Below are 230,686 nucleotides of genomic sequence, written 5' to 3'. Positions count from 1 at the left end.
AGAACGTCTTCTGCATGCTTGCGCCGCCGATCTCCTCGATCCGCAGCGACCCGTGCTCCTTCTGCACCCCCTCGACGGCCTTCAGCACCGGCTCGACCCGGTCGCCCGCGGTGTCCGCCTCGCCGCGCATGTCGAACTGCACGAGCGCGCTGCGACCGTCCTTCGAGATCGTCCTCGTGTCGTACGGCGAGGTCACGTCGGTGACCTCGCCGGTGCCCTCGACCGCCTTCATCACCGCGGCGACGGCGGCCCTGAAGTCCGCGTCGGTCGCCTTGCCGCCGGCGTCCTTGGCCTGGATCAGCACCGTCTCACTGGCCGGCTCGTCGATCCCGGCGTCCTCGATGATCTTCGCGGCGGTGTGGGTCTCACCCTTCAGCTGGTCGCTCTCCTTGACGTCGACCCGGCCCGCGGCCGAGCCGATTCCCATCGCCAGGACGACGAACAGCACCCAGATCCCGACGGCAGCCCATCGGTGCCGTGCGCTCCAGCCGCCGGCCCGGGCGGCCAGGCCACGCACCCTTGTGTCTCCGTTCCCCATGACGGGCTTGCCCCCTCGGAACCGGTGACAGCCCCCTGCCGTCACCTCTCGTTTCGAAGGTATGAGCTGGATAAACCCGTCTCGTCGTGCTCTCCGGTGAAGTCCGGAGGCGGCCGGGTCCTCCGGAGGGACCGCGTGCCCTCCGTACTGGGGAGGATCGTGACCCTTACATCTAACGGGCCTTCTGCGGGGCGGTGATCGGGGTCGGCGGTCCGGGCCGTCCTACGCTGTGCCCATGACGACCACGTACGCGGCGCTGCTGCGCGGAATCAACGTCGGAGGCAGCAGGAAGGTCCCCATGGCCGACCTGCGCACGCTGATGGAGGGGCTCGGGCACAGCGGTGTGCGCAGCTACCTCCAGAGCGGCCAGGCCGTCTTCACCGCCGACCACGGCGACGAGGAGTCCCTGGCCGCGGAGCTCACGGGCGCGATCGAGAAGCGGTTCGGCTTCGCGGTCGACGTGATCGTCCGCGACCACGCCTACCTGAAGGGCATCGCCGACAACTGTCCCTTTCCGGCGGCCGAGTTGGAAGGCAAGCAGCTCCACGTCACCTACTTCTCCGGCCCCGTCGACGCGGACCGCTTCGCGGAGATCGACCAAGCGGCCTACCTGCCCGAGGAGTTCCGTCTCGGCGACCGCGCCCTGTACCTCTACGTCCCGGACGGCCTCGGCCGCTCCAAACTCGCCGAACACCTGTCCAAGCCCCGGCTGAACAAGGGCGTGATCGCCACCAGCCGGAACTGGAACACGGTCGTCAAGCTGGTGGAGATGACCGGTGCGTGATCGTGCCGAGGCCGTCGATGTCGTCATGGCGAGGGAGCTGAGCTTGCTCGACCCCGAGGTGCGGGCCTCGCCGGAGCTGGTGGGCGCGCTGCTGCACCCCGAGTTCCACGAGTTCGGCGCGTCCGGTCGGCACTGGGACCGGGCGTCGATCATCGCGGCCCTTGCCGGCATCACGGACCAGGGGTCCGGACCGATCGTGGCGACCGGCATGAAGGGGGTGCAACTGGCGCCCGAACTGGTCCACCTGACCTTCGACACGGAGCACAACGGCAGCCGCGCGCACCGCAGTTCACTCTGGCGCCACACGCCGAGCGGCTGGCTGCTGTACTTCCACCAGGCGACGCCGTACGCGGGGTGACGCCGTTCGCCCGTGATCCACGGCGGCGGCTCGGTTCGCGGAGTACCCACCGGGCCGTCACCGGCCGAAGGCCCTGTGCGAGGCTCCTTCCATGCGCTACATCATCATCGGGGCAGGGGCGGTCGGTGGGGCCGTCGGTGGGCGGCTCGCCGGGGCCGGGTGCGAGGTCGTGCTGGTCGCTCGCGGGGCGCAGTACGCGGCGCTCCGGGACGGGGGACTGCGACTGCGGGTGCCGGACGGGGAGTTCACCCACCGGCTGCCCGTCGTGGACGGGCCGGCCGGACTCGGCACCCTGCGCGCCGACGACGTGCTCGTCCTCGCCGTGAAGACCCAGGACACCGAGGCCGCCCTCGCCGCGTGGGGCCCGGCCCCGGTCGAAGGCGGCGGCACGGCGGCCGGACGGCTGCCGCTGCTGTGCGCGCAGAACGGCGTGGAGGGCCAGCGGATGGCCCTGCGCCGGTTCCGGCACGTGTACGGCGTCTGCGTGTGGCTGCCGGCCACCTTCGTGGAGCCCGGGGTCGTCTCCGCCGCGGGCAGCCCGCTCACCGGCATCCTGCACCTGGGCCGGTATCCGCGGGGCACGGACGAGACCGTGCGCCTGATCGCCGACGACCTGGAGAAGGCGAGGTTCGAGGCGCCGGTCGTGCCGGACCTGGCCCGCTGGCAGTACGCCAAGCTGCTGGCCAACCTCGCCAACGCGGTGGAGGCGGTCACCGGTCCCGTCGAGGGCGGGGCGGCCCTGGAGTTCGTGGAGCGGGTCCGGGCGGAGGGCGCGGCCGTGCTCGACGCCGCCGGGATCGCGTACGCGAGCGCCGAGGAACAGCGCGCGCTACGCGGCGACAAGGTCACCCTGCTGCCCCTGGCGGACGCCCCGCGCGGTGGCGGCTCCTCCTGGCAGTCCCTCGTCCGCGGCACCGGCACCGTCGAGGCCGACTACCTCAACGGCGAGATCACCCTCCTCGGCCGCCTCCACGGCGTACCGACCCCTCTGAACGAACTCCTCCAGCGCCTCGCCAACACCTTCGCGCGGGAACGCAGGGAGGCCGGATCCATGCCACTGGCCGAGCTGCTGAGGCTTGCTGACGAGGCCGTTGCCGCCGCAGCCGAGTGAACGCGCCTCACGCACTCACGGACAGCCGCAGACCCCGCGCCGACGCCGCGTCGTACCGTCGCAGCACCACCCGCGCCACCTCCGGCGCCGCCCCCAGCACCTCGGCCAGGACGTCCGCGTCCGCCGCGCCCCGCGCGATGCGGTCGGGCAGGAAGCCGGGGGCCAGGACATAGGGCGCCACGGCCACCCGCGCACACCCCAGCGCCCGGAGTTCCCGCACCGCGTCCTCGGTGCGGGGCAGGGCCGCGGAGGCGAACGCAGGTCGCACGGCGCACCAACCGGTGTGCCGCCACTCCCGCGCGATGTCAGCGATCACTGCGATCGCCTCCGGGTCGGTGGACCCCGCCGAGGCCAGCACGACCCCGGTCGAGGACTTGTCGGCGGGCGTCAACCCCGCCTCGTACAGCCGCCGTTCGAGCGCCGACAGGAGCAGCGGGGACGGGCCCAGCACCTCGGCCTGCCGGATGCGCAGCTGCGGCGGCGCGTCCCGCAGCACCGCGGGGATGTCCGCCTTGGCGTGGAACGCCCGCGTCAACAGCAGGGGCAGTGCCACCACGTCACGGACGCCCTCCGCCGCCAGCGACTCCAACACCCCCTGCACGGAAGGGATGTTGAAGTCCAGGAAGCCGGTCTCCACCCGCACGCCCGGGCGCAGCGCGCGCACCCGTCGTACGAGAGCGTGCACCGTCGCGGCGTGCCGCGGGTCGCGGCTGCCGTGGGCGATTACCACAAGGACGGGGCGGACCGGCTTCGTACGACGCATGGGCTCAGCCCTTCACCAGCAGACCGCGGCTGCGCAGCACCCACCGCTCCAGCGGGCTGAAGATCAGCAGGTCGATCGCGATGCCGACGAACAGGATGAGCAGGATGGCGAGGAAGACCGTGGCCATGCTGCTGTTGGTGCGGCCCACCTCGAGGAGCTGGCCCAGACCCATGCCCATGTCCGGCGACTGGGCGATGATCTCGGCGGCCATCAGCGAACGCCACGAGAACGCCCAGCCCTGCTTCAGACCGGCCACGTAGCCGGGCAGCGCCGCCGGCATCACGATGTGCCAGGTGCCGCGCAGGCCGGTCGCGCCCAGGGTGCGGCCCGCGCGCAGGAACAGCGGGGGCACCTGGTCGACGCCCGACACCAGACCGTTGGCGATCGAGGGGACGGCGCCGAGCAGGATCACCGTGAACATCACCGAGTTGTCCAGGCCCAGCCAGATCACGGCGGGCGCGACCCAGGCGACCGACGGCAGCGACTGGAGACCGGAGAGGATCGGGCCGAACGCGGCGCGGACGAACTTCACCCGAGCCACCACCAGTCCGAGCGGCGTCCCGATGGCGAGCGCCAGCAGGAAGCCGAGCAGACCGCGGGAGACACTGCCCCAGACGTAGTCGAGAAGGGTCCCCTTGAGCCACTGGTCCTCGACCTCGCCCCAGACATCGGCCGGGGACGGCAGCTTCGACGGGTTGTCGACGACCGGGTAGAGCAGGGTCCAGGCCACCAGCACCACGGCGACGGCGATGATGGGCGGCAGGATCTTGTTCTTGAAGGTCTGGCTGAAGGGCGGCCGGCCGGTGGCCGTGGTCTCCAGTGCGTCGAGGCCCGCCTCCACGCTCCCGGCGTCCAGCGCCGGCGTCGTCTCAGTGCTGGCCATGACGGCGGATCTCCCCACGCAGTTCTTCGGTGATCTCACGGGCCAGTTCGGCCACGGGCGCGTCCTCGATGCGACGCGGCTGCGGGATGTCGACCGTCCACTCGCGCGCGATCCGCCCGGGACGGGACGACAGCAGGATCACCCGCTGCGCGAGCCGTACCGCCTCGCGCACGTTGTGCGTGACGAAGAGGACGGACACCCCGGTCTCGGTCCAGATCCGCGTCAGTTCGTCGTGCAGCACGTCCCGGGTGATGGCGTCGAGCGCCGAGAACGGCTCGTCCATCAACAGCAGGTTGCTCTCCTGGGCGAGGGCCCGGGCGAGAGCCGCGCGCTGGCGCATACCGCCCGACAGTTCATGGACGCGCTTGCCGTACGCGCCCTTGAGGCGGACGAGTTCGAGCAGCTGCTCGGTCCTGTCGCGCCGTTCGTTCTTCGGAACTCCCCTGAGCTTGAGGGCGAGTTCGATGTTCTTGCCCGCGGTCAGCCACGGGAAGAGGGCGTGCTCCTGGAACATCAGGGCCGGGCGGCCGTCCGTCGCGATGGCGCCGACGGTCGGCTTGTCCAGTCCGGCCACCAGGTTCAGCAGCGTGGACTTGCCGCAGCCCGAGGCCCCCAGGAGGGTGACGAACTCGCCGGGCGCGACATCGATGCTGATGTCGTCCAGGACGAGCTGCTGCCCGCCCGGTCCTGCGAAGGACTTCGAGACGTGCTCAAGGCGAGCGGCGTACTCCACCGACTCTTCGGCCTTGGCGAGGGTCGTTGCCATGGTCGTCACCTCCTGGGAACTCGTCGGGCGGGTGTCAGCTGGTGCCGAGACCGGCGGCGTCGACCGGGCTGTCGCCCGCTGCCTTGAGGATCTTGTTGAGGATCGTGAGGTCGTAGATGCCCTTCAGGTCCGGCTTCTCCAGCAGGCCCGCCTTCACCGCGTGCTCAGCCTCGGTGTTGAGGCTGGCGGCCAGCGGGTCGTCGGTGAACTGGATGGACTTCCACGCCGGGTCCAGGACGTTCGCCTTGAGCGCCTTGCCGGAGTCGGCCTCCAGCTGCCTGTTGGCCGCGGCCTTCGCCTGGTCGGGGTTGGCGTTGATCCACTTGTTGGCCTCGACCGAGGCCTTCAGGACCGCCTCGACCGCCTTCGGGTGCTCCTTGAGGAAGGCCTGCCGCACGATGATGTTCGTGATCACGAACTTCTTGTCCGGCCACAGCGACGCCTCGTCGAGCAGCACCTTGCCACCCTCCGCGACCAGCTTGGACGCGGTCGGCTCCGGCACCCAGGCGCCGTCGATGGCGCCGGACGCGTAGGCGTCAGGGGTGATCTTGTTGTCGGTGCGGACCACCGACACATCGCCCTTGCCGGTGTTCGCGTCGACCTTCCAGCCCCGGTCGGCGATCCAGTTGAGGAACGCCACGTCCTGGGTGTTGCCCAGCTGCGGGGTCGCGATCTTCTTGCCCTTGACGTCCTCGAGGGACTTGATCTTCTTAGGGTTGACGACCAGCTTCACGCCGCCCGACGCCGAACCGCCGATGATGCGCAGGTTGGTGCCGTTCGCCTTGGTGTAACCGTTGATCGCCGGGGACGGACCGATCCAGCCGATGTCGATGGAGCCGGAGTTGAGTGCCTCGATCTCCGAAGGACCGGCGTTGAAGATCTGGTACGCGGCCTTGGTGGCGCCCAGTTCCTTCTGGAACAGGCCCTGCTGACGGGCGACGAGCGCGGTGCCGTGCGTCAGGTTGCCGAAGTAGCCGATCTTGACGGAGTCGAGGCCGTCGATCTTCGACGATCCGGCGGCGACCTTCTCCTTGGCGTTGTCGGTCGTGGCCTCGGAGCCGTAACCGCAGGCGGCGAGGGTGAGAAGCGGGAGCGCGGCGATGACCGCCAGGGAGCGGCGACGAACTGATGGAGCAGGCACGGGAGGTGTTCCTCTCGGAGGCCCGGCGGTCACGGTCTCTCAGGTCGTGGCCGGGAGGTCGGCAGGTCTGCGTCTACGGCTGTGGGGGGACGGGGCGCGCAAGCGGTGCGCGTACGTCAACGCACACATCGCGCCACTCCGCCCTGCCCGCTGCCGAGCGCGCCGCTGCCTACGCGGCCGCCCTCCTTCGCGAACGTGGACCAGTAGTCGGTGGAGTTCATGTCAGAAGTCCCACCCGTCGTCCTCGGACTCGTCCTTGACGGGCTCCGGGGACGCGAACGACTCGCCGACCATGCCCGCGGTGAGCGTGGTGCCGTCGTTCGGGTCGATGAGGATGAACGAACCGGTGCGCCGCGAGTCCGAGTAGGAGTCGACCGGCAGCGGCTCGGCGGTACGGATCTTCACGCGGCCGATGTCGTTGGCGACGAGCTGTCCCGGGTGCGGGTGCAGGGACAGGTCGTCGAGCGTGAGCCGGGACGGGATGTCCTTGACGATCGCCTTGACCGTGCGGGTGCCGTGCTTGAGCAGGACCCGGTGCCCGACGGTCAGCGGTGCGTCGGCCACGTGGCAGACGGTCGCCTCGATGTCCTGGGTGGTCGGCGGGGCGTCCTTGCTGGGCACCAGCAGGTCGCCGCGCGAGATGTCGATGTCGTCCTCCAGGAGGATCGTCACCGACTGGGTGGTCCAGGCGACGTCGACCGGCTCACCGAGCAGGTCGATGCCGGCGATCTTCGTGGAGCGGCCCGAGGGCAGCACCGTGATCTGCTCGCCGACCCGGAAGGAACCGGCGGCGATCTGACCGGCGTACCCCCGGTAGTCCGGGTGTTCCGCGGTCTGCGGCCGGATCACGTACTGCACGGGCAGGCGCGCGTGGCAGTGGGAGAGGTCGTGGGTGACCGGGACCGTCTCCAGGTGCTCCAGGACGGTCGGGCCGCCGTACCAGTCCATGTTCGCGGACGGCTCCACCACGTTGTCCCCGGCGAGCGCCGAGATCGGGATCGCGGTGACCTCCGGGACGCCCAGCTCGGTCGCGTACGCCGTGAACTCCTCGGCGATCGCGGCGAAGACGGGCTCGGCGTAGTCGACGAGGTCCATCTTGTTGACGGCGAGGACCACGTGCGGGACCCGGAGCAGTGCGGCGAGGGCCGCGTGCCGGCGGGTCTGCTCGACGACGCCGTTGCGCGCGTCGATGAGGATGACTGTGAGCTCGGCCGTGGAGGCACCCGTCACCATGTTGCGGGTGTACTGCACGTGGCCGGGGGTGTCGGCGAGGATGAACCGCCTGCGCGGGGTGGCGAAGTAGCGGTAGGCCACGTCGATGGTGATGCCCTGCTCGCGCTCGGCCCGCAGACCGTCGGTGAGCAGCGCGAGGTCGGGCGCGTCCTGCCCCCGGCTCAGCGAGGCGCGCTCCACGGCCTCCAACTGGTCGGTGAGGACCGACTTGGAGTCGTGCAGCAGCCGTCCGACCAGGGTGGACTTGCCGTCGTCGACGGAGCCCGCGGTCGCGAACCGCAGCAGGGTCGTCTCCGAGAGCACCTCGGAAGTGGTCGTGCTCATCTCTAGAAGTACCCCTCGCGCTTACGGTCTTCCATCGCGGCCTCGGACATCTTGTCGTCGGCGCGGGTGGCACCCCGCTCGGTGAGCCGGGAGGCGGCGATCTCGGTGATGACCTGCTCGAGCGTCACCGCGTCGGAGTCGACGGCACCCGTGCAGGACATGTCCCCGACGGTCCGGTAGCGCACCAGTCGCTTCTCCACCGTCTCGCCGTCCTTGGGCCCGCCCCACTCACCGGCCGTCAGCCACATGCCGCTGCGCGAGAACACCTCGCGCTCGTGGGCGAAGTAGATCTCCGGCAGCTCGATGCCCTCGCGGGCGATGTACTGCCAGACGTCCAGCTCGGTCCAGTTGGACAGCGGGAAGACACGGACGTGCTCACCGGGTGCGTGGCGGCCGTTGTACAGGTTCCACAGCTCGGGGCGCTGGCGGCGCGGGTCCCACTGCGAGAACTCGTCCCGCAGCGAGAACACCCGCTCCTTGGCGCGGGCCTTCTCCTCGTCGCGGCGGCCACCGCCGAACACCGCGTCGAACTTCTCCGCCTGGATCTTCTCGGTCAGGGGGAGGGTCTGGAGCGGGTTGCGGGTCCCGTCCGGACGCTCCTTCAGCACACCGCGATCGATGTAGTCCTGTACGGAGGCCACATGGAGGCGCAGCCCATGGGCGGCGACCACACGGTCCCGGTACTCCAGGACCTCGGGGAAGTTGTGCCCGGTGTCCACGTGCAGCAGCGAGAAGGGGACCGCGGCGGGCGCGAACGCCTTCAGCGCCAGGTGCAGCATGACGATGGAGTCCTTGCCGCCGGAGAACAGGATCACCGGCCGCTCGAACTCACCCGCCACCTCACGGAAGATGTGCACGGCCTCGGACTCGAGGGCATCCAGGTGGGACAGGGCGTACGGAGCCTCCGTGCCCTCATCCACTGTGGCAACGGTCGTCGTCATGCCAGTCCCCTCTCGGTGAGCAGCGCGTGGACCGCCGCCGCGGACTCCTGGACGGTCTGGTGCTGCGACTCGATCCGCAGGTCGGGCGACTCGGGCTGCTCGTAGGGGTCGTCGACCCCGGTCAGCCCGGACAGCTCGCCCGCGGCCTGCTTGGCGTACAGGCCCTTCACATCGCGTACGGAGCACACCTCGACCGGAGTCGCCACGTGCACCTCGATGTACGCGGTGCCGCTCTCCTGGTGGCGCTTGCGCACCGCCTCACGGCTGTCGGCGTACGGCGCGATGACCGGGACCAGCGCCTTGACGCCGTTGCGGGCGAGCAGTTCGGCGAGGAAGCCGATGCGCTGCACGTTGGTGTGCCGGTCCTCGCGGCTGAAGCCGAGGCCCGCGGAGATGAACTCGCGGATCTCGTCGCCGTCGAGCACCTCGACGAGGTGGCCCTCCTCGCGCAGCCGGCCTGCCAGCTCGTACGCGATGGTGGTCTTGCCGGCACTCGGCAGACCCGTGAGCCAGACGGTGGCTCCGGTCGTCACGTGCAACTCCTCGATAGATGTCGTCATCCGTGCAGCCCGCACTCGGTCTTGGAACGCCCGGCCCAGCGGCCGGCGCGCGCGTCCTCGCCCTCCAGGACTCGGCGGGTGCAGGGGGCGCAGCCGACGGACGCGTAACCGTCCATCAGCAGCGGGTTGGTGAGCACGCCGTGCTCCTGGACGTACGCGTCCACGTCGTCCTGGGTCCAGCGGGCGATCGGCGAGATCTTGACCTTCTGCCGCTTTTCGTCCCAGCCGACCACCGGGGTGTTCGCCCGGGTCGGGGACTCGTCGCGGCGCAGTCCGGTCGCCCAGGCCACGTAGTCCTTCAGGCCCCGCTCCAGCGGCTCGACCTTGCGCAGCTTGCAGCACAGGTCGGGGTCGCGGTCGTGCAGCTTGGGGCCGTACTCGGCGTCCTGCTCGGCGACCGTCTGACGCGGGGTCAGCGTGATGACGTTGACGTCCATCACGGCCTCGACCGCGTCCCGGGTGCCGATGGTCTCCTCGAAGTGGTAGCCGGTGTCGAGGAAGACGACGTCCACGCCCTTCCTCGCGCGGGACGCGAGGTGGGCGACCACCGCGTCCTCCATCGACGAGGTCACGCAGAAACGCTCGCCGAAGGTGTCGACGGCCCACTGGAGGATCTCCAGCGCGGAGGCGTCCTCCAGGTCGCGGCCCGCCTGCTCGGCGAGGGCCTTGAGGTCGTCGGTCGTGCGCTCTTCCTGAGTCGCGGTCATATCTGGTCTCCCCCTGCTTCGGGCTGCTGAAGGCCCCGGGCGAGCAGCCCGAGGAACTTCAACTGGAATGCGCGGTTGCAGGCCGCGCATTCCCAGGCGCCGTGGCCCTGTTCGGAGGGACGGAGGTCCTCGTCGCCGCAGTAGGGGCAGTAGAAGGGGGCGGCCCGCTCGCTCACGACAGGGCCTCCTCGCTGGCACGCGAGGCCCAGGCGGCGAACCGCTCGCCGTCCTCACGCTCGGCCTGGAACCGCTTCAGGACCCGCTCGACGTAGTCGGGCAGCTCCTCGGACGTGACCTTCAGGCCACGCACCTTGCGGCCGAACCCGGCCTCCAGACCGAGCGCGCCGCCCAGGTGCACCTGGTAGCCCTCCACCTGCTCGCCCTTGTCGTTGAGGACCAGCTGGCCCTTGAGACCGATGTCCGCCACCTGGATACGGGCGCAGGCGTTCGGGCAGCCGTTGAGGTTGATCGTGAGCGGCTCGTCGAACTCCGGGATCCGGCGCTCGAGTTCGTCGATCAGCGCGGCGCCGCGCGCCTTGGTCTCGACGATGGCGAGCTTGCAGTACTCGATGCCGGTGCAGGCCATGGTGCCGCGCCGGAACGGGGAGGGCTTGGCCGTGAGGTCCAGCGCTTCCAGGGCCTCGACGAGCGGCTGGACCTGCGCCTCCTCGACATCGAGGATGATCATCTTCTGCTCGACGGTGGTCCGCACCCGGCCCGAGCCGTGGGCCTCCGCGGCTGCGGCGATCTTCGTCAGGGTGGCACCGTCGACGCGGCCGACGCGCGGGGCGAAGCCGACGTAGAAGCGGCCGTCCTTCTGCCGGTGCACGCCGACGTGGTCGCGCCAGCGGCCCGAGGGCTCGGCGGGCGCGGGACCGTCGACCAGCTTGCGCTCCAGGTAGTCGTCCTCCAGGACCTGGCGGAACTTCTCCGGGCCCCAGTCGGCGACGAGGAACTTCAGCCGGGCACGCGTGCGCAGCCGCCGGTAACCCCAGTCACGGAAGATGCCGACCACACCGGCCCACACCTCGGGCACCTCGTCCAACGGCACCCAGGCGCCGAGCCGGACGCCGAGCTTCGGGTTGGTGGACAGGCCGCCGCCGACCCACAGGTCGAAGCCGGGGCCGTGCTCGGGGTGCTCGACGCCGACGAAGGCGATGTCGTTGATCTCGTGGACCACGTCCAGGAGCGGGGAGCCGGAGATCGCCGTCTTGAACTTGCGGGGCAGGTTGGAGAACTCCTTGCTGCCGATGTACCGCTCGTGGATCTCGTCGATGGCCGACGTGCCGTCGATGATCTCGTCCTCGGCGATGCCGGCGACGGGTGAGCCGATGATCACGCGCGGGGTGTCGCCGCAGGCCTCGGTCGTGGACAGACCGACCGCCTCCAGGCGGTTCCAGATCTCCGGGACGTCCTCGATGCGGATCCAGTGCAGCTGGATGTTCTGCCGGTCGGTGATGTCCGCGCTGCCGCGGGCGAACTCCTCCGAGATCTCGCCGATGACGCGCAGCTGCCGGGTGGTGAGGCGTCCGCCGTCGATCCGCACCCGCAGCATGAAGTACTTGTCGTCCAGCTCCTCCGGCTCCAGGATCGCGGTCTTGCCGCCGTCGATCCCGGGCTTGCGCTGGGTGTAGAGGCCCCACCAGCGCATCCGGCCGCGCAGGTCGTTGGGGTCGATCGAGTCGAAGCCGCGCTTCGAGTAGATCGTCTCAATGCGTGTCCGCACATTGAGACCGTCGTCGTCCTTCTTGAACTGCTCGTTGCCGTTGAGCGGGGTGTGGTGCCCCGCGGCCCACTGACCCTCACCGCGGTGACGGCTCACCTTGCGGCGGGGCGCTGCGGCAGCAGGGTTCTGCGGGGTGGCGGCCATGGTTGTTACGTCCTTCGGGACAGGCGGAAAGCGGCTCTTACCTGCGCGTACGGGCGCATGGGTATACCTGCGCGTCGTTGCGCGGAGAGGAGAACGAGAGGGGGTACCGGGTGACGCTGCGGCTCGTCAGCGCACCGGACAGATGGCGCTGGACATGCGGCCGAGGTCGACGTGCCGCCGACTCACCAAGGCAATTCCAGTTCCAGACATGACGGAAGCGTGTCACGGCGATCTGGACACAGTCCAGCTTTATCCGCCATGTGGACACCCTTGTCTCGCCAGGCGAGACAAGGGTGTCCTTGGTCACAAAGATCGCGAGACCTCTTGTTCCCGCAGGTCAGGCCGGGTAAGCCCCCGGCCAGGGCCCTGGCGTGGGTACCTCCGCCTCCTCCTCGACCTTGGTGTCGAAGAGCTTGAAGCCACGGCGCTGGTAGTTGTCCATCGCGTGCTCGCCGTCCTTGCTGCACGTATGCAGCCACACCCGCTTGGTGTCCGTCAGCCCCGGCCAGCGGTCCGCGAGGTCCCAGGCGCGGGCGGCGCCGTACGAGAGGAGGTGCCCGCCGATCCGCCGGCCGCGGAAGGCCGGGACCAGGCCGAAGTAGACGATCTCCACCACCCCGTCGTCCTGGGGCTCCAGCTCCACGTAACCGGCGGGGGTGCCGCGGTCGTAGGCGACCCAGGTCTCCACACCCGGCCGCTCCAGGTGCTCCCGCCACCGCGCGTACGTCCAGGAGAGCCGGTCGGTCCAGCGGATGTCGCCGCCCACGGAGGCGTACAGGTAGCGGCTGAACTCGGGGGAGGGGACTTCCGCGCGATGGATGCGGACGTCGCCCTCCGGGGGCTCGGCCGGGAGGAGGTCGGTCGGGGCGGTCTGTTCCAGGGACCAGGTGGTCACGGCGATGTTCGGCATGGAGGCCAGGGAACCATCTGCGCCGGAGATCTGTCGATCGAGGCCAGGGCCCGGCTAGCCCAGGGACGCGTCGATCGCGGTCAGCGGCAGCGCGAACAGCACTCGGCGCGACTGCGACCACACCTCACCGGTCTGCTCCCAGTACGACAGCGACTCCGACTCCCCGCTCCAGCAGTTGCGGGACTCGTCCGTGCCGCAGCGGGCGGCCTTGGCGGGGCCGGAGGTGGTCTGGCGCCACAGGGTGCCGTGATCACCCTCGGTGCCGGCCGCCCGGCTCAGGTACCACCGGGAGTCGTACGACAGGACCGGCCCTGACCCGGAGGCCTTGGTGACGTAGGCGTCGTGCACGCGCGCGTAGTCCCCGGCGTCGGTGGCCAGCAGCCCGGCGCGGCCGGCGGCACCGCTGAAGTCGTACCGCCACAGTCGCGTGCCCCGGTCGTCGCCCGAGGACACCCACTCGCTCGCGACCAGGGAGTCCGGGGCGGTGCTGCGGTCCAGCGAGAGGTAGTCGGGTCGTGCGCCGCCCGTGTCGCCTCCGGTCAGGCGGTAGGAGCCGACCGCGGGCAGCACCCACTGGGCGCCGTGCGCCGACCAGCCGCCGCGCACCTTGCCGACCGCGTCGCTGCGGACGCCGGCCCGCTGGATCCGGTTGATGTCGTACACGTACAGCGCGTCGCCGCCGTCGCCGCTCGCGGTCACCAGCAGCTTGTTCTGGTACCAGACCATGCCGGAGACCTGGGAGACCAGCCCACGGTAGTCGCGTCCGCCGTCGACCGGGACGGCCAGCAGGACCCAGGAGTAGGTGGGACGGCTCATGTCGTCGGCGTCCACGAAGGCGACCCGGGCCAGGCCCCCGCCCTGCGCCGCGGTGCCGGTGCGGCTCCACGCGGAGAGGATCACCCGGTGGGTGCCCCAGGCACCGTCGTCGTCGGCGTCCCCGGAGGTGGTGACCGCGCCGGCCCGCCAGGACCGGGTGTCGGCGGCGTCCCAGCAGTACGCGGCGGTGGCGCTCGGCGCCACCGGCAGTGCCTCGCGCTCGCCGGCCGTGCAGTCGATCGCGTCGCGCAGGCTCCGGTCGGCGGAGTCGAGGACCGCGGAGACACCGACGGGGCGTCCCATCGCGGCGGAGAGCCGGTCGAGTGACCGCTCGGGGACCAGGGATTCCCTCAGTCGCAGCGAGGTGGTCTCGGAGGGGGAGCCGAGGGACTTCAACTCCCCGGGATTGGCGGCCACGGTGGCCTGGGAGGCACTGATCATGGTGGCGGCGGCGGTCAGCGCGAGAGCGGTGCCGGCCAGGAAGGCGCGCAGGGCTCGACCACGCCTCCGCCTGCGGTGTCTGCCACGATGCTTCATACGTCCTCCCGAGGCGGGCCAACTGCGCCTGATGATCCGTACGTTGACCGAGGAGCAGGTGGGGTGGCCCGTAGAGCGATGCTACGGCAGTACGGCGCGGTTGGAGGCGAAGACCGTGCAATTATGCGGGAGATACGCCCGGATCGAGGGTTTTCACTCGGTCTCGGTGACGGCGCGGGCCCCGAGCACGGCCGGGGCCGTCGAGTGCGGCAGCAGGTCGGCGGGACTCTCCGGAAGCAGCACCTCCACCTCCGCTTCCTCGCAGAAACGATACGGCCGATGCTCCAGGAAGGCCCCGAGGTACCGCCGTACTCGGGACATCTCCGCCCGTACCGTCACCGTACGGACCGGATCGCCGAACATGTCCTCGGCCAGGCCCGCCGCGGTGCGGCCCGAGCGGTGCAGGGCGAGCAGATAGAGCAACTCGGCATGCCGGGGGCTCAGTTCGTGACTCCAGGCGACCGCGCCGCCCCCCGCCGTCACGGTCACCGTCCAGCGGCGGGGGTGCGCGAGATCGAGGACGATCCGGGTGACGCCGGGCGGCTCCGGCTGGTCGGCGGCCCGGATCAACCAGCCGCCCGCCAGCGGCTCCAGCGTGCACAGACCGAGCGCGGGCAGCCAACGGCGTCCCGGCGACGGCGATTTGGGCAGCGCGATCCGGTTCGGGTACGGCATTCCGGTCACCGCCGCCGTCCAGCCGTCCCGGTCCACCACCAGGGCCCTGCCGGTGAGCCGGGCGAGCACCGGCGACGCCACGGCCCGCAGGTGCTCCAGCGAGGTCAGATGCAGCTCGCGCAGCCGCGCCTCGGCGAGCTTGGCCACCGAGTCGACCCAGGCGAGCGTGGCCGGATGCATGGTGTCCAGCGGCCCGCTCACGTCGACCACCCCGATCAGGCGGCCGTCCCGCGGATCCTTGATGGGGGCGCCGGTGCAGGTCCAGGAGGTCTGCGAGCGCACGAAGTGCTCGGAGGCGAACACCTGCACGGGGTGGCCCACCACCACCGGGGTGCCGATGCCGTTCGTGCCGACGACGCTCTCCCGCCAGTCGGCGCCGAGTTCGAAGCCGGTGCCGTCGGCCTTGCGCAGCACCGGCGAACTGCCCTCCCGCCACAGCACCCGGCCGTCCTCGTCGGCGACGACCATGATGTGGTGGGCGACGTCCGCGACCGCCAGCAGTCCGTCCCTGAGAACGGGCAGGACGTGCCGGAGCCGGGTGTCCTCCCGGCGCCGCTGGACCTCCTCAGGAGACAGCAGCCCTGACCGGAAATCGTGGTCGGGGTCAACGCCACCGCGCAGCATGCGACTCCAGGACTCCTCGATCACCGGACGCGGGGCGAGCGGGGCGGGCCGGCCGGACAGGGTGGCGGAGCGGACCTCGCTCAGCACCCTGGCCGCGCGAGCCGAGTCCACGGCGGCCAGGCGGGTCACATGGGTCGGCGAGATCGGCACGGGTCCGCCCTCCGTCCGTCGTGGCTGTGCGTCGTGACCGGCTGTCTTGACTGTCCGTCCAATAGTGCCGCTCGCGTCCGGGGAACGAGGACGGTCCGGCCACAGTCACCAGGAAGTTGCAACCCCCTGCAACCCTGGTGGTGCGCCCCGGCCTGGTTGAAACTTGAGCGGACGTCGTCTCGCAGCGGCGTTTTTCGGCCTGTGGGCCATCACGGGGGTGGTGCCGTGTCGGCGCAGCACCACCCCCGTCTCCGACGGTTGGGCCGGGCGCCTACGGTTGTGCCTCGTTGGGTGCGTTTGCGGCTGCGGGCCGGTGGGGGCTTGTCGCGCCCACGCGGCGGAGCCGCACATCGACACAGCCCCGCGCCCCTGTCGGGCTCAGGCCTGCGGCCCGGCCCGGTCCACCACCTTCGCCAGATCGAGCGCGGCGGGCAGGGTGCCGAAGGCCGTGCCCCCGTCCCCGCCCAGGCGGGACGCGCAAAAGGCGTCGGCGACCTCCGGTGGGGCGTGGCGGACCAGCAGGGAGCCCTGGAGGACCAGGGCCAGGCGTTCGGTGAGGTGTCTGGCCCGGCCCTCGATGCCCTCCAGGTCGGCCAGTTCCGTGAAGAGGCTCTTGACGGCGGCGTCCAGGCGGTGGTCGGCGCCCCGGGTGCGGCCGATCTCCAGGAGGTAGGCGTTCAGGGCCTGCGGTTCCCGCCCGAGGGCCCGTACGACGTCCAGGGCCTGGACGTTGCCGGCACCCTCCCAGACCGAGTTCAGCGGTGACTCACGGACCAGGCGGGGGAGGCCCGACTCCTCGACGTAGCCGTTGCCGCCCAGGCACTCCGCGGCCTCCGTGACGAGGGGTGTGCAGCGCTTGGTGATCCAGTACTTCGCCACCGGTACCGCGATCCTGAGGAAGGCGCGCTCCTGCTCGTCGCCCTTGTCGTAGGCGGCCGCCAGCCGCAGCGCGAGGGTGGTCGCCGCCTCGGACTCCAGGGCCAGGTCGGCCAGGACGTTGCGCATCAGGGGCTTGTCGACGAGTTTGCCGCCGAAGGCCTCGCGGTGCGTGCAGTGGTGGATCGCCTGGGCCACGGCCTGGCGCATCAGGCCCGCCGAGCCGAGGGCGCAGTCCAGCCGGGTCGCCGCGACCATCTCGATGATGGTGCGGACGCCGCGGCCCTCGTCCCCGACGCGGCGGGCCCAGGTCCCCTCGAACTCGACCTCGGCGGAGGCGTTGGAGCGGTTGCCGAGCTTGTCCTTCAGGCGCTGGAGGAGGAACGGGTTGCGGGTGCCGTCCTCCAGGACCCGGGGGACCAGGAGGCAGGTGAGTCCGCCGGGGGCCTGGGCGAGGACCAGGAAACCGTCCGACATGGGGGCCGAGCAGAACCACTTGTGGCCGGTGAGCTCGTAGGTCTCGCCGTCGGGGAGGGGGCGGGCGGTCGTCGTGGCCGCCCGGACGTCGCTGCCGCCCTGCTTCTCCGTCATGCCCATCCCGAACAGCGCCCCCGCCTTGAGGTGGGCGGGCCGCAGCTCGCGGTCGTAGACCATGGAGGTGAGCCTGGGCTCCCACTCGGCGGCGAGATCGGGGTCGGTGCGCAGGGCGGGTACCGCCGCGTGGGTCATCGACAGGGGGCAGCAGTTGCCCGCGTCGACCTGTGTCCACAGCAGGAAGGCGGCCGCGCGTCGTACGTGTCCGCCGGGGCGGGCCCAGGCGGCGGTCAGGCCCGCGGAGACGCCCTTGCCGAGGACGCGGTGCCAGGCGGGATGGAACTCGACCTCGTCGACACGGTGGCCGTGGCGGTCGTGGGTGCGCAGCCGGGGCGGGTTCTCGTTGGCCTGGGCACCCCATTCCTGCACCTGCGCGGAGCCGCAGGCCCGGCCGAGCGCCGACAGCTCGCCGTCGACCTCGTCGAGCAGGTCCGGGTCGAGATGCCGTGCCACGGCCTCCTTCAGCGCGAGGTCGGCGCCGTAGACGTCGTAGCCGATCAGAGGCGGGGGCTGGTTGGTCACGGTGTGCGTGGTGCCTGCCATGCCTGCGAAAGTACCCCGGGGTGCGGGGTGGGTCACATGACGGACACGGGGGTGGGCGGTGTCGTCTCGGGGGCGGCGGCCGGTTCGGGGCTAGGTCAGGGCCCTGCGGTGTGTGCCCCGCCCCGGGACCGGGGGATGAGTGCACGCTCTCCTGGCGGATACCTTTAGGTCGTGCAGGCAGCAAGCGAATCCCCTCAACAACCCTCCGGGCGGCTCCACCGGGCCCGAGCCCTCTACCGGAACGTATCCAAGCGCAGGACCGCCTGGCTGCTGCTCAAGGACACCGTCAACTCGTGCGTCGAGTACCGCATCCTGGGGCTCGCCGCCGAGGCCGCGTTCTTCTCGCTGCTGTCGGTACCGCCGCTGCTGCTCAGCCTCATCGGCCTGCTCGGCTACGTCGACGACTGGACCGGCACCGACAGCATCAGCAGCCTGGAGGCCAACCTCCTGGCCGCGGCGCGCACGGTCCTGTCCGACAAGGGGGTACGGCAGATCGCGCAGCCGATCCTCGACGACGTGATGAAGGGCGGCCGTCCCGACGTCATCTCCGTCGGCTTCCTCTTCGCCCTGTGGTCCGGGTCGCGTGCGGTCAACGTCTTCATCGACACCATCACCGTCATGTACGGCCTCGACGGCGTCCGGGGCATCGTCAAGACCCGCCTGGTCGCGTTCGCGCTGTTCATCGCGGCGCTGCTGATCGGCTCGGTGGCGCTGCCGCTGATGGTGGCCGGGCCGGACGCGGTGGTGCGGATCGTGCCCTGGTCGGCGACGGTCGTGCAGGTCCTGTACTGGCCCGTGGTGATCATCCTGTCCGTCGCCTTCCTGACGACGCTGTACCACGTGTCCGTCCCGGTGCGCTCACCGTGGATCGAGGACGTCCCCGGCGCCCTGGTGGCCCTGGCGATGTGGGTCCTGGGCAGCTTCCTGCTCCGGATCTACCTCCAGAGCACCATCGAGGGCGCGACGATCTACGGCTCGCTGGCGGCCGCGGTCGCCGTGCTCCTGTGGATCGGCGTCTCGGCCTTCGCGGTCCTGGTGGGCGCGGCCGTCAACGCGGCGATCGACCGCGTCTGGCCGGCCGCGGCGACGGCGGCGGCGCGCGCCGCGAACGAGCGGGTGCGGGAGGCCCAGGTCGCCGAGTACGTGGCCCGCGCGGCGGCGGCCGTCCGGGACACCGAGGTCGACCCGGACGACCCCGACATGCCCTCGGAGTTCCCCGAGCGGTGGTCCCGCTTCCTGCCACCGGAGGACGTGACGTCCCGCCTGCGCACCCACGCGAAGTCGACCCATCCCCCGCACAAGCCGGAGGGGCCCTGACGGGGGCGCGGTGCCAGGTCGGGGCCGACGGGGGCTGAGGCCATCCGCACGGACCGACAGCGCCGTCCCCGAGTGGGGTGACTTTCGTGCCCCGCAAGGGTCCGCGGGCAGGCCGTCGTCCGTACCCGACACGGGGGGCTCCGACTGCACCCCGACGACCTCGCCCTCGCCCGCGGGCCCGGCGCGGCGAGATCGGCAAGAGGGGTGCGCAGGAGCCCCCGGGCGGTCGGCGTCCGGGCGTCCTAGCCTGGGTGGGTGTACACGGAACGGGTGTCCAGGCTTGCCGGTGCCGTCCTCTGGGTCGGGGACGGTGTCGGGCGCGTTCTGCCCGACGGGTGCATGGACCTGCTCTGGAACGACGGGCGGCTGCTGGTCGCGGGCCCCGACACTCGGGCGTACGTCACCGCAGGCGCCCCCGGCACCTGGGCCGGCCTGCGTTTCCAGCCCGGTTCCGCACCCGCCTTCCTCGGCGTCCCCGCGCACGAACTACGGGACCTCCGGGTCGAGTTGGCCGACCTGTGGCCCGCCTCGGAGGTACGGCGGCTGGGGAGCCGTGTCGCCGGGGCGGCCGACCCGGCCACCGCGCTCGAGGACATCGCGCTGGAGCGCGCCACCCCGGCCGACCCCGTCCTGCGCACCCTTGTGGCCTCCCTCGGCGCGGGTCGGCCGGTGGGCGTGACCGCCGATGAACTCGGGCTCGGGGCACGGCAGTTGCACCGCCGATCCCTCGTCGCCTTCGGGTACGGGCCGAAGACGCTGGCCCGGATCCTACGGCTCCAGCGGGCGCTCGCGCTGGCCCGGGCCGGCGTGCCCTACGCGGCGACGGCGGCCCGGTGCGGCTTCGCCGACCAGGCCCATCTCGCCCGGGACGTCAGGGAGTTGACCGGCGTGCCACTGACGCGGCTACTCGCCGCCGGGTAGCGGGGCGTACAGGTCGACGCCGTTGCCGTCGGGGTCGTGCAGGGACGCGTACCGCTGCCCCCACACCGCGTCCCACGGCTTGAGCTCCCCGTGGGCCCCCTCGCCCACCAGCCGCTCGTACACGGCGTCGACCTCGGCGGGGCTGTCGCAGCGCAGGGCGAGGGCGGTGCGGCTGCCTCCTTCCGGGGCCCGCCAGCCGGGGTGGAAGGAGCGGACCGTCTCCTCGGTGTCGAGCATCAGCCGCATCCCGCCCGGGAGTTCGGCCTCGGCGTGCGGCTGGGTCTCGGCGCCTTCGGGGAAGGGGAGACCGAGCCGCCGGTAGAAGGCGACGGACGCGGCCATGTCGGAGGCCACCAGGCCGATGGCGTCGAATCGTGGAGTCATACCGGCACGGTAGACGGGGCTGCCGGGCCAGGTCTTGAAGGAATCGGACACGTCATCCGAAGCTCACCGGGCCGCGCGGGGTGTCCACCGTGAAGGAGAGACCCACCGGGCCCTCGGACAGGCGCAGGTCGGTGCCGACGGCGGCGAGAAGAGGGCGGATCTCGTCCGGGGCCGGGTGGGTCGCCGCGACGGAGAGCAGGGGAGTGCCGGGCAGGCCCGAGGCCGTGGGGTGCGGGGAGGCGCCCCAGTCGATGAGGAACGGGACCAGGCCGGAGGGGTGCTGGGTGACGCCGTCCGTGAGGCGCCACTCCAGGAGGGTGCCGTCGGGGCGGCGGCGGCTCATCGGGCGGATCTCCCCGGGGTCGTAGCCGCGCGACCGGGCGGCGGCAACCGCCGCGTCCAGGTCGGGCGGGCTGATCGCCCAGGTGACGGCGCGGGCGGCGGGCAGCGTGTCCACGGTGAAGGGGCGCGGGCCCGTGGGCTCCGGCTGCTCCGGGTCCGGCCCGATGATCTCCAGATAGGCGGTGCCGCCCAGCCCCACCAGGTGGTTGCGGGTGCCGCGTCCGACATGCACGCCGCCGGGGGCGGGCACGACGCCGGTGCGCCGGGTGAAGTCGGCGACCGTCGCCGCCAGGTCGGGGGTCGCGAGGACCAGATGGTCGAGGCCTGCCGGAATCGCGTTCACCGCGCCGAGGCTACGCACCCGTGACCGCCCGAGGGAACACCCACGGCGGCCTGCGCTCGGGCCGGAGCGCCCGGGCAGGGTGCCGAACCCGTCCCATCCCGACCCGGCGGGTCCCCGTACGTCCCGCGCTCCCGGACCGAGCCGCCGTACACCGGGCGGACCGTCCCCCGCCGGACCGGGGACGCGAGCGGCTCTCGCCGTGCGCACCTCAGCCCTGTGACGCTGTGCCGTGCCGAGCGAAGCGAACCGCCCCAGGGGGAACCACGGGGGGAACCACGGCGGTTCGGAAAGGGAGACATCCATGAGCATGCGCAAGCGGGCCGCCGCGACGGTGACGGCCGTGTTGCTGGGCGCCGGGACCATCGGCCTCGCCGTGGCGCCGGCGGCGGAGGCGGCCCCGTACTACGGGATCGACGGCAACGGAGTCGTCAGCGACGACTTCCAGGACGAGGAGAACCTGGGCGTCGACGACCACGCCACCGGCAACGCCACCGCGCTGTGGCAGTCCGTCCTGTACGCGGACGGCGCCAAGTGGCAGGACGACGACGGGGACTGGCACAACTTCGCCAAGAGCCGGATCGACGGTTCCTTCGGCCCGGAGACCGAGTCGGCCACCCAGTGGTGGCAGGAGCGCTTCGGTCTCACCGACAACGACGGGGTGGTGACCGACCAGAGCTGGGAGTTCGCCCAGCAGTGGCTGCACGGCCCCTTCTCGGGCGGCACCGTCCGCTACGACGGCGACAAGCGGGACGTCGACTTCAAGCGGGTCGGCGGCAAGTACCGGGTGAAGCTGAAGGGCAGGGGAAGCTGGCGCAACGCCTACTACGACCAGGTCGGCTGACCCTTGTCGGCGGGGGAGCGGGAGCGGCCGTGCCGTCACTCGCTCCCCGACGGCCACGCCCACAGCACCCCCGCCACCAGCAGCACGATCACCGCGAACGCCACCAGTGCCGCCGCCCGCCACCGCCGGTGCTCCGGACCGGGCACGGCCGCCGCCACGGCCTGCGGGGCGGCCGCCTCGGGCACCCCGTCCGCCGGGATCCGCGGCGGCACCGAAGGGCCCACCGGGCCGTACGGCCAGACCGGGTCGGCCAGTTCCCACAGCGCGAGCAGCCGTGCCTGGTCCGCGCCCGCCACCCGGCACAGCGCCCGCACCGCACCGCGTGGCGGCTGCTTGGCCCCGCTGAGGTACCGCTGCCAGGACGACTTGCTGTACGCGGTGCGCCGGGCGAGCTCCGCGAGGCTCAGATCCGTGCGGTCCTTGAGCTGCCGCAGCTGCTCGACGAGATGCCGGGCCTCCCTCGGCAGTGCGTCGGGCAGCGGCCGCCAGCGCGTCATGGTCGTCCCCCAAGTGCTCGCCGCCGCCCGGGCCGGGGCGACGGCCCCTCCCCGCCGCACCGTTCGACGCCCGTCCGACCCGGCCAGTTCCCCTCGCCCACGGATGACCGAAGCTGAACGATTCCGACGCACACAGGCCCACGACCAGGGACGCACGCGGACGAACCCGCGGCATAGCCGGGGCGGCTCGGACGTCGGCCAGGGCCGCCCCGCCGACGGCCCCCGCCTCCTCGCGCGCGGCCTGTCCGCGGTCGCACGGCCCGTCCCGCGCGCCGGATGCGCACGGCGCGGCCGGGGAGGGCTGCGGGTCGCCGCGGGCCAGGCGGCCCCGGTCGCGGCGGACGCCGTCTTCGTCCGCTCAGACGGCAGCCGGCGAGCGCACGACAGGCCACCGACGGGGGCTCGGGGTGCCCGGCTTCGACGCTACCCGGGGGGGGGTCTGGTGGCCGGCCCCGACGCCATCGGGGGGTCTGTGGTGCCCGCCTCGCCGCCGCCGAAGGACCCAGGGTGCCCGGCCCCGCCGCCACCGACAGACCCCAGGGTGCCCGAACTCGCTCAGCCGTGCGGCGCCCCCGTGCTCGCCCGTTCCACCAGCCGCGTCGACAGTTCCGTGCGGGTGCTCTCCGGGCGGTCGCCCTCCATCATGCGGACCAGCAGCCGCAGGGCCGTCGCCGCCATTTCCGACAGGGGCTGGCGGACCGTGGTGAGGGCCGGGGTGGCCCAGCGGGCCTCGGGGAGGTCGTCGAACCCCACGACGCTCATGTCGTCCGGCACCTTCAGGCCGCGTTCGGCCAGGGCCGCGTACACGCCGAGCGCCATGCTGTCGGAGCAGACGAAGACCGCGGTGGGCGGTTCGGGCAGGTCCAGGAGTTCCAGCGTGCGGCGGTACGCGGTGCTCTCGTCGAAGCCCGCGAGACGGACGTACTCGGGCCGCTGCGCGACCCCCGCCGCCGCGAGCGCCGAACGGTAGCCGGCCACCCGCGCGCTGCTGCACATCTTGCGCTGGTGACCGGCGACGACCGCGATGCGCTCATGGCCCAGCGCGAGCAGGTGCTCGGTCGCGGTCACTCCGCCCTGCCAGTTCGCCGCGCCCACCGAGACCACGCCCGCCGGCGGCTCCAGGACCGGGTCGATCAGGACGTAGGGGATCCGGTGCTGGTCCAGCCACCCGTACTGCGCCGGCGACAGCTCGGCCAGGTTGAACAGCACGCCCGAGGACCCGCGCCCAGTGAGCTTGTCCAGCCAGCCGCGCTCGGGGCGGCCGGCCCGGTTCCGGGTCAGCCCGGCGGAGACGACCACCTCCAGTCCGGCGTCGTGGGCGGCCGCCTCCACACCGTGCAGCACCGCCCCCGACCAGGAGGTCTCCAGCGAGTGCACGACCAGGTCGACGAGGCCGGACGACTTCGCCGCGTCGAACCTCGGTCTGCGGACGTAGCCCAACCGGTCCAGCGCCTCGGTGACCCGGCGGCGGGTCTCGGGGGCCACGTCCTCGCGGCCGTTGACCACCTTGGAGGCGGTCGGCACCGACACACCCGCCTCCCGGGCCACCACCGCCAGCGTCGGACCGGCCGCCACGCTCGCACTCCCCGTGCGGACCATCGGGAACCACCCTCTCCGGCCCGCCCGAGGGCCATGGAAGTCTCGACCAGCGCGGAAAGGCAAGCGCGAGGCAGCAAGCGCTTCCTACCCTAGGTTCGCCCGGTTGAGTCGGGAAGAGGCCGGGCCCCGCCGACCGCATCCCGACTACGCCGAGCAGCCGCCTTGACGCGCTCTGCACCGGAATACCGGGCCGAAATGTGGTGCTCTGTTGTTCACGGTGCACAAGCGCGCTGAGGAGGCTGGTGGTCACATGGCAGCAGTCCGGACAGATCCCGTGGTCAGCACGCCGTACGGAGCCGTACGCGGCCGCCACGAGGACGGGGTCGCGGTCTTCCGGGGCATCCCCTACGCGTCCCCGCCCTTCGGCCCGAACCGCTTCCGGCCCCCTGTCCCGCCCGAGCCCTGGGACGGTGTCCGCGACACCGCCGACTTCGGGCCGACCGCCCCGAAACCGCCGTACTCCGACGCCTTCGCGCAGTACCTCTCCGACCCGGTCGTCCCCGGCGAGGACTGCCTCAACCTCAACGTCTGGACGCCCGAACCAGGCCCCGGCGCCCGCCTCCCGGTCCTGGTGTGGCTGCACGGCGGTGCCCTGACCAGGGGGTCCTCCGCGGTGCCGGTGTACGACGGACACGCCTTCGCGCGGGACGGCGTGGTGTTCGTCTCGGTCAACTACCGGCTCGGCGTGGAGGGCTACGGCCTCTTCCCGGACGCCCCCGCCAACCCCGGCCTGCGCGACCAGCTCGCCGCCCTGCGCTGGGTCCACGAGACGATCGAGGCCTTTGGCGGCGACCCCGGCCGCGTCACCCTGGCCGGGCAGTCGGCCGGCGCCATCAGCATCGGCGCCCTGCTCGCCGCCCCGCAGGCCCAGGGGCTGTTCCGGCGCGCGGTCCTGCAGAGCGGGCCGCCCGAGGCGAGCGACCGCGACAAGGTACGGCGGATGGTGCGCCGCATGGCGACCCGGCTGAAGGTCCCCGCCACCGCCGCCGCCTTCGCCGAGGTCGACCGCGACCTGCTGCTGCGCACCCAGGCCGAGGTGGGCCGCCTCAGCAGCCCGGTCCTCGGCGGCCCGGCCTTCGGCATCGTGATCGACGGTGACCTCGTGCCCCGCGACCCCCTGGAGGCGCTCGTCGAGGGCTCGGTGGCCAGCGAGGTCGAGCTGATGCTGGGCTGGACCAGCGACGAGTACCGCCTCTGGCTCGTCCCCGGCGGCCTCCTGGAGCGGGTCGACCGGCTCGGCCCGGTCGCCCTCGCCGGTGCGATGGCCCGCTGCCACTGCGGCTCCGAGGTGGTCCGCGGCTACCGCGCCCTGCACCCCGACGCCGGCACCGCCGACATCGTCGGCCAGATGGTCACCGACCACCTCCTGCGCATCCCCCTGCACCGCCTGGCCGAGGCCCGCCCCGGCTCGTCGTACGTCTACGAGTTCGCCTGGCCCTCCCATCTCCCCGACCTCGGCGCCTGCCACGCCCTCGAACTGGGCTTCGTCTTCGACACGGGGGACGTCCCGGAGTCGGCCAAGCTCGCCGGCGAGGGCGCCCCGGCCGAGCTCGCCGCCGCCATGCACGGTGCCTGGGTGCGCTTCGCCACGGACGGCGATCCCGGCTGGCGCCCCTGGGACGCCACGCACCCGGTCCAGGTCTTCGGCAAGGGCGACCCGTACGTCGAGTCCGGCCCTCGGGACCGCGATTTCGCGGTGTGGACGGCGGACACGACCACGAAGGAGACCGCCCCGGTCTCGGAACCGGCGGAGGGCTGGCCGGCCAGGACGGCGGAACTCCGCTCCGTGGTACGGCGGTTGCGGCGGACGGGGCTCGCCCGGCGGCAGCACTGAGGGGGCCGGGCGGGGTCGGCCGACGCCGGTGAGTCGGGTCACTGCGGCCCCTTGCCCGGGCGCCGGCACGCGTGGGAAGCGGCTGCCCTCAGGGGGTGGCGCGGGGCGGCCGTAGGGTCGAGGACCGGGCGTGCTGGGAGATGGCGTCCGCGGCGGCGGAGACCAGGGGGGCCACCTTCGCGGGCTGGAAGGTGTCCGCGGGAGCCACCACGGCCACCGCCGCGACCACGGCCCGGCCCGCTCCGCGCACCGGGAAGGACAGGGAGGCGCAGTCCGGATCCAGGGTGCGGTGGGTCACCGCGTAGCCGTCCCGCCGGACCTTCGCCAGGGCCTGCCGCAGCGCGGCGCCATGAGCCGGGGTCGTGGGCGTGTACGCCCGCAACGGCGATTCGCAGACATGGTTCTGGACGGCGTCGTCGGCGTGCGCGAGCAGCACGAGTCCCGCGGCGCACGCGTGCAGCGGCATGCGGTCCCCGGACTCGGGCAGGCACACCGGGGCGCCGGCCCCGCCCCAGGCGATGGCGAGGCAGACGCCCTCGAGGCCGTCCCGGATCACCAGCAGCGCGCCGGCCGAGGCACGGGCCCGCAGGTCCATCAGATGGGGCAGGGCCGCCTCGGCGAGCGGTGAGCAGCGTGGGGCGAGGGTTCCGGTCTCCCAGAGCCGTAACCCGATGCTGTAACTGCCCTCCTCGCCTCTCTCCAGGGCGCCCCAGCTGTGCAGTCGGTTGACGATGCGGTGCGCGGTCGCCAGCGGGAGACCCGAGCGCCTGCTGATGTCGCTCAGTGTGAGCGTGCGGTTCTGGCGGTCGAAGGCACTGAGCACACTCAGGGCGCGATCGACGAGCGAGCGCTCCGGGGCGCCGACGTGGGGGGTGGTCATCCCGTCTCGTTCCTTTCCTCTGCACGCAATGCGAGCGGTGTCCGAGTCGCGCATGCTGCACCGGTGTGATCCGGAACGGGCGGCCAGGACTATCATTGAATTCTTAAGTGACTTGAGAAAGGTCGATTCCGGAACCTCTATGGTCGATTTCGCACGCCTGCCGATTCCCGTCGTGCCCTACACCCCCGTCTGCCGATCGGGTTCCGGTATCTCGGTGATGTCGCTCGAGGACCTGCTCGAGAAGGTTCCGCAGACACTTCTGTCCTCCCCGCACCGACTCGGCTTCCACGAGATCCTGCTGGTCACCGAGGGCACCGGTATCTTCTCGGTCGACTCTTCGTGCATCGAGTGCCGTCCCGGCAGCCTGCTGTGGCTGCGCCCGAACCAGATCGTCAGGTACGCGCCGCAACCCGGGATGAAGGGCGAAGTCATCCTGTTCACCGAGGCGTTCCCGCTGCCGATGCAGGCGACCGTGGGCGCGCTCGACGACGTGCTGCGCCCCTCGTTCTGGCAGCTGGAGGAGCCGGAAATGGGTCAACTCGGGCGCGTCCTGGACTTGTTGCGCGAGGAATTCCGTTGCACCGAGCGCGCGATGGGCGAGCATATTCTGCAACACCTGCTGTCGGTGGTGCTGTTGACCGTCACCAGGGTCTGCCGCAGTCGGCAGGAGTGCCGGCTCGCCCAGGACGAGATCGACCACAGCGAGCTGGAGCTCTTCCAGCGGTTCCGGCAGGACCTGGACCGCTCGTTCCACCGCACCCGCCGGGTGGAGTACTACGCGACCGCCCTCAACTGCACCAGCCACGCCCTGTCCAGGGCCTGCCGGACCGTCATCGGCACCTCCGCCAAGGGGGTGATCGACGCCCGGGTGGCGCTGGAGGCGCGCCGCCTGCTCGCGCACACCCGGCTCCCCATCGGCGCGGTGGCCCGGCAGTTGGGATTCACCGAGGTCAGCAACTTCACCAAGTTCTTCATACGCCTGGTGCAGATGACCCCGGGTGCCTTTCGGCGCGTTCACGGAGTGAATTTCGACGGATGAGGGAAACGGCGCTTCCTGACGAGACGTCGATACCGGCCGGTAACTGACCGGCCGGTATCGAGAGGTCATTCCACCGGGAGCGTTCCGGTGCCTTTCCATTGAATGGAAGGCCGGTTGATCCGCATTCCCGGCACTGTGGAGACTGTGATCGCGTACAGCGGGCGGCCAAACCCACAGCTGCGCACGTCAGACGGTGCGGAAAGCGAGCACCACGTTGTGACCGCCGAACCCGAAGGAGTTGTTCAGGGCCGCGATGCGCCCCCCGGGGAGCGGTCGCGGTTCACCGCGGACGATGTCGGCGTCCACCTCGGGGTCGAGGTCGTCGATGTTGATCGTCGGGGGCGCGAGCCGGTGGTGCAGCGCCAGGACCGTCGCCACGCTCTCCACACCGCCGGCCGCGCCCAGCAGATGGCCGGTCATGGACTTCGTCGCGGACACCGCGATGTGGTCCATGGCCTCGCCGAACACCTTCCGCAGCGCCCTCACCTCGGACACGTCGCCCTTGGGCGTGGAGGTCGCGTGCGTGTTGACGTGGACCACCTGGTCCGGGACCAGGTCGGAGGAGTCCAGCAGACCGGAGAGCGCGGCGACGATGCCCCGCCCCGACGGCTCCGGCTGGGTGATGTGGTGACTGTCCGCCGACAGCCCCTGCCCGACGGCCTCCGCGTAGACGCGCGCCCCGCGCCGCTCCGCGTGCTCCGCGGACTCCAGGACGACGACCCCGGCGCCCTCGCCCATGACGAAGCCGTCACGGCCGCGGTCGTAGGGACGCGAGGCCGCGGCCGGGTCGTCGTTGCGCTTGGACATCGCCATCATGTTGCCGAAGCCGGCGATGGTGAGCGGGTGGATGGCCGCCTCGGTCCCGCCCGCGACCACGATGTCGGCCCGGCCGGAACGGATCATGTCGATGCCGTAGCCGACCGACTCCGAGCCGGAGGCGCAGGCGCTCACGGGGGAGTGCACGCCCGCCCGGGCGTTCAGGGCCAGTCCGACGTTGGCGCCCTGCGTGTTGGGCAGCATCATCGGGATGGTGTGCGGCGACACCTTGCGCACCCCCTGCTGCCGCAGCACGTCGTGCTGGTACAGCAGGGAGATCACCCCGCCGATGCTGGAGGCGACGACCACCCCGAGCCGGTCGGGATCGGCGGTGCCGTCCGTGCCCGCCGGTCCCGTGAAGCCGGCGTCGGCCCAGGCCTCACGGGCCGCCACCAGCGCGAACTGTGCCGAGCGGTCGAGTTTGCGGGCTTCGGGTCTGGGGAGCAGCTCGGCGGGTTCCACCGCGACCTCCGCGGCGATGCGCACCGGGGTCTCGGCGGCCCAGGCATGCGTCACCAGCCGCACCCCGGAGCGGCCGGCCAGCAGCCCCTGCCAGGTGGACGCGCTGTCACCGCCGAGTGGCGTGGTCGCTCCGACACCGGTCACGACCACCTTGCGATCTGTCGAGAACATGCGAACGCCTCCTGGTCGGTCAGCGGTTGGCGATGATGTAGCCGATGGCGTCGCCCACGGTCTTCATGCCGGCGGCGGCCTGGTCCGGGATGGTCACCCCGAAGCGCTCCTCAGCGGCCACCACGACCTCGACCATGGACAGGGAGTCGACGTCCAGGTCGTCCGCGAAGGACTGCTCGGGGCGGACCTCGTCGAGCGGCGCTCCGACGATCTCGTTGACGATGTCCGCCAGACCGCTGCGGACCTCTTCCTGCACGGTGTTCATGTCCTGCTCCTCTGCTTGTCGGTCGACGAGTGGTGCTGTCCTTCGGTCCTGGTCCGCAGCGCGAGGCTCCGGGAGATGCGCCCGGCGGCCGTCAGCAGCGGCCGGGTGAGGTCGTGGATGTGGGCGGTGCGGTCGCGGTCGTGGGGGGTGCGGTCGCGGTCGGTGACCAGACCGACGGCACCCACGGCGGTCCCGTCGGCGTCATACAGGGGGGCCGCGGCCTCGACGACCCCGTCGAGCAGCTCGCCGTCGCACACGGCGAACCCCTGGCGCCGGCCCTGCTCGACGAGTCCGCGCAGCACGGCCGGGTCGGTGACCGTCCTCGGGGTGTGCGGGCCCAGCCCGAGGGTGTGGATCTCCTCCCACGTGGTGTCGTCGGCCGCGGCCAGCAGGACCCGTCCGCAGGCCGTCGCGTGCAGGGGGAAGCGGTGCCCCCGGGACCAGGACCTGTGCAGCGGCCGGGCCGTGCCCGAGACGCTCTCCAGGCAGATGCCCTCGTCCCCGTCCCGCACCGAGAGCAGGACGGCGCTGCGGGTCATCGCGCGCAGCTCGAACATGTGCGGGACCGCCGCGCTGCGTAAGTCGGAATGCCGCGGTGCCAGCAGGGCGATTTCCCACAGGCGCAGACCGATGGTGTACCGGTTGTGTTCGGCACGCTCCAATGCGCCCCAGGAAAGAAGTTTCGCGACGATGCGATAAGCGGTGGCCACCGGAATCCCGGAGCGGCGGCTGATCTCACTCACCGTCAGACGCACATTTCCGGTGTCGAAGGCTCCCAGGACGCTCAGCGTGCGCTCGACGACCGAACGATCCGCGGCGGGTGATGGTATGGACATTCGGCAGAACCCTTTCGTCGTGCGACTCGCGGTGGTGCATTCGCATGGCGTTCCCGGGGATGCCGGTCATTGGCCTGTCGGCCGCGGTCCCCGCCCGCCCGGCGGGGACCGCGGAATTCACGCCGAGATGTGTTCCGCGCTCTCCCTGCGCGGATGACGGGGCCGTGCGGCCGGGTCGGTCGCCGGATAGCCCACCCGGAAGAACACCAGCGGGCGTTCGCCGTCCTTGGCCCCGCACAGCCGGGCCAGGTCGTCGACGGTGCCGGGGCAGTCGATGACATGGCTCTGCGGATGGACGTGGATCCCGTCCCGGAAGAGGTCCAGCCAGAGCCGGGTCACCAGCCGGCCCGCCTCCACCTCGTCCGCCGGGTCGTTCCCCTTGCCGAGGACGACCAGGACCACGCCGTCGCCCCTGGTCGCGCCCGACGACAGGGTGGTGAGCAGCCGCACCAGGCCCAGCGGGCGCAGGGCGCGGTAGACCGGGGGTGCGAAGAACATCCGCATGGCCAGCGCCTCGGCCCTGCTCAGCACGAGCATCACGTCGTTCAGCCCGTCCCGGCGGTACTCCGGGTGACGGGGGGTGAGCCGGGCCCAGACCAGCAGCTCGGCGGCGATCCCGGCGTCCCCGAAGAACCAGTGGTACGCCCTCACCAGCAGGGGCCGGGCGGCCTGCGTGGGCACCACGGCCACCCGGAAACCGGCCTCTTCGGCGGTCCGCCGCGCTCGGTGGAGGGCCTCCGCGGGTACCTGCTCCCGCTTCCAGGCGCCCCGCCACACCCGCCGGCCCTCGACCTCGGCCACCGAGCGGGGACTCGCCGTCGGCCAGGCGTCGGGGCGGAGCAGGCCGACCCGGGTGGCGTCCACGTCGAAGTCGGGTTCGTAGCGCACCGGGATCCCCGCCTCGGCGGCGCAGATCAGCAGGCTCTCGACGTAGGTGCCTAGGGAGAGTCGCAGGTCCCGGTGCGCGGGGTCGCTCGGGCCCAGCGCGTACTGCGGGCGCCAGCCCACCTCGACGTGGTCGGAGCGGAACCGCAGTTCCCACGGCTGGGTGTTGTGGGCGTTGGCCGCCCGGGCGGCGACGCCGGCGATCTCGCGCAGCCGGTCCATGCTGCGGACGGGGGTGCTCTCGGTGTCGGTCACGGACGTGATCCCGTCGTCTGGGGGGCTGTCCCGGATCGGTCGGAGGAGGGTGCGGCGCCGGCCGGGGCCGCCTCGGGCTCGGCGGACTCGCTGATGCCGAAGCGGCGGTGGAGGGCCTTGAGCGGCGCGGGGGCCCACCAGTTGTAGGGACCGACGGCCCGCATGAACGCCGGTACCAGCACACCGCGCACCAGGACCGCGTCCACCACGATGGCGAGGCCCGTGGCCAGGCCGTACATCTTGATCAGGGAGACCCCGGAGCTGAGCATCGCGAAGAAGGACACCGCGAGGATGGCCGCGGCCGCGGTGATCACGGGCCCGCTCGCACCGAGCCCCTCGCGCACCGAGCTCTCCAGACGGCCGGTGCGGTCGTGGCGCTCCTTGATGCGGGCGACGAGGAAGACCTCGTAGTCCATGGACAGGCCGAAGGCGATGCAGAACACCAGCACCGGCATCGACACGGCCAGCGGTGACGGCGTGAAGCCGAGCGGGCCGGAGAGATGGCCGTCCTGGAAGATCCAGACGGCGACGCCGAGGATGCCGACGAGGCTGAGCGCGTTGAACAGCAGGGCCTTGACGGGCATCAGGACGCTGCCGGTCAGCAGGAACAGGAAGAGCAGGCTCAGCACGCTGATCAGGACGATCGCCAGGGGCAGCTTGGCCGCGATCGAGTGGGTGATGTCCACCAGCTGGGCCGCCTGCCCGCCGACCAGGACCTCGCTCCCGCCGGGCGGCGTGACCGCGCGGACCGCCCGGGCGAGGTCGCCGCCCTTCTCGGAGTACGGCACGACGTCCGTCTGGACCTGGAGCCGGACCGCGTCCCCGCTGCGGTAACCGGCGGCAGCCGCCGGGTCGAGTGCCGCGACCCTGGACCCGTCCTGGAACACCCCGGCGGAACCGACGACCCGGGTGACGCCGGCGACCTTCGACAGGTCGGCCGCGTACTGTCCGAGCCCGCTCCCGGTGGCCTTCCAGTCCTCGGAGACCACGTTCAGGGCGCGGTCGTCGCCCGCTCCGAAGTCCGCGCGGACCGCCTCGTTGACCACTCGGCTCTCGGCCCCCTTGGGGAGGACCCGCTCGTCCGGCACGCCGAACTGGGCACCCGCGAAGGGCACCGCCATGAGCAGCAGCAGGGCGATCACCGGAGTGGCGAGAAGGGCGGGGCGCCGGAAGGCGAGGCCCGCGACACGGCCCCAGAAGGTCTCCGCGGGCGGTGCCGGCAGCTTGCGCCGACGCCCCCCGAGCGCGTCGATCCGGTGGCCGAGCAGCCGCAGCGCGGCCGGCAGCAGGTAGAGGGAGCCGAGCACGGCACCCAGTACCACCGCGATGCCCGCGACCGCGAAGGAGCGCAGGAAGTACTGGTCGAAGACGAGCAGCGTGGCCAGTGCCGCGCCGACCACGCCGCCGCTCACCGCGACCGTGCGGCCTGCGGTGGCACGGGTGATCCGCAGCGCCTCGGCGTCGGTACGGCCCGCCGCCCGTTCCTCCCGGTAGCGCGTGACGATCAACAGGCTGTAGTCCACCGAGAGCCCGAGCCCGAGTGCCGTGATCAGGTTGACCGCGAAGACCGAGACGTCCGTGAACTGCGCGGTGACGTTGACGGCGGCCAGGGCCCCGACGATGGTGAGCACCGACAGGAGCATCGGCAGCAGGGCGGCGACCAGACCGCGGAAGACCAGGACGAGCAGCAGCAGGGTGATCGGGATCGCGATGGTCTCGGCCGCGACGATGTCCTTCTCGACCTGCTTGTTCATGTCGTCGTTGACGGCGGTGATGCCGCCGAACGAGACCGAGACGCCGCCGTCGGTGTCCGACAGCTCCTCGTGCAGGTCGTCGGCGGTGCGCATGCTCTCGTTCTCGTCGCCGTCGATCCGCACGAGGATCAGCCCCGAGTCGCCGGACCGCAGGCTCGGGTCGGGCGTCTCGAACCAGGAGGCGACGATCCGGGCGCCGGACGTGCCGGACACCGCCTTGCGCACGGCGTCCGCCTCGGCCCGGGCCGGTGCGCCGTCGAGGCCGTTCTCGGTGTCCTTGACCAGGACGATCAGGTTGGGCTGGCTGTCGGGGAACGAGCGCTCCAGCGCCTTGGCGGCGGCCACCGAGTCGGAGCCGGGGTCGTCGAACCCGCCCGACTTCAGATGGGTCAGTACTCCGGCGCTCGCGGCACCGGCGACCAGCAGGAACAGTAATCCGGCGAGCAGGGTGAACCAGGGACCGCGGCGGTTCGTCCTGGCGCTCCCGGAGGGCACCGAAGTGGCCATCACACGGGATTCCTTTCTACGGCTGTACCCGCGGGCCGACCGGGCCGGAACGGGTGCGACGGGGGACTGGATGCCCCTGAACGGCCGGTGCGGGCGAGACCCGTCCGGCCGGGAAGCACCGCTGTGCTTCCGGGCTCATAGGCACTGACGTGGGGAAACGCGGCCAGGGCTGACGTGCTGCCGCGTGGCGGAGATTGGCGCTCTCGGATGAGAGCAATGCTCTGCCCGGAGAGCAGTGTTACAGCGATCGTCGCTTCAATGCAAGAGCACTGATCTCATGAAGAGAGCACTGCTCTCTTACTTGGGCGGTGCTCTCGTAGGTGGCAGACTGCTCACATGGGAGTCATCCAAGGAGCCAAGGACAGGGCGCGCGCCGAGGTCGCGGGCGCCATCAAGGACCAGGCACGCAGGCAGCTCGCCGCCGAGGGTGCCGCGCGGCTCTCCCTGCGTGCGGTGGCCCGGGAGCTCGGCATGGTCTCGTCGGCGCTCTACCGCTACTTCCCGAGCCGGGACGACCTGCTCACCGCCCTCATCGTCGACGCGTACAACGCGCTCGGGGCCACCGCCGAGGAGGCCGTCGAACGCGTCGGCACCGCCGACTGGATGCGCGCCTGGAGCGCCGTGTGCCGGGCCGTGCGCCGCTGGGCGCTGGACCATCCGCACGAGTACGCGCTGATCTACGGCTCGCCCGTGCCCGGCTACGCCGCCCCGCAGGACACCGTGGCCCCCGCCTCCCGGGTGGCGCTCGTCCTGCTCGCGGTGGCGCAGTCCGCGCACGAGGCGGGTGCCCTCGCCGAGCCGGACGTGCCGGGCGCGGACTGCCGCTCGGTGCTCGCCGACGACGTCCGCCTCCTGCTGCGCGAGCCCGGCCGCACGCTGCCGGAAAGGGCCGCGCCACGGCTCGCGGCGGTCTGGGCGCAGCTCTTCGGGCTGATCAGCTTCGAGGTCTTCGGGCAGTACAACGCGGTCATCGAGGACCGCGAGGCGCTGTTCGAGGCGACGGTTCTGGTCCTCGCCCACCAGGTCGGTCTGCGCCCCGCGGGGCCGGAGGTCTGAGGGGGCCGGCGGGTCGCCCGAGGGGGCAGAGCGGGTCGCCTGTGGGGGGCGGCGGGTCGCTTTGAGGGGGGCAGGCGGGGGCCTAGGGGGGCGGCGGGTCACCTGAGGGGGTCGGTGGGGTGCCTGTGCGAGTCGGTGGGTCGCCTGAGCCTGAGGGGGCGGCGGTCGCCGGCGGAAGTCTGCGGGTCGCCTGAGCGAGTCGGCGGGTCGCCCGAGGAGGCGGGCAGGTGGCCTGAGGGGGCGGATGGGTTGCCTGTGGAAGTCAGCGGGTCGCCCGAGAGGGCCGGTGGGGTGCCTGTGGGGGTTGGCGGGCGGCCTTCGGGAGCAGGCAGGTCGGCCGTGGGGGCCGGCTGGGTGTCCCCGGAAGCCTGCGCGCTGCCCGTTCGTCATTCTTTCTCACCAGCCGGAAAGCTTCCGGTCGCCGGATTTTCGCCGCGTCCCGGTTTTCCCCGGTCGCTCACCGGCATTCTTTCCACTGGTTGAGAAGGCTGCTTGCGCACGCTCCGGAGTCACCGTCAATCTCTCCGTGTCGGCGTCGGCGGGCGGGTCCCATCCATTCCATTTCCCGCCTTCATTCCCCCGGTGTCCGACCAATTCGCAATCGATGTGGGATCGAGGGGGCGTTCGTGGCTGGTATGGCTATCGTCGGCATGTCGTGCCGATTCCCCGGAGCCGTCAATATCGACGAGTTCTGGAAAATTCTCATGAATGCCGAGCCACAGTTCTCGGCGGTTCCCGCCAACCGGTGGGACCACTCCGTGTACCACCGGCCGGGCGACTTCCGTGAGCCGCACGGCGTCTACACCGACCAGGTCGCCTTTCTCCCCGAGGCCGACCGGTTCGCCCCCGCGCACTACGGCATCCCGCCGCGCCGGGCCCGGGCCATGGACCCGCAGGCCAAGCTGTTCGTCGACCTGGCGCGGGAGGCGATCCAGGACGCCGGCTGGGAGCGGGACGGCTTCGACCGGGCCGGCACGGGTGTGTTCGCCGGAGTGACCTCCCTGGACCACCGGGACATCAGCGTCTCCAGGATCAGTGCGAACCTCCTGGCGGACGGCTCGTTCCACGACGGCGAGACCGACCCCGAACTGCTGGGCCGGCTGCACCGGGCCACGGACTCCGCCCTGATGCCGTTCAACTCCTTCACCATCCCCGGGTGCCTGGCCAACATGGTGCCCTGCACCGTCAGCGAGGTCCTCGACCTCGGCGGCCCCTCCGTCTCGCTCGACGCCGCCTGCTCCTCCGCGCTCGTCGCCCTGGACGCGGCGATCCGCAGCCTGCGCTCGGGTGCCTGCTCCATCGCGCTCGTCGGAGGTGTCTACCTCAGCCTCTCGCCGACCCCGCTGGTCGGATTCGCCCGTGCGGGCGCGCTGTCCCGGCAGGGCGTGTGCCGGCCCTTCGACGAGCGCGCCGACGGATTCGTGCTCGGCGAGGGCGGCGCGACCCTGGTGCTGCGCCCGGTCGAGGACGCGCTCGCGGCCGGCGACCGCATCTACGCCGTCATCAGCGGGGTCGGCTCCGCCAACGACGGCCGGGGCGGCGGACCCATGACACCGCAGGCCCAGGGGCAGCTCGCCGCCCTGCGCGCCGCCTACCGGGACGCCGGGGCCGACCCCGGGGAAGTCGGCCTGCTGGAGGCGCACGGCACCGGCACCCCGGTCGGCGACCGCACCGAGATCGAGGCGATCGGACTGCTGCGCGCGGAGTCCGGCGCCACCACGCCGTGCTACGTCTCCTCCTCCAAAGCCCTGATCGGCCACACCCTGTCGGCGGCCGGGGCGGCCGGTCTGGTCAAGGCGGCGCTCGCCGTCCACCACGGCGTCGTACCGCCGCAGCCTGCCGGCACGCAGGTCGCCGACGTCCTGGACCTGGACTCCTCGGGGCTGCGGCTGACGACCAGCGCGCAGACCTGGCCGCACGACGAGGTCCGCCGCGCGGGAGTCAGCTCGTTCGGCTTCGGCGGCACCAATGTGCACGCCGTCCTCGAAGGCGCCCCGCGCGTCGCACCCGCCCCGGCGGCGGGCGGGAGCCTGTCCGATGACGGGAGCCTGCCGGAGGATCCCTGGCTGATCCTGCTCTCCGCCGGATCGGTGCCGGACCTCGCCCGGCACGCCGAGGAGGTCGGCAACGCCGTCGCCGCGGACCCGCAGGCCACCCCCGCCGACGTGTCCCGCACCCTCGGCCGCCGGCAGCTGCTCACCGCGCGTCTCGCCTTCACCGCGGCCGGCCGCGAGGAACTGCTCGACGGCCTGCGGCTCGCGGCCGAGCGGCTGGCACAGGGAGCGCTCGGCGAGATCGCCCCCGGCATCCATGCCGCGGCCCGGCCGCTGCCCGCCGAGGAACGCCGGATCGCCTTCGCGTTCCCGGGCCAGGGCTCCCAGCGCCCCGGCATGCTCGCGGACCTCGTCCGGAGGTTCCCGGTGCCGGCCGCCCGCGCCGCCGAGCTGATCGAGGTGACCGCCGAGGAGTCGCAGACCGTGCCGTCCGCCCTGCCCGGGCTGATCACGGAGCCGCACGCCCCGGGCGACGCCCGGGCGCAGGCGCTGCTGACGGTGACCGACATGTGCCAGCCGGCGCTCGGCATCACCGGTGCCGGCACCGTCGAACTGCTGGCCGCCTGCGGGATCGAGCCCGACATCACGGTCGGTCACAGCGTCGGGGAGTTCCCCGCCGCGGTGGCGGCCGGCGCTCTCACCGCCGACGAAGCTGTCAGGTTCATGACTAAGCGAGGTGCCGTGCTGGCCTCCGCCGTCCCCTCCGGGAGCGGGGCCATGCTCGCCGTCCAGGCACCCGTCGCCGAGGCCGAACGACTGGCCGAAGCCGTCGAGGGGGTCTGGCCCGCCTGCTACAACCACGACGGCCAGCTGGTGTTCAGCGGCAGCACCGAGACGGTGGAGGAACTGCGCGAGCACTGCGCGGCGCAGGGCGTCACCACGGTCCTCCTGAGGGTGTCGCACGCCTTCCACTCGCCGCTGGTCGCGGCGGCCGACGAGGAGATGTCCGAGACCATCGCCGCCCTGCCCCTGACCGTCCCCACCCGCACCTTCGTCTCCGCCGTCAGCGGCCGGGTCTGCCAGGACCCGCAGGAGACCAAGGACCTGTGGGCCCGCCACAACACCGCCCCCGTCCGCTTCACCGACGCCGTCCGCTCGGTCGCCGCCTCCGGGGCCCACTTCCTGGTCCAGGTCTACGGCGGCGACACGCTCCTGCGCATGGCCCGGAACAACGAGGCCGGCGCGAGCCTCGAGATGCTCCCCCTCAGCACCGGCCGCCCCGACGCCTGCCGTGCCCTCCTCACCACGCTCGGCCGGCTCGCCGTGGCCGGGGCGCCGCTGGACCCGACGCCGCTCCTCCCCGCCGCGGGCCGGCTGCTCTCCCTGCCGCCCTCCCCGCTGGCGACCTCGGTCTACAGCGTCCGCACCGGCGGGAGCCTGCGGGAGCGGAGCGTGGTGATCCCGAGCCCGGCGGCGGCTGCGGCGAGTGCGACCGCCCGGTCCGCCACCGTCGCCTTCACTCCGGGAGCCGAACCCGCCCCCGCCGTCGCTGCCGGGGGCCCGGAAGCCGTGGCCGGACACGGCTCCGGTACCCGCTCCGCCGCGGCCGTGCCCCTCGCCGACGGTGCCTCCGAACCGTCGCTGCGCGCGGTCATCCCCTCACCCCTCCCCACGTCCCCGATCGGAGAGCCCAGGATGAGCGGTCTCATCGAGTTCCTGCACGCCCAGGTCGCCCTGCTCCAGTCGTTCGACCCGGCCGGCCGCGGCCTCCCGGGCCCGGCCCTGCCGACGATCGCCCTGCCCGTCACGGAACCCGCCGTGACCCGCCCCGTGGCAGCACCGGTACCGCCGGCCCTTCCGGCCGCACCCTCCACGGTCACCGCCTCCACGGTCACGGCCGACGAGGTCACGGCCGTCGTCTACGCCGGCATAGCCAAGGTCAGCGCGTATCCCGAGGACTTCCTGCGCCCGGAACAGGTTTTCGCCACGGACCTCGGCTTCGACTCGATCATGCTGGCCGAGCTGGCCACCCGCCTGCGCGCCCAGTGGCCGGACCTGGCGATGCCGGCCGCCGACATGATGGACATCGCCTCGATCGGCGACCTCGTCACGGCCGTGCACACCCGTCTCGACGACCGGCCCGGAACCCGGCCGACCGCCGCGCCCACACCGTCCGAGGCCCCGGCCCGGCAGGCGGACGCCCCCTCTCCGGACCGAGCCGTCGTGCCGACCCAGGCCGCCCCCGCCGAGCCGTCCCACAGCCCCGCCGACCGCCGCGAGGCCGCCGACGTCAGGACCTTCCCGGAGGTCCTCGCCTCGCTGGAGCGCAAGCGGGGCCTGGAGGCGTCCGGCGCCGTGAATCCGTACTTCCTGCCGCACGAGGGCACCATCCGGGACACCACCCGCGTCGGCGACCGTGAGCTGATCTCGTTCTCCAGCTACAACTACCTGGGCCTGTCCGGACATCCCGAGGTCGCCGCCGCCATCCGGGAAGCGGTCGAACGGTACGGCTCCTCGGTGTCCGCGGCCCGCATCCTGTCCGGCAACCGCCCGCTGCACGTGGAACTCGACCGGGGACTGGCCGACCTGGTCGGCGCCCAGGACGCGGTGAGCCTCGTCAGCGGCCACGCCACCAACGTCACCGTCATCGGGCACCTGATGGGCCCTCAGGACCTGATCCTCCACGACGCCCTCGCCCACGACAGCATCATCCAGGGCTGCCGCCAGTCGGGCGCCGCCCGGCAGCCCTTCCCGCACAACGACCTCGTCGCCCTCGACCGGATCCTCGACCACGTCCGGGACAACTACCGCCGCGTCCTCATCGTCGTCGAGGGCGTCTACAGCATGGACGGCGACACCGCCGACCTGCCCGCGCTGATAGCCGTCAAGCAGCGGCACGACGCCCTGCTCATGGTGGACGAGGCGCACAGCATCGGCGTCATGGGCAAGACCGGCGGCGGCATGGCCCAGTTCTCCGGCGTGAACCCGGACGACGTGGACGTGTGGATGGGCACCCTGTCCAAGTCACTGGCCAGCTGCGGCGGTTACGTGGCCGGACGGCACGAGCTGATCGAGCACTTCCGGTACACCCTGCCGGGCTTCGTGTTCAGCGCGGGCCTGCCCCCGGCGTCCACCGCGGCCGCGCTCACCGCGCTGCGGCTGATCCGTGAGGAGCCCGAGCGGGTCACCCGGCTGCACGACAACTCGGCGCTGTTCCTGCGGCTCGCCGCCGAGGCCGGCGTCGACGTGGGCACCAGCGAGGGCACCCCGGTGGTCCCCGCGATCACGGGCGACTCGCAGAAGGCGCTGCACCTCGCCGACCGGCTCTACGCCCGGGGGATCAGCGCCAACCCCATCCTGCACCCGGCGGTCGAGGAACGCCTGGCGCGGCTGCGGTTCTTCATCACCTCCGAGCACACGGAGGAACAGATCACCACCGCGGTGAACATCCTCGGCGAGGAACTGGCCCGGCTGTCCTGACTCCTTCCCGACACCTGAACAGCACCGGGGCGGCCGGCGAACCCCCCCGTACCGCCGCCCGCCCCGGTGCACACCCCCGTTCCTTCTCCAGACCAGGGAAGCAGCCATGACCGAACCGATCCGTGTGGGCGTCATCGGCGCCGGCCCCGAACGAGGCTGGGCCAGGATGTCGCACCTGCCGGCGCTGACCGCGTCACCGGACTACGAGCTCACGGCGGTCGCCACGACCCGCTCCGGCAGCGCCCGCCGCGCCGCCGAACAGTACGGAGCCCGCCACCACTTCACCGACCCGGCCAGGCTGAGCGGCCACCCCGACGTCGACCTGGTCGTCGTCGCCGTCAAGACGCCCGACCACGCCGCACTCGTGGAGGCGGCCCTGGAGGCGGGCAAGCACGTCTACTGCGAGTGGCCGCTGGCCCGCACGACCAAGGAGGCCGAGGTGCTGGCCTCGGCGGCCGAGCAGGCCGGCGTCCACCACGCCGTCGGACTCCAGGCCCGCCACGCACCCGCCGTCCGGCACGCCCGGCACCTGCTCACCTCGGGAGCCATCGGCCGGATCACCGGAGTCGACGTCTACGCCGCGCGGGCGAAAGGGGCCGGCGGCACGGTCACCTCCGACGCCGTGTACACCCTCGACCGGCGCAACGGTGCCGGAACCCTGGAGGTCGCGGGCGGCCACACGCTCGACCTGCTGGAGCACCTGTGCGGCAGCATGGGCCGCCTCTCCGCCCTCCTGTCCGTCCAGCAGCCCCGGCTGACCGTGTCCGACACCGCCGAGTCGGTGGGCGTCACCGGCGCCGACCACGTCCTGATCGGCGGGCTCCTGGTCACCGGCGTCCCCGTCTCCGTACACGTCCACGACGGCAAGACCGGTCACCCGCGCACCCGGCTGGAGTTCACCGGCACCCGCGGCAGCCTCGCCCTGGTCTCCGAAGGGCCCGCCGCCGGACATGGCATCCAGGTGAGCGACATCCACCTGTACGAGGCCCCGGCCGGGGACACCTGGCGGGAGGTGCCGGTGCCGCCGGCGCACCGCACCGCGGTCGACGTCCCCGACACGGCCGTACGCAACGTCCTGGAGCTGTACAGCGCGCTGGCCCGGGACATCCGGACCGGCTCCCGTACCGTGCCCGACTTCGAGACCGGACTCCGTCTGCACCTGCTCCTCGACACGGTGCGGTCGGCGCACCGGACCGGGGCGTGCCAGGCCCGGGAGGTGTGAGATGACCGCCGACCTCATGGGGCGCCGATCCCTGCCCGCCGCAGCGCCCACCTTTCTCACCACCCTCGCCGGAGGGGGCCCGGTCTTCGGGCAGCCCGCCCCGCCCCGCCCGGACGGCGAGGACCGGCCGGCCGCGCTGCTGACCTTCCTCGACACCGAGGTCGACCCGGACGCCGTCGACCGGGAGGCGGAACTCCCGCACTCCCTGGTCGCCCGGCTGAAGGACCTCGGCGCGTTCCGGCTGGCGGCACCGGAGGACCTCGGCGGCCTCGGTCTGTCGCCCTACGAGGTGTTCCGCGTCGTCGAGGCGGCCGCCTCCCGGTCCACGGCCGTCGGTGTGATGCTCGGGGTCCACAACGGCATCGGCGTCGGCACCTCGCTGCTCCCCGCACTGCCGCACGGGCCGCTGCGCGACCTGATCCGGCGGCGCACCGCCGAGGGCATGATCTCCGGCTTCGCCGACACCGAACCCACCGGCGGCGGCAACCGGTGGCCGAGGACGACCGCGACCCCCACACCGGACGGCTCCGCGTACGTCCTGAACGGTGAGAAGCTCTTCGTCAGCAACCTGCCGGTGGCCGACCTGCTGGGCGTCACCGTCACCGTGCGGGAACCGGACGGGAGGCGCGTCGGCCTGGCCGTCGTGGACACCCGCAGCGCCGGCTTCGAGGTGCGGGCCGCACTGGAGTACCTCGGAGCCCGCGGCCTGCCCAACGGATCGCTGCGCCTCAACAGCGTGGTCGTCCCCCGCGACCACCTGCTCACGGTCCCGGACGGCGACCCCCGGCACACCCCGCGCCTGGCCTCGGCCGTGCTGTCCGCACGCTTGCTCATCCAGGCCGCCCCGGCACTCGCCGTCGCCCGCAACTGCCTGCGCTGGTCGAGGGAGTTCGTGGCGCGCCGCCGTATCGACGGCATCGGGCTCGGCGAGTACGACCTCGTCCAGCGCACGCTCGCGGCCTGCGTGGCGGACGTGCACGCCATGGACACGGTGGTCCGCTGGAGTCTGGCCGCCCCGGACCCCCACGACCGGTGGTTCGAGCGCATGGCGGCCCGCAACTTCTGCACCGACGCCTGTGCGCGGATCGTGGACCGCACGGTGTCGCTGCTCGGTGCCGAAGGCCTGGAGACCGCACGCTCGAAACGGCGACGCGGCGCACCGCCGGCCCCTCTGGAGCGGGCCTACCGGGACGCCCGGATGCTGCGGACGGTGGGCGGGGTCGACGACATGCTCGACGTGGAACTGGCCCGCACGCTCCTCGCCCATGTCACGGACGGCCCCGGCTACCCGGGCGACCCCGAGGCGCTCGCGCGCACCGGAACGTTCTTCCCGCGGACCGCGGGCCACGCCCGGGCCCTGAACGAGGAGCTCTCCCGGTTCTCCGCGCACTGCGGTGCGGCGGAGCCGGTCACGACGGGAACGCGCGGGCAGCACCGGCTGCTGCTGCTCGGCCGGATCTCCCGCGAGCTGTTCGGCATGGCCGCGGTCCTCGCGCGCGCGGAGGAGGACGGGCACCACCGGCTCGCCCACCTGCACTGCACGGCCGCACGCCTGCGGCTGCGGGAGGCGTGGGCACGTCTCGACGCGCCGGACGAGGCCGATCACGCGAGCATCGCCCGCGCACTGCTGTTCCGGGACCGGCACATGGACGAACTGCTCGGACTGTGAACCCCGTGCTTCACCCCGCCGTCCGGGCCGGGACCCGTCCGAGCCGAGTCCCGATCGAGCTGTACGCGCCACACCGAGCCGTCCGAGCCAAGCCGAGCCGTCCGACTGGAGGCCGTCATGCCCGACGCCACGCCGCCCACCCCCTTGGTCCCCGCCGACGATCCGACCTGGAGCATCGCGGTCGCCCCGCTGCTCTCCACCTACGAGATGTTCCTGCGGGTGATGGCCGTCCCCCGGCCGAGCGGGCCGACCGTCAAGGCCCCCGACACGAGCCGGCCATGACACTCTCCCGGCCGGTCCGCCCGTCCCTCGCCGACTGTCTCGGCCCCGCCGAACACCGTTTCTTCGGCGACGGGTTCCGGCGGGTCCGCCAGCGGCTCCACGACATCCGGGTGGTCCGCGGGCCCCATGCCGCCGAGGCGCGGGCCCGGGCGTCCGTGCGCTACCCGCCCGACTGGTCCGCGAAGGGCACGAACGGCGCCCTCGTCCCGCACCTCAGCAGCATCGACACGCTGCTGCTGGGGGCCCAGCTCGCCGAGATCCTGCTGGTGCACGCGTACGACCTCGACTCCGGGGCCCGCTCCCGAATGTGGCTGCGGGAGGTCCGGCTGCGGGCGGGCGGCCGGCCCCAGGAGGACCTGGACCACCTCGCCGTGCACGGCGTCGCCCGGCCCGCCGAGTCGGTGCACGTCGTGGACGGCCTGCGCGCCACCGTGGTCCACACGCGCATCGGCTCGATGGACGTCCGGTCCGAGGTCCAGCACGAGACGGGGAACGGATACCACGCCGACAGCGGTGAGGCGCGGCACGCGAGCGCCGCGGACGCCCTGGGGGAGCCCTGCCGGTGCTACTTCGTCGACCAGTTCCGCCATCGGGGCCTGGACTTCCTGGACATGCGGGTGGACAGGGCGGCCCGGGAGATCGCTGCGACCGTGCGCATCACACCCGCACCGGGGGAGGGCCACCCGTACTCCACCGGACTGGAGGCGGCGTACGGCCCCAGCGCCTCCATGATCGACGCGATCACCGTCACGGGCCAGCTCACCCAGGTCCTGCTCTACGCGCTCGACGGACTCGACCGCCACGACAGCGACACCCTCTGGCTGCGCCGCGCCACCCTGTCCACCCGGCTCCCGCTGCGCGCCCTGGACCGTCCGTTCCCCGTCCGGGCCCGGATCGAGGACACCCACCGGCTGGCGGTGGCCGACGACACCTGGCGGGCGTGCGATCTCAGCTACTCCTTCCACGGCATCACCGGGCGTTTCGCCGTGGCACACCGACTCCCGGACCGAGGACCCCGATGACGAACAAGACGGCGAAGAAACTGGCGGTCTCCGGCACGTACAGCACCGGCAAGACCACGACGACCATCGCGCTCTCGTACCTCACCGGCATACCCCGCACCCATGCCAGGACCATGCGCGAGATCCTCGCCGAGGCACTGCCGGGCAAGCGCCTGGAGGAGTGTTCGGCGTCCGAGCTGATCCAGCTCGGCATCCGCCGGTTCACCGAGCGGGCCGTACGCGAGTCCCATCTCCCGGACGGCTTCGTCTCCGACGGCTCGTCACTGCACGAATGGGTCTACGGCACGGTCCGCGTCCACGCCGGGATCCACCCCACCGACGGCTACGACCCCACGAACGCGCCCCCCGACTTCTACGCCGAGGTCATCGAAGCCCTGGGCGTGGTGCTCAGGGAACACGCCCGCACCGCCTACCACGCCTTCGTGCACCTGCCGGTGGAGTTCGACCTGGTGGCCGACGGGCACCGGCCGGTCTCGGAGCGGTTCCGGCGGCTGTCCGACGAACTGCTGCGGCGCACGCTCGACGAGCTGGACATCCCGTACCACGTCGTCGGCGGCACCCTCGAACAGCGCCTCGCCACCATCGTCGACATCTTCGGCCTGCCCGCGCGGACCACCCTGCGCCGGGCCGTCGAACTGGCCCACGCCGAGACGGCGGCACCAGTGCCGGCACGCCCCGCCGGATGAGAAATCCGGACCCGTTCCGGCCCAGACCGTCCCCGACCCCGTACCGATGGAGCGTCCGCATGCCCGGTCCGATCACCACCCCCGTCCCCGTCGCCGTCCCCGCCGCACGTCCCGCGGTACCCGCCGTGGCTCCGCTGTTCCGGCCCTTCTCGCTGGGCGGACTGCACCTGCCCAACCGGACCGTGATGGCGCCGATGACCCGGAACTTCTGCCCGGGCGGTGTGCCCGGCCCCGAGGTCGCCGAGTACTACGCCCGTCGCGCCCGCGGCGGTGTCGGCCTCATCGTCACCGAGGGCACGGTCGTGGGGCACCCGGCCGCCGCGCCCACGACCGACGTGCCCCGCTTCCACGGCGAGGACGCACTGGCGGGGTGGGCCCGCGTGGTCGAGGAGGTGCACGCGGCCGGCGGCCGGATCATCCCCCAGCTGTGGCACGCCGGCCTCGAACGCAAGGGCGACGCCGTGCCGCACCCGCAGGTGCCCGCCGTGGGACCGGCCACGCTCTCCGAGGCGGACATCGCGGAGGTGGTCGCCGCCTTCGGCCGGGCCGCGGCGGACGCCCGGCGTCTCGGTTTCGACGGACTCGAACTGCACGGCGGTCACGGCTACCTCATCGACCAGTTCCTGCGGCCCGAGTCCAACCCCCGCACCGACGGCTACGGCGGCGACCTCGGCGGCCGCACCCGCTTCGCCGCCGAGGTGGTGGCCGCCTGCCGGGCCGCGGCCGGCTACGACTTCCCGCTCTTCCTGCGCGTCTCCCAGTGGACGGTGAGCGACTTCGGTGCCCGGCTCGCGACCACGCCCGACGAGCTGTACCTGCTGCTCGCCCCGCTGATCGAGGCGGGGGTCGACGTCATCGACTGCTCCACCCGGCGTTTCTGGCTGCCGGAGTTCCCCGGATCCGACCTCGGCCTCGCGGGCTGGGTGAAGAAGCTGACCGGCCTGCCCACGGTCGCCGTCGGATCGGTCGGGCTCGACGACAGCGAGTTCCTGAGCGCCCTCGTCGAGGGCCGGGGCGCGGCGAACGCTTCCCTGGACCGGCTGGTGGAGTCCCTGGAACGGGACGAGTTCGACCTGGTCGCCGTGGGGCGCCTGCTGCTGTCCGACCCCTCATGGGTGGCCAAGGTGCGCGAAGGACGCCACTCCGAACTGCGCCCGTTCTCCGCGGACGCACTGCTGAGCCTGGCCTGAGCGCGACGGGAGGTGCGTCCGAGGGAACCGCCTCCCGCCACCGCGCCCCCGGGGGGCGTCAGTCCGCGAGCCCCCCCGGGTCACACCGCCGCGAGTGCCCCCGCGATGCTCGCGATCGCCCCCGGCCCGACCCGGCAGCAGCCTCCGATCAGGCGGGCCCCCGAGTCCCGCCAGCCCCGCACCTGCTCCGGCGCGAAGCTCGCACTGCCCTCCCATTCGCGGGTGTCCGCGTTCCAGGACTCCCCGCTGTTGGGGTAGACGACGACCGGCTTGCCGGTGACCCGTGCCGCGGTCTCCACCGCCACCGCCACGTCCTGAGGGACGCAGCAGTTGACGCCGACCGCGACGACCTCGTCCACGTCGGCGGCGAGCGCGAACGCCTCCTCCAGCGGCTGACCCGCCCGGGTGCGGTCACCCGCGACCGAGCAGGAGAGCCAGGCCGGGACCCCGAGCCCACGGACCGCCCGCAGCAGCGCCCGCGCCTCGTCGGCGTCCGGGACGGTCTCCAGCGCCAGCACGTCGGGCGCGGCCGCCGCCAGCACCTCCAGGCGGGGCCGGTGGAAGGCCTCCAGCTCGGCCACGCTCAGCCCGTACCGGCCCCGGTACTCCGAGCCGTCCGCGAGCATCGCGCCGTAGGGCCCGACCGATGCCGCCACGTACAGCGGCCGCCGGACCCCCTTCGCCGCCGCCTGCCGCGCCGCCTCGCGTGCCAGCCCGACGCTCAGGGCGAGCAGCTCCGCCGCCCGCTCACGCTCGATCCCGCGCTTGGCGAACCCCTCGAAGGTGGCCTGGTAGCTGGACGTGATCGCCACGTCCGCGCCCGCCTCGTAGTACGCGAGATGCGCCTCGGTGATCGCCTCGGGCCGCTCCGCGAGGAGCCGCGCCGACCACAGCTCGTCGCTCAGGTCGTGTCCGGCGGACTCCAGCTGGTTGGACATACCGCCGTCGAGCACGACCGGACCGGCCGCGAGAGCCTCGGCGAAAGGGCGGACGGGGGCGTCGGGGACGTGCGGGATGTCGCTGGTCATCCCTCGACGTTAACGGAACGGACGGCGGACCTCCGCGCCCGTCCGACACCCGAACACCGGGACGGGCGGTGTTGCGCGCACCGGAACCCGGCCTGCCCCCCGGCTCACCGAACCGCCGGCTCACCGACCCGCCGCATGCCGTCCGCCGTCACCTCGCCGTCCCCGCGTCCGCAGGACCGGAGTGACCGCCAGACCCCCCAGGAGGCCGAGCGCCAGGACGTACGGCCACCAGCCCAGACCCTCGGCCGTGTCCGTCGTGCGGGGTGCCGCGGCCTGGGCGGTCGGTGTGCCGGCGGAACGGACACGTGCGGCCGCGCTCGCCGTGTCCGCCGTGAGGACGACGTCGTTGCCGTCGCCGCCCCGGTAGGTGATCCGGTAGGTCGTGTCGGCGAGCTTGAGCCGGGTGCCCTCCTTGAGGCCCTTGAAGGCGCCCGTGGTCCGCGCACCGCCCTGGTGGTCCAGGACGGTGACGGTCCGCGCCGGTCGGGTGCCGGCCGCCGCCAGGTCGAGGTCACCGGCCAGCCGTACCGCACCCGAGACCTTCAAAGGCTTTGCTCCCAGGACCAGTTCGCCCTTCGCGCTCTGTGTGTAGTCCCCGGCGATGCTCAACCCCCCGGCCACCACACCGTCGTTGACGACCGCACCCGCCACCGTGCCCTTGCCGGACAGCGAGGACACCACGCGCAGGCCCGCCGTCCCCGCGTCCAGCCGGGCCGCCGTCGAGGTGAGCCGGATGCCCTTGCTGTGGGCCAGGGTTGCCCCGCCCCGCAGGGCCAGCGTGCCGCGCTCGACCGTCGTCTCTCCCGTGTACGTGATCGCACCGCCGGTCAGAGTCGTCGTCGCCCGGCCGGCCTGTGTGAGGGAGCCGCTGCCGCTGATCCGGGGCAGGGTCAGGGACCTGCTCGTGTTGTCGACGACGAGCGAGCCGTCGTTCACGACCCGGTACTGGCCGCCCCCGGTGTACAGCCCGCCGTCGCCGCCGGGTCGGCCGCTGCCCAGACGGAGTACGGCACCCTTCTCCACGGTCGTGGAGCCGTCGTAGAACTGGACCGCGGCGAAGGTGACGTCGTTGCCCTTCGTCCCCTTGATGACGATGTCACCGGCGCCGGGCGCGGACAGGGTGTCGTGGAAGCGGCCGCCGCCTATGGGGGCACCCAGGGTCACCGGGCCGTTGTAGTCGAAGGTCAGCAGGGAACGGGAGCGCGCCGCGAGGAGGTTGATGTAGACCGTCTTCGCCGTGCCCGGCATGAAGATCCTGTTCGTCGTCCCGTCGCCCCACTGGACGTTCGCGCCCTTGATGTTGGTGCCGCGCTTGTTGACGTTCTTGGGGGCGGGCGTCCAGTTCAGTGCCGGGTCGCTGAGGGACGGGTTCGTGTCGCCGCCCCGGTTCGCCCAGCTGTACTGGCCGGTGAGGATCACCTTGCTGCCCGGCCGGGACTGGACGTTGATGTCGCTGCCGTACTCGCGCTGGTAGAAGTCCATCCGCTGGGTGACGGTCTCGCCCAGCGGGGTGTCCACCGTCCAGGTGCCCTGGTTGAGCACCTTGCGGACGTTCGGCAGGGAGGTCGCGTACTCGGGCCGGCCGGCGTTGGTCTGGGTGCCGTTGTCGATGACGCCGGCGAAGGGGCCGGACGTCAGGTCCCAGGTGCCCCAGAGGAAGCGGGGCTGGGTGATCAGGCCGGAGCCGCTGACCGTGCCCAGGTTGTAGGCGCTCCGGAGGGACAGCCGCAGGGTGCCGTCGACCCGGATGTTGTCCTGGTTGAGCCGGAACGCCGGGGTGCCGTAGGGGAAGTGGCCGATCAGGCCGGTCGTGCCGCCGTTGCCGTACTGAAGGGTCGCCCCGCGCTCGACCGTGACGGCGGGCGGGTCGGCGGCGGTCGTGGTGACGCGGGGGTGGTTGCCGCCCAGGATGCGCACCCGCTGCCGGGAGGCGGGCAGCGTGAAGTCGCTGTCCTTGGTGAGGACCAGGGTTCCGGTGCCGCGCACGGTGAGGGTGCCCTCGCCGCGGAACACCCCGTCGTACGTCGTCGTCCCGGCCGGGACGGTGACCAGGGTGTCGCCGGTCAGCGTGACGTCCCGGTCCGCGAGCACGTCGGCGGTGACGTCCCGGGGGCCGGCGGCCCAGGCCGGGGGAGCCGACGCGAGGAGGGCGACGAGGGCGCCCACGGCTGCTGCTGTCTTGTGGGTTTGGCTGTGCACAGATGTGGAGACGCGCGGCGGCCGGACGGATAACAGAAACCTGGCGCACAAAACTCGGCGCACAGAAAGCGCCTTCTCTCATCGCGTCCAACCCGTTGACCGCCACCTTCCCCAGCCGTACCTTTCGGCTGTTCGCAATCACAACAGATGTTCTCAATATCGAACATCGCTCTCAGGACACCCCCTCCCCGAGAGGCAGTGCGCATGAGCCGCGCCCACGATGTCCCCGACCGACGACTGCTGCTGAAGGGCGCCCTGGCCGCGGGCGCCCTGGCGGCGACCCCCACCGTCGCCTCCGCCGCCCCGCAGCAGAAGAAGAAGGCCGCGCCCTTCGTGAATCCCCTCGTCCGCAACCGCGCGGACCCGTTCATCCACCGTCACTCCGACGGCTTCTACTACTTCACGGCCACCGCCCCCGAGTACGACCGCATCGTCCTGCGCCGCTCCCGGACCCTGAACGGCCTCGCGGCCGCCGCCGAGTCCGTCGTCTGGACCAAGCACCCGACCGGTGTCATGGGCGCCCACATCTGGGCGCCGGAGCTCCACCGCATCGGCGGCAAGTGGTACATCTACTTCGCCTCCGCGCCCGCGGAGAGCATCTGGGACATCCGCGTCTGGGTGCTGGAGAACGCCAACGGCGACCCCTTCACGGGCACTTGGCAGGAGAAGGGCCAGATCAGGACCGCCTGGGAGACGTTCTCCCTGGACGCCACGACCTTCACCCACCGCGGCACCCGCTACCTCGCCTGGGCCCAGCACGAGCCCGGCATGGACAACAACACCGGGCTCTTCCTGTCGAGGATGGCGAACCCCTGGACGCTGACGGGTCCTCAGATACGGCTCTCCACACCGGAGTACGACTGGGAGTGCGTCGGCTACAAGGTCAACGAGGGTCCCTCGGTCATCGCCCGCAACGGCCGCCTCTTCATGTCCTACTCGGCCAGCGCCACGGACTGGCACTACTGCATGGGCCTGCTCACCGCCGACGCGAACGCCGACCTCATGAACCCGGCGAGCTGGTCCAAGTCACCGACCCCCGTGTTCACCAGCAACGACACCACCAAGCAGTACGGCCCCGGCCACAACTGCTTCACCGTCGCCGAGGACGGCCGCAGCGACGTGCTCGTCTACCACGCCCGCCCGTACAAGGAGATCGTCGGCGACCCGCTGAACGACCCCAACCGCCACACCCGCGTCCAGAAGCTCGGCTGGCACGCGGACGGCACACCGGACTTCGGCATACCGGTGGCGGACACCGCCACGGACACGGAGGTCGCGTCATGAGACGTGCTCACGCGGTACTGCTCGCCCTCTGTCTGGCCCTGGCCGGCGCCCTGGCGACCGCGGGACCGGCCCAGGCCGCCCCGCTCACCATCCCCAACGGCGTCCAGTTCACGGACACTTCGGGCAACGCCCTGCACGCGCACGGCGGTGGGGTCATCAAGGTCGGTTCCTACTACTACTGGTTCGGCGAGGACCGCAACGCCGACAACACCTTCCGGTACGTGGACGCCTACCGCTCCACCGACCTGAAGAACTGGGAGTTCAGGAACCACGTCCTCACCCAGTCGTCCGCGGCCGAGCTGGGCACCGCCTACATCGAGCGGCCCAAGGTCGTGTACAACGCGACCACCGGCAAGTTCGTCATGTGGATGCACAAGGAGAACGGCACCGACTACAGCGAGGCCCGCGCGGCCGTCGCCGTCTCCGACACCGTCGACGGGACCTACACCTACCAGGGCAGCTTCCGGCCGCTCGGCCAGTACATGTCCCGCGACATCACCACGTTCGTCGACACGGACGGCACCGCCTACATGGTCTCGGCGGCCAACGAGAACTACGACCTCCAGATCTACAAGCTCACCGCCGACTACACCGGCATCGCCTCCCTGGTCGCCAACCCCTGGCCGGGCGGCCACCGCGAGGCCCCGGCCCTGTTCAAGCGGGGCAACGTCTACTTCATGCTGACCTCGGGCGCGACCGGCTGGAGCGCCAACCAGCAGCAGTACGCCACCGCCACCTCCCTGGCCGGCCCCTGGACCGCGATGGCCAACATCGGCGACTCCACGACCTACAACTCGCAGACCGCGTACGTCCTTCCGGTGCAGGGCACGTCGGGCACCTCGTACCTCTACATGGGCGACCGCTGGGGCAACTCCTTCGGCGGCACCGTCAACGACTCCCGCTACGTGTGGCTGCCGCTCACCTTCCCGACCTCCACCACGATGTCGATGTCCTGGTACCCCGAGGTCACGGTCGACACGGCCGCGGGGACGGTCGGCGGCACCGCCGCCACGTACAACACGCTCGTCGCCCGGCACAGCGGCAAGTGCGCGGACGTGGCCGACCAGTCGCTGTGGCAGGGCGTCGCGATCAGCCAGTACACCTGCAACGGCGGCGGCAACCAGAAGTGGTGGTTCAAGAACCTCGGCACCGGCTACTACCAGCTGGTCGGCCGCGGCAGCTCGCTGTGCCTCCAGGAGAACGCGGCCGACGTGACCCAGGAGAACTGCTCGTCGAGTGCCACGACCCAGCAGTGGTCCGTGGTCACCTCGGGCTCCTACGTGAACATCAAGGCCCGCACCACCGGCGAGTGCCTGGACGTGAACGGCGCGTCCACCGCCAACTCCGCCACGATCATCACGTACACGTGCAACGGAGGGACCAACCAGCAGTGGACGCGCGGTACCTGACGGTTCCTCAAAGACTCAGTTCAGCAGGTCGATCGCGTCGATCGACGTGCCCGCGCTGAGATAGGCGGTCGTCCCCGAACCGCTCACGACGTTGATCTTCAGCGTGTTGTACTGGCCGGTGTCGGTGCGCCAGGCACTGGCCGGCACGCTGTAGGTGAACGTGTGGTTGTTGCCCCGGTAGGACCCGTTGGTCAGTGACCGGGTGCTCGGCTGGGTGGGCGGGGAGGGGATCGCCGACGTCCAGGTGTCGTTGACGACGACCTGCGGCCGCCCGTTGGCGTAGGCCGTCGTCACCCCGATCCGCAGGGTGTGCGCGGCGGCGGCCTGCGCGGCGGTCAGCCTGAAGTACACCAGCAGACCGCTGTTGACGTCCTTCCAGAGGTAGCAGGGGAAGGCCGAGGTCTCGGTGCCGCTGCCGATGACGACGTTGCCGGTCCAGGCGGCGGCGCGGGCGTCGGAGGGGTGGGCGTACGTCATCAGGTCGGCGTTCTTGAAGCCGCTCGGTGTGCCCGTCCAGTCGTTGATCCGCCAGATCGCGCTCGCGTTGCTCGGGTCGTTCGAGGAGGGGATCGCGATCGAGTTCAGGGTGGTCGTACCGCCGGCGGTCACCGTCACGGAGGTGGTGTGGACGGCGAGTTCGCTCTTGAAGACGGTCAGCGTGTACGTCCCCGGGAGGACACCCGCGATGGAGAAGTAGCCGTCCGAGGAGCGCGCCGAACCCCAGTACTGGGCCGCCGAGTTGGCGAGCCCGACGGTGTACGGGTACGCGGTGTTCCGGCCCGTGATGCCGACGCCCGCGACCCGGCCCCGGCCACCCGAGGCGACGTAACCGGAGATGCCGAGCGAGTCGGCCCAGGAGGTGGTGAGCGTGCCGGGGAAGAGGGACGAGGAGGGCGCGCCGCCGTCCGTGAGGGCGATGACGTACGGGCCCTGGAGGCCGAAGCGCTCGTCCTCGGTCTGGTTCTGGCCGTAGTGCAGGATCTCGTACAGGCCACCGCCGTCCGCGCTCTGGTGGCGCAGCAGGGAGCGGTAGAAGGGGCCGCCGGACGCCTTCTCGTGGTTGGACCGCACGATCCACAGACCGACGCCGTTCGCGCTCCATCCGACGTAGTCGTAGTCCATGACCCGCAGCTTCGAGTAGTGCTTGGAGCGGGTCTGGCCGTCGGACTTGGCGAACACGTCCGAGGCCTCGATGGTGGTGGGCGCGTAAGTGTAGGAATCGGGCTGGTCGTTGAGGAACAGACCGGCCTTCACGCGCAGGATGAAACGGGTCGAGGCGACCGAGGTGTCGGCCCGGTTGGTCCACAGGTAGACGTTGTTCTCGCCGCTGCGGGCCGCGTAGTAGTGCCGCAGGGTGCCGTACGCGACCGAGATCAGGATCGTCGACCCGGACTGCTTGACGGTGACCGTCGACGTGCCGAGTCCCGACTCGATGTGCGAGTTCTTGCCGCCGTAGCCCTGGTACTCGGTGCCCTTGTAGACCAGCGAGGTCAGGTCGCCGTTGGTCTTGCTGACCTTGAAGACGAGACTCGCGCCGGTGTCGACGACGTAGTTCGAGCCGTCGTCGCGGTAGCCGAAACTCGCCGCGGACGCGGCCCGGGCGAGCGGCCCGGTGAGGGCGGCGGTGCCGGCGGCGGCCGCGGTGCCGAGGACGAAGGTACGGCGTCCGACCGGTCTGTTCGCGGTGGGTTCGGACATGGGGGTGCCTCCTTCGAGACGTGCGGGGGAGGTGCGGGTGTCTCGCAGGGTGACAGTTGAATCGATTTCGCGAAAGGGCTTTCACCTGTCGGGGGTTGGCAATCTCGTGAAATCGGGCCAAGGGCTAGAAAGCGCTTCCGAGAGCGGGTACGGTCCAGCCGCCAGGCCATGTCGCCCATCCGGGAGCCTTCAATGAGACGTTTCAATCTCGCCGTGCTGGCAGCGCTCACGCTGAGCGCGGGCCTGACCGCCGTACCGGCCCAGGCGCATCCGGGCCGTGCCCTCGGGATCGACAACTGCGCGGGGAACGCCTGCCACTTCGACGTTCCGCCGGGCACGTACGACGTGAAGCTCCTCCTCGGCGGCGACGCGGAGTCGAGCACCAGTGTCAGCGGCGAGACCCGGCGTTTCCTGCTGCCCGAGACCGCCGTCGCCGCCGGCGAGCGGACCGCCCGCAGCTTCACCGTGAACGTCCGCACCCCGGAGGGCGAGCCGACCGGCCCCGACGGCACCCCCGGCCTCGACCTGACACTCGGCGGCACCGCCCCCGCGCTCGCCGACATCCGCGTCACCCCCGCCCGGCACGCCCGCCGGATCTTCCTCGTCGGCGACTCCACGGTCTGCGACCAGCCCGGCGACCCGTACTCGGGCTGGGGCCAGCAGCTGCCCCAGTACCTGCGCAAGGGCGTCTCCGTGGCCAACTACGCCGACTCCGGCGAGAGCACGGTGACGTATCTCGCCGACCCGCGCCTGTGGGCCACGGTCCAGCCGCTGATCCGCCCCGGAGACCTGGTTCTCGTCCAGCTCGCCCACAACGACAAGACGACGGACGGGGCGACGTACCGGGCGAACCTGGAGACACTGGTCGCGGGTGTGAGGGAGAAAGGCGGGAACCCTGTCCTCGTGACGCCCGTCGTGCGACGCTGGTTCAACTCGGACGGCACGCTGAACAACGGGACGGCCCTGCTGGTCAACGGCCTCGGGGTGGACCATCCCGCGGTGATCCGCTCGGTGGCCGCGGCCGAGGGCGTCCCGCTGATCGACCTGACGGCGAGGACGAAGACGCTGGTGGAGTCCTTGGGCGTGGAGGGTTCCAAGGCGATCTACCTGTACAACGAGAAGAGGGACAACACCCACACCTCCGTGCACGGCGCCACCGTGTACGCGGGCCTGGTCCGCGACGAACTGCTCGCGCAGGGGCTGGTGCCCGAGGGGGCTGTGCGGGTGGGATAGACGCCTGGGGCGTCCCGACCGGAACCGGGGCGCCCCAGGTCTTTGCCCGCGAAAGGTCTTTGCCCGCGAGCGACCGACTCGCCGCGTGGCTCGGCCGTTCGAGCCGCTCTCCGGCCGCGCGGCCCCGCCCGCATGGCCGTCGGGCCACCGGGTCGTCAGGCCGCCGGGCCGTCGGGTCGTCGGGCCGTCGGGCAAGGAGAGCCCACCGGGCCGTCGAGCATGAAGAGCCCGCCGGGCCGCCGAGAACAAAGCGCCCCCACCGGGCCGTCGAGAAGGAAGAATCGATGCACCTGCCTCCCGAGGACCGCACCCTCAGCCCGTACACCGGCTACACGCGCGCCCACTGGGAGGCCGCCGCCGACGCCCTGCTCGCGGCCGTGGAGCCGTACGCCACCGAGGACCGCGCCCTCTACCACTTCCCCGGCGACCGCCAGAGCTGGACGGGCCGCCTCTCCGACGGACTGGAGGGCTACGCCCGTACGTTCCTGCTGGCGGCCCTCCGCCCGGACGGCACCACCCTCCAGCGGTACGCGGAAGGTCTCGCGGCCGGGGTCTCGGGCGTCTGGCCCCGCGTCGAGGACCGCACCCAGCCGCTGGTGGAGGCGGCGTCGATCGCGTTCGCGCTGCGGCTGACCCGGGAGTCCCTCTGGGACCGCCTCGACGACGGCGTACGGCAGCGGGCCGCGGCCTGGCTGGCCGACGCACTGACCGCCGAGGCCTGGCCCTGCAACTGGGAGCTGTTCCCCGTCACCGTCGCCGGTTTCCTCGAGTCGGTCGGATACGAGCCCGAGGCGTGCCGCAAGGCCGTCGACCGGGGCCTGACGCGGATCGAGCAGTGGTACGTCGGCGACGGCTGGTACACCGACGGCGACGGCCGCAAGTTCGACTACTACAACGGCTGGGCCATGCACCTCTACCCGGTGCTGCACGCCTGGCTCGCGCGGGACGACCGGCTGCTCGACCTCTACGGCGGCCGTCTGTCCCGCCATCTCCAGGACTACGCCCGCCTGTTCGGCGCGGACGGTGCTCCGATGCACCAGGGCCGCTCCCTGACGTACCGCTTCGCGACCACGGCCCCACTGTGGCTGGGCGCCCTGACGGACCACACACCGCTGCCCCCGGGCCAGACACGGCGGCTGGCCTCCGGCGCGCTCAAGTACTTCCTGGACCGGGGCGCGGTGGACTCCCACGGCCTCCTCACCCTCGGCTGGCACGGCCCCGACCCGGCGGTCCTCCAGGGCTATTCGGGCCCGGCGTCGCCGTACTGGGCCAGCAAGGGCTTCCTCGGTCTGCTCCTCCCGGCCGACCACGAGGTGTGGACCGCGGTGGAGGAACCGGCCCCGTCGGAGCGCGCCGATGCGCTCACACCGATCGCCGCCCCCAACTGGCTTCTCCAGTCCACCGTTTCGGACGGCGTGGTCCGCCTCCACAACCACGGCAGCGAGGACGTCCGTTACGACCCGTACTACACCCGCCTCGCCTACTCCACGGTGACGGAGCCCGCACCGTCGTACGACAACAGCCTGATCCTGGACGGCGATCCGAGCCGTACGGAGATCGAGCCGCTCGGGGTCGGCGAGGACTGGGCGGCCTCGCGGCACACGGCGGCCCGGGGCGCGCGCGTCACCGGCGTCGTCCTCGCCCGTGGATCCGCTGAGGTACGCGCCTTCCTCGTGACCGGCGCGGCCCCCGGCACCCCGGTTCGCGTCACGGGCTGGGCCCCTCGGGACGGTGTCCGCGCCGAACTCCTCCCCGCCGTGGCCCTGGACGGCGACCTGACCGGCGTGACGGGCGACGGCGACACCCTGTTCGCCGCACTGGCCCGCCTCACCGGCGACGCCGACGAGGTCCCGCTGGACGAGACGGTGACCGTACGGGACGTGGGGGAAGGGGAGTTGAGCGTGGCGTGGAGCGAGGGCCCGGAGCTGCGGGTCCGGCTGGACAGCTCCAGGGTCCACGTCGTCCCCGTCGGCTGAGTCGCTCGGGCCGTGTGCGGGCCCTGGGTGGGCGATGATGAGGATCATGGGTGGGAGCGACGAACCGACCGAACTGCTGGGCCGGGCCGGACTGGAGGTCGTGGGGGAGCGCAGGGTCGAGGAAGTGCTGCCCCCGCCCGTGGCGTGGCGCCATGTCGCCGGGTGGCAGACCGAACCGACCGTGGCCGTGGCGGACGACCGCCCGGACCTGGTCGCCGAACTCAACGCCCAGTGGCACCGGCTGGCGTCCGAGGCGGGGATCCTCGGCGGCGACGGGGTGTTCCTCATCGCCGTCTCCGGTACCGGGAGCGGTAGTTGGACACGCGTCCGGCTCGGCGGCGACTGGGACCTGGCCGGGGTGCTGGGCCCGCGGCCGGGGCAGCCGGAGTTCCTCACCCTGTCCCTGGACGGGGACGCCCTGGTGGGCGCCACGACCGAGGAGTACGCGGTCTGGCTCGTCGCCGTCGACCGACTCGGGGAGCGGCGCGAGGCGGCGGCCCGCGCGGCCGCCGAGGAGACGCCGGAGGACCGGGCCGTCGCCTGGGAACGGCTGTTCCAGGGCCCGAAACCCACGGAGAAGGTGCTCAACGCCTGGGCGAACGGACTCTCGCTCAACCCGGCGACCCCCGAGGAGTTGTGGCCCCGGCTGGCGGGCCGGTCCGGGTACGGGATGTACCGTGCGCTGCCGACGGACGTCGTGGACGCGCTCCTGGCCCACCCGGACTGGAACCGTCGTGCGAGGACGGCCGAGCACCAGCCGAACATCACGCCCGAGCAGTGGGCCCGGACGATCCTCGCGGAGCGGGACGAGCGGCACCGCCGGCTGCTGACCATGGTGGCCGCCGACCGCTGGGCCGAAGTCCCCGAGGACGCCTGCCGGAGGCTCGCCACCGACCCGTCGGCGCAGGTCCGCTCCGAGGCGGCCCGCCTCAAGGGCCTGCCGGCCTCCGTGGCGGTCGCGTTGGCCGCCGACCCCGACGGCGGAGTGCGAGCCGTGGCCTGCCGGGCGGCCTGGCCCCACCTCGACGCCCCGGCACGAGAGGCGCTGCTGGCCGATTCCCACGACACGGTACGGGCGCGGGCGTTGCTGCTGCACCACCGGGAACACCCCATGGAGCGGGCGGTGTTCGAGACCTTGGAGGCGCGAAGAGAGGCGCTGGAGGGCTGCATCCTGGACCCCGGACTCGCCGCGCACCTGGTCCGGCACGGGGACCCGGCGGAGCGCCGAGCCCTCGCCGGAAACCCCCGCCTGGCTCCGGAGCTGGTCGTCCTGCTCGGCCAGGACCCCGACGCCGGCGTGCGCTTCACGGTGTCCGTGCGAGCCGACCTCACGGAGGAGCAACGCGCCGGAGTCCGCTACGACTTCGACCCCGGCTCCCGGTATCGCACGCTCGACTGGGTCGTGGCGCTCCACGACGACCCGGACGCCATGCGCCGTCTGGCGGCCTCCTCCCACCCCCTCGTCCGCAGAAGCGTCGCACGAGCCCGGCACCTCCCGCCGGAGGCCGTCCAACGCCTCGCCCGGGACGAGGACCGAGTCGTCCAGCTCTTCCTCGCCGAGTCCTGCGACGACGCGCCCGCCGAGATGCTGCTGCGGGTGTGGCGGTGGTGGGACGGCGGTCTCACGGTCCCCGACCGTCCGCGCGGTCACCCGAACTTCCCCCGCGAGGATCTCCTCCGGTACGCCGACGACCCCAGCCCACGCATGCGGCGCCTGGCCCTGGACGACCCGCGGTCCACCGCCGGCCTGGTGGAGAGGTTCAGCCGCGATCCGAGCGAGGAAGTGCGCCACCGGGCTGCCGTCGACCCGCGGCTGTCCGCGGTGGCCGCGGCACGGCTGCTGGAGGATCCGCACGAACACATCCGGGACGCGGCCGCTCGTCACCCCCGGCTGCCCGCCCGGCTCCTGACGCAACTCCTGAGGAGCGGAGGAGTGGAAACGGCGGCGCGGAACCCGGCGCTCCCCGTCGAGGTCATGCGGCGCATGGTCGACGCCTTCAGCCCCGTGTGCCCGCCCCGAGAAGCGTCCGCGTGAGCCGTTCCGCGAACTCCGTCGGGTGCTGGAGGATGCCGAGGTGGCCGCCGGGGAACTCGACGAGGTCGGCCCGCCGGTCCTTCGCGAGGAACTCGGCGGTGCGGTGCAGGAGTTGCCCGCGGGAGTCGGTGCCCGCGCCGACGGTGAGGGGGACAGGAGAGGGCCCGGTCTCGGGAACGTAGGCCGTGAAGGGCCGAAGGACATGTGCGAGGGAGAGCGCCATGGGGTTCGTCAACTCCTCCTCCCGGGGCAGCGGTTGCCCGTCGGGCAGCTCCCCTTCCACCTCCCGCTCCTCCAGTACGGCGGTCATCAGGGCGCCTGCCGCGGCGAGCCCCTTGTCCCGGTACACGTCGCAGATCTCCCCGAACCGGGCCTGCTGCCGCGCCCCGTCCGGCAACACCCCGACGCACGGCGGCTCGTGGACGACGACGTGCCGCAGCCGCTCCGGGTGCCGGGCGAGGAGGTCGAGCGCGACGACGGCACCGGCACTGGTGCCGAGGACATACGCCGACTCACCCTCCGGCAGCGTCGCGTCCAGCACCCGCCGCGCACGGTCGCTCCAGTCCTGGACCCGCTGGTCGGCGACGGGTTCACCGAGCCGCCCGTGGGCGAGGCCCAGAGGGTCGAGGACGACGACCGTGAAGTGCGGCGAGAGCACGCCGGTCATCGCGTCGAGCCCCATGGGGTGGCCCGCGCCACCCGGGATGATCAGCAGCGTCGGGCCGTCGCCGGTGGTGTCGTAGTACAGGTCAGTCATCGGTGGTCTCCTCCTGGGGCCAGTTCTCGAGTGCGATGTGCAGGGCGTCGACGGCCTTGTCCCAGGACGTCCGTACGTCACGGGGCGCGCCGAAGCCGCCGGTGGACTCCAGGGCGCAGTAGCCGTGGAAGGTGGCGCGCAACAGGCGTACGGCGTCGGTGAGATCGGGTTCGGAGAGGCCGTAGGCACGGAGCATGCCGTAGGTGATCTCGGCGGTGCGGCGCAGGGCGGGGGTGCCGGCGACCAGTGCCTGGTCGATACGGATCTGGGTGGCCGCGTACCGCCCCGGCCGTTCGAGCGCGTACGCGCGATAGGCCCCGGCGAAGGCGGCCAGCGCGTCCTTCCCGGCCCGCCCCGCCACCGCGACCGCGATCCGGTCGATCATCTCGCCTGCGGCCAGCAGGGCGACCCGGACGCGCAGGTCCTGAAGGTTCCTGACATGCGAGTACAGGCTCGCGTCCTTCACCCCGAACCGCTTGGCCAGCCCGGCCAGGGTGACGTTCTCGAACCCGACCTCGTCGGCGAGATCGGCAGCGGCCTCGGTGAGACGGTCGGGGGTCAGACCTGCGCGGGGGCTCATGGGAGCAGGTTACCTAGGGGGTCTAGGTTTCTGGCTAGTCATTTTATGGACGACGGATCCGGCGCCGGAACAGGTCGCCGGCGTCGAGGGTGCGTTTCGCCGAGCGGCCCGAATATGCGGTGCGAGCCGTCGCTCCCGCTCGTAGGGTGACCGGCGGACAACCGGGGGAGGGCCGTGACGTACGAGGCGCAGCGGGGCGGAGGGGCGGACCGGCGTACGTTGCCGCCGGCGCGGCCTCTGTGGCGGCAGCGTGACTTCGCCGTCTTCTGGGCCGCCCAGACCCTGTCCGTCCTCGGTGACTCCTTCGCTCTGATCGCGCTGCCTCTGCTGGTGCTGGAGGCGACCGGATCCGTCGCCCGCATGGGGCTGTTGACGGCGGTGGGCGGGGCGGCCGCCGTCGTGGCGGCCGTGTTCGCGGGCGTGGTGGTCGACCGGGTCGACCGGCGTCGGCTGCTCGTCGGGTGCGACCTCGTGCGGATGGTGCTGTACGGGGTGATCCCGGTGGTGTGGCTCCTCGGGCCGCAGGTGTGGCTGCTGTACGCGGTGCTGCCGGTGTGCGAGGCGGTCGGGATGCTGTTCGCCGTCGGGTACGTCACCGTCGTCCGGAGCCTTGTCGGTGTCGGTCAACTCACCGAGGCGAACGGCCGGTTGAACGCGACGGCCGCCGCGGCCGGAGTGCTGGGTCCGGTGTGCGCGGGTGCCGTGGCGGCCTGGACCGGGCCCGCCACGGCCGTGGGCGTCGACGCGGCGAGCTTCGGGGCGTCGGCGCTCTGCACGGTCTTCGTGCGGTTCCGTGCCCGCCCGGCCGGACCGGCCGAACACACCGGGCTGTGGCAGGACCTGCGCACCGGAGCGGCCTTCCTGCGTAAGCAGCCCGTGCTGCGCTCGCTCACCGTGCTGCTGTTCGTGTTCAGCTTTCTCACCCTCGGCCTCAACGACCTGCTGATCTACCGCCTCAAGCACGACCTCGGCCGCGACGACGGCACCGTCGGCACCGTCATGGCCCTCGGCGCGCTCGGCACCATCACAGGGGCGCTGCTGGTGGCCCGGCTGCGCCGCTGGTTCGGCTTCGGAGCGGTCTGGACCGGCTCCGTCGCCCTGTGCGGGCTCGCCGTCGCCGGTATCGCCTGGACCGGGCAGATCCCGCTCGTCGCTGCCCTGACCGCCCTCTTCCTCGCCGGCGGCGGCATGGCGGGCACCTGCTCCATGTCCCTGCGCCAGGAGATCACCCCCGAACCCCTCCTGGGCCGCGTCACCTCGGCTTTCTGGACCCTCCACTACGCCGCGGCCCCGCTCGGCGCGGCCCTCCTCACCTGGGCAGCGGAACACCACGGCACCACCCCGGCCGCCCTGACAGCGGGCGCCTGCTGCGTACTCATAGCGACAGCCGCCCTGTTCACCCCGATCCGCGGGGCCTGAAGAGGAACGGCGCACAACTTGTCATCTGGTCAAAGCCGCAACGGGGCCCGAGCCCCCGTGTTCCCTACTTCACCCGCTTCGCGAGACGGGTTCGCTTGGCCCGTTCGATCCTGTCGCTCCCGGCCTGCTCCCGTTCCGCTGCGAACTTGTCCCAGTCCTCCGGGCGCACCACCAGGAGAGTGTCGCTGGCGGGCACGACGACCACGCCTCCGAACGGCAGATCCCCCGCGAACCACACGCCGTCTTCAGCACCCTTTGGCCAGCGGTGGCGCTCCAGAGCGTCCGCGGCCCGCAGGAGTGGCGACCTTCCTCGCTCCTCAGCCTTGACCCGCACTGTGAAGACCGTGCCGTACTTCGTCCGGCTCTCACTCTTCTTCGACATGCCTGAGCGGAATTCGAGGGGGTATTCCCTCAGCACCCGCCTGCACCTGCCGAGTGACAGAAGAGCGAAGGGGAATCTGTAGGTCATCAGGACGAATCCCATGACTCCCGCCACACTCAGCACCGCGAGCACCGGCGAGTCCCAGGTACCCGTCTTCGCCAGGACCACCGGTGCCGCGCACAGCGCCCCGAAGACGACGAGACGAAGAAGAACGCCTCGGATCAGGAGGAAGTAGTTGCGCTTCAGCAGGCGGCCCACCTCCACGACTCCGGGTGGGCTCGTGGCCCCGAGAGTGTCTGACATCTTCATTCCTTCCAGCTCAACCACGGCCACGGATCATCCGAAGGGGCTCCTCGCTGCGGCGACAGAACCACCCTCTCCTGCCTGCGTCTGGGTAGGCGACGGATCGGTGAACGTCAGAGTGGATGCAACCCCGAACAGCACATTGCGGTAGTCGTCAGCGTAGTCAACCTCGGATGTGACCAGCTGCATCACGACGATCTCCGAGGAAGACACGGCCGGCACGGCCACCGTCCCCTGCCAGACGGTGCCTTCCGGCAAGTCGTCGCTTTCCTCCCTGGAGCGGCCCGGAGCTGTCGTGGTGCGCTGCTCTTCGAAGAAGAAGCCTGTACCGCATGGCAGTTCAAGCGGTTGCGTGTGACTTCCTGGCGTCTCGCCTGAATCTTTCACCAGGGTGGCGACGACGAGTCTCGGATCGAGACCGGAAGCCGAAATGCTTGACACCGTGAGGACGGAGGACAGAAATCCGCCGCTGCCGTCCGGGTGCAACCCCATAGCGCAGCCCTGCGCGTTCTGTTGACTCAGAAGGCTGAGCACCCCGGAATAGAACCGGAAGACCTGGTCGGCGGCCCCGCGCAGTTCGGCAGGAAGGCCGAGGACCTGCTGTGCCAGCAGCTCGATTCGCTCCGATGAGGGGCTCAGGTCCAGTTGCAGATAGCCGCGTGGCATCCCGTACCAGAAGGCGGGTGTCGGCTCTGCTTTCACCAGTGTCATGCGAACCCTGCCAGTCCGGCGATCCCATGCAAAGTCGCGGCAGCCTTTGTGGTCTCCGCCGCGTTGTGTCCGGTGCCGTCGTCGGGCAGCCAGCCGAAGGTCTCCGCGGAAGAGGCCAGGTTCGCGGTCACGTTGACTGAGTTCATGCCGAAGTCGGCGATCCGCTTCACCCTGGCCGCGCCGCCTGCCGCGGCGTCAGCCACGGTCGCAGCAAGGTCTTCCGTGTGGCTTCGTGAGAAGGCAGGGACGATGTCCTTGGCGAATTCAGTCACCTTTGCGCCGGTGGTGACAGTCTCACCGAAACCTTCGGCCATCCGGGCGGCTTCGGCCACCTCTTTACCCGCCTTGCCCAGCGCGCCCACTCCCGGGACCATGCCGAGAGTATCGCCGGCAAGCGACCCATACGCCGAAAAGGTGTCCATGTTCCATCCGAACTTGTCACCCCATAGGGCGGATCTGAATTCGGGGTCGGCGAGGTTGTGAGTCATCGAGACCGCGCTCGCGACCAACGCGATGCCCGCGAACACAGGAGACCAGGGCCCAGGGATGAGTGCCAGAAGGCCCGCGATGGCGCCAATGGTGCCCGCGTGGTCGTAGAGGAACTGCCCGACCGCCTTGATCGCGTCCCAGATCCCACTGACGGCTTTGCTCAGCCAGCCCGGTTCCCGAGGAGCCAGCTTGTCGGTGGCTTCGTCGAGTGACTTGGCGACCAAGTCCGCTCTGTCCGTATGCGTGTGTTCCAGCACCTCCGCCTTGCGGATGACATCGTTGTATGCCTCGTTCGCACTGTTCAGTGCGCTCGTTGCCGCATCGAGGCTGCTCTCGGCGGCTCGAAGCCGCTGCTCCGCCGCGTCCGCCTCCGCCTGACTGGAGAACTGCTGGTTCGCGAGTCTGAGATCAGGGTGGTCCTTTGCCTGGCCGTAGCGCTCCTTCGCCTTTTCGGCGGCGGTCTTTCTTTCACTGGCCTCGTCGTCGTACTTGCGCGCCAATTCCCGGTGGGAGGACAGATCTTCATCCCACGTCTTGAGCTGCGCTGCCGCTTTTTCAAGGGAGCGCGCGGCGTTCTTCACGTAGACCGCGAGGTCTCCGTCGAGCGCTTCACGGAAGCTCTTTGCCGCATCCCCCTGCCAGTAGCTGCTTTCCCCGCTCAGTCTCTGCAACTGGATGTGGCAGTTACGCAGCGAGGTGGCCGCGCTTGCCACCTTCTGCTGCAGTGCATGGACTTCACCAGGGACTCCGGGAACGGGATTCCATCCGAGGCCGACGTACGGATTTGTTGCCACTTACGCGGCTCCCCTGGTCTCGGCACCCGTGGAGGCTTTCGCGATGTCCTTGAAAGCCTTGTCCAGGGCTTCCTCCACTGCTTCGTATGCCTTCTTATTGGTCTTGACGCCCTCGCTGACGGCGTCAATCATCTTCTTGGTCTGCTCGGCCCCGTACTTCCAGCGTTCCTGGAATCCGTCACAGGATTCGTCCAGGCGCTGGGTTCCGATCTGGTCGGCACGGACATGAGCCAATGCGGTGCGTGCCTCGTTGAGATCCTGGACGCACCCCTCAAGCGTCCCGATGAACGTCTCCAACTGCTGCAGATCTGTTGTGAACTGCTCCCCCATGAAATCTTTCCCTCTTGCCGAGCCAGCGTTTTCACCGGCCCATCTCAAGTCGACTCGGTCTGGCCAGGATCCGGAACCCGGCCTGGATCTTCGTCACCCTACCGAGTTCTGAGCGGGGTTTGACACCCGAAGGGAAGGCTCAAGGGGGCTGCCGTCCGGGTGTTGACGTAAAGGCGCTCGATTCCCTCACCCAGCCTTCACGAAGGAGTGTGGCTCCCAGGTGCGCAGAACGACTGGGCGGCAGCGGATTTGCGAGCCTTGCAACTTGTAAGAACTTGCAATCCAACCCTGTGGATGAGTGTCGCCGAGTGTGATCAGTATGAAGATTGTGGCGTTCGTGAGTCCGACCGTCTTGGACGGGCCCATGAGGCGGAACGCGAGAACGTGTCCCTGCCGAGCGCTGCCCTTCGGCAGGGACGGGCACTCGGCTTCGATCCCTCCCTTTCCGCTCCCGCCCGTCGCGCAGACGAACCCGCCCGGCTGAGTACGTGACTCGTCACGGCAGGCGCTCACAGCCGTGTTACCGGGACACCGTTGCTGGCGGTGAGGAATTCACCCCCCGATCCCCGCATAATGCCGAAGACTCCACCGCCACAGCACCCGTGAGCCCAGATACGCCGCCACCCCCACCAGTGGTGACAGGGCCGCCAGCCAGTACGGGACGCCCGTGTCGTGGCCGTGGCCGGTCAGGACCGCTGCGGGGAAGTAGGCGACGAAGGCGAGGGGGAGGCCGTAGGTCAGCAGGCCGCCGACCGCCTTCGGGAGGACGTTCAGGGGGTAGCTGCCGAAGGTGCCGAGGAGTTCCTCCAGCCAGCGGCTCCAGTAGTCGGCCGCCGGGTAGCGCAGGCCCGCCGAGGCGACCGCGGTGAAGAGGGCCGCCTCCAGGAACATGCCGCCGATGACTGCCGCGACGAGGTAGGAGATCCGGCCCGGTGTCCAGTCGAGCTGGCTGCGGCTCAGCGCGCCCACCATCAGGCCGACCGCGACCGTCAGGTCGCCGATCGCGTTCGTCGGGAAGAACTCCAGCTGGAGCTGGCGGTGCACCGGCATCGGGCGGGTCAGGTAGATGTCGATCCTGCCCTCCTGGATCTGCCGGCCGGAGCCGTGCACCCGGCCGAGGAGGAGGACGAACAGACCGTGCGCGAGCATCCGCGTCGCCGGGATCAGCAGTACCTCGGAGCTGTCCCAGCCGCCCATCCCGGTGAACCGGGTCAGCAGCACCGTGGCGAACACGATCACCGACACCTGCCAGATCGCCCCGATCGCGATCATCAGCAGGAACTCGGTCCGGTACTCCAGCTGCGCACGGAAGTTGAGACGCGTGACGCGCCACGCGATTCGGACGGCGTTCATCGGCCTCAGCCTCCCTGGGAGATGACACGGCGGGCGGCACGCCGCCACAGGAAACGGGTGAACAGGGTGAGCGCCACCACCCAGAACGCCTGGATCGACAGTTGCGGGGCAGCGTCCGACAGCGGGATGCGGCCGATGTAGATCGACAGCGGAACGCTCAACGTCGCCTGGAACGGCAGGAATCCGCTCAGCGTGATGAACCAGTCCGGGAAGAACCACAGCGGCGCGTACACCCCGGACAGCAGGTTCTGCGCGAAGATCAGGATCAGCATTGCCGCGTTGTTGCGGACCGTCCAGAAGCACAACTGGTCCAGCAGCAGCATGACGTTGTACAGCACCAGCTGGCCGAGGAGCAGGCTCAGCGCGAACACCCCTGCCACGGCAGCGGACTTGGGCGGGTCCACCACCCCCGCCGCGAGGCACACCAGATAGCCGCCGAGCGCCCAGGCGAAGCCGTACACCTGCTCGCCGAGCGCCCGCAGGGCGTGGTACCGCTGCGGGGGCAGCGGGCGCAGGTACCAGTACACGATCGTGCCGAAGTGCATGTGCTGGAGCACGGTGTCCCGGCCCGCGTACTGGTCCAACTCCCGCAGCCGGGAAGCCAGTACGGCCAGGACGGCGTACGTCACCGCCTGCCCCTCGGAAAGACCCGCGGTGGTGCCGGTGCGGGCGTACAGGCCGTGCCACAGGGACGCCACCAGGATCACCTGGACGGCGAGGCGGACCAGGACGGCCGTCATCCGGGGCGGCGCGTGCAGCTCGCCGAGCGGGGTGACGCGCGCGGCGCGCCAGGCGTGCAGAACGGCCATGTCAGACCGCCTCGGCGTGCACGTACGCGGCCCGCATCACGTCTTCGAGGTCCGCCTCGTCGATGGCGACGCCCGTCACCTCGTACCGCTCGATGACCGCCTTCAGCGCCTGGTGCACCGTCGGGGCGTCCGGTCCGTCGGGCCCGAAGACCACCTGCGGTCCGTCCTTCCGCAGGATGGCGATCCCGGGCAGCGGCTCGACCTCCGCGTGCGCGTCCGCGAGCGTCGCCCTGACCTGCCAGGTCGAGCCGAACTTGCGGCGGATCTCGTCGAGGCTGCCGTCCAGGACCAGCCGGCCGTGGTTGATCAGGACGACCCGCTCGGCGAGCCGCTCCACCTCGGTCATGTCGTGGGTGGTCAGCAAAACCGTACGGCCCCGCTCCTCGACCTGGTGGCGCAGGAACTCCCGCACCTGCTCCTTGACCACCACGTCCATGCCGATGGTCGGCTCGTCGAGGAAGACCACCGGCGGGTCGTGCAGCAGCGCGGCCGCCAGGTCGCAGCGCACCCGCTGGCCGAGGGAGAGATGGCGGACCCGGGTGTCCCAGAACGTGGACAGTTCCAGGATGGCGTCGAACTCCGCGAGCCGGGCCGCGTGTTCGGCCTTCGGCACCTCGTAGATGTCCCGGAGGATCGAGAACGACTCCCGCACCGGCAGGTCCCACCACAGCTGGGTGCGCTGGCCGAACACCGCGCCGATGTTACGGGCGTTGCGTTCGCGTTCCTGGTACGGCACCACGCCCGCCACCCGGGCCTCGCCCGAGGTGGGTGTGAGGATGCCGGTGAGCATCTTGATGGTGGTCGACTTGCCCGCGCCGTTCGGGCCGAGCAGGGCGAGGAGTTCCCCGGGCGCGACGTCGAAGGTGATGTCCGAGACCGCGTGCTTGGCGACCCGCTCGGGGTTGACCAGGGAGCGCAGGGTGCCGGCGAGGCCGGGGCGGCGGACGGTGGTGTGGAAGGTCCGGGACAGACCGCGGACCTCGATGCTTCCGGGCACGCTGTGAACTCCCTTGCTGGGAACAAGAGTTGCGGCCGGCCGGCTTGGAGGGCCGACCGGCCGCGGGTACACCATGACCGTCCCAGAATGTCGATCAATCGGGCAATGGATTAATCGATCCGCGAATTGGACTAATCGATCACCCGAGACCATCGGAGATCACTGGAGATCACCCGGAGACCTCCGAGAACACGAACGAGAACTCCGCCGGCTCGGCGTGCAGCTGGTACTGCGGCAGCACACCCGGACCGCAGGACGCAGTGCCGATGCCGTGGTGCCGGTGGTCGAGGTTGACCCACACCGTCTCGCCGGCCACGAGGTCGGGCAGGTGCGTCGCCGCGTCCAGCTGCTCGGTCGTCCAGCGCCGGGCCGCGAAGGAGAACTCCGGGTCGCCCTCGATCCTGAGGCCCCCCACCTCCACCCAGCGCACGTCGGCGCGGGCGCCGTTCTCCTGCGGGCGCAGGTACGGCGTCTGGAGTGCGTCCACGGTCGCGCTCCAGCGGCCGACCTCGGAGGCCGCCCGGGTGTCCGGGTACGCCTCGCCGGGACCACCGCCGAACCAGCGCACCTCGTCGGCTGCGGACAGTCCGAGCCGGACGCCGAGCCGGGGCAGCGGTACCGTCCACTCACCCTCGGGCGTCACGGACACGGTCAGCTTCAGCCGCGAGCCGTCCGAGGTCCACCGGTACTCGGCGGCCAGACCCACCTCACGGGCGGCGGGCGCCACCCGGGTACGGACGACCAGGGCCCGGGACTCCAGCTCCACCCCGACCAGACGGTGCCGCATCCGGTGCAGGCCCAGGGTCCGCCACAGCGTGCTGTAGCGCAGCCCGGTCTTCCACTCGGTCCCGTCGTCGTTGTCGGTCGTCGCCCGCCACACGTCCAGTCGCGGGTTCTCGACGGCGACCCCGCCGATCGTCCGCAGCGCGCCGGTACGGCCGTCGAAGCCGGCCGGGCCGAGCGTGATCAGCTTCTCCTCGCGCACGGGTGAGGCGGAGGGCACGAGGGACGGCCGTACGCCCGCGACCGCCGGGAACTGGCCCCAGGCGACCACATGGTCCTTCGGCGCCCACGCGGTGTCGGCGGCGAGCAGGGCCCGAACCGTCCACTGGGTCTCCGAGCCGTCCACGTGGGCGGGCGGTTCGGGGAGTTTCAGGTCCGCGGACTCGCCGGGTGCCAGCGCCGGCACCGACAGCGTGCCCGCCTCGACGGTCTCGCCGTCCACCTGGTACGACCACTCGAAGGCGAGGGCGGACAGGTCGGCGAAGTCGTACTTGTTGGTGACCCGTACGGTGCCGTCGGAGCCCTCGAAGGAGACCGGCTCGATGACCTTCTTGTACTCAAGGAGGCCGGGGGAGGGCGTGCGGTCCGGGAAGATCAGGCCGTCGCAGACGAAGTTGCCGTCGTGCAGCTCCTCGCCGAAGTCACCGCCGTAGGCGTAGCCCAGCTCCGGGTGCTTGACGCCGTGGTCGATCCACTCCCAGATGAAGCCGCCCTGGAGCCGTTCGTACTTCTCGAAGAGCTTCTGGTAGTCGGCGATGCCGCCGGGGCCGTTGCCCATGGCGTGGCCGTACTCGCACTGGATGAACGGCAGCTTCCGGCGCCCCAGGGTGCCGCCGTCCAGCTCCTTGCCGATCTGCTCGACCTCGGCGTGGTCGGCGTACATGCGGGAGTAGACGTCGGTGTCCCGGCAGTTCCAGTCGCCCTCGTAGTGCACCAGGCGCGAGGAGTCGCGGCCGTGGATCCACTCGGCCATCGCGGTCAGACCGCGGCCGGTGCCGGCCTCGTTGCCCAGCGACCAGAAGACGATCGAGGGGTGGTTCTTGTCCCGCTCGACCATGCGGGCCGCGCGGTCCAGGAGGGCCGGGGTCCAGCGGTCGTCGTCGACGGGGTTGTCCCGCCACTCCTGCTCGGTGAAGCCGTGGGTCTCCAGGTCGCACTCGTCGACGACCCACAGGCCCAACTCGTCGCACAGGTCCAGGAAGGCCGGGTGCGGCGGGTAGTGCGAGGTGCGCACGGCGTTGATGTTGTGCCGCTTCATCAGCAGCACGTCCTCGCGCATGGTCGCGAGGTCCAGGGTGCGGCCCTTCTCCGGGTGCCACTCGTGCCGGTTGACGCCCTTGAACAGGACCGCAGTGCCGTTGACCTTGATCAGGCCGTCCTCGAGCGCGACCGTACGGAAGCCGATCCTGAGCGGGATCCGCTCGCCCTCGGTGACCAGCTCGCCGTCGTAGAGCCGGGGGCTCTCGGCGCTCCACGGCGCCACCAGGGCCGTGACGGACTCGCCGGTCGCGACATCGATGTCCAGGGCGGGCACCAGGACCCGTCCGTCGACGTCGGAGTCCACCCGCAGGGTGCCCTCTCCCGTGAGGTGGTCGTAGGAGGCGTGCACGAAGAAGTCGAGCGCGCTGCCCGCCGGGCGGTGCAGCAGGGTCACCTCGCGGAAGATGCCCGGCAGCCACCACTGGTCCTGGTCCTCCAGGTACGACCCGGCCGACCACTGGTGCACCCGGACCGCGAGGACGTTGCCCTTGGGCTTCAGCAGATGACCCACGGCGAACTCGTGCGCGAGCCGGGAGCCCTTGAACTCGCCGAGGTCCGTGCCGTTGAGCCAGACCCGGGCGCAGGACTCGACGCCGTCGAACCGGACGACCGCGCCCCCCTCCGAGGGCCAGTCCTCCGGCAGGTCGAACACGCGCAGGTGGTCGCCGGTCGGGTTCTCCGTCGGCACGTGCGGCGGGTCCACCGGGAACGGGTAGAGGTGGTTGGTGTAGATCGGCAGCCCGAAGGCGCCCTCGCCCTGGAGGACCCAGTGCCCGGGGACCGTGACCTCGGCCCAGCCGGCGGCGTCGTATCCCTCCTCGGCGAAGGATTCGTCCTCGGCGTCGGCGGTGGCCGACAGACGGAAGCGCCAGGCGCCGTCGAGGGACAGTGCCTTCGCGTCGGAGGACGCGTACCAGGCGCGGGGCGGGAGGGCCCCGCTGCCGGGCGACACGTCCTCGACGTAGTCGACGGCCGGGGAGGTGCGGAAAGACATCGGTCTCCAGGTCTTGAGAGAGGGGCCTCAGCCCTTGATGCCGGTCTGCGCGATCCCCTGCACCAGCCAGCGCTGGAGGAAGAGGAACACGAAGATCAGAGGCAGGATGGAAATGGCGGCGGCCATGAAGATCAGGTGGAAGTTGACGGTCTGGTTGGTCATGAAGGAGGAGAGCGCGATCTGGACGGTCCAGGAGCTCGGGTCCTGTCCCATGACCAGGGGCCACAGGAAGGAGTTCCAGGCGCCGATGAACGTGATCGTGGCGATGGCCGCGAAGAAGTTCAGCGAGTTGGGTACGACGATCCGCCAGTACGCGCCCCAGTATCCGAGCCCGTCCACCCGTGCCGCCTCCTCCAGCTCCTTCGGGAATCCCAGGAAGTACTGCCGGAACAGGAAGCACGTGAAACCGCTGAACAGACCCGGGATGATCAGGCCACGATACGTGTCCACCCAGCCCAGGGAGGAGACCAGGACGAAGCTCGGGACGAAGGTCACGGCCGTCGGGACCATCAGGGTGGCGAGGACGGCGTAGAAGACCTTGTTGGCGTGCTTGTAGGGGATGCGGGCCAGGCCGTAGCCGGCCAGCGAGCAGACCAGGAGGGTGCCCAGGGTGCTGGAGACGGCGACGACCAGCGAGTTCACCATGGAGCGGCCGAACTCGACCGTGGGGTCGTTGAACAGTTCGGAGATGTTGCCCCACTGGAAGGAAGGCAGCAGCTTCCAGTTCTCGCCGGTGATCTCCGGGTCCGTGGACAGGGCGTTGCGGAAGATCAGGTAGAAGGGGATCAGGAACAGCAAGGCAGCGACACTGACGGCGATGTAGAGGCCCGTGTTGCCGAAGACGCCCCGGCCCTTGCCGCGCTGCTTGCCGACCGGAGGAGTGGTGGTGGTCACTTGGATTCCTCCCCCCTTCCGAAGCCCATGAACTTGCCCTGGAGCAGGGTGACGAGGCAGATGAGCAGCGACAGGACGACCGCTCCGGCGCTGCCCGCGCCGTAGTCCTGGCTGGTGCCGAGGGCGGTCTTGTAGAGCTCCATGAGCGGGGTCTGGGCCCAGGTCGCGTTCTGCCCGATGATGTTGAAGAACTCGTCGAAGGCCTGGTAGGCCGCGACGAGCAGCAGCAGGATCACGGCGGTCGAGGTGGCGCGCAGCTGCGGCAGCGTGATGTGCCGGAAGGTCTGCCAGCCGGGCTTGGCACCGTCGATGGAGGCGGCCTCGTAGAGCTCGGTCGGGATGTTCTGGAGCGCCGCCAGGAACAGGATCATGTAGAACCCGGACTGGATCCACAGCCGCAAGCTCACGATGACCACCCAGTACCAGGGCGGACTGGGGTTGGCGAGATAGGCGATGTTGTCCACGCCGAACCAGCCGAGAACGGTGTTCATCAGGCCGAAGCGGACACCGCTGAAGATGGACATCTTCCAGATCAGTGCGGCTGCGACATACGAGACGGCGGTCGGCAGGAAGAACACCGAGCGGAAGAAGGCGCGCATGAAGCGCAGCCGGTTGACCAGCAGCGCGAGCCCCAGGGAGAGCGCCCACGTGGTCGGCACGATGAATGCGGCGAACACCGTGAAGGTCAGCAGCGAGTCGGGGAAGTTGCTGTTGGTCAGGATCTGCTTGTAGTTGTCGAAGCCGATGAACTTGCTCGGCGTGACGGTGTACCGCGCGTCGAAGAAGCTGAGCCAGATGCTCCAGAAGATCGGCACGAAGACGAAGATCACCAGGCCGATGAGGAACGGCCCGGTGAAGAGCCAGAAGTTGACGGTCGCGTTGCCCCGCAGGCCCCGCCGCGGCCGGGCCGGGGAGGCCGCGGCCGGGGCGGGCTGGGCGACCCCGCGCGTGGTGGTGGTCGACATGACGTGGTCTTCCCGGCGGCCTAACCGAACAGCTTCTTGAGCTCGACGTTGACCTTCTTGTCGCAGTTGTCGAGCGCCGCCTCCGGGTTGCCGTTCTTACGGACGGAGGACGCGATCACCTCGGCGAACGCGGTCTGCATCGTCTGGTCGTAGGCGATGTTGTCGAAGTGGCCGTAGTCGGTGAAGAGCTTCACGCCCTCGGCGGGCAGGCCGGTCTTGAGCTTGGTCGCCGAGTTGGCGATCGAGGTGCGCGGCGGGATGTGGAAGCCGTACGAGGTGGCCCAGTCCTCCTGGTACTGCTTCTGGTCGATCCACAGCCACTTGACGTACTCCTTGGCCGCCTCGACGTTCTTGCCCTTGGCGTTGACGAAGATCGACCAGCCGCCGTTGTAGACGGACTGCTTGCCGGCGGAGCCGATCTTCGGGAACGGGAAGATGCCGAGGTCGTCGCCGAGCGCCTGCTGCATGGCCGGCATGGACCACATGCCGCCCCACTGCATGGCGCACAGGCCCTGGTTGAGCGAGGAGGGGTCCCAGAAGTCGGTCGGGGCGTCCAGGAGCACGTTGCCGCTGGTGAACAGCTGGCGCAGCTTCTTGAGGCCCTCGACCACGCCGTCCGTGTGGTAGGCGATCTCGTTCTTCTCGTTGATGGTGTCGGCGCCGGCGGACCAGATGATGACGTTCTGGATCGCGGTGAAGTCGTTGCCGAGGAAGGCGCCCTTGACCTTGTTGGTGGTGAGCTTGGCGGCCGCCTCGATCAGCTCGTCGAGCGTCGTCGGGACCTCGACCTTGGCCTTCTCGAACATCGACTTGCGGTAGTAGAAGAACTGCGGGTCGTCGATCATCCGTATCCCGTAGATCTTCCCGTCGACCGTGTGGGACTTGATGTCGTTCGGGTTGAAGTCGTCCTTGACCGGGTCGATCAGGTCGGTCAGGTCCGCCACCTGGCCGCTCTTGACGAGCTGGAGCTGCGGGTGGAACTCGAAGACGTCGGGTGCCTTCTTGGTGAGCAGGGCGGCGAAGAGCGCGGACTCGAAGTTGTTGCCGGTGATCCAGTTGGTGCTGACGTCGGCCTTCTTGTACGCCGCCGCGTACCGCTTGATGGCCTGCTCGGTGCCCGCCTCGCCGTACGCGTGGAAGTACTGGGTCAGGGCGGTGCCCGAACCGGAGCCGCCTCCACGGCCGTTGTTCCCGCCGCACGCGGCCAGTCCGCCCGCCGCGGCCAGACCCATCGCGGCCTTCATCACGTTACGACGGTTCCAGTTGGTGCTGCTCATTGCCGACATGCTGACGTCCTTGTCTCGAATACGGCTTGCGGCGCTGCGCCTTGGCTCTGCGGCTCAGTGCCAGGTGGCTCAAATGCTGTAGCGGTGCGGGGACGTTAACCTTCGGCTAAGGCTTCGGCAAGGGGTTGGACGAAGCCTGTACGAAGCGTTGTGAAGCGTTCGGGATACCGGACGCCCCGGGGTCACGGGCCGCCGCACCAGCGGCCCGCGACCCTTTGCGGGTGGAACGCGTTACTGTCCGGACCAGGCCTGGTTGGTCCCGCCGTTGCAGGTCCACAGGCCGACCTTGCTGCCGTCGGCGGTGGCTTGTCCGCCCACGTCCAGGCACTGTCCCGACGTCTCGTTGACGATCTGGCCGTTGGAGTTCAGCAGCCACTGCTGGCTGCCGTCACGGGTCGCCCCGGGGCTCGTGGTGAGCCCGGAACTCCCCGCCGTGAGATAGCCGTTCGCGCTCTTCAGGCGGCCCTTCGCGTCGTACGACCACACCTGCCCGGCCTCGCCGGTGCAGCTGCTGATCGCCGCCCCGGAGGTGTCCGCGGTCAGGCACTTCCCGGACTGCCGGCCCTGGAGCGCACCCGTCACCGCCGAGGTGCCGCGGCCCTTCTGGTCGAGGACGTACGTGGTGATGGACCGGGCCAGCAGGGTCGCCGACGCCGTACCGCCCTTGACCGCGGGCCTGGCGACGTTCGCCCAGCTCTCGGTCGCCGACGTCCGCACGGCCTTGCTCGCGCGCACCGGCGCCCTGCTGTTGAAGTGCAGGCTCAGCGCGGTGTCGGTGGTGTTGTGGTTGTTGACCACCACCACCCATTTGCCGTGGTCGTCGTAGGTGGACACCTCGACGCCGGCCGGCACCCCGGTCACGTTGTGGGCGACCGAGCCCGGCCGGACGAACTTGCTGTACTGGCCGAGCGCGTAGTAGCGCTTGGTGAAGTACAGGGTCTGGTTGCCGTTGGTGGCGTACTTCGGGTCGTAGTAGATCAGGCCGTCGTTCCAGCCCTCGCTGTTGCGGGCGAGCGGATCGGTGCCGACCATCTCCGACAGGGCCACCCACCACTGGAACGCCGAGTCGTGCGCGGTCGCGAAGTCCTTGTAGATGATCCGGGACAGGTTCAGGCCGCCGTCGATCGTGGGGTCGTACTCCTGCGCCCAGCCCGTGCCGCCGTTGCCGAAGCAGCAGATCTCCGTCGACCAGGACTGCTTCCCGACCGACCTGGATGTCTCGTAGACCTTGGCGCGCTGGTCGTCGCCCGGGTTGTTGTACGTATGGTGGGCGAGCTTGTCGACGTACTGGGCGGTGCCCGGCTGCGAGATCCACTGCGGGACCTCGGTGTTGAAGCTCACCGTGGAGCTGGACTCGTCCGCGATGATGCCGGTCCGTTGGTACCGGGCCTGCTGCTCGGCGCCCAACGCCCGCACGATGTCGTCACGTTGGTCGACCGGCACCAGCATGCCTTCCTGACCGCAGTCGGCGAAGCTGTTGGTCGGCTCGTTGAAGGGGCTGATGTAGTCGAACTTCACGCCCTGCTTCGCGAAGTGGGCGGTGACGTCGGCGACGTACTTCGCGTAGTCCTGGGTGTTCTCCGCCTTCAGGTAGCCGCCGCAGCTCAGACCGTTGGTCTTCCACTGCGCGGGCGCGCTGTTGACGAAGGCGATCAGGTCCTTCACGCCGTACTCGGCGGCCGCGTACAGGAAGGTGCGGCCCGCCTTGTCCTTGCTCCAGTCGTAGGACCCGTCGGCGTTCAGGAAGTCCTCGGGGGCGCGGGGCGCGTAGGTCACGCCGGTGCCGCCACCGCCGATGTTGTAGCGGTAACTGCTCAGCGCCAGGCCGTCCTTGGAGAACAGCAGCTTGGCGACCCGGGCCTGGACCTTGGGGTCGAAGTTCTTCAGGTCGTTGACCCACCAGGCGCCCGAGGCGCCGATGTTGTCGATGGTCTGGGCCGCGTGGGGGGACACTTCGGCCGCCGAGGGGGTGGCGGCCGACGCGGGCGGGGCGGATATCAGGGGACCGGCGACGGCCAGTGCGGCCGCGGCCGTCAGCAGGGCCGGTCTCCTGCGGTGGGGGTATGTCACGTGCATCCCTTCCGTCGTCGTGAAGGCGGTGCGGAGGCGGTGCGAAGGCGGTGCTGTGTACGGCTCCTAGCGGGGGCTGTGGGTACTGCTCCGCGCTGAGGTGGTGCGCTTTGCCGCCGACCTCTGCCCGACCGACTGGAGCGCCCCTTCGAGCGCGAACGTCGCCGCACCCAGACACGCCGGGTCAGTGGGGATCGGGGAGAGGACGATCTCGGTGGCGGCCATCGGCCGGGGCAGCGCGTGCCGGGCGACGGCCTCGCGCACCTCCGTGACCAGGGGCTCGCCGAGGGCGGCCGCGACCCAGCTGCTGAGCACGACCACCTCGGGGTTGAACAGGTTGACCAGGTGCGCGACGGAGGCGCCCAGATAGCGGGCGGTGTGCCGGACGACCTCGACGGCCACCGGGTCCCCGGTGCGCATCCCGCGGGCCAGCGCGTCGATCGTGGCCGTCTGGTCGCCCGGGTGCAGCAGCTCGCTGTCGGGGCTCAGCTCCCGCAGGTTCAGCATGATCCCGGGGGCGCCCACGTACGTCTCCACGCAGCCGTGGTTGCCGCACCGGCACAGGCGTCCGTCCAGCACGATCGTGTTGTGGCCCCACTCGCCGGCGCTGTTGGAGACACCGCGGTGCAGCCCGCCGCCCAGCACGAGACCGGCGCCGACGCCGGTGCCGAGGGTGACCACCACGGCGTTCTGGCTCCCGCGCGCGGCCCCGAACCACAGCTCGGCCACGGCGACGGCCCGCAGCGGGTTGTCCAGGTAGAGCGGGTAGGCGATGTACTCGGAGAGCAGGTCGACCAGCGGCACGTCGTGCCAGTCCCAGTTCGGCGCGTACTCCGAGATGCCGGTCGCGCGGTCCACCTGCCCCGGCACGCTCACGCCGACGCCGAGCACCCGGGCCCCCTCGATGCCGGCCTGGGTGACCACCGAGCCGACGGCCGCGGCGACATGGGCGACGACCTGCTCGGGGAGGCTCTCGCCGGGGCGTACGTCCTCCTCGGCGCGGGCCAGGACGTTCAGCCCGAGGTCGAACAGCTCGACATGGACGTACGTCTCCGCGATGTCCACGCCGATCAACGCGCCCCCCGACGCGTTGACGGCCACGAGCCCCCGGGGCCGGCCGCCGGCCGACTCCTCGAAGCCGACCTCCGTGATCATGTGGAGGTCGAGCAGCTCGCCCACGAGCGTGGCGACGGTGGCCAGGCTCAGCCCGGTGGCCGCCGCCAGCTCCTGCCGTGAGGTGGGCGACTCGGCGATGATCTGGCGCAGCACCTCGTAGCGGTTCGCGGTGCGGATGTCACGTGATGTGCGCTTCACCAGGCCTGCCCCATCCCCTCAGCTCAGGCCGGGACGACAGTGGCACCGGCGCGGCGCAAGGCTATGGGCTGCGAGGACTTTGTACAAGGGGTTAGGAAAGGGGCTTTATAAAGTCGGGCGCGACGCCGGTGACCTGTCCGTGGCCCTGTCAGTCGGCGAGTACGGCCCGCACGAAGGCGTTGGCGAATTTTGCCCCGGGGTCCAGCTCGCGCGCCAGCTTCCGGAAGTCGCCGAGCCGCGGGTAGCGCCCGCGCAGCACCTCCGCCGGCGTGGTGAAGACCTTCCCCCAGTGCGGCCGCGCGTCGAAGGGGTCCAGCGCCTCCTCCAGTTGCCGGACCACCGGCAGCACGGCCGCGGTGTCCGCGATCCAGGTGAAGTGCAGCGCCACGGTGTCCCGCCCGTAGGAGGGGCTCAGCCACTGCTCGTCGGCGGCCACGGTCCGCACCTCGCAGATCTGGAGCACCCCGGCGACCGTGTCCCGGATGCCGTCGATCGCGTGCAGCGCGTCGAGGGCGTACTCGCGCGGCAGCAGGTACTCCGACTGGAGCTCCTCCCCGCTGCTCGGGGTGAACTCGGCCCGGAAGTGCGGGAGTCGGTCGTGCCAGGGCCCCGGCACCCCGGACTGCTCGGTGCAGTTGACCGCGGGCATCCCCGGCACCGGGTGCATCTTCTCGCCGGCGGGCGCGGCCCACGGGAAGTCCGCGAAGGGCTGGTCCGTGCTCCGCTTGACCCACACCTGCCGGAAGCCCGGCTCACGCCAGTCGGTGAACAGGCTCACGCTGTACGCCGCCGACATGACCGCCCCGAAAGCCGCCGAGTCCAGTCCGGCGAGGGGGAGTTCGGTGAACACGTACTGCTCGACCTCGAAGGACGGGACGAGGTCCAGGGTGAGCGCGGTGACGACACCGAGCGCGCCCAGGGAGGTGACCGCCCCGCCGAAACGCGGGTCGTCCCGGCCGACGGTCAGCGGGGAGCCGTCCGCCGTGACGAGCTCCACCTCCCGCACGGCCGAGGACAGCGGGCCGTTGCCGACGCCCGAGCCATGGGTGCCGGTCGCCACCGAGCCGGCCACCGAGATGTGCGGCAGCGACGCCATGTTGGGCAGCGCGAGGCCGTGGGCGTGCACCGTGCGGGCGAGTTCGGCGTAGCGGACGCCGCCCGAGACCCGCACGGTACGGGCCGCGGTGTCCACGTCGAGCACCGGCGGCAGGTCGGCGATCGACAGCAGGATGCCCTCGTCGCCCGGGTCGGCGATCTCGTTGAAGGAGTGCCCGCTGCCCAGGACCCGCACCCGGGCGCTCGCGGCGACCAGGGCGCGGACCGCGGCCGCCGAGTGGGGCCGGTGCAGCTCCTTGGCGGAGTAGGTGATGTTGCCCGCCCAGTTGGTGATCGTCTCCGGCATGTCCGTCGTTCCTCCAGGGGAGTGTGTATACGTTGACCCTCTCATTTGCCGAGGCCTACCGTAGAGAGCGTTTTCTACGTGATTTCGGCAGGTATGGAGGCCCCCGCCTTGTCCGAGCGACCCCGGACGCCGTCGTCCGAACGCCCCCGCGCGCTGTTCGCCATGACCGCCGAGAACGTGCCGCTCGTCTTCCCGCCCGAGGTGCTGGCGCGGCTGCGGGAGTCCGTGGACATCGATCCCGGGCTGGTGGCCGAGGACCTCACCGACCCGGCGCTCGCCGAGGTCCTGTCCCGCACCGAGATCCTGGTCACCGGCTGGGGCTGCCCCCGCCTGGACGCGTCCGTCCTCGACGCGGCCCCGAAGCTCCGGGCCGTCCTGCACGCGGCCGGCTCGGTCAAGGGCTTCGCCACGCCCGAGCTCTGGCGGCGCGGCGTCACCGTCTCCTCGGCCGCCGAGGCCAACGCCCTGCCCGTCGCCGAGTACACCCTCGCGATGATCCTGCTCGCCGGGAAGGAGGTCCTCGTGCGGCGGGAGCAGTTGCGGGCCGGGCGGCCGTCCTCCGGCTGGGGGATCGTGCCGGGCATCGGCAACCACGGGCGGCGCGTCGGCCTGATCGGGGCGTCCCGGATCGGGCGCAAGGTGATCGAGCTGCTGCTCCCCTTCGACCTGCGGCCGGCCCTGTACGACCCCTACGTCGACGAGGCGGGCGCCGCCGCCCTGGGCGTGCCGCTGCTGTCGCTGGACGAGCTCCTGAGGGACTCCGCGATCGTCAGCGTGCACGCGCCCGAGACCCCGGAGACCCGCCATCTGCTGGGCCGCCGGGAGCTGGCCCTGATGCCCGACGGGGCCGTCCTGCTCAACACCGCGCGCGGATCGCTGGTGGACCACGACGCCCTCCTCGCGGAACTGCGCACCGGCCGGCTCTCCGCGATCCTCGACGTCACCGACCCCGAGCCGCTCCCGGCCGACTCACCACTGCTGGATCTCCCCAACGTCTTCGTCACCCCCCACCTCGCGGGTTCGCAGGGCAACGAACTGGCGCGGCTGGGCGAGGCCGTCGTGGCGGAGGCGGCGCGCCTCGCGGCGGGGGAGCCGGTGGCCCATCCGGTGACCGAGGCGGAGCTGGAACGGACGGCCTGAGGGACCGTGCAGGTGCCGTGTGTCACAGAAGACGCCCAGGTGGCCGGATATGGATGAATCTCCATAAAGCGTGCTTCACGCGGACCCCCCGTTCCGCCCTCACCTCGTCGAAGGCATAACGTGAGGAGTCGTACGTCCGATCCGGGAGGAGAACACGGGATGGGCAGCCGTACCGCGCTGGTCGAGGATCTGATGGAGCGGTTCCCGCAGGTTCCGCGGGAAGCCGTCTTCAAAGAGGACCTGTTGCGGGGTGGCGTGGCCTTCGACCCGTCCGCCCTCAGCGACAACGAGTCCGGCGAGGTGAAGCCGAAGTCGTACTTCATCTTCTCCTTCGACCACGGCACCCTGCCGGAACTGGGCGAGGCCGCGCTGCGACGGCCGCCGGAGGAGATCATCCTCACGGGCGGGCCCTACGACCTCAGGCGGACCGTGGTGTCGGTGCGGGTCAACCCCGCCTCGCCGTACCGCGTGGCCGCCGACGAGGAGGGGCTGCTCGGGCTCTACCTCGACGGGAAGCGGATCGCCGACGTGGGTGTGCCGCCGATGCCGGAGTACTACCGGCACAAGCTCTCCAGCGGGAAGTCCGTCATGGAGGTCGCCCCGACGATCCAGTGGGGCTACCTGATCTACCTGACCGTCTTCCGGGTCTGCCAGTACTTCGGCGCCAAGGAGGAGTGCCAGTACTGCGACATCAACCACAACTGGCGCCAGCACAAGGCGGCGGGGCGGCCCTACACCGGGGTCAAGGACGTCGACGAGGTCCTGGAAGCGCTGGAGATCATCGACCGCTACGACACCGCGAAGGCGTCGACCGCCTACACCCTGACCGGCGGTGCCATCACCTCCAAGCTCCAGGGCCGTGACGAGGCCGACTTCTACGGCATGTACGCCAAGGCCATCGAGGAGCACTTCCCGAACCGCTGGATCGGCAAGGTCGTCGCCCAGGCCCTGCCGAAGGACGACGTGCAGCGGTTCAAGGACTACGGCGTGCAGATCTACCACCCCAACTACGAGGTGTGGGACGAGTACCTCTTCAAGATGTACTGCCCGGGCAAGGAGCGGTACGTCGGCCGGGACGAGTGGCACAAGCGGATCCTGGACTCGGCGGACGTCTTCGGGGCGCGCAACGTGATCCCCAACTTCGTGGCGGGCGTGGAGATGGCCGAGCCCTTCGGCTTCAAGACGGTCGACGAGGCCATCGCCTCCACCACCGAGGGCCTGCGGTTCTTCATGTCGAACGGCATCACGCCCCGCTTCACCACGTGGTGCCCGGAGCCGACGACCCCGCTCGGCAAGGCCAACCCGCACGGTGCGCCGCTGGAGTACCACATCCGGCTCCTCCAGGCCTACCGCCAGACCATGGACGACTTCGGCCTCTCCTCCCCGCCCGGCTACGGCCCTCCCGGACCCGGCCGCGCGGTGTTCTCGGTGAGCTCCTTCATGGACAGCCTGCCCGCGCAGGAGCCGCTGGAGGTGTGAGACGCGGCCTCACGCGAGGCCGCGTTCCCTGAGCGTGAAGACCCGGCTGCCCGGCAGCCGGGTCTTCTGTGTGACGTTCGGGCCCCGTGAGACGCAGAAGGTAGGAGAGACGGTTGATTCCGCAGGGGATTGATACTTTTCCGCCTCGGGTCCGTATCCATGGCTGAAACTGTTTAGTCACCAGATTTGAATAGCCTGCTTGTCAGTTGTGTGGGAGACGTGAAAGGCTCCTGTCCTGCCGCGAGGTTCCCCCCAACTCCTTTGCCAGTATGGCGAGTTGACCTCGCTTTCGATGCAGGAGACCCATGCCCGACCTGCCGACCCCCCAGGACGCCGCTGAGGCCGCGCTGTTCTCCGAGTGCTGGGATGCCGTGCTGTCGTATGCCGATCTGTGCACGGCCGGCTCCACCGCCGCCACCGATCTTGCCACGGAGGCGTTCTCCCTCGGGATGCGCGAGGCCCGCGAAGCGGAGGCCGCCGTCCGCGGTGCGGGCCGCCGCCCGGCCCGGCTGCCCCGAATACCCCTGCTGCTCACCGCCGTTCGCACCACCGCGGCGGAGTGGGAGGTGCAGGGCCTCGGCCACCGCCTCGACCCCGACCTGCGGCTCTGGCTCCACTCCGACAAGGCCGCACGCTACACCGGCCCGCCGCTCCAGCGCCCGATCGCCCTGCGCGGACTGCGCGACCTCCAGGCGGCGGACGCCGAACTGCTGTGGCTGGCCGAGGTGGAGGCACTTCCGCTGCCCGTCGTGGCCCGGCGGCTCGGCCTCGACCCGGCCACCGTCGGCGAGGAACTCGCCCAGGTGCGCGTCCTGTTCCGGGACCGCAGCAACCGCAACCACCTCGACTCGCCGATGGACGGTCCGTGCCGCAGCTACGCCCGGCTGCTGGACGCCGTCACCCGGTCCGCCTCGGGCGAGACCCCCGACGACCTCTCGCGGCACCTCGCGCGCTGCCAGCAGTGCGCGGAGGCCGCCGCCTGTCTGCGGCTGCACGGCGGCGGACTGCCCGCGGCACTGGCCGGCGGGGTCATCGGCTGGGGCGGCCTGGCCTATCTGGAACGCCGTCGCCGGGCCGCCGAGGTGCGCCTGGCCGCCGGCCGTCCGGCAGCGCTGGAGAGCGGTCCCCCGAACCCCGGCGCGCACAAGGCGAAGGTCGTCCGCAACGGACTGCTGGTCGCGGCCGTCCTGGTCTCCCTGCTCGCCCTCGCCGTCTCGATGATGCCGGGCCAGGACATGGATCACGACACCGCCAAGCCCGGCACCCCCGCCGACGGACAGCCGGTGGCCAACCCCACCTTCCCCGTCCCCTCCGCCACCTCTCGGGCGCAGGGCTCCGCGGAGCCCACGAAGACCCCGACCACCGGTCCGTCCCCGTCGTCGAGCGCGAAGAAGTCCGATCCGGAACCGCAGGGCACCAACTCGGGCGGCGTCCCCGAGCCCGAGCCCAGCGAGAGCGCGGCGCCGTCCTGCGAGGTCGAGTACTCCCTCGTGAACCAGTGGCCCGACGGCTTCCAGGCCGCCGTCACGGTCACCACCACCGAGGCCCTCAGCGACTGGCGGCTCACCTGGTCCTTCAAGGACGGCCAGAAGGTGACGCAGATGTGGGACGCGAACTACAGCCAGAGCGGGGCGAAGGTCACCGCGACCGCCAACGACTACAACAGGTCGGTCCCCGAGAACGGTTCGCTGGCCATCGGGTTCATCGCCTCCTGGCAGGGCAAGAACGCACCGGCGTACGACTTCTCCCTGAACGGGCATGCGTGCGTCAAGTCGTGAGGCGGATCGTCAGTTGCGGGTCGGCGGGGGATTAGGGGCGCGGGGAACTGCGCGGCCAACCACGACGGACCCGCACCCGCCCCACCACCGAACCCGGCACCCCCCTACCGCGCCGCCCACAACCCCCGCACATGCCCGATGTGCCGCGTCATCACCGACCGCACCCCGTCCTCGTCGCGGGCGACCAACGCGTCGAGCAGCTCCAGGTGCTCCTCCGCCGACGCCAGCAGACGCCCCGACTTCACCAGCGGAGTCAGCCCGTAGAGCCGGGACCGCTTGCGGAGATCCCCGACCACCTCGACCAGATGCGCGTTTCCGGCGAGCGCGAGCAGGCCGAGGTGGAACCGGGTGTCCGCCTCCACGTACGCGATCAGGTCACCGGAGACCGCCGCCTGCACGATCTCCCGGGCAGCCGGCCGCAACGCCTCCAGGGAGACGGGGTCGGCGGTCGTGGCCAGCTCCACCACCGTGGGGATCTCGACGAGGGAGCGGATGTGGGTGTACTCGTCGAGCTGCTTCTCGGACACCTCCGTGACCCGGAACCCCTTGTTGGGGACGGTGTCGACCAGGCCCTCCTTCACGAGGTCGAGCATGGCCTCGCGGACCGGCGTCGCCGAGACCCCGAAGCGGGTGGCCAGCGCGGGCGCCGAGTACACCTGGCCCGGCAGCAGTTCGCCCGCGATCAGCGCCGCCCGCAGCGCGTCCGCGACCCGCTCCCGGTAGCTGCTCTTCTTGCCGCCCAGGACGGGCAGGGCCGGGGCGCCGGTGTGCTGGGCTGCCATGAGGTCGTCTCCTATGGGATGGTGCAATGTCACGTGATACGGCCCATTGTCGCGGGCTCAGAGCACGAACCCGGCCGGGAACGGATCCGTGGGGTCGAGCAGGTACTGGGCGGTGCCGGTGATCCAGGCCCGGCCGGTGAAACTGGGCAGCACGGCCGGGCGTCCCGCGACTTCCGTGGTGCCGAGGAGCCGGCCGGTGAACCGTGTCCCGATGAAGGACTCGTTCACGAACTCGGTGTGCAGCGGGAGTTCACCGCGTGCGTGCAGCTGGGCCATGCGCGCACTGGTGCCGGTGCCGCAGGGGGAGCGGTCGAACCAGCCGGGGTGGATGGCCATGGCGTGCCGCGAGTGACGGGCGGTGGCGCCGGGGGCGATCAGATGGACGTGGTGGCAGCCGCGGATGGAGGGGTCCTCCGGGTGCACCGGTTCCTCCTCCGCGTTGATCGCCTCCATGAGGGACAGCCCGGCCTTCAGGATGTCGTCCTTGCGGGCGCGGTCGAAGGGCAGCCCGAACTGCTCCAGCGGCAGGATGGCGTAGAAGTTGCCGCCGTACGCCAGGTCGTACGTCACCGTCCGCCCGTCGGCCAGGCCGGCCTTGCGGTCCAGGCCTACGGAGAACGACGGGACGTTCCGCAGGGTGACCGTGCTCGCCCTGCCGTCCTCCACCGCGACCTCGGCGACGACCAGGCCCGCCGGGGTGTCGAGGCGGATCGTGGTGACCGGCTCGACGACCTCGACCATGCCGGTCTCCACCAGCACGGTCGCGACCCCGATCGTGCCGTGCCCGCACATCGGCAGATAGCCGGAGACCTCGATGTAGACCACCCCCCAGTCGCAGTCGGGGCGGGTCGGCGGCTGGAGGATCGCGCCGCTCATCGCGGCGTGCCCGCGCGGCTCGTTCATCAGCAACTGCTTGATGTCGTCACGGTGTTCACGGAAGTACAGCCGCCGCTCGTTCATGGTCGCGCCGGGGATGGTCCCGATCCCGCCGGTGATCACCCTGGTGGGCATGCCCTCGGTGTGCGAGTCGACGGCGTGCAGGACGAGTCTGCTGCGCATGGTCCCGCCTCCCTCAGGCCAGTCCGGCCGCGAGGGCCTTCTCGGTCGCGGCCCGGACGGCGGCCTCCTGCTCGGGCAGCAGCGCCACCCGGGGCGGACGGCAGGTGCCGCCGTGCCGCCCGGCGATGTCCATGGACAGCTTGATCGCCTGCACGAACTCGACCCGGGAGTCCCACCGCAGCAGCGGATGCAGCCGGCGGTACAACGGCAGGGCGGTGTCGAGGTCGCCCCGGGTCGCGGCCCGGTACAGCTCGACCGAGGACTTCGGCAGGGCGTTGGGGTAACCGGCCACCCAGCCCTTGGCACCCGCGACGGCCAGCTCCAGCAGGACGTCGTCCGCGCCGACCAACAAGTCCAGTTCCGGGGCGAGTTCGGCGATCCGGTAGGCCCGGCGGACGTCTCCCGAGAACTCCTTCACGCCCTGGATGAATCCCTCGCCGTGGAGCGTGGCGAGCAGCTCCGGCACCAGGTCGACCTTGGTGTCGATGGGGTTGTTGTACGCGACGACCGGCAGCCCTGCCTTGGCGACCTCGGCGTAGTGGGCGATGACGGCCCGCTCGTCGGCACGGTAGGCGTTGGGCGGCAGCAGCATCACCGACGCGCAGCCCGCCTCGCGCGCCTGCTCGGCCCAGTGACGGGACTCCGCCGAGCCGTACGCGGCCACTCCCGGCATCACCCGCTCGCCGCCGACGGCGGCCACGGCCGTCTCGACGACCTTCGCGCGCTCCTCGGGGGTGAGCACCTGGTACTCACCCAGCGACCCGTTCGGTACGACCCCGTCGCAGCCGTTCTCGACCAGCCAGGCGCAGTGCTCCGCGTACTTGTCGTGGTTCACGGACAGGTCGTCGTCCAGCGGGAGTGCGGTGGCGACGAGGACTCCGCGCCAGGGACGAAGGTCGGTGGTCATACGGTCTCCCTCTCAATGGGGTGTGACATGTCATCGGCTCCCGTTCTCCCCGGCCCGCGCCAGCACCCCCAGCGGTACCGGCCGCGCGAACGGTCTGCGTACGGCCGTCTCCGCGCACCCGGCGACGCCGGCGACCCCGGGCCCGCACATCCGGCCCTGGCACCAGCCCATCCCGGCCCGCGTCAGCAGCTTCACGGTCCGCAGATCACCGGCCCCCAGCTCGCGGACCGCCTCCCGCACCGCACTGGCCTGCACCTCCTCGCACCGGCACACCACCGTCTCGTCGGTGACCTGCTCGGCCCAGTGCGCGGGCGGCGCGTACACGGAGTCGACGGCCGCGAAGAAGGCACGCAGCCGCTCCCGGGTTCGCGCGGCGGCCGCCCACCCGCTCGGATCCGGCTCCCGGCCGGCGAGTCGCGCGGCGACCGAGCGCCCGGCGATGTGTCCCTCGGCGAGCGCGAGGGCGGAGCCGCCGATCCCCGTGGTCTCGCCCGCCGCCCACACGCCCGGCACATCGGTGCGCTGCTCGTCGTCGGCGTACACGTCCGTGCCGTCGACCCTGCAGCCGAGCGCGTCGGCGAGGTCGGTGTGCGGCAGCATGCCGTGGCCCACGGCGAGGGTGTCGCAGTCGAGGCGCCGCCGGGTGTCCGGGCGCACCCGTCCGTCGCGGTCGAGCGCCGCGACGGTGACCGCCTCCAGCCGCTCGGTGCCGTGCGCCTCCACGACGGTGTGGTGGAGGAGGCTGCGGACCCGGTGCCGGGCCAACTGCCCCGCGTAGAGGGCCCCTTCGGCCACTTTGCCCGGCTGGGCCGCCAGTGCCCGGGACCGCCGTACGAACGCTCCGGGAGCGGCCGAGTCCACCAGCGCGGCGACCGTCGCGCCCGCCCTGGCGAGCCCGGCGGCGACGGGCAGCAGCAGCGGTCCGGTCCCGGCGACGACCACGGTACGGCCGGGCAGCACGAGCCCGCCCTTGAGCATGGCCTGCGCCCCGCCCGCCGTGACGACACCGGGCAGCGTCCAGCCGGGGAAGGGCAGCACCTTCTCGTAGCCGCCGGTGGCGAGGAGGACGGCGTCGGCGCGCACCTCGGCCGGCTCCTCCTGCCCGGCACCGAGCAGGGCGTGCACGGTGAAGGCGGCGGCACCACGGCGTTCGACGAACCAGACGTGATGATCCGTCAAGTGTCGTACCCGGCCCGCTCGCACGTGACCGTTCAGCCCGTCCCGCAGGCGTTCCCATGTGCGCCAGTGGTGGTGCAGGGCCTGGGGGTGCCGGGCGCCCAGACCGGGCGCGGGCTGCCGGTAGAACTGCCCGCCCGCCTCCGGGGCCGCGTCCACGAGGGCGACGCGGATGCCGCGCGCGGCCGCGGCGAGGGCGGCCGCGAGTCCCGCCGGGCCCGCGCCGATCACCGCCAGGGTGGGTTCACTCATCGTGGCCCGTCCCTTCCTGGGTGCGGATCCGGTCGCCAGGGCGCAGGGCCAGCAGGCAAGCCCGTTGGTTCGGACGGTCGTTGACGGTCACCAGGCAGTCGAAGCAGACTCCGATGCCGCAGAACAGCCCACGCGGCCGCCCCTCGCCCCGGGTGCCGCGCCAGGAGACGACGCCCGCCGTCCACAGCGCGGCGGCGACCGTCTGACCGGGCAGGGCCTCGATCTCCCGCCCGTCGAGCGTGACGGTGAAGGCGGGTCCGGGCTCGGCGCGCGCCAGTTCCAGCGGGTTCACACGGCCTCCTCGGCGTCGGGGAACCGGTCGGGACGGAAGGGCGCGAGAGCGAGCTCGGGAGTCCCGCCGGCCAGCACCTGGGCGATCAACCGCCCTGTCCCCGTGGACAGTCCGATCCCCGCGCCCTCGTGCCCACAGGCGTGGAACAGCCCCGGCACCCGTGGGTCGGGGCCGATCGCCGGCAGGTGATCGGGCATGTACGGCCGGAAGCCCAGGTAGGTCCGCATCGCCCGCACCCGCTCCAGGAACGGGAACAGCCGGGTCGCGCCGGCCGCCAGCGCACGCAGGGCCGGCAGTGACAACGACCGGTCGAAGCCGACCCGTTCACGGCTCGCGCCGACGAGGACGGGGCCGGCCGCCGTCCCCTCGACGACCGGCGAGGTCTGGAGGGCCGCCGAGTCGCTGGCCACGTCCGCCACGTAGTCGGCGGCATACACCTTGTGGCGGACCAGCCGGGGGAGCGGCTCGGTGACGAGGACGAAGCCGCGCCGGGGGAGCACGGGCAGGCTCGCACCCGCCCGTGCGGCCAGCTCCCCGCCCCAGGTCCCGGCGGCGTTGACGACGTAGGGCGCGTCGATGTCCCCCCGGTCGGTCCGCACCCCGCGCACGGCACCTGCCCTGTCACGCGGCACCTCGGTCACGGTCGCGCCGGTGAGCAGACGGGCACCCGAGGCCCGTACGAGATGAGCCGCGGCCAGTGTCGGCATGACCTGGGCGTCCTGCGGATACAGCACCCCGCCCGCGAGACCGGGCGCCAAGTGGGGCTCCAGGTCGTGGAGTTGCTCCGCGGCCACCCGCACCGCGTCGACTCCCGCGGTGCGTTGCCCGATCGCGAGCTTCTCCAGGGCGTCGAGACCGCCGGGGGTGGAGGCGACGACCAGGCCGCCCTTGCGCTCGTACTCGATGGGGCCGCCGAGCTCCTCCGCGAGCTCGGACCACAACCGGCCGGACAGCAGGGCGAGTTCGAGCTCGGGGCCCGGTTCCTTGTCGGAGACCAGGAGATTGCCCTCACCGGCGCCGGTGGTGCCGCCCGCCACCGGGCCGCGGTCGACGACGATCACGTCGAGGCCCGCGCGGGCGGCGTACAGAGCACAGGCGGCGCCCACCATTCCGGCTCCGACGACCACGACATCGCAGGTCAGTCGCTTGCTCACGCCAGTACTATGTCACATGGCGCTCAACTCGGGAACACCCTCGGCCCCGCCCGGTCGCTGAGCGCGGCACCTCAAAATGAGAGTGAATACCTCAACATGAGAGTGCAAATGACAGTGAATACCTCAAAATGTTAGTGATGCAGGTCACTCTCAGGAGGTGGGCGCATGCTGCCACGGAGATTAGCGCTGGTCACAGCTCCTCGAGTGGATGAAGCGTTCGCGTCGTGGGTGGATCGGATGGCTCGTGTGAACCGATGTCCGCCGGCTGAGGTCGCCAACCTGATGGGGCTGCACCTTCGGGGGGTTTATGCGAGTACTCGGCCCCCTGCGTTCGGAGTGCAGTGTGATGAGGCGGTCCGGCAGACCGTGTACGCAGCGACGGGTGTCCCGGGCAGCGCAGTGGACAGGATGCACCTGTCGGTTTTCGAGGGTGGGCCACTGAGTGTGGCGGCGGTGCTCTCCGCCAGCAAGGCGCGTGGGCCGTCGGAGGCCCGGGAGTGGGTCGAGGTGTACGGCAGCCGGGCCTGTCCGTGCTGCCTGCTGGCGTCGGGCGGGGTGTGGCGGCTGTGGTGGAAGCTGTCATGCGCGGCGGTGTGCCCCGAGCATCAGGTGACGCTGCTGGATCGGTGCCCGGCGTGCGGTTGGGCACTGCGGTGGGGTGGAGACCGGCCTCGGGCCGTGCCACGGTGGGACAGGCCTCCAACGTGCTGCGCGAATTCCGTTCACGGGAGCCCGTGTGCAGAGTGGCTGCCCGCGGTTCGCGTAAGTCGGGCAGACGAGCGGACGGTGAGCGCACAGCGGCTTTGGCTGGACACCGCGTACCGCCGGGCCTATCCCATGCTGGGAGGTGCGAAGGTATCGGCACGACAATGGTTCGAGGCGTTCCGTGCGTGTGTGATCTTCTTACGGCTCGGGCTGCCCACGATCTTGGGACGTTTACCTGGCATGCCTGGCTGGTGCGCCCAGGCTCTTCTGGATGAACGTGTCGAACGAAATGTGTACCGGGACCAGTTCGGCTGGGGCCCTGCTTCGGCCACAGCTGCGGCAGCGTTTCTCACGGTCGTTACCCCTCTTCTGGCCGCGGCCGACAGGCGGGAGTTGACTCGAGGGTTGGCGCCGCTGGTGCGTACAGCGATTGAAGAAGGCTGCTTGACGCCCCGACCGTTGATGCGGATCCCGATGCCGGGGGTTTTCGCGAGGGCAGTGGCAGCACAGATGCCGGTGGGCCCTTCGGCCAGGAGTCCGCGGAGAGGAAGTACTCGCGGTGAACCGTGATGCGAAGGTACCGGAGCCATCCGTTCGAGACATCGACGTGGTGCGGGTACGGTACGTCGACTCTGAAGGAGTCCAGCATCTGGTACGGCTGGAGGAGGCTGCTGACCTGCCGTTCGAGAACGGCAGAATGGTGCGGGACATCCCCAGCCACCGGGACCAAGGGCACATGCCGGGCCAGTACTGGGTGGCGAAGTGGGGTGACTTCGCCGACTATGAAAGCGTGCTGGAGTCGAAGTGGCTCACGCTGCTGGACTTCGACCCGGAAGTGACCGCATTCGTCACACAGCCCTTGGAGTTCGACGCCATCGACGCCCGAGGGGCGTGGCAGCACACACCGGACGTCTTCGTACGCCACCGCGACGGCAGCGTGCTGCTGCTGGACGTGAAGAACCCCGAACTGCGTGACGATCCGAGGGTACTGCTGCAGGAGGAGCGCACCCGACGTATCTGCGAGCGGCTGGGCTGGGACTACACCATGGTTTCGGAGCCGAGCGGGCAGCGCTGGGTGAACGTCGATCTGCTGTCCAGTGCCCGGCGCCCGCTGCACCTCGGTGCGGATCTGGTTCCCCGCCTGCTCGAACTGGCCCGTGAACCAGTAGAGATCGGGGAGCTCGTCCGGTTCATGGAGTACCCGGACCTGGCACGCGGGGTGCTGTATCACCTGATGTGGCATCAGCGGATCGTCACCGATCTGGATCTCCCGTTGCGGGACACAACGCTGGTGAAGACCGCGGCGGAGGCACGGGCATGACGTTTGACGGCGCCGTACGGCTTCACCCTGGATCCAGGGTGTGGCTGGACGATGAGGTGCACACGGTGACCGGCGTGACCGACGACGGGGTGCGACTGCGTTCGGAGAGCGGTTCATGGACCGTGATCAGTGTGGGACACCTCCTCGCGGACCCGACCTTCCGTCCCTACGAGGGCGACGCGAACCCGGAGCGCGAGGACTCCTCTGAACACGACGCCTCAACAACGAAGCTGTGGCTGGACGCCGCCGCCCTGTTCGACAAACTGAGCGACAAACAGCTGGAGGAACTGCAGCGCGCCCAGGAGCACGTTCTGGAGATGACGACCGGATTTCGCAGTGGAGATCCACAGGACGCATCGCCCGGAGAACCCAGGCCGGAGTATGCCCCAGGTGTGTCGCTGGCCCAGCGTGTGCAGAGCAAAGCCCGGGAACTGGGGTACAGCGAGCCGCAGATGTGGCGACGTCTGCGTAAGTGGCGGGAAGAAGGCCCGTGGGGGCTGGTGGACCGGCGCAGCCACCGGCCATCGGATCCTCTGGCTGGGGCGGATCCACGGTTGATCGACGCGATCATCACCCAGTACAACGTGACGGAGGCGGACGACTCGACTGGCAGTCTGAACCGGCTGCGTCGCCGAGTCGAGCGGCGCCTTGTAGACCTGCATGGACCTGGCACGGTGAAGATGCCGGTGCTCAAGACTTTCAACCGGTACGCCGCTGCCCTCCTGCCCGGCCGCTACACCACTGGACAGGCCACGACACGGCAGTCTGTGGCGAACCGGCCGGAGGGCTACTACCGTCCGATCACCGCCAGCCGCCCCGGTGAGCTCGTGATGATCGACACCAGCTGGCTGGACGTACGTGCCTACGATCCGGTCGAGGACGTCGTCTTTTCGGTGGATCTGACCATCGCGATCGATGTGTGTACCCGCAGTCTGCTGGGATGGCGTCTTGTGCCCAAGGGGACGAAGGGCGTGGACGCGGGACTGGTCATCGCGGATGCGATGATGCCGGAGCCGATGCGTCCGGGCTGGCCCGAGGGGCTGCGGCACCGCTTTCTACGTCTGCCGTGCGAACCTTTGCTCGCGCAGAACGAGCGGTTCGCGGCCGCTGCGGCCCGCCCGGTGGTGTTCCCCGAGAAGATCGTGATCGACCACGGCAAGGCGTTCGCCTCTCAAGCAGTGAAGAACGTGTGCCGCCGCTATGGGATCACCATCCAGGACACCCGTAAGTACCGGCCTACTGACAAGCCTCAAGTCGAGGCCGCTTTCAAGACGATCAGAAGCCAGCTCTCCGGGCACATCGCCGGCTACAAGGGCAACCACGTGGTGCACCGCGGCCGGAACGTCGACGCGATCGCCCGGTGGACGATCGAGGAACTGGAGGAGTTCTTCGCCGAGTACGTCGTCGCGGTCTACCAGCGCCGCCAGCACAAAGGTCTAGTGCTGCCGGGATTCCCTGAGATCAGCCTGTCACCCAACGACGCCTACCGGCTAGCAGTGCACCGCTGCGGCTATATCGCCGCTCCACGCGATCCCAACCTGTTCCTGGAACTACTGCCGATCCACTGGTGCGGGATTCACGACCGCCGTATCCAGAAGGATTACCTGTACTACAGCGCGCCCATCACGGGCACGTACAACGAGTCCAAGTCCCCCTACGCGCACGCCACGGGCGCCTGGCCTGTCCGCTACGACCCACGGGACATGACACATGTCTACCTCCATGATCCCTACACCGGCGACTGGCACACTCTGCGCTGGACGCATGCCCTGACCGGGCTGGAGCCGTTCACGGACATCACCCTGCGCCAGGTCAAGCAGGAACTGCGCGAACGAGGGCGCAATCCAGAGGATCAAGAGGCCGTGTTGGACGCGTTGCTCGACCTGCAGAACCGTACGGACGCCGTCGAGGCGTCCACCGCACACTCCCGCCGGGCGCGGGCCCGGGACGCCGAGCGAGCCAGGGTGGCTGCCCGGGACAGAGCCCGCACTGAACTGGTTGATTCGGCCGCCGAGGCATTGGTCAAGGATTCCCACCTGCGGGCTGTGCCGCCGCTGCCCGCGGACGACGAAGGAGAGGTCACGATCGACTTCGACAGCCTGCCGGCATACGAAGTGTGGGGCGGCCGTCCAGAGGAGGACGACGCACCGTGATGGCCCCGCCGCCGAAGGAGTCGGACAGCACCCATCCTGGCCTGGCCGAACCGCGAACCAAGGAGGACTGGTTCGCGTATGTCTTCTACGAACCGCCACCCCGCCCCCGCCTCCCCCGGTACGACGCCTATGTGGCAATGGCCGAAGACGATCCTGAACGGCGTCGTCTGATCCGCAGCCGCAACCGGTATCACAGCGCCTTGGTTCTGGCCTGGACTCCTTCCGTCCAGTACTTCGAGTCGGAGATCACGGAACTGCTCGATGCGAACGAGATGGCTCCGCCCGGCGCCCGGCTGGGACTGCTCATCGACGGACCCCCCACGGTCGGCAAGTCCACTCTGGTCAAGATGATCGGCCGGAAGTTCGAGCAGGACCTCCGCGAGGACTTCCCTGAGCGCTTTGCCCCTGAGCGGCTGGGGGCTTACGTCCCCGTTGTCTACATCTCCCTCGCCGACCAGGTCACCCCCAAGCAGATCTCCATCGCGATCGCCCGTTATCTGAACGTGCCTACCGGCGGTACCAAGGACACCATCGACGATCGTGTCCTGACCGCGCTCACGGCATGCGGTACGCAGTTGCTCATCTTCGACGACCTACATTTCCTGGACTGCTCTCACAAGGAGGGGCGGGCCTCCAATGACCACATTAAGTTCATCGCCAACCACGTTCCCTGCACGATCATCGGCACCGGTGTCGACATGGAGAACAGCCCTCTGCTCAGCGAGGGAGGCCCAACCGGACCCGTCAAGCGGAACACCCGCGTCAAGTTCCCGCCGTCCAGTGGCCCCAGGACCCAGACCGCCGGCCGGTTCAGCCGCCAGGAACTCGCGCCCTTCACTCTCGACAGCAAACCCGAGATCACGCAGTGGGTCGGCGTCATCAACTCCCTGGAGAGTGCGCTGGCCCTGTACCGGCACGAGAAGAGGAGCTTGACCCGTCGGCACTGGCGCTACCTCCACGATCGCACCAACGGCAGCATCGCTGGTCTCCACGCCCTCATCCGCCGCAGTGCCGTGCGGGCCGTCAAGCTTGGAACCGAGGCCATCACGCGCGAGATCATGGACTCCATCGTCCTGTCGTACGACCATGAACGTGCCTACGCCAAGGTCGTCGAACTGCGGTCCCGCCAGTCGTCGAACAGCAGAAGCAAGCTGGACAAAAAGTCGTCCGCAGCGGAGGGAAGTGCCTGAGGACACAAGCAGCGCCTGACGTGCTCCGATACAAGTCCACTGGCATGCTCTGCGTGTGTCCCAATCGTTGAGTCGCCTTGCTCTGGTGCCGGAGCCCTATCCAGGTGAGTCCCTGCTCAGCTGGGTCGACGCGCTCGCCGGACTCAACCGGATCAGCCGTCTGCAAGCCGTGCGCTTCTCGGCCTTCACTCGCCCCGGTGGCTCCATGTACCGGCCCAGTAAGCGCTTCGTCGCCCATCTGCCGACAGAAACGATGTCCCGTGTGGAGGTCACCACCGGTTTGTCGGCCGGGGAGCTCCGTCGGATAACCCTGATGCATTATGCGGGTGGCGTTCTGCCGGGGGCACCTCCCTCTACGCACCGTCGGACGATCGCTATGTGGTTGCACCGCCAGCGGCTCCCGCAGCCGCTCCGTTCGCGCGCGTGCCCCGCCTGTCTGCGCGAAAACGGCGGGCGGTGGTTGCTGCGGTGGCGTCTGATCTGGTCCTTCGCCTGTGTACGCCACCACGTTTTCCTGCTCAGTGCCTGCCGCGGGTGCGGCCTGGGTCTGCATCAGGTGGTTCCTGGTCTCGGAAGCGCGGAGATGTGCGGCCAGACCGACTGGAGACGTCCGGGGTTCGTCTGCCAGCGCTCCATCTGGCGAATGCGTCCACCCCGGCTGTCCGACACGCACCTCCTTGAATGCCAGCGCCGTCTCGACGATCTCATCGACCATCCACACCGTCCGGGCAGCACAGACATCCTGCGGACGCTGCACCTGGCACTGGAGGACATCACGAGCGGCTTCGACTTCGTCCCGTCGCTGCCGGACACCGATGCCGTGCTCCATCGACGGTGGCGAGGCCACGGCGGTGTCTTGTCGTATCTGGACGATCCACTGCTTACCGCGGCCCTTATCAAGATCGCGACGCTGGGCGGCCTCGGCCCCGTGCGGTCGGCCCTCGCCCAGGTGGACATGGCCTCGTGGTCGACCGACGGTGTTCCCAGAGCGGCCAGAAGCGTGCCGCCGGTCAACCGGTTCGGTGGAACGTGCCGCGCCGTCGCCTGTCTGGTCTGGGTACCGCCTGGGCAAGGAGTCGTAGCACAGACGAAGGACGGGCCATTGGTTCTGTGCTCCAAGCACGTCGACCGCGCCACCACGCCAGACCGCTGCGGCTCCGTGCCCCGCCGCGTCGCCGAGGCCGTCTCGCCACGGCACGCCGTGACTCGCTGAAGTCCGAACGGGACCGTACTAATTTGTCGTCCGTCAATCGGGGCGTCGGCACTCGGGGTGTCCGACAGCACAGTGCGGGCGGCCCCGAGGGCTGACGTGACCCGCCCGTTGCTTGCTCCGTTACTCTCCGCTCTGCTGCTGGGGCACTGCAAGCTCGAAGGCGTCCAGCTGCGGGAGGCCCCCTCCAGCCGTGAGTCCCGGACCGACCCCCTGAGCATCCGCGACCTCATGAACCTCGCGTTCCTGCCCAACGAGCGCATTGCCTCCAAGAACTTCCTGTTCGAGAACGAGTACATGAAGAAGCACAAGCTGAAGCAGGTTGTCGACGTCGTCTTCGGCGTTCACGACGACCGTGCGGTCGAGCTTGGGCAACGCATCAAGGAACTGGGTGCTCGACTCACCCAGGCACGCTCCGAACTCGCCGCAGCACGGGCGTTCGTCGACGAGCAGGACGTCCCCACCGTCGGCGCGCTGATCGCTGAGCAATACGAAGGCGAGCTGCGGGAGCTGACCGAGCAGCTACGGGTCCTCGACGAGGCAGCGCATGCCAGCACCACGTTCGCCGGGCGTCTGCGCCGCGAGCACCAGCAAGCTGCCCAGCATGCCCGGCGAGCCGCCAGCGTGGTACGTGACTGCGAGACCCAACTCGCCCGGATGATGCCGCTGCGGGCGCAGTACGCGGATGACCTCGTCAAGCTCAATATGCTGGCCGAAGCGCAGCGCCTGTTCGACCCCCTCAGTGTCACGACCTGCCCGGCGTGCCTGAATCGGCTGCCCGTTCCCCCGTCGGTGGAGAACGGCTCGTGCAGTCTGTGCAGCCACGAGCTGCCCCACGGCGCCGGGCACCTGACGCTCGGCACCGCCGCAGCCGAGCACTCGTCGGATGAAGGGCGGCTGGATGTCGCGGCCGAGGTCAGGGCCACCAAGGCCCGTTTGAAGGAGATCACTGCCTACGTTGAGGGCCTGGACAGCTCGCTCGCCACATTGAAGCTCCAGGCAGAAGAGGCCGCCATCGACGAAGAACGTGCCGCGGCCGCGGTCGACGAAGCCACTTCGCCCACCGTCACCCCGTTCCTCGCCGCTCGCGACAACCTCCAGCGCCGGCGTGAGGAAGTCCTCCGTCATCTCCAACACACCGAGAACGCGACGAAGCTTCAGGCTGGCCTGGAAAAGCGCGCCTCGCTCGTGGAGCGGCAGGAGGCACAGATCGAACGCCTGCGGGAGGAACGCGACCGGCTGGGAGACGCCGCACAGGACAGAGACCTGATCGTCGGCCGAATCAGCGGACGGTACAGCGACCTACTGCGGCAGTGGCGCTACCCGAAACTCAGCCAGCCGATGATCGACATGAACCTGGTTCCTCACGTACGCGGCGACTCCTACCGTGAGGCATCATCCGGCGCCCGAACACTCCTGACCCTGGCCTGGCAGCTGGCCGTCTTCGAGGTGGCCGTCGAAACATCGGCCGCCCACCCCGGCCTCCTCATGATCGACAGCCCGCAGAAGAACCTGGGCCACGGCGCCACCCGGGACGCGGTAATCGCAGACGCGATCGCCATCGACGACTTCTACCGCCACCTGACGAGCTGGCTGGCTGCGCAAGGGGCCGGTGCCCAGGTGATCATCGTCGACAACAGCCCGCCCGTGCTCGTGGAAGAGAACGTCGTGGTCCGGTACAGCCGCAATGAGGACCGGCCCCCCTACGGGCTGATCGACGACGAGACCACTACGGACGAGGGCAGCCCCGGATAGCCTCCTCACCCCGCCTTGTGTACTGCTTGGACTCAACCGATCGTCGCAACAGCTGATCACGCATCGGTATGGCTTCGCCGAGGTCGAGCAGGCGTTCGCGGCTCGGCCGTGGGACATGGTCAAAGCGGCGGTCATCTTCGACATCGACGAACCCTCCGAATCAGGCACTTCACGACCCAGGGCGTAGTCCGGCTCTGAAGCCGCCGGTCTCCAGCAGAAATCGAGCGATGGGGTGTCCCTTCCGAAGAAGGGACACCCCATCGCGTACGAGAGTGTTCCGAAAACGTCAAGCGCGTCTACCGACCGAGGTCCTGTGCGCGCAGGATTTCCGCGGAACCTCGATCCGAGACTGCTGCGCTGTAAGGACCACGAACTGGGGCTTCTCGGCTCGGAGAATGTCCAATCCGGCCTGTCCAGGCACCTAATTACCATGCAACTGCATCGACGGCAGACCGGGTGAGCCAGAGATCTCGGTGGGTGGCTGGGCTGAAAACAACGGCCAAGAACATTGAGTAGTCCGGAGGGCGCTCCGTCCTGGCCCCGTCGTCCGCCTTGGCGGGACACATTCAATTCGCCGTGGAGGAGCCCCATGCAACTGACCGCGATCCTTGTGTCGCTCGCTCTCGCCGTGGCTGGTATCGCCCTGTTCACACGCGCGATCACGAAGATCTACGGCTTCGTACGTCTGGGGCAGATCCTGCCGACTGGTGCGCGCACCGACAACTGGCGGCAGCGGACGCTGACCGTGGCCCGGGAGTTCCTTGGGCATACCCGATTGAACCGCTGGGGTCTCGTCGGTATCGCCCACTGGTTCGTCGCTGTCGGCTTCTTCTCTCTGGTACTCACCTTGGTCAACGCCTTCGGCCAACTATTCGACGCCGGCTACACGTTGCCGGTCGTCGGGCACTGGGTGGTCTGGAGCGTCTTCGTCGAATCGGTCGGCGCACTGACCACGCTGGGTATTGCGACATTGATCGTCATCCGTCAGCTGAGCAAGCCGGGGCGAACGGGCCACAAGTCCCGCTTCGAGGGCTCCAATATGGGGCAGGCGTACTTCGTCGAGAGCATCATCCTGCTCATCGGCCTGGCGATCATGTCGCTACGTGGCCTGGAGGGTGGCCTGGAAGGCGTGGATCACTATGAACCCTCGTACCTGATCTCCTACCCGTTGGTGAAGGCCGTCTCCGGGGCGTCCGTGACGACCCTGGAGAACATGATCTACTTCACCGCGATGGTGAAGATCGGCACCTCGTTCATCTGGATGATCGTGGTCTCGCTCAACACCAACATGGGCGTGGCCTGGCACCGCTTCCTGGCGTTCCCGAACATCTGGTTCAAGCGCGAGGCGACCGGCGGGACGGCCCTCGGCGGTCTGCAGCCGATGACGTCCGGCGGCAAGCCGATCGACTTCACCGACCCCGGTGACGACGACGTCTTCGGCGTCTCCCAGGTCGAGCAGTTCTCCTGGAAGGGCCTGCTGGACTTCTCCACCTGCACCGAGTGCGGCCGCTGCCAGTCGCAGTGCCCCGCCTGGAACACCGGCAAGCCGCTCTCCCCCAAGCTCCTCATCATGTCGCTGCGCGACCACGCGCACGCCAAGGCGCCGTACCTGCTGGCGGGTGGCGGCAAGACGATGGAGGGCGAGGAGAGGGCGTCTGCGGAGGCTCTCAAGGACGTGCCCGCGGCGGCTCTCGCCGAGGCCGAGCGGCCGCTGATCGGCACCGCCGAGGAGAACGGCGTCATCGACCCGGACGTCCTGTGGTCCTGCACCACCTGTGGTGCCTGCGTGGAGCAGTGCCCGGTGGACATCGAGCACGTCGACCACATCGTCGACATGCGCCGCTACCAGGTGATGATCGAGAGCGCGTTCCCGTCCGAGGCGGGCACGATGCTCAAGAACCTGGAGAAGAAGGGCAACCCCTGGGGCCTGGCGAAGAAGCAGCGCCTGGAGTGGCTCAAGGAGGTCGAGTTCGAGGTCCCGGTCGTCGGCCAGGACATCGAGGACCTGACCGAGGTCGAGTACCTGTACTGGGTCGGCTGCGCGGGCGCCCTGGAGGACCGCGCGAAGAAGACCACGAAGGCCTTCGCCGAGCTGCTGCACATCGCGGGCGTCACGTTCGCCATCATGGGCGGCGACGAGAAGTGCACCGGTGACTCCGCCCGCCGCCTCGGCAACGAGCCCCTGTTCCAGGAGCTCGGCATGGAGAACGTCATGGCGCTGAACATGGCGTTCGGCGAGGAGCTCGACGACGACGGCAAGGTGGTCCCTGAGTCCGCCAAGCCGAAGTCCGCGAAGAAGATCGTCGCGACCTGCCCGCACTGCCTCAACACGCTCGGCAACGAGTACCCACAGCTCGGTGGCGACTACGAGGTCATCCACCACACCCAGCTGCTCCAACACCTCGTCGACGAGGGCAAGCTGGTCCCGGTCACGCCGGTCGAGGGCATCATCACCTACCACGACCCCTGCTACCTGGGCCGACACAACAAGATCTACACCCCGCCGCGCGAGATCATCGCCAAGGTCCCGGGTCTGCGCAACGAGGAGATGCACCGCCACAAGGAGCGCGGCTTCTGCTGCGGCGCCGGCGGCGCGCGGATGTGGATGGAGGAGCGGATCGGCAAGCGCATCAACAACGAGCGAGTCGACGAGGCGCTGTCGCTGAACCCCGACATCGTCTCCACGGCCTGCCCGTTCTGCCTCGTCATGCTGACCGACTCGGTCAACGGCAAGAAGAACGACGGCAAGGCGAAGGAGTCCATCCAGGTCGTCGACGTCGCCCAGCTCCTCCTGGAGTCCGTCAAGACCCCGGGCGACCCGCAGGACGCAGCGGGGACGAAGAGCGTGCCGGAGCCGATGGAGTAGCTGCTACGGCCCCGCACGGCTCCCCTGGTCCCCCTCCGGCCCAGGGGAGCCGCCGTTTCCAGGGCCCACAGCAGCGGCGGGCCCGAGCGGCGTCAGCGTGTGCTGAATCATGGACCGGCACGAACTCTCCGATGGCCAGTTCCTGTCGCCGTCCACGACATACCCCAAGACACGCGCGGGCTTGACCCCGAGCAGCGCGTGAAGGGGCGCTTCGCCGTTGGGGAGCGCCTCCTTGGCACCGCTGGACGGCTCAGCCGACGGGAGAGAGTGAGTGGTAGTCCGGCGTCGGCCGGTGCGGTGCGACCGGCGTAGCCATGACAGGTACGCCGCACGATCCTCATGCCACGCCTGCGCAGACACAGGTCGCGGCCGGTCCGGTGGCCCACTTCGCGGACCGGGCTGCGCCGACGCATCCGCGGTCCGAGGCTTGACAACATCCCGCAGTTCCTAAACCGACGTCGGTCGGCAGTGCACGGGCGAGGAGGCCGCGCCCCGCGTCTGCACGCCGTGCCGGCGAGTTCATGGAGGCGTATCGCCGGATCCCGCGATGCAATCCGGGCCTACATCGCCGGCCAGGCCCGAGCAGGCCTTCGCTATCGGCCGGATGTTCTATGTATCCGATGGAACTGGAAAAGGAACGGCTCTGCCGCAGATTCGGAATCTGCGGCAGAGCCGTTCCTGGTGGGCGTCGCCGCCCCGTCATTCGATGGTGCTCGGGCGAGCAGTTCTTCTCGGTTCCCTCTACTGACGACCGATGCTGCTGTAGATCTCCGCACGGTTGCGTCTGAGGTAGAACGCCCATGCTGTCCCGGCCAGCGTGACGCCCCAGATCACGATGATCAGGACATCCTTAGTGGTCCCCGTCGCTCCCGTGAGCAGCGTGAAGTTCTTGGTCGCCAGGACCAGCGTCACGCACAGGACGATGAAGGCTACGAGGGACGCCACCGCCGGCCCTACTGCCTTTCCGTGCACACGGTCGCGCAGCAGGTAGGCGCCGATCGCCAGCGCGACAAGGACCAGCAATATGACGAACGCGTAGCTGTAGAGCCCGGCCAGCCGCGCGTAGAGGTCGGCCTCGGGGACGTCCGCGACCACGAAGACGGCGAGCACCAGCAGTGCCGTCACGCTGAGGGCGAACGAGGCCCTGTGCGGGGAAGCGTGCCGCTCGTGAGGCCGACCGAAGCGTCGCGGGAAGATGCCGTCGGCGCCGAGATTGAACACGTACCGGGCGGTGATGTTGTGGGCCGCGAGCGCCAGGGCGAACGAACTCGTGAACAGCATGACTGTTGCCGCGTCGTAGGCGAACTGCCCGGTGTACTCCTTGATGCTGTTGGTCGACGCGCCCACCAGGTCCTTGTTGACCGCGTCCATGACGGCGGCAGCGCCGTAGGAGTTGATGAAACACCATGCGGTCACTGCGTAGAGGCTGGCGAGCAGTGCCACGACGCCGTATGTGGCGACTGGAATCGTGCGCTCTGGCTTGCGTACCTCGTCGCGGAAGATCACGGTCGCCTCGAAGCCGCCGAAGAGCCCCATGCCGAAGAGGAATGCGATCGACGTCGACCCCGAGAAAATCTGGTGCGGGGTGAAGGAGTCGAATCCGATCCCGTGTGCGCCGCCCTTGGCAAAGACCGAGACGTCATAGGCGATCATGAGGAGCAGCTCGCACGCCAGGAACACGGTGAGGACGCGGCTTGAAAAGCTGATGTTGAAGTGGCCGAGCACGCTGGTCACGACGAGCATCAGACCGGCCCACGCCCACCACGCGACCTTGGGTCCGTGGAAGATGTCCACGATGACGGTGTTGAGGGCGATCCCGCCGAGTGCATAGGCACTGAGCAGCGCCACGAAGTAACAGGTCAGCGCCGCGAAGCCGGAGCCGAGGCCAACCACCCGGCCCAGGCCGGCAGTGATCAGGGCGTAGAAGCCGCCGGGCCTCTTCAGCCGGGCGGACATGGTGAGGAGCCCCACTGCCAGCATCGCGACGATCACGCCGCAGGCGAGAAACGCCACAGGGGTGCCGACACCATTGCCGAGCAGAATGGCCACCGGAATGAACCCGAGGAACACCACGACCGGGCCGTTGTAGGCAACGACCGTGAAGATCAGTTCGAGTACGCCCATGTTGCCGCGCAGACTCGCGGTACTTTCGCTGCTCATGGCCACTTCGGCATCAGCGGCTTCGCTCGCTGTGCTCATACGGCATCCTCCATCATGTCGATTCACAGATACGTCGCCGCCGGCTGTATGGGCCTGGATGTGGCGTGCACCACGTGACGTTTGAGATGCCAGAACCGTAGGTATTCCGCTTGGCCGCTTCCATTGGAAGATGTCCGAAATTCGGTGGCTCGCTCCGCCATCTCTACGACGAAGTCAGGGCGAAAGCAACCGCTGAGGTGCCCGACTGGATTGTCGATCTCGGAACACCGCGTCGCCCTGTGCCGGGCCAACGTGGAATCGGATGCTGGAATGGTCCCAACAGAACTACGACGCCACCGGCAGACCTGCCGGAGACGTCGTTGTTCATCGGGTAACGCTGGGCAGCTCACCCCTTGCGTAGGTTGATCTCCTCGGTCAGCGCGGGCAGGACCGTATGCAGGTCGCCGACGACACCGAAGTCGACGAGGTCGAAGATCGGTGCCTCTTCGTCCTTGTTCACGGCCACGATCGTCTTCGACGTCTGCATGCCGGCTCGGTGCTGGATGGCTCCGGAGATGCCGCTGGCGAGGTAGAGCTGTGGGGAGACGGTCTTGCCGGTCTGGCCGACCTGGAGGGTGTGCGGCATCCAGCCCGAGTCGACAGCGGCACGCGAGGCGCCGACCGCCGCGCCGAGGGCGTCGGCGAGGTTCTCGACCGGGCCGAACTCGCCGCCGGTGCCGCGGCCTCCGGAGATGACGATGGCGGCCTCGGTGAGTTCGGGACGGCCGGTGGCCACACGCGGCTGGGTGTCCTCGATCCGAGCGGTCCTGGCCACGTCGGAGATCGTCACTTCGAACGGTGTGACGCTTCCTGTACCGGCCGACTCCTCCGGGGCTGTCGAGTTGGGCTTGACTGTGATGATCGGGGTACCGGTGGTGACCTTGGCCGTGACGGTGTAGCTGCCTGCGAAAACCGACTGTGTGGTGGTGCCGTCTGCTGCGACGTCCACCGCGTCGGTGATCAGGCCCGAGCCGAGCTTGATGGCCAGCCGGCCGGCGATCTCCTTGTTCTCGGCCGAGGAGGGCAGCAGGATCGCGGCGGGGTCCCGGTCGGCGGCGAGCTGCTGCAGCGCCTCCGCCTTGGGGGCCACCAGGTAGTCCCTGATCTCGGTGTCGTCGATGACGTAGATCTTCTCGGCGCCGTACATTGTCACCGCGTCGGCGACGGCCTGCCCGGCGTCGGCGCTGCCGATGAACACGGCTGACGGCTCGCCGAGCCGTCTGGCGAGCGTGAGCAGTTCGTACGTCGGTTTCTTGACCGCGCCCGCCAGGTGGTCGACGAGGACCAGAACCTCAGACATGTCTCGTTCCTTCTCAGATGAACTTCTTGGTGGCGAGGAAGTCGGCGAGCGCCTTGACGCCCGAGCCGTCCGCGTCCTTGACGATCTCGCCGGTGGTGCGCGGCGGGCGGGCGGTGGTGGCGACGACGTCGGTCCTGGAGGCGTCCAGGCCGACGAGGGAGGCATCGACACCGAGGTCGGTCAGGTCCCAGGCCGCCAAGGGCTTCTTCTTGGCTGCCATGATGCCCTTGAAGGAGGGGTAGCGGGCCTCTCCCGACTGGTCCGTCACCGACAGCACCAGCGGCATGGTGGCGCTGACAATTTCCGTGGCGGCGTCCCCGTCGCGCCGGATGCGGACCAGATTGCCCTGCGTCTCCACTGCCGACGCCAGGGTGACCTGCGGGATGCCGAGGCGCTCGGCGAGCATCGCCGGGACGATGCCCATCCCGCCGTCGGTCGAGGCCATACCGGTTACGATCAGGTCCGGCAACGCACCGTGATTGGCCTTCTTCACGGCCTCGGCGAGCACAAGCGAGGTGGCCACCGCGTCGGAGCCGGCGATCGCGTCGTCACGGACGTGAACCGCTTTGTCGGCGCCCATCTGCAGAGCCTTGCGGAGAGCCTCTTCCGCGTCGTCGGGGCCGATGGTCAGAGCGGTGACCTCGGTCTCCTCGTCGGCGCGGTTGTCCTTGATCTGGAGCGCCTGCTCGACGGCGTACTCGTCGAGCTCGGAGAGCAGACCGTCGACTCCGTCTCGATCCACCGTGTGGTCCGGCTCGAAGCGGCGGTCGCCGGTGGCGTCGGGCACGTGCTTCACCAGGACGACAATGTTCATGGGGAGAAAGATCCTTTGGTCAGTTGGCAGCCAGGGCGGCCGCGCCCTTCAGAGCGACGAGATTGCTGTTGAGCACCACGACTCCGCGGTCCGGGAACTCCTGCCGGTATTGCTCGTAGGCGGAGGAGACGATGGTGCAGCCGATGACCAAGGACTGTGCCTCGCCCGCCACGGCCAGCTCGGCGACGATGCGGTCCACTGCCTCGGCAGCGCCGCGCGGGTCCTCCAGGATGGCGTCCCCGTCCCAGCCGATGGCGGCCACGCCGACACAGTCGGCTCCTCTCCCGTATCCGTCGATCAGGCCGCCGATGACCTCGACGGCCTCCGGGATGTCGGTGATGACGGCGAACTTCGGGCCGAACTGCGTGGTGACGCCGGTGGTCAGTTGGAGCGGTCCGACGACGGGGATCCGTGAGGCCTCGCGTGCTTCGGTGAGTGCGGGGTCGTAGTGGCAGGCGATGACGATCGCGTCGTAGTTGTCGGCGTTGGCCTGCTCGACCGCCTTGAGGATGGCCTGGGTCTGGGCCGTGTCGTAGTCGATGTCCACGGACTCGAAGGGCTCCACATGCTCGGCGGAGACCGTCTGCTCCCCGTGACCCTCGAGCAGCGAGGTGAGTACGGCGTCGAACTTGTCGTCGTGCTCGGGCTTCTCGAAATGGAAGGGGGTGAGGAAGAGGACGCGGGGCACCTCACCGGACTGCTTCCGCGGGCGGTCCGCCCGCGCCCAGTCGACGGGCGCGATCGACAGCAGCAGGCGAGTGCCCGGTTCTCCGCCGTAGCGGACAGTGGCGCCCTCGGGGAGTGCGATCAGTTCACCTGCGCCGGCCTGTACGGGGAACTCGCCCTCGTCGCCGACGACGAGCAAGGACGCATCGCCGCTGATGACGTAGATCGACTCCTCGTACCGGAGGGTCCAGGGATCCGTCCGGCCGCCGTCCGGGAAGGTCATGAAGTAGGTGCCGAGTTCACCGAATTCGGCCTGGGCGGTGCGATGTTCGATGACAGCCGGGCCGAACGGCTTGGCCCTGCTCTCGTCGAAGGGAAGGACCGTCACCTTCGTGATGGCTGGCATATGGGCTCCTCGGCTGGGATGGACGTCAGGGCTGGGTCGGCTGATCAGACGGTTCGGGACTGAGCGGGGCCGTCGCGGGTGAAGTCCGTCTCGTCTGCGTTCAGCAGCCGTCGTTCCCTGATGTAGGGCTGCGGCTCGGCAGGGTTGGGGCTGTCGATCTCCCGGGCCAGCCGGTGGCCGGAGAAGACGGCGTCGGCGATGAAGCTGGGACGCAGCGAATCGCCGATGCTGTATACGCCGGTCAGACCGGCCTGGCTCCACTCCGAGCTGCGGTCCTGGAGAGCCTGGTGGAGATCGCTGTCGGCGACACGCTGGCCCACGACGACCACGGTGTCGACGCCGACCTCGACCGGGCCGGCCAGGGTTTCGACCGCGATGGCGTCGGCGTCCGCCCGGCCCAGGCCGCTGCCGGGGAAGATACGTACGCCCAGTGCGCGCAGGTCCTCGGTCATGCGGGCGTCCTCCATCGTCTGGTGGAGGTACGGGCCGAAAGCGGAGGCCGGTGTCACGGCGGTGACCTCGTGCCCGTGGGCCGCGAGGTGCTCGGCGATCCCCGGACCCACGAAGTAGCCGTCGGTGTCCCAGACCAGGACGCGGTCGCCGATCGTGGCCTCGCCCGACATGACGTCCTCGGGGGTGAGGACGTTCCCGCGGAAGGTGTCGCCGAGTGACAGCGGACGGCGGTCATAGGGCGAGACGGCGTCAGCCGCGTAGTGCGATCCGGTGGCGATGACCACGATCTCGGCGCCGTAGTCGAGGATGTCGTCGGCGCTGAGGCGGGTGCCCAGGATCGTGGTGACGTTCTTCAGCTTCGAGAGCTGATGCTCGCGGTACTCCACGACGTGACGCCATTCCTGGCGGCCGGGCAGCTTGCTGATCCAGTTGAGGCTGCCGCCGACCTGCTCGGCGGCGTCCACGAGGTGCACCATGTCGAAGCCGCGCTTGCCCAGGACCATGGCGCATTCGAGGCCGGCGGGGCCCGCGCCCACGACCAGGACGGCCCGGTCGCGGTTCCCGGCCGTCTCGAAGGTCTCCGGGTGCCAGTCGCGGCGGAACTCCTCGCCGATGGTCGGGTTCTGCGTACAGACGATGCGTCCGTTCGCCATGTTCGCGCGCGAGACACACATGTTGCAGCCGATGCACTCCCGGATGTCCTCGATGCCGCCGTCGCGGATCTTGGCAGGCAGGAAGGGATCGGAGATGCCCGCGCGGGCTGCCCCGACGAAGTCGGCCTGGCCGGACCTGATGACCCTCGCCATCGTGTCGGGACTGTTGAAGCGGCCCACGTTGACGACGGGCTTGGCCGTGTACTGCTTCATCCGGCCGGTGAACGGTGCCTCGTGGTTCTCGCGCGCGGTACGGGAGGACTGGGCGTCCTGTCCCCAGTCGACCCCGCCGATGATCAGGTCCCAGTAGTCCACGACGTCGTCGAGGTACTGGAGCACCCGTGGTGCTTCGCCGTCGTGCCGCATGCCGCGGTCTCCGAGTCCGAGCGGAGCGTCCAGGGTGTCGACGCCGAAGCGCAGGCCGACGGCGGCACGGTCGCCGACAGCAGCACGCACCTTGGTCAGGGTCTCCCTGGCGAAGCGGGCACGGTTCTCGAACGATCCGCCGTAGGCGTCGGTGCGGGTGTTGTAGTACGGGATCAGGAAATGCGAGATCAGCGATGCCGCGTGACCGCAGTGCAAGGTGATCAGGTCGTAGCCCGCGTCGACGGCGCGCAGTGCCGCCTGCACATGAAGGTCCTGGATGCGGGCGATGTCCGACCCGTGGAGCGCGGCGGCCGTACCGGCGTAGGCGACCGGGAGCGGGCCCTCTCCGGCGACCGGGTCGACCGAGTAGGCGACAAGGCGGCCTTCCGACGCGACCGACATCGAGGCGTGGTACTCGAGCTCGACGCCGGCGAGGGCACCGCCCGCGTGGATCCGCTCGACGATGCGACGGGAGTTGCGTACGTCTCCCTCGTCCCACAGGCGGCCCAGGACGTAGGGGACCTTGTCGGTCTCGGGGGCCACCGAGGTCGCCTCCGTGAACACCACGCCCCAACCGCCCGCGGCCTTCATACCGCGGTAGGCCGCCTGCATGTCCGGGTACTCGGTGCCGAATCCGCTGGCGTGCGGCGTCTGCCAGAAGCGGTTGGGCGCCGTCTTGGGGCCGATCACAACCGGCTCGAAGAGGATGTCGTAGCGATCGCCGCTCATCGGCGTCCCTTTCCGCGAGGGCTGGATCGGTCGCCGCCAGGCGGACGGCCGGGGGGCTGCTGGATGAGGCGCTGCATCAGCCTGCAGCCTTCAGCATGACGTGCTTGACCTGTGAGTATTCGTCGATGGCGTGGGCCGAGAGTTCCTTGCCGTAGCCGGACTGTCCGAATCCACCGAAGGGCATCTCGTTGGCGAGGACCAGGTGCTGGTTGAGCCAGACAGTCCCGAACGCGAGGTCCCGCGTGAGCCGGAGGCTTCGGTTCACGTCGCTCGTCCAGACGCTGGCGGCCAGGCCGTAGTCGACGCTGTTCGCCATGGCGAGCATCTCATCGTCCGAGCCGGCACGCTGGATCGTGACCACCGGGCCGAAGACCTCCCGTTGGATGATCTCGTCGTCCTGTCGTACGTCAGTGATGACGGTGGCTTCGTAGAACCAGCCGGGGCGGTCCACCCGCCGCCCCCCGGTCAGGACCGAGGCGCCGGTGGAGCGAGCCCGGCCGACGAAGCCCTCGACCCGTTCGAGCTGCCGCCGCGAGATGACGGGACCGAAGTGGGACGACTCGTCCTCGGGGTCGCCGCATCGCAGATCGGCCACGGCCTTGCAGTAGGCCTCGACGAAGGCACCGTAGGCGGCGTCCTCGACGATGACGCGGCAGGGCGCGGTGCAGTCCTGGCCGGCGTTGAGGAAACCGGTCGCGGCCAGTTCGGCGGCGACCGCGTCCAGTGGCGCGTCGGCGAAGACCAGCGCAGGAGCCTTGCCACCGAGTTCCAGATGGACGCGCTTGAGTGTGGAGGCGGCTGCGGCGGCGACCTTCTTGCCCGTGGCCACGTCGCCGGTCAGGGACACCAGGCGTACGGCGGGGTGCTCCACCAGGGCCGCGCCGGTGGCGCCGTCACCGAGCACCAGGTTGAGGACCCCGTCGGGAAGCACCTCCTGGGCCAGCTGGGCGAAGAGGATCGTCGACAGGGGCGTGAGCTCGGAGGGCTTGAGAACGACGGTGTTGCCCGCCGCCAGTGCCGGGGCGACCTTCCACATCGCCTCCATGAGCGGGTAGTTCCACGGGGTGATCAACCCGACCACGCCCAGGGGGTCGCGCCGGGTCATGGAGGTGCTCCCCTCCACATACTCGCCCGCAGCGCCGGCATGCGAGATCCGGCAGGCTCCGGCCATGAAGCGCAGGACGTCCGCGTCGTACGCGATCTCCTCGCGAGCCAGCGCCAGCGGCTTGCCGACGTCGGCGCTCTCCGTCCGGGCGAAGTCCTCGCCGGCGGCCTCCAGGCGGTCCGCGAGAGTGAGCAGCAGCGTGGCCCGCTCGGCCGGTGTCGTACGGCCCCAGGTACTGAAGGCCGAGGCGGCCTTCTCGACAGCGGTGGCGACTTCCTGGGATGTCGCGTTCCGGTACGTGTCGAGGGGCTCGCCTGTCGCGGGGTCGTGGGTGACAAAGGCGTTGCTGTCTGCGGCTCCAGCGCGCCAGTAGTCGAAGAGCGGACCTGCGAGCGGGGCGGTGGGCATTCGGACGTCGACCTCCTTGGAACGGTGAGGCGCGGGCCTCGGGCCCGGGCGGACCTCTGAGGCAGTGGGGCGGCCTCATAAAGGTCAGTTTTGTCTCGTACCGCCGGAGCGGGAACTGTGATCCGCACAAGGTCCGGCGCGATCAGTTGTGAATCCGACAACGTCCTACAGGTCGGCGATCGTGGACCGAAGGGCCTTGGCGAGGCTGTCGGGAAGCGGCCGTGACGTGGCGGACACGGCATCGACGTTGACGTAGACGAGCCCGATCGTGGCGATGGTGTCCGCGCCGCGGGCCACGAGCACGTCGAGGCCGAAGCTGGACGTGCCGACGCGCGTGCACCGGGCGGTGATGTCCAGCAGGTCGTCGAAGCGCGCGGGCCTGCTGAACGTGAGGGTGGCCGACACCACCGACGGGTCGGTCCCGCCGGCGACGAGGTCGGCGTAGGGCCAGCCGATTCCGCGGAAGAATTCGGTCATCGCCACATCGGCGAGTTCGAGATAGCGGGCGTTGAAGAGGAAGCCCTGGGCGTCCGCCTCGTGGTAGCGGACGCGGTGCTGGTAGGCCGTCATGTCGTCGCTCGGTCCGTCAGCTCGCGCTGCCGGTGAGGAGTCCGGGGTAGAGGTCGAGGCGGCGCAACTTGAGCCCGGGGACTTCCGGGTTCTCACGGGACGCTAGCAGCAGGTCCCGGTCCAGGTCGACGTAGACGATCTCTTCCCTGTCACTGGTCGCTTCGGCGAGGATGCCGTCGTTGCGGCCGAAGGTTCTGTCCACGGGTCCCGTCGCGAGGGCTCGGCCGACGGTGTACATGGGGCCGTCGGCCGGCAGGCCGCTGTGCCCGATGAGCGGGGCCATGACGACGTACGCCTGGTTCTCCATCGCGCGGGCCTGGCAGCCGACCCGCACGCGGTGGACGCCTCGGCGGTTCCAGGTGAGCGAGGGGCAGAAGATCAGCTCGACCCCGCGCTCGACCAGTGAACGGGAGAGTTCCGGGAACTGGATGTCGGCGCAGATCAGCAGTCCCACCGTGAACGGGCCGATGGCCGTCACCAGCAGGTCGTCTCCGCCCCGCGTGCCCATCGCGTGTTCCGGCGGGGTGAGGTGGATCTTGTCCTGCTCCTCCACACGGCCGTCGGGGAACACGATGTACGCGGTGTTCCGAAGCGATCCGTCGTCCGCGGTGCGGTTGTGACTGCCCCCGACCACGACGATCCGGTGCCGGCGCGCCATACGGACGAGCCCTGCGACGATGTCGTCGGTGTAGGCGGTCAGGCCGTGCCGGTAGTCGTCTGCGACGGTCGCGGTCGTGACGGTGTGGCCGTCGAGGCTGGCGAGGAGACCGGTGCTCGCCAGCTCGGGGAGCACCACGACATCGGCACCGGACGCGGCGGCCTCGGAGACCAACGACTCCACGTGGGAAAGGAAGAAGTCCAGCGTGCCCTCGGACCGCAGTTCGAACTGGGTGATGGCGATCTTGAGAGAGTTCATCAGGCCACGTTCCCTTCCAGCGACATGAGCGCCGCCACCGCGCGACGGTCGACCTTGCCGGTGGTGGCGTTGTTCGGCAGACGATCGACGCGTACCAGTCGTGTCGGCACCTTGTACGTGGCCAGACGTTCACCCAGTCCGCGGCGGATGTGATCGGGGTCGAAGGTCGCACCGCCCTCGATCACGACGGCGGCGGCGACGGCCTGCCCGTAGACCGGATCGGGAAGTCCGACCACGGTCGCGTCCCGGATGTCCGGGTCCTCACGCAGTGCGCGTTCGACTTCCGCCGGGGAAATATTGCTACCGCCTCGGATGATCATGTCGGAGAGACGTCCGACCACGTAGACGAACCCGTCCTCGTCCATACGGACGAGGTCCTTCGTCCGGTACCAGCCGTCCGGTGTGAGGGCCTTGGCGGTCTCCTCCTCGTCGCGCCAGTAGCCGAGCATGAGGCCGGGCCCTCGGGAGAAGGCTTCGCCGGCCTCACCGGTCGGCACTTCCTTGCCGTTGGCATCGACGATCCGCAGTTCCGAGCGCGGGACGAGCCTGCCGGCCGAACCCGGCACGGGGTACGGGTCGGCGACAGGGTCGTAGGTGATGAGAGGGAAGCACTCCGAGGCGCAGAAGGTGTCGTGCACGGGGCGGCCGACGAGTTCGGTGAACCGCTGGAAGGCGGCCTCGTTGCGCGGCTCGCCGCCGGAGACGGCGAGCCGGAGCGAAGAGAGGTCCGGTCGGTCGGAAGACCGCTCCAGGTGGTCCACGAGCTTGGCAAACACGGTCGTCACGCCGGGGAGGAAGGTGGCGCCGTCGTTCCTGATGGCCTCGACGAGGAGGTCGGGGCGTGCCCGGCGCAGCGCGATGACCGTTCCGCCGACCAGCAGGGTCGCCATGGACGTGCTGTCGAGGCCGTAGAGCCAGGCCATCGGCAGGCACACGATGGTCCGGTCGGCCGACGTCAGACGCCAGACGTCGGCGTAGGTGCGGGCCCCGTTGTACAAGGCGGTCTGCGAGAGCATGATCGCCTTGGGCCTGCTTGTCGTCCCCGACGAGTAGCAGATGAGGGACACCGGCTCCCGCAGGTCCGCCGGGTTCGGCATCGTCCCCGTGCGCACGGAGGGCGGAGCGAAGTCCGCTCCGTCGATGAGAGCGGTGGGGAGTTCCTCCACGGCGGCGCGCACGGCTCCGGCCGTACCACTGTCGACGAGCACGAGTACAGGGTCGGCGTTGCGCAGCGTGTACAGCAGATCCCCGCGGCCGGTCGAGGGATAGATCGTGGCCAGAACCCCGCCCGCGGTCCATACGGCGAGTGCCGAGAGGAGGAACTTCGACGAGTTCTCGGCGACGATGGCGACTCGGTCACCCCGTTGCAGCCCCGCTGCGGCCAGGCGCTCCGCGCGTCGGTCCATCTCCGCGATGAGCTCGCCGTAGGTGGTGTGACGGCCCTCGTCGATCACTGCCGTCGCCGTGGGCCGCGCGGCGGCGACATGGCGCAGCTCGACGAGGTAGTCGCCGCGTGTCCCTACGTCTCCTGGCATGATTTTCTCCATGGTTGATCGCGAAACGCCGACCGCGACGTCCGAGGACGGGGCTCGCCGTGTTCCGACACGGTAGGCGGGGGCAACCCGCGACTGAATTGGTGTTTGTCCCGCGGTCCGCGACCGTGTTCGGAGAAATACCGACGCCTCGGGGCGATGCCCCAGAAGCGCCGGGGTGATCTAGCGGAGGGCTTCGAGCGAAGGGCGGTCGGCCTTCAGCGCGGCGGCGAACTCGCTCTGCTCACCGGCGATCAGCTCGGCGAGGACCTGTCCCGAGACGGGGGCGCTGGCCACTCCCCAACTGTGACCCGCGTTGACATGGGCCGCGTCGACCCGGTCGACGATCGGCAGATGATCTGGCGTGTCGCTCATCAGGCCGGCCCAGAGCCCGGTGACGCCGAGGTGGGCGTGGGTGGGGTAGCGCTCCAGAGTGGTCGAGATCATGGCCTCGGTCGAGGCGACGCTGATGTGGGGATTGAGCGATCCGTAGGCGTCGATGCCGGCGCCGATCACGAGGGCTCCGCTGCGGTTCTGCGCCAGGCAGTCGTCGTAGTCCAGGCGGTCGGCCCCCTGCGAGGACCGGGCGTGGGGATGCGCGAAAACGCTTGGGTCGTACAGAGGCAGATCGGTGAGGGCACCGCAGTGCACGACTCCACGAGGTCCGTGGAGGATGGCACTCGGTCGCTGGTCGGCGGGCTGGGTGACGACCTGACCCATGCGGGCCGTCGTGACGGGCAGCATGATGCCTTCCGCCGTGAGGTTGAGCGTCCAGGCTCCGGTCGCCCACACGACTCCCGAGGCCCTGATGTCCCCGCGGACCGTTCGGACACCGTCCACATGATTGCCCTGCCGGATGACCGAGAGGACGGCGGTGTTCTCGTAGAGACGCACGCCGGAGCGGACGACCGCCGCGCTCAGGGCGCCGATGAACTGCTGTGTGTCGATCTGCGCGTCCTCGGCGCAGTGGACGGCACCGATCGCGGTCGCGGGCAGCATCGGGGCGTACTTGGCCGCGTGGCTCGCCGACACCATTTCGATCTCGATGCCGCCTGCTCGCCGGTCGCGGACGTAGTCCTCAAGAATGCGGCCCTGTTCCTCCGTTTCGAAGAAGAACAGGCCGCCGAGTTTCCGGTACTCGAAGACGTCTCCGAGTTCTTCGGCGTATTCGGCGTATTTCTCCTTGGCGGCGCGGGCGATCGCGAGTTCGACGCCGCTGCGGCGGGTCTGGACCCAGAGGCAGCCGGGGTTGCGGCCCGAGGCGCCGAACGCCGGGAAGCGTTGTTCGACCACGGCGACGTCGAAGCCCCGTCGGCGCAGTTCGAAGGCTGTACAGAGGCCGGCGAGCCCTGCACCGACCACCACGATGTCTGAAGTTGCGAGAACGTCCGGGATCACGATGGACCGGGTCCCTTCTGTAACGGTCGAGGCGTCACTGCGTCGCTTCCCATCCTGCCGCCTCGAGGTCGGTGGCGAGGTCGCGACGGGGGACGGCGTAGGAGACGTCCTCGGCCGGAATCACCCGTCCGACCCTACCGGAGGCGTACTCCTCCGAGATGTGGGCGACGACCCCGGGCAGCGTTCCGATGACGGTCAGTGCGGTCGACTCCTGGGGGGTGAAGCCGAGCGCGATGCAGATCGCCGCGAGCATGCCGACATCGTTGATCGGGAACTCCTCTCGGCCGGGAAGCCGGGTGAAGGCCAGGTGCACGGCCTCGTAGAGCTGCGCCGCCTCGCCCCACAGGCCCGCGTCGACCGCGACCTGCCGCAGGATCTGGGCGCGTGGGTCGGTGCGCTTGAAGACCGGGTGGCCGAAGCCGGGGATCCGCAGCCGCGCGGCGCGGGCGTCGGCGACCACCTTCTCGGCGTACTCGGCGATGCCCGGCTTGCCGGCTGCCTCGTAGGCGGCATGGGTGTCGGCGATGAAGCGCGCGCTGTTCTCCGTCGCCAGACCGTAGTCCCCGGCGGCCAGGACCGCGGTGGCCAGGCCGGCCTGCATGTTCGGGTTCGCCGACACGACGTACCGTGCCGCGGCCGTACCCGCCTTCTCCAGGCCGTAGTCGAGCACGCCGGTCAGGACGGCGTCGAGGACCCGTGCTTCCTGCGGGGTGGGGAGCCGCCCCTTGATGAGCAGGTACGTGGACGAGGTGAAGGAGAGGCCGATGAGTTCGTCCAGCTTGTATCCCCGGACGAAGACAGTGTCAGGTGTGATCTCGCTGACCGTTGAATGCCAGTACGGGTCCTGGTTCGGCTCTGCCTTCGTCATGACGCGGCGTGCTCCTTCTTTCCGTGCGGATGAATCGCAATCTAGGAGGGCCGCACCTGTAGTCCAATCGGATGTTTTCCAATGACGGGCCGCATCCATTGGAGAACCGCCAAATCCGTAGTCCGTTCATTGGACTATTCTGCGACTGACTTCCTGCCGGCCCGTCACGGTCGGCGTCGCCACCCAGCGAAAAGGTCGCCATGCCCGCCTCGTATCACTCCGTCGAGTTGGGGACGATCCTGACCGAGCTCGGTTCGAGCGTTCGTCTGGTTCCTGGCGGATCGCCGGACCTGACCCGTCCGGTCCGCGGTGTGGCTGTCTGGGTCCCGGGTGACGCGGTGCCCTCCGACCCTGCCATGATCGTGGTCTGTACCGGATTCCGGGCGGGTATCGAGGACGTCTTCCCGCTCCTGGAGGCGGATGGCTCCCGTGTCGTGCTGCTCTGCGACGCGCCGGTCGGAGCCGAGGGTCTCGACGCCACGAGGGTGGCGGGCAACGTCGTAGGGGTGGTCAGCGCCGGCGCCGGCGAGGTGGTCGCATCCGTCGCGCGTTCGAGTCAGAGCATGGAGGAGGCCGTCTCACGGCGCCTCGGGGCGCTGCAACGATCGTTGAGCATCGCGCTTGCCGATCCGGCGCCGATTCCGGCCCTTCTGGTCCGTCTCAAGCGGGTGTGCAACGCGACGACCGCGCTGTTCGACCGGCACGGCGAGGTCGTGCACGCGACCGGTCCGGTTCCGCGCACGCTTCTGTTCGACGAGATCTCCTCGACGAAAGCCGATACGCAGACGCTGGACATCGATGGCTGGCATGGTCTCGCAGCCCGTATCGCCGACCCCTCCACTCCCGACGAGCACACCGGTTGGCTGGTCGTCACGAGCAGACGCCCTGAATTCCCCGACGTGTACGCCACTTCGGCCGTGCATGTGGCCGCCAGCCTGGTCGAGGCCAACCAGCGCATGAGTGTCCTCGTGCGGAAACAGGAGCGGGCAGTGCGCGCCGCTGTGCTCGAACAAGCGCTGGCCTTGCGCAGGGAGCGGCACGATGCCGAACTCGCCGCGCGGGTCGCGGGGTTGGGCATCACCTTCGATACCGAGGTTCGAGTCGTCGTCGCGACGTTCGCCCGCTCCCCGCGCAGCGACCAGCGCCGGCAGGCATCCGACTCCCTTCTGGACACCTTGGGCCAGATGTTGTCAGCGGCTGGGCACCCGTCGTTGATCACTGCTCGTGACAATGGAGCCACGTTGCTCGTCCAGTGCGGCGTGGCCGCACTGCAACGGCTCCTGGGGGCTCACGCGGGTGAGCTGCCATCGCTGCAGACAGGGATCGGGCGGCCGGTCACCGCCGTCGGCGGAATCGTCGACTCGTACAACGACGCCCAGCTGGCCGTGCGCACACTCCGGCGCGTCGCCCAGGACCAGCGGCTCATGGCGTACGAGGACTTCGACTTCGCCACGCGGCTCTTCGCCGATGTCGGTCTGGAGCGGATGGTGGCGTGGGCCGAGGACTTCCTCAATCCCCTCGTGGACCGGGAGAACCTGCTCGCCGGTCTGCGCTCCTACTTCGAGAACGATCAGAACATCAACGTGGCCGCCGAAGCCCTCAACATCCACCACAACTCGCTGCGGTACCGCCTGACCAAGGTCGAGGAATTGCTGACGATCAACCTCAAGCAACCTGCGGCGATCTCCTCGGTCTTCCTGGCTCTCACCGCCATAGACCTCACCAGACAGCCGGGCGCCCTCAAACCGCGGGTGTCCCGATCGCGAGACGAACTCCCGGTCGGCGAGGTCGATGCCTCACGAAGCGTCACAGGCTTCGGCAACGACGGACGCGGCGACCTCGGGGTCGCCCTCGGCCCCGACCGATGACCACCGCTATTCATCTCCTTTGGTGAAGCACCGATTCGGGTCTCTGGAATTGGGGATTCCCACGGTCACCCATAGGTGCCGTCGAGCCCAGAATCTAGGTGTCCGATCCTCTCAGAACGATAGGAGCCCCTGGTGAGCCAGGTAGCCGCCGTCCAGGCGCCCGTCGAGCGTGGCCTCTACTTCGACGAGTTCACCGTCGGCCAGTCATGGGTCACGCCGGCCCGTACGATCACCGACGCCGATCTGGTGGCCTTCGCCGGTATCTCCGGCGACTTCAACCCCCTGCACACGGACGAGGAGTTCGCCAAGAGGACGCAGTTCGGCGGCCGTATCTTCCATGGTCCCGGCGTGTTCGCGGTCGCGACCGGGCTCGAGTCCCGTCTGGGTATCAAGGAGGGCACCGCGATCGCCTTCCTCGGCATGACATGGAATCTCAGGGGTCCCGTGCGCATCGGTGACACGATCCGTGTCGAGCAGCAGGTGGCCGAGGTGCGGCCGTCGAAGTCCAAGCCGGACCGCGGGATCGTGACCTTCGACGTCCAGGTCAAGAACCAGCACGACGAGATCTGCCACGACGGCCAGTGGTTCGTGATGTTCGAGCGTAGGGCCTGACCCGCGTCATCACCCTCCGCATTCTCGTGGCCCGGCCCCGACAGGCCGGGCCACAGCCATGACGCCGACAACGACGATCGACGGTTCCAGGACAGGGAAAGACCTGATGGGGTGCCCCCTCCGCGGGACACCCCATCACGTCAAAGCTCTCTGCAGGTCGTCCGGCATGCCTACCGGCCAAGAATGACACTCACTCCGTCGGCAGCGCGGTAGCCGCTGTTGACGGCTCCCTCCATCCAGGTCCGCCAGACCGAGTCGTCGACGTCGGTCCCAGCGAAGACGACACGGTCCTCCGGCTCGTTCATCGCGCGCAGGAAGTCGTACGCCTGGCCCGGACGATCGATGCGGTGGGTCCCGTCGAAGAGCGGGTCGGTGTTCCAGTCGTGGGCGTCCACGGCGAGCACCTCGGCGTCGGGGTAGTACTCGCGCACCGCAGCCTCGACCTGCTCCCGGTTCGTCGGATCGAGCTTGGCGGCGCCTTCCCCGCCGAAGCCCTTGAGCAGGGAAGACCCGTCGGCGAACTCGTGACCGAGACAGATCGCCTGCAAGGCGCCCATGCCGAGCGCGAAGGGCCGAGGCGGTACGTTGCGCACCACCATCGACGGCTTGTAGGCGCGGCCCTGGTGGTTCGCGGCGAGAAAGTTCCGCTTCTCGTCGGAAAGGCCCGGGCTGAAGTCGATGTGCCGCAGGACGTTGGTGGGTGCCGCGACGACACAGGACCGAGCCTCCACGGACTGGCCGTCGCGGGTACGGACCGTCACACCGGCGGCGGTCTGCTCGATCCGCGCGACATGGTGATGGAGGCGGATCTCCAGACGGGACTGGTCCACCATGCTGTCCAGCAGGGTGCCCGCACCACCGACGAAACGTTCCGTGAGCGCGCTGGCGAACCCGTAGGGGCTGTGGCCGAATCCTGCGGTCTGAGCGATGAAGCTCAGCATGGAGGCCTCGCGCGGGTCCGCGCCGGTGTACCAGGCGATCGTCGCGTAGAGCAGGTCACGGGTGGCCGGTCCGAGGTCGAGGGGGGCGATGAACTCGTCCACCGAGACGTCCAGGTCGCGGATCGGCTGGCTGCTGAGCCGTTGGGAGGGAGCGATCCGTTTCGAGGCGTCCCGCAGGTGTCCGACGATCCGTTCCAGGTCACCGATCTCGCTGCCCGGCACGGGGAAGGAGCGTAGGACGCCGTCGGTGATGAAGGCGGCGCTGCCGGGCGCCACGTCTTCGGCCAGGGCGATGCCGTACCGCTGGATCTCGCGTCGGATCCCGGGTTGCAGGTCGCGGTTGACCCAGCTGCCGCCGAGTTCGGCCATGAGGTCTTCCCGGCCGGCGAAGGGCCGCGCGTAGGTGCGTCCGCCGATTCTCGGTCCCGCTTCGAGAATCACGACGGAGCGCCCGCGGTCGACAAGGTCACGAGCCGCCGTGATCCCGGCGAAGCCGGCTCCCACGACCACTGCGTCGTACGGTCCGTTCATGGTGGTGCGTCCTTCCAGCAGGCGGGGCGGTCATGTGCCGGCGGTCAGTCCATGAACGTGATGAGCGGTTTGATGTGACCGGGCTCGCGTGCGGTGACCTCGGTGAGCGCACGCTCGACGTCGTCGAAGGCGTAGTGCCGGGTCAGCAACGGTGTGGGGTCGAGGCGTCCCGTCTCGACGAGTCGCAGGAGCCGCCCCAGCCGCTCGCTGCCGGAGCGCTGGAACGTACTCAGGATGGTCTTGTCGCCGATGCCCCAGCCCCACTGGGCGAGGGGAACCGAGAGCGATGCGTCGTCCGGCCCGCTGTACGAACTCAGGACGGCGATCACGCCGCCCAGGCGGGTGACGGCCACCGCTCGGGGAAAGGACTCCCTCACTCCCGACGCTTCGACCGCGCAGTCGGCGCCCGTGCCTGACGTGAGCTGCCGGATCTCGGCCTCGATGTCGTGTTCGGCGAGGTTGAGCGCGTGGTGGGCTCCGACGGTTTTCGCCAGGGACTCGCCGCCTGGCCGGGCCTTCACTGTCACGATCAGGCCGGCTCCCATGGCACGGGCCGTCATCGTCGCGGCGAGACCTACGTGCCCTTGGCCGAAGATGACGACCGTGCCGCCCATGGGGAACCGCGCCGCCTCCGGGCCTGTGCTCCCGGAGGCGATGGTGTCGGGCACACAGAGGGCGGCCGCATCGGTCACACCGTCCGGGATCGGCACCAGGTTGTGCTGAGCGGACGGTACGGCGAAGTACTCGGCGAGGCTGCCGTCGCGGCTGACCCCGTACGTGTAACCGCCCCACGCCGTCCCACCGCAGTGGCCGCTGAAGCCCCGCTGGCAGTTGGCGCACTGTCCGCAGGGTGTCGTGGAGGCGACGGTGACGCGTTGGCCGACGGAGAACCCGCTGACGAGGGCGCCGATCTCGTGGACGACGCCGACGGCCTCGTGTCCGAGCACGGTGCCGTCGGGGGTCGGGAACGCTCCGCTGACGCACGCGGCGTCGGCCGAACAGAGCGAGGCGGCCGTGGTGCGGACGACCACCTCGCCGGGGCCCGCCTTCGGAATCGGCCGGTGCTCGATCGCGGCCTTTCCCCCTCGGAGCACCAGGGCTTTCATCGTCTGACTCATGTTCGTTTCCCCTGTGGTGTGGTCGGCGCCCGAATCGCCGGGGAGGGCTTCGCGTGTTGATCGCCATGGCCTCCGTCGGCCGGACCGACCGACGAAAGCCGTCGCAGCCGGGGGGCACGCCCGGCCGCCGCCCTAACGAACCTGTGCGAGCACACTTTCGGCGACCGAGAGCATCAGGATGTCGTTCATGCCTTCGCCGATCGCCATCAGCGGCGCGTCGCGGTAGAAACGCTCGACGGGGAACTCCGTGGTGTAGCCGTAGCCACCGTGGATCCGCATGGCCTCCAGAGAGGCCTGGATACAGGTCTCGGAGGCGAAGACCTTGGCCATCGCGGACTCGACGCTGGCCCGGCCCTCGGCCTGGGTCTTCACGGCAGCGTTGATGGTGAGCAGGCGGGCGGCGTCGATGCGCAGGGCCATGTCGGCGAGCTTCAGCTTGATCGCCTGGTAGTCGGCGATCGGACGGCCGAAGGCCTCCCGCTGCTTCGCATAGCGGGCAGCAGCTTCGAGACTCGCGCGGGCGATACCGATGGAGGCGCCGGCCATGTAGATCCGGCCGCGGTCGAGGGCCGACATCATCTGGTAAAAGCCCTGGCCTTCGACATCTCCGAGCAGCTGACTCGCGGGAACCACCGCGTTGTCGAACGCGAGCTCACACAGCTCCAGCCCCTTGTGGCCGAGCTTCTTCATGTCGCGCCCGATGGTGTAGCCCGGCGTGTCCGGCTCGATCAGCATCAGGCTCATGCCACCCCGATGAGGTGGCTGTGCCGTCGGGTCCGTACGGACCATGACCACGAGGGGCGCCGCGTGACGGGCCTGGGTGATCATCGTCTTGGTGCCGTTGAGCACGTACGAGGCGCCGTCGCGCCTGGCCGTGAGCCGGATGTTCTTCAGATCGCTGCCGACGGCGGGCTCGGTCATCGCCATGCCACTGGTGCGGCTGCCCGCGGCGAGCCCGGGCAGGTACTTCCGCTTCTGCTCCGCCGTGCCGTAGCGGGCGATCAGAAAGGCGCCGCTCGCGGAGCTGCCCACCACACTGGCTAGGCCCATCCAGCCGCGTGCGAGTTCCTCGAAGACCAGGCCGTAGCTGATGTAGTCGACGTCGGATCCGCCATACTCCTCGGGAACGGACATTCCCATGATCCCCAGGGCGGCCATCTCCGGAATCAGGTCATCGGGGTACTCGTCCTTCGCTTCCCGTTCCATGACTGTGGGGATGACGCGTTCGTCGACGAACTGCCGGACGACGGCACGCAGGGCGTGGTGGTCTTCGGTGAGGCCGAGGATGGTGCTCTGTTCAGACATTGCGGATGCCTTCGGGATCGGCGGGGTGCGGGCCGCCGTCCGGGCGGGACGGCTCGGGGTCGGACCAGGCGTCGTAGGCCTGTGACAAAGTCGGGAACCAGATGCCGTCGTGGTCGGTGACGTGGTCCAGGAAGCGCTCCAGCATGACCATGTTGTTCGCCCGGCCGATGGTCTGCGGATGGAGGGCGAAGGTCATGATCTCGCCGGGGCACCGCTCGTAGGCGAAGTCGAAGCTGTCCTTCCAGCGTTCGAGGACCGCCTGGTTCGACTGCATGAGCGGGCTGCCCTTGAACGACTCCAGCTCGGGGAAGTCGTCGAGATACCAGTGCACGGGAAACTCCAGCACCGCGCTCTCGGGCCCGAAGGCGTTGCCGAGTTCGAGGTCCAGGTGCGTGACCATCCGCGGGTGGTACGGCGTGAAGTCGCGCCCCATCAGCGAGGAGTCCCAGTCGAACCCGTACTCGGCCAGCAGGTCGAGCGTGATGTCGGTGACGTCCAGGGCCGGTGAACGGTATCCGCGCGGTCTGATGCCGAGGAGGCGCTCGTGCTGTTCCAGCTGCAGCTCGAGGAGCCGCCGTTCCTCAGCCGGCTCCAGCTTCGGGACGTACTCGTGGTAGACCCCGTGAGCGGCGATCTCGTGACCCGCGGACAGGATCGCGTCGACAGCCGGACGGAAGGTCTGCACCGTGTGCGTCGGCACTGACCAGGTGGTGGTGATGCCGTACCGCTCGAAAGTGTCGAGCAGACGCGGCACACCGACCTCCGCACCGAACTCACCGCGTGAGAGGAGTGTCTGCGAGCCGGAGCGGAAGGTTCCCATCCAGACGCTGTGCGCGTCGAAGTCAGGGCCGAGCGAGATCGCGAGCCGCTTTCCCTCGGGCATGGCGAGTGGCATGAGCAGGTCCTGTCGTAGGCCGGATCGGTCGGTGTTCGGTCGATTCGGCGTCGTCAGCTGGCGATCCAGCCGCCGTCGACGTGGATCACCTCGCCGTTGATGTAGGCGGCTCCCGTGCTGGCCAGGAAGAAGACGGTGGCCGCGATCTCGGCCGGTTCCCCGCTGCGTCGCGCGGGGATGAGCAGGTCCATCAGGTCCGTGCTCGTGCCGACGCCGACGTTGGTGTCCGGGACGAGGTTCCCGAGGATTTCTTCGGACGTCGCACGGATTCCAGTACGGACCACACCCGGCGCCACGAGGTTCGCGGTGACGCCGTAGCCGCCGAGGTCGTAGGCGAGGCGGCGGACGAGGCCTTCCAGCGCCGCCTTCGAGGAGCAGTACGCGAGGCCGTCGGGCATCGCCCGCTGAGCCGCGATCGAGCCGATGCTGATCACGCGCCCCGACCGTTGGGCGATCATCTGCTCGCTGACCGCCTTGACGACGTTGAACGTCCCGGTGAGGTTGATCCCGATGACCTTGTCCCACAGCTCGGCGGTGGTGTCCCGGATGCTCGCGCAGCCGTCGAAGACTCCGGCGTTGCTCACGAGGACGTCGATACTGCCGTGCTCGAGCACGACCTGTTCGGCCAGGGCCTCCACGGAAGCCGCATCCGTGACGTCGACCTCGTGGGTGCTCACGTTCGCACCGGCAAGTACTGCTGCCGTCGACTTCAGACGCTCGGCGGAGAGATCGGCGAGATAGAGCCGGTCACCCGCCGCGGCGAATACCTCGGCGACTGCCGCCCCGATCCCACTGCCGGCACCGGTGATGATCACACTTCTCGACTTGGACAACTGTCTCGTCTCCTGCTGACGGCGTGGGTGGAGCCCGCTGCTGACTTGCTGCTCACTGGGGCGTGGGCACGTAGACGGCGCCACGTGCCACCACCGGAGCGACAAGCTCGTCGGAGCACACCTCTTCCGGTGTGGCGAGCGCGATGGGACGGCGGCCCTGTCCGGGGTATCCGAGCGCGGAACGCACGTCACGGGACATGTAGTAGGCGGACTGCAGAGCAAAGACCACCTGCTCAAGGTCCTCACCCGCCCACAGCTCGATGTCGGCGAACGTGCACGTCTCTGAGGCGGCCGCGAGGTCACCGACCCTGTTGACGAGAGGCCAGAGCCGCGGGTCGGCCTCCAGTACCTGGTCCAGCAGCTCCAGGTGAGCGCCCACGGCACCTCCGGAGGGCAACGTCCGGGTACCGGGGAGCAGCACGTCGATGATCAGGGCAAGACCACCGCGGGTCCGGTCGGCGATCGTGATCTTCCTGCGAATCTGCATGGTCACACCGGGACTTTCTGACTGCTCGCGGTCTCCATCAGGTGCTCCACCGCGCGGGCCGCGAAGGCCACCACCGTCGAGGTCGGGTTGACCGACGAGGAGGTCACGAACACGCTGCCGTCCAGGACGAAGAGGTTGGGGACGTCATGGGCGCGGCCGAACTGGTCGACCACCGAGGTGGCCGGATCGTCACCGCACCTGGCGGTCCCGAGCATGTGCCAGCCGACGCCGGGCATCCACGGCACCACCTTCGTCTCGATCGCGCCGGCGGCCCGGTGTGCCTCGTGCATGCGCTCCACGTTCCACTCCAGGTTGCGCATGCTGTCCGCGGAGAGCCGATACGTGATCTTCGGCGCCGGAATACCGGAGCTGTCGACCATGTCGGGGCTGAGGGTCACGGTGTTGCTCACGTCCGGCAGGTCCTCGATGGAGGCCGCCCACTCGAAGGCCCGGCCGAGGGCACGGTCGACGAGTGCCTGGCCCGCGGCGCCGGTCCGTTCGGAGATGGGCAGATCGGCGTACCTCGCCAGGATCTCCATCGGGCCCGGGATCGCCATCGCCGACCACTTGGCGCCGCGGGCGAATCCGCGGCTCAGATCGGTCTCGGCGAACTGCAAGGAGTAGAGGTTGGCGCCGAACGGGCCGAGCCAGCTCTCGAGCTGCTCTTCGTAGACGCCCATGACGCCGACGAACGGGTGCATCATCAGCCGCTTGCCGACCAGACCTGACGAGTTCGCGAGGCCGTCGGGGAAGCGCTCCGAGGTGGACAGCTGGAGCAGGCGCGGGGTTCCGACACCGTTGGCGCACACGATGACCACCGCTGCGGACGTGTGGTGCTCCGTGCCTGCCGCGTCGATCCAGGTCGCGCCGTTGGCGAGGCCGGCCTTGTCGACCGTCACCTCCCGCACTCGCGCCTCGGTGATCAGGGTGACGCCCGCGGCGAGGGCCGCGGGCCACATCGCGACGTCGAACGATCCCTTCGCGCCTTCGGGGCAGCCCGACATACAGGTTCCCCAGCGCGCGCACGCGCCCCGGTCGCCATGGGTCCTCGTCATGATGGCCTGGGTGGCCGGCCACCAGTGCCAGCCGAGCTTGTTCATGCCTTCGGCCGCCTTCACACCGATCCGGCCGATCGGAACGCCCGGCATCGGGGGCGCGACGGTCGGCGGGTACGCCGGGTCACCAGGGCGCCCGGAGACACCGACCATCTCGTCGAGCAGTTCGTAGTACGGCTCGAGGTCCTCGTAGGTGAGCGGCCAGTCGTCGGCGAAGCCGTACAGGCTGCGGACCCGGAAGTCGGAGGGGACGAATCGGGGCCACTCGGCACCGTAGAAGATGCTGCTGCCGCCGACCCCGTTGAAGTTCAGAGGGTGCACGTCCGCTTCGGACACGTCGCAGGGGTAGTCCCACGTGCTGCGACGCACGTTGGGATCCGCGGACCACGAGCTTGCGAGCAGGACGTCCCGCTCCGGTTTGTCGCTCGGGTAGTCGCTACGGTTCACCCAGCCACCCTGTTCCAAGCAGGTGACCCGGTATCCGCCTTCGGCGAGGATCCGTGCCGCGGTGGCTCCAGAAGGGCCCGCCCCGATGATCAGGACATCCGTAACCGCCTCGTCCGGCGGCTGCCCGACTACTGTCATCTGAAGTCTCCTCGGTGGTCCGCCCTGCCGTCCCGCGGGGTTCGTGCCGGCGGTGAAGGTGCTCACTTGCCAGGCAGCCTAAGAAGTCCTGGTCCGGACCCGAACTGTGAGCTGTCCAAATCTCTCGCGCCGCGGCGGTGAGAAGTCCAAAGACCTCGCCGCGGAAAGTCCGGGATACACGCAAGTGGGCGACCGGATCGCCGCGGGATCGCGGCCCGCAACGCTCCCGTCGCCGCCCCCCGCACGAGGGTTCCCGCGTAGCTACCACACGGTGGGCAGCCCCTCGATGAGATGCCGACGGGACGCGTTCCGGTCGCTCACCACGCTTGCGGAGCCCCGGTCGAACACCAGAGTCGGACGTGTGCGGGTGTTGTAGGCGGGCCAGGCCAGGTCCGCGGTCGAGGGGTCCCCGCTCCGGGCGAACGCACCCCAGGCGTGCATCATCCGGTCGGCCAGCACGAACCGCTGCCCTGTGGGGTCATCGGCGGAGCGCGCGGCATCGCTGTCACTGCCGTCCCACGCCGTGGGGTAGGTGAGGTTTCCGAGCACGAAGGGAAGTTCACCCGCGTGTACGGCCCATGAGCTGCCGAAGCACGGTGTGCGCCACGCGAACTCGTAGAAGTAGACGGGGCCGGGTGTGGACTGCTTCAACTCCGCCTGGATCAGTGCGGAGTGCCACATCCACAGGTCCGTGGTCATCGCCACGAGGAGTTCCAGACGAGTGTCGGAGGGCATCGCCCGGCGATAGCCGGCCAACAGCCGAGCGAATTCGTCGTCGGACAGGGTGGGGGCCAGACCGAAGGTGTCGAACCTCTGCCTGAGCTCCGTGTCCGTATCGATCTGATCGGTCATGCCCGGCAGGAAGACCGCCGTCTCGTGACTGGTGGTGCCGATCATCATCGGGATCCCTCGGCTGCCTGCCGGAGCGTGCCCCGTCCAGGTCTGGTCCGGGATGAAGCAGCCGTCGACGACCGGCTGGAAGGCAAGCATGGACAGCTTGCTCTCGACGGTCCGGGCCGCCTGCTTGAGCTCTTCCGACGACAGCTTCCGCAGCCGTGACTCGGTGAACTTCCCGCCTCCCAGCGCGGCGAACGTCGCGTCGGTGACCTCGTTCGCCTGCTCCCGCGTCAGGACAGCCAGTTGGGAACCGCTCTGGACGATCGCCTTGTGGACGAGACCACGGGCGGACGGCGCGGCCAGGAGGGCGTTGATCTTGGCGCCACCGCCGGATTCACCGAAGGCGGTGACGTTGCCAGGGTCGCCGCCGAATGCGCCGATGTTCTCCCGGACCCAATGCAGCGCCGCCACGAGGTCGCGCTGACCAGGGTTGGCGTGTTCCGCCAGTTCGGGAACAGCGTCGCCGAGCCAGAGATAGCCGAAGACGTTGAGCCGGTGATTGACCGAGACCACGACAACGTCGGCCACTTCAGCCAGACGGGCACCGTCGTAGGTGGGTGCACCCGCGGATCCGTAGCCGAATGCTCCGCCGTGGATCCAGAGCATGACCGGTCTGGCCTTGGCATCGCCGGTGCACGACGCCGGCGTCCACACGTTGAGATGGAGACAGTCCTCGGACTCCGGCTCAGGGTCCAGCCACGCGGGGAAGTCGGGGTTGTCCTGGACACACGGGTGCCCCGGCACGGTGGCGTTCCGGACGCCTGTCCAGGGCTGAGGAGCTCGGGGCGCGCGGAACCTGTCGGCTCCGACGGGAGGCGCGGCATAGGGGATCCCCTTGAAGGACCGGACGGCGCCGGTCTGCTCACCCTTGACTCGACCGTAGCGTGTGCGCACGACCAGCTCCTTGTCTCTCACACGAGCGGCTCGGGCTGAGGCGGGAGCTGCCATCCCGAGGCCGGTGCATGTCATGCCGCTCACAAGAGCTGCGGCGGCCAGCCGGCGTCGGTGACCGATTTGACTGTCTGGCGCTGAATGCTCCGCTCATGGCCCTGAACCAGCGGGGATTCACGAGACCATAGGCGGAGAACATGCCCGCTTGAATTGGTGAATGTACGAATTCACGGGGCCCGGACAGTGCAGGATTCAGTCGCGCACATGGGCCGCCAGGCTGTGCTCGTTCCCACGACCTGGCACGCCGGGCGCTGCTTGTGCGGGCCATGGCCAGCACACCTCAACCATATCGTCGGCTGGTGGTTTCAGGAATGAGCCCTCGGTCGAGGCTGATCTCCCTGCCTCTGCAAAGGGGCAGCCGTCCGGCCGAGGGGGCGAAGGCCCTGGAATGCGTTATAGCCGGCCAGGACCGTACTTCGTGTTCAACGCCTGCCCGACCGGCTGTAAGTCGGTGGCCGGCGGTGATCGAACCCGTTGCACCGACTCGCCGTGCTGGTGGCGACACCGCGCAAGTGTGTGACGGCACGACGGCACCCCGGGCGGAACCTGCCCGCCCGGGGTGCGCATGGTCTGCGAACCGTATCGTCCGTCGCCGGGACACTGCTCGCTGGAGATGCCACGGGATGGCGTCCCGCTGGGTGGTGTGGCCGATCAAGGCGCCGGAATCCGCAGTTCAGGATCGGTGGCTCCGCCGGACCAGGCGGTCAACTCGCCTCAGCAGGGCACCTCGTGGGCTGCCGACTCTGTGGAGATCGTCAGGGGACTCGTACCGGAACGCGTAACGCTTGATCCCCTACACCACGACGCGGGACGCGACCTGCCACGGAGCCGGACGCACCTCTGTGGCCACCTTGACCGGACCAGCACCAGCCCTTCCTCCGGCCTTGCACACAAACGCCCTGGTTGAACCCGTGGAGTCGGCAGTCCGTAACCTCGGCGCAGGCTTCTTCCCTGACTTCACGGAGCATCGTGTCGACCCACTGCTCCTACCGCTCGGAGTGATCGCCGCGTAGGCCCACCGCTGGCCCTCTTCCGTGACCACGACAATCCGATTGTTGGTGACGAACACGGCAACACAGTGCCTACGTCGTAGATCTTCCAATGACCGGGCGGTCGATCTTCTCGTACCGTCGAGCCGACACAGCGATCCAATCGCACACGAGACCCATGGAGGTTGGTCCGCGTCGTGATCCTTTCTGCGGCCGGACACCGCCCCGGAAGTCCGCACTTTTTGCCCGCCCCCCGGGGAGCATCGACTGTTACGCGCCCTCGGTGACGAGCGGCTGCGGTAGCTGTCGGTCATCAACCCCAACCTGATCGCTGTCGAGTAGGCCGCGACCCCTCGAGCCCGGCGAGGGTGCATGGGTTGTCGGCCCGGCACCGGCGATCACGTCGCGGTCCACGGCGCCGGACCGCGGCTCGACGTCCGGCTCCCACGGGCATCTTCGGCCCGAGGGCCCGTCCACGTCAGCGGAAGGAAAAGACTTGGCTCAGGACACCTCTGCAGCGGCCACCACCGTGGTCGGCGTGCGCTTCGAACATCGCGACGACGCTCTCGGCATCGGAACCGCGTCGCCCCGTCTTTCCTGGCGGGTGCGTGCAACTGATCCCGCATGGCGGCAGACGACCTACGAGGTGGAGCTGAACGGCGCCACGGTGGTGCGGATCGAGTCGGCCGAGCAGATCCTGGTGCCCTGGCCCTTCGACCCGCTGCCGTCCCGTACCCGCGCGCGAGTCCGGGTGCGTGTGGCGTCCGACGCGGGGTGGAGCGGCTGGAGCGAGGCCGTCGACGCGGAGACGGGACTGCTGCGTCCCGACGACTGGACAGCCCGGTTCATCAGCCCCCACACTCATGGCGCCCTCGACGCTCCGGCGCCGGAACTGGTGGGGAGGGCCGTACTGCGCGCGGGCGTGGTGAGTGCCCGGCTCCACGCCACGGCACACGGTGTCTACACCGCCTCGCTCAACGGCACGCGGGTCGGCGACGAGGTTCTCGCACCGGGATGGACCAGCTACCACCACCGACTGCGCTACCAGACCCACGACGTCACCGCCCTGCTGCACGAGGGCACCAACACCCTCTCGTTCCTGCTCGGCAACGGTTGGTATCGGGGCCACCTCGGCTGGTGGGGTGCGCGCGCCCGGTACGGCGACAGGCTGGCCTTGTTCGCGCAGCTCGAAGTCCGGTACGAGGACGGGTCGGTCGAGGTCTTCGGCACCGACGAGGAATGGCGGGCCCGGGACACCGGAATCGTCTCGAACGACCTGTACGGCGGCCAGCGTACCGATCTGCGGTTCACGCCCGGAGAGGCCACCGGTCCGGTCGATGTGCTCCCGGACGCGGAAGCGGACCTGATCCGGCTGGTCGCCCCGGAGGGGCCGCCGGTGCGCGTCACGGAGGTGCTGCCCGCTCTGCGGGTCTGGTCGTCGCCTTCGGGGCGTACCCTCGTCGACTTCGGGCAGAACGTCGTCGGCTGGATCCGGCTGAGGGTACGCAAGGCCGCGGCGGGCCGGGAGATCGTCGTCCGGCACGCCGAGGTGCTGGAGGACGGAGAACTGTGCACCAGGCCGCTGGGGCGGGCCGAAGCCGCCGACACCTACCTGCTGGCGGAGGCCGAGGAGACTCTTCTCGAACCCTCCCTCACCTATCACGGCTTCCGTTATGCCGAGATCGGCGGTGTACCGGAGCTGGCCGCCGGGGATCTGCAGGCCGTGATCGTCGGCAGCGATCTTTCCCGTACCGGTTGGTTCTCGTGCTCGGATCCCGATCTCACCCGGTTGCACGAGAACGTCGTCTGGAGCACCCGGGGCAACTTCCTGGACGTACCGACGGACTGCCCGCAGCGCGCCGAGCGGCTCGGCTGGACCGGCGACATCCAGGTTTTCTCCCCGACCGCCTCCTTCCTCTTCGATACGGCTGGGTTCCTGTCCTCCTGGCTCGCCGATCTCGCCGCTGAACAGCACCTCGACGGTTCGGTGCCGTTCGTGGTCCCCGATGTCTTCGGCGCCGAACCGGCGGAGGGTGTGCCTGGGTTCTTGATCACTCCGAGTCCTGCCGCCGCCGCCTGGGGCGACGCGGCCGCGGTGGTGCCGTGGGTGCTGTACGAGCGCTACGGCGACACCGGCATTATCGAACGCCAGTACGTAAGTGCGCGGGCCTGGGTCGACAAGATTGCCTCGCTGACCACCGACGAAGTGTGGGCCGGAGGGTTCCAGTTTGGCGACTGGCTGGACCCGGCCGCACCGCCGGACAACCCGTTCGCCGCTCGCACCCCTGCGGACGTCGTCGCCACCGCGTGCCTGGTTCGGTGCGCACGGATCGTCGCCACGATGGCCGCCGTGCTGGGCCGCTTCGAGGAGGCCGGACAGTACGATGCGCTCGCGTCCGGCACCCGCGAGGCGTTCGCCCGCGCCTTCGTCGACGATTCCGGGCGCATCGCGGGCGACTCTCCGACCGCCTACGCCATGGCCCTGCGGTGGGATCTGCTCTCCAGGGCCGACCAGCGCAAGGCCGCGGGAAGCAGATTGGCCGACCTCGTGCGTGCGAGCGGCTACCGGATCGCCACCGGGTTCGTGGGCACGCCGCTGATCACCGACGCGCTCACTGCTGCGGGCCATTCGGACGTGGCCCACCGACTGCTGCTGGAGCGGGAATGCCCGTCCTGGCTGTACGCCGTGACGATGGGTGCGACCACTGTGTGGGAACGCTGGGACAGCATGCTCCCTGACGGCACGGTCAATCCCGGCTCGATGACGTCCTTCAACCACTACGCCCTGGGAGCAGTCGCCGACTGGATGCATCGCACTGTGGCAGGCCTCGCCCCCGGAGCTCCCGGCTACCGGGAGATCGTCGTTCGTCCGCTGCCGAACCGGTCGCTCACCCATGCCGGCGCCCGGCATCTCACCCCGTACGGCGAGGCCTCGGTGAGCTGGCGACGTGACGGCGGGCGCTTCCACCTGGAGGTCGTCGTGCCGGTAGGCAGCCAGGCCACCGTCCATCTGCCCGAAGAAGGGCGCGCGCCGCTCATCGTCACCCATGGCGAGCACTCGTGGACCACCGAGGACCCCTGTGCCCGGCGGTGATCGCGCCGAGCCGCAACCCGGCGGCGGTCCTCGGCAGTGGGGGTGGCAAATCGCCGATTCGGGACTTCGCCAGTTCAGCGCCCGCTTCCTTGGAATTCTCCCAATGGTCCTCAGACAGCCCCCAGCGATTGAATCCTCGAACAGGCAGGCACTGTCCTCCCATCTTGCCCGCCCCCTTTCTCGGCTCATCGGCTGAAACGATCCAATTCGCTGGAGGACCACTCATGAGGTCAAGCACTTCCGGGAAGGGGAGAACGGCCCTTGTCGCGGCCGCCGTTCTCCCTCTCCTTCTGGCCGGCTGTAGCGCCGGCTCCCTCGGCTCATCCAACGACAGTGGGAGCGGGACGACGATCAAACTGCTCGTCGACAACACACCGGACAGCGTCCAGTCCACTCAGCGACTGATCAAGGATTTCGAAGCGAAGAATCCGCAGATCAAGGTGAAGATGGAGACCCGTCCGGTAAGCGTGGACGGTGACAACCTCGTCAAGACGCGGCTGCAGACGAACACGATGGACGATGTCTTCGCCTACAACTCGGGCTCGTTGTTCCAGCAGATCAACCCGAAGCAGAACCTCACGCCGCTCACCAAGGACTCGTACCTCGACGACGTCGACAAATCCTTCCTCCCCCAGGTGTCGGTGGGCGGCCAGGTGTACGGGGTCCCCTACGGATCGACATACGGCGGCGGCGTCCTCTACAACAAGAAGGTCTACGCCAAGCTCGGTCTGACGGTGCCGAAGACGTGGGCCGATTTCATCTCGAACAGCAAGAAGATCAAGGCCGCGGGAATCGCTCCGGTCATCCAGACCTACCAGGACACCTGGACCGCCCAGGTTCTCGTCCTGGGCGACTACCACAACGTCGCGGCAGCAGAGCCGGAATTCGCACGGAAGTACACCGAGAACAAGGCGTCGTACGCGTCGGACGCGAACGCGGTCAAGGGCTTCAATCACCTGCGGCAAATCCATGATCTGGGACTGCAGAACTCTGACTACGCGTCCTCGACGCTCGTCAAGGGCCTGCAGATGCTGGCCACGGGTAAGGGCGCTCAGTACCCGATGCTCTCGGTCGTCCTCAGCGCGCTCCAGGCGACCAACCCGCAGCAAGCCAACGACATCGGCTTCTTCGCTCTGCCGGGTGACAATCCCTCCGCCAACGGCATGACCGCCTGGTATCCCTATGGTCTGTACGTCCCGAAGTCCACCACCGGGGACAAGCTCACCGCGGTCAAGAAACTGCTCGCGTTCGTCGCGAGCCCGGCCGGCTGCGCGTCGCAGACCAAGGCGGCGACACCGACCGGCCCCTACCTGGTCAAGGGCTGCACTCTGCCCTCGACGGTGCCGACCGCCACCAAGGACGTGGCGGCCTACTTCGCCAAGGGTGACCAGAGCCCTGCCCTGGAGTTCGCCTCCCCGGTCAAGGGACCGAACCTGGAACAGATCTGCGTCCAGGTCGGCTCCGGCATGACGAGCGCCCATAGCGGCGCGTCGCAGTACGACAAGGACGTCAAGAAGCAGGCTCAGCAGCTCGGTCTGCCCGGGTGGTGACACAGGGAAGAGTCGTCCGTCGGCTCCGGCACGGGTCGGAGCCGGCCGGGCGACCGAGAAAGGTCGGTCGATGACCACAGCCGAAACGACCACCGCGCCGCCGGCCGAGCGGGCGCACACCGTGGTCAAGAAGCGCCGGACCAGACGGAAGCACAGCCCCTACCCGTCCTGGTTCTACCTGCCGGCAGCGGTGATCTACGGGGCGCTCTTCATCGTCCCGACGTTCGCCTCGTTCTACTTCAGTCTGACCAGGTGGACGATCTTCGACTCCAAGTTCATCGGTCTGGACAACTTCACCGAGTTCTTCCAGGAGCCCGCGCTGATCCAGGGCTTCGTCAACACTTTCATCTACGCCATGGTCACCTCGGCGCTCAAGGTGGTCCTGGGGCTCCTGCTGGGGCTTCTGCTGACCAGTCAGATCCGGGCCCGCGGATACCTCCGCTCAGTGGTGTTCTTCCCGGTACTGGTCAGCACTGTCGGTGTCGGCATCACGTTCACCGCCCTCATGGATCCCAGTGGTCTACTGAACAAGGCCCTCTCGGCGGTCGGTGTCCACGGCCCCGGGTGGCTGACGGATCCCTCGTTCGCCCTGATCTCGGTCGCTCTCGTCGACGTCTGGAAGGGTGTGGGCCTCGCGACCGTCATCTACATCGCAGGCATCGTGTCGATCCCGCAGGACTACCTCGAGGCGGCGAAGATCGACGGCGCGGGACCCCTTGCGCTGTTCCGGAACGTCATTCTGCCTCTGAGTTGGCCCGCAACGTCCACGGTGGTCATCCTCTCGCTGATCGGAGGCCTACGGTCGTTCGACCTCATCTGGGCGATGACCCGCGGCGGGCCCGGTTTCAGTTCCGATGTGGTCGCCTCCGTGATCTACAAGCAGTACCAGGCGGGCTTCTACGGGCTCTCGACGGCCGGCAACGTCATCCTCTTCCTGGTCGTCACGGCGATCATCGTCCCGCTGGCCCGGTTCCTTTCCCGCAAGGAGGTCGAGCGTTGAGAAACTCCACCCGAGCCTGGTCCGGGGCCCTGGCGGTTCTGGTCAGTGTCGTCGTCTTCGTCATCCCGTTCGCGTTCATCGTGCTCACGGCCGTGAAGGACCCCCAGCAGGCGTCACTCCTCGACTTCTCCTGGCCACGGAATTTCCAGTTGGTGTCGAACTTCATCGACGTCGTCAAAGCGCGCGATTACATCCTCATCATCGCGTTCATCAACAGCGTGGTGCTGACCGTGGTCAGCGTGGCGGCGCTCGTCGTCCTCGGTGCGATGGTCGCCTTCGTACTGCAACGACGGGTTACCCGGTGGACGGGCCTGATCAACTTCCTGGTTCTCGCCGGTCTGATCATCCCGCCGGCTGTCCTGCCCACGATCTGGGTGTTGCAGGGGATAGGCCTGTTCGACACGCTTCCCGGGCTCATCCTCGTGGAAATCGCCTTCGGACTGTCCTTCTCGATCCTGCTCTTCCGCGCGTTCATCTCGACCATCCCGCGCGAGCTCGACGAGGCCGCGATCATCGACGGCGCGTCACCGATGCGGCTCTTCTTCCGAGTCATCTTCCCGACGCTCCGCTCAGTGGTCGTGACCGTGGTGGTCGTGCAGTCCGTGGCGATCTTCAACGACTTCACAAGCCCGCTGTACTTCCTGCCCGGCGAGGAGCACGCGACGGTGCAGCTGACGCTGTTCAACTTCCAGAGTCAGTTCAACACCAGCTACAACCTGCTCTTCATGGACATCCTGCTCATCACCGTGCCCCCGCTGGTCATGTTCCTGCTTTTCAACCGACACATCGTTGCGGGCATGACAGCAGGCGCGGTGAAGGGATGAAGGGGGGAGCCCCTAGGGAGCCTCCCCCTGAGTGGTGGACACGCTGATACTGGATCTGTTTGATCCGGAGGAAGCGAGAAGACCACCGATGGCGATGAAGGACTACTCGGACGAGTTCAAGGCCGACGCCGTGGCCCTGTTCGAGTCCACACCCAGGGCGACCTACAAGAGCATCGCCGCAGACCTGGGCATCAACAGGAACATGCTGCGGAGCTGGGTGCTGCGGGACCGCGAACGCCGCGGCGCCGGCCCGGACGCGGCCCGCCCCACGCAGGTGATGCCGTCCGCGGAACCGGACGAGCGGATCCTGCCTGCAGCTCGAGGCTCGGGTGGCCGAGCTCGAGGGCGTTGTCACGTTGTTGGGTGGGATAGGGCCTGACGGTGTGTCGAGGCGTGGTTCAGTCGGGCTCGGGGCCTGTTGCTCAGGCCGCTGCGGGCCGGCCGGTTGCCTGGTCCCAGATCGCGAAGCGAATGGTCATCTCGGCTCGGTAGCCGGGCGCGGTCATCAGGTGGCGGCGGGGTCGGAAGTGGGGTGAGATGCCGCTGAACGCGGACAGGAACCGCTGGGCTGCGCCGGTGCTGCGGAAGCCTTTCATCGCGCGTTCGCGCTGCCGCGTTGGCTGGTGGCTGTTCTCGGCCCGGTTGTTCAGGCCCTTGTGGGAGCGGTGCTCCACCGAGGGCATGACCTCACGGTGGGCCGCTCCGGAGGAGCGGAGCTTGTCGGTGATGACCACCCGCGACACCGCACCCGTGTTCTTCAGCAGGCGGCGGAAGAAGCGCCTGGCCGCGGCGGTGTCCCGGCGGTTCTGCACGAGGATGTCCAGGACGTTGCCGTCCTGGTCGACGGCCCGCCACAGGTACTTCTGCTCACCATTGATCTTGACGAATACCTCGTCCAGGTGCCACTTGTCACCGGGCCGGGGCTGTCGGCGGCGCAGCGCGCCTGCGTAGGCCTGCCCGAACTTCACACACCAGCGGCGGACCGTTTCATAGGAGACGACGATCCCGCGCTCGAGCAGCAGCTCCTCGACCTCGCGGAAGCTGAGAGGGAAGCGGAAGTACAGCCACACGCAGTGGGAGATGATCTCGACCGGGTACCGGTGCCCCTTGTACGACGGCGACACGGCCCCCACGAACAGCCCCTCCCGCACGATCAACCAGAAGATCATCCCATCCAGTCAACCAACGTGACAGCGCCCCCGCTTGGCCAACGCCTTGAAGGTCAGGGCTAGTCGGTCGACACTGTTGCGGCTGATACGGCAGCTGGCCGAGCCGCAAACGAGTACGCCGCGGGTGCTCGGGGTGGACGAGTTCGCCCTGCGCAAGGGACGCGTCTACGGCACGATTCTGGTGGACATCGAGACGCGGCGCCCGGTCGATCTGCTGCCCGGCCGCCACCCCGTCGTCCTGATCGCCCACCTCCGCCGCCGTTACGCGGACCGGCGCGCAGCGGCGTCCACGACGACGCCAGCGCCTCATGGCCGGAACTCGGTCCCCTCGTCACCTTGGTGTCCGGCGAGACAGCCTGACCGTGTCGTCGGCTCCGTCTGCGGTCCGCCGTCGTTGTGCTGGGAGTACTCCATGACGCCGCGGCGCTTTCTGCAAGCCTCGGCGCAGCTCCCCCTGTCGTCCAGATCCTGCCGCATCGGCCGGCGTGTCAGGCGGGGGTGACCTGTTCATCCTGGGCTGCTTTGTCGAGACGTGAATGGCTCTGGCGAGCCATGACGGGCACGGTCTCGCCTGCCTCTTGATCTCCTTGGGACATCGACGGCCAACGCTGCAACCGTGTGGCGGTCAGGGCTGTGATGGCGCCTGTCGCGAAGGTCCCTGTGTGGGGGCCAGTTCATCCGCGGGAGCCGATGCCGGGCGGGTGGCGCAGGTCGATCCGGCCGATGGTGGAACCACCGCCGACGGGAGCATGCCGGACAGTCACGAGGGGGTGGTGGTGGGTGGCTACTTCCTGTCGTCGGCGGCGCGGGCGCCGGCTCGGGGGTGGTTGAAGTTCGCGATGGCGGTGTACGCGGCGGTGGTGACGTCGGCGAGGGTTCCGGCGTCGGGGTGACCGGCCCAGTATTCGAGGGCGGTGGTCGAGACGTTGACGAGCATGCCGGCGGTGGCCGATGCGGCGAGGGTGTCGGCACTCGGGCCGAGCCGCTCGGCGATGACGGGGGTCAGCAGGTCCTGGGCGCGGCGGCCGGCGGCGAGCCAGCGGGCCTTGAGAGCGGGTTCGCCGAGCATCAGCCGTGCGATACGGCGCAGGTCGCCTCTGGAGGTGCTGGTACTGCTGGCCAGGAGTGCGGCCTGGGCGGCGTCGCGAAGGGGCTCGTCCGCGGGGCGTTCCGCGAGGACCTCCACAAGGGTGTTGACACCCTCGACAAGCAGGGGAGTCAGGGCCTCCTCCTTGACCGCGCAGTGCCGGTAGAAGGTGCGCAGGGAGATGCCGGCGGCAGCCGCGATCTGCTCGACGGTGGTCTCCGCGAAGCCTTGGCGTTCGAAGAGGTCGACAGCACACAGGGCGAGGTCGCTCTGCATGGATGCCCGGCGCCGACGGCGGAGATCCTGCTGAGGCTTCGCACTGGTGCTGTCCTCGGCGGTCTGAGGCATTCCGGCCTTCTCCTCGCACTCGTCGGTCACTGCCACCTATTGTGACACGTCAGCCCCACTTGGCATGTTGTGCCAAGTGGGCATACCGTGGCAGCAGGGCGGGCCTTCCGGCCTCAGAACCACGCCCAAGCACAGAAGGAAGTCGTCACCATGACCCGTATCTCGTTCGATGGACGCGTCGCGATCGTCACCGGGGCAGGAGGGGGTCTGGGACGTGCCCATGCCCTCGATCTGGCCGCCCGCGGAGCAAAGGTCGTCGTCAACGACCTCGGCGGCAGCATTGCAGGCGACGGCGGCGGCAGCGCCATGGCCGACCAGGTCGTCAAGGAGATCACCTCGGCCGGCGGGCAGGCCGTCGCCAACTACGACTCGGTCGCCACCCCCGAGGGTGGCAAGGCCATCGTCCAGACCGCGCTGGACGCCTTCGGCACGGTCGACATCCTGATCAACAACGCGGGCAACATCCGCAACGCGCCCTTCACCGACCTCACCCCTGAGGCCGTCGAGGCCCTCCTCGCCGTCCACGTCAAGGGCGCCTTCTACGTCACCCAGCCCGCCTTCGCCGTCATGCGCGACAAGGGCTACGGGCGCATCGTGTTCACCTCGTCCGCCTCGGGCATCTTCGGAAGCCCCGAGCAGGCCAACTACGCGGCCGCCAAGGGCGCCGTCCTGGGCCTGGCCAATGTCGTCGCCCTCGAAGGCGCCCCCCACGGCATCAAGGTCAACACCATCATCCCGGCCGCCACCAGCCGCATGATCGAGGACATGAACCTCGAGACCCTCGCCGGCGTCCCCACCACCCCGGCCCACACCGAACCCGAGATGATCACCGCCATGGCGAGCTACCTCGCGAGCGAGGAGAACCCCTACAGCCACGAGGCGTTCTCCATCGCCCGCGGCCGCTACGCCCGCGTGTTCATCGGCGTCACCGCGGGACACCACGTCCCCGCCGACGCTCCGATCGCCACCGCCGATGACGTGGCCGCGCACATCGACACCGTCCGAGACCAGACCGGCTACCACGTCCCCGGCTCCCTCGTCGAGGAATTCGCCCTCATCCCCTGAGCAGGCGAGCGCCTGTACTTGCGCAATGAGGAGTCCGCCGATGGGCGCAGGTGTGACTGGGTGTGACCGGGTATCCCGGGGCCCCGAAGTTCCTGGTCAGTGAGCATGGAAGCCGGTCAGCGATCAGAGGAAGGCGAGGAGCTGGCCAAGCAGCTCGACGCAAAAGCACCGGATCCGAACAGGGAGCGCGAGGCCGCCCGGGTCTGATGTTCCCCGAACCCCGGGCTGCAGGGCGGCCGGCCCCGAAAGGCGCCGGGCCATGGGGCGGTCCGGCGCGGCGGCCGCCTGGGGAAGCCCTGGATGACGGGTGCCCCCGGGCGCCTCTCCAAGGAGGTTCTGCCGCGGTCTCCCTCTACCCGAAGAAACAGGAGCACAGAGTTCATGGAACGATTCGAGAACAAGATCGCGCTGGTCACCGGAGCCGGCTCGGGCATCGGGCGGGCGATCGCCATACGCCTGGTCGCCGACGGCGCGCGCGTCATCGTCACCGACGTGAGCGGCCGGCAGGACGAGCTGGCCGCCGAACTCGGGGACAGGGCCACGGCCCGGCATCTCGACGTCGCCGACGAGGCCGATGTGCGTGCTACCGAGGACTGGATCCGCACCGAGTTCGGTGGTCTGGACCTCCTGGCCAACAATGCGGGGATCGGCGGCGCGACGCAGCCGCTGCATGAGTACCCCGTCCAGACCTTCGACAAGGTCCTGGCCATCAACGTCCGTGGCGCCTACCTGGTCCTCCAGGCCGGGGTGCGGCTCATGCTGGAAAGTGGAGGCGGCGCCGTGGTCAACACCGCCTCCATCGGCGGCTTCCGCGCCACACCCCTGAATTCCGCCTACATCGTCTCCAAGGGCGCGTCGGTGATGATGACCCGCGTCGCGGCCCTCGAGTACGCGACCCAGAACATCCGCGTCAACGCCGTCGCCCCGGGCGTGACCCACACGCCCATCCTGGACAACGCCCCAGCCGACCTGCTCGAGATGCTCGCCGGCCAGGTCCCCCAGGGTCGGCTCGGAACCCCGCAGGAGATCGCCAACGTCGCCGCCTTTCTCCTCGACGATGCCGAGGCCGGTCATGTCACCGGTCAAATCTGGGTCATCGACGGCGGCCGTTCCGCCGGCTGAACCTTGAGAGCCATGGAAGCGAGCCGGTGCCAGACGTGGTGAGTGAGCGTCCTGAGAGCCAGGGCGCAGAGAAAGGGAGTGCAACTGTCGCCGTACGTGTGAACGCGGCTCTGGCAAGATTTTCGTTCGCGCCGTGAGGCGCTGTTGGTTCGAGTGGGGGTGGAAGACCGCCCTCCGCACCGAAGGCTACGACGGGCGTCTCGTGCTGGTCGGCGAGGAAGCCGCGCAGCCCTACGACCGGCCTCCGTTGTCCAAGCAGGTCCTGCTGGGCAAGTGCGAGAGCCAGGACATCGCGCTGACGGACGAAGACCTGCGTGCCGTGCTCGACGCCGAATGGCTGCTCGGTACCCGCGCCACCGCCCTCGATCCAGCCTCAGGGGCGCTCACCCTCGCCGACGGGCGAAGCCTGCACACGGACGGTGTGGTCATCGCCACGGGAGCCCGCGCTCGCACACTCCCCGGAATGCCGCGGCTGCGCGGCGTGCACACCCTCCGCACGCTCGACGACGCACGCCGATTGCGCGAGGACCTGTCCCGGCCCGGCCGGGTCGTCGTGGTGGGAGGCGCCTCGGACACGAGGTGCCCATCGTCGAGTCCGAACAGAAGCCGCTGCTACGTCAGTTGGGACCCAAAGCCGCCGGCATCCTGAGCCGCCTGCACACGGACCACGGGGTCGCTCTGGTGACCGGCGTGGGTGTCACGGGCCTCGTCGGCGAGGACGGGGACGGCCGCCGGGCTGGCGGTTACAGCCTGGAAGCAGGAAGCCACGGAGTCCCGTCCGAGGACTGCGCCAGGTAGCGGCACAGTCCTCGGACGGGAAGGCCGGAATCCTCAGGCTTCGGCCCGGGGAGCAAGTCGACGCGGTGCGGTTAGGCAGCGCGGGTGAACTGCCACCAGTTCATGTTGAACAGGTAGCCGCTGCCGCCGGTGAACCGCAGGTAGAGGTCCTGGGTCCCCGTCACGCCGCTCACTGGGCAGTTCACCGTGGTCCAGGCCTGCCAGCCGCCGGTGTTCGGCACACTGCACCGGCCCACGACCGTCCCGCTCGGACTGCCCACGCGCAGCTCGACGGTGCCGCCGCCGGTGGCGGAGGCCACGCGCGCAGTGTAGGAGGACGCGCCCGGCCCGAAGGCCACTCCCTTGACCTTGATGTAGTCGCCGTTTTCGATCCAGCCGACGTTCATTCCGCCGTCACTGGTCCATTCGGTCTCGATCCCGGAACCCCAGGCGATCGTCTCGGCCTCCTGGCGTACGTACGGATTGAGCGTGCCGAGCTGGGGTGCACCGGTGTTCGTCATGTTGATCGTCGGGATCGTTCCGTCAGCGTTGTAGGAGAACTTCTCCACTGCGACCGAGCGGGTGAAGTTGCCGCCTCCCGGGAGGGCGCCGTTTTGGTAGAAGAAATATGAGTTGCCTTGAAAGTCCACGATGCCCGCGTGGTTGGTGAAGCTGGTGCCCTGGGTGGGCATGACTGTTCCACGGTAGGTCCACGGCCCGGTCGGGCTGGGTGCCGTGGAGTAGGCGATGAACTCCGAGCAGCACTTGGCCGCGAACACCATGTAGTACAGGCCGTTGCGCTTGTAGATCCAGGGTGCTTCTTCGTACAGCGTGGGGCGGTCGGGGTTGTCGGTGCGGGTTCCGAACCCGGCGGTGGTGAGCGGAATTTGGGCGGGGCTGCCTGCGTAGGAGGTCATGTCCGCGTTCAGCTTGACGTACCACAGGTTCGGGTTGCCCCAGTACAGGTAGGCCTGGCCGTCGTCGTCGATGAAGACGGTCGGGTCGATCTCAGTGTTCTCCATCAGCGGGTGTCCGAGGGCGTCCCGGAACGGGCCGGTGGGGCTGTCCGACACCGCCACGCCGATGGCCATCCGGCCGGTCGCCCGGGCCGTCACCGGCACGTACCAGTAGAACTTGCCGCCTCGTTCGATGGCCTGGCCCGCCCACGCGTCGGTGGACGCCCAGCTGAAGGTGTTCAGGCTGAGCGGTGAGCCGTGGTCGGTCCAGTTGACCATGTCGGCGGAGGACCACACCCGCCAGTCCTTCATCACGAAGGAGGTGGAGCCGTCCTCGTCGTGCCCGGTGTAGAGGTAGACCCGTCCGTTGTGCACCAGTGGGGCAGGGTCGGCGGTGTAGACGTGCTGCACGATCGGGTTGTCGGCCCTGGCCGCGGTGGGCTGCACCGCGGCGGGAACGACGGCGAATACCAGCAGGAGGCCCACCACCCAGGCGGCTGCCCGGGTGAGTCTCGTACCGGTGGCGGGTGATCTCACTGCGGTCGGGTGAGCCGTTGGCCCATGGACGGCGGTACTGGCCATGGTGTGGTCCTTCCTGGTGCTGCGGGTCGGGGACTGAGCGGCTGGTCAGATGCGGGGGAGGGGCGTTGCTGCGCTCGGGGTGTGGTCAGCGCGAACCGTGCGATACGGACGGAGCCACCGAGTGGTCGCCTAGTCCAGTTGGATGGTCGCGGTGGAGGTGGGTCCCTGAATCCGGTGGGTGAGGGTATTGCGGGCCCAGTACAGGTCGTTGGTGACCGTCGCGGTGCGCAGGGTCAGGCCGTCCCTCGGTTTCACGGTCGTTCCGTCGAAGGTGTCGCCGCCGGTCAGTGGGGTGACCTGGTGGGGTGGGGGCGGCAGGACGGGGCTGGGATACGACGTGCCCCAGGCACGGCCTACGAGTTGGACGACGGGCCGGCCGCGCCAGGCCCAATAGGAGGACCACGGCCGCGCGGCACAGGCGCGGGCGTGGGCATGGTGCGGGCGACGTCACACACACGATGCTCCGGGAGGCGATCGGGGCTCGCCGCACGAATGCCGGGTGCACCCTTCCAAGTCCGGCACTTGGCGTGTGGGGGAGAGCCTTACTGGTACGGATGATGCGGGTGCTGTCATGCCCGGCATGTGCACCATGCGCAAGCCGCTTCGGCCTGGCGTGTTCGATACTGCGAACGTGAACCGACCCTTCGGACGGCATGGATCCTAGGAGTTGAGAGCGGACAGCACAAGATCCTAGATCGACCCATTCATGCCGAAGATCGAGGAGTGGGTCGACCGGCCGCAGCGCACGGTGCGAGCCGACAAGCTCCACGAACGCCTCCAGCTACTGGGGTTCACTGGGGACGAGCGGACGACGCGGCGGGCGGTCGCGCGGGCGAAGGAACGGTGGCGGGCCGGCCACCGTCGTACTTACCGGCCGTGGATCGCCGAGCCCGGTCTCTGGTCGCAGTTCGACTGGGGATGGGGCCGAAAGTGCCTGGCCCGGGCAGTGGAAGCGAGCGCGAGACGCTGTTGTTCTGCGCGTGACTGGCGTGGTCCCGCTTCCGGGTGGTGATCCGGTCTGGGACTGGACCCTGCCCACGGTGATCTCGTGCATCGACTCCACTTTGCGGGCGATCGGCGGGGCATGGAACCTATCTACTCACCGACAACGGAAAGACGATGACCATCGACCGGTTCGCCGAGATCGCGGTCCGTCATCCTCAAGTCGTGGCCGCAGGACGCCACTACGGCAGCAAGTACATACCTGCGTCCCGTTCGATCCCGAGTCCAAATGGGGACAGGGAGGCAACCGTCCGTATCGCGAAGACGGACCTGATCCCGACCTCCGCGCCACCGGGGACGGCCCGCCGCCCTCCGGGCGGCGGGCCGTCGAGTTCGTAGCCGCAGACATCAGCCGGCCTCGCCGGGCTCTTCGGCTCGGGCCCGTGATGGTGTGGGTGAGAAGCGGCTCTGGTCCACTTCTTGTGGTCCGGTGACGCTCGGTCACGCCAGTAGAACCCGTTTGCGTAGGAGATCGAAACCTGCGCGGCCGAACATCTGGCGCTTGAGCATCTTTTGATCCTGCTGACATGGCCCTCCATGACGCCGGAGTTCCAGGGGAGGGTGAGGCCGGCGGTGGCGGCGTCGAGGTCGCGCAGGAGGTGCTGAGCGAAGTGGCGGAGGCTGGGCAGTTCGGCGGTGGCGCTGGCTGCTGCGATCCATTCGGGGAGTCGGTCGCCTTGCAGGTGGGTGGGCATGTGGGCGAAGGAGCGGACGTCGCTCGGCGAGTGCTGTCAGTTCGGGGCAGTTGGCCAAGGCAGCTTTGAGGTGGAGCCGGTCGCCTTCAGGTAGAGCGTCGGGGCGCGTGAGGATCCAGCGCGTGACGGCGCGGGCGATGGCGGCCGTGGGCGTCGCCCGAGGTCGCACGGCCGGCAGGGAGTCCGAAAAAGGACTTGGACCGGGCGGCAACCTTTTCGGGAGCGGCGGCAACAAGTACTGCAACGGTGCCTGTCCAATCCCGCGCCCGCACCGCTACCTGATCCTCAGCCAAAGACCCGCACAAGGACGGAACTTGAGGCGGCCTGGTTTCAGTCTGTGAACGTTCCGGCTTGCGAATTTTGCGCGAGGTGTTGACGCTGATCACCGGAACCCTATTATCCAGTTGCTCGACACTTCGACCTACGTTCGCTATATCGAACACTCTAGGGCCGCACCACACCGCCTCCGGACGGGCCGAACCGGAGCCGCTTGCTCAAGGATGACGAGGTCCTTATGCACAGACGTAGCTTCAGCCTCAGACACCCGTCCGCGGTGCTCGCCGCCGTGGTCACGGCCCTGGCCGCGTTGGCGGCGCTGCTCGTCGCCGGCCCCCCCATGCCCACGCCCGCGCCTGTGCCGCGCGGCCGTGGTCCTCCTATTGGGCCTGGCGCGGCCGGCCCGTCGTCCAACTCGTAGGCCGCGCCTGGGGCACGTCGTACCCCAGCCCCCGCCCTGCCGCCCCCCGCCCTGCCGCCCCCCCCGTTATGTTTTCCGCGGTCCTGCAAGGGGACCGCTGGCCTCCGGGCCCGGCATGACTGTTCCCCCCTGTCGAACGGATGACCTGGGGGGTGGTGTCACCGGGTCCGAGAGGCGCCGTTGGAGACGCTGATGAGAGGTCTGACCACCGCCTGGCCTGGCGTAACGCCAGGCCGCTCGCGGGCGGCAGGTCTGCATAACGTGGATGCGCGCACGACGCCAACGCCGAGGCCGGCACCGCACAACCCCGTTCGGGAGGACGGCTTGATGGAGTACGACGAGATAGGTGTCTTCCTGGGCCTGGACGTCGGCAAGAGCCACCACCACGGCCACGGACTCACCCCGGCCGGCAAGAAGGTCTTCGACAAGCAGCTGCCGAACACCGAGCCGAAACTGCGGGACGTCTTCGAGAAACTGAAGACCAAGTTCGGCGCCGTCCTGGTGATCGTGGACCAGCCTGCCTCGATCGGAGCCCTCCCGCTGACGGTGGCCCGCGACACCGGCTGCAAGGTCGCCTACTTGCCCGGCCTGTCGATGCGGCGGATCGCCGACCTCTACCCCGGCGAGGCCAAGACCGACGCCCGCGACGCGGCCGTGATCGCCGACGCGGCCCGCACCATGCCGCACACCCTGCGCTCGCTGGAACTCACCGACGAGATCACCGCCGAGCTCACGGTCCTCGTCGGCTTCGACCAGGACCTGGCGGCCGAGGCCACCCGCACCAGCAACCGCATCCGCGGCCTGCTCACCCAGTTCCACCCGTCCCTGGAACGCGTCCTCGGCCCCCGGCTCGACCACCAGGCCGTCACCTGGCTCCTCGAACGCTACGGATCCCCGGCCGCCCTGCGCAAAGCCGGACGCCGCAGACTCGTCGAGGTGATCCGGCCCAAGGCCCCGCGCATGGCCACACGGCTGATCGACGACGTCTTCGACGCGCTCGACGAACAGACCGTCGTCGTTCCCGGCACCGGCACCCTCGACATCGTCATCCCGTCGCTGGCCCGCTCGCTCGGCGCCGTCCACGAACAACGCCGGGCCACAGAAGCCCAGATCAGCGCCCTGCTGGAGGCCCACCCTCTTTCCAAGGTCCTGACGTCGCTGCCCGGCGTCGGCGTCAGGACCGCCGCCACCCTGCTGGTCACCGTCGGCGACGGCACCGGCTTCCCCACCGCCGCCCACCTCGCCTCCTACGCCGGACTCGCCCCGACCACGAAGTCGTCCGGGACCTCGATCCACGGCGAACACGCACCCCGAGGCGGCAACCGCGTCCTGAAACGCGCGATGTTCCTGTCCGCGTTCGCCGCCCTGCACGACACCGCCTCCCGCACCTACTACGACAAATGCCGGGCCCGAGGAAAAACCCATACCCAGGCACTTCTCCGCCTGGCCCGGCAACGGATCAACGTGCTCTTCGCGATGCTCCGCGACGGCACCTTCTACGAACCCAGAACCCCACGCCTCGCTTGACCAAAGACATAGAGGCACCCCCCCCGCCAGGTCACCCCACTGACCGGCGTCGACACCTTCGACGGAACGACCGTGAAACCGAAGTGGGAAGGGAACCACAATCCGGACCACGACAAGTGGTCCGTCAACAACGGCCTGACCCTGCGCACCGCGACGGTCACCAACGACCTGTACTGGGCCCGCAATACCCTCACCCACCGGATTCAGGGACCCACCTCCACCGCGACCATCCAGCTGGACGACGCGACGAACCCCGACGGACAACAACTGGAACACCACCGGCACTGGCACCGAAGTCGCTTGGGATGACGTACTTCATCGGCAAGGGAGCGACCGGCCAGCAGATGTACTTCCCGTAGAGCGCGGACGGTCTGAACTGACCGATCGCGGTGGGTACTACGCGCGGGGTGCGCGACCCCGCACTCGTGCTCTCACCCGACGGCAGCAAGTACTGCGCCTTCCAGCTGAAGCTTGAAACGATCACCAACGTCACAGAGCGCAGCGACGTCACCTTCCGCCTGTGGAGCTGACCTGACGGACCCCGCGGCGCCCTCCCGCTCCTTCGTGCAGGGAGGGAGGGCGCCGGTGTCGCACGCCTGTGAGAACCACGCATCGAGAGGAAAGACCTTGCTGGCAAGACTGATCAGGAGATCGGCGTTCCTCATTGCTCTGGTGGCGCTGGCCACGGGAGTGGCCGTACCCGCGCAGACAGCCGCGGCGGCGGACGCCGACTCCGCTTATGTGATGGGCTATTTCAAGGAGTCGGCTGAGTACCAGGACAACATCAACGCCCTGCACCTCGCGGTCAGTGACGACGGCCGGGAGTGGACGCCGCTCAACGACAACAACGCGATCCTCACTCCCACCGCGGGCACCAAGGGCATCCGCGACCCGTTCCTGTACCGGCTGCCCGACGGCAGCTGGGTCGTGCTCGCGACCGACATCGCCGTGGGCAGCAGCTTCACCAAGCCCAACCCGAACATCCACGTCTGGACCTCGCCGGACCTGGTGAACTGGTCGGCGGACCGGCTGTTGAAGGTCAACGCCACCAACCCGGACTCCTTCAGCTGGGCCCCGGCCATCCACTGGGACCCGGTCCGAGGCGCCTACGGCATCACGTTCTCCACCATCCCGCAGGGCTTCTCGCACGAGGTGATCGCCGTCTCCTACACGACCGACTTCGTCACCGCCACCGACCCCGTGGTATTCCACGACGCGGGCTCCGGCATCATCGACTCCCACGTCGTCACCAACGTCAACGGATCCAACTACCTCTACTACAAGAGCAACGCGACGGGCCGGCTGGCCGGCGCGCGCTCGACGTCGGTGGAACCGCGCAGCTTCACCAAGTACACCGACGGCGTCGCCGAGAACGAGTGGTGCACCGAGGCCCCTACGCTGGTGAAGTCGCTCACTTCGTCCACCTGGTCGCTGTGGGGTGACACCTACTGCCCCAACGCGAAGTTCGACCTGTGGGAGGGCGACCTGGTGTCGGGGGCGTGGACCAAGGTCGGCCGTCAGTCGTACACCGCACCGCTGAACGCCAAGCACAACACCGTCCACCCGATCACCGCCGCCGATCGCGACCGCCTCCTCGCCCGGTACGGCGGCACCAGCTGGAACCTCCTGAAGTCCTACAACTTCCCCGGCCACTACGCCCGCCACGAAAACTACGCCGGCCGTATCAGCGAAATGCCCTTCGATCCCTACCAGGACGCGCAGTGGCGGCTGCGACCCGGCCTGTCCGACCCCAACGGCGTGTCGTTCGAGTCGGTCAACTTCCCCGGCTACTACATGAAGCAGGAGAACTTCGCGATCAAGCTGGTCCGCAACGACGGCACGGCGGACTTCGCCAGTGACGCCACGTTCCACCGCGTCGCCGGCCTCGCCGACGGGAACTGGTCGTCGTTCCGCTCGGCCCGGTTCCCGACACGCTACCTGCGGCACTGGTCGTTCGCCCTGCAGCTCGATGAGATCTCGACCGCGACGGGCCGCGCCGACGCCACCTTCAACATCGTCTACTGACCCACCGGACGAACCCACCGTGCCCGACCGCCCAGCCGTCACCAGGCGGCGGGGCGAGGGCTCGTCATGAACTCACTACTGTCGGGAGGACGCATCAGCGACAGTAGTGGTCGTCCAACTCCAGTCCAAGTTCGGAGTCAGCGGACACGCGGCTCCAGCCATGAGCCTCACCCCCTGTCTCCCCAGGTAGACGCGGTGATCTGTGAGGCTGTGAACCTGTGTGGGGGAGCTCGTGCCCGTTGCTTCCGAATCGCCGGTTTCTCTCCCGCACCTGGCAGCGCAGGAGTTCATGGATCTGCTGGTCGGTGCCGTCGTCCCGCCAGGCGGCGAAGTAGTAGTACGTCGCGCTCTTCGGCGGCAGGTTGTTCGGCAGCAGGGCCCACTGACAACCGGTCCGGGACTGGCAGAGGATCGCGTTCACGATCTCCCGCATCGAGTAACGGCCCTGGTGGCCGCTGACGGAACGGTGCCGGTTCTTCCAGGCCGTGAGCACCGGCTCGATCAACGCCCATTGCTCGTCGGGCAAGTCGCCCTGGTACGGCTTGCGTTCACTCACCCCACCGATCCCAGCAGGCGACCTGCACCGGACCGGCACGTTCCGGCTTCGCCCACACCATCAGGCGACATCGGAACCACTCATAGACTCACGAACCGCCCACTCGGTCTGTGAATGTTCCGGCTTGTGAATTTTGCGCGAGGTGTTGACGCTGATCACCGGAACCTTATGATCCAGTTGCTCGACACTTCGACCTGCGTTCGCTATGCCGAACACTTCATGGCCGCACCATACCGCCTCCGGACAGCCTTGACGGGCCGAACCGGAGTCGCTTGCTCAAGGATGACGAGGTCCTTATGCACAGGCGTAGTTTCAGTCTCAGACGCCCGTCCGCGGTGCTCGCCGCCGTGGTCGCGGCCCTGATCTCATTGGCGGCCCTGCTCGTCGCCGGCCCGGCTCAGGCGGCCACAACCAGCGACGTGCGCGGTGTCGATTCCGGCAAGTGTCTCGATGTGGCGGGCTTCAGCCAGACCGACGGCGGAAACGTGCACATCTGGGACTGCCACGGTGGAACCAACCAGCAGTGGACGCTGTCGGACAGCAACCAGCTGACCGTGTACGGCAACAAGTGTCTGGATGTCCGGGGTGGCGCCACCACGTCCGGGACCCCGGTGCAGATCTGGACGTGCAACGGCAGTGACAACCAGCAGTGGCGGGTGAACCCCGACGGCACGATCGTCGGCGTGCGGTCCGGGCTGTGCCTGGAGGTCTCGGGCTGGGGCAAGGCCAACGGCACGGCGGTGCAGATCTGGTCGTGCCACGGCGGCACCAACCAGAAGTGGACCGGCCTGTCCGGGACGGGCAACGCGTGTGCTCTTCCGTCGACCTACCGGTGGACATCGACCGGCCCGCTGGCGGAGCCGAAGGCGGGGTGGGTCGCGCTCAAGGACTTCACCACCGTGAAGCACAACGGCAAGCACATCGTCTATGCCACGACGCACAACACTCTCGCCGGTAACGACGGGCGCTGGGGATTGACGACCTTCAGCCCCTTCACGAACTGGTCCGACATGGCCACCGCCACCCAGAACACGATTCCCTTCGACGGCATCGCGCCGACGCTGTTCTACTTCGCCCCGAAGAACCTCTGGGTGCTCGCCTACAACGGGGCTTGGCCGTACAGCTTCGGATACCGCACCTCGAGCGACCCCACCGACCCCAACGGCTGGTCCGCGCAGCAGGAGCTGTTCACGGGCACCCTCCCGAAGGGTGGCCCCCTCGACGTGACCCTCATCGGCGATGACACGAACATGTACATGTTCTTCGCCGACGACGAGGGCGGCATCTACCGCGCCAGCATGCCCATCGGCAGCTTCCCGGGCACCTTCGGTTCGTTCACGAAGATCATGAGCGACACGCCGCAAAACCTGTTCGAGGCGGTCGAGGTCTACAAGGTCCAGGGCCAGAACCAGTACCTCATGATCGTCGAGGCCCAGAATTACACAGGGTACGGTCGCTACTTCCGCTCGTTCACGGCCACCAGCCTGGGCGGCACATGGACACCGCAGCCGCAGGCCGACACCGTGACCAGCCCCTTCGCCGGCAGTGCCAACAGCGGCGCGACGGCCTGGACCAGGGACATCAGCCACGGCGATCTGGTTCGCACCAACCCCGACCAGACCAAGACCATCGACCCCTGCAATCTGCAGTTCCTCTACCAGGGACGCGACCCCAGCACCGACGGCATGGACTACGGCCTCCTGCCTTACCGGCCGGGCGTGCTGACACTGCAGCGCTAGCCGGTGGCATGACGCAGGTCCTGGTGTTCCTGACGCTCGCGGGCAACGACGTACCCCGAACGCCGAACCGGGTGAGCGTCACAGCGAGCGATCAGGAACGGGTGGAGTGGGAGCGGCGGGCTCGGTGCAAGGCCGAGCCCGCCCCTGCACGTGGAGAACCCGGACGGTGGCGGCCTCGTCCTGGTCGACCACGAGACGCGGAACGTCTCAAGCCTGGTGCGTCGGTCGGATTCAGGGTTCGTCGAGTGAGCCGGGGTCGTCGGCGTCCGAGGTGATCACTGGGCGGCGGCATGGTCGTCCGGCTGGCTGATCCACACGTTGGTGGGGATGATCGGCGGGGTGGGTGGCTTGTTGGCGAACCGTTCGATGTTGCGCTGGTAGACGTCGGCGCGGACGGCGACTATCCGGACGACGGTGCAGCGGCTGTAGATGTCGATGATCGAGTACAGGTGGTACAAGACCCGTTTACCCGGTCCGCGCAGCCGCGTTACGTCCCGGGACCGGATCTCGTTCGGGCGGGTGGACGGCAGTTCCGGTTTGGCATGCGCTGGGTGGACGGCGGGGCGGCGACGCTCACGGACCTCGTCATGCTCGCGCAGTGCGGTACATGGTGGACACGCCGGCCACGTACACGCCTTGGTCGCGCGCCGTCACGTTGTTGGGTGCGTGAGTGCCTGACAGCGTGCTGGAGTGTGGCCGGTCCGGGTGTCGACGTAGGACACGACGACGCCGCGCTCCAGCATGAGCTCCTCGACCTCGCGGAAACTGAGCGGGAACCGGAAGTACAGCCACACGCAGTGCGAGATGATCTCGACCGGGTACCGGTGCCCCTTGTACGACGGCGACGCGGACGACACGGGCGATCCCATCCAGACGCGATCAATCACAAGATCATCCCACCCCGCTCAGCCAACGTGACAATGCCCTTCGGCGAGGTGCTGGTAGGTACCGGGGCGGGTCCTGGTCACGGTTCCTCTTCAGGTAGAACGCGGTGCGGGTCACACCGGCTTCGGTGGCCGGTGTCTTCAAGTCGCAGCTGCTGGCGATGCGGGAGGCATTCGTCGTCATCGAGGAAGCCGTGGCAGCCGGGAACGTGGCCGGGTACGGCATCGCCACGTGAGCGGGCCTGGAAGAAGAGGCGTTCAGGGTGGGGGAGCTGCTTTCCCTGGCCGCCGGTGCCGCAGGCGGCGGGCACCGCCTGGTCGCGGTCCAAACCGTGCGCCGGGCCGACCTGCTGTTTCCTGCACTGGTGGTCGTGGCGATGATCTACAGCAGCGGAAGCTGCGATGCCTTCCCGAACACGCGAGGTCGGATGGCTACCTGGCTCCGCTCATCGCCACGCCCACCGAGTGGGTCACGGTCCTCGGAAAGCCCGTCCAGGACCGCTTCAACTGGGGGGATCAGCAGCTACCTGACCCGTCCTGAGGCGCGGGAACAGGCGCTGCAGGAGTACACCTGGAGTCAGGCAGCGATCGGCGCCGCGGGGATCGGCTCGTTCTACCCGGAGGAGCGCACGGTCTTCGAAGAGGGACTGCGAGACAAAGAGGAGCAGGCGGAGTTCGTCGTGCAGCGCGGCTCGATGCGCGGTGAGCAGCTGGAGACCAGCCACGGTCTCGTTCGGCAAGTTCAGCGGCGTGAAGTCACGGCGCATGCGCGCGGTGTCGGCGATGACCAGGGCGTCCTTGGCATCAGTCTTCCCTTCGCCGCGGTAGGCGCCGGACATTCGGTTGACCGTTCGTCCAGGCACGTACACCACGCTTTGGCCGTTGGCGATTAACAGTGCAAGCAGCAACGTTGAGGCTCGGCCGCAGATGTCGACCGCCCATCGCACCTGGTCAGCCATCTCGCACGCTGCGACGATCAGTTCCAGGATCTCGTCTTCACCGTTGACGACCTTCCTAGAAAGCACCTTCTCTCCGGTGGCGTTGACCCCGACAGCCCAGTGATGGGCCTTGCCAGCGTCGATGCCGACCCAGACCCGCTCATGACGTTCCGTCACCGTCATCGCTCCTTTCCCCCAGGAAGCAGCACCTTCAGGGTCCGGGAACGCTCCGCCGCCAAGCCCTTAACCAGCGATGACCGCAGTTCTCAATCAGCGGCCGGAGCGTCCCGGAGGACCGGGCAGCCACTCACTCGGAGCCATCAACGGCAGGACACCATCAGCTACACCCAGTCCTCCCGGACCACCACCATTCTTAAGGGGTCACCATGCTCATCGTCACCCGCGAGGGGGTGACCGCCGCTGCAAGCTCCCGCCGCACCAGCGTGCCCTGGTCGACGGTCAAGGGCGGCCTGGGCACGCTGCGCGAGCGTCCGCGGGGTGAGGGCTGGAACCCCGGGCAGCCGTGGCGGGCACTGTCCCGCCCCACCTGGCGGTCGGGCATCCGCGCAACGGCCATCTCCCGCACTCTGGTCAACCTGCACCACAAGATCGTCAAGCATGCGGCGTTCACCGGGCAGTTGGAGTCCTGAGCAGATTGCCAGCCGGTTGAAGACCGGCTTCCCCGAGGACGACATCGTCTCGCAGGAGGGTTTCTTCAGGCCCTGCTCTTCCAGGGCCGGGGTGCCTTGAAGCGTGAGCTGGTCGCCTGCCTGCGGATCGGGCGTGCGCTGCGGGTTCCACGAGCGCGTGCGCGGCAGCGGCCCCGTGGTCATGTCACGCCCGACGTGATCAGCGAGCGACCGGCTGAAGCCGAGGACCGTGCGGCGCGGGGGCGCTGGGAGGGCGATCTCATCATCGTCACAGGCCGGTCCGCAATCGGCACGCTGGTGGAGCGCACAACCCGGTTCACCATGCTGCTGCACCTGCCGCGGATGGACGGCTACGGCATCGAGCCTCGGGTGAAGACAGGCCCGGCACTGGCCGGCCATGGTGCCGCAGCCGTCAAGGACGCTGTCGCCGCCACGGTCACCACGCCGCCCAGCAGCTGCGCAGGTCGCCGACCTGGGAATCGCGATGGCATGTCGACCAACTCGAAGCCGTCGCCTTCACGCTCAACCACAGGCCCCGCAAGACTCTCAGACGGAAGACACCCGCCGAGGCCCTGAACGAACACACCTACTACCTCTTGAAGAAGCCGCTGTTGCGACGACCGGCGACCGGCGACCGGCGGCCGGCGGCCGGCGGCCGGCGCAGCCGCTCCGACTCGGAGAACCGGGAGCCCTCCGGCGTCATCAACGCTCGGCACGCGATCTCAGTCCGGGAGTCCCTGAGCCGCTGTCAACAACGCGCTACGCAGTGCCTCCCACAGTTCCGCGCCTTCATCTTGGTCGGGCTCGGCTCGGCCATCGCGCTCCCGCCACGCGTGATGCTCCGCGGCCACGCGCAGAGCAGCGTTGATCGTCGCGGCCTGGACCCTGATGTGCAGGTCACCAGAGTGACGACCTGCGCGCTCGGCGAGGATTTCGGCAAGCTGGCCTTCGTATTCGTGGTACGTCTGAAGCCACACGGCCTTCAGTGCCGGCTCGGTACGGGTAAGGCGGATGAGGTCCAGACTCGCGGCGACGTCCGGCCAGTCCATCCACGGGGCGACGTCTTTCCAGTCGCTCACGGCCTCTCTCAGAGTGCGCCCTGACGGCCATGCGCGCAGCCGTCGGGTAGCCGCTTCGGCTCCCGCCGCCAGCAACGGCTGGACACATGCTTCCTTGCTGGGGAAGTACCGCCGCAGTGTGCGCGTCGAGATGCCGACGGCCTCCGCGATCTCATCGGCCGAGGTCGCGGTGACGCCCTTGCTCGTGAACAGTCGCACTGCCTCGTGGGCGATCTCCATCCTCGTCGCGGCCTTGCGCCGCTCCGTCAGCGGCGGACGGCCTGTTCTCCGCTCCGCGGCCGGTGCGTCCTGTTGGCTCGTGGCCATGTCGCCGCACTTCACGTCGCCGCCGCCTCCGATCATCCCCACCATCTGGCCGAAAACCAATGTTATGTCATCGACGGACTTCCTGTCCTAGTGAGACTTACTGTCCGTTTATGGCAAGAACTCGTAGAGTGCTTCCCATGGCACCGGGTGACGGCCTATCGCCGACAGCCGATGCCGTGCCCCAGTGAACAAGCCGACCACGACAGGTGAGGTGATATGCCATGCCGATCCGCGTAGAGGTTGACGCTCCCAACTGTCCTCCGCATCCGGAGGGGCGGCACATCTCAACGACGAGAGGACACACCCATGAGGGCTGTGCGCATCCACGACAAGGGCGATATCAGGATCGAGGAGCTCGAAGCGCCCGCTCTCGCGCTCGCGCCGGGCAAGGTTCTCCTGACTGGCGGATACACCGGGATCTGCGGTTCCGACCTGCACCTTTACTTCGCGCCGGAGACTTTTCCCTGGGACTTCTCCACCCCTGCGAAGCTGACGGGCGCCACGTGGCCCCAGATCCTCGGGCACGAGTTCTCGGGTCAGGTCGCGGCTGTCGGCGACGGCGTGGGAAGCCTGCGTCCCGGCGACCGCGTAGCCGTCTTCCCCTTCCACTACTGCGGCGAGTGCCCCGCCTGCCGCACCGGCAGGTACGCGTCCTGCTTCTCCGCCGCCTTCGAGGGCATCCAGGGGCAGTCCGGAGGCATGGCGCAAGTAAAGATCGTCGACGCGGACCAGTGCTTCGTACTCCCGGACACGGTGGACCTGGGGCTCGGGGCGCTTGTCGAGCCGATGGCGGTGGCCTGGCACGGCGTCGCCCTGAGCGCTCCCGAGGCCGGGGCGGCGGTCGTGGTCGGTGGTGGCCCCATCGGTGTCGGCGCCTATTTCGCCCTCAAGGCCAGGGGTGTCGAGACCGTCGTGGTCTCCGAGCCGAGCGCCGGGCGGCGCGCCGTCCTGGCAGCCCTCGGCGCGCAGCACGTCGTCGACCCGGCTTCCGAAAGTCTGGCCGACCGGGTACGGGACCTGACGGGTGGAGCGGGCGCCGACGTCGCGATCGACTGTGCCGGAGTTCCGCAGGCGTTCTCCGACGCCCTGCAGTCACTCGGGCTGGGCGGTCGTATGGTGATCGTCGCCGCGTACGAGAAGCCGATCGAGATCAACGCCAGTCTCCTCTTCGGTGACAAGAGCATCCGCACGTCGGCCGTCTACACCCGCGAGGACTTCGCCGCCGTCATCAAGGCCATGGGGCGCGGGCTGTACCGCACCGACGGCGGCTGGATCGAAACGGTCGGCTTCGAGGACGTCAAGACCGCCCTGCAGAACCTGCGTGCGGGCAAGGGTATGAAGGTGCTGGTCGAGACACCGTGACCGGGCGAACCTGGACGCGCAGCGGTCCAGGGGCTCGGGCCGTCTTGCGTGTCGCTCTTCCGCCGTGGTGGTGCACTACAGGCTGGAGGCAGCCAGGCCCGAGATCCTCGCTCACGGCGACACCTTGCGACACAGGTGGGCATGGGCCCTCATCAGCGGGCTCCGCACTGCCGGCGTCACCTGTTGTGAGCGCCTCCGGCCGTGCACTCGGATGCGGCGACAAGGGCCGGACTCCCGTCCTCCCTGAGGAGTTCACCGATACAGAGTCCGCGCTGCCCGGCAACGAGAAGTGGCGCAAGGCGATCGGCAGCCATGGTCTCGGCCCGGAGCAGGCCCACGCCCTCCCGCTGCCCTGTCGGGAACTCCGACGCCGGTGACCCGGTCGCCCCTATGCCCGTCGTATACGTCAGCCGATCACCCTTCCCGTCTGCAAATTCGCCTCCCCTGGACTTACTGTCCGCATACGGCAAAAACCTGTAGGGTGATCTCAGCTCAACCGGCAGGTTCGTCACAGCCACAGTGGAGGCGCCGCCACCCGATGGGGCAAGGAGGGCGGCGGCAGCCACTCGTCCCGGACACGCCACGAGTGAACGACGATCGGCCCGGACCGCACCGATCCGGCCTGCCGGATCGACCGGGACGCACACGGCCAGGCATACGGCGAAGTCATCTGCCCGCCCGGCTCTCTCCACGAGGCCAACGGCGCGATCCGAGTACCAGAAGCCGGCAAACCGATCCACTCAGCCTGACTACAGAAGAGCTCTTTCCCGGAAGGAAAGTCATGAAAATTACGGTCGATGAGCCGAAGTGTGTAAGTGGCGGACAGTGTGTACTGGCCGCGCCGGAAGTCTTCGACCAGCGCGATGAGGACGGCGTCGTCATCCTGTTGAACGATGCGCCGGACCCGGACCTGCACGAGCAGGTCCGGGAGGCCGCCGCCATCTGCCCCGCTGCCGCCATCACGCTGCAGGAATCATGAACCGCATCGTCGTGGTCGGCGCGTCGGCCGGCGGCCTGGCAGCCGCAGAGGCGCTGCGCCGACAAGGGTTCGACGGTGAGATCACCCTGATCGGCGACGAGCGGCTCGCACCCTATGACCGGCCCCCGTTGTCCAAGCAGATCCTCGACCACCGGTGGCAGGCCGACCAGGTAGCGCTCCGCTCACAGGCGGACCTCGACGCGCTGAAACTCGATCTGCGACTAGGTGTGGCCGCGGTCGGGCTGGATCAGGGCAGGCGGTCCGTGGAGCTGGCCGACGGCACCGGTGTGCGGTACGACGCGCTCGTCATTGCGACCGGCGTCCGCCCTCGCCGCCCTTCCCTGGCGGGGGCCGACGCCACGGCGGGAGTGCATGTGCTGCGGACGCTGGACGACGCGCTCGGACTGCGGGCGAGGCTACGGCCCGGCCGCCGGCTGGTGGTGGTCGGCGCCGGGTTCGTCGGCACGGAGGTCGCCGCCGTCGCCCACACCATGGGCGTCGACGTGACCGTCGTCGAGCCGGTGCCGGTTCCCCTCGCCCACGCTGTGGGGAGGAAGGTCGGCCTCTTCCTGACGCAGCTCCACGTCGATCGCGGAGTCGACCTGCGCACCGGGACCGCGGTCGAGGAGATCCTCACCGACGCCGGGGAGGTCACCGGTGTGAAACTGGCCGATGCCACCGTCGTCCCGGCAGACGACGTGCTGCTCGCCGTCGGATCGGTACCCAACACCGAATGGCTCACCGGCAGCGGCCTGACCATCGACAACGGCCTGGTGTGCGACGAGTTCAGCGCCGCCGGACCCCGCGTCTACGGCGTCGGCGACGTGGCCCGCTGGCACAACCCGCTGTTCGGCACCGCGATGCGTATCGAGCACCGCACCAACGCCGCCGAGCAGGGCATGGCAGTCGCCTACAACCTGCTTCACCCCGACTCGCCCCGGCCGTTCGCCCCGGTGCCGTACTTCTGGACCGACCAGTACGAGCTGAAGATCCAGTGCTACGGCCACCTGCGTGGTCACGAGGAATGCGCGGTCGTCGAAGGCGATCTCGACGAGGGCCGTTTCGTCGCCGCCTACCGCACCGGCGACCGGCTGACCGCCGCGCTCGCGGTGGGCATGCCGCCGAAGACCGTCCGGTCGTGGCGGTCCGCCGTCGCCGCTCGCACCGAATGGTCGGCGGTCACGGGTGTACGCGCCGCCCGGTAGAACCCGGTCAACCCCACCTGCACACATCGAGGAGGAATTTTCATCATGGCTTCAGACACAGCGAATCTGACGGAATACCCCCTGGCCCGTCCCGCAGCATGCCCCTTCGACCCGGCGCCGGAGTACCGGAGCTGGCTCCAGAGCCCGGGACCGCGGCGGGTCCGGCTGGAGGACGGCACTCCCGCCTGGGTACTGACCCGGTACGAGGACATTCGTGCCGCCCTCTCCGACCCCACCGTCAGCGCCTACGAGCTCGACCCCGGGATGCCTCCACTGGTCCGGACGATGTCGACGAAACACGATGAGGTGAGCTTCGTCCGGCTGGACGACCCCGAGCACGCCCAGCATCGCCGGATGGTCACCGGGGACTTCACCATCAAGCGCGCGGAGAAGCTGCGTCCGCGGATCCAGCAGATGGCGGACGAATTCCTGGACAGGATGATCGCCAAGGGAGCGCCCGCCGACCTGGTCAAGGACTACGCGCTGCCGATCCCCTCCACGGTGATCGGGCTCATCCTCGGCGTTCCGGACACCGACCACGAGTTCTTCCAGGCCAAGAGCCAGCAGATGTTCGACCTGAACCTGCCCCCGGAGGAGAACGCCGAGGCGAACAACCAGCTCTTGGCCTATCTCGAGGAGCTGATGGACCGCAAGGAGCGCGAACCGGAAGACGACCTCATCAGCCGGCTGCTCACCCAGCGCGTCGCCACCGGAGAGATCTCCCGCAGCCAGATCCCCGCCATGCTGCAGGCATTGCTGGTCGCCGGCCACGACACCACGGCCGGCATGATCGCCCTGTCGACGATCACCCTGCTGCAACACCCGGACCAGCTCGCCCGGCTGCGCGACACCGACGACCCCGCGTTGATCGCACGGGCCGTCGAGGAACTCCTGCGCTACATCACGATCGCCGAGAACGTCCTGGTCCGCGTCGCCACCCAGGACATCACCATCGGCGGTCACCTGGTGCGCGCCGGCGAGGGTCTGATCATGAATCCGCTGGCCGGCAACCGCGACAGTTCCTTCGCGGCCGACCCCTACACCTTCGACATCGACCGCAACGCGCGAGGCCACCTCGCCTTCGGCTACGGCGTCCACCAGTGCGTGGGCCAGAACCTGTCCCGGGTCGAACTGTCCATAGCGCTGCCGACGCTGCTGCGCCGCCTGCCCGGACTCCGGCTCGCAGCACCGCTCGAGGAGCTCCCGTTCCGTGCGAAGGCGAACCTCTACGGGGTCGAGCGACTCCCGGTCGAGTGGTGACCGACATGCGCCCCTTCACCATCGACGTTCCGCAGGCGGACCTCGACGACCTGCGTCAACGACTGCTCCAGAGCCGGCTGTTCGACTCGGACCTGCCGCCGGCCGCCGGTGTTCCCACCGGGTATCTGCGCGAGCTGGTGAGCTACTGGGCCGAGAAGTTCGACTGGCGAGCCGCCGAACGCCAGCTGAACGAACTTCCCCAGTTCCAGGCCGATGTCACCACCGACCACGGCGACTTCAGCCTCCACTTCGTGCACGCCCGCGGCAAGGGACCCCACCCCATGCCCCTGCTCTTCACCCACGGCTGGCCCGGATCGTTCTGGGAGGTCCACAAGATCCTCGGACCGCTCACCGATCCCGCGGCGCACGGAGGCGACCCCGCCGACGCCTTCGACGTGGTCGCGCCCAGCCTGCCCGGCTACGGCTTCTCTCCGCACCCCGGCAGGCCCGGCGTGGACCCCGGAGCCATCGCCGACGCGTTCCACGCCCTCATGACCCGGACCCTGGACTACCCGCGCTACGTCGCCCAGGGCGGCGACTGGGGCTCCCTCGTCACCACCGCCCTGGCCCGTGACCACGGCGGCAGCAATGAGCAGGGCGTGGCGGCCATCCACCTCAACATGTTCGCCGGGCCCTACCTCCCCTCGGGTGAACCCTCGCCCGCCGAACAGAGCTACCTGGGCAAACAGCGGGCATGGCAGGCAGCCGAAGGCGGCTACGGGCACATCCAGGGCACCAAACCGTTGACGCTGGGGCACGCGCTGGCCGACTCCCCCGCCGGCCTGGCGGCCTGGATCGTGGAGAAGTTCCAGACATGGAGTGACTGCGACGGCGACGTGGAGCGCGTCTTCAGCAAGGACGACCTGCTCACCCACATCATGCTCTACTGGCTGGGCGGCACGATCAGCACCTCGTTCCGCCTCTACCACGAACTAGACCCCGGGCAACCACTCGGCAACGAGCCGATCGCCACTCCGACCGCCTTCGCCGCGTTCGCCCACGAGTTCTCCACAGCTCCGCGGGAGGTCGTGGCCCGCGCCTTCGATCTCGAGCGCTACACCGAGTTCGACAGCGGCGGACACTTCGCCGCTCTCGAGAAACCCGTGGAACTCGTCGAGGACATCCGGGCAGCGTTCCGCCCGCACCGCCGCTGACCGCACACGCGACGGACCGGCGCTTCCGCCCTGACTGTGGCGGGAGCGCCGGGTGGGCCAACACTCGCCCACAGGTTTTTGACATCATTGGACAGTAAGCGCTGCAGCGGCAAGAATATGGCGCCCAGGATGAGTGGCCAGTCGAGTGAGTGCCGTTGAAGGGACATGTCCAGGTGGGTGACGGAGAGATCCAGGCTCCCGACGGGACGGCGACGGGCGCTCGGCGGGGACCGGGCCGTCCGCCCCTGACCGAGCGGCGCAAGATTGCCGCACGCATGGAGATCGCGTACGAGGCGGTACGGCTGTTCACCAGCAAGGGCGTGGCGGCAACGTCCGCCGATGAGATCGCCGACGCCGTGGGCATCTCGACGCGCACCCTGCGGCGCTACTTCCCCACCAAGGAGAGCTGCGTCCAGCCGTTGCTGATCGTGGGCCTGGCCAGGGTCACGGCCGCGCTGGGGGCCCGGCAATCGGACCGGACGACCAACCGGATCGTGGACGTGATAACCGGGCGGGAGCCGGAGTCGGGTATGCCTGCGGTGGACATGGAAATGACTCTGGCCTTGATCCGCCTCACCCGCACCGAGCCGACCTTGCGCGCCATCTGGGTGCAGTTCCAGCACGACAACGAGCATGCCATCGCCGAGGTCCTCGCCGAGATTGCGGGAGCATCGGCAGAGGATCTCCTCGTCAAGATCAAGGCATCGATGATCATCGCCGCACTGCGCACCGGGGTGGAACACGTTGCCGAGCACTCACCCGACAACGCTCCGGAAACCTTCGACTCCGACGTGCTGTGGGAAGCCACACGAACGGCGCTGTCGACCGCAGCTGACGGAGTGGGAACCGGCCGACCTGTCAAGTCAATCCCCTGATTTCTTGAAGTGCTCTCCCGGCTTCAGCCGGGAGAGCACTTCGACTCGCCTGCCGGCTCGACCTGGCCACCCGCGAGGTCGTCGGCTACGCCATGGCCGACCACCATCGCGCCGAACTCGTCACCGACACCCTCGACATGGCCCACCGCCGGGCGCATCTGGAGCCCGGTCGTGTCATACACAGCGATCGCGGCAGCGAGGGCGGATTCAACCGGTCGTCGCAACACCGGCTTCTTGGACCGATAGTAGGTGCTCGTTCAAGGCTTCAGCAGGAGTCTTCCAACCGAGCGTTTTCCGGGGCCTGCTGTTGAGGGTGTGTGCCACGGCCTGGAGCTCCTCGGGTGACCACCTGGCCAGGTCAGTGCCCTTGGGAAAGTACTGGCGGAGCAGCCCGTTCGTGTTCTCGTTCGTCCCTCGCTGCCAGGGGCTGTGCGGGTCCGCGAAGTAGACCGCGACGCCTGTGTCGAGCCTGAACTGGGCGTGCTGGGACAGCTCCTTGCCACGGTCCCAGGTCAGCGACCGCCGGAGTTGCTCGGGAAGCGTGGTGATCACCGGCGTGAGTGCCTTGTTCATCGACTGCGCGCCATAGCCGGCCAGGGCAGGTCCGTTCTTGGTTCGCGGGATGGTGCCGTAGCCCTCCTCGCGAGGCAGGTGGACCAACATGGTGAACCGGGTGGTCCGCTCGACCAGCGTGCCGATCGCCGACCGCTGCAGCCCGATGATCAGGTCCCCCTCCCAGTGCCCGGGGACGGCACGGTCTTCGGCCTCGGCCGGACGCTCGCTGATCATCACCTCGGGCGAGACGTGGGCCCAGGCTTTGCGTCGGCTGCGGGCTCGCGGGACACGCAGGGCTCGCCCGGTGCGCAGGCATGCGACCAGCTCGCGTTTGAGCGCGCCGCGGCTCTCGACGTAGAGAGCCTGGTAGATCGCTTCGTGCGAGATTCGCATCGACTCGTCCTCGGGGAAGTCGACCTTCAGTCGGTGAGAGATCTGCTCCGGGCTCCAGGCCAGCATCCACTTGCGGTCCTGACGATGGGGTTTGTTGCGGCCCTTCCAACGCTCCGTCTCCGGTCCCTGCGCCAGGGTCCCGTCCGGGCGGCGGACCTGCCCGGACAACCTCTCCTGCACGTACTTGCGCAGCCGTTGATGCGTGACGAGCTTCGCTTCCTTCGGACGCAGCGCCAGCAGGTCCGCTTTCCACTGCGCGACCGAGGCCCGGTAGTCCAGCTTGCCCCCGCGGGTCGCCGCGTTGCGACGAAGCTCGCGGGAGATCGTCGAGGGAGCACGGCCCAACCGGCGCCCGATCTCACGGACTCCGGCTCCTTGTGCTCGCAGCAGGGCTATTTCTTCACGCTCATGAAACGACAGGTACCGCCCCGCGAGCGGAGCAAGATCAAACGACGGCATGCCCCCACGCTGCCGGAACCACCGGGTGCCGGCTGCCGAGGACACACCGACCACAGCAGCGGCCTCCTCGCTCAGGAGCCCCTTGGCGATCTCACGCCAGAACTCGCGCTCGATCTCCCGCCTCAACGACGGCGCCCCCGGCGACTTCATCGGCGACCTGCCTGTCAGCGCCTTCATCCACCCTGCCGGCCTGCCCATCACACCTCCGTATTTGGGGGTGTTGCGACGACCGGTTGAATCCGCCGAGTACACATCGGCGCAATACCGCGACCGGGTACGAACGTTGGGGCTGCGCCAGAGCTGCGGACGCACCGGATCATGCTTCGGCTGTGAGGATGCTCAGGTGCCGCTCCGGGCGGTGGCCTGCCCCGTGCTTCGACTGGCGTTGTTGCCTTGGCGTTGATCTGTCCGCCACTGCCTGGAGCGGCGCTCGCTGCTGCCGGGCAGGGGACGTGTCCCGATAGACATCTCGGGATCTGAAGAAGTTAAGCAGACACCGTTGATGAGGGCACGGGCGGGTTGAAGGCACGTTCTTCGTCGAAGGGAACTCGCTTTTGGAGGCAGTGGAACAGCTGTCCGAGCAGGCGGTTGAACAGGTGTCGCTGAGCTAGGCGGTTTCGTTTGGATCAGCGGGCGGACCAGAGGAAGATGCCTGCCACGTGGAGTCCAGCCAGGTAGATGGTTGCTGTCTTCTCGTAGCGGGTTGCGATGCCGCGCCACTGTTTCAGGCGGTTAATGCACCGCTCGACGGTGTTGCGCTGCTTGTATGTCTCGCGATCGAAGGTCGGCGGCCTGCCTCCCCGGCTGCCCCGTCTCAGCCGGTGGCCTCGCTGGTCCGCCGGGACCGGGATCACCGCTCGGATGCCGCGCTTGCGCAGGTGTTCTCGGATCGCGCGGGACGAATAGGCCTTGTCCGCAAGGATTACGTCCGGCCGGGTGCGGGGGCGTCCGCGCGGTCGGGGAATGCGCAGGCGGGCCATGACCTCGGTGAAGGCGGGCGCGTCCCCGGCCTGCCCGGCGGTGAGATGGAAGACCAGCGGCCGACAGCGGTCGTCGGCGGCAAGGTGAATCTTCGTGGTCAGTCCGCCGCGGGAGCGGCCGATGGCATGGTCGTCGGGTTCGCCGGCCGGGGCCCCTTTTTGCGGGCGCCGGCGGCATGCTGGTGGGCCCGCACGATCGTGGAGTCCACCGAGACGGCCCAGTTGAGGTCTTCCTCGGCGTCGGCCTGGGCCATCAGCGCGGTGAACACGCGCTCCCAAGTGCCGTCGACAGCCCACATTCGCAGCCGGTTGTAGACGCCCCGCCAGTTGCCGTACTTCTCGGGCAGGTGCACCCATTGCGTTCCCGTCTGGAACTTGAAGGCGATCGCGTCGATCACCTCCCGGTGATCACGCCAGCGACCACCCCGCTTGGGCGTCCGGTCCGGGAGCAACGGCTCGATCCGCGCCCACTGCGCATCACTCAATGGCACACCCGGACCAACGACCATCTGATCCAAACGAAACTGCCTAGTGCGTGCCAGTCGCCGACGTCGCGCCGGTGACGGTAGTGGGCCTGGGCGCCAGGGGATGAGCGCAGGGAGGAGAAAAGCCCACAGATAGCCGGCGTGATGGAGTCGGTTGTTCTTGACCATGCGGCGTCCCACGTAGTGTTTCTTGCCGGAGGCGCGGGTGATCGGTGCGGATCCGGCGTATGCCTTCAGTCTGCGGGCGTCGGAGAAGCGGTTGCGGTCGTCGCCGGTCTCGGCGAGAACACGTGCGGCGAGCTGGACCCCAAGGCCCGGGAAGCTCAGGAGCATCTCGGCATCGGGATGCTCGTGAAAGCTGGCGTCAACTGCTTCGGCAAGGTCATCGCTGGCCTGGCAGGCTGCCTCGAACTGCTTGAGCAGATCGAGAAGTTGCCTGCCGAAGGCGTTCTCGACAGCAGCGGGCTGGTGAGCGTACTCGGCCCGCAGGACCCCGCGCAGGCGGCCAGCCTCTTCCTCAACGCCACGGACACGACCAGCGCGCTTGAGGGCGGAGCGCAGCTGGCTCAGAGACAGCCGCGACCCTTCGGCCGGCGTTGGCGCCTTGGCCAGGATGATGCGGGCCTCCTCGCGGGCCAGCCCGCCCTGCTTGGCCAGGAAGGCATCCAGGGCGGCGGGGTAGTACTCGCGCAGCAGGGAGCGGATCTGGTTGCCGATCTGCTGGCGGTTCCAGACGGCGTCCTGCTGAGCTCGAGCCAGCACCGCGATGGCCTGGGCCTGGTCGGAGTCCGCTGGCAGCGGCCGGAGAACGGCCATGTCGGTTCGGAGAATGTTCGCCAACACAAGGGCGTCGCCCGGATCTGACTTCTTGCGGGACACGCCGTGGCGGTCACGGTAGTGGGAGGCGGCAAGCGGGTTGATCGCGGAGCAGGTGCGGCGGGCGTTCGGGGAGGAGACCTCGTAGCCAGACGCTGGGTAGCCGCAGGAGGGTCAACATTTCTATCAATGATCTTGGCGACGGTTGAGCCGCGTCCGGTCCGCAGCGTGTCCCCTCAGTCAACCGGTGGTGTGCCGTGCGTGTCGTGTGGAAGGACTCGATGGTCTTCAGACCCCACGCCTGGCCCTTGGCGCGTGCCGCCTGGGTCCAGGTGACGAGCGGCCAGTCGAGGGCGAGGACGAGCCAGGTGAGCGGGTTGCACTGCTCGACACGGTTGCCGCCCGTAGACGTACAGGAAGAACGTCTGCTGGATGGCGTGCTTGTGCGGCCCGGTCTCGATGAACACGCCCTGGGGACAGGATGAGGAGTTCACCGCGACGGTCCGTGACGCCGCCGCCCCGGGCAAGCGCGTGAGTACCGTTGCAGGCGTCGCCTCCAGTCGTGCCCGCAGCGAGCCGTTACGGATGGGGCGGGAGGTCCGACCGCCCCATCTGGACGCGGCACCGGGCGTCCGGGGCGGCGCGGTCAAGCGCCCGGCAAGCTCCCTCATCCGTTGATGACGCGGTGAGCTGCGCGGTTCCTCACTCCCCGAGAAGCCGGCCCAGCCAACGCAGTCGTGCCGCCTGGGTCGCCCGGGACACCTCGGCCTGCGGTGCCATCATGTCGTAGCCGTGGAAACCGCCGGGCCACACGTGGAGTTCGGCGACCCCGCCGGCCTGCCAGATCCGCGAGGCGTACGCGACGGTCTCATCGCGGAAGGTCTCGGCGGAGCCGATGTCCAGGAAGGCCGGAGGCAGCCCGGACAGGTCTTCGGCCTGGGCCGGAGCGGCCTGGGCGGGCACGTTCGGGCCGCCGCGCCGATCACCGAGCAGCGCGGTCCAGCCCATCTCGTTGGAGGCCTGATCCCATACGCCCAGGCCCGCCATCTGGTGGCTGGACACCGTGTCGTTGCGGTCGTCCAGCATCGGGCACATCAGCAGTTGCCCGATCGGCTGCGGACCCTTGCGGTCCCGGGTCAGCAGGGCCAGCGCCGCGGTCAGGCCGCCCCCCCGCGCTGGTTCCCGCGATGACGATCCGCTCAGCGTCGCCGCCGATCTCCTTCGCGTGCTCCGCCGTCCACACCAGACCGGCGTAGACGTCCTCGATCGCAGCCGGGTACGGGTTCTCGGGCGCCAGTCGGTACTCCACGGACACCACCACCGCGTCCAGCTCCCGCGCCCAGCCGAGCACCGTGTCGACCCCGGTCCGGTTGTCGCCGATGACCATTCCGCCGCCGTGAACGTGGTAGAAGACCGGGCGGGTACCGGCGGACGCGGCCGGGCGGGCGATCAGCAGCGAGATGTCGGGCGCGCCCTCGGGGCCCGGCACGATCCGGTCCTCCACCTCGAAGAACCCGTCCTGGTCCAGTGCCTCCGGACCTGGCCTGGCCGCCGCCATGCTCTGGCGTGCCACGGCCACCATGTCGATCGTGAAGGTGGAAGGAAGCGTCTCGGCGACAACCTCCAGAACGGCGGCGAGTTCGGGGTCGAACGGGGGCGGAACCAGGCTCATGGTTTCTCCTCATGCATACGGTTACGGGCACTTGCGGGCCGGCCGGCAGTTGGTGGCCGTTCGGGGAGGCGGCGGACGAGGGCTGGGGTGCGGGAGTGCCGCTGTGCCCCGGTATTCCGAGTCAGGCGACCGGAGTGAGACGGCCGGCGCGGATGGCAGCGACGACGCCGCCGTCCACGAGCAGGTCGTTGCCGGTGATGAAGGTGGCGCCGGGGCCGAGCAGGAAGGCGGCGGCCTCGGCGATGTCCTCGGGTGTGCCCAGTCGGCCGGTTCCCGACGCGGAGATCATGGCGCGCATGATCTGGCCGCTGTCCCCGTCGAGTTCCTGCTGTCCCATGGGGGTGGCGATCACGCCGGGACTGATGGAGTTGATCCGGGCTCCCCGCTCGCCCCAGGAGGCGCTGGCGGCCTGGACGCGGAGCCGGTTGCCGTACTTGGCCAGCGGATAGGCGGCCTGTCCCGCGACCTCCGGGGAGGTGAAGGGCAGGTCCAGCAGATCGTCGGTGGGAGTGTGGGCGAGGGCCTGTTCCTGCTCCGCGCTCAGGGGGACGGGCAGCATATGTCCGGCCATGCTGGAGATCACCAGGCCTGCTCCGCCGGGCGCGATGACCCGCCCGAACTCCTCCAGGACCAGCGCCGTACCGAGCAGATCCACCTTCAGGATGGCGGCGGCGGGGGCCTGAACGGGAGAGAGGCCCGCGGTGTGCGCGACTTGGACCACGGGGCCGAGCTGTGCCGCCGCGTCCGCGAGAGCGGCGACCGAAGAGCGTGAGGAGACGTCCACCGTCTGCGTGACGATGTCGTGTCCCTGCCCGCGCAGGAGATCCGCGACGGAAGCGAGAGTCTCCCCGTTGAAGTCGGCGAGCAGTAGCTTGTTGCCGCTGCCCTGGCGCCGGGCGATGGCCTGTCCCATGCCGCCCACACCGATGACGACAACAACGTTTGCACCCATGGACACTTCCTACATAGCGTTACGATACGTTTCGTAATTATGGAGTGTACCTCTCGTAGGATGGGCGGCTATGAATGAGGTGCGGCGGCCTGGGCGGCCCCGGGACGCGGCCAGGGACGAGGCCATCCTCGACGCGGCGCGGGAGGTACTCCTGCGCGACGGCTATGCCGGTCTGTCGATGGAGAAGGTCGCCGCCGCGGCCGGCGTCGGCAAACCCACGCTCTACCGCCGCTGGTCCTCGAAAGCGGCCCTCGTCGGCGATGCCGTCCTGCACAGCTTTCTCACTGCCGCGCCCGGCATCCGGCTGCCCGGCCGGCCAAGCACCGACGGCTCCGCCCAGCAACTCACCGCCTGGTTCCGTGCCTACGCCACATCGGTCGGCGACCCGCGCCATGCGGCCATGATCCTGGCGTTGACCGCTGCCGCCGCCGAGAGCCCGCACGACGCCGAAAGCCTCTATCGGGACCACACCCGTGCGCAGCACGAGGCCGTCGTGAGCTGCCTGCGCGCGGGAGTGACGAGCGGCGAATTCCGCGCCGACGTCGACGTGGAAGCGGTTGCTGACGCTCTCATCGGCTCCGTCCTCTACCAGCTCCTCACCCGCACAAGCAGCGCCTCACCCCACCGAACCGAAGACCTGCTCGTTGTTCTGCTGGCCGGACTGCGCACCCCTGATCACTGACTGCGGAGTCATGTCGTCACGGTGGGGCAGGACGAACCCTGGTGCCGGATTCGGGGAAGCCACCTTCCCATCCCTCCGAAGAGTGCCGCACAGGCCCTACGTCCGCCGGGGTCAGCTGAGTCGTGGCGGCCGCAGGCCACGTCGCGGTCTTGTACGCCGCGTCGAGCAGGCGCCCTGGATTCCCAACGAGGACGTCTGGCAGAGGATCCTGGCCGCGGCGGCCGAGGAGCCGTTGCGCAATCAGCTGATGGGCACCCTCGCCTACGACGGTGCCCTTCGCCGCGAAGAGCTTGTCCAACTCGACGTGGAGGACTTCGAGCCCGCCTACCGGCTGATCCATCTGCGGGCGGAAACCACTAAGTCGCAGCGGGCCCGCGAGGTGGCCTTCGGCACTACGTCGTCCCAGCTGTTCGTGGCCTACCTCGCCGAACGCCGCGGCCTGTTCGGCCGGATCGACGGGGCAACTGTTCCGGTCCGTCTCGAACCGCAACTTCGGCCGCCCGCTGGGCCCGTCGAGCGCATTGCCTTGCGGGCCGGAGCCAGCAGGCTTTCCACTCATACGTTGTCGTCGTCCTCCAGCACGTGGTTGCCGAAGAAGGTGAGCATGAGCGACTGCGGACCGTCCGGGCTGTCAAGGATGGCGTCGTTTCCCACGGTGGTAAGCGTACGGCCGCCCGACGGAGCGGCGGCGGGCGGCCGTACGGTGTCACTGGCCGTCGGCGGGGTGGGCAAGGTCGTAGGGCCGCAGGTACGGGGTGGGCCGGTAGGTGACGTAGCGGGTGGGGCTCGTGGGATCGGCCTTCGTGGCGCGGGCGTTGAGAGACCTGGCGTCGGTGCCGTGCCACTTGCCCGTGGTGAGGCGGTCCTCCAGGGTGTGCAGGGCGGCGAGCTGTTCGGCGGCGCTGAAGGTGCAGTGCCCGGCGTTGTCCGTGTACGCCTGACCCAGCAGGGGCGCCGATCCGGCGGCGGTGACGGCCCGCTGCAGGGCGCTCTGGGCCTGGGCGGGGATGAGGGCGTCCCCGGTGGTGTGGACGGAGAACTGCGGTTTGGTCAGCTTGCCGGTGAAGGAACTGGTACTGCTCATCCACTCGACGGCGTCCGGGTCGGCGCTGATGCGCGGAGCGCGGTTCAGGGTGGCGAGGTCGGTGCGCAGGGAGAGGCCGGCCTTCTTGTACAGCTCGGTGACCTCTTTGCGGACGGAGGACTGGCCGAGGAGCTTCGCGTAGTCGACGCCGGTGTTCCAGGACATGTTGCCGCCCGCCCGGACCTCGGCCTCCTGGCGCCGGTTGAAGGCTGCGATCCTCAGCAGGCCCTTGACGGCCTCGTACTGGTTGGCCTGCTGTGCGTCCCAGTCGGTCTCGGCGGGACGGGTCTGCGTCGGCTGGTTCCAGACCGGGATGTTGTGCACGGCCGCGGCCAGGGCGATCCGGGCCCGCCCGGCGGCCGTCGACTGTGCCGAGTCCACCTCGGCCACTAAGGCGTTCGCCGCGCCGGTGGCCGCCGCCTGGTCGGCCAGTCCGGTCAGGGGGATGTCGGCGTCGGGGGCGAGCAGGGTCTTGAGGGCGAAGACCGGGTCGAGGGTGTTGTTCCAGTTGGCGACACCGCCCTGGACGAGGCCGCACAGGGCCACGGAGCCGTCGATCCGGTCCGGGTGGCGCTCGGCGATGGCGGTGGTGACGAGTCCGCCGTACGACCTGCCCCAGGCGATGGTGCGAGTGGCCGCGCCGAAGCGGTCGGTGAAGGCGGAGAGCGTGGCGAGCTGATCGGGGACGGCGTCCGTCACCGCCCAGCCCGTGGTGGCGTACGAGGAGCCGATGAGGGCGTAGCCCTGCTCGATCAGGAGGGCTTTCGTGGCGGCGTCCGGGCCGTTCTGGGCGGGGTTGGCCGGGCCGGCGTTGTAACCATGGCTGAAGAGCAGCACGGTGCCGTTCCACGCTGCGGGCACGTCCATCATGTACGCCGCGCCCGACGGGAGTTGGCCCTCGATGTGCCTCGTGGTCTCGGTGGCCTGGGCGCTCCAGGCGGGCAGCGCGCCGACGGCGAGCAGGAGGACCGTCGTACCGGCGGTGCGACGGGCGATGCGGGTACGGGCGTGGCGGCGGGGGCGGGTGCTGGTTGTCATGCCCGCGAACTTAGGCTCCTCCGTGACCACCGTCAAGAAAGTGCAAAACATTCCGTCCTGTGGGCTCCCGCACACGCGCGACGGCGCCCCTCGTTCGAGGGGCGCCGTCCGGTTCGTACCAATCGCTTTCGTACAACTCCCGGAAGATCAGGGCACCTTGACCCACTGAGCCTTTCTCGGGGTGCCCTGGTCGTCCGTCGCGAAGAGCATGTACCAGCCCGATCCGACCAGGTTCCGGTTCTTCGGGACCGTCACCGTGATGCTGTCCTTGGTCTTCTTCAGATCCAGGGCGATGGAGCGCTGGTCGACGTCCGTGACGTGGGTCGAGGCGCTCGGGCGGATCAGAGGGGCGGATTTGATCGTGGACGTGTGCTGGGACGTGAAGGTCCCGGATGCGCCACGCATCGATGACGAGTCCGGACGCGCCAGATGGTGCCCCCAGTACCACCCAAGGATCTCTGCCTCATCGGCCGCTACGAAGGCAAGTGCGATGGGCGTTTCAGCAAACGCCCGAACCACATCGGCCTCCTCGACTCCACAGAAATGGCGGACCGCCCGCTCAAGCAGTGACAGGTCGTCTCGCGAAATCTGTGTGATCACGGCCTCATACTGCCTCGCTCGCCCAGACGACGGGAGCGGCCGACAACCGGTCGTCGCCGCACCTGACACACCCCGCGCCTTCCCCGCCACGCAGCCACCCAGAAAGGTCACATCCCTGTCTCGATCCTCAGTAACTTGTCCTGTGCTTCCTGTGCGGCTTCAGCTGCTCGGCCACTGCGGGGCGGTGAGCGGCCGGAAGCATGTGATGGTTCGCGCCGTGGAGGTGGACAGGGAGCCCGGGCGTGTCACCGGGGCACCGGGTCACGGGGTCCGGTGAGACGGTGCGACCGCGTCTCGGTGAAAAAACGATTGAGGCGGCAACCTTTCCGCTCCGAGTGGCCACTTAGGGGTGTACCGACGAGGGCGAGCCGTGGTCAGCGGCGCTACGCCTTCTGTGTCAACGCCCGATCGGAGCATTACGTGTCATCAGAAGACCCGAGATCCGCTGAGCAGCCGATGCCTCGGGGTCGCACGCCCCGCCGTAGCCGGATGCGCCTCCGCTTGGTCGCGGGGGCGGTGGCGGTGCTCGCGGCCTCGGCCGGTGTCGGCGCCCTGGCGCCCAGCGCGGGCGCCGCGGCGACCGTCGGCATCAAGGTGGACGCCGGTACCTCCTTGGGCACGGTGCCCAGTAGTGGTGTCGGCCTCAACACGGGCGTCGGCGACGACCGCATGGGGACCGCCAAGGTGACCTCGCTGATGAGGGCCGCGGGAGTTCGGCAGCTGCGCTATCCCGGCGGCTCCGGCTCGGACGACTTCCACTGGAAGACCCACACCATGGGCAACGGCGGCTGGATCGTACCCAACACCGACTTCGACAGCTTCATGGCCACCGCGAAGAAGGTCGGCGCCCAGCCGATCCTGACCGCGAACTACGGTTCCGGCACCCCCCAGGAGGCCGCCGACTGGGTCAAGTACGCCAACGTCGACAAGGGTTACGGCGTGAAGTACTGGGAGATCGGCAACGAGGTCTACGGCAACGGGCACTACGCCAACGGCAAGGGCTGGGAAACCGACAACCACGCCGACAAAAGCCCGAAGGAGTACGGGAAGAACCTGGTCGCCTACGCGAAGGCGATGAAGGCCGTGGACCCGAAGGTGAAGATCGGAGCGGTGCTCACCACCCCCGGCGGCTGGCCGGACAAGGAGAAGGCTCCCGGTGACAGCGCCGACTGGAACAACACGGTGCTCTCCATCGCGGGAAGCTCGATCGACTTCGTCATCGTCCACTGGTATCCGGGCGGCAAAACCGCGGCCGACCTGCTGAACACCCCCTCCAAGATCGCCGGTGTCACGTCCGAGCTGCGCTCGCTGATCGCCAAGTACACGGGCTCGCGCGCCGCTTCGGTGGAGATCGCGGTCACCGAGACCGACGCCGAATTCTCGCCCGTCAAGACCAGCCAGGCCGCAGCCCTGTTCGCGCCGGACACCTACATGACCTGGTTCGAGCAAGGCGCCACCCACGTGGACTGGTGGAACCTGCACAACGGCTCGGGTGACGCACCCACCACCGTCAACGGCGAGACCGACTACCAGGACGGGGGCATTCTCTCCGCCGGAACCTGCGCCGGGGGGAAGTGCCAACCGCCGCGCGACACGCCCTTCCCCACCTACTGGGGCATCCGCTCGCTGACCGCACTGGCGAAGCCTGGCGACACCATGGTCAAGTCGTCCTCGCGCAACTCGTCGGTCGCCGTCCACGCGGTGCGGAGCAGCAAGGGCGGTCTGAACGTCATGCTGATCAACAAGAGCCCGAAGAATGCGGCGCAGGTGTCGCTCTCGTACGCCGGGTACACCCCGGCCGCAGGGGCGGTCACGACCGTTTCGTATGCCAAGGGAGACACCTCCCTGACGACGGCGAAGCGGGGCACGGCGGGCGCACAGAAGCTGCCGCCGTACTCGATCACGACTCTTCGGCTGAAGCCCGCGCCGGGGACCGCGGGCGCCGACAAGCCGACGCCCGCCGCCACGCCGACCGCCGCCACGCTGGTTGACGCCGACCCCGACACGACCGGCACCCGTGCGCAGGGGGAGGTCGGCGCACCCGTCGGCCAGCCGACCCCGAGCAGCACGTCCGGCGACCTGGCTTCCACCGGGGCGAGCAACGCTGTCACGTACAGCGCCCTCGGTGGCCTGCTGGTCATCGCCGCCGGCGGCGTGCTGGTGCTTCGCGGACGTCGCCGCAGGGGTCTGCACGGCAAGTGAGACCGCGTGAGTGACTGACGGCCCGGCAGCAACGCCACCCACCCGTGGCGTCGCGCCGGGCCGTCGGCCTCCGCGCCGGCGCCGACGGTCAGGAAACAAACAAGGCCCAGGTCGTTGACCTCGACCGGGCCTGCCTCGGCACCGGTCCCGGCCCATGGGGCGGCCCGCGAGCCACCTTCTCGCGGTGCTGTCACATTATCGAATGGTTCTCTGACGGTGCGTCGGGGCGTGTGGCGGGGCCGGGTTTCGGTCCGGTGTTCAGGCCTCGGCGGGCTGGCCGGCAGCGCCGGTGGCCTGGTCCCAGATCGCGAAGCGGACGATCACCTCAGCTCGGCAGCTGGGAGCGGTCATCAGGTGGCGGCGGGGCCGGAAGTGCGGTGAGATGCCACTGAACGCGGCCAGGAACCACTGGGCACCACCGGTACTGCGGAAGCCCTTCATCGCGCGTTCACGCTGCCTTGTCGGCTGATGACTGCTCTCTGCTCGATTGTTCATGCCCTTGTGCGAGCGGTGCTCAACCGAGGGCATGACCTCGCGGTGGGCCGCGCCGCAGGAGCGCAGCTTGTCGGTGACGACCACCCTGGGCACCATATGGGTCTTTCTCAGCAGCCTGCGGAAGAAGCGCCGGGCCACAGAGGTGTCCCGCCAGTTCTGTACGAGGATGTCCAGGACGGTGCCATTGGTGTCCACGGCCCGCCACAGGTACTGCTGCTCTCCGTTGATCTTCATGAAGACCTTATCCAGGTGCCAATTGTCCCCGGGGTGGAGCTGCCGGCGGCGCAGCGAACCGGCGTAGGCCTGCCCGAACTTGGCGCACCAGCGGCGGACCGTCTCATGGGAGACGAGCACACCGCGCTCCAGCATCAGTTCCTCGACCTCGCGGAAGCTGAGCGGGAAGCGAAAGTACAGCCACCCACAGTGCGCGATGATCTCCACCGGGTACCGGTGCCCCTCGTACGACAGCGACGCGCTCCCCACGGACGACCCTTCCCAGACTGATCAACCAGAAGATCATCCCACCGGCCAGCCAACGTGACAGTGCCTCCCAGCGACTTCGTCGGCGACGTCGGGCTCGACGAGGTCTGCCCGCCAGGCATCGACGCCGCCCGCTACTTGAACTACCACGAGGATCCGGGAGGGCTCTCGCTCGCGCTGGGGAGGGACGCGATCGCCAGTGTTCAGCGGATCGCTGTTCCGCTCCCCGACACCTGGGATGGCGGCTGGGTGCGCGATGCCGTTGCGGTTCTCGAGGGAGTGAGCGGCACCGTCGTGCCGGTGACCGGCAAGCCGGCCCGCTTCATGCGGCTGTCTTCGGCGGGGGCCGTCCTGGGCCGAGAGCTCGGTGCGTCCCTGGCTGGCAGACTGCCGGTCAGCCTCCAAGGCCAGTTCGCGTCGGCCGCGGCGTTCGCGGAGGGAGAGGATCCTGAGCAGTGGGCGCGACGGACCAGCGGCCTGTTCGATCTGATCGACGATCCGACTCGCGTGCTGGCTGCGCTCGACCGGCAAGATCCCCGGGAGGTCTGAGTGGGCGGTTCGTAAGGTGATGTCCGTTTCTGGCTGAGGTTGGGGCAAGGTCGCTGGTGGAGGGTCGGTCGGCTATTGCTTCCTGGCGAAGTTGCCGGTGTCGGCCTCGGTGAGGATGCCGAGTTTGACCAGGCGCTTCAGCTTGGCACGGGTGCCTTCCACGTTCTTCGGCAGCAGTTGGTGGCCGAGGGCTTCGCAGACGCCCTTGGCTCGTAGCGGTCCGGTCGCGTGGTTGAAGGCGGCGAGGATGCGGGGGTAGTCCGGGTGCTCGGGCAGGTCCGGCGCGACGGCAGGGAGCCGGTCAGCGAGGCCGGTGACGGTCTTGCGGGTGATCGCGAGGTGCTCCAGGTGCGTCTCGGCCTCCCGCAACCGGGTCTGCAAGTCGTCGATCTGTGCGCGGAGGTCGTCGGCCAGGGCCCGGGCGGCGTCTTCCTGGAGGTCCAGGGCGTCGAGCAGGGGCTGGATATTCACGCTGCCGCCGCCTGCGGCTCGCGCCAGGTGAGGGCGTTCGTGCCGGTGAGGCGCCGGGTCATGACGTGGGTCATCGCCCAGTAGACGCGGGAAGCCGAGGAGGAGGGGCGGTACTCGTAGTCGCGGACCAGGCGCCGGTGCAGTATCAGGATCCCGTAGGTCTGCTCGACCCTCCACCGCTTCGGCTGCGGAACGAACCCCTTGACCTGCGGGTTTCGTTCGACGATCTCGACGTCGATGCCCAGGCCGGCGCCGTGCGCGACGACCTGGTTCTTGAAGCCCTGGTCGACGAGGGCTTTGCGGACGGTGCCGCCGGCGTGCTCGGCGACCTGGTCCAGCAGGACGATGCCCGCGGCGTTGTCGTGGGTGTTCGCGGCGAGGACGGTGACCGCGATGACCAGGCCGAGGACGTCCACGGCCAGTCCGCGCTTGCGGCCGGGCACCCGCTTGGCCGGATCGTGGCCGCTCGTGGAGGCGGGGACCCCGGCGGCCACGTGGACACTCTGGGTGTCCAGGACCACCAGGGTCGGGTCCTCTAATCGGCGGGCCCGCTCACGGACCTGGCAGCGCAGGAGTTCATGGATGACCTGGTCGGTCCCGTCGTCCCGCCAGGCGGCGAAATAGTAGTAGGTCGCGCTCTTCTGCGGCAGGTCGTGCGGGAGATAGGCCCACTGACAGCCGGTCCGCCCCTGGTAGAGGATCGAGTTGACGATCTCCCGCATGTCGTAGGCGCCCTGGTGGCCGCTGACCGAGCGATGTCGGTTCTTCCACGCGGTGATCACCGGCTCGATCAACGACCACTGCTCGTCCGATAAGTCACTCGGGTACGGCTTACGTTCACTCACCCGGTCACATCACCAGATCACCAACCGCGGACCGGCAGATTCCGCCCCGCCGCCACACCATCAGGCGACAGCAGACCCACTCAAAGACTCACGAACCGCCCACTGAGAGCGGCCTGTCCGCTCCTGAGGGGCAGGAAGCCCGGAGGTCGCTGTCGGTCTTGCAGGTTGGCGCCGCCCTGAGCCGGGAGAGCGGGAACAGGGGCTTTGGGGTTGGCTGCCGTCGCCGAGGAATCAGGTCGAGCTCTGCCGCCCTTGCCTGACCCGCAGTCGCCGCAGCCCAACCGCTTGGTTTGAGGACCGTCTCGTAGACCGCCCGGAGTATCGTCCGGGAGGACGGAACACCCTCGCGTGGAGGTCGTGATTGAGTCCGTGGTGACCAAGCGCCTGGGCGCTCTGCCTGTCGCTGCCGAGTTTCTGCGTCGGCTGGACGTCGCGGGGATCGTCGACGGGCTGCGGCCACCGGATTCGCGGGCGGACCTGACGCACGGCCAGGTCACCGAGGTACTGGTGGCGAACCGGCTGACCGCTCCCGCGCCGCTGTTCCGCGTCGGGGACTGGGCGTACTCGTGTGAGGCCGTCAAGGGTCTAGGTGGAGGCCGATGCGTGTCCCGGCTGGTGCATTGACGGGTCTCATCGGTGTCTTGCGGGGGACTTCGGGGATCAGCGGCGTTGTCGCGTCCGGCCGGTGGCACCGTGAGGTGTCTCTGGGCCCTCCTACGCGATCGACGGACCTACGAAGCCGTGCCGCCCACCGCTCTCGCGGCTTGACAGACAGCATTAGGAATCACTGGCTCAGCGAGAACCTTGAGCGCCGAATCGGCATCGAAGGGTACGCCTGGACGAGCGGGTCGTCTATGGCACACGGCGAGCATGCCGCCGACACGGCGTCGTGGGTTGAGCTGTCCCAAGATCTCGACACGGCTCCGGCGTGGTTGATCCAATTGTGGTCGAGCGGCGCTTGGGCGGGACCGCGTCTCTTCCTTGTAACGCTCGCCAACTACACAGGGAGGGTGAGCCTGGGCCGCGGGTATCAGCGATTCGAGGAGTTGTTCTGGAACGGGGGCGGCAAGAGCTCGCTGCAGCGCAAGAACGGCTGGACCTTGGCAAGTTGGGCACGGACCTCATCCGGAACGCCACAACCTGACATCAGAAGAATCCCCACCCATAACCAGACCAACGAATGAACTGGCCAGCAGCCATGGCAAGCACCGTTGCACTACTAGCTCTCGCTGGGCGTTCGAGCGAAGTGTCACGTACCGTTCTCCGGCGAGGTCGTGGCCGTTGTGTGCTCGTCCGTCCGTGTTCCTGCCAGGGCGTCGGCCGCAGGATCCGACTCAAAGATCACAATCAGGCGTCTCTATAAGCGCAGGTCAACGTCACTCTCATTTCCAATTACCCAAACTCGCACTACTACGACGACCGTCAAACTGATAGTGCGCAGGTCAGAGGCCTTGTCAACTCTCATTTTCAGGGGCGGCTCTCAGTCGCCGTCGTCGTCGTCCCGCCCGGTCGTCCGTCTCGTCGGTCGTAGCCCCGCCCGCCCGTGCCGTCACTCGATCTCGCTCGGGTCGCCGGACGGGGTCCGGCCCGCCTGCACGTCCTGGAGGCGAGCCGTTCCCAGCTTCACGGCGGTCTCCGTGCTGTCGTGGTCCGCGCCGCCGAGACCGCCGTTGGTGACGGTGATCGCGTCCGCGCCGACCCGCACGGCAGCGACGTCCAGGGTGAGAGTGGTGGGCGTACCGCCCGACGTGCCCTGGACGGTGACCTGCAACCCCTGCCGGGCGTCGCCCTCCTTGGGCAGCGAGGCCTCGACCACCTGGACCGTGCGCTTCCCGGCCGAGCTGTCCGTGGCCGTGAACTGGTCGCACTTGTCCGGCAGGCTCTTCAGCCAGGAGAAGGAGGAGTCCAGCGTCTTCTTGTCGTAGGCGGCGACCTGGTACAGCAGCCGGGACTCGCCCTCCTGGAAGCCCGTGAGCGCGCTCGCCCCCGACGGCTTGCCCAGGAGGTCGTCGCTGTAGAGCGAGTCCAGGAGCTTCTGGCAGTCGGCCGCGTCCGTCTTCGCGGTCAGGAAGCCGGCCACGTCGACCGTGCCGACGAGCAGACTGTCCCGCCAGTCGGCCGCGTTCTTGACCTGGTCCCAGTCGCCCTCCAGGTCCGCCTCCGTCACCAGCGCCGCCTTCGCCCCCGCCGCCGTGAGCGTGGACGGGGACTCCTGCGCGAGCGGCGAGGAGGAGATCCGCGTGGTGTCCGCGCTGCCCGCCCCACTGTCGTCACCGTCCGAACAGGCGGCTGTCGCCAACAGGGCACCGGCCGCCAGGGCCGAGGCGAACACACGGACGGGGCGGGTCGGACGCTGGGTCATCACGAGGTCTCCTGGACGTGGGCGAGGCCTTCCGGTGCCTTCCATGCCACAGCCGCCGCTCCCGTACGACCAGCGCACAGGGCTGTTCGAGTGAGTACGGAGGGGAGTGGGGGGCGAGGAGAAAAACCGGTGGCGCGCATCGAACCGTCCCCCTAAAGTGAGGACCGCTTCGCACGAAGGCCCCGGGCCGACGTGCCTGACGAACTGAGAACGAGAAGGAGGTGTCGACCGATGGCTGTCCTTGCGATGAGCACTGCCCGCATCCAGATCATCACGTCCACCTCCGTGGCCCTCGGCTGACTTCGAATCCCTTGTGCCGGGCCACCCTGTGAAGGGTCTCCCTTGACTTCCACCTCGGTTTTCACCGCTCTCGCTCCCTACGGCTGGGACGAGGCATGGGCGAAGGAGTTCGCCCCCTACGAGCCCGAAGGGCTCATCCCCGGCCGTGTGGTCCGGGTCGACCGCGGGCAGTGCGACATCGTCACCGCCGACGGGACACTGCGCGCCGACACCGCCTTCGTCACCCCGCACGACCCGATGCGGGTCCTGTGCACCGGCGACTGGGCCGTCGTCGAACCCGGGGGCAACCCCCGCTACGTACGGACGTATCTGCCGCGCCGTACCGCTTTCGTCCGCTCCACCTCCTCCAAGCGGTCCGAGGGGCAGATCCTCGCGGCCAACGTCGACCACGCCATCGTCGCCGTGTCGCTGGCCGTCGAACTCGACCTCGGCCGCATCGAACGCTTCCTCGCCCTCGCCTGGGAGTCCGGTGCCCAGCCCCTCGTCGTGCTCACCAAGGCGGACCTCGTGCCGGACCCGGTCACGCTCTCCCACCTCGTGCAGGACGTGGAGACCACGGCCCCGGGAGTGCCCGTGCTGACCGTCAGCGCCCTGGACGGCGACGGCCTCGACGTGCTCGTCGCGGCCGTCTCCGGCGGTACGACCGTGCTGCTCGGGCAGTCCGGCGCGGGGAAGTCCACGCTCGCGAACGCGCTCGTCGGCGAGGACGTGATGCAGGTGCACGCCACCCGGGACGTCGACGGGAAGGGCCGGCACACGACCACCACCCGCAACCTGCTCGCCCTGCCCGGCGGGGGCGTGCTGATCGACACCCCCGGCCTCAGGGGCGTCGGGCTGTGGGACGCCGAGACCGGTGTCGGACAGGTCTTCTCGGAGATCGAGGAGCTGGCCGAGCAATGCCGGTTCCACGACTGCGCGCACGAGGCCGAGCCGGGGTGCGCGGTGCTCGCCGCGCTCGACTCCGGGGAGCTGGCGGAACGGCGGCTGGAGAGCTACCGCAAGCTGATCCGGGAGAACCAGCGGATCGTGGCGAAGACCGACGCGCGGCTCCGATCGGAGATCCGGAAGGAGTGGAAGAAGCGGGGGGCGCAGGGGAAGGCGGCGATGGAGGCGAAGCGGGGTGGTTGGAGGTAGCGGGTAGACGTTCGGGTGCGGCTCGGTGGGGGCTGGTCGCGCAGTTCCCCGCGCCCCTGACTGGGTACGGTCCGGCCACGCCCAGTCGTCACCCACCAGCCCCCACGCACCCCCATGTCCGATTTCCGCCAGCGGCGCCCCCGCGCACGGCGGAGACTGGTCCATGTGATGGACGAAGACACCAGGTACGAAGCCGTCCGCAGCAGGGACGCCCGGTTCGACGGAGAGTTCTTCTTCGCTGTCCGGACGACCGGGATCTACTGCCGGCCCAGCTGCCCCGCGGTGACCCCGAAGCGTCACAACGTCCGCTTCTACCCGACGGCCGCCGCCGCGCAGGGCTCCGGATTCCGGGCCTGCCGGCGGTGCCGTCCGGACGCGGTCCCCGGTTCCGCCGACTGGAACGTCCGCGCCGACGTCGTGGGCCGGGCGATGCGCCTGATCGGCGACGGAGTCGTCGACCGGGAGGGCGTCGCCGGGCTCGCCGGTCGCCTCGGCTACAGCCCACGGCAGGTCCAGCGCCAGCTCACCGCCGAGCTCGGCGCGGGACCCGTCGCCCTCGCCCGCGCCCAGCGGGCCCACACCGCCCGCGTCCTGCTCCAGACCACCGCCCTGCCGGTCACCGAGATCGCGTTCGCGTCCGGCTTCGCCAGCGTGCGGCAGTTCAACGACACGGTCCGCGAGATCTACGCCGCCACGCCCACCGGCCTCAGGACGGACGCCGGCACCGCCCGCCGACCCGCCACCCCCACAGCGGGCATTCCGCTCCGGCTCGCCCACCGCGGCCCCTACCAGTCCGCCGACGTCTTCGACCTGCTGGAGAGCGAGGCCGTGCACGGCGTCGAGGAGGTGACCGGAGCACCGGGCCGGCGCACCTACCGCCGCACCCTCCGCCTCCCGCACGGCACCGGGATCGTCGCCGTCCTCGAACGGCCCGGCTCGGTCAGGGCCCCCTCCGGCGCCCACCCCGGCGGCTGGCTCGACGCCCACCTGCACCTGACCGACCCGCGCGACCTGACCGCCGCCGTCGGACGGCTGCGGCGCCTGTTCGACCTGGACGCCGACCCCTACGCCGTCGACGGGCGCCTGGCCGGGGACTCGCGGCTCGCCCCGCTGGTCGCCGCCCGCCCCGGACTCCGCTCGCCCGGCGCCGCCGACCCCGAGGAGCTCGCGGTACGGGCACTGGTGGGCCGTACCGCATCCGAACGGCTCGTCCAGCGTCACGGCAAGACCCTGGACGCCCCCTGCGGCGGCCTCACCCACCTCTTCCCCGAGCCCGCCGCCCTCACGGAGGCGACCGGACCGCTGGGCGCGCTCGCGACCGCCCTGGCCGACGGCGTCGTACGGCTGGACCCGGGCGCCGACCGCGACAAGGCGCAGCACGCGCTGCTCGCCCTGCCCGGCCTGGACGCCCGTACCGTTGCCCTCATCCGCACCCGCGCACTCGGCGACCCCGATGTCGCCCCACCCGGCCTCGACACCCCTGACAGCTGGCGCCCCTGGCGCTCCTACGCCTGGCAACACCTGCGCACAGCAGGAGAGTTGGAGACATCATGACCACCCGCTGGACCCGCCTGGACAGCCCTGTCGGCGAACTGCTCCTCACCGCCGACGAGACCGGCGCGCTGACCTCGCTCTCCGTACCCGGGCAGAAGAACGGCCGTACCGTCCAGGAGGGTTGGCGGCACGAGCCCGGCCTCTTCCGGGCGGCCGGGGAGCAGCTCGACGCCTACTTCGCCGGTGAACTCAAGGAGTTCCAGCTGGATGTGCGCGCTGAGGGCACCGAGTTCCGCACCCGGGTCTGGGACGCCCTCGACGACGTCCCGTACGGCGCGACCACGACGTACGGCGAGATCGCCGCCCGCATCGGCGCCTCCCGGATCGCCGTACGGGCCGTCGGCGGCGCGATCGGCGCCAACCCGCTGCTGATCCTCCGCCCCTGCCACCGCGTGATCGGCGCGAACGGTTCCCTGACCGGATACGCGGGCGGCCTCGAACGCAAGACGACCCTGCTCACCCTGGAAGGGGCGCTCTAGTCCTCCTCGAGTCCCCAGCTGTGGATGCGGCGCGGATGGATGCGGATCACTTCCTCACTGAAATGCGGGCCCAACTCATGCGGCCCGGTGAGGAGTTCCGCCTCCCCGCGGATGTCGATGCCGCGTACCGTCCACGGCTTCAGGCTCACGATGTCGTCGACGACCAGCGCGACCTTCGGGTTCCTCCGGAGGTTGCGCCACTTCTTGGTGCGGCCCATCGCGTGGCCGCCGATCAGGATGGTGCCGTCGTCCTGCGGGAAGAAACCGACCGGGTTCGCCTGCGGCTGCCCGTGCTGATCGACGGTGGCCAGGCGACCCAGCCGCTGTGACGTCAGGTACGCGCGCTCGGCCTCGCTGAATGCGGTCATGACAGACACCCAAACACGCGCGAGGGGACCGCACATCGGAATCCGGTCCTGGGACCGCGGTGCTTTGTCAGCCCCACAGCACCGTCCCCAGCCATGCGCCCATGACGAGCAGGCAGGTGAACAGCTCCGCCAGCACGCTGGAGCCGCCCGAGCGCATCGCCTGTCGCAGCGCGGCCCGCGCCTCGCCGTGCCGGCCGAGGCGGAGGCGTTCGCAGACGTAGACGCCCGCCATGAAGCCCGGGATCGCGCCGAGCACGGGGACCAGGAAGAACCCGAGGAACGCGCCCAGCCCGGCGTACACCGCCATCCTCGGGGTGGCGCCGCTCTCCCGCAGCCGGCGCGGTGGCAGCGCCCAGCGGACCACCTGGGACAGGAACAGGGCGACGGTCGCCGACACGAGCACGAACCAGGCGACCGGCTGGGGATCCTTCAGCGCCCACCACAGGACCGCGGCCCACACCAGCCACGACCCCGGCACTCCGGGCACCAGGACGCCGACCAGGCCGAACAGCATGACCAGGCCGACCAGCAGGAGTTCCCACACTCCCATTCGTCCAGGGTGCAGGAGGGGGCGGGGATGCGCAGGTCAGCGAGTTCGGTGCCGGGGCGGACACCTTTCGCCACACCTGTTCGACGGTTCACTCGACACGCCGTTCGAGGCACTCGGTCGTGCGCCATTTTTGCGGATGCCCCGTTTCCATACGGCTCCCGCGGTGGACAATTGGGGGCATGAGCCAGCAGGGGGGTAGGCCCACGGGTCACGAGGACGACTGGTGGGGGCAGCTGTACGACTCCACGGACGACACGGGCCCCGCACCGGCCCCGGACACCCTGGACGACCGCTTCGCTTCGGCGGCGGGGGCGGTGGAGGACGGTGGCGGGGGTCCCGTCGGGGGTCCCGTCGGGCCGAGCGCCCGGTCTGTCGCCGGGGTGCCGGGGCCGCGCTTTCCCGAGCCTGACTTCTCGGAGCCAGGCTTCTCGGAGTCCGGCTTTTCCGAGTCCGGCTTCTCGGAGTCCGACTTGTCCGAGCGCCGCTTCTCCGAGTCCGGCTGCTCGGAGTCGGCGGGCGTGCCGGCCCCCGACTCCCCGCAGTCGGCGCCCGAGACGGCTCAGGGCCCCGTGGTCTTCCCACCCGGTCCCAAGCCTCCCGGCTTCGACGAACGCGGCCCGTCGGACCTCCCGCCGTCGCCTTCCGGCGGCCGTACGTCCACGGAGACACCCCCCGTCACGAACGTACCGGCGTCCCGCAGGCCCCCCGACGCCCCGAGGCCACCCACCGCGGCACCCCCACCCCCCACCGCCCCGCCACGCCCCGCGACACCGCCCAGGCCACCGGAGAACGGCGACTGGGACGCGCGGGGGGACGGGGGAGCGGTGAGGGACAGCGTTCGGGACGGGGGCGCTGCGAGGGCCAACGGTCGGGACGACACCGCGCAAGGGGGCGTCGGCCGGGTGCCTGGAGACGGGGGCGGCGACTCCGGCTCGGGTGGCGGCCTCGGACGTCCGAGTACGCGGAACGCCGGCGCGGGCGACTCCGCGCCAGGCGACGACCGGCCCGGCCCGCACCACCCCGGTGCCTTCGGCGACGCCGAACCGAACGCCGGCGCGGACTCGCGCGCGGGTGGCCCCGGCCAAGGCTCGCGCTCGGTCGTCCCCGGCGCGGACCCGCGCACGGGCGGCCCTGGCCTGGATTCGAGCACGGGTGGCCCCGGTCAGGGCTTGCGCACGGGCGGCCCCGGCGCGGACTTGCGTACGGCCGACTCCGGCCCGCCCCCACGCACGGGTGACCCTGGCCTGGACTCCCGCGCGGGTGGCCCCGGTCAGGGCTTGCGCACGGGCGGCCCCGGCGCGGACTTGCCTGCGGGCGATTCCAGCCCGGACCCGCGCACGGGCGGCCCCGGCCTGGACTCGCGCGCGGGTGGCCCCGGTCAGGGCTTGCGCACGGGCGGCCCCGGCCTGGACTTGCGCGCGGGTGGCCCCGGTCAGGGCTTGCGCACGGGCGGCCCCGGCCTGCACCCGCGCCCGGGCGGCCCCAGCCCTGACTCACACCCGGGCGGCCCCGGCCCGGACCCGCACCCAGGCGGCCCCAACCAGGGCTCGGTCCCCGCGGGCGACTCCGGGGACGTGTCCGCCCCGATCGGTCCTCGTGGCCCCGGGACCCCCGCAGTCCGCCGTGACGAGTCCACCCGCCGAGCCGAAGGGGACTGGTGGGCCACCCCGGCCCCCGGCCCCGGCGCTCCGGAGCCCCCTGCGGCCACCGCCCCCACCGGCCCCGGCTCCACCCAGCCCAACCCGACGCCTGAGCCCCCCGACCAGGACCGCGACGCGACCTCCGGCGCGGACGGCCGCGAAGTGGCCCACGGCCCGGGCGGCAGCGAAGTGCCCCACGGCCCGGGCGCCTCCCCACAACGCGGTGAGACCACAGCCGACCGCAACCCCGAGCCCGGTCTCCATCCCGCGCCGGCCCCCACCTCAGCGCCCGGCCCCACCCCTGACCGCCCGGCAGCCGGTATCCACCCCACCCCGGCCCCCGACCACCCTCCGGCCGACGCCACCGCCCCACCACCCGAACCCGCCCCCCATCCCCTCCGCACAGCCACCCGAGTGGATCTCCCCACGCTCCCTCCCGCCCCCGTCGGATTCGTGGGGTCCGGGCCGCCCACCTACGACGCCGAGCCCACCGCGCTCCCGCCCGCCGACCCCGACGAGCTCGACGACCTCGTGGCGGACACCGTGCTGGACGGGGCCAGGTACGGGGCCTGCACGCTGCGGGCGGTGTCCGTGCGGGGGGACTCCGCGAGGTTCCGGGGGGAGCCGAGGAGGGACTCCCTGCTCACCGCCCGTTTCGGCACCGGCGACCAGGCGCTGGTGCTCGTCGCCATGGCCACCGGCGCCCGCGCCACCCCCGGCGCCCACCGGGCCGCCGCCGAGGCCTGTCAGTGGATCGCACGGGCCGTGGGCCGCAGCCACGCCCGCCTCGCGCAGGACATCGGCGCCGCCCGCCGCGGCGACCTGAAGTCCGGACTGCACCGCCTCACCGACCGGAGTCTCGGCAGACTCCGGGCCAGCGCCGCCGAACAGGGCATCGACCCCGAGGAGTACGCGGCCACCCTGCGCTGTCTGCTGCTGCCCGCCGACCCCGACTGCCGCGTCCGCGTGTTCTTCGGCGTGGGCGACGGCGGTCTCTTCCGGCTGCGCGACGGCGAGTGGCACGACATCGAACCCCTGGTCACCGACGCCAGCGGTGAACCCGTCGTCGGTTTCGGCTCGCTGCCCTCCGAGACCCCCGACGGCGACCGCCTCACCATGGACCTCGGCATCCCCACACCCCCGAGCCCCTACGAACCCGCCCCGGAACCGCCCCGCGCACCCTTCCGCTTCCGTGCCTCCGTTGCCCGCCCGGGTGACACCCTCCTGATGTGCACCGGCGGCCTCGCCGAACCCCTGCGCGGCGAACCCGAACTGTGCGAGTACCTCACGGGGCGGTGGTCAGGACCCCCGCCGGGACTCGCCACGTTCCTCGCCGACAGCCAGGTAAGAGTCAAGGGATATGCCGACGACCGGACGGCCGCCGCGGTTTGGGAGGCGTGATCGCGGCCATTGTGGATTGATGGACCCAAGGAAGACCGAAGAGGGGTGCAGGGATCCATGGCCAAACAGAACATCGCCGAGCAGTTCGTGGACATCCTCGTCAAAGCCGGAGTGAAGCGTCTCTACGGCGTCGTCGGCGACAGCCTCAACCCGGTCGTGGACGCCGTCAGGCGCAACGCCGCCATCGACTGGGTGCACGTACGGCACGAGGAGACCGCCGCCTTCGCCGCCGGCGCCGAGGCCCAGATCACCGGCAAGCTCGCCGCCTGCGCCGGCTCCTGCGGGCCCGGCAACCTGCACCTCATCAACGGCCTCTACGACGCCCACCGCTCCATGGCCCCGGTCCTCGCCCTCGCCTCGCACATCCCCTCCAGCGAGATCGGCCTCGGCTACTTCCAGGAGACACACCCCGACCAGCTGTTCCGCGAGTGCAGCCACTACAGCGAGCTGATCTCCAGCCCGAAGCAGATGCCGAGGCTGCTCCAGACCGCCATCCAGAACGCCGTCGGCCGCTCCGGCGTCAGCGTCGTCTCCCTGCCCGGCGACATCGCCGACCAGCCCGCCCCCGAGCAGGCCGCCGAGACCGCCCTCGTGACCTCACGGCCCTCGGTCCGCCCGGGCGACGCCGAGATCGACAAGCTCGTCGAGATGATCGACAAGGCCCAGAAGGTCACCCTCTTCTGCGGCAGCGGCACCGCGGGCGCGCACGCCGAGGTCATGGAGTTCGCGGAGAAGGTCAAGTCCCCCGTGGGGCACGCCCTCAGGGGCAAGGAGTGGATCCAGTACGACAACCCCTTCGACGTCGGCATGAGCGGACTGCTCGGCTACGGCGCCGCCTACGAGGCCACCCACGAGTGCGACCTGCTGATCCTGCTCGGCACCGACTTCCCGTACAACGCCTTCCTCCCCGACGACGTCCAGATCGCCCAGGTCGACGTACGGCCCGAACACCTCGGCCGCCGCTCCAAGCTGGACCTGGCCGTCTGGGGCGACGTGAAGGAGACCCTGCGGTGTCTGACGCCCCGGGTCAAGGAGAAGACGAACCGCCGCTTCCTCGACAAGATGCTCAAGAAGCACGCCGACGCGCTCGAAGGGGTCGTCAAGGCGTACACCCGCAAGGTCGAGAAGCACGTCCCGATCCACCCCGAGTACGTGGCCTCCGTACTGGACGAACTCGCCGCCGACGACGCCGTGTTCACCGTCGACACCGGTATGTGCAATGTCTGGGCCGCCCGTTACATCTCGCCCAACGGCCGCCGCCGGGTGATCGGTTCGTTCTCGCACGGGTCGATGGCGAACGCGCTGCCGATGGCGATCGGAGCCCAGTTCACCGACCGCAAGCGGCAGGTCGTGTCGATGTCAGGCGACGGCGGATTCTCCATGCTGATGGGCGACTTCCTGACCCTCGTGCAGTACGACCTCCCCGTGAAGGTCGTGCTGTTCAACAACTCCTCGCTCGGCATGGTCGAGTTGGAGATGCTGGTCGCGGGACTGCCCTCCTACGGCACCGCCAACAAGAACCCCGACTTCGCCGCCGTGGCCCGCGCCTGCGGTGCCTACGGCGAGCGCGTCGAGAAGCCGAAGGATCTCGCCGGGGCGCTCAAGGCGGCCTTCAAGCACAAGGGTCCGGCCCTGGTCGACATCGTCACCGACCCCAACGCGCTGTCCATCCCGCCGAAGATCAGCGCCGAGATGGTCACCGGATTCGCCCTGTCCGCCTCGAAGATCGTCCTCGACGGCGGAGTCGGCCGCATGCTCCAGATGGCCCGCTCCAACCTCCGGAACGTGCCTCGGCCTTAGGGCCTGTCCTCAGCCGGTGTACTCCACCCAGGCCCGCTGGCCGGCCGCGTCCGTGCCGTACCAGTAGCGGGGCAGGCCCTTGATGCTCGTCGTGCGGAACGGCTTGCCGTGGTCGTCGATCCGGACCGTGCCGGTGCGGCCCTGGGAGGACCAGTCCAGTTCGAGGTACCAGGTGCAGTCGCAGGTGACCGTCTCCGCGGTCACCAGCAGGATCTCCGGGTCCGTCGAGGAGACCCGGTAGGGCAGCTTGACGGCCGGGATGACGTTCTCGCCGTCGTTGCCGGGCTTCGACCGGGCGATCGGGCGGTCCTTGTCGAGATCGACCGAGAACTCACGCGGGGTGAGGGCGCCGCCGCAGCCCTGCTCCATGGCGTACGAGGTGCCCTGGACCGGCGCCCCGCGCGAGGCCACCCGGACCCGGAGGTCCTCCAGGACGACCGCCGTGGAGCTGCGGCCCTGCACCGAGATCCGCACCATGGTCTGACGGCCGTGGATCGCGCCCTGCGTCGCCGCCCACTGCGCCGCGTCCTGCGAGACCGGGGGCGGCGGGACCTGGGCCGGCGGCTTGGTGATGACGTAGTCGTGGCCGCAGCCCGCGAACCAGACGTGGGAGTCGGCGGTCCAGGTGAGCGGCGTACCGGTGAAGCCGCCCTGTGTCCCGGCCTTGCCGGTGCCCTGCGAGGCCGAGCCCCCGCCCGGCGCCGACGCGGACGGGCTCCCGCCGTCGCCCTTGGGCGTCGGGGAGCCGGAGCCGGCGGACCGACTCGGCGAGGCGGACGGGGAGCGGTCCGGCGTGCTCGACGCCGACGTGCGGGACGAGGGGGCCGGCGCCTCGGCGACCGTGTCCGACCCGGAACGCCCCGAGGGCAATGCGGACAGACTGCCCAGCGTCGCCAGCAGCGCCACCGCGGCGGCCGCGGCGACGGCGATCCGCCGACGGCGGTACCAGGGGCGGGGCGGGGGAGCGGCGGGACCGGGGCCTGAGAGCAGTCCGTCGTCCCCTTCCTGGTCCCCGCCACCGTCGGCGTCGCTGGTCTCGTCGCCGGCGGCCGAGTCACCGACAGCCACGTCCGCAGCCGTGCCGCCGGGTGTTTCCGTCGCCGTACCGTCGTTCGTCTCCGCCGCCGCGTCGGCGGGATCGTCCCCACCGGGGGGCGGCGCCGCGGCTTCCTCCGTCGCCCGGGGCCGCTGCCTCGCCGCCACCGCCGACAGCCAGAGCCGGTGCAGATCCATCCGTTCCTCGGCCGAGGCCCCGCACAGCGCGGCGAATCGTTCCACCGGAGCGAAGTCGAGCGGCACCGCGTCGCCGGCGCAGTAGCGGTGCAGGGTCGAGGTGTTCATGTTCAGGCGCCGGGCCAGCGAGCCGTAACTGCGGTCCGTGCGTTCCTTCAGGTGCCGCAGCAGTGCCGCGAACTCCTGGACCTCGTCCTGCGGTACGGGTGCGGACAACGATTCCCCCCTGATCCGGTATCCCAGGCCCACCATATACCTGCACGTCAGAAGGGGTGGGATGGTTCCACCACTCCGAAAGGGCCGTCAGCCGTTGCGCTGACCTCCTGTGACAGCCGATGCTTCTGGTGTCGCACCGACCAGGGCCGGACCGACCACCGGCGGCGGGCGTCATTCCACGCTCATGCATTCATCACTCATGCATGCAGTCACGCAAGCATTCATGCACTCATGCACTCATCACGGGGGACATCCATGTTCATGCGCACTCGAGTCGGCGCGCTCTCCGCTCTCGCCCTCACCGGTCTCGCCCTCGGCGCGACGCTCGCCACTCCGGCGCAGGCGGCGCCCAAGGCGCCGGGTTTCCTCGCGGCCGCCGACCTCCCGCCGCACCCGGGTTCCGACTGGACGGCCGGGAAGATCACCGGCGGGGTGGGCGAGGCAGGGCTCGGCGTCTGCGCCGAGGCCGGCGTCCCGGCCCGTTCCTCCGCGTGGAACCGCGAGTTCCGCACCGAGCTGGAGACCGGGGCCCGACAGGTCACCGTCGTTCTGCGCGACACCGCGTCGGCGAAGAGCCTCGTCTCCAAGCTGAACCGGGACTTCAAGAACTGCGCGAGCAGGATCGAGCAGGCCGACCCGGAGACCAGCGCGACCGGCAAGGACTTCGGGAAGCTGTCCGTCGAGGAGGGCGCCCATGTCTACGGGCTCGCGACCGAGACCTCCTGGGGCGCCCTCGACGTCCACCTCATGTCGGTCGGCCGGGACGGGCGCACCGTGACCGTCGTCAACTGGGGCGAGATGGGCCGCCTCGGCGACGCCCCGGTGAAGGCCTTCAAGAAGACCACCGTCACCGCGGTCAACAAGCTCCACTGACCGGCGGGGCCGCCCTCCCGCACGGGGGTCGGGCGGGCGGCCCCGCTCCGGACCACAGCACGGCAGCACACAACACGGCAGCGCACAGCACAGCAGCACACGGCACAGCAGCGCACCGCACCTGAAAACGGGGATCAGACATGAACAGCAGCAAGACGACCCGCCGCACCGCCCTGGCCGTCGGCCTCGCCCTGGCCCTCGGCCTCGGCGCCACCGCCCAGGCCTCCGCGAAGGCTCCGCGCAGCGTCGGCGGGAAGCCCTCCGACAACCTCACCCGCATCGCCGACTTCTACGGCACCTACATCGACGCGGTGACCGACGAGGGCAGCGGCGACCTCCGGGACGCGCTCCGCGCCCACTACCTCACGCCCGCCTTCCAGAAGGAACTGAACGCCTGGGAGGAGAGGGAGCACGCCGACGGTGTCCTGCGCGCCCAGAACGTCCCGCTCGCCTGGAAGGTCACCGAGAGCGGAACCGCCAAGCACACGGAGGCCGTCGTCACCCTCACCTGGAGCGCCGGCCAGACCAGCACCCTCGTCGTCGACATGACCCGCGACACTCACAAGATCTTCCACATCGGCACCAAGGGCGTCGGCACCAAGGGCGTCGCAGGCAAGAGCAGCGGAGGCAAGTGACGGCAGTATCCGGCCAGTTTCCCGCCTGCCCCGGCTCTTCGCCGGCTACGGCGGGAACGGCAGCCGGGCGTAGGTGAATCGGCCCATGCGGTGTGGTCCCGGTGTCCCGGGCTCGCGTGGGCCGATTGCCGTGTGGCAGCGCGGGACCGGCCGCCGACGCCGGTCCGGATGAACCGGCGCACCCCCGCTCGCCGTCACGGGGGCATCCGAGGTGCCGTACGACAGTCACCCGCCCGTGAGTGCCGAGGGCGCACCCGCTGTCCGGGGCCGCACCGGCGACCCGCGCGTCCCCCGGCAGGCGTGCGACGCGCCTCAACCACCGCTCCGAGCAGGGGCTTTGCGAGCCGGAGGGCCGGTGTGCCGGCATCGGCCGGCCGGGCACATGCCGTGCGGCGGGTCCGGCGGCACGGACGGCGAGCGCCCCGGCGCGGCGTGGCCGGGACCCGTCCTCGTGCACGGCGGTCCGAAAGTCGTGGTCCGGGAATCCGCAGCTCCGCGGGCGAGACCGGGGCCGTCCCGGCAACTGTGGCCGAACACCTGGTCGTTGACGATTCGACATGACTGCCGCCTGAACTACGGGGCATGGATCCCCGTGAACGTGTTCGAGCAGGAGGGAAACCGACATCGGCACGCGGGCGGGGGTCATGAAGAGGCAGGCACGAGGAGGCGGTCCCACGGCAGGAGGGGCCTTCTCGGCACAGACCATGGAGGAGACGACCGACGGCACCCTGGAGCGGGCGCGGTCGCCACAGCTCCGGCGGAGACTGGAGCGGGCGGACCTGGGGGCCGTACCGGAGACTCGCAGGGCGCTGCGCGAGCTGTTACGGCAGTGGGGCAGGCCCGGACGATCGGAGATAGCGGAACTGCTCACCAGCGAACTGGTCACCAACGCACTCGTCCACACCGATCGCGACGCGGTCGTCACGGCCACCGTGGGACCGCAGGCTCTGCGGGTGGAGGTACGGGACTTCGTCGCCCACCGGCCCAGGGTGCGGATACCCGAAGCCGGCGAGAGTACGCACGGCCGGGGCCTGGTCCTGGTGCAGTCCCTCGCGGACGCCTGGGGCGTACGGGCCCACGGGGTGGGAAAGTCCGTCTGGTTCGAACTGGACGCCGAAGCGGCGTGAAAGACGGCAACGGGAAGGGGGCGTGACCGCGTCGGTCACGCCCCCTTCCCATGGTGCCCCGGCTCCCTAGCCGAACTGCTGCTCAAGATCCTTGAGTTTGCGCTCCAGCGAGTCGAGACGCGGCAGAGCCATTGTGTCGTCCTCCGCGGTGAGGTCGACGGAGGAGTCAGCCCCATGGCGAACGGGCTGGAGCGAAGGACGCTGCCGTACGGGCAGCGGCTGGGGCTCCGGCGTCGATATGGCAGGCTCCGCGGATGCGCGCTCCAGAGCCGCGGCCTGCGGCGCCTGCTCCAACTGCCGTCCCCGGCCGACGAATCCACGGTGGCCGCGGCTGATGGCCTTCAGCTGCGCACGCTCGACGCGCTGCTGCTCCCGGCGCCGTATGCGGGCGGTTTCCTTCTGGCGCTGGTCCTCGCGGACCTCGTCGACCGCCTCGTCGAGGCTGCGGACGTTCTCCAGCAGCATCAGCGACCAGGCCTTGTACGTCTCACGGGGCGCCCTCAGCCAGCGCACCACGCGGATCTGCGGCAGCGGCCGCGGCACCAGACCCTGCTCACGGAGCGCGGCCCGGCGGGTCTGCTTCAGCGCGCGGTCGAACAGTACGGCCGCAGAGAGGGACATGCCGGAGAAGAACTGGGGGGCGCCGTCGTGGCCGAAGCCCCGCGGGGCGTGCACCCAGTTGAACCAGGCCGCCGCGCCGGCGAACGTCCACACCAGTATCCGGGAGCCGAGGGCCGCGTCACCGTGGCTGGCCTCGCGCACCGCGAGCACGGAGCAGAACATCGCCGCGCCGTCGAGCCCGAACGGCACCAGGTACTGCCAGCCGCCGGAGAGGCTCAGGTTCTCCTCACCGAAGCCGACCAGGCCGCGGAAGGAAAGGGCGGCGGCGACCGCCGCACAGCAGAAGAGGAGAACATAGGAGGCGGTGCCGTATATGGCTTCCTTGCGCCTGCGGCGCTCCTCGCTGCGCTCCCAGGAGTCGTCTTTCGCGTGCTCCCCGCCGGACCGCTTGCTCCGCGCGAGCACCGCCACCGCCGCCAGCATGCCCAGGAGTAGTACGGCGCCCGGAAGCAGCCAGTTCAGCGATATGTCGGTCAGTCTCATCTGGGGGTCCCTTGCATTGGGATAGGGCGTAACGCCCGCCATAGTGGCCCACTCCCACCGGCCCTCAGGGGGTTTCGGGGCAAGTGGCCGCCAAGGAAGTGCAAGGGAGTTGCCCAGGGCAGCGTTTTGCTCGAACTGCCGCTTGAGGGGCGGGAGTTGAGTTCGAATAAGACTACCCGTACGGGTGGTTCTCCGGAAAGTTCCTGCGCCAAGTGAGGAAGTTGTGAAGTGCCTGTAACCGAACGGGCGTCTCAGTCGGCGTTGATCTTACGGGACCCGTCGGAGGGGTGTGCGCGGGGGGTCCCCTGACCGCGGCTCAACTCGCGGCGGCCGCGGTGAGCTTGGCGATCCGGTCCGTGTCGCAGGTGCGCGGGCAGGTCGCGCAGGTGTCGTCCGGGGCCAGTGTGTAGTACATGCAGCAGCTCACCCGGTCCCGGGTGGGCAGGGTCGCACCGTCCGGGGCGGCGAGCGTCCGGAAGGCGGGGGAGCCGACGTACGGCTTGGTGGTGCCGGGAAGGAGCCGGTCGAGTTCCCGCTCGGCCCGGCGCTTCTCGTGCTCGCCGAGGAGTCCGGCGACGTACCAGATCCCCTCGACGATCTCGTCCGTCACCATGCCCCACAGGGCCCGGCCGCGGCGGCGCATGCGGGGGCCGAAGGCGGTGAGCAGCGGTTCCATGTGCTCGGCGATCGCGTCCCGCAGTTCGGCGCGCAAGGACTCCTCGTCGGGGACCGGGCGCGCGCCCGGGAGCGCCGCCGCGGGGTCGTCCGGGAGGCAGGCGAACGTGCTCGGGTGCACCGCGAGGGCCATCGGGCCCCGGGTGCGGTCGTAGGAGACGTGGGTCACGGGGTAGCGGGGGACCCTGCGGTGGAGGAACCAGGGGGCGGTGAAGAGGAGGCAGGCCGGCCAGGCGTAGCGGTGGAGGCCGAAGCCGGCGATCACGTCCGGGCGGCCCTGTCGGCGGTTGTCCCTAAGGACCTGCTGGTGATCCCAGGCGAGGAACGCGTCCAGGGCGGTGGGGTTCCCCGCGAGGTCCGCGGCGGTGACCCAGCCGTCGGTGCTGGGGAGGGGGGTGTGCGGGGGGAGTTCGGTGACGGTCAGGGTGGGCAGGGCCGTGGTCAGCCGGGCGTAGGCGGGGGTCGCCGGGGTCACGGTGGACAGGGGGTTGGGTGGTGGTGTGGGCATGTGGGGCCACCGGTTCGCGGTCGGTCTGGGGGCGGGCCTGCTTCAAAGGTAAGGCTTACCTTAGCAAGGCTTTCGGGATTTGAACTGAGGCGTTCTGCGCCTAAGGTGCTTGACGGGTGAGTAACAACCCGTCGTAATGACCCCAAGTGCTGACACGTCCGAGGAGGGCCCGTGAAGGGTGTGGGGCGGGACGTGGACCGGGCCGTGCGGGAGGCCGTGGCCGACGTCCGGGTGCCGCCGCAGGCGCGGGCGTCCGAGATGCGGGGTGCGCCCGCGCAGGGTGAGCACGCGCCGGGTGAGCATGCGCGCGGTGAGCACACGCACAGCGAGGTGCCGATTCCGCGGCCGGTCGTGCAGCGGGCTTCCGTGCGGGGGCAGATCCTGGACGCTCTGCGTACGGCGTTGATGGCGGGGGAGCTGCGCCCGGGGGACGTGTACTCGGCGCCCGCGCTGGGGGAACGCTTCGGGGTGTCCGCGACGCCCGTGCGCGAGGCCATGCAGCAGCTCGCGCTGGAGGGGGCCGTCGAGGTCGTTCCCAACCGGGGGTTCCGGGTGGTCGAGCGGGGGGCCCGGGAGCTGGCGGAGCTGGCCGAGGTGCGGGCGCTGATCGAGGTGCCGGTGATGGTACGGCTGGCGCGGACCGTGTCGGTGGAACGGTGGGCGGAGCTGCGGCCGCTGGCGGAGGCGACGGTGCGGGCGGCGGCGTCGGGGTGCCGGGCCGCGTACGCGGAGTCTGACCGGGCGTTTCACCGGGGGGTGCTGGGGTTGTCGGGGAACGAGCAACTGGTGCAGATCGCGGAGGACTTGCACCGGCGGTCGCAGTGGCCGTTGGTCGGCGGTGCGGCGTCGTCTCGGGGGCGGGGGGATCTGGTGGCGGATGCGGGGGAGCATGTGGCGTTGCTGGATGCGTTGATGGCTCGGGATGTGGATGTGGTGCGGGGGTTGGTGGGCGGGCATTTCGCGGGTGGGTGAGGGTCGTTGGTTGTTTGTCTGCGGCTTGGTGGGGGCGGGCGTTTTGCGCCCACGCGGCGGAGCCGCATATCGATACAGCCCCGCGCCCCTGGAGGCCTGCGGCGGCCCGCGCGGCTTCGGTGGGGGCGTGCGTAGCGCGTGCGGTTGCGTTGTGGGTCGGTGCCGGGGTGGGGGGTATCCGTCCTCGGTCCGGCGGCTCGGTCGATTAACAGGAGCCCTGTAACGGACGCCGGCCGCTGCGGGCGGACACCCCCCACCCCGTCCCCTTCACGCCGTACGCGGCCAACCCTCCGGTGGGGGCGGACGGTCCCGCCGGAGCGCAGGTGAACTGCAGCCCCCCCAGGGGCGCGGGGAACTGCGCGACAAGCCACGACGGACCCGCACCCGCCGAACAACCGAACCCGGCACTCTCATAGGCGCCCCGCCCAAGCCCAGCGCAGCGGGGGCGCGGCCAGCCCCCACGCACCCGCACCCGCCCAACAACCGAACCTGCCACCCCCTTAGGCGCTACGCCGACGCCGCCGGCGGAGTCAGCTGGCGGGACAGCCATGTCGGGACGCCGCCCAGCAAGCGGTGCAGGCGGCGGGCCTCCTCGCGGAGTCGGGTGGCCTCGGGTTCGACCTCCGCTTCTGCCAGGGACGCCAGCGCGGGGGCCGTACCGACGAGGTAGCCCAACTCCTCGCGGATCCTTAGGGATTCGGCGAAGCCGTGGCGGGCCTCGGCCAACTCGCCGTCCCGCAGGGCCAGTCCGGCCAGGTGGCGCCAGGTGCAGGAGAGCAGGAGCGGGTCGGACTGGGCCGTCGCCCCGGCGTGGGCGCGGCGGTAGGCCGCCCGGGCCGACTGGGGGGAGTGGGCCAGGTTCTCCGCAAGGAGGCCTCGGCGGAAGTCGAGGAGGGCCCTTCCCTCGGCGCCTGGGGCGATCAGCGCGGCGGCCCGGCCGAGCGCCGCCCTCGCCTCGTCCGCCCGGTCGCGGACCCCGTGCAGCGTCGCGGCGTACGCAAGGTGCCCCCGTTCACAAGCGGCCGCGCCCCGCTCGTCGTCGCTGTGGGCCAGCGCTTCCGCGGTCCGCAGCGCGTCCTCCGCCTCCGCCCAGCCCTGTTCGGTGTACAGGCAGCGTTCCACCAGCAGCGCCGTCCGCTGGAGGGCCGCCTGCGCGGTGACCGGTTGGAGCAGGGCGGCCGCGTCGGCCCAACAGGCTCTTGAGCGCAGCCGCCATACCGCGGTCTGGAGTGGATCGTCACCGGCAGTCGTTCCGTTACCAGACATGGCGGTATGCGCCACGTTGCCCTCCCCGAGCGCGCCATCGAGCTATGAGTGGTGGGCGCAGTTCAGCATGAATCCGAGGGCCCGGCCAAGGGGGTGGGTGAAGGAATTCACAAAGTCGTGGGAGTCGGGGGGTTCGTCGGTTTCAGCTCATCCGCAGTGCCAGGAAGAAATCCAGCTTGTCCTCGAGGCGGGACAGGTCGCGGCTTGTCAACTGCTCGATCCGGCCGACGCGGTAGCGCAGCGTGTTGACGTGCAGGTGGAGGCGGGTCGCGCAGCGCGTCCAGGAGCCGTCGCAGTCCAGGAAGGCCTCAAGGGTGGGGATCAGCTCGGCCCGGTGGCGGCGGTCGTAGTCGCGCAGGGGGTCGAGGAGGCGGGCGGTGAAGGCTCGGCGGACGTCGTCGGGGACGAAGGGCAGGAGCAGGACGTGGGAGGCCAGTTCCTGGTGGCCCGCCGCGCAGACCCGGCCGGGGCGGGCCGCTGCGACCCGGCGGGCGTGCCTCGCCTCTTCCAGGGCGCCTCTGAGGCCTTCGGCCGAGTGGACCGCGGCGCTGACGCCCAGGGTGACCCGGCCGTCGCCGTTCAGGCCCGCGGAGAGGGGGTCCCGGACGGACGCGAGGAGGGCGTCCGCCAGGATGCCGGTCTCCGAGCCGTCGTGTTCCGTCGAGACGGCGGGGAGGGGGACCAGGGCGATCGCCTCGTCGCCCGTGTGGGCCACCGCGATGCGGTCCGAGGGCTCGGGGCCGGTCGCGAGGGGGTCCACCAGGATCTCCTCCAGGAGGGACTGGGCCACCGGGCCGCCCTCCAGCTCGCCGTCCTGCCACTCGACCCTGGCCACCACCACCTGCCAGTGCGGGGCGGCTCCGAGACCGGGCAGCAGCACCGGGGCGGCCACCCTGAGACGGGCGGCGATCTCCGCCGGTGCCGCGCCCGTCTGGACCAGTTCCAGGACCTCCTGGGCGAGGCGGCGGCGGACCGTGCGGGCCGCGTCCCTGCGGTCGCGCTCCACCGCGATCAGCTGGGTCACGCCCTGCAGGAGGTCGAGGCGTTCCTCGGGCCAGTCACCGGCGTCCGCCTCCACGGCCAGCAGCCAGTCGGACAGGACCGTCTCGCGGACGTCCCGGGAGGCGTGGGGGGAGCGGCCCGAGCTGCGGACCGGGAAGAGGGAGTACGTGGACGAGCCGAGCGTGATCCGGTGCGGGCCGCGGCGGCCGGTGCGGGCCGCCGCCAGGTGTTCCGCCGCGAGCTTCGCGCAGAGGTCCGCGGGGAGGCCGGGACCCGCCGTCTTCGGACCGGCGATCGCCCTGCCGGTGGGGGACAGCACCCAGGCGCGCAGGTCCAGGTCGGAGCCGAGGAGATCCAGGACCACGTCCGGGCCGCCGCCTGCCGGGCCCGAGGTCATCATGCGGCGGTGCCGGTCCACCACGGCCGCCAGGTCACCCGCGCGCTCGCCGGAGACCTGCCGTACGACATGCTCGGTGATCGTCGCGAACGCCACCGACTCGTGCACGGCGAAGAGGGGGAGGCGGTGCCGGGCGCAGGCCACGACCAGGTCGTCCGGCACGTCCCCGAGCTCGGCCTCGCCGGCCGCCAGCGCGACCACCCCGGCCTGCACGAGCAGGCGTACGAACGGCTCCGAGTCGGCGGCGTCCCGGCGCCAGGCGAGGCCGGTCAGGACCAGCTCGCCGCCCGAGAGATAGCGGCTCGGGTCGCGCAGGTCCGTGGTCATCACTCCGCGCACGGTGCGGTCCAGTTCGCCCTCGCCACCGAGCAGCCGCAGGCCCAGCGCATCGGTGTCCAGCAGTGCGCGCAGCCGCATTCTCGTCGCCGCCGTTCTTTGTCTCGAAATCTACGATGGGGGAAGGGTCCGGTGGGAGAGGAGCGGCTTCTGCCGACTCCGGAGCTGTGTCCCAGGTCACGTGGGCTGTGCCGCACGTTTCCGCAGGAAGACATGGAGGTTACTGAGGCCTTCCGTTCATACGAATCTACAAGATGACGGCCGCGACCAGCCAACTCCTTCATGGTTTCCGTGACTGACCCGGTCGGAGTACGGCGCTGTGTACTGGCTCCACTCCACGTAAACAGCACATGAACGAGCCTGGGCCGCCGCACACGATCTGGCTCGATCCGTACGATCACGAGACGAAGAAGAGAGCCGGTCATGGACTTCCTTCGCCCCGCCAGCTGGGAGGAGGCGCTCGCCGCGAAGGCCGAGCACCCCACCGCTGTGCCCATCGCGGGCGGCACCGACGTGATGGTCGAGATCAACTTCGACCACCGGCGGCCCGAGTACCTGCTCGACCTGAACCGCGTCGGCGAGCTGACCGACTGGGAGGTCGGCGAGGACTCCGTGCGGCTGGGCGCCTCCGTGCCGTACACGCAGATCATGGAGCACCTGCGCGGCGAGCTCCCGGGGCTGGCCCTCGCCTCGCACACCGTGGCCTCCCCGCAGATCCGCAACCGCGGTGGCGTCGGCGGCAACCTCGGCACCGCCTCCCCGGCCGGTGACGCCCACCCGGCCCTGCTCGCGGCCGGCGCCGAGGTCGAGGTGGAGTCCGTACGCGGATCGCGGCGCATCCCGATCGACGCGTTCTACACCGGTGTGAAGCGCAACGCGCTCGCGGCCGACGAGCTCATCCGCGCGGTGCATGTGAAGAAGGCCGACGGGCCCCAGCAGTACAGCAAGGTGGGCACCAGGAACGCCATGGTCATCGCCGTGTGCGCGTTCGGGCTCGCGCTGCATCCCGAGACGCGGACCGTGCGGACCGGGATCGGTTCGGCCGCGCCCACGCCCATTCGGGCCAGGGCCGCCGAGGAGTTCCTGAACGCGGCCCTGGAGGAGGGCGGCTTCTGGGACAACGGCAAGATCATCACCCCGTCGGTCGCCAAGCAGTTCGCGGACCTGTGCGCCGCCTCCTGCAACCCGATCGACGACGTCCGGGGCACCGCGAGCTACCGCCGCCACGCGGTCGGCATCATGGCTCGCCGCACCCTGACCTGGACCTGGGAGTCGTACCGCGGCACCGCCGCCACCACGGAGGGAGCTGCGTAATGCGCGTCAACTTCACTGTCAACGGCCGTCCGCAGGAAGCCGACGACGTCTGGGAGGGCGAGTCCCTGCTGTACGTGCTGCGCGAGCGGCTCGGGCTGCCGGGCTCGAAGAACGCCTGCGAGCAGGGCGAGTGCGGGTCCTGCACGGTCCGCCTGGACGGCGTCCCGGTGTGCTCGTGCCTGGTCGCCGCCGGGCAGGTCGAGGGCCGCGAGGTCGTCACCGTCGAGGGGCTCGCGGACTACGCCAAGCAGCGCTCATGCGGACACCCGGCTCCCGAGGGGCAGGACTCCCAGACCGGCGAGGGCACCGAACTCGCGCCGATCCAGCAGGCGTTCATCGACGCCGGTGCCGTCCAGTGCGGCTTCTGCACGCCGGGGCTGCTGGTCGCCGCCGACGAGATGCTGGAGCGCAACCCCAACCCGAGCGACGCGGACATCCGCGAGGCGCTCTCGGGGAACCTGTGCCGCTGCACCGGCTACGAGAAGATCATGGACGCGGTCCGTCTCGCGGCCGCCCGGCAGGGAGAGGCGGTCTGAGATGTCCACTCCCAACGGCACCCCCACCAAGATCACCCAGGGTGCGCAGACCAAGGGCGGCATCGGCGAGTCCACGCTCCGCCCGGACGGCACCCTCAAGGTCACCGGCGAGTTCGCGTACTCCTCCGACATGTGGCACGAGGACATGCTCTGGGGGCAGATCCTGCGCTCGACCGTCGCGCACGCCGAGATCGTGTCCATCGACACGAGCGAGGCGCTCGCCCTGCCGGGCGTGTACGCCGTCATGACGTACGACGACCTGCCGACCGAGGTGAAGAACTACGGGCTGGAGATCCAGGACACCCCGGTCCTCGCCCACGGCAAGGTCCGCCACCACGGCGAGCCGGTCGCCATCGTCGCCGCCGACCACCCCGAGACGGCCCGCCGTGCTGCCGCCAAGATCAAGGTCGAGTACCGCGAGCTGCCCGTCATCACCGACGAGGCCTCCGCGACCGCCCCGGACGCGATCCTCGTCCACGAGAACCGCGACGACCACCACATCGGGCACGTCCCGCACCCGAACATCGTGCACCGCCAGCCGATCGTCCGCGGCGACGCCCAACAGGCCGCCGAGCGGGCCGACTTCGTGGTCAAGGGCGAGTACACCTTCGGCATGCAGGACCAGGCCTTCCTCGGCCCCGAGTCGGGGCTCGCGGTGCCGGACGAGGACGGCGGCGTCCACCTCTACATCGCCACCCAGTGGCTGCACTCCGACCTGCGCCAGATCGCGCCCGTGCTCGGCCTGCCCGAGCGCAAGGTGCGCATGACGCTGTCCGGCGTCGGCGGGGCCTTCGGCGGCCGCGAGGACCTGTCGATGCAGATCCACGCCTGTCTGCTGGCCCTGCGCACGGGCAAGCCCGTCAAGATCGTCTATAACCGGTTCGAGTCCTTCTTCGGGCACGTCCACCGCCACCCGGCCAAGCTGTACTACGAGCACGGGGCCACCCGCGACGGCAAGTTGACCCACGTCAAGTGCCGGATCGTCCTCGACGGCGGCGCCTACGCCTCCGCCTCCCCGGCCGTGGTCGGCAACGCCTCCTCACTGTCGATCGGCCCGTACGTGGTCGACGACGTCGACATCGAGGCCATCGCCCTCTACACCAACAACCCGCCCTGCGGCGCGATGCGCGGCTTCGGCGCGGTCCAGGCGTGCTTCGCCTACGAGGCCCAGATGGACAAGCTCGCCGACGCGGTGGGCATGGACCGGGTCGAGTTCCGGCAGCTCAACGCGATGGAGCAGGGCACGATCATGCCGACGGGCCAGCCCGTCGACTCGCCGGCCCCGGTCGCCGAACTCCTGCGCCGCGTCAAGGCGATGCCCCTTCCGCCGGAGCAGCAGTGGCTGTCGGCGGGCGAGCAGGCCGACGTACGGCAGCTGCCGGGCGGTCTGTCCAACACCACCCACGGCGAAGGCGTCGTGCGCGGGGTCGGCTACGCGGTCGGCATCAAGAACGTCGGCTTCTCCGAGGGCTTCGACGACTACTCCACCGCCAAGGTCCGCATGGAGGTCATCGGCGGTGAGCCTGTCGCCACCGTGCACACCGCCATGGCGGAGGTCGGACAGGGCGGTGTCACCGTCCACGCGCAGATCGCCCGCACCGAGCTCGGCGTCGCCCAGGTGACCATCCACCCGGCCGACACCCAGGTCGGCTCGGCGGGTTCGACCTCGGCCTCCCGGCAGACGTACGTCACCGGTGGCGCCGTGAAGAACTCCTGCGAGCTGGTCCGGGAGAAGGTCCTGGAGATCGGGCGCCGCAAGTTCGGCTCCTACCATCCCGCCTGGGCCACCGCCGAGCTGCTCCTGGAGGGCGGCAAGGTCGTCACCGACGGCGGCGAGGTCCTCGCGGACCTGGCCGAGGTGCTGGAGGGCGAGGCCGTCGAGGTCGAGGCGGAGTGGCGGCACCGGCCCACCGAGGCCTTCGACCTGCGCACCGGGCAGGGCTTCGGACACGTCCAGTACTCCTTCGCCGCCCACCGCGCGGTCGTCGAGGTCGACACCGAGCTCGGCCTCGTCAAGGTGATCGAGCTGGCCTGCGCGCAGGACGTCGGCAAGGCGCTCAACCCGCTCTCCGTCGTCGGCCAGATCCAGGGCGGCACGATCCAGGGCCTGGGCGTCGCGGTGATGGAGGAGATCATCGTGGACCCGGTCACCGCCAAGGTCAGGAACCCCTCGTTCACGGACTACCTGATCCCCACGATCCTCGACACGCCGACCATCCCCGTCGACGTGCTCGAACTCGCCGACGACCACGCGCCGTACGGGCTGCGCGGCATCGGCGAGGCGCCCACCCTGTCCTCGACTCCCGCTGTTCTCGCGGCGATCCGCAACGCGACGGGCCTGGAGCTGAACCGGACACCGGTACGGCCGGAACACCTGACCGGCACCTGACCAACCGGTGAGTCACCCCGGGGGACCTGGTCCCCCGGGTCCCCAACTGTCCGTCCTGGGCCGTCCCCCGGGTCGTGCACATCCCAAATCCCGTGCCCGAAAAGGCGGTTGCACGGGTGCCCCTGTGAACCTTGGGAGACGGCACCATGACCCAACAGCAACTCGAGCCGGCGACCACCGCCGACGACGCGGGCGAAGGCACCCGCGTCCCGGCCGGCCGGTCCTGGCTCGACCGGTACTTCCACATATCCCGGCGCGGATCCACCGTGGCGCGTGAAGTGCGCGGCGGCGTCACCACCTTCATGGCGATGGCGTACATCCTCCTGCTCAACCCCCTGATCCTGTCCGGCAAGGACGTGGCCGGGGACACCCTCGGCCAGAAGGCCCTCATCACCGCGACCGCGTTCGCGGCGGCCTTCACGACGCTGCTGATGGGCTTCTTCGGCAAGGTGCCGCTCGCCCTCGCCGCCGGCCTCTCCGTGTCCGGCGTGCTGTCCTCGCAGGTCGTGCCCGTGATGACCTGGCCGCAGGCCATGGGCATGTGCGTGATGTACGGCGTGGTCATCATGCTGCTGGTCGTCACCGGCCTGCGCGAGATGATCATGAACGCGATCCCGCTGGCCCTCAAGCACGGCATCACCATGGGCATCGGTCTGTTCGTCGCCCTGATCGGCTTCTACAAGGCCGGTTTCGTGCACCAGGGCAAGGCGACCCCGGTGACGCTCGGCCCGACGGGTGAACTCGCGGGCTGGCCCGTCCTGTTGTTCGCCGTCACCCTCCTCGCCATCTTCATGCTCCAGGCGCGAGGCGTCCCCGGCGCGATCCTCCTCGGCATCGTCGGCGGGACCGTCCTGGCCGTCGTCCTCAACGCCGTCGGGGCCATCGCACCCGGGCAGTGGGCGAGTGGCGCCCCCGAACTGCACGGCAGCGCGGTCTCGATGCCCGACTTCTCGATCTTCGGGAAGGTCGAGTTCGGCGGCTGGGGGCAGGTCGGCGCGATGACGGTCGGCATGATCGTGTTCACGCTGGTGCTCGCCGGGTTCTTCGACGCGATGGCCACCATCATCGGCGTCGGCACCGAGGCGAAGCTCGCCGACGAGCAGGGCCGGATGCCGGGCCTGTCCAAGGCGCTGTTCATCGACGGGGCGGGCGGCGCGATCGGCGGTGTGGCCGGCGCCTCGGGCCAGACCGTCTTCGTCGAGTCGGCCACCGGCGTGGGCGAGGGTGCCCGCACCGGGCTCTCCTCCGTCGTCACCGGGCTGTTCTTCGCGGCCTGTCTGTTCTTCACCCCGCTCACGGCCATCGTGCCCGGCGAGGTCGCGGCCGCCGCCCTCGTGGTCATCGGCGCCATGATGATGATGAACGCCCGCCACGTCGACTGGGCCGACCGCGCCACCGCGATCCCCGTCTTCCTGACCGTCGTGATCATGCCGTTCACCTACTCGATCACCGCCGGCGTCGCCGCGGGCGTCATCTCCTACGTGGCCATCAAGGTCGCCCAGGGCAAGGCGCGGGAGATCGGCGCCTTCATGTGGGGACTGACGGTGATCTTCGTGGTCTACTACGCCCTCAACCCGATCGAGAGCTGGATGGGCGTGCACTAGCCGCCGCCAACGCCCCTGTACGCAACCGCTGTTAAGGAGACCGAGACATGCTGGACATCGCCGACGAGCTGCACCGGTGGGTCGAGCAGGGACGTGACTTCGCCGTGGCCACCGTGGTGGCCGTCGGCGGCAGCGCGCCCCGCCTGCCGGGCGCCGCCCTCGCGGTGGACGCCGACGGCACGGCGATCGGCTCGGTCTCCGGCGGCTGCGTGGAAGGAGCCGTCTACGACCTGTGCCAACAGGCGCTCCAGGACGGGGAGTCGGTCCTCGAACGCTTCGGCTACAGCGACGACGACGCCTTCGCGGTCGGCCTGACCTGCGGCGGCGTCATCGACATCCTCGTCACCCCGGTCCGGGCCACCGACCGGGTCCGCCCGGCCGTCACGGCCGTGCTGGAAGCGGCCGCGCGCGGAGAGGCGGCGGCCATGGCACGGATCGTGTCCGGCCCGGCGGAACTCGTCGGCCGCGCCCTGGTCGTACGGCCCGCGAACTCCGACGACGGCGACGTCCAGGGCGGTTTCGGCGCCCACCCCGAACTGGACCGCACGGTCGCCGCCGAGGCCCGCGCCTTCCTGGACGCGGGCCGCACCGGCACCCTGGAGATCGGCGCCCAGGGATCGCGCTGCGGCGCCCCGCTCACCGTGCTCGTCGAGTCCTCCGTGCCGCCGCCCCGGATGATCGTCTTCGGCGCGATCGACTTCGCGTCGGCGCTGGTGCGGATCGGGAAGTTCCTCGGCTACCGGGTGACCGTGTGCGACGCCCGCCCGGTCTTCGCCACCGGGGCCCGCTTCCCGGAGGCCGACGAGATCGTCGTCGAGTGGCCGCACCGGTACCTGGAGCGCACCGCGGTGGACGCCCGGACCGTCCTGTGCGTCCTCACCCACGACGCCAAGTTCGACGTACCCCTGCTCCGGCTGGCCCTCACCCTCCCGGTCGCCTACGTCGGCGCCATGGGCTCCCGCCGCACCCACCTCGACCGCAACGAACGCCTCCGCCAAGTCGGCGTCACCGAGATGGAGTTGGCGCGTCTGAGGTCACCCATCGGACTGGACCTCGGTGCCCGCACCCCCGAGGAGACGGCCCTGTCCATCGCCGCCGAGATCGTCGCGGGCCGGCGCGGCGGCAGCGGGGTCTCCCTCACCGGCGCGCACACCCCGATCCATCACGACGTGACGGCGGACCCGCCCCGCCGGATCGGGTCCGTGGCCTGAACGGACACCGCCGGCTGGTCCGGCCACGTGAACGCGTACCCCGCCTCACCGCCCCGGCTCAGCCGGACGAAGCGCAGCAGCTCACGCACGATGCCCGCGCTGCCCTGCGCCCAGCCGGTGCGGGGCTCCAACTCGCTCGGGGTGGACCGGTGTTCGACGTTGGACCAACGGGCGCCGTCGCCGTCCCGGACCGCGCGGGCGGCGAGGTTGGCGACGAGGACCTGTGCGAAGTCCGCCGCGGGCCGCCCCTCGGCGATCCGGTCCGAGGCCAGGGCCAGGACGCTCGCCGTACCGCAGCAGCGGCCCTGGTTGTCCCAGAACCCGGGGCGCAGCCGCCGCGGGAGCCCCGAGTGCGTGACGGTGTGCCAGCAGCGGTCGGCGAGGGCGTTCCAGGCCGTGTTCCTGTTCGAGCCTCCGTCCGAGCCGCCCTCCGTGTCGCTGCCCGCGTCCCTGCCGATGTTCCTGCCCGTGTCCCTGTCCAAGTCGCGCAGCAGCCGGAAGATCTGGGCGTCTCCGGCCGGTCCGTGGCACCAGCCGTAGCTGATCGGCTCGATCAGGTCCGGGCGGAACTGCGGGGTGGAGTGCCGGACCAGGAAGCCGTCCGGGCCGTCCTGGTCGCGGGCCACGACGTCCGCGACCCCGGCCAGCGCCGACTCCACCAGGTCGGCCCGGCCGGTCGCGTACCCGATCCGGGCCAGGGCGTAGGCGATGCCGAGGGCGCCGTGGGACATGTGGTGCATCCGCGCCTCGGTACCCGGCCGGTGCGGCCAGGTGACACCCCACTCGGTCCGCTCCGCCGCCCGGAGATACGGCTCGACCGCGAGGACCGCGAACTCGGGGTCGCCGACCGCCAGGGCCGTCAGGCCGATCCCGCCGTTGCCGCCCATCAGCTCGAACAGCTCGCCCCAGCGTTCTCCGTCGAAGCCCGACCGCACGAGAGCCATCGCCCGGTCGGCCGCGGCGCCGCAGACTGTGTCGCCCAGTTCCTCGTGCAGGGTGTGCAGCATCAGCGCGACGCCCGCCCGGCCGAAGTACAGGGAGTCGTCGTCGAGAGAGTCGACCGCGGCCGTCAGACCGCGGCCCGCGCGGAGGGCGAGATCGGCCCAGGAGGCGTCGCCGAAGTGCCGCCAGGCCTCCAGGAGTACGGTGACGATCCCGGCCGTGCCGTCGTACAGGGCCAGGGCGGGCTCTGTCTCCGAGGGCGCGGACGGCCAGACGAGTCCGCCGTCCGCCGTCTCGCGCGCGGCCCCCACGAGCCACCGGAGTCCGTCCACCGCGAGCGCCTCGACCTCGTCGGTCCGTACCGTCGTACCGTCAACTTCCTTCATGCCGACCACTGTTGCACGGTCCGCGGATCACGTTCCGCGCAGCAGCCGGTTCAAGGCGCTTCCGAAGACCGACCGGGCCGCCGTACCCAGCAGCGGGCCGGGGAGGAGGCGGACCCCCAGCTCCTCGCGCCAGACCACGCGGGCCCGGCCGCCGGGGCCGGGATGCACCTCCAGTTCGGCCCAGCCCTTCACCACCCGGCCGCGCTTCTCCAGCCGGCACAGACCGGAGACGCCCTCCGTCGGCGGGCGCCAGACCATGACCTCCATCGGGTCGTCGAAGGAGAGCGGGCCGATCCCGGAACGGGCGACCACCAGCGTGCCCTCGGCCGTCGGACCGGGCGGCTCGACGGTGACGCGCGTCAGGGGGACGACCTCGCCGTGGCGGGGCCAGTCGGTGAGGCGGCGCCAGGCCTCCTCCTGGGAGAGCGGGGCGGTGCGTTCGAGAAGGAAGGTGACCACGCGCCGATCTTAGGTAATCGGGCCTGCTCAGCGGGGATTTCATGGGCTGCTCACATCCATGGCGCAGCGGGAGGCGGCGGTGAGGGCCTCGCATGGACCGCCCCCGCGTGGTTACCCGTCAGGGAAAGCAGTGCACGCGAGAGCCAGGAGGTGGCGCGCATGACGCGCGTGCGTACGGTCCTGTTCGACCGCGACAGCTTTCTCGTCGAGGACGCCCTCGACCCGGACCAGGTGCGCCCGGCACCCGGAGCCCGTGAGGCGCTCGACCTGCTGCGGCTGTACGACGTCCGCACCGGTTTCGTCGCCGTACAGCCCGGCGACGGGCGGCTCAGCGACGCCGGCGTACGGGCCCTCAACCACCGCGTCGACGACCTCCTCGGCCCCTTCGACATCTGGGGCGTGTGCCCGCACGGTCCCGACGACGGCTGCCACTGCCGTCCGCCCGAACCGGGCCTGATCCTCTGGGCGGCGGGCCGGGTGTGCACCGCGCCGGGCGACTGCGCGGTGGTCGGCACCGCGGCGGACGCCGAGGCCGCCGCCCGGGTGGGCGCCCACGGGATCCTCGTACCGGACGAGCGGACCCGCCCGGAGGAGACGGCACGGGCCGAGCACGTGGCGCCGGACCTCCTGACCGCCGCACGGGCCCTGCTCGGCGGGCCGCCGCGGGGACGGGTCCTGGTGGACGAACGGCCGATCGAGTCGGCGTTCGAGCCGGGGAGGGCCGAGGAGGCCTGAGGAGAGGTGTGGAGGGCTGACCGTCCCGACAGGGCGGGGACGGTCAGCGTTCCGTCCAGCGGCAGAGCAGCCGGAACGACGCGAACAGGGTCAGCGGCCACAGGGCGGCGAACGTCCAGATGACCGCGGGCCGTGAGGTGACGATCCCCAGCACCATCAGCGTGATCGACACCGTCAGCAGCAGCCCCACCGTCAGCACGTGCGGACGGTAATGGGTGACCCGGGAGAGGTCGGGAGAGCGGCGCATCCGATGGGTGCGGAGCCGGCGCTCCAGACGGCGGTCGCGGCGCAGCGCGCGCTCCACCTCGTCCAATATGCGCTGTTCGTGATCGGGGAGTCGCTCTGTCGCCACTGTTGCTCCTCAGCGGATCCGGAGAGTCCTTCTCCGGGTGCCCGGAGAAGGACTCGTTATCCGTGAGGTGTGGGTCACTCCGCGTTGAGGAGCTTCTTCATCTCGGCGATCTCGGCGTTCTGCGCGGTGACGATGTCACCGGCCATGGCCGTGGCGTCCTTGTACTCGCCCTTGGCCTTCTCGGTCGTGGCCATCTCCACGGCGCCCTCGTGGTGTTCGACCATCATGGTCAGGAACATGGTGTCGAACTCCTTGCCGGAGGCCTTCCCCAGCTTGCCCATGTCGGCGTCGTCCATCATCCCGGCCATGCCGGAGTGCGCGGAGTGGCCCATGCCGGACATCGCCTCGGGGACCTTCTCGTCCCAGGACTTCAGCCAGCCGGTCATGGTCGTGATCTCCGGCCCCTGGGCCTTCTCGATCCGCCCGGCGAGGTCCTTGACCTCGGGGGAGGAGGCCCGGCCGGAGGCGAGTTCCGCCATCTCCACGGCCTGCTGGTGGTGCGGGATCATGCCCTGGGCGAAGGAGACGTCCTGGGTGTTGTGGGAGGGGGCGCTACCGCTGTCGGCATCGCTCCCGCAGGCCGCGAGGGTGAACACGGCGCTCACGGACACGGCGATCAGTCGGGTGGTACGCATGCTGGAACTCCACTGCTGCTGAAGGGATCTGGACGCGTCGGAGCACGCGGTCTCTAGATCCGCAGCAGCTGGAGTTCGGAGAGGGACGGCGGAGCGCGGGCCCCGTCCTGGGACGCGAACCCGTCCGGGCACGCCTCGTTGTCGCCCACGACGGTGAAGGCGGGGTCGGGCGCGAGCGCGGGCAGCACCGGCCCACCGCTCACCGCGCCGGACGCGCAGGTCGCGTCGGCGTGATGGAGGTGTCCGGAGCCGCAGCCGTCGTGACAGGCCTGGTCGAGACTGACGCCGACGGCGACGTTCGCCGCGTGCGCGGAACGCATGGCCTCGTGGCTGTGGAGCCCACCGCCGGGAGACAGCCCGTGCATGCCCAACAGCCCTGTCAGCAGCCCGAGCAGGAGCAGCGCCCGCCAGAGGGGCGGTCGCGAGCGGAGCTGCGTGGGGCTGGACATCGGGCACATCCTAGAGGGCGGTGCGGGGGCGCGTCGGGGAAGGGCGCGGAGAACTCCGTGACCAGCCACGACGGCGGCGCCCGCACCGGCCTCGCGGCTGAACTCGCCCTCGCCGAACAGGTGCTGCCGCTCTCACGACCCGGCCGGGCCGGGCGGGGGTCATGACATGCGCCCGCAGGTCCCTGCCGCGTACCTTCGCCTTGAGCCCGTCGAGGGGCGACGGGCCGGGAAGGACCGCGTGGACACCGACCGCCGAGCCAAGGCGCAGCGCTTCGCCGATCTGCACCGGGAGGGCTGTTTCCTGCTCCCCAACGCGTGGGACGTGGGCAGCGCCCGGATCCTGGAGGCGGCCGGGTTCCCGGCCGTGGCGACGACCAGCGCGGGCGTCGCGTTCTCCCTCGGGCGGCCCGACCACGACTTCTTCGCCGAACAGCCGCCCGAGGACCGCGTCGACCGCACCACCATGCTGGGCCGGGTCCGGGAGATCGCCGAAGGGCTGCACGTCCCGGTGAGCGCCGACCTGGAGGACGGATACGGCGAGTCCCCCGAGACCGTGGCCGAGACCGTCGCGCTGACGCTCGCCTCGGGGGCCGCCGGCGGCAACATCGAGGACTTCACCGGCGACCGGGCCCGGCCCCTCTACGAGGAGAAGCTCGCCGTCGACCGCGTCCGCGCCGCCCGCGAGACCCTCACGGCCCACGGCGAGCCCTTCGTCCTGGTCGGCCGCACCGATGTGCTCCTGGTCGGCGGCCCGCTCGACGAGGCCGTACGACGGGCCAACTCCTACCTGGAGGCGGGCGCCGACTGCGCCTTCGTCCCGGGCGCCGCGGACGCCGAGACCATCGGCGCCCTGGTCCGCGGGATCGACGGCCCGCTCAACGTGGTCATGGGGCTGACCGGCAACGCGCTGTCCCTGGACGACCTGCGCGACCTCGGTGTCCGGCGGGTCACGGTCGGCGGCAGCATCGCCCGCGCGATGTACCGGGGGCTGCTCGACGCCGCACGGGAGCTGGCCGACCACGGCACTTTCTCCTACGCCGCCGACCAGCTCTCCCAGACGGAGCTCAACGACCTGTTCCGGCAGGGCTAGACGACGGCACCACACAGCTGGGCGCCTCGGGGGCGTCCTGTGCGTGCCGGGTCAGCGCGCACACGGTCCGCAGCGCGACCTTCCACCGGCCGTCCTGGAGTACGGCCGCCCCCGGGCCGCCGGTGTCGAGCCTGCGGTCGCCCAGCCGGAGGTCGTAGGTCACCTCGGCGTGCACGTCGGAGGTGTACGACACGGAGGTGACGCTCGCGCGCAACTTGCCGCCGGACGGGTCGCGGAAGAGGTTGTCGATCATCAGGGAGTTCTCGTCACCGTCCTCGACGACGGCAGTGCGCTGTGGCGGCGAGGACCCGGGGTCGAAGAGGACTCCCCAGGCCTTCCGGACGTCCTGCTCGGCCCGCACGGGATCGGCGGGCGCGGTGGGCGTGGGCGTCGGCGGGACGGACACCGACGCCGAGATCCCGGGCGAGGTCGTGCCGGGTGACCCGGTGGCCGAGGTCCGGGCCGCCCGGGAAGCGCCCCCGCCCCCGCCACCGTCCTGATCGTCACAGGCTCCGGTGAGGACGAGGGCGGCAACGCTGAGCGCCACCGCCCAGGCCCCGTGCCGTGCGGGGGAGTTCGCGCGGATCATGGCTCTCCATCTCCGGGTACGCCGTGTGGCTGGCCTACCCCGAGGCGGAGGATTCATCCAGACCGCACGGGAAATCACCGGGACGGGGTGCGGGGAGGCGAGCCGGGCCCTTGGAGGCGGCGCGTCGGTTCCGGGACCGGCCTCCCGGCGCGACGTGGCGGTCTACGGCCCGGCCCCTGTATCCGGCGCGGCAGCCGCGACCCCGGCCCCCGGACGAGGCGCGGCGCGGTGGTCCTGGGGGGGGGCGGCCTCTGTGCGCGGCGCAACAGTCCCGTGCTCCGCCTTTGAAGGCAGCGGCACCCGGCACCCAACACCCGGCAGCTGGCGCCCCGGCCCCCGCGCCCGGCACCTCGGCCCCCGCGCCTGGCGCCCCGGCACCCAACACTCGGCAGTTGGCGCCCCGGCCCCCGCGCCCCGCGCCCCGGCCCTCGCGCCCCGCGCCCCGGCCCCCGCGCCCGGCACCTCGGCCCCCGCGCCCCGGCCCCCGGCCTGGACGCAGCCCGGCAACGACGGCCCCGCCCCCGCCCCCGGACGGGGCCCCGCATGCGTCCGTCGTCCGTCTACTGCTCGGTGCCGCCCCGGCGTCGTACCGCGAGGACCACCGCGGCCGCCGCCACGAGGATGCCCGCGCCGATGCCGGTCCAGGTGGCCGCGGACAGCCCGCTGTCGGAGTCCTCGGCGGTGTCGGTGGCCTGCGCGGAGGCCGTCGCGAGTGTTGGGCCGGCTGCCGGAGTCGGGTCCGCGTCGGTCGGGGCCGGGCTCTCGGTGGCACTCGCGGACGCGATCGGCTTCGCGCCCGGTGCCGCCGCCTTCAGCGTGAGCGTCGGCGCGGGGTTCTCCCCGTTCTCGTCCAGTTCGATCCAGCGGTCGACATGCCCGTCGCCGTAGGTCTGGAGGGTCTTGAAGGCCACCTCCTTCGCGTCGGGCAACTGCCGTACGACCACGGAGTACTCCGCGCTCGCACCGGTCCTCAGCTCCTTGCCCCCGACGGTGTAGCCGTCCTTGTCCGCGGTGAACTTCCAGCCCGCGGGGCCCTTGTCGTAGGTGACGTCGGCGGGGGCGATGCCCTCGGGCAGGACCACGCGCACCTCCTTGATGCCGGAGCTGTCGGACTCGGCCTCGGCGTGGAAGGTGACGGTGACGTTCTCGGCGAGGGCCTGGGCCTTGTCGGCCTCGACCTCGGTGTGGGCGGCGGCCGGAACGGCGGTCAGCGCGACGGCGGCCGTGGCCGTGGCGACGGCAACGGACAGACGGGGCAGGGTGATTCGGGACATACGGGACTCCAGGCAGGGGGTACGGCGGGGCGGCCGTCCGGCACGGGCCGGCTCGGCGTCCCCGAGGGGGTCAGTGGGCGAGAGCTGAGCTCGTCGCCGGAGGACCCCGCCGTACCACCGCGTGCGCCAGCAACGGCCGTACGGTGAGCGGCCGTTCGTCGTACGCCGGCACGACGGCCGGCGCGGTCCGTGGGCCGGGGGCCACGGGCCGGGCCAGCAGCAGCCGGGCGGCCGTGAGCCGGGCCCGGATCCCGTCGATCGCCGCCGTCACCCCGCGCGCCAGCGACCAGCAGACCGCGTCCGCGCGGTGCAGCAGGACCGCGACCGCCGTGGCGGCCAGTGCGTGGGCCGCCGTCATGGCGAGGGAGTCGTGGAGCTGTTCGTGCCACGCGGGACCGGCCCCGTGCGGATGTCCGCCGGAGTGCTGGGCGGCCGCGGTGAGCGTCAGCCACAGGTGCAGCCCGGACTGGCCCGCGACACTGCACGCCACGACGGTCGCGAGGCTTCGGGGCCGCTGGACCCCGATGAGCCCCACCGCGAACAGCACGGCCGTCGCGGCGGCACCGCGCGTCCAGGGCACCGGTCCCTCGGCGAGCAGATGGTGGGCGCTCACCCCGAGGACCGTGCCGACGACGGCGAACACCGCGGCCCGCAGAACGGGCAGCGGCGCGCGGGTCGTCGTGACGGATCGGTGCATGGCCCGCTCATCATGAGCCATCCCGCCCCTGCCCGGCAGCCGGGTCGGTGAAAGATCCCTTGCACCGGCCCGCGCCCGGGAGCCGGGTCGGCGAAAGACCCGTACTTCCGGGCCCCGCCCCGGCAGCCGGGGCGCGGTGAAAGTTCCGTACCCCGGTGCCGCCCGGGCCGCTGATCAGGCGGTGTCGGGTCCCTGCGGCCGCGGCCCCGTCGGGCTGCCGGGCTCGACGACCTCGCCCTGGATCACCTGCGGCCCCGGCTGCGGGTCCCGCGCCGCGCGGGCCTCCGACTTCAGGATCCGCGTCGACCTGCCCGCCGAACGGACCAGCTCAGGACCCTTCTTGACGGCGATGACCGCTATGACGACGATCAGGATGATCGCGAGCTCGCTCAGTCCGAACATGGGGAAGGCCTCCGTCAGAGGTGGACACCGACGCCGGACGAGACGCCCGCCGGACCGGCAGCGTACCCCGCACCCTCCCACCGGGTGTCCCTGCCCTGGACCGCCCGTGACGTGCGCGGCAGCACCGCCATGGCCCGTCTCCCTTCCCGCTTGCCGTGGACCTGAGACCTCACCTTCTACAAGTGCGTAGAAAAATTGCCCGGTCTCCCCTTGCCAAGACGCTTTGCCTGTCCTTTACCATTGGGTGAACGTCGTCCCGACCCGAAGGAGCCACGGACCCGCAATGGGTGAGCCTCCCAGTACCAGCCGAGCCGCGTCCCACCCGTACGAGGGGCGGGAGGCGGCCCGGTGACCGAGATCCTGCTGCTCCTGTCGGCCCTCCTGCTGACGCTGGCCTGCGCCGTGTTCGTCGCCGCCGAGTTCTCCCTGACCACCGTCGAGCGTGGTGACCTGGAGCGGGCCGCCGAAGCCGGTGAGCGTGGCGCCGAGGGTGCCCTGAAGGCGGTCCGGCGGCTGACCCTCCAGCTCTCCGGCGCCCAGCTCGGCATCACCGCCACCTCTCTGGTGATCGGCATGCTCGCGGAACCCTCCCTCGCCGCGCTCCTCAGGGGCCCGCTCGCCGGCCTCGGTCTGGGCGGGGCCGCCGCACCGGTGGCGACCGCGCTGGGCGTGGCCCTGTCGACCGTCGTGCTCATGGTGGTCGGCGAGCTGGTGCCGAAGAACTGGGCCATCTCCCGACCGCTGGCCGTCGCCAAGGTGGTCGCCGGGCCGCAGAGCGCCTTCACCGCTGTCTTCGGCCCCTTCATCCGACACCTCAACAACACCGCCAACGCCGTCGTACGACGCTTCGGCCTGGAGCCCGCCGAGGAGCTGGCCTCCGCCCGCAGCCCCGAGGAACTGGTCGCGCTCGCCGAGCACTCCGCCGCCGAGGGCGCCCTGGAGGCCGACTCCGCCGAACTGTTCGTCCGCACCCTGCACCTGGGCGAGCTGACCGCCGAGAACGTCATGACCCCGCGCGTCGACGTAAAGGCCCTCGAAGCGCACGCCACCGCGGCCGACGCGGCGAACCTCACCCACGCCACCGGCCTGTCCCGCTTCCCGGTCTACCGCGACAGCCTGGACGAGGTCATCGGCACCGTCCACATCCGTGACGTGCTTGCCCTGGAGCCCGGCAAGCGGGCCGTCACCCCGGTCACCGAGCTGGCCACCGCACCCCTGCTGGTCCCGGACAGCCTCACCGCCGACCGGCTCCTTCAGCGGCTGCGGGCCACCCGCACCATGGCCGTCGTCATCGACGAGTACGGCGGCACCGCCGGCGTGGCGACCGTCGAGGACATCGTCGAGGAGGTCGTCGGCGAGGTCCGCGACGAGCACGACCCCGTCGAGATGCCCGACCTGCGGCCCGCCGGCACCGGGGCCTGGGAGGCGGAGGGCTCCGTCCGCGTCGACCGGCTCGCCGGGATAGGCCTCACGGCGCCCGAGGGGCCGTACGAGACCGTGGCCGGACTGGTCGCCACCCGGCTCTCCCGCATCCCCGCCAAGGGCGACGACCTCGACCTGGACGGCTGGCGCCTGGAGGTCCTGGACGTCGACCACCACCGCGCCGACCTGATCCGCATCACCGCACCCGCGCGGGTGCCGGTCCCGGCGGGGGAGGAGTCCCGATGACCACCGTCCAACTGCTCGTCGGCGCCCTCACCCTGCTGACCAACGCGTTCTTCGTGGGCGGCGAGTTCGCCCTGATCTCCGTGCGCCGCAGCCAGATCGAGCCACGCGCGCGTGCCGGCGACAAGCGGGCCCGGATGACCCTGTGGGGCCTCGAACACCTCTCCGCGATGATGGCCACCGCCCAGCTCGGCATCACCGTCTCCTCGCTGGTGCTGGGCGCGGTCGCCGAACCGGCCATCGCGCACCTGCTGGAGCCCGGCTTCGAGGCCGCCCACGTCCCGCACGGGCTGGTGCACCCGATCGCCTTCGTGATCGCGCTGTCGCTGGCCACCTATCTGCACATGCTGATCGGCGAGATGGTCCCGAAGAACATCGCCCTGGCGGCCCCCGTGCCGACCGCGCTGCTCCTCGGACCGCCCCTGGTGGCCCTCACGCGGGCGCTCAGGCCCTTCGTGTTCGGCATCAACACCTTCGCCAACGCCCTGCTGAAGCTGCTGCGCGTCGAACCGAAGGACGAGGTGGAGTCGGTCTTCACCGACGACCAGCTCGCCCGCATGGTCGTCGAGTCCGGCGAGGCCGGGCTGCTCTCGCCCGCCGACGGCGAACGGCTGCGGGACGCGCTGGAGCTCGGCACCCGTCCGGTCGGCGAGATCCTCGTCCCGGTCCCCAGGATGCGCACCGTCGACGCCTCGGTCACCCCGGCCCGCCTGGAGCGCACGGCCGCCGACGCGGGGTACTCCCGCTTCCCGGTCACCGGCCCGGACAGCACCCTGCTGGGCTATCTGCACATCAAGGACACCCTCGGCGTCACCGACCGCGACCGGCCCTTCCCCCGCTCCGCCCTGCACCCGGTCACCCGGGTCCGCATCGACACCCCGCTCGACGACACCCTCACCGCGCTGCGCGCCGACGGAAGTCATCTGGCGGCGGTGACGGGACAGACGGGGGCCGTCCTCGGGTTCGTGACCATGGAGGACGTCCTGTCCGAGCTGGTCGGCCCGGCCCCTGCCGCTGTGTGACGCCGTGTGATCGCCGGGCGGTGCCCCCGCCCGGCTGGTAGACCTGGGAACGCCGCAGACCTGGGAACGCCGCTTTCGTCCCGGTCGTTCCTCTGACACCCCCTCCTGGCCGTTCTTCTGACACCCCTACTGAAGGAGCAAGCCCGTGTCCGCCCCACCGACGGACTCCAGCCCGACGCGATCGACCCGCCGTTGAGTACCACCAGTGCCCTTCTCGGCCTGCTCGCCGTCTTCCTGCTGACCGCCGGCACCGGCTACTTCGTCGCGCAGGAGTTCGCGTACGTCTCCGTGGACCGGCTCGCCCTCTCCCGCCAGGCGGAGGCGGGCGACCGCAGGGCCGCCCGCGCGCTGACGGTGCTGGAGCGGCTGTCGTTCATGCTGTCCGGCGCCCAGCTGGGCATCACCGTCACCGGACTCGTCGTCGGCTTCATCGCCGAACCGTCCGTCTCCGCACTGCTGAAACCAGCCCTGACCGGCATCGGCATCCCCGAGGGCGCCGTCGGCGGCATCTCCGTCGTCCTTGCCTTCGTGCTCGCCACCGTCGTCCAGATGGTCCTCGGCGAACTCGCCCCCAAGAACCTCGCCATCGCCGTTCCCGAACGGCTCGCCAAGGCCCTCGCGCCCTCCACGCTCGGCTACCTCAAGGTCGTCGGCCCGCTGGTGCACGTCTTCGACGGCGCCGCCAACCGCCTGCTCCGCCGGGTCGGCATCGAACCCGTCGAGGAACTCCACCACGGCGCCACCCTGGAGGAGCTCGGCCACCTCATCGGCGAGTCCCACGAGCAGGGCGAGCTGCCCCGGGACACCGCCGAACTCCTCGACCACGCCCTGGAGTTCTCCGAGCGCACCCTCGACGAGGTGATGGTGCCGCGCGTCGACACCGTCTTCGTCCGCGGGGACGCCACCGCCGCCGAAGCCGTCGGCCTGATCGCCGAGCACGGCCACTCCACCTACCCGGTCCTCGGCGACCACCCCGACGACGTCCCCGGCGTCCTCGGCGTACGCGAGCTGATGCGCCTGCCGGCCGGCGACCCCGCCCGGGCCACCGCGGGCTCCCTGGCCCGCAAGCCCCTCCTGCTGCCCGACACGCTGCCGTTGCCGGAGGCGGTCGCGCAGATGCGGGAGCGCGACGACGAGTTCGCGGTCGTCCTCGACGAACACGGCGGAGTCGCCGGCATCGTCACCTACGAGGACATCGCGGAGGAACTCGTCGGCGACATCGCGGACGAGACCGACACCGTCACCGAACCCGCGGTGCCGGACGGCGGGGGCTGGCTGGTCGACGCGGGCCGCCGCCTCGACGAGATCGCCGACGCCACCGGGATCGAGCTGCCCGAGGACGAGGACTACGACACCGTCGCCGGGCTGGTCGTCGACCGCCTGGGCCGCTTCCCGGCCATCGGCGACCGGGTCACCGTCGACCTGCTCGACGGAGCCCGCGCGGTGATCGACGTACGCACCCTGGACCGGCACGTGCCGGAGCGGGTCCGCATCGAGAGGGTGGACGAGGCATGAGCTTCCCGACGGCACTCCCCGTCAGGACGGGTGAGGCATGAGTTTCCCCATGGCGCTCTTCGTCACCGTCCTGCTGCTGATCGGCAGCGGGTTCTTCGTCGCGGCCGAGTTCGCGCTGGTCGCCGCCAAGCGGCACCGCATGGAGAAGGCCGCGGCGGAGGGCCGGCGCGGTGCGAAGGCGGCACTGGCCGGGATGCGCGAGCTGTCCCTGATGCTGGCCGGCGCCCAACTCGGCATCACCGTGTGCACCCTGGGCCTCGGTTCGGTCTCCAAGCCCGCGATCTCCCACGAACTCGACCCGCTGCTGCACGACCTGGGCCTGCCCACGGCCCTGAGCTACGGCGTGGCCTTTGTGTTCGCCATGGTCGTCGTGGTGTTCCTGCACATGGTGGTCGGCGAGATGGCACCCAAGTCCTGGGCCATCGCCCACCCCGAGCGCTCCGCGATGCTGCTCGCGCCGCCCTTCCGGGCCCTCGTCAAGACGGTCCGGCCGCTGATCTCGGTGCTCAACACCCTGAGCAACGCGCTGGTACGGCTGTGCCGGGTCACCCCGCGCGACGAGCTCGCCGCCGTGCACAACCGTGAGCAACTCACCCATCTGGTCGAGGAGTCGGAGCGGCTCGGACTCATCAGCGAGACCGACTCGGAGCTGCTCACCCGCTCGCTCACCGAGCCCGAGACCCCGGTCGGCGACCTCCGGATCCCGGCCGCGGACATCACCTCGGTGCCCGGCGCCGCCGACCTCGACACCGTCCTGCGCACGGCCGCCGACCACGACCGCACCCGCATGCTGGTCCGCGAGGACGACCGGGTGCTCGGTTCCCTGCACGTCCGGGACGCCCTGGTCGCCCGCGCCCAGGGCCGCACCGCCACCGCCCGCGCCCTGGCCCGGCCGGTACCGGAACTGACCGAGGACACCAAGGTCGCCGACGCGATCGACCTGCTGCGCCGCAACCGCGCGTCCCTGGCCGTCGTACGGGACGACTCCGGCACCCTCACGGGCATGGTCACGCTGGACGACCTGCTGGCGCGCTATCTCCAGCCGCAGGGGGTGTGATCCGGGCGGGAGCGGTCACGCAGGAGAAGGACGCACATCGCTGAGAGACGGGGGAATCGGTGTTCGACGTGATCATTGCCGGAGGCGGGCCCACCGGGCTGATGCTCGCCGCCGAACTGCGGTTGCACGGCGTGCGGGTGGTCGTGCTGGAGAAGGAGCGCGAACCCTTCCCGTACATCCGCGCACTCGGCCTGCACGTGCGCAGTGTCGAGGTGCTGGACCAGCGGGGGCTGCTGGAGCAGTTCCTCGCGCACGGCAAGCAGTCCCGGGCGGGCAACTTCTTCGCCGGCGTCACCAAGGGCTGGCCCGACGGGCTGGACACCGCGCACGCCTACACGCTCGCCATCCCGCAGACCGTGACCGACCGCCTCCTGGCCGAACACGCCGTGGAGGCCGGTGCCGAGATCAGGCGGGGCGCCGAACTGGCCGGGCTGAGCCAGGACGAGGACGGCGTGAACGTCGAACTGGCCGACGGCACCCGGCTGCGGGCGCGCCACCTCGTCGGCTGCGACGGCGGCCGCAGCACCGTGCGCAAGCTGCTCGGGGTCGGCTTCCCCGGTGAACCGGCCACGCGGGAGGCGCTGTTGGGCGAGATGGAGGTCGACGCCGGTCCGGAGACGGTGACCGCCGTGATGACCGAGGTCCGCGAGCGGGAGAAGTGGTTCGGTCTCGGACCCGTCGGGGACGGCGTGTACCGGGTCGTGGTGCCCGCCGGGGATGTGAGCGAGGACCGGACGGCCGCGCCGACCCTCGACGACTTCAGGCGACGGCTCCGGGCGGTCGCCGGCACCGACTTCGGCGTCCACTCGCCGCGCTGGCTGTCCCGCTTCGGCGACGCGGCTCGGCAGGCCGACCGTTATCGGGTGGGCCGGGTGCTGCTGGCGGGAGACGCGGCGCACGTCCACGCGCCGGTGGGCGGCCAGGGCCTCAACCTCGGAATCCAGGACGCCTTCAACCTCGGCTGGAAACTGGCCGCGGAGGTGGCCGGCTGGGCTCCCGCAGGACTGCTGGACAGCTACCACGCCGAGCGGCACCCGGTCGCCGCCGACGTCCTGGACATCGTCCGCGCCCAGTCCGTGCTGATGTCCCCCGAGCCCGGACCGCGGTCGGTGTGCAGGCTGCTGGCGCAGCTCGCGGAGTTCGAGGACGTGAACCGGTACCTGGTCGAGAGGATCACGGGAGTCGGGATCCGCTACGACCTCGGCCCGGGCCCCGAGCCGCTCGGCCGGCGCCTGCGGGATCTCGCGCTGGAGCGCGGCCGCCTGTACGAACGGATGCACGGCGGCCGCGGACTGCTGCTCGACCGGACCCGCCGCCTCACACCGGCGGGTTGGTCGGACCGGGTCGACCATGTCGTCGACCCCGGTGCCGCACTGGACGCGCCCGCGGTGCTGCTGCGGCCGGACGGCCATGTGGCGTGGGTGGGCGAGGACCAGGGGGACCTGGCGGCGCACCTGGCCCGGTGGTTCGGGGCGCCGGCCTGACCGCGGTGGGCGTCCGTGTATCCCGGGCGCCCACCGCTGTCGTCCGACGTGGACCGCGGCGCCTCAGGCCGTCGCCGGCAGGATGTGGTCGCCCGCCGTGTCCGTGCTGAGGCACAGCGAGCAGACCACGGCGTCGTGGGTGGCGCAGGCGGCCAGGTCGGGGCGCTCGTAGGGCTGGCGGCAGACGTGGCAGTCGAGGGTGAGCGCGCTCGGGTTGCCGTCGGCGTCCAGCAGGGGCTCGTCGATGCCGTCGCCGGTGCGGCGCAGGTAGTACCTGCCCTTGGTGACGATCGCCATCAGCGGGGTGAGGACGAAGGCGATGACGGCGGCGGCGACCGGGGAGTACGGCTGGAGGGTGTCGCCCAGGGCGTGGAAGTACATCGCGATCGACAGGCCGGAGGCGGCGACGAAGGCGACCACGCCCACCGGGTTGACGGCGTGGAGCATGCCGCGGCGGAACTCCGGCTGGAGCGGGGAGAGTTTCAGCAGGTACTTGTTGATGCCGATGTCGGTGGCGACGGTGACGACCCAGGCGATCGCGCAGTTCGAGTAGAAGCCCAGGATGTCGTTGAGGAAGCTGAACATGTCCGCTTCCATCAGGACCAGCGCGAAGCCCAGGTTGACCAGGACGAAGACCATGCGTCCGGGGTAGTGCTTGGTGACCCGGGTGAAGGAGTTCGTCCAGGCGAGCGAGCCGGAGTAGGCGTTCGTCACGTTGATCTTGATCTGGCTGATCACGACGAGGGCCACGGCCAGCGGGAGGACGAGCCAGGACGGCATCATCGCGTCGAAGGCGCCCTTGAACTGCTGGATCGGCTCGGGAGCGACGTCCGGGCCGACCTTGGCGAGGATGTACACCGCGAGGAAGACCCCGATGGCCTGCTTCAGTGCGCCGAGCACCACCCAGCCGGGACCCGCCATGAGGACGGCCGTCCACCAGGTGCGCTTGTTCTCCTCGGTCTTGGGCGGCATGAAGCGCAGGTAGTCGATCTGCTCACCGATCTGCGCGATCAGGGACAGGCACACGCCCGCGCCGAGCAGCACGGAGGCGGTGTTGACGCCGCCGTCGCCGTCCGTGCCGGCGTAGGCGAGGAAGCGGTCGACGGTGCCGGGGTCGGTGACGATCAGATAGACCAGCGGACCGACCATCAGCAGCAGCCAGATCGGAGTCGTCCACACCTGGAGCTTGCTGAGCGCCTTCATGCCGTAGATGACCAGTGGGATCACCATCAGCGTGGAGACGAGATAGCCGAGCCACAGGGGCAGTCCGAGGCCCAGCTTCAGCCCCTGGGCCATGATCGAGCCTTCGAGGGCGAAGAAGATGAAGGTGAAGCTGGCGAAGATGACGCTGGTCAGTACCGACCCGTAGTAGCCGAAGCCGGAGCCGCGGGTGATCAGGTCGAGGTCGATGTTGTAGCGGGCGCCGTAGTAGGCGAGGGGGAGACCGGTGACGAAGATGACCACGGCGGCGACCGCGATCGCGACGAGCGCGTTGCCGGTGCCGTGGGCCAGGCCGATGCCGGCGCCGATGGAGAAGTCGGCCATGTAGGCGATGCCGCCGAGGGCGGTGGTGGCCACCACCATGGGGGTCCAGCGGCGGTAACTGCGGGGCGCGAAGCGGAGGGTGTAGTCCTCCAGGGTCTCCCTGACCGCCTGGTCGGTGGTTGTCGTCGGTTCTGCCGTTGCCGACCGTGATTCGGTAGTGCTCATGTCACGCCTCCCGATGGGCTGTGCGGGGGGTGGGGGATGCGTGGGGACCCGTTCGGCGTCATCGGCGGCACGGGGGAGCCCGGAGGTCGGTCATGAGCGGTCTGGCGGCGCTGTTCGCGGTTGGGTGCACGGCTCCGGTCCCACGGCCGGTCACGTTACGTAGCGGCTGTTAACGCGGGTGCCGGACTGTCATGAACGCGACGTTGCGGGAAGCTCACCGGAGCCCTCGGGGCCGCTGGAGCGGCTCGCCTCGTCCTGGACGAGCAGGGAGAGCAGGGAGGCCACCGTCAGGCCCGCCTCGGCGGGATGGCGCAGCACCTGGCCCGCCTCGATGCGGTAGGTGTTGGTGCGGCCCTCCCGGACGTGCGAGAGGTATCCGTCCTGCTCCAGATCGGAAATGATCTTCTGTACGGCACGTTCGGTGAGCCGGCAGTGCGCGGCGATGTCGCGGATGCGGGCGCTGTGGTTGTCGGCGATCGCGGCCAGCACGCGCGCGTGGTTGGTGACGAACGTCCATCCGGTGTGTGGCTCGGGCACTCCATCCATGGCTCAACTCTAGCGACCACATATTCACGCATCCAAAAACCTGAACTAAATTTCATGTATTAGTTGACGCATGTGGGTCGACGCGGCGAATCTGGTGAGCAAGGCAGCGGAGCACATGAGGGAGAGGGCCATGCCGGAACCTGCGCACTCGGCGCAGCCCCTCAGCGCGACGGACAAGCGTCCGCCGTGTCTGGCCTCCGTCGAGGCCGTGACGGCCGGCGACCGGGTGACCGTCGTCTGCCGCGGTGAGCTGGACATCGGCGCGGAGCGGCTCCAGCCGGAGCTCTACGCCCTTCTGGCGACCTCGTCCACCGGGGTGGACCTGGACCTGACGGGCGTCGGCTTCTGCGACTGCGCCGGGCTCAACGTCCTGCTGGACCTGCGCCGGGAGGCCCTGGACCAGGGCAAGACGGTCACCGTCGCCGCGTGCGGCCCGGCCCTCGGGCGCCTGCTCGACCTGACCGGCGCGCGGGAACTGTTCAGGCCGGAGGAGGCGGTGGGGGCAGAGGGGGCGGAGAGCCGTCCCGAGGCCCCGGACCCCGTGCCCGCCGACGAGGAGCCGGGCGCGGACGTCGACGAGGAGTTGCGTCTGGAGGTCGCCCAGCTGCGCCGGGCCATGCGGACCCGCCCGTCCATCGATGTGGCCCGCGGCATCGTGATGGCCTCCTTCGGGCTGAGCTCCGAGGACGCCTGGACGGTGCTCGTCACCGCCTCCCAGAACACCAACACCAAGCTGCACCACCTCGCGGAGGCCCTGTTGGGTGCGGTCCACGGGGAACGGGTCGCGGAGGACGTACGGCAGCAGATGGCCTGGGCGGTCGCCAAGGTGCGGGAGACTCCGTCGACGCCGTTCGCCGAGCCGGGGGAGCGGGCCGGCGGACCGGCCCTGGGCTCCAGCGCCGGAGCCGCATGACCCGGGGCCCCGGCGCGTAGGGGGCTGGGCGAGGCTCCGGTGCCGGAGGGGCCCGAGACCGGTCGGCGGGCTCCGTGCCGGCGTCCCTGCCGTTTGCGCCAGGCCGGCGGTCTCCGTGCGGGCCCCTGCGGTTCGCGCCGGGGCGGCGGTCTCCGTGCGGGCCGCCTACGGTCTGCGCCAGGGCGGGGCCTGCGTGCGGGCCTCCTGAGCCCGGGGCCGGGCGGCGGCCTACGTGCGGGCCGCTGCGGTTCGCGCCAGGACCGTGGCCGCCGCCGTGCGGGCCTGCGCGTCGCGCGTGCGGCGCTACGAGCCGCCGGGGGGCGCGGCACTGCGCGGCGCCCCCGGGGTCAGTCCGAGGTCGTGCCGAACGCCCCCAGGATGCGTTCGGCGGCCAGCGTCGCCGTCAACTCGCCGTTCCTGACCCGCTGTTCGAGGTCGGGGGCGAGGGCGCGGACGGCCGGGTCGGCGTGCAGCCGGCCGAGGAGCTCGTCGCGGACCATCGACCAGGTCCAGTCCACCTGCTGGTCACGGCGCTTGGCGGCGAGCCGGCCCGTGGAGTCCAGCAGGGTGCGGTGCTGTTCCAGACGCTCCCAGACCGTGTCCAGGCCTGTCGACTCCCGGGCGCTGCAACTCAGTACCGGGGGCGTCCAGGCCGCGTCCTTGCCGTGCATCAGACGCAGCGCACCCGCCAACTCCCGCGCCGCCGCCTGCGCGTCGCGCTGGTGCGGGCCGTCCGCCTTGTTCACGGCGATCACGTCGGCCAGCTCCAGGACGCCCTTCTTGATGCCCTGCAACTGATCGCCGGTACGGGCCAGCGTGAGCAGCAGGAACGAGTCGACCATGTTGGCGACGGCGGTCTCCGACTGCCCTACGCCGACCGTCTCGACGAGGACGACGTCGTAGCCCGCCGCCTCCATCACCACGATCGACTCCCGGGTCGCCTTCGCGACCCCGCCGAGCGTGCCCGCGGTCGGGGACGGCCGTACGAAGGCGGCCGGGTCGACGGCCAGGCGCTCCATCCGGGTCTTGTCGCCGAGGATGGAGCCGCCCGTACGGCTGGAGGACGGGTCCACGGCGAGCACGGCCACCCGGTGCCCCAGCGAGGTCAGCATCGTGCCGAACGCGTCGATGAACGTCGACTTGCCCACGCCCGGTACCCCGCTGACCCCGATCCGCCGGGCCCGGCCGCTGTGCGGAAGCAGCTCGGTGAGCAACTCCTGCGCCAGCACCCGGTGTTGGGGCCGGGTGGACTCGACCAGCGTGATCGCGCGGGCGATCAGAGCGCGCTTGCCGTCGAGGACGCCCTTCACATAGGTGTCGACATCGATCACAGCTCGTGCCCGAGGTCGGCCGAGAGCCGCTGGACGAGGTCGTACGCCGCGTCCGGGATCACCGTCCCGGGCGGGAAGACGGCCGCGGCCCCCATCTCCAGCAGCGTGGGCACGTCCTGCGGCGGGATCACCCCGCCCACCACGATCATGATGTCCTCCCGGCCCTCCTCGGCCAGCGCCTCCTTCAGCGCCGGTACGAGGGTGAGGTGCCCGGCCGCGAGCGACGAGACGCCGACGATGTGCACGTCCGCCTCCACGGCCTGCCGGGCCACCTCGCCCGGGGTCTGGAACAGCGGGCCGACGTCGACGTCGAAGCCGAGGTCGGCGAAGGCGGTGGCGATCACCTTCTGACCGCGGTCGTGGCCGTCCTGGCCCATCTTCGCGACCAGGATGCGCGGACGCCGGCCCTCGGCCTCCTCGAAGGTGTCCACCAGGGCGCGGGTGCGGTCCACGGAGGGCGACTCCCCTGCTTCGTTGCGGTACACGCCGGAGATCGTACGGATCTGGCTCGCGTGCCGGCCGTAGACCTTCTCCAGGGCGTCGGAGATCTCGCCGACGGTGGCCTTCGCGCGGGCCGCGTGCACGGCCAGCTCCAGGAGGTTGCCGTCGCCGTCCGCCGCCCGGGTCAGCGCGTCGAGGGCGTCCCGGCAGGCGGTCTCGTCCCGTTCCGCGCGCAGCCGCCGCAGCTTCTCGATCTGCTTGGTGCGCACGGAGGAGTTGTCGACCTTCAGGACCTCGATCGCCTCGTCGGTCTCCACCCGGTACTTGTTGACGCCGATCACCGGCTGGCGGCCGGAGTCGATACGGGCCTGGGTACGGGCCGCGGCCTCCTCGATGCGCAGCTTGGGGATGCCGGCGTCGATCGCCTTCGCCATGCCGCCCGCCGCCTCCACCTCCTGGATGTGCTGCCAGGCCTTGCGGGCGAGGTCGTACGTCAGCTTCTCCACATAGGCGCTGCCGCCCCAGGGGTCGATGACCCGGGTGGTGCCGGACTCCTGCTGGATCAGCAGCTGGGTGTTGCGGGCGATGCGCGCGGAGAAGTCGGTGGGCAGCGCCAGTGCCTCGTCGAGGGCGTTGGTGTGCAGCGACTGGGTGTGGCCCTGGGTCGCCGCCATCGCCTCGACACAGGTGCGGGTGACGTTGTTGAACACGTCCTGCGCGGTCAGCGACCAGCCCGAGGTCTGCGAATGGGTGCGCAGGGAGAGGGACTTGGCGTTCTGCGGGTCGAACTGCCGCACCAGCTTCGCCCACAGCAGGCGCGCCGCCCGCAACTTGGCGATCTCCATGAAGAAGTTCATGCCGATCGCCCAGAAGAACGACAGCCGGGGCGCGAACGCGTCCACGTCCAGGCCCGCTTCACGCCCGGCCCGGATGTACTCCACGCCGTCCGCGAGGGTGTACGCCAGCTCCAGGTCGGCCGTCGCGCCCGCCTCCTGGATGTGATAGCCGGAGATGGAGATGGAGTTGTAGCGGGGCATCCGCTGCGAGGTGTACGCGAAGATGTCGGAGATGATCCGCATCGACGGCTTCGGCGGATAGATGTAGGTGTTGCGGACCATGAACTCCTTGAGGATGTCGTTCTGGATGGTCCCGGCCAGCTTCTCGGGCGCGACACCCTGTTCCTCCGCCGCCACGATGTACAGCGCCAGCACCGGCAGCACGGCGCCGTTCATCGTCATCGACACGGACATCCTGTCCAGCGGGATCCCGTCGAACAGCTGCCGCATGTCGTAGATCGAGTCGATCGCCACGCCCGCCATGCCGACGTCACCGGTCACCCGGGGGTGGTCGCTGTCGTAACCGCGGTGCGTGGGCAGGTCGAAGGCGACCGACAGGCCCTTCTGGCCGGCCGCGAGATTGCGCCGGTAGAAGGCGTTGGACTCCTCGGCGGTGGAGAAGCCCGCGTACTGGCGGATCGTCCAGGGCTGGTTGACGTACATCGTCGGGTAGGGCCCGCGCAGATACGGCGCCACACCCGGGTACGTCTCCAGGAAGTCCAGGCCCTCCAGGTCACGGCCGGTGTAGAGGGGCTTGACCGCGATGCCCTCCGGGGTCTCCCAGACGGGCTCGGCCTCCTGCGTGGCGCTCTTGACGGCCGTACGCCACTCGTCGGCGCCGCCGTCGGCGGCCGGGGTCCCCAGCTCGATCCCGGTGAAGTCGGGGATGCTGGACATCAGGACACTCCCATGCGGTCGAGGGTGGCGGTGAGCACGGCTACGGCGTCGCAGCCCGCGAAGACGTAGGAGTCCACGCCGGAGTACTGCCCCGGGCGTCCGGCGAGGAACACATGCCGTGCGCCCGCCGACCTGAGGGCCTCCGCGGTCTCCTCGGCCTGCTCCTCGTACAGCGCGTCGCTGGAGCACAGACAGGCCTCGGTGGCGCCGCTCTCCTCGAAGGTGCCCTCGGTGACGGGCTCGACGCCGCCGGCCTGGAAGAGGTTGGCGGCGAAGGTCAGGCGCGCGGTGTGGGCGGCGGCGGGGCCCAGCGCGGCCAGGAAGACCCGCGGGCGTGCCCCGGTCGCCGCGAGGTGGGCGTCGGAGCGGGCGCGCAGCTCCTCGAACGCCTCGTCTCGCCGGACCCGGGGGAGACCCCCGGACGCCTGCTCGGGGGCGGGCTCCCGCTCGACCGGCTTCTCGGCCAGGAACGGGAACTCGCTGACACCGGTGACGGGTTCGCGGCGGGTGGCGAGCTGCTTGGAGCGCCGCGCCCACGTCGTCGCCAGGTCCGTGCGGAGCCGGCCGGAGCGCAGGACGGCCGCCTGGCCGCCGTCGCGCTCGATCGTCCGGAAGAACGCCCAGGCGGACTCGGCGAGTTCGTCGGTCAGCCGCTCCACGTACCAGGAGCCGCCCGCCGGGTCGATCACCCGGGACAGATGCGACTCCTCGACCAGGATCGTCGACGTGTTGCGGGCGATACGGCGGGCGAACGCGTCCGGCAGGCCCAGCGCGTGGTCGAAGGGCAGCACGGTGACGGACTCGGCCCCGCCGACCCCCGCGGCCAGCGTGGCGATCGTCGCGCGCAGCATGTTCACCCACGGGTCCCGGCGGGTCATCATCACCGGCGACACCACGGCGTGCTGCGCCTGCGCCCCCGCGGCGGGCACCCCGCACACCTCGGCGACCCGCGCCCACAGCCGGCGTGCCGCGCGCAGCTTGGCGATGGTCAGGAACTGGTCGGCCGTCGCCGCGTACCGGAACTCCAGCTGCGCGCAGGCCTGTTCGGCACTCAGACCGGCCTCGGTGAGCGCCCGCAGATAGGCGACACCGGTGGCGATCGAGGCGCCCAGCTCCTGCGCCGCCGAACCTCCCGCCTCGTGGTACGGCAGCGCGTCCACGGTCAGCGCCGGCAGCCCCGGGTACTCCTCGGCGCACCTGAGCGCCAGCGGGACGACCGGCGCGAAGTCCAACTCCTCGCCGGTACGGGCCTCGTGACCCAGCGGGTCGGCGCCCAGGCTGCCGCGCACGGACTCGCCCGTGATACCGCGCTCGCCGTAAAGCCGCAGCAACTCCTCGGCCGCCTCGGCGAATTGGCGGCCCGCGTCGAGGGCGACCGGAGCGAGGTCCAGATACACGCCGTCGAGGACCTGACCCAGCGACGCGACCGGAATGCCCCCGTCGCCCACGGCGAGCCACAGCGAGGTGACGCCGTTCTCCAGGTCCGCGAGCACCGCGGCGTTGTCGGCGACCGCGTGCCGCTGCCGTACGTCCCAGCCGCCCGCGGTGTTCCCCTCGGGCCGCGCTCCCCGTACGAAGGGGGCGAAGCCGGGGAAGCCGGGCTCGGGGGCGGTGTCGTGCGCGGTGTACAGAGGCCGGGTGCGCAACCCGTCCTCCAGCGCGGTGGACAGGGCCTCCTCCGCTGCCGCGCCGGAGACATCCCTGCCCGACTTGCGCAGGACACCCGCCACCAGGCCGTGCCACTGTTCAAGGTTCGCGTCAGGGAACTCGGCGGCCAGCGAGAGCCCGTCGTCAGGCAGGACCGTCATGCTCGGATGCTAGGCCAGACCCCCGAAGAGGCAGCAGAGGGCACGGCTGTGACCTTTCCCGCAGCGACACTGTGACGCCGGTCTCCCCTGTACAAATAGGGCGTATGGACGCTGACGTACAGGCCTGGATCGACGGCATCGCCCCCGGGCACCGACCCCTCTTCGACCGGGTCCACCGGCTGATCCTGGGGGCGTTCCCCGAGGCTGCCGTCGAGCTCTCCTACGGCATGCCCACGTACCGGGTCGGCGCCCGCCGGCTGCACGTGGGCGCGTGGCGGCACGGCGTCTCCCTCTACGGCTGGGACGCGGACGCCGGCGCCGATCTCCTCTCCCGGCACCCGGGGCTGCTCAGCGGCAAGGCCACCCTCCGGCTGGGCCCCGGCGAGGCGGCGGACATCACCGACGACGAGCTGCGCGCTCTCGTCCGCGCCTCGCTGGGAGCCGGGGGCCCCGTTAGCTGAGCGAGGGCGAGAGCCGGTCGGCGTGCAGGCGCCTGGTGACCTCCGTCAGGTCGGCGACGAACATGCCGGCGAGTTCCGCGGTGAACCCGGTGCGTACGACCACCCGCAGCACAGAGACGTCCTGGCAGGGCGCCGGGAAGGTGTACGCGGGCAGGTGCCAGCCGCGGGCGCGCATGGCGTGGGAGACGTCGAACACCGTGAGGCCCTCGGTGCCGGGCGCCACGCGGAAGGCGAACGCGGGCAGTTCGGAGCCGTCCGTGACCAGCTCGTAGGGGGCGATCGCCGCGATCCGGTCGGCCAGCGCGCGGGCCGTCGTACGACTCCGCGCCGCCAGGTCCCGCAGCCCCTCGAAGCCGTACCGCAGGAAGCTGTAGTACTGCGCGACCACGTGCGCGCCCGGACGCGAGAAGTTCAGGGTGAAGCTCGGGGAGCTGCCGCCGAGGTAGTCGACCTCGAAGACCAGGTCGTCGGGGAGGGCCTCGGCGTCCCGCCACAGGGCCCAGCCGAGACCGGGGAAGACATGCCCGTACTTGTGGCCCGAGGTGTTGATGGACGCCACCCGCTCCAGCTGGAAGTCCCACATCAGGCCCGGGTCGAGGAAGGGGGCCACCATGGCGCCGGACGCGCCGTCGACGTGCACCGGGATGTCGGTGCCGGTGGCGGCCTGATAGCCGTCCAGAGCCAGGCAGATGTCCGCGACGGGCTCGTAGGAGCCGTCGAACGTGGAGCCGAGGACGGCCACCACGCCGATGGTGTTGTCGTCGCAGTAGGCGGTCAGGGTGTCGGGCGTGAGGTGGTAGCGGCCCGGCTCCATCGGGACGTAACGCGGCTCCACCTCGAAGTAGTTGGCGAACTTCTTCCAGCACACCTGGACGTTCGAGCCCATCACCAGGTTCGGGCGCGCGGTGTCCCTGCCCTGGGCGCGGCGGCGGTCCTGCCAGCGGCGCTTGAGGGCGAGCCCGCCGAGCATCGCGGCCTCGCTGGAGCCGGTGGTCGAGCAGCCGCGCACCTCCGCCGGGCGCGGCGCGTGCCACAGCCGGGCGAGCATCCGCACACAGCGCTCCTCCATGGCCGTGATCTGCGGGTACTCCGCGCGGTCCGCGAGGTTCTTCTCCGCCGTCTCCGCCATCAGCTCCCGCGCCTGCGGCTCCATCCAGGTGGTGACGAAGGTGGCGAGGTTCAGCCGCGCGTTGCCGTCGAGCATCAGCTCGTCCCGCACCCGGCGGCAGACCGCCTCGGGTTCCGACACGGACGCGGGCAGTTCGTCGACCGGCGGCAGGAGGGGGTCGGCGGTCGGTCGGTCTCGTTCGTGCGCGGTGGTCAGGGTGTCGAAGTCGAGGGCGGGCATGACGTCGGTGTGCGGGATGGGCATGAGTGACTCGATGCCTTTCTGGCTCGTGCGGCCCCGTGCACTCCGACGCTAGATCGCCGGACGGCCCGGCATTTGTGCCGATTACACCGATCCAGTGATCCATTTGCGCACTGATGAACCGGATTTTCCCTTGTACATACAGACGCCTCTTCGGCGCCTCGTTCCGGCCGAACCCGCTCTCCCGCGGACCGCCGTGGCGTGGAAGGCTGTATCGGTCGGCGGTGCTGCCGGAAGGAGTCGAACCGTGGTCGAGTGGGTGTCCCTGCGCGCGGGTGCACGGCCCGTGCCCCAGCCGGTGTCCACGGCCCTGGTGTGGTCCGCGGCCTTCGCCGGATCCCTTCTGCTCGTGGCGGCGGTCAACGCGCTCATCGGCCCGGGCCGGCCCGCGCTCGCCCTCGCCGTCCTGTCCGTGCTCGCCTCCCTGCTCGGCTGGTGCGCCCGCTTCGCGGCGGCCCCCGGTACGGCCGTCCTGTGCTGGCTCTTCCTCAACGGCTTCGCCATCCCGCCCGCGGGCACGCTCAGTTGGTCCGTCCAGCGCGACACCTTCTGGCTCAGCTGCCTCCTCGTCGCCGCCCTGACCGGCACGACCCTGGCCCGCCTGGGCCACGCCCGCGCCGCGTACCGCCGCCTGGCGGTCGTGCGGCCTACGGCGCCGGGGGAGTCGGGCGGGGAGAGCCGTCGAGGGTGACAGGCGTGCCGGTGGGGACTTGCCCGGGCAGGTCGAGGGGACGTGGCACGCGGACCCGACAGGCCCGGCACCGCCGGTGACCCGTGCACGCATACGGTCACGCCAGGTCCGGACCGGCGGGGGGATCCCGGAACAGCGCCACCACGTCATATCTCCGTAAGGCTCTTCGGTCGCGGGCGGCCCGCCGGTCGGCGGCGGAGCATGCTGGTGGCAGGTGAACGGTCGGAGGTGCGGGATGCGGTGGTGGCGAATCGGGGGGTGTGTGATCGCCCTGGTGGGAGTCCTGGCCGGGTGCGGGACGTCGGACACCGGTGGCCCGGCGGCGAAGGGTCCTTCGGAGAGCCCTTCGGGGAGGACGTCGGCCGGAAGTCCGACCGCTCCGTCCTCCGTGCCCCCTTCGTCTTCGTCGCAGGCGCCGTCCGCTTCGGCTTCACCGCCCTCTGCCTCTGCCTCTGCCCCCGCCTCGGGCGCGGGCTGTGCAGCGGGCCGGGCGCAGATCACCGTCGCGCCCGGCGATCCCGTCCGGCGGCCGGTGTGCGTACGGCCCGGAACGGTCGTCTCCCTGGTCCTGAGCCCCCGTACCGACGGCAAGCGGTGGACGGCCGTACGGAGTTCGGCGCCCGCCCTCGTCCTGGTGACCGGCCGGCAGGTGGCCGCCGACGGCGCCGCGCACGTCTCGCTGCGGGCCGCCGGGACCCGGGGCGGCAGCGCCCGGATCACCGTGTCGGCGAAGGAACCGGACCTGGCGGGTGCCGGGGGCGTCGGCTTCACGCTCGACGTCACGGTGACGCCGTACGCGCGGGAGGGGTGACCCCGGGTTTCCAGGGGCACCCCTCCGTCACCGCTCGGTGTGCGTCAGCCGCAGGAACTCACCGGGATGGTGTAGATGCCGCGGCCGTGGGTGGCCGCGTACAGCGTGCGGCCGTCGGGGCTCAGCTTCAACTGGAGCACGGCGACGGCCGGGAGCGAACCGACCCGCTGCCACGTGCTGCGGCCCGGCGCC

Annotated in this window: 190 protein-coding genes and 13 pseudogenes (2 of these 203 cut by a window edge); 89 read left to right on the top strand and 114 right to left on the bottom strand. The window is 70.2% G+C overall.

The features are described from left to right. A protein-coding gene (locus tag H295_RS0102010; RefSeq protein ID WP_028808965.1) for an MMPL family transporter crosses the window boundary here: on the bottom strand, nucleotides 1-538 show its beginning. It extends 1,730 nt beyond the left edge of the window; only the first 538 of its 2,268 coding nucleotides appear in the window; its start codon is at nucleotides 536-538; its stop codon lies off the left edge, out of view. Nucleotides 539-773: 235 nt separating this feature from the next. Between H295_RS0102010 and H295_RS0102005 the strand changes: the two genes are divergently transcribed. The 3 genes from H295_RS0102005 to H295_RS0101995 all read left to right on the top strand — a co-directional run bounded on the left by H295_RS0102005 (nucleotide 774) and on the right by H295_RS0101995 (nucleotide 2,791). Further along, nucleotides 774-1,322 carry a DUF1697 domain-containing protein gene (locus tag H295_RS0102005; protein ID WP_020133671.1) on the top strand — a complete coding sequence of 183 codons (549 nt, stop codon included), beginning with the start codon at nucleotides 774-776 and terminating at the stop codon, nucleotides 1,320-1,322. After that, entirely contained in the window at nucleotides 1,315-1,680 is a 366-nt protein-coding gene (locus H295_RS0102000) for a nuclear transport factor 2 family protein (protein WP_020133670.1), read from the top strand. Before H295_RS0102005 ends, H295_RS0102000 begins: the two co-directional genes overlap by 8 nt. Nucleotides 1,681-1,771: 91 nt before the next feature. Beyond that, the gene (locus tag H295_RS0101995; RefSeq protein ID WP_020133669.1) at nucleotides 1,772-2,791 is read left to right on the top strand and encodes a ketopantoate reductase family protein; all 1,020 of its coding nucleotides are present in this window, start codon (nucleotides 1,772-1,774) and stop codon (nucleotides 2,789-2,791) included. A 7-nt stretch (nucleotides 2,792-2,798) separates the two neighbouring features. Here H295_RS0101995 and H295_RS0101990 read toward each other — a convergent pair whose 3' ends face one another. The 15 genes from H295_RS0101990 to H295_RS0101925 form a co-directional block, all read right to left on the bottom strand. Then, nucleotides 2,799-3,554 carry a sirohydrochlorin chelatase gene (locus H295_RS0101990; protein ID WP_043216863.1) on the bottom strand — a complete coding sequence of 252 codons (756 nt, stop codon included), beginning with the start codon at nucleotides 3,552-3,554 and terminating at the stop codon, nucleotides 2,799-2,801. 4 nt (nucleotides 3,555-3,558) lie between these two features. Further along, nucleotides 3,559-4,437 carry an ABC transporter permease gene (locus tag H295_RS0101985; RefSeq protein ID WP_020133667.1) on the bottom strand — a complete coding sequence of 293 codons (879 nt, stop codon included), beginning with the start codon at nucleotides 4,435-4,437 and terminating at the stop codon, nucleotides 3,559-3,561. After that, nucleotides 4,424-5,203 carry an ABC transporter ATP-binding protein gene (locus H295_RS0101980; RefSeq protein WP_020133666.1) on the bottom strand — a complete coding sequence of 260 codons (780 nt, stop codon included), beginning with the start codon at nucleotides 5,201-5,203 and terminating at the stop codon, nucleotides 4,424-4,426. The genes H295_RS0101985 and H295_RS0101980 overlap by 14 nt, the downstream gene beginning before the upstream one ends. 34 nt (nucleotides 5,204-5,237) lie before the next feature. Continuing rightward, the gene (locus H295_RS0101975; protein ID WP_020133665.1) at nucleotides 5,238-6,344 is read right to left on the bottom strand and encodes an aliphatic sulfonate ABC transporter substrate-binding protein; all 1,107 of its coding nucleotides are present in this window, start codon (nucleotides 6,342-6,344) and stop codon (nucleotides 5,238-5,240) included. 222 nt (nucleotides 6,345-6,566) lie between these two features. After that, nucleotides 6,567-7,901 (bottom strand): sulfate adenylyltransferase subunit 1, encoded by a 1,335-nt coding sequence (locus H295_RS0101970; protein WP_020133664.1) that lies wholly within the window; start codon nucleotides 7,899-7,901, stop codon nucleotides 6,567-6,569. 2 nt (nucleotides 7,902-7,903) lie between these two features. After that, nucleotides 7,904-8,842, bottom strand: a complete 939-nt coding sequence (gene cysD / locus H295_RS0101965; RefSeq protein WP_028808963.1) for a sulfate adenylyltransferase subunit CysD — start codon at nucleotides 8,840-8,842, stop codon at nucleotides 7,904-7,906. Next, nucleotides 8,839-9,375 carry an adenylyl-sulfate kinase gene (cysC, locus tag H295_RS0101960; protein ID WP_020133662.1) on the bottom strand — a complete coding sequence of 179 codons (537 nt, stop codon included), beginning with the start codon at nucleotides 9,373-9,375 and terminating at the stop codon, nucleotides 8,839-8,841. The genes cysD and cysC overlap by 4 nt, the downstream gene beginning before the upstream one ends. Before the next feature lie 23 nt (nucleotides 9,376-9,398). Continuing rightward, complete coding sequence (locus H295_RS0101955) at nucleotides 9,399-10,109, bottom strand: phosphoadenylyl-sulfate reductase (RefSeq protein ID WP_020133661.1); 711 nt, start codon at nucleotides 10,107-10,109, stop codon at nucleotides 9,399-9,401. Continuing rightward, nucleotides 10,106-10,285, bottom strand: a complete 180-nt coding sequence (locus H295_RS0101950; protein ID WP_020133660.1) for a hypothetical protein — start codon at nucleotides 10,283-10,285, stop codon at nucleotides 10,106-10,108. The genes H295_RS0101955 and H295_RS0101950 overlap by 4 nt, the downstream gene beginning before the upstream one ends. Further along, nucleotides 10,282-11,979 carry a nitrite/sulfite reductase gene (locus tag H295_RS0101945; RefSeq protein WP_020133659.1) on the bottom strand — a complete coding sequence of 566 codons (1,698 nt, stop codon included), beginning with the start codon at nucleotides 11,977-11,979 and terminating at the stop codon, nucleotides 10,282-10,284. The genes H295_RS0101950 and H295_RS0101945 overlap by 4 nt, the downstream gene beginning before the upstream one ends. Nucleotides 11,980-12,105: 126 nt before the next feature. Then, a complete protein-coding gene (locus tag H295_RS48695) occupies nucleotides 12,106-12,189 on the bottom strand; it encodes a putative leader peptide (RefSeq protein ID WP_349817346.1) in 84 nt (27 codons plus the stop codon). A gap of 127 nt (nucleotides 12,190-12,316) precedes the next feature. Continuing rightward, nucleotides 12,317-12,889, bottom strand: coding sequence for a GNAT family N-acetyltransferase (locus H295_RS0101940; RefSeq protein WP_020133658.1), 573 nt, complete (start codon nucleotides 12,887-12,889; stop codon nucleotides 12,317-12,319). Nucleotides 12,890-12,943: 54 nt separating this feature from the next. Continuing rightward, nucleotides 12,944-14,242, bottom strand: a complete 1,299-nt coding sequence (locus H295_RS0101935; RefSeq protein ID WP_020133657.1) for a hypothetical protein — start codon at nucleotides 14,240-14,242, stop codon at nucleotides 12,944-12,946. Nucleotides 14,243-14,395: 153 nt separating this feature from the next. Further along, a complete protein-coding gene (locus tag H295_RS0101930; RefSeq protein ID WP_020133656.1) occupies nucleotides 14,396-15,691 on the bottom strand; it encodes a GAF domain-containing protein in 1,296 nt (431 codons plus the stop codon). A 378-nt stretch (nucleotides 15,692-16,069) separates the two neighbouring features. Continuing rightward, complete coding sequence (locus tag H295_RS0101925) at nucleotides 16,070-17,704, bottom strand: acyl-CoA dehydrogenase family protein (protein WP_020133655.1); 1,635 nt, start codon at nucleotides 17,702-17,704, stop codon at nucleotides 16,070-16,072. Nucleotides 17,705-17,875: 171 nt separating this feature from the next. Here H295_RS0101925 and H295_RS0101920 point away from each other — a divergent pair, with 171 nt between their 5' ends. Next, nucleotides 17,876-19,021 carry a YihY/virulence factor BrkB family protein gene (locus H295_RS0101920; protein ID WP_020133654.1) on the top strand — a complete coding sequence of 382 codons (1,146 nt, stop codon included), beginning with the start codon at nucleotides 17,876-17,878 and terminating at the stop codon, nucleotides 19,019-19,021. Nucleotides 19,022-19,276: 255 nt separating this feature from the next. Further along, nucleotides 19,277-19,942: a helix-turn-helix domain-containing protein gene (locus H295_RS0101915; protein WP_028808962.1), complete on the top strand. Its 666-nt coding sequence runs from the start codon at nucleotides 19,277-19,279 to the stop codon at nucleotides 19,940-19,942. Here H295_RS0101915 and H295_RS0101910 read toward each other — a convergent pair. Then, a complete protein-coding gene (locus H295_RS0101910; RefSeq protein ID WP_106960750.1) occupies nucleotides 19,925-20,326 on the bottom strand; it encodes a VOC family protein in 402 nt (133 codons plus the stop codon). The two genes, H295_RS0101915 and H295_RS0101910, sit on opposite strands and share 18 nt — an antisense overlap. A 52-nt stretch (nucleotides 20,327-20,378) precedes the next feature. Beyond that, nucleotides 20,379-21,011, bottom strand: coding sequence for a VOC family protein (locus tag H295_RS0101905; protein ID WP_020133651.1), 633 nt, complete (start codon nucleotides 21,009-21,011; stop codon nucleotides 20,379-20,381). 301 nt (nucleotides 21,012-21,312) lie between these two features. Here H295_RS0101905 and H295_RS0101900 point away from each other — a divergent pair, with 301 nt between their 5' ends. Beyond that, on the top strand, nucleotides 21,313-21,852 hold the full coding sequence (locus tag H295_RS0101900; RefSeq protein ID WP_020133650.1) for a peptidoglycan-binding domain-containing protein: 540 nt from the start codon (nucleotides 21,313-21,315) through the stop codon (nucleotides 21,850-21,852). A 35-nt stretch (nucleotides 21,853-21,887) separates the two neighbouring features. Here the strand turns inward: H295_RS0101900 and H295_RS0101895 are convergent, their stop codons facing one another. Together H295_RS0101895 and H295_RS0101890 are read right to left on the bottom strand one after the other, a co-directional pair. Further along, on the bottom strand, nucleotides 21,888-22,349 hold the full coding sequence (locus H295_RS0101895) for a helix-turn-helix domain-containing protein (RefSeq protein ID WP_020133649.1): 462 nt from the start codon (nucleotides 22,347-22,349) through the stop codon (nucleotides 21,888-21,890). Between the two features lie 555 nt (nucleotides 22,350-22,904). Further along, nucleotides 22,905-23,948: a LacI family DNA-binding transcriptional regulator gene (locus H295_RS0101890; RefSeq protein WP_020133648.1), complete on the bottom strand. Its 1,044-nt coding sequence runs from the start codon at nucleotides 23,946-23,948 to the stop codon at nucleotides 22,905-22,907. Between the two features lie 250 nt (nucleotides 23,949-24,198). Between H295_RS0101890 and H295_RS0101885 the strand changes: the two genes are divergently transcribed. Further along, the gene (locus H295_RS0101885) at nucleotides 24,199-25,782 is read left to right on the top strand and encodes a carboxylesterase/lipase family protein (protein WP_078616537.1); all 1,584 of its coding nucleotides are present in this window, start codon (nucleotides 24,199-24,201) and stop codon (nucleotides 25,780-25,782) included. Between the two features lie 88 nt (nucleotides 25,783-25,870). Here the strand turns inward: H295_RS0101885 and H295_RS0101880 are convergent, their stop codons facing one another. Further along, nucleotides 25,871-26,662 carry an IclR family transcriptional regulator gene (locus H295_RS0101880; protein ID WP_020133646.1) on the bottom strand — a complete coding sequence of 264 codons (792 nt, stop codon included), beginning with the start codon at nucleotides 26,660-26,662 and terminating at the stop codon, nucleotides 25,871-25,873. A gap of 37 nt (nucleotides 26,663-26,699) precedes the next feature. Here H295_RS0101880 and H295_RS0101875 point away from each other — a divergent pair, with 37 nt between their 5' ends. Further along, nucleotides 26,700-27,701, top strand: coding sequence for a helix-turn-helix domain-containing protein (locus H295_RS0101875; protein ID WP_234021548.1), 1,002 nt, complete (start codon nucleotides 26,700-26,702; stop codon nucleotides 27,699-27,701). Between the two features lie 186 nt (nucleotides 27,702-27,887). Here the strand turns inward: H295_RS0101875 and fabF are convergent, their stop codons facing one another. The 5 genes from fabF to H295_RS0101850 all read right to left on the bottom strand — a co-directional run bounded on the left by fabF (nucleotide 27,888) and on the right by H295_RS0101850 (nucleotide 33,652). Then, the gene (gene fabF, locus H295_RS0101870) at nucleotides 27,888-29,150 is read right to left on the bottom strand and encodes a beta-ketoacyl-ACP synthase II (protein WP_020133644.1); all 1,263 of its coding nucleotides are present in this window, start codon (nucleotides 29,148-29,150) and stop codon (nucleotides 27,888-27,890) included. A gap of 19 nt (nucleotides 29,151-29,169) precedes the next feature. Beyond that, complete coding sequence (locus H295_RS0101865) at nucleotides 29,170-29,415, bottom strand: acyl carrier protein (RefSeq protein WP_020133643.1); 246 nt, start codon at nucleotides 29,413-29,415, stop codon at nucleotides 29,170-29,172. Next, nucleotides 29,412-30,251 carry an IclR family transcriptional regulator gene (locus H295_RS42610; RefSeq protein ID WP_020133642.1) on the bottom strand — a complete coding sequence of 280 codons (840 nt, stop codon included), beginning with the start codon at nucleotides 30,249-30,251 and terminating at the stop codon, nucleotides 29,412-29,414. The genes H295_RS0101865 and H295_RS42610 overlap by 4 nt, the downstream gene beginning before the upstream one ends. Before the next feature lie 117 nt (nucleotides 30,252-30,368). Beyond that, complete coding sequence (locus H295_RS42605; protein ID WP_020133641.1) at nucleotides 30,369-31,391, bottom strand: hypothetical protein; 1,023 nt, start codon at nucleotides 31,389-31,391, stop codon at nucleotides 30,369-30,371. Then, nucleotides 31,388-33,652: an MMPL family transporter gene (locus tag H295_RS0101850; protein ID WP_020133640.1), complete on the bottom strand. Its 2,265-nt coding sequence runs from the start codon at nucleotides 33,650-33,652 to the stop codon at nucleotides 31,388-31,390. The genes H295_RS42605 and H295_RS0101850 overlap by 4 nt, the downstream gene beginning before the upstream one ends. Before the next feature lie 336 nt (nucleotides 33,653-33,988). On the opposite strand from H295_RS0101850, the gene H295_RS0101845 reads away from it, so the two are divergent. The 8 genes from H295_RS0101845 to H295_RS0101810 all read left to right on the top strand — a co-directional run bounded on the left by H295_RS0101845 (nucleotide 33,989) and on the right by H295_RS0101810 (nucleotide 46,253). Beyond that, nucleotides 33,989-34,708, top strand: a complete 720-nt coding sequence (locus tag H295_RS0101845) for a TetR/AcrR family transcriptional regulator (RefSeq protein ID WP_020133639.1) — start codon at nucleotides 33,989-33,991, stop codon at nucleotides 34,706-34,708. A gap of 635 nt (nucleotides 34,709-35,343) precedes the next feature. Continuing rightward, entirely contained in the window at nucleotides 35,344-40,182 is a 4,839-nt protein-coding gene (locus H295_RS0101840; RefSeq protein ID WP_324606046.1) for an aminotransferase class I/II-fold pyridoxal phosphate-dependent enzyme, read from the top strand. A 106-nt stretch (nucleotides 40,183-40,288) separates the two neighbouring features. Further along, on the top strand, nucleotides 40,289-41,404 hold the full coding sequence (locus H295_RS0101835) for a Gfo/Idh/MocA family protein (RefSeq protein WP_020133637.1): 1,116 nt from the start codon (nucleotides 40,289-40,291) through the stop codon (nucleotides 41,402-41,404). Nucleotide 41,405: 1 nt separating this feature from the next. Further along, nucleotides 41,406-43,073 (top strand): acyl-CoA dehydrogenase family protein, encoded by a 1,668-nt coding sequence (locus H295_RS0101830; protein WP_020133636.1) that lies wholly within the window; start codon nucleotides 41,406-41,408, stop codon nucleotides 43,071-43,073. Nucleotides 43,074-43,190: 117 nt separating this feature from the next. Continuing rightward, entirely contained in the window at nucleotides 43,191-43,355 is a 165-nt protein-coding gene (locus tag H295_RS47085) for a hypothetical protein (protein ID WP_020133635.1), read from the top strand. Next, complete coding sequence (locus H295_RS0101820) at nucleotides 43,352-44,377, top strand: AvrD family protein (protein WP_020133634.1); 1,026 nt, start codon at nucleotides 43,352-43,354, stop codon at nucleotides 44,375-44,377. The genes H295_RS47085 and H295_RS0101820 overlap by 4 nt, the downstream gene beginning before the upstream one ends. Then, on the top strand, nucleotides 44,374-45,063 hold the full coding sequence (locus H295_RS0101815; RefSeq protein ID WP_020133633.1) for an AAA family ATPase: 690 nt from the start codon (nucleotides 44,374-44,376) through the stop codon (nucleotides 45,061-45,063). The genes H295_RS0101820 and H295_RS0101815 overlap by 4 nt, the downstream gene beginning before the upstream one ends. A 59-nt stretch (nucleotides 45,064-45,122) precedes the next feature. After that, nucleotides 45,123-46,253 carry an NADH:flavin oxidoreductase gene (locus H295_RS0101810; protein WP_020133632.1) on the top strand — a complete coding sequence of 377 codons (1,131 nt, stop codon included), beginning with the start codon at nucleotides 45,123-45,125 and terminating at the stop codon, nucleotides 46,251-46,253. Nucleotides 46,254-46,333: 80 nt separating this feature from the next. Here H295_RS0101810 and mmuM read toward each other — a convergent pair whose 3' ends face one another. Next, a complete protein-coding gene (gene mmuM / locus H295_RS0101805) occupies nucleotides 46,334-47,281 on the bottom strand; it encodes a homocysteine S-methyltransferase (protein WP_020133631.1) in 948 nt (315 codons plus the stop codon). 120 nt (nucleotides 47,282-47,401) lie between these two features. Then, nucleotides 47,402-49,480, bottom strand: coding sequence for an autotransporter (locus H295_RS0101800; protein WP_028808959.1), 2,079 nt, complete (start codon nucleotides 49,478-49,480; stop codon nucleotides 47,402-47,404). Nucleotides 49,481-49,684: 204 nt separating this feature from the next. Here H295_RS0101800 and H295_RS0101795 point away from each other — a divergent pair, with 204 nt between their 5' ends. Further along, on the top strand, nucleotides 49,685-50,764 hold the full coding sequence (locus H295_RS0101795; RefSeq protein WP_020133629.1) for a family 43 glycosylhydrolase: 1,080 nt from the start codon (nucleotides 49,685-49,687) through the stop codon (nucleotides 50,762-50,764). Then, nucleotides 50,761-52,173, top strand: coding sequence for an RICIN domain-containing protein (locus H295_RS0101790; protein WP_020133628.1), 1,413 nt, complete (start codon nucleotides 50,761-50,763; stop codon nucleotides 52,171-52,173). The genes H295_RS0101795 and H295_RS0101790 overlap by 4 nt, the downstream gene beginning before the upstream one ends. Nucleotides 52,174-52,188: 15 nt before the next feature. Here H295_RS0101790 and H295_RS0101785 read toward each other — a convergent pair whose 3' ends face one another. Beyond that, the gene (locus tag H295_RS0101785; RefSeq protein WP_020133627.1) at nucleotides 52,189-53,871 is read right to left on the bottom strand and encodes a rhamnogalacturonan lyase B N-terminal domain-containing protein; all 1,683 of its coding nucleotides are present in this window, start codon (nucleotides 53,869-53,871) and stop codon (nucleotides 52,189-52,191) included. Nucleotides 53,872-54,063: 192 nt separating this feature from the next. On the opposite strand from H295_RS0101785, the gene H295_RS0101780 reads away from it, so the two are divergent. The 3 genes from H295_RS0101780 (at nucleotide 54,064) to H295_RS0101770 (ending at nucleotide 59,115) form a co-directional block, all read left to right on the top strand. After that, entirely contained in the window at nucleotides 54,064-55,104 is a 1,041-nt protein-coding gene (locus H295_RS0101780) for a rhamnogalacturonan acetylesterase (RefSeq protein ID WP_020133626.1), read from the top strand. A 284-nt stretch (nucleotides 55,105-55,388) separates the two neighbouring features. Then, a complete protein-coding gene (locus tag H295_RS0101775) occupies nucleotides 55,389-57,080 on the top strand; it encodes a DUF2264 domain-containing protein (protein WP_020133625.1) in 1,692 nt (563 codons plus the stop codon). A gap of 46 nt (nucleotides 57,081-57,126) precedes the next feature. After that, nucleotides 57,127-59,115 carry a hypothetical protein gene (locus tag H295_RS0101770; protein ID WP_020133624.1) on the top strand — a complete coding sequence of 663 codons (1,989 nt, stop codon included), beginning with the start codon at nucleotides 57,127-57,129 and terminating at the stop codon, nucleotides 59,113-59,115. Here the strand turns inward: H295_RS0101770 and H295_RS0101765 are convergent. Both H295_RS0101765 and H295_RS0101760 read right to left on the bottom strand, forming a co-directional pair. Further along, a complete protein-coding gene (locus tag H295_RS0101765) occupies nucleotides 59,078-59,872 on the bottom strand; it encodes an alpha/beta fold hydrolase (RefSeq protein ID WP_020133623.1) in 795 nt (264 codons plus the stop codon). The two genes, H295_RS0101770 and H295_RS0101765, sit on opposite strands and share 38 nt — an antisense overlap. After that, nucleotides 59,865-60,452, bottom strand: coding sequence for a TetR/AcrR family transcriptional regulator (locus H295_RS0101760; RefSeq protein WP_020133622.1), 588 nt, complete (start codon nucleotides 60,450-60,452; stop codon nucleotides 59,865-59,867). The genes H295_RS0101765 and H295_RS0101760 overlap by 8 nt, the downstream gene beginning before the upstream one ends. A 174-nt stretch (nucleotides 60,453-60,626) precedes the next feature. On the opposite strand from H295_RS0101760, the gene H295_RS0101755 reads away from it, so the two are divergent. Continuing rightward, nucleotides 60,627-61,871 carry an MFS transporter gene (locus H295_RS0101755; RefSeq protein WP_020133621.1) on the top strand — a complete coding sequence of 415 codons (1,245 nt, stop codon included), beginning with the start codon at nucleotides 60,627-60,629 and terminating at the stop codon, nucleotides 61,869-61,871. Between the two features lie 64 nt (nucleotides 61,872-61,935). Here the strand turns inward: H295_RS0101755 and H295_RS44630 are convergent, their stop codons facing one another. From H295_RS44630 to H295_RS0101685, 14 genes are all read right to left on the bottom strand, one after another. Continuing rightward, nucleotides 61,936-62,580, bottom strand: a complete 645-nt coding sequence (locus H295_RS44630; protein WP_158691007.1) for a hypothetical protein — start codon at nucleotides 62,578-62,580, stop codon at nucleotides 61,936-61,938. A 9-nt stretch (nucleotides 62,581-62,589) separates the two neighbouring features. After that, nucleotides 62,590-63,267, bottom strand: a complete 678-nt coding sequence (locus H295_RS44625) for a hypothetical protein (protein WP_051135485.1) — start codon at nucleotides 63,265-63,267, stop codon at nucleotides 62,590-62,592. Then, nucleotides 63,264-64,550, bottom strand: coding sequence for a putative T7SS-secreted protein (locus tag H295_RS42595; protein WP_051135484.1), 1,287 nt, complete (start codon nucleotides 64,548-64,550; stop codon nucleotides 63,264-63,266). Before H295_RS42595 ends, H295_RS44625 begins: the two co-directional genes overlap by 4 nt. Continuing rightward, nucleotides 64,551-64,880: a hypothetical protein gene (locus tag H295_RS0101735; RefSeq protein WP_020133617.1), complete on the bottom strand. Its 330-nt coding sequence runs from the start codon at nucleotides 64,878-64,880 to the stop codon at nucleotides 64,551-64,553. Between the two features lie 552 nt (nucleotides 64,881-65,432). After that, nucleotides 65,433-66,233, bottom strand: coding sequence for an ABC transporter permease (locus H295_RS0101730; protein ID WP_020133616.1), 801 nt, complete (start codon nucleotides 66,231-66,233; stop codon nucleotides 65,433-65,435). Nucleotides 66,234-66,238: 5 nt separating this feature from the next. Next, nucleotides 66,239-67,042: an ABC-2 family transporter protein gene (locus tag H295_RS0101725; protein ID WP_020133615.1), complete on the bottom strand. Its 804-nt coding sequence runs from the start codon at nucleotides 67,040-67,042 to the stop codon at nucleotides 66,239-66,241. A gap of 1 nt (nucleotide 67,043) precedes the next feature. Next, nucleotides 67,044-68,039 (bottom strand): ABC transporter ATP-binding protein, encoded by a 996-nt coding sequence (locus H295_RS0101720; RefSeq protein WP_020133614.1) that lies wholly within the window; start codon nucleotides 68,037-68,039, stop codon nucleotides 67,044-67,046. A gap of 169 nt (nucleotides 68,040-68,208) precedes the next feature. Beyond that, nucleotides 68,209-71,076, bottom strand: coding sequence for a glycoside hydrolase family 2 TIM barrel-domain containing protein (locus H295_RS0101715; RefSeq protein WP_020133613.1), 2,868 nt, complete (start codon nucleotides 71,074-71,076; stop codon nucleotides 68,209-68,211). A 27-nt stretch (nucleotides 71,077-71,103) separates the two neighbouring features. Continuing rightward, nucleotides 71,104-71,970, bottom strand: coding sequence for a carbohydrate ABC transporter permease (locus H295_RS0101710; RefSeq protein ID WP_020133612.1), 867 nt, complete (start codon nucleotides 71,968-71,970; stop codon nucleotides 71,104-71,106). Beyond that, entirely contained in the window at nucleotides 71,967-72,935 is a 969-nt protein-coding gene (locus H295_RS0101705; protein WP_020133611.1) for a carbohydrate ABC transporter permease, read from the bottom strand. The genes H295_RS0101710 and H295_RS0101705 overlap by 4 nt, the downstream gene beginning before the upstream one ends. 20 nt (nucleotides 72,936-72,955) lie before the next feature. Continuing rightward, a complete protein-coding gene (locus H295_RS0101700; RefSeq protein ID WP_043216857.1) occupies nucleotides 72,956-74,221 on the bottom strand; it encodes an ABC transporter substrate-binding protein in 1,266 nt (421 codons plus the stop codon). Between the two features lie 231 nt (nucleotides 74,222-74,452). Next, nucleotides 74,453-76,297, bottom strand: a complete 1,845-nt coding sequence (locus tag H295_RS0101695) for a glycoside hydrolase (protein ID WP_020133609.1) — start codon at nucleotides 76,295-76,297, stop codon at nucleotides 74,453-74,455. 60 nt (nucleotides 76,298-76,357) lie between these two features. Next, nucleotides 76,358-77,605 (bottom strand): ROK family transcriptional regulator, encoded by a 1,248-nt coding sequence (locus H295_RS0101690; RefSeq protein ID WP_020133608.1) that lies wholly within the window; start codon nucleotides 77,603-77,605, stop codon nucleotides 76,358-76,360. Between the two features lie 148 nt (nucleotides 77,606-77,753). Then, a complete protein-coding gene (locus tag H295_RS0101685) occupies nucleotides 77,754-79,007 on the bottom strand; it encodes an FAD-binding protein (protein ID WP_020133607.1) in 1,254 nt (417 codons plus the stop codon). A 93-nt stretch (nucleotides 79,008-79,100) separates the two neighbouring features. Here H295_RS0101685 and H295_RS0101680 point away from each other — a divergent pair, with 93 nt between their 5' ends. The 3 genes from H295_RS0101680 to H295_RS0101670 all read left to right on the top strand — a co-directional run bounded on the left by H295_RS0101680 (nucleotide 79,101) and on the right by H295_RS0101670 (nucleotide 83,404). Beyond that, nucleotides 79,101-80,147, top strand: a complete 1,047-nt coding sequence (locus tag H295_RS0101680) for a hydroxyacid dehydrogenase (protein WP_020133606.1) — start codon at nucleotides 79,101-79,103, stop codon at nucleotides 80,145-80,147. A gap of 159 nt (nucleotides 80,148-80,306) precedes the next feature. Continuing rightward, entirely contained in the window at nucleotides 80,307-81,626 is a 1,320-nt protein-coding gene (locus tag H295_RS0101675; protein ID WP_020133605.1) for a radical SAM protein, read from the top strand. A 305-nt stretch (nucleotides 81,627-81,931) separates the two neighbouring features. Further along, nucleotides 81,932-83,404: a cellulose-binding domain-containing protein gene (locus tag H295_RS0101670; protein WP_020133604.1), complete on the top strand. Its 1,473-nt coding sequence runs from the start codon at nucleotides 81,932-81,934 to the stop codon at nucleotides 83,402-83,404. Between the two features lie 104 nt (nucleotides 83,405-83,508). On the opposite strand, the gene H295_RS0101665 is transcribed toward H295_RS0101670, so the two are convergent. Genes H295_RS0101665 through H295_RS0101640 form a run of 6 tightly spaced genes read right to left on the bottom strand, consistent with a single transcriptional unit; the run spans nucleotide 83,509 to nucleotide 89,026 of the window. Continuing rightward, entirely contained in the window at nucleotides 83,509-84,186 is a 678-nt protein-coding gene (locus H295_RS0101665) for a GntR family transcriptional regulator (protein WP_020133603.1), read from the bottom strand. A 57-nt stretch (nucleotides 84,187-84,243) separates the two neighbouring features. Further along, entirely contained in the window at nucleotides 84,244-85,245 is a 1,002-nt protein-coding gene (locus H295_RS0101660) for a proline racemase family protein (RefSeq protein ID WP_020133602.1), read from the bottom strand. A gap of 13 nt (nucleotides 85,246-85,258) precedes the next feature. Then, complete coding sequence (locus H295_RS0101655; RefSeq protein WP_020133601.1) at nucleotides 85,259-86,152, bottom strand: dihydrodipicolinate synthase family protein; 894 nt, start codon at nucleotides 86,150-86,152, stop codon at nucleotides 85,259-85,261. A gap of 30 nt (nucleotides 86,153-86,182) precedes the next feature. Continuing rightward, nucleotides 86,183-87,580, bottom strand: a complete 1,398-nt coding sequence (locus tag H295_RS0101650) for an NAD(P)/FAD-dependent oxidoreductase (protein ID WP_020133600.1) — start codon at nucleotides 87,578-87,580, stop codon at nucleotides 86,183-86,185. Further along, entirely contained in the window at nucleotides 87,573-87,872 is a 300-nt protein-coding gene (locus tag H295_RS0101645; protein ID WP_020133599.1) for a (2Fe-2S)-binding protein, read from the bottom strand. The genes H295_RS0101650 and H295_RS0101645 overlap by 8 nt, the downstream gene beginning before the upstream one ends. Continuing rightward, nucleotides 87,869-89,026, bottom strand: a complete 1,158-nt coding sequence (locus H295_RS0101640) for an NAD(P)/FAD-dependent oxidoreductase (protein ID WP_028808955.1) — start codon at nucleotides 89,024-89,026, stop codon at nucleotides 87,869-87,871. The genes H295_RS0101645 and H295_RS0101640 overlap by 4 nt, the downstream gene beginning before the upstream one ends. Nucleotides 89,027-89,191: 165 nt before the next feature. Here H295_RS0101640 and H295_RS48690 point away from each other — a divergent pair, with 165 nt between their 5' ends. The 7 genes from H295_RS48690 to H295_RS0101610 all read left to right on the top strand — a co-directional run bounded on the left by H295_RS48690 (nucleotide 89,192) and on the right by H295_RS0101610 (nucleotide 100,226). Continuing rightward, complete coding sequence (locus H295_RS48690) at nucleotides 89,192-90,301, top strand: TniQ family protein (RefSeq protein WP_078616535.1); 1,110 nt, start codon at nucleotides 89,192-89,194, stop codon at nucleotides 90,299-90,301. Further along, entirely contained in the window at nucleotides 90,291-91,052 is a 762-nt protein-coding gene (locus H295_RS0101635) for a TnsA-like heteromeric transposase endonuclease subunit (RefSeq protein ID WP_106960738.1), read from the top strand. Before H295_RS48690 ends, H295_RS0101635 begins: the two co-directional genes overlap by 11 nt. Further along, nucleotides 91,049-93,205 (top strand): DDE-type integrase/transposase/recombinase, encoded by a 2,157-nt coding sequence (locus H295_RS0101630; RefSeq protein ID WP_028808954.1) that lies wholly within the window; start codon nucleotides 91,049-91,051, stop codon nucleotides 93,203-93,205. The genes H295_RS0101635 and H295_RS0101630 overlap by 4 nt, the downstream gene beginning before the upstream one ends. After that, nucleotides 93,205-94,395, top strand: coding sequence for a TniB family NTP-binding protein (locus H295_RS0101625; protein WP_020133595.1), 1,191 nt, complete (start codon nucleotides 93,205-93,207; stop codon nucleotides 94,393-94,395). Before H295_RS0101630 ends, H295_RS0101625 begins: the two co-directional genes overlap by 1 nt. Before the next feature lie 55 nt (nucleotides 94,396-94,450). Next, the gene (locus H295_RS0101620) at nucleotides 94,451-95,608 is read left to right on the top strand and encodes a TniQ family protein (RefSeq protein WP_158691005.1); all 1,158 of its coding nucleotides are present in this window, start codon (nucleotides 94,451-94,453) and stop codon (nucleotides 95,606-95,608) included. Between the two features lie 96 nt (nucleotides 95,609-95,704). Continuing rightward, a complete protein-coding gene (locus tag H295_RS0101615) occupies nucleotides 95,705-97,360 on the top strand; it encodes a hypothetical protein (RefSeq protein ID WP_020133594.1) in 1,656 nt (551 codons plus the stop codon). Between the two features lie 589 nt (nucleotides 97,361-97,949). Continuing rightward, a complete protein-coding gene (locus H295_RS0101610) occupies nucleotides 97,950-100,226 on the top strand; it encodes a (Fe-S)-binding protein (protein WP_020133593.1) in 2,277 nt (758 codons plus the stop codon). Nucleotides 100,227-100,967: 741 nt separating this feature from the next. Here the strand turns inward: H295_RS0101610 and H295_RS0101605 are convergent. From H295_RS0101605 to H295_RS0101555, 11 genes are all read right to left on the bottom strand, one after another. Then, a complete protein-coding gene (locus H295_RS0101605) occupies nucleotides 100,968-102,425 on the bottom strand; it encodes an APC family permease (protein ID WP_078616533.1) in 1,458 nt (485 codons plus the stop codon). 346 nt (nucleotides 102,426-102,771) lie between these two features. Then, nucleotides 102,772-103,725, bottom strand: coding sequence for an electron transfer flavoprotein subunit alpha/FixB family protein (locus H295_RS0101600; RefSeq protein WP_020133591.1), 954 nt, complete (start codon nucleotides 103,723-103,725; stop codon nucleotides 102,772-102,774). A 13-nt stretch (nucleotides 103,726-103,738) separates the two neighbouring features. After that, complete coding sequence (locus tag H295_RS0101595; RefSeq protein WP_020133590.1) at nucleotides 103,739-104,539, bottom strand: electron transfer flavoprotein subunit beta/FixA family protein; 801 nt, start codon at nucleotides 104,537-104,539, stop codon at nucleotides 103,739-103,741. A gap of 19 nt (nucleotides 104,540-104,558) precedes the next feature. Then, on the bottom strand, nucleotides 104,559-105,611 hold the full coding sequence (locus tag H295_RS0101590) for an aspartate/glutamate racemase family protein (RefSeq protein WP_020133589.1): 1,053 nt from the start codon (nucleotides 105,609-105,611) through the stop codon (nucleotides 104,559-104,561). Between the two features lie 44 nt (nucleotides 105,612-105,655). Continuing rightward, a complete protein-coding gene (locus tag H295_RS42590; protein WP_020133588.1) occupies nucleotides 105,656-107,812 on the bottom strand; it encodes an FAD-dependent oxidoreductase in 2,157 nt (718 codons plus the stop codon). Nucleotides 107,813-107,888: 76 nt separating this feature from the next. Next, nucleotides 107,889-109,325, bottom strand: coding sequence for an aminobutyraldehyde dehydrogenase (locus tag H295_RS0101580; protein ID WP_020133587.1), 1,437 nt, complete (start codon nucleotides 109,323-109,325; stop codon nucleotides 107,889-107,891). 165 nt (nucleotides 109,326-109,490) lie between these two features. Further along, nucleotides 109,491-109,895 (bottom strand): acyl-CoA thioesterase, encoded by a 405-nt coding sequence (locus tag H295_RS0101575; RefSeq protein ID WP_020133586.1) that lies wholly within the window; start codon nucleotides 109,893-109,895, stop codon nucleotides 109,491-109,493. A 16-nt stretch (nucleotides 109,896-109,911) separates the two neighbouring features. Continuing rightward, on the bottom strand, nucleotides 109,912-110,811 hold the full coding sequence (locus H295_RS0101570) for a nitrilase-related carbon-nitrogen hydrolase (protein ID WP_020133585.1): 900 nt from the start codon (nucleotides 110,809-110,811) through the stop codon (nucleotides 109,912-109,914). After that, a complete protein-coding gene (locus tag H295_RS0101565) occupies nucleotides 110,811-112,346 on the bottom strand; it encodes a class I adenylate-forming enzyme family protein (protein WP_020133584.1) in 1,536 nt (511 codons plus the stop codon). Before H295_RS0101565 ends, H295_RS0101570 begins: the two co-directional genes overlap by 1 nt. 180 nt (nucleotides 112,347-112,526) lie before the next feature. Next, nucleotides 112,527-113,708, bottom strand: coding sequence for an NAD(P)/FAD-dependent oxidoreductase (locus H295_RS0101560; RefSeq protein ID WP_158691004.1), 1,182 nt, complete (start codon nucleotides 113,706-113,708; stop codon nucleotides 112,527-112,529). 67 nt (nucleotides 113,709-113,775) lie between these two features. Further along, the gene (locus H295_RS0101555; RefSeq protein WP_020133582.1) at nucleotides 113,776-114,609 is read right to left on the bottom strand and encodes a citryl-CoA lyase; all 834 of its coding nucleotides are present in this window, start codon (nucleotides 114,607-114,609) and stop codon (nucleotides 113,776-113,778) included. A 200-nt stretch (nucleotides 114,610-114,809) separates the two neighbouring features. Here H295_RS0101555 and H295_RS0101550 point away from each other — a divergent pair, with 200 nt between their 5' ends. Together H295_RS0101550 and H295_RS0101545 are read left to right on the top strand one after the other, a co-directional pair. Further along, a complete protein-coding gene (locus tag H295_RS0101550) occupies nucleotides 114,810-116,477 on the top strand; it encodes a PucR family transcriptional regulator (protein ID WP_020133581.1) in 1,668 nt (555 codons plus the stop codon). A gap of 132 nt (nucleotides 116,478-116,609) precedes the next feature. Then, on the top strand, nucleotides 116,610-117,089 hold the full coding sequence (locus H295_RS0101545; RefSeq protein WP_020133580.1) for a MaoC/PaaZ C-terminal domain-containing protein: 480 nt from the start codon (nucleotides 116,610-116,612) through the stop codon (nucleotides 117,087-117,089). A gap of 170 nt (nucleotides 117,090-117,259) precedes the next feature. On the opposite strand, the gene H295_RS0101540 is transcribed toward H295_RS0101545, so the two are convergent. The 8 genes from H295_RS0101540 to H295_RS42580 form a co-directional block, all read right to left on the bottom strand. Continuing rightward, entirely contained in the window at nucleotides 117,260-118,561 is a 1,302-nt protein-coding gene (locus tag H295_RS0101540; RefSeq protein ID WP_020133579.1) for a flavin monoamine oxidase family protein, read from the bottom strand. 44 nt (nucleotides 118,562-118,605) lie between these two features. Next, on the bottom strand, nucleotides 118,606-119,679 hold the full coding sequence (locus tag H295_RS0101535; RefSeq protein ID WP_028808951.1) for an alcohol dehydrogenase catalytic domain-containing protein: 1,074 nt from the start codon (nucleotides 119,677-119,679) through the stop codon (nucleotides 118,606-118,608). A gap of 132 nt (nucleotides 119,680-119,811) precedes the next feature. Next, a complete protein-coding gene (locus H295_RS0101530; RefSeq protein WP_020133577.1) occupies nucleotides 119,812-120,984 on the bottom strand; it encodes an acyl-CoA dehydrogenase family protein in 1,173 nt (390 codons plus the stop codon). After that, on the bottom strand, nucleotides 120,977-121,879 hold the full coding sequence (locus tag H295_RS42585) for a polysaccharide deacetylase family protein (protein ID WP_020133576.1): 903 nt from the start codon (nucleotides 121,877-121,879) through the stop codon (nucleotides 120,977-120,979). The genes H295_RS0101530 and H295_RS42585 overlap by 8 nt, the downstream gene beginning before the upstream one ends. A 53-nt stretch (nucleotides 121,880-121,932) precedes the next feature. Further along, complete coding sequence (locus tag H295_RS0101520) at nucleotides 121,933-122,712, bottom strand: SDR family NAD(P)-dependent oxidoreductase (RefSeq protein ID WP_028808949.1); 780 nt, start codon at nucleotides 122,710-122,712, stop codon at nucleotides 121,933-121,935. 52 nt (nucleotides 122,713-122,764) lie between these two features. Then, complete coding sequence (locus H295_RS47080) at nucleotides 122,765-123,205, bottom strand: hypothetical protein (protein ID WP_020133574.1); 441 nt, start codon at nucleotides 123,203-123,205, stop codon at nucleotides 122,765-122,767. Then, nucleotides 123,202-124,839 (bottom strand): GMC family oxidoreductase, encoded by a 1,638-nt coding sequence (locus H295_RS0101510; RefSeq protein ID WP_020133573.1) that lies wholly within the window; start codon nucleotides 124,837-124,839, stop codon nucleotides 123,202-123,204. Before H295_RS0101510 ends, H295_RS47080 begins: the two co-directional genes overlap by 4 nt. A 261-nt stretch (nucleotides 124,840-125,100) precedes the next feature. Then, a complete protein-coding gene (locus H295_RS42580) occupies nucleotides 125,101-126,630 on the bottom strand; it encodes a carboxylesterase/lipase family protein (protein WP_020133572.1) in 1,530 nt (509 codons plus the stop codon). Between the two features lie 1,584 nt (nucleotides 126,631-128,214). On the opposite strand from H295_RS42580, the gene H295_RS0101500 reads away from it, so the two are divergent. From H295_RS0101500 to H295_RS44620, 5 genes are all read left to right on the top strand, one after another. Further along, the gene (locus H295_RS0101500; RefSeq protein ID WP_234021547.1) at nucleotides 128,215-130,770 is read left to right on the top strand and encodes a family 78 glycoside hydrolase catalytic domain; all 2,556 of its coding nucleotides are present in this window, start codon (nucleotides 128,215-128,217) and stop codon (nucleotides 130,768-130,770) included. 224 nt (nucleotides 130,771-130,994) lie between these two features. Then, complete coding sequence (locus H295_RS0101495) at nucleotides 130,995-132,320, top strand: ABC transporter substrate-binding protein (protein ID WP_020133570.1); 1,326 nt, start codon at nucleotides 130,995-130,997, stop codon at nucleotides 132,318-132,320. Nucleotides 132,321-132,390: 70 nt separating this feature from the next. Then, on the top strand, nucleotides 132,391-133,320 hold the full coding sequence (locus H295_RS0101490; protein WP_020133569.1) for a carbohydrate ABC transporter permease: 930 nt from the start codon (nucleotides 132,391-132,393) through the stop codon (nucleotides 133,318-133,320). A 92-nt stretch (nucleotides 133,321-133,412) separates the two neighbouring features. Further along, entirely contained in the window at nucleotides 133,413-134,144 is a 732-nt protein-coding gene (locus H295_RS0101485) for a carbohydrate ABC transporter permease (RefSeq protein ID WP_234021546.1), read from the top strand. Nucleotides 134,145-134,175: 31 nt separating this feature from the next. Then, the gene (locus H295_RS44620; protein ID WP_158691003.1) at nucleotides 134,176-134,523 is read left to right on the top strand and encodes a transposase; all 348 of its coding nucleotides are present in this window, start codon (nucleotides 134,176-134,178) and stop codon (nucleotides 134,521-134,523) included. Between the two features lie 43 nt (nucleotides 134,524-134,566). Here the strand turns inward: H295_RS44620 and H295_RS0101475 are convergent, their stop codons facing one another. Together H295_RS0101475 and H295_RS0101470 are read right to left on the bottom strand one after the other, a co-directional pair. Next, on the bottom strand, nucleotides 134,567-135,313 hold the full coding sequence (locus H295_RS0101475; RefSeq protein ID WP_020133567.1) for an IS6 family transposase: 747 nt from the start codon (nucleotides 135,311-135,313) through the stop codon (nucleotides 134,567-134,569). A 784-nt stretch (nucleotides 135,314-136,097) separates the two neighbouring features. Further along, a complete protein-coding gene (locus H295_RS0101470) occupies nucleotides 136,098-136,748 on the bottom strand; it encodes a TetR/AcrR family transcriptional regulator (protein ID WP_051135496.1) in 651 nt (216 codons plus the stop codon). Nucleotides 136,749-136,898: 150 nt separating this feature from the next. Between H295_RS0101470 and H295_RS0101465 the strand changes: the two genes are divergently transcribed. The 4 genes from H295_RS0101465 to H295_RS48535 all read left to right on the top strand — a co-directional run bounded on the left by H295_RS0101465 (nucleotide 136,899) and on the right by H295_RS48535 (nucleotide 139,733). After that, nucleotides 136,899-137,813 carry an SDR family NAD(P)-dependent oxidoreductase gene (locus H295_RS0101465; RefSeq protein WP_020133565.1) on the top strand — a complete coding sequence of 305 codons (915 nt, stop codon included), beginning with the start codon at nucleotides 136,899-136,901 and terminating at the stop codon, nucleotides 137,811-137,813. Between the two features lie 381 nt (nucleotides 137,814-138,194). Beyond that, nucleotides 138,195-138,935: an SDR family NAD(P)-dependent oxidoreductase gene (locus H295_RS0101460; protein ID WP_020133564.1), complete on the top strand. Its 741-nt coding sequence runs from the start codon at nucleotides 138,195-138,197 to the stop codon at nucleotides 138,933-138,935. Nucleotides 138,936-139,068: 133 nt separating this feature from the next. Continuing rightward, entirely contained in the window at nucleotides 139,069-139,584 is a 516-nt protein-coding gene (locus H295_RS0101455; RefSeq protein ID WP_028808947.1) for an FAD-dependent oxidoreductase, read from the top strand. Further along, the gene (locus tag H295_RS48535; RefSeq protein ID WP_324606044.1) at nucleotides 139,515-139,733 is read left to right on the top strand and encodes a hypothetical protein; all 219 of its coding nucleotides are present in this window, start codon (nucleotides 139,515-139,517) and stop codon (nucleotides 139,731-139,733) included. Before H295_RS0101455 ends, H295_RS48535 begins: the two co-directional genes overlap by 70 nt. A gap of 71 nt (nucleotides 139,734-139,804) precedes the next feature. On the opposite strand, the gene H295_RS0101450 is transcribed toward H295_RS48535, so the two are convergent. Both H295_RS0101450 and H295_RS45160 read right to left on the bottom strand, forming a co-directional pair. Continuing rightward, nucleotides 139,805-141,154 (bottom strand): family 43 glycosylhydrolase, encoded by a 1,350-nt coding sequence (locus tag H295_RS0101450; protein ID WP_020133563.1) that lies wholly within the window; start codon nucleotides 141,152-141,154, stop codon nucleotides 139,805-139,807. A 228-nt stretch (nucleotides 141,155-141,382) separates the two neighbouring features. Next, nucleotides 141,383-141,640 (bottom strand): annotated as a pseudogene (locus H295_RS45160) (xylosidase); the annotation flags it as partial. A 304-nt stretch (nucleotides 141,641-141,944) separates the two neighbouring features. On the opposite strand from H295_RS45160, the pseudogene H295_RS47750 reads away from it, so the two are divergent. The 5 genes and pseudogenes from H295_RS47750 to H295_RS0101420 all read left to right on the top strand — a co-directional run. Then, a pseudogene (locus tag H295_RS47750) lies at nucleotides 141,945-142,531 on the top strand (IS21 family transposase); the annotation flags it as partial. Nucleotides 142,532-143,971: 1,440 nt separating this feature from the next. Then, nucleotides 143,972-145,171, top strand: a complete 1,200-nt coding sequence (locus tag H295_RS0101435) for an IS110 family transposase (RefSeq protein ID WP_020133560.1) — start codon at nucleotides 143,972-143,974, stop codon at nucleotides 145,169-145,171. A gap of 18 nt (nucleotides 145,172-145,189) precedes the next feature. Continuing rightward, nucleotides 145,190-145,438 (top strand): annotated as a pseudogene (locus H295_RS0101430) (xylosidase); the annotation flags it as partial. 140 nt (nucleotides 145,439-145,578) lie between these two features. Next, nucleotides 145,579-145,701, top strand: a complete 123-nt coding sequence (locus tag H295_RS48530; RefSeq protein WP_020133559.1) for a hypothetical protein — start codon at nucleotides 145,579-145,581, stop codon at nucleotides 145,699-145,701. 142 nt (nucleotides 145,702-145,843) lie between these two features. Then, nucleotides 145,844-147,196: a glycoside hydrolase family 43 protein gene (locus H295_RS0101420; protein WP_020133558.1), complete on the top strand. Its 1,353-nt coding sequence runs from the start codon at nucleotides 145,844-145,846 to the stop codon at nucleotides 147,194-147,196. 250 nt (nucleotides 147,197-147,446) lie between these two features. Here H295_RS0101420 and H295_RS42570 read toward each other — a convergent pair. Then, a pseudogene (locus tag H295_RS42570) lies at nucleotides 147,447-147,752 on the bottom strand (transposase); the annotation flags it as partial. Nucleotides 147,753-148,048: 296 nt separating this feature from the next. Here H295_RS42570 and H295_RS0101410 point away from each other — a divergent pair. Beyond that, entirely contained in the window at nucleotides 148,049-149,491 is a 1,443-nt protein-coding gene (locus H295_RS0101410; RefSeq protein WP_199788552.1) for a non-reducing end alpha-L-arabinofuranosidase family hydrolase, read from the top strand. A gap of 275 nt (nucleotides 149,492-149,766) precedes the next feature. On the opposite strand, the gene H295_RS42565 is transcribed toward H295_RS0101410, so the two are convergent. Both H295_RS42565 and H295_RS42560 read right to left on the bottom strand, forming a co-directional pair. Continuing rightward, nucleotides 149,767-149,949 carry a hypothetical protein gene (locus H295_RS42565; RefSeq protein ID WP_020133555.1) on the bottom strand — a complete coding sequence of 61 codons (183 nt, stop codon included), beginning with the start codon at nucleotides 149,947-149,949 and terminating at the stop codon, nucleotides 149,767-149,769. A gap of 255 nt (nucleotides 149,950-150,204) precedes the next feature. Next, nucleotides 150,205-150,360, bottom strand: a pseudogene (locus H295_RS42560) (IS6 family transposase); the annotation flags it as partial. 122 nt (nucleotides 150,361-150,482) lie between these two features. Here H295_RS42560 and H295_RS48335 point away from each other — a divergent pair. Beyond that, a complete protein-coding gene (locus H295_RS48335) occupies nucleotides 150,483-150,611 on the top strand; it encodes a hypothetical protein (protein ID WP_020133553.1) in 129 nt (42 codons plus the stop codon). 426 nt (nucleotides 150,612-151,037) lie between these two features. Here H295_RS48335 and H295_RS42555 read toward each other — a convergent pair. Then, nucleotides 151,038-151,490 (bottom strand): annotated as a pseudogene (locus H295_RS42555) (IS110 family transposase); the annotation flags it as partial. Between the two features lie 275 nt (nucleotides 151,491-151,765). On the opposite strand from H295_RS42555, the pseudogene H295_RS0101385 reads away from it, so the two are divergent. Together H295_RS0101385 and H295_RS47735 are read left to right on the top strand one after the other, a co-directional pair. Beyond that, a pseudogene (locus H295_RS0101385) lies at nucleotides 151,766-151,951 on the top strand (hypothetical protein); the annotation flags it as partial. Next, a pseudogene (locus H295_RS47735) lies at nucleotides 151,935-152,547 on the top strand (transposase); the annotation flags it as partial. The pseudogenes H295_RS0101385 and H295_RS47735, both read left to right, overlap by 17 nt. 138 nt (nucleotides 152,548-152,685) lie before the next feature. On the opposite strand, the gene H295_RS0101375 reads toward H295_RS47735, so the two are convergent. Next, nucleotides 152,686-153,348, bottom strand: coding sequence for a TetR/AcrR family transcriptional regulator (locus tag H295_RS0101375; RefSeq protein WP_028808942.1), 663 nt, complete (start codon nucleotides 153,346-153,348; stop codon nucleotides 152,686-152,688). A 306-nt stretch (nucleotides 153,349-153,654) separates the two neighbouring features. On the opposite strand from H295_RS0101375, the gene H295_RS0101370 reads away from it, so the two are divergent. From H295_RS0101370 to H295_RS48685, 7 genes are all read left to right on the top strand, one after another. Next, nucleotides 153,655-154,710 carry a zinc-binding dehydrogenase gene (locus H295_RS0101370; protein WP_028808941.1) on the top strand — a complete coding sequence of 352 codons (1,056 nt, stop codon included), beginning with the start codon at nucleotides 153,655-153,657 and terminating at the stop codon, nucleotides 154,708-154,710. A gap of 781 nt (nucleotides 154,711-155,491) precedes the next feature. Further along, nucleotides 155,492-155,689, top strand: coding sequence for a ferredoxin (locus H295_RS0101365; protein ID WP_020133547.1), 198 nt, complete (start codon nucleotides 155,492-155,494; stop codon nucleotides 155,687-155,689). Next, complete coding sequence (locus H295_RS0101360) at nucleotides 155,686-156,894, top strand: NAD(P)/FAD-dependent oxidoreductase (RefSeq protein WP_020133546.1); 1,209 nt, start codon at nucleotides 155,686-155,688, stop codon at nucleotides 156,892-156,894. The genes H295_RS0101365 and H295_RS0101360 overlap by 4 nt, the downstream gene beginning before the upstream one ends. 45 nt (nucleotides 156,895-156,939) lie before the next feature. Then, nucleotides 156,940-158,154, top strand: coding sequence for a cytochrome P450 (locus H295_RS0101355; protein WP_020133545.1), 1,215 nt, complete (start codon nucleotides 156,940-156,942; stop codon nucleotides 158,152-158,154). 5 nt (nucleotides 158,155-158,159) lie between these two features. Continuing rightward, nucleotides 158,160-159,308: an epoxide hydrolase family protein gene (locus tag H295_RS0101350; protein WP_043216930.1), complete on the top strand. Its 1,149-nt coding sequence runs from the start codon at nucleotides 158,160-158,162 to the stop codon at nucleotides 159,306-159,308. Between the two features lie 275 nt (nucleotides 159,309-159,583). Continuing rightward, nucleotides 159,584-160,183, top strand: a complete 600-nt coding sequence (locus tag H295_RS0101345; RefSeq protein WP_020133543.1) for a TetR/AcrR family transcriptional regulator — start codon at nucleotides 159,584-159,586, stop codon at nucleotides 160,181-160,183. A 62-nt stretch (nucleotides 160,184-160,245) separates the two neighbouring features. Continuing rightward, on the top strand, nucleotides 160,246-160,494 hold the full coding sequence (locus tag H295_RS48685; RefSeq protein WP_106960734.1) for a hypothetical protein: 249 nt from the start codon (nucleotides 160,246-160,248) through the stop codon (nucleotides 160,492-160,494). On the opposite strand, the gene H295_RS0101335 is transcribed toward H295_RS48685, so the two are convergent. From H295_RS0101335 to H295_RS0101315, 6 genes and pseudogenes are all read right to left on the bottom strand, one after another. Next, a complete protein-coding gene (locus H295_RS0101335; RefSeq protein ID WP_078616545.1) occupies nucleotides 160,391-161,767 on the bottom strand; it encodes an IS30 family transposase in 1,377 nt (458 codons plus the stop codon). The genes H295_RS48685 and H295_RS0101335 overlap by 104 nt on opposite strands. Nucleotides 161,768-162,216: 449 nt before the next feature. Continuing rightward, nucleotides 162,217-163,079 (bottom strand): IS5 family transposase gene (locus H295_RS45140; RefSeq protein ID WP_420706181.1). Its coding sequence is split into 2 segments (ribosomal slippage): nucleotides 162,217-162,722 and nucleotides 162,722-163,079, totalling 864 coding nucleotides; the frame shifts between segments, so codons are not numbered across the junction. Nucleotides 163,080-163,102: 23 nt separating this feature from the next. Further along, nucleotides 163,103-163,991, bottom strand: a pseudogene (locus H295_RS45135) (IS110 family transposase); the annotation flags it as partial. Between the two features lie 116 nt (nucleotides 163,992-164,107). Beyond that, nucleotides 164,108-164,341 (bottom strand): annotated as a pseudogene (locus H295_RS47730) (catechol 2,3-dioxygenase); the annotation flags it as partial. Between the two features lie 232 nt (nucleotides 164,342-164,573). Further along, a pseudogene (locus H295_RS42550) lies at nucleotides 164,574-165,543 on the bottom strand (alpha/beta hydrolase). A 121-nt stretch (nucleotides 165,544-165,664) separates the two neighbouring features. Then, on the bottom strand, nucleotides 165,665-166,495 hold the full coding sequence (locus H295_RS0101315) for an SDR family oxidoreductase (protein ID WP_020133538.1): 831 nt from the start codon (nucleotides 166,493-166,495) through the stop codon (nucleotides 165,665-165,667). Between the two features lie 70 nt (nucleotides 166,496-166,565). Here H295_RS0101315 and H295_RS0101310 point away from each other — a divergent pair, with 70 nt between their 5' ends. After that, nucleotides 166,566-167,177 (top strand): TetR/AcrR family transcriptional regulator, encoded by a 612-nt coding sequence (locus H295_RS0101310; RefSeq protein WP_020133537.1) that lies wholly within the window; start codon nucleotides 166,566-166,568, stop codon nucleotides 167,175-167,177. A gap of 10 nt (nucleotides 167,178-167,187) precedes the next feature. Beyond that, nucleotides 167,188-167,712 (top strand): annotated as a pseudogene (locus H295_RS48680) (tyrosine-type recombinase/integrase); the annotation flags it as partial. Between the two features lie 171 nt (nucleotides 167,713-167,883). Here the strand turns inward: H295_RS48680 and H295_RS0101300 are convergent. Both H295_RS0101300 and H295_RS0101295 read right to left on the bottom strand, forming a co-directional pair. Beyond that, nucleotides 167,884-169,299 carry an alpha/beta hydrolase family protein gene (locus tag H295_RS0101300; protein ID WP_020133535.1) on the bottom strand — a complete coding sequence of 472 codons (1,416 nt, stop codon included), beginning with the start codon at nucleotides 169,297-169,299 and terminating at the stop codon, nucleotides 167,884-167,886. Between the two features lie 147 nt (nucleotides 169,300-169,446). Next, a pseudogene (locus H295_RS0101295) lies at nucleotides 169,447-169,701 on the bottom strand (galactose oxidase early set domain-containing protein); the annotation flags it as partial. A 687-nt stretch (nucleotides 169,702-170,388) separates the two neighbouring features. Here H295_RS0101295 and H295_RS0101290 point away from each other — a divergent pair. After that, nucleotides 170,389-172,101, top strand: a complete 1,713-nt coding sequence (locus H295_RS0101290; RefSeq protein WP_234021545.1) for an LPXTG cell wall anchor domain-containing protein — start codon at nucleotides 170,389-170,391, stop codon at nucleotides 172,099-172,101. Between the two features lie 258 nt (nucleotides 172,102-172,359). On the opposite strand, the gene H295_RS0101285 is transcribed toward H295_RS0101290, so the two are convergent. Beyond that, nucleotides 172,360-173,079: an IS6 family transposase gene (locus H295_RS0101285; RefSeq protein WP_020133533.1), complete on the bottom strand. Its 720-nt coding sequence runs from the start codon at nucleotides 173,077-173,079 to the stop codon at nucleotides 172,360-172,362. Nucleotides 173,080-173,139: 60 nt separating this feature from the next. Between H295_RS0101285 and H295_RS42545 the strand changes: the two genes are divergently transcribed. After that, on the top strand, nucleotides 173,140-173,625 hold the full coding sequence (locus tag H295_RS42545) for a hypothetical protein (RefSeq protein WP_020133532.1): 486 nt from the start codon (nucleotides 173,140-173,142) through the stop codon (nucleotides 173,623-173,625). 72 nt (nucleotides 173,626-173,697) lie between these two features. On the opposite strand, the gene H295_RS0101275 is transcribed toward H295_RS42545, so the two are convergent. Further along, the gene (locus tag H295_RS0101275) at nucleotides 173,698-174,096 is read right to left on the bottom strand and encodes a hypothetical protein (protein ID WP_020133531.1); all 399 of its coding nucleotides are present in this window, start codon (nucleotides 174,094-174,096) and stop codon (nucleotides 173,698-173,700) included. Beyond that, entirely contained in the window at nucleotides 174,093-174,941 is an 849-nt protein-coding gene (locus tag H295_RS0101270) for an IS5 family transposase (RefSeq protein WP_028808936.1), read from the bottom strand. Before H295_RS0101270 ends, H295_RS0101275 begins: the two co-directional genes overlap by 4 nt. 348 nt (nucleotides 174,942-175,289) lie before the next feature. Here H295_RS0101270 and H295_RS42540 point away from each other — a divergent pair, with 348 nt between their 5' ends. After that, nucleotides 175,290-175,565, top strand: a complete 276-nt coding sequence (locus H295_RS42540) for a DUF4277 domain-containing protein (protein ID WP_020133529.1) — start codon at nucleotides 175,290-175,292, stop codon at nucleotides 175,563-175,565. A 925-nt stretch (nucleotides 175,566-176,490) separates the two neighbouring features. Here the strand turns inward: H295_RS42540 and H295_RS0101255 are convergent. Further along, a complete protein-coding gene (locus H295_RS0101255; protein WP_020133528.1) occupies nucleotides 176,491-177,303 on the bottom strand; it encodes a hypothetical protein in 813 nt (270 codons plus the stop codon). Nucleotides 177,304-177,645: 342 nt separating this feature from the next. On the opposite strand from H295_RS0101255, the gene rsgA reads away from it, so the two are divergent. The 3 genes from rsgA (at nucleotide 177,646) to H295_RS0101240 (ending at nucleotide 180,770) form a co-directional block, all read left to right on the top strand. Next, nucleotides 177,646-178,737: a ribosome small subunit-dependent GTPase A gene (gene rsgA, locus H295_RS0101250; protein ID WP_020133527.1), complete on the top strand. Its 1,092-nt coding sequence runs from the start codon at nucleotides 177,646-177,648 to the stop codon at nucleotides 178,735-178,737. A 168-nt stretch (nucleotides 178,738-178,905) separates the two neighbouring features. Beyond that, complete coding sequence (locus H295_RS0101245) at nucleotides 178,906-180,291, top strand: DNA-3-methyladenine glycosylase 2 family protein (protein WP_020133526.1); 1,386 nt, start codon at nucleotides 178,906-178,908, stop codon at nucleotides 180,289-180,291. Further along, on the top strand, nucleotides 180,288-180,770 hold the full coding sequence (locus tag H295_RS0101240) for a methylated-DNA--[protein]-cysteine S-methyltransferase (RefSeq protein ID WP_020133525.1): 483 nt from the start codon (nucleotides 180,288-180,290) through the stop codon (nucleotides 180,768-180,770). Before H295_RS0101245 ends, H295_RS0101240 begins: the two co-directional genes overlap by 4 nt. Here the strand turns inward: H295_RS0101240 and H295_RS0101235 are convergent. After that, on the bottom strand, nucleotides 180,767-181,138 hold the full coding sequence (locus H295_RS0101235) for a PPOX class F420-dependent oxidoreductase (RefSeq protein WP_020133524.1): 372 nt from the start codon (nucleotides 181,136-181,138) through the stop codon (nucleotides 180,767-180,769). The genes H295_RS0101240 and H295_RS0101235 overlap by 4 nt on opposite strands. A gap of 67 nt (nucleotides 181,139-181,205) precedes the next feature. Next, nucleotides 181,206-181,688, bottom strand: coding sequence for a DUF456 domain-containing protein (locus tag H295_RS0101230; RefSeq protein ID WP_028808935.1), 483 nt, complete (start codon nucleotides 181,686-181,688; stop codon nucleotides 181,206-181,208). 2,054 nt (nucleotides 181,689-183,742) lie between these two features. On the opposite strand from H295_RS0101230, the gene H295_RS0101225 reads away from it, so the two are divergent. Together H295_RS0101225 and H295_RS0101220 are read left to right on the top strand one after the other, a co-directional pair. Continuing rightward, nucleotides 183,743-184,729, top strand: coding sequence for a protein phosphatase 2C domain-containing protein (locus H295_RS0101225; RefSeq protein WP_051135482.1), 987 nt, complete (start codon nucleotides 183,743-183,745; stop codon nucleotides 184,727-184,729). 57 nt (nucleotides 184,730-184,786) lie between these two features. Next, nucleotides 184,787-186,529 carry a pyruvate dehydrogenase gene (locus tag H295_RS0101220; RefSeq protein WP_020133521.1) on the top strand — a complete coding sequence of 581 codons (1,743 nt, stop codon included), beginning with the start codon at nucleotides 184,787-184,789 and terminating at the stop codon, nucleotides 186,527-186,529. A gap of 9 nt (nucleotides 186,530-186,538) precedes the next feature. Here H295_RS0101220 and H295_RS0101215 read toward each other — a convergent pair whose 3' ends face one another. Further along, nucleotides 186,539-188,014, bottom strand: a complete 1,476-nt coding sequence (locus H295_RS0101215; protein ID WP_020133520.1) for a helix-turn-helix domain-containing protein — start codon at nucleotides 188,012-188,014, stop codon at nucleotides 186,539-186,541. Nucleotides 188,015-188,233: 219 nt separating this feature from the next. Here H295_RS0101215 and H295_RS0101210 point away from each other — a divergent pair, with 219 nt between their 5' ends. From H295_RS0101210 to H295_RS0101200, 3 genes are all read left to right on the top strand, one after another. Further along, nucleotides 188,234-188,851, top strand: coding sequence for a hypothetical protein (locus H295_RS0101210; protein WP_020133519.1), 618 nt, complete (start codon nucleotides 188,234-188,236; stop codon nucleotides 188,849-188,851). 140 nt (nucleotides 188,852-188,991) lie between these two features. Next, nucleotides 188,992-189,486, top strand: a complete 495-nt coding sequence (locus tag H295_RS0101205) for a hypothetical protein (protein WP_020133518.1) — start codon at nucleotides 188,992-188,994, stop codon at nucleotides 189,484-189,486. Between the two features lie 704 nt (nucleotides 189,487-190,190). Next, entirely contained in the window at nucleotides 190,191-190,613 is a 423-nt protein-coding gene (locus H295_RS0101200; RefSeq protein WP_020133517.1) for an ATP-binding protein, read from the top strand. Nucleotides 190,614-190,679: 66 nt separating this feature from the next. On the opposite strand, the gene H295_RS0101195 is transcribed toward H295_RS0101200, so the two are convergent. Continuing rightward, nucleotides 190,680-191,717 carry a DUF2637 domain-containing protein gene (locus tag H295_RS0101195; RefSeq protein WP_020133516.1) on the bottom strand — a complete coding sequence of 346 codons (1,038 nt, stop codon included), beginning with the start codon at nucleotides 191,715-191,717 and terminating at the stop codon, nucleotides 190,680-190,682. A gap of 316 nt (nucleotides 191,718-192,033) precedes the next feature. Continuing rightward, the gene (locus H295_RS0101190) at nucleotides 192,034-192,900 is read right to left on the bottom strand and encodes a (2Fe-2S)-binding protein (protein WP_020133515.1); all 867 of its coding nucleotides are present in this window, start codon (nucleotides 192,898-192,900) and stop codon (nucleotides 192,034-192,036) included. A 171-nt stretch (nucleotides 192,901-193,071) separates the two neighbouring features. Between H295_RS0101190 and H295_RS0101185 the strand changes: the two genes are divergently transcribed. Beyond that, complete coding sequence (locus H295_RS0101185) at nucleotides 193,072-193,872, top strand: GntR family transcriptional regulator (RefSeq protein WP_020133514.1); 801 nt, start codon at nucleotides 193,072-193,074, stop codon at nucleotides 193,870-193,872. A gap of 507 nt (nucleotides 193,873-194,379) precedes the next feature. On the opposite strand, the gene H295_RS0101180 is transcribed toward H295_RS0101185, so the two are convergent. Together H295_RS0101180 and H295_RS0101175 are read right to left on the bottom strand one after the other, a co-directional pair. Further along, nucleotides 194,380-195,153: a hypothetical protein gene (locus H295_RS0101180; RefSeq protein WP_020133513.1), complete on the bottom strand. Its 774-nt coding sequence runs from the start codon at nucleotides 195,151-195,153 to the stop codon at nucleotides 194,380-194,382. A 127-nt stretch (nucleotides 195,154-195,280) separates the two neighbouring features. Then, nucleotides 195,281-196,954 carry a PucR family transcriptional regulator gene (locus H295_RS0101175; protein WP_020133512.1) on the bottom strand — a complete coding sequence of 558 codons (1,674 nt, stop codon included), beginning with the start codon at nucleotides 196,952-196,954 and terminating at the stop codon, nucleotides 195,281-195,283. A 342-nt stretch (nucleotides 196,955-197,296) separates the two neighbouring features. Between H295_RS0101175 and H295_RS0101170 the strand changes: the two genes are divergently transcribed. The 5 genes from H295_RS0101170 (at nucleotide 197,297) to H295_RS0101150 (ending at nucleotide 203,927) form a co-directional block, all read left to right on the top strand. Then, complete coding sequence (locus H295_RS0101170; protein WP_020133511.1) at nucleotides 197,297-198,187, top strand: FAD binding domain-containing protein; 891 nt, start codon at nucleotides 197,297-197,299, stop codon at nucleotides 198,185-198,187. Beyond that, nucleotides 198,187-198,723 (top strand): (2Fe-2S)-binding protein, encoded by a 537-nt coding sequence (locus tag H295_RS0101165; RefSeq protein ID WP_020133510.1) that lies wholly within the window; start codon nucleotides 198,187-198,189, stop codon nucleotides 198,721-198,723. Before H295_RS0101170 ends, H295_RS0101165 begins: the two co-directional genes overlap by 1 nt. Before the next feature lies 1 nt (nucleotide 198,724). Further along, nucleotides 198,725-201,112: a xanthine dehydrogenase family protein molybdopterin-binding subunit gene (locus H295_RS0101160; RefSeq protein ID WP_020133509.1), complete on the top strand. Its 2,388-nt coding sequence runs from the start codon at nucleotides 198,725-198,727 to the stop codon at nucleotides 201,110-201,112. A gap of 146 nt (nucleotides 201,113-201,258) precedes the next feature. Further along, nucleotides 201,259-202,716: an NCS2 family permease gene (locus tag H295_RS0101155; RefSeq protein WP_020133508.1), complete on the top strand. Its 1,458-nt coding sequence runs from the start codon at nucleotides 201,259-201,261 to the stop codon at nucleotides 202,714-202,716. A gap of 47 nt (nucleotides 202,717-202,763) precedes the next feature. Next, nucleotides 202,764-203,927 carry an XdhC family protein gene (locus H295_RS0101150; RefSeq protein ID WP_020133507.1) on the top strand — a complete coding sequence of 388 codons (1,164 nt, stop codon included), beginning with the start codon at nucleotides 202,764-202,766 and terminating at the stop codon, nucleotides 203,925-203,927. On the opposite strand, the gene H295_RS0101145 is transcribed toward H295_RS0101150, so the two are convergent. Together H295_RS0101145 and H295_RS0101140 are read right to left on the bottom strand one after the other, a co-directional pair. Further along, nucleotides 203,879-205,255 (bottom strand): lanthionine synthetase LanC family protein, encoded by a 1,377-nt coding sequence (locus tag H295_RS0101145; RefSeq protein WP_020133506.1) that lies wholly within the window; start codon nucleotides 205,253-205,255, stop codon nucleotides 203,879-203,881. The genes H295_RS0101150 and H295_RS0101145 overlap by 49 nt on opposite strands. Nucleotides 205,256-205,282: 27 nt before the next feature. Next, complete coding sequence (locus H295_RS0101140; protein WP_020133505.1) at nucleotides 205,283-205,714, bottom strand: SRPBCC family protein; 432 nt, start codon at nucleotides 205,712-205,714, stop codon at nucleotides 205,283-205,285. Nucleotides 205,715-205,873: 159 nt separating this feature from the next. On the opposite strand from H295_RS0101140, the gene H295_RS0101135 reads away from it, so the two are divergent. Continuing rightward, nucleotides 205,874-206,449 carry an HAD-IIIA family hydrolase gene (locus tag H295_RS0101135; protein WP_020133504.1) on the top strand — a complete coding sequence of 192 codons (576 nt, stop codon included), beginning with the start codon at nucleotides 205,874-205,876 and terminating at the stop codon, nucleotides 206,447-206,449. A 43-nt stretch (nucleotides 206,450-206,492) separates the two neighbouring features. On the opposite strand, the gene H295_RS0101130 is transcribed toward H295_RS0101135, so the two are convergent. The 3 genes from H295_RS0101130 to H295_RS0101120 form a co-directional block, all read right to left on the bottom strand. Next, the gene (locus H295_RS0101130) at nucleotides 206,493-206,801 is read right to left on the bottom strand and encodes a DUF3040 domain-containing protein (protein WP_028808933.1); all 309 of its coding nucleotides are present in this window, start codon (nucleotides 206,799-206,801) and stop codon (nucleotides 206,493-206,495) included. 74 nt (nucleotides 206,802-206,875) lie between these two features. Beyond that, nucleotides 206,876-207,436 carry a DUF305 domain-containing protein gene (locus tag H295_RS0101125; protein WP_020133502.1) on the bottom strand — a complete coding sequence of 187 codons (561 nt, stop codon included), beginning with the start codon at nucleotides 207,434-207,436 and terminating at the stop codon, nucleotides 206,876-206,878. Between the two features lie 53 nt (nucleotides 207,437-207,489). Then, complete coding sequence (locus tag H295_RS0101120; RefSeq protein WP_020133501.1) at nucleotides 207,490-207,885, bottom strand: DUF6153 family protein; 396 nt, start codon at nucleotides 207,883-207,885, stop codon at nucleotides 207,490-207,492. A gap of 238 nt (nucleotides 207,886-208,123) precedes the next feature. Between H295_RS0101120 and H295_RS0101115 the strand changes: the two genes are divergently transcribed. Next, nucleotides 208,124-208,975 (top strand): isocitrate lyase/PEP mutase family protein, encoded by an 852-nt coding sequence (locus H295_RS0101115; RefSeq protein WP_020133500.1) that lies wholly within the window; start codon nucleotides 208,124-208,126, stop codon nucleotides 208,973-208,975. Here the strand turns inward: H295_RS0101115 and H295_RS0101110 are convergent. The 4 genes from H295_RS0101110 to H295_RS0101095 form a co-directional block, all read right to left on the bottom strand. After that, complete coding sequence (locus H295_RS0101110) at nucleotides 208,950-209,564, bottom strand: hypothetical protein (RefSeq protein ID WP_020133499.1); 615 nt, start codon at nucleotides 209,562-209,564, stop codon at nucleotides 208,950-208,952. The genes H295_RS0101115 and H295_RS0101110 overlap by 26 nt on opposite strands. Before the next feature lie 560 nt (nucleotides 209,565-210,124). Continuing rightward, entirely contained in the window at nucleotides 210,125-210,838 is a 714-nt protein-coding gene (locus H295_RS0101105; protein WP_020133498.1) for a DUF1775 domain-containing protein, read from the bottom strand. A 70-nt stretch (nucleotides 210,839-210,908) separates the two neighbouring features. Then, complete coding sequence (locus tag H295_RS0101100; RefSeq protein WP_020133497.1) at nucleotides 210,909-211,535, bottom strand: hypothetical protein; 627 nt, start codon at nucleotides 211,533-211,535, stop codon at nucleotides 210,909-210,911. 174 nt (nucleotides 211,536-211,709) lie between these two features. After that, the gene (locus tag H295_RS0101095) at nucleotides 211,710-211,937 is read right to left on the bottom strand and encodes a twin-arginine translocase TatA/TatE family subunit (RefSeq protein WP_020133496.1); all 228 of its coding nucleotides are present in this window, start codon (nucleotides 211,935-211,937) and stop codon (nucleotides 211,710-211,712) included. 348 nt (nucleotides 211,938-212,285) lie between these two features. On the opposite strand from H295_RS0101095, the gene H295_RS0101085 reads away from it, so the two are divergent. The 5 genes from H295_RS0101085 to rox all read left to right on the top strand — a co-directional run bounded on the left by H295_RS0101085 (nucleotide 212,286) and on the right by rox (nucleotide 218,680). Next, nucleotides 212,286-213,605 carry a hemolysin family protein gene (locus H295_RS0101085; protein ID WP_020133494.1) on the top strand — a complete coding sequence of 440 codons (1,320 nt, stop codon included), beginning with the start codon at nucleotides 212,286-212,288 and terminating at the stop codon, nucleotides 213,603-213,605. Further along, nucleotides 213,602-214,624: a hemolysin family protein gene (locus H295_RS0101080; RefSeq protein ID WP_020133493.1), complete on the top strand. Its 1,023-nt coding sequence runs from the start codon at nucleotides 213,602-213,604 to the stop codon at nucleotides 214,622-214,624. The genes H295_RS0101085 and H295_RS0101080 overlap by 4 nt, the downstream gene beginning before the upstream one ends. Nucleotides 214,625-214,816: 192 nt before the next feature. Next, on the top strand, nucleotides 214,817-216,139 hold the full coding sequence (locus H295_RS0101075; protein ID WP_020133492.1) for a hemolysin family protein: 1,323 nt from the start codon (nucleotides 214,817-214,819) through the stop codon (nucleotides 216,137-216,139). Between the two features lie 37 nt (nucleotides 216,140-216,176). Beyond that, entirely contained in the window at nucleotides 216,177-217,196 is a 1,020-nt protein-coding gene (locus H295_RS0101070) for a hemolysin family protein (RefSeq protein ID WP_028808931.1), read from the top strand. A gap of 59 nt (nucleotides 217,197-217,255) precedes the next feature. After that, on the top strand, nucleotides 217,256-218,680 hold the full coding sequence (gene rox / locus H295_RS0101065; protein ID WP_020133490.1) for a rifampin monooxygenase: 1,425 nt from the start codon (nucleotides 217,256-217,258) through the stop codon (nucleotides 218,678-218,680). Between the two features lie 63 nt (nucleotides 218,681-218,743). Here rox and H295_RS0101060 read toward each other — a convergent pair whose 3' ends face one another. Continuing rightward, nucleotides 218,744-220,390, bottom strand: coding sequence for a purine-cytosine permease family protein (locus H295_RS0101060; protein WP_020133489.1), 1,647 nt, complete (start codon nucleotides 220,388-220,390; stop codon nucleotides 218,744-218,746). 189 nt (nucleotides 220,391-220,579) lie between these two features. Then, nucleotides 220,580-220,936, bottom strand: a complete 357-nt coding sequence (locus tag H295_RS0101055) for a helix-turn-helix transcriptional regulator (protein WP_028808930.1) — start codon at nucleotides 220,934-220,936, stop codon at nucleotides 220,580-220,582. A 130-nt stretch (nucleotides 220,937-221,066) separates the two neighbouring features. Here H295_RS0101055 and H295_RS42535 point away from each other — a divergent pair, with 130 nt between their 5' ends. Then, complete coding sequence (locus H295_RS42535; protein ID WP_106960744.1) at nucleotides 221,067-221,849, top strand: ANTAR domain-containing protein; 783 nt, start codon at nucleotides 221,067-221,069, stop codon at nucleotides 221,847-221,849. A gap of 347 nt (nucleotides 221,850-222,196) precedes the next feature. On the opposite strand, the gene meaB is transcribed toward H295_RS42535, so the two are convergent. From meaB to H295_RS0101035, 3 genes are read right to left on the bottom strand one after another with little or no spacing between them, the layout of a single operon-like run. Continuing rightward, a complete protein-coding gene (gene meaB / locus H295_RS0101045) occupies nucleotides 222,197-223,180 on the bottom strand; it encodes a methylmalonyl Co-A mutase-associated GTPase MeaB (protein ID WP_020133486.1) in 984 nt (327 codons plus the stop codon). Further along, entirely contained in the window at nucleotides 223,177-225,354 is a 2,178-nt protein-coding gene (scpA, locus tag H295_RS0101040; RefSeq protein ID WP_020133485.1) for a methylmalonyl-CoA mutase, read from the bottom strand. Before scpA ends, meaB begins: the two co-directional genes overlap by 4 nt. Next, complete coding sequence (locus tag H295_RS0101035; RefSeq protein WP_020133484.1) at nucleotides 225,354-227,162, bottom strand: methylmalonyl-CoA mutase family protein; 1,809 nt, start codon at nucleotides 227,160-227,162, stop codon at nucleotides 225,354-225,356. The genes scpA and H295_RS0101035 overlap by 1 nt, the downstream gene beginning before the upstream one ends. 104 nt (nucleotides 227,163-227,266) lie before the next feature. Here H295_RS0101035 and H295_RS0101030 point away from each other — a divergent pair, with 104 nt between their 5' ends. After that, a complete protein-coding gene (locus H295_RS0101030) occupies nucleotides 227,267-227,623 on the top strand; it encodes a DUF1801 domain-containing protein (protein ID WP_020133483.1) in 357 nt (118 codons plus the stop codon). On the opposite strand, the gene H295_RS0101025 is transcribed toward H295_RS0101030, so the two are convergent. Continuing rightward, nucleotides 227,616-228,995 (bottom strand): glutamate decarboxylase, encoded by a 1,380-nt coding sequence (locus H295_RS0101025; protein ID WP_020133482.1) that lies wholly within the window; start codon nucleotides 228,993-228,995, stop codon nucleotides 227,616-227,618. The two genes, H295_RS0101030 and H295_RS0101025, sit on opposite strands and share 8 nt — an antisense overlap. Before the next feature lie 244 nt (nucleotides 228,996-229,239). On the opposite strand from H295_RS0101025, the gene H295_RS0101020 reads away from it, so the two are divergent. After that, the gene (locus tag H295_RS0101020; RefSeq protein WP_020133481.1) at nucleotides 229,240-229,683 is read left to right on the top strand and encodes a hypothetical protein; all 444 of its coding nucleotides are present in this window, start codon (nucleotides 229,240-229,242) and stop codon (nucleotides 229,681-229,683) included. Between the two features lie 532 nt (nucleotides 229,684-230,215). Continuing rightward, complete coding sequence (locus tag H295_RS0101015) at nucleotides 230,216-230,494, top strand: hypothetical protein (RefSeq protein ID WP_020133480.1); 279 nt, start codon at nucleotides 230,216-230,218, stop codon at nucleotides 230,492-230,494. 44 nt (nucleotides 230,495-230,538) lie between these two features. On the opposite strand, the gene H295_RS0101010 is transcribed toward H295_RS0101015, so the two are convergent. Beyond that, nucleotides 230,539-230,686: the end of a hypothetical protein gene (locus H295_RS0101010; protein ID WP_020133479.1), read on the bottom strand. Its footprint extends 2,501 nt past the window's final position; only the last 148 of its 2,649 coding nucleotides appear in the window; its start codon lies off the right edge, out of view — the gene reads right to left on this strand; its stop codon occupies nucleotides 230,539-230,541.

This window comes from Streptomyces sp. 351MFTsu5.1 (genome assembly GCF_000383655.1).
Taxonomy (GTDB): domain Bacteria; phylum Actinomycetota; class Actinomycetes; order Streptomycetales; family Streptomycetaceae; genus Streptomyces; species Streptomyces griseorubiginosus.
The sequence above is the reverse complement of the archived record's forward strand: the minus strand, read 5'-3'. Positions and strand labels throughout refer to the sequence as shown.

Bases quoted from the DNA above. Each gene is read 5' to 3' on its own strand.
- H295_RS0102005 (WP_020133671.1), top strand. From the start codon at position 774: ATGACGACCACGTACGCGGCGCTGCTGCGCGGAATCAACGTCGGAGGC.
- H295_RS0101995 (WP_020133669.1), top strand. From the start codon at position 1,772: ATGCGCTACATCATCATCGGGGCAGGGGCGGTCGGTGGGGCCGTCGGT.
- H295_RS0101990 (WP_043216863.1), bottom strand. From the start codon at position 3,554: ATGCGTCGTACGAAGCCGGTCCGCCCCGTCCTTGTGGTAATCGCCCAC.
- H295_RS0101985 (WP_020133667.1), bottom strand. From the start codon at position 4,437: ATGGCCAGCACTGAGACGACGCCGGCGCTGGACGCCGGGAGCGTGGAG.
- H295_RS0101980 (WP_020133666.1), bottom strand. From the start codon at position 5,203: ATGGCAACGACCCTCGCCAAGGCCGAAGAGTCGGTGGAGTACGCCGCT.
- H295_RS0101970 (WP_020133664.1), bottom strand. From the start codon at position 7,901: ATGAGCACGACCACTTCCGAGGTGCTCTCGGAGACGACCCTGCTGCGG.
- cysD (WP_028808963.1), bottom strand. From the start codon at position 8,842: ATGACGACGACCGTTGCCACAGTGGATGAGGGCACGGAGGCTCCGTAC.
- H295_RS0101955 (WP_020133661.1), bottom strand. From the start codon at position 10,109: ATGACCGCGACTCAGGAAGAGCGCACGACCGACGACCTCAAGGCCCTC.
- H295_RS0101945 (WP_020133659.1), bottom strand. From the start codon at position 11,979: ATGGCCGCCACCCCGCAGAACCCTGCTGCCGCAGCGCCCCGCCGCAAG.
- H295_RS48695 (WP_349817346.1), bottom strand. From the start codon at position 12,189: ATGTCTGGAACTGGAATTGCCTTGGTGAGTCGGCGGCACGTCGACCTC.
- H295_RS0101940 (WP_020133658.1), bottom strand. From the start codon at position 12,889: ATGCCGAACATCGCCGTGACCACCTGGTCCCTGGAACAGACCGCCCCG.
- H295_RS0101935 (WP_020133657.1), bottom strand. From the start codon at position 14,242: ATGAAGCATCGTGGCAGACACCGCAGGCGGAGGCGTGGTCGAGCCCTG.
- H295_RS0101925 (WP_020133655.1), bottom strand. From the start codon at position 17,704: ATGGCAGGCACCACGCACACCGTGACCAACCAGCCCCCGCCTCTGATC.
- H295_RS0101910 (WP_106960750.1), bottom strand. From the start codon at position 20,326: ATGACTCCACGATTCGACGCCATCGGCCTGGTGGCCTCCGACATGGCC.
- H295_RS0101900 (WP_020133650.1), top strand. From the start codon at position 21,313: ATGAGCATGCGCAAGCGGGCCGCCGCGACGGTGACGGCCGTGTTGCTG.
- H295_RS0101895 (WP_020133649.1), bottom strand. From the start codon at position 22,349: ATGACGCGCTGGCGGCCGCTGCCCGACGCACTGCCGAGGGAGGCCCGG.
- H295_RS0101890 (WP_020133648.1), bottom strand. From the start codon at position 23,948: ATGGTCCGCACGGGGAGTGCGAGCGTGGCGGCCGGTCCGACGCTGGCG.
- H295_RS0101885 (WP_078616537.1), top strand. From the start codon at position 24,199: ATGGCAGCAGTCCGGACAGATCCCGTGGTCAGCACGCCGTACGGAGCC.
- H295_RS0101880 (WP_020133646.1), bottom strand. From the start codon at position 26,662: ATGACCACCCCCCACGTCGGCGCCCCGGAGCGCTCGCTCGTCGATCGC.
- fabF (WP_020133644.1), bottom strand. From the start codon at position 29,150: ATGTTCTCGACAGATCGCAAGGTGGTCGTGACCGGTGTCGGAGCGACC.
- H295_RS0101865 (WP_020133643.1), bottom strand. From the start codon at position 29,415: ATGAACACCGTGCAGGAAGAGGTCCGCAGCGGTCTGGCGGACATCGTC.
- H295_RS42610 (WP_020133642.1), bottom strand. From the start codon at position 30,251: ATGTCCATACCATCACCCGCCGCGGATCGTTCGGTCGTCGAGCGCACG.
- H295_RS0101850 (WP_020133640.1), bottom strand. From the start codon at position 33,652: ATGGCCACTTCGGTGCCCTCCGGGAGCGCCAGGACGAACCGCCGCGGT.
- H295_RS0101845 (WP_020133639.1), top strand. From the start codon at position 33,989: ATGGGAGTCATCCAAGGAGCCAAGGACAGGGCGCGCGCCGAGGTCGCG.
- H295_RS0101840 (WP_324606046.1), top strand. From the start codon at position 35,344: ATGGCTATCGTCGGCATGTCGTGCCGATTCCCCGGAGCCGTCAATATC.
- H295_RS0101835 (WP_020133637.1), top strand. From the start codon at position 40,289: ATGACCGAACCGATCCGTGTGGGCGTCATCGGCGCCGGCCCCGAACGA.
- H295_RS0101830 (WP_020133636.1), top strand. From the start codon at position 41,406: ATGACCGCCGACCTCATGGGGCGCCGATCCCTGCCCGCCGCAGCGCCC.
- H295_RS47085 (WP_020133635.1), top strand. From the start codon at position 43,191: ATGCCCGACGCCACGCCGCCCACCCCCTTGGTCCCCGCCGACGATCCG.
- H295_RS0101820 (WP_020133634.1), top strand. From the start codon at position 43,352: ATGACACTCTCCCGGCCGGTCCGCCCGTCCCTCGCCGACTGTCTCGGC.
- H295_RS0101815 (WP_020133633.1), top strand. From the start codon at position 44,374: ATGACGAACAAGACGGCGAAGAAACTGGCGGTCTCCGGCACGTACAGC.
- H295_RS0101810 (WP_020133632.1), top strand. From the start codon at position 45,123: ATGCCCGGTCCGATCACCACCCCCGTCCCCGTCGCCGTCCCCGCCGCA.
- mmuM (WP_020133631.1), bottom strand. From the start codon at position 47,281: ATGACCAGCGACATCCCGCACGTCCCCGACGCCCCCGTCCGCCCTTTC.
- H295_RS0101795 (WP_020133629.1), top strand. From the start codon at position 49,685: ATGAGCCGCGCCCACGATGTCCCCGACCGACGACTGCTGCTGAAGGGC.
- H295_RS0101790 (WP_020133628.1), top strand. From the start codon at position 50,761: ATGAGACGTGCTCACGCGGTACTGCTCGCCCTCTGTCTGGCCCTGGCC.
- H295_RS0101785 (WP_020133627.1), bottom strand. From the start codon at position 53,871: ATGTCCGAACCCACCGCGAACAGACCGGTCGGACGCCGTACCTTCGTC.
- H295_RS0101780 (WP_020133626.1), top strand. From the start codon at position 54,064: ATGAGACGTTTCAATCTCGCCGTGCTGGCAGCGCTCACGCTGAGCGCG.
- H295_RS0101775 (WP_020133625.1), top strand. From the start codon at position 55,389: ATGCACCTGCCTCCCGAGGACCGCACCCTCAGCCCGTACACCGGCTAC.
- H295_RS0101770 (WP_020133624.1), top strand. From the start codon at position 57,127: ATGGGTGGGAGCGACGAACCGACCGAACTGCTGGGCCGGGCCGGACTG.
- H295_RS0101765 (WP_020133623.1), bottom strand. From the start codon at position 59,872: ATGACTGACCTGTACTACGACACCACCGGCGACGGCCCGACGCTGCTG.
- H295_RS0101760 (WP_020133622.1), bottom strand. From the start codon at position 60,452: ATGAGCCCCCGCGCAGGTCTGACCCCCGACCGTCTCACCGAGGCCGCT.
- H295_RS44625 (WP_051135485.1), bottom strand. From the start codon at position 63,267: ATGACACTGGTGAAAGCAGAGCCGACACCCGCCTTCTGGTACGGGATG.
- H295_RS0101735 (WP_020133617.1), bottom strand. From the start codon at position 64,880: ATGGGGGAGCAGTTCACAACAGATCTGCAGCAGTTGGAGACGTTCATC.
- H295_RS0101730 (WP_020133616.1), bottom strand. From the start codon at position 66,233: ATGAACGCCGTCCGAATCGCGTGGCGCGTCACGCGTCTCAACTTCCGT.
- H295_RS0101725 (WP_020133615.1), bottom strand. From the start codon at position 67,042: ATGGCCGTTCTGCACGCCTGGCGCGCCGCGCGCGTCACCCCGCTCGGC.
- H295_RS0101715 (WP_020133613.1), bottom strand. From the start codon at position 71,076: ATGTCTTTCCGCACCTCCCCGGCCGTCGACTACGTCGAGGACGTGTCG.
- H295_RS0101705 (WP_020133611.1), bottom strand. From the start codon at position 72,935: ATGTCGACCACCACCACGCGCGGGGTCGCCCAGCCCGCCCCGGCCGCG.
- H295_RS0101700 (WP_043216857.1), bottom strand. From the start codon at position 74,221: ATGTCGGCAATGAGCAGCACCAACTGGAACCGTCGTAACGTGATGAAG.
- H295_RS0101695 (WP_020133609.1), bottom strand. From the start codon at position 76,297: ATGCACGTGACATACCCCCACCGCAGGAGACCGGCCCTGCTGACGGCC.
- H295_RS0101685 (WP_020133607.1), bottom strand. From the start codon at position 79,007: ATGCCGGAGACGATCACCAACTGGGCGGGCAACATCACCTACTCCGCC.
- H295_RS0101680 (WP_020133606.1), top strand. From the start codon at position 79,101: ATGGAGGCCCCCGCCTTGTCCGAGCGACCCCGGACGCCGTCGTCCGAA.
- H295_RS0101675 (WP_020133605.1), top strand. From the start codon at position 80,307: ATGGGCAGCCGTACCGCGCTGGTCGAGGATCTGATGGAGCGGTTCCCG.
- H295_RS0101670 (WP_020133604.1), top strand. From the start codon at position 81,932: ATGCCCGACCTGCCGACCCCCCAGGACGCCGCTGAGGCCGCGCTGTTC.
- H295_RS0101665 (WP_020133603.1), bottom strand. From the start codon at position 84,186: ATGGCAGCCCAGCACACCGGCGCCCCGGCCCTGCCCGTCCTGGGCGGC.
- H295_RS0101660 (WP_020133602.1), bottom strand. From the start codon at position 85,245: ATGCGCAGCAGACTCGTCCTGCACGCCGTCGACTCGCACACCGAGGGC.
- H295_RS0101655 (WP_020133601.1), bottom strand. From the start codon at position 86,152: ATGACCACCGACCTTCGTCCCTGGCGCGGAGTCCTCGTCGCCACCGCA.
- H295_RS0101650 (WP_020133600.1), bottom strand. From the start codon at position 87,580: ATGAGTGAACCCACCCTGGCGGTGATCGGCGCGGGCCCGGCGGGACTC.
- H295_RS48690 (WP_078616535.1), top strand. From the start codon at position 89,192: ATGCTGCCACGGAGATTAGCGCTGGTCACAGCTCCTCGAGTGGATGAA.
- H295_RS0101630 (WP_028808954.1), top strand. From the start codon at position 91,049: ATGACGTTTGACGGCGCCGTACGGCTTCACCCTGGATCCAGGGTGTGG.
- H295_RS0101625 (WP_020133595.1), top strand. From the start codon at position 93,205: ATGGCCCCGCCGCCGAAGGAGTCGGACAGCACCCATCCTGGCCTGGCC.
- H295_RS0101610 (WP_020133593.1), top strand. From the start codon at position 97,950: ATGCAACTGACCGCGATCCTTGTGTCGCTCGCTCTCGCCGTGGCTGGT.
- H295_RS0101605 (WP_078616533.1), bottom strand. From the start codon at position 102,425: ATGAGCACAGCGAGCGAAGCCGCTGATGCCGAAGTGGCCATGAGCAGC.
- H295_RS0101600 (WP_020133591.1), bottom strand. From the start codon at position 103,725: ATGTCTGAGGTTCTGGTCCTCGTCGACCACCTGGCGGGCGCGGTCAAG.
- H295_RS0101595 (WP_020133590.1), bottom strand. From the start codon at position 104,539: ATGAACATTGTCGTCCTGGTGAAGCACGTGCCCGACGCCACCGGCGAC.
- H295_RS0101590 (WP_020133589.1), bottom strand. From the start codon at position 105,611: ATGCCAGCCATCACGAAGGTGACGGTCCTTCCCTTCGACGAGAGCAGG.
- H295_RS42590 (WP_020133588.1), bottom strand. From the start codon at position 107,812: ATGAGCGGCGATCGCTACGACATCCTCTTCGAGCCGGTTGTGATCGGC.
- H295_RS0101580 (WP_020133587.1), bottom strand. From the start codon at position 109,325: ATGCCCACCGCCCCGCTCGCAGGTCCGCTCTTCGACTACTGGCGCGCT.
- H295_RS0101575 (WP_020133586.1), bottom strand. From the start codon at position 109,895: ATGACGGCCTACCAGCACCGCGTCCGCTACCACGAGGCGGACGCCCAG.
- H295_RS0101570 (WP_020133585.1), bottom strand. From the start codon at position 110,811: ATGAACTCTCTCAAGATCGCCATCACCCAGTTCGAACTGCGGTCCGAG.
- H295_RS0101565 (WP_020133584.1), bottom strand. From the start codon at position 112,346: ATGCCAGGAGACGTAGGGACACGCGGCGACTACCTCGTCGAGCTGCGC.
- H295_RS0101555 (WP_020133582.1), bottom strand. From the start codon at position 114,609: ATGACGAAGGCAGAGCCGAACCAGGACCCGTACTGGCATTCAACGGTC.
- H295_RS0101550 (WP_020133581.1), top strand. From the start codon at position 114,810: ATGCCCGCCTCGTATCACTCCGTCGAGTTGGGGACGATCCTGACCGAG.
- H295_RS0101540 (WP_020133579.1), bottom strand. From the start codon at position 118,561: ATGAACGGACCGTACGACGCAGTGGTCGTGGGAGCCGGCTTCGCCGGG.
- H295_RS0101535 (WP_028808951.1), bottom strand. From the start codon at position 119,679: ATGAGTCAGACGATGAAAGCCCTGGTGCTCCGAGGGGGAAAGGCCGCG.
- H295_RS0101530 (WP_020133577.1), bottom strand. From the start codon at position 120,984: ATGTCTGAACAGAGCACCATCCTCGGCCTCACCGAAGACCACCACGCC.
- H295_RS42585 (WP_020133576.1), bottom strand. From the start codon at position 121,879: ATGCCACTCGCCATGCCCGAGGGAAAGCGGCTCGCGATCTCGCTCGGC.
- H295_RS0101510 (WP_020133573.1), bottom strand. From the start codon at position 124,839: ATGACAGTAGTCGGGCAGCCGCCGGACGAGGCGGTTACGGATGTCCTG.
- H295_RS0101495 (WP_020133570.1), top strand. From the start codon at position 130,995: ATGAGGTCAAGCACTTCCGGGAAGGGGAGAACGGCCCTTGTCGCGGCC.
- H295_RS0101490 (WP_020133569.1), top strand. From the start codon at position 132,391: ATGACCACAGCCGAAACGACCACCGCGCCGCCGGCCGAGCGGGCGCAC.
- H295_RS0101475 (WP_020133567.1), bottom strand. From the start codon at position 135,313: ATGATCTTCTGGTTGATCGTGCGGGAGGGGCTGTTCGTGGGGGCCGTG.
- H295_RS0101470 (WP_051135496.1), bottom strand. From the start codon at position 136,748: ATGCCTCAGACCGCCGAGGACAGCACCAGTGCGAAGCCTCAGCAGGAT.
- H295_RS0101465 (WP_020133565.1), top strand. From the start codon at position 136,899: ATGACCCGTATCTCGTTCGATGGACGCGTCGCGATCGTCACCGGGGCA.
- H295_RS0101460 (WP_020133564.1), top strand. From the start codon at position 138,195: ATGGAACGATTCGAGAACAAGATCGCGCTGGTCACCGGAGCCGGCTCG.
- H295_RS0101435 (WP_020133560.1), top strand. From the start codon at position 143,972: ATGGAGTACGACGAGATAGGTGTCTTCCTGGGCCTGGACGTCGGCAAG.
- H295_RS0101410 (WP_199788552.1), top strand. From the start codon at position 148,049: ATGCACAGGCGTAGTTTCAGTCTCAGACGCCCGTCCGCGGTGCTCGCC.
- H295_RS0101375 (WP_028808942.1), bottom strand. From the start codon at position 153,348: ATGGCCACGAGCCAACAGGACGCACCGGCCGCGGAGCGGAGAACAGGC.
- H295_RS0101370 (WP_028808941.1), top strand. From the start codon at position 153,655: ATGAGGGCTGTGCGCATCCACGACAAGGGCGATATCAGGATCGAGGAG.
- H295_RS0101365 (WP_020133547.1), top strand. From the start codon at position 155,492: ATGAAAATTACGGTCGATGAGCCGAAGTGTGTAAGTGGCGGACAGTGT.
- H295_RS0101360 (WP_020133546.1), top strand. From the start codon at position 155,686: ATGAACCGCATCGTCGTGGTCGGCGCGTCGGCCGGCGGCCTGGCAGCC.
- H295_RS0101355 (WP_020133545.1), top strand. From the start codon at position 156,940: ATGGCTTCAGACACAGCGAATCTGACGGAATACCCCCTGGCCCGTCCC.
- H295_RS0101350 (WP_043216930.1), top strand. From the start codon at position 158,160: ATGCGCCCCTTCACCATCGACGTTCCGCAGGCGGACCTCGACGACCTG.
- H295_RS0101345 (WP_020133543.1), top strand. From the start codon at position 159,584: ATGGAGATCGCGTACGAGGCGGTACGGCTGTTCACCAGCAAGGGCGTG.
- H295_RS0101335 (WP_078616545.1), bottom strand. From the start codon at position 161,767: ATGAAGGCGCTGACAGGCAGGTCGCCGATGAAGTCGCCGGGGGCGCCG.
- H295_RS0101315 (WP_020133538.1), bottom strand. From the start codon at position 166,495: ATGGGTGCAAACGTTGTTGTCGTCATCGGTGTGGGCGGCATGGGACAG.
- H295_RS0101310 (WP_020133537.1), top strand. From the start codon at position 166,566: ATGAATGAGGTGCGGCGGCCTGGGCGGCCCCGGGACGCGGCCAGGGAC.
- H295_RS0101300 (WP_020133535.1), bottom strand. From the start codon at position 169,299: ATGACAACCAGCACCCGCCCCCGCCGCCACGCCCGTACCCGCATCGCC.
- H295_RS0101290 (WP_234021545.1), top strand. From the start codon at position 170,389: ATGCGCCTCCGCTTGGTCGCGGGGGCGGTGGCGGTGCTCGCGGCCTCG.
- H295_RS0101255 (WP_020133528.1), bottom strand. From the start codon at position 177,303: ATGACCCAGCGTCCGACCCGCCCCGTCCGTGTGTTCGCCTCGGCCCTG.
- H295_RS0101245 (WP_020133526.1), top strand. From the start codon at position 178,906: ATGGACGAAGACACCAGGTACGAAGCCGTCCGCAGCAGGGACGCCCGG.
- H295_RS0101240 (WP_020133525.1), top strand. From the start codon at position 180,288: ATGACCACCCGCTGGACCCGCCTGGACAGCCCTGTCGGCGAACTGCTC.
- H295_RS0101235 (WP_020133524.1), bottom strand. From the start codon at position 181,138: ATGACCGCATTCAGCGAGGCCGAGCGCGCGTACCTGACGTCACAGCGG.
- H295_RS0101230 (WP_028808935.1), bottom strand. From the start codon at position 181,688: ATGGGAGTGTGGGAACTCCTGCTGGTCGGCCTGGTCATGCTGTTCGGC.
- H295_RS0101220 (WP_020133521.1), top strand. From the start codon at position 184,787: ATGGCCAAACAGAACATCGCCGAGCAGTTCGTGGACATCCTCGTCAAA.
- H295_RS0101215 (WP_020133520.1), bottom strand. From the start codon at position 188,014: ATGGTGGGCCTGGGATACCGGATCAGGGGGGAATCGTTGTCCGCACCC.
- H295_RS0101210 (WP_020133519.1), top strand. From the start codon at position 188,234: ATGTTCATGCGCACTCGAGTCGGCGCGCTCTCCGCTCTCGCCCTCACC.
- H295_RS0101205 (WP_020133518.1), top strand. From the start codon at position 188,992: ATGAACAGCAGCAAGACGACCCGCCGCACCGCCCTGGCCGTCGGCCTC.
- H295_RS0101200 (WP_020133517.1), top strand. From the start codon at position 190,191: ATGGAGGAGACGACCGACGGCACCCTGGAGCGGGCGCGGTCGCCACAG.
- H295_RS0101195 (WP_020133516.1), bottom strand. From the start codon at position 191,717: ATGAGACTGACCGACATATCGCTGAACTGGCTGCTTCCGGGCGCCGTA.
- H295_RS0101190 (WP_020133515.1), bottom strand. From the start codon at position 192,900: ATGCCCACACCACCACCCAACCCCCTGTCCACCGTGACCCCGGCGACC.
- H295_RS0101175 (WP_020133512.1), bottom strand. From the start codon at position 196,954: ATGCGGCTGCGCGCACTGCTGGACACCGATGCGCTGGGCCTGCGGCTG.
- H295_RS0101170 (WP_020133511.1), top strand. From the start codon at position 197,297: ATGGACTTCCTTCGCCCCGCCAGCTGGGAGGAGGCGCTCGCCGCGAAG.
- H295_RS0101165 (WP_020133510.1), top strand. From the start codon at position 198,187: ATGCGCGTCAACTTCACTGTCAACGGCCGTCCGCAGGAAGCCGACGAC.
- H295_RS0101160 (WP_020133509.1), top strand. From the start codon at position 198,725: ATGTCCACTCCCAACGGCACCCCCACCAAGATCACCCAGGGTGCGCAG.
- H295_RS0101155 (WP_020133508.1), top strand. From the start codon at position 201,259: ATGACCCAACAGCAACTCGAGCCGGCGACCACCGCCGACGACGCGGGC.
- H295_RS0101150 (WP_020133507.1), top strand. From the start codon at position 202,764: ATGCTGGACATCGCCGACGAGCTGCACCGGTGGGTCGAGCAGGGACGT.
- H295_RS0101145 (WP_020133506.1), bottom strand. From the start codon at position 205,255: ATGAAGGAAGTTGACGGTACGACGGTACGGACCGACGAGGTCGAGGCG.
- H295_RS0101135 (WP_020133504.1), top strand. From the start codon at position 205,874: ATGACGCGCGTGCGTACGGTCCTGTTCGACCGCGACAGCTTTCTCGTC.
- H295_RS0101125 (WP_020133502.1), bottom strand. From the start codon at position 207,436: ATGCGTACCACCCGACTGATCGCCGTGTCCGTGAGCGCCGTGTTCACC.
- H295_RS0101120 (WP_020133501.1), bottom strand. From the start codon at position 207,885: ATGTCCAGCCCCACGCAGCTCCGCTCGCGACCGCCCCTCTGGCGGGCG.
- H295_RS0101110 (WP_020133499.1), bottom strand. From the start codon at position 209,564: ATGATCCGCGCGAACTCCCCCGCACGGCACGGGGCCTGGGCGGTGGCG.
- H295_RS0101105 (WP_020133498.1), bottom strand. From the start codon at position 210,838: ATGTCCCGAATCACCCTGCCCCGTCTGTCCGTTGCCGTCGCCACGGCC.
- H295_RS0101100 (WP_020133497.1), bottom strand. From the start codon at position 211,535: ATGCACCGATCCGTCACGACGACCCGCGCGCCGCTGCCCGTTCTGCGG.
- H295_RS0101095 (WP_020133496.1), bottom strand. From the start codon at position 211,937: ATGTTCGGACTGAGCGAGCTCGCGATCATCCTGATCGTCGTCATAGCG.
- H295_RS0101080 (WP_020133493.1), top strand. From the start codon at position 213,602: ATGACCACCGTCCAACTGCTCGTCGGCGCCCTCACCCTGCTGACCAAC.
- H295_RS0101070 (WP_028808931.1), top strand. From the start codon at position 216,177: ATGAGTTTCCCCATGGCGCTCTTCGTCACCGTCCTGCTGCTGATCGGC.
- H295_RS0101060 (WP_020133489.1), bottom strand. From the start codon at position 220,390: ATGAGCACTACCGAATCACGGTCGGCAACGGCAGAACCGACGACAACC.
- H295_RS0101055 (WP_028808930.1), bottom strand. From the start codon at position 220,936: ATGGATGGAGTGCCCGAGCCACACACCGGATGGACGTTCGTCACCAAC.
- H295_RS42535 (WP_106960744.1), top strand. From the start codon at position 221,067: ATGCCGGAACCTGCGCACTCGGCGCAGCCCCTCAGCGCGACGGACAAG.
- scpA (WP_020133485.1), bottom strand. From the start codon at position 225,354: ATGTCCAGCATCCCCGACTTCACCGGGATCGAGCTGGGGACCCCGGCC.
- H295_RS0101035 (WP_020133484.1), bottom strand. From the start codon at position 227,162: ATGACGGTCCTGCCTGACGACGGGCTCTCGCTGGCCGCCGAGTTCCCT.
- H295_RS0101030 (WP_020133483.1), top strand. From the start codon at position 227,267: ATGGACGCTGACGTACAGGCCTGGATCGACGGCATCGCCCCCGGGCAC.
- H295_RS0101025 (WP_020133482.1), bottom strand. From the start codon at position 228,995: ATGCCCATCCCGCACACCGACGTCATGCCCGCCCTCGACTTCGACACC.